General features: G+C 61.7%; 171 protein-coding genes, 1 other RNA gene and 1 pseudogene (2 of these 173 running past the window's edge). 97 read left to right on the forward strand and 76 right to left on the reverse strand.

The annotated features are described in order from the left end of the window. Positions 1-62, forward strand: partial view of a hypothetical protein gene (locus IFT80_RS02615; protein ID WP_122478457.1) — the end only. Its footprint begins 157 nt before the window's first position; 62 of the gene's 219 nt are visible here — the last part of the coding sequence; its start codon lies beyond the left edge, outside the window; it ends in the stop codon at positions 60-62. 70 nt (positions 63-132) lie between these two features. Here the strand turns inward: IFT80_RS02615 and IFT80_RS02620 are convergent, their stop codons facing one another. Next, positions 133-465 (reverse strand): DUF6388 family protein, encoded by a 333-nt coding sequence (locus IFT80_RS02620; RefSeq protein WP_192057235.1) that lies wholly within the window; start codon positions 463-465, stop codon positions 133-135. Positions 466-631: 166 nt separating this feature from the next. On the opposite strand from IFT80_RS02620, the gene IFT80_RS02625 reads away from it, so the two are divergent. The 3 genes from IFT80_RS02625 to IFT80_RS02635 all read left to right on the forward strand — a co-directional run bounded on the left by IFT80_RS02625 (position 632) and on the right by IFT80_RS02635 (position 1,538). Next, entirely contained in the window at positions 632-814 is a 183-nt protein-coding gene (locus tag IFT80_RS02625; RefSeq protein ID WP_192136687.1) for a hypothetical protein, read from the forward strand. A gap of 66 nt (positions 815-880) precedes the next feature. Next, a complete protein-coding gene (locus tag IFT80_RS02630) occupies positions 881-1,228 on the forward strand; it encodes a hypothetical protein (protein WP_192057234.1) in 348 nt (115 codons plus the stop codon). Between the two features lie 91 nt (positions 1,229-1,319). Then, positions 1,320-1,538 (forward strand): hypothetical protein, encoded by a 219-nt coding sequence (locus IFT80_RS02635; RefSeq protein WP_122478450.1) that lies wholly within the window; start codon positions 1,320-1,322, stop codon positions 1,536-1,538. Positions 1,539-1,540: 2 nt separating this feature from the next. Here IFT80_RS02635 and IFT80_RS02640 read toward each other — a convergent pair whose 3' ends face one another. Next, complete coding sequence (locus IFT80_RS02640) at positions 1,541-4,336, reverse strand: autotransporter outer membrane beta-barrel domain-containing protein (RefSeq protein WP_192136688.1); 2,796 nt, start codon at positions 4,334-4,336, stop codon at positions 1,541-1,543. A gap of 214 nt (positions 4,337-4,550) precedes the next feature. Next, the gene (gene ku, locus IFT80_RS02645; RefSeq protein WP_122478446.1) at positions 4,551-5,429 is read right to left on the reverse strand and encodes a non-homologous end joining protein Ku; all 879 of its coding nucleotides are present in this window, start codon (positions 5,427-5,429) and stop codon (positions 4,551-4,553) included. A 253-nt stretch (positions 5,430-5,682) separates the two neighbouring features. On the opposite strand from ku, the gene IFT80_RS02650 reads away from it, so the two are divergent. After that, the gene (locus tag IFT80_RS02650; RefSeq protein ID WP_122714198.1) at positions 5,683-5,940 is read left to right on the forward strand and encodes a DUF1652 domain-containing protein; all 258 of its coding nucleotides are present in this window, start codon (positions 5,683-5,685) and stop codon (positions 5,938-5,940) included. Positions 5,941-6,061: 121 nt separating this feature from the next. On the opposite strand, the gene IFT80_RS02655 is transcribed toward IFT80_RS02650, so the two are convergent. Both IFT80_RS02655 and IFT80_RS02660 read right to left on the reverse strand, forming a co-directional pair. Beyond that, positions 6,062-6,337, reverse strand: coding sequence for a peptidylprolyl isomerase (locus tag IFT80_RS02655; RefSeq protein ID WP_043189034.1), 276 nt, complete (start codon positions 6,335-6,337; stop codon positions 6,062-6,064). A 42-nt stretch (positions 6,338-6,379) separates the two neighbouring features. Then, positions 6,380-8,521: an ATP-binding protein gene (locus IFT80_RS02660; protein ID WP_192054444.1), complete on the reverse strand. Its 2,142-nt coding sequence runs from the start codon at positions 8,519-8,521 to the stop codon at positions 6,380-6,382. 87 nt (positions 8,522-8,608) lie between these two features. Here IFT80_RS02660 and IFT80_RS02665 point away from each other — a divergent pair, with 87 nt between their 5' ends. Further along, a complete protein-coding gene (locus IFT80_RS02665) occupies positions 8,609-9,772 on the forward strand; it encodes a PilT/PilU family type 4a pilus ATPase (protein WP_122478440.1) in 1,164 nt (387 codons plus the stop codon). Positions 9,773-9,886: 114 nt separating this feature from the next. Here the strand turns inward: IFT80_RS02665 and IFT80_RS02670 are convergent, their stop codons facing one another. The 11 genes from IFT80_RS02670 to xdhA all read right to left on the reverse strand — a co-directional run bounded on the left by IFT80_RS02670 (position 9,887) and on the right by xdhA (position 23,672). Then, positions 9,887-10,681 carry an endonuclease/exonuclease/phosphatase family protein gene (locus IFT80_RS02670; RefSeq protein WP_122714227.1) on the reverse strand — a complete coding sequence of 265 codons (795 nt, stop codon included), beginning with the start codon at positions 10,679-10,681 and terminating at the stop codon, positions 9,887-9,889. A gap of 70 nt (positions 10,682-10,751) precedes the next feature. After that, complete coding sequence (locus IFT80_RS02675; protein WP_192136865.1) at positions 10,752-11,522, reverse strand: 3-hydroxybutyrate dehydrogenase; 771 nt, start codon at positions 11,520-11,522, stop codon at positions 10,752-10,754. Between the two features lie 39 nt (positions 11,523-11,561). Continuing rightward, the gene (locus tag IFT80_RS02680) at positions 11,562-13,139 is read right to left on the reverse strand and encodes an ABC transporter ATP-binding protein (RefSeq protein WP_192136866.1); all 1,578 of its coding nucleotides are present in this window, start codon (positions 13,137-13,139) and stop codon (positions 11,562-11,564) included. Between the two features lie 131 nt (positions 13,140-13,270). Continuing rightward, a complete protein-coding gene (locus tag IFT80_RS02685) occupies positions 13,271-14,293 on the reverse strand; it encodes an ABC transporter permease (RefSeq protein ID WP_192136867.1) in 1,023 nt (340 codons plus the stop codon). Beyond that, entirely contained in the window at positions 14,290-15,351 is a 1,062-nt protein-coding gene (locus IFT80_RS02690) for a microcin C ABC transporter permease YejB (protein WP_192102134.1), read from the reverse strand. The genes IFT80_RS02685 and IFT80_RS02690 overlap by 4 nt, the downstream gene beginning before the upstream one ends. After that, positions 15,351-17,198, reverse strand: a complete 1,848-nt coding sequence (locus IFT80_RS02695) for an extracellular solute-binding protein (protein WP_192102133.1) — start codon at positions 17,196-17,198, stop codon at positions 15,351-15,353. The genes IFT80_RS02690 and IFT80_RS02695 overlap by 1 nt, the downstream gene beginning before the upstream one ends. Positions 17,199-17,316: 118 nt before the next feature. Continuing rightward, positions 17,317-17,598 (reverse strand): peptidylprolyl isomerase, encoded by a 282-nt coding sequence (locus IFT80_RS02700; RefSeq protein WP_122714191.1) that lies wholly within the window; start codon positions 17,596-17,598, stop codon positions 17,317-17,319. 88 nt (positions 17,599-17,686) lie between these two features. Beyond that, positions 17,687-18,994: a guanine deaminase gene (gene guaD, locus IFT80_RS02705; protein ID WP_192136689.1), complete on the reverse strand. Its 1,308-nt coding sequence runs from the start codon at positions 18,992-18,994 to the stop codon at positions 17,687-17,689. Further along, positions 18,991-19,857, reverse strand: coding sequence for a xanthine dehydrogenase accessory protein XdhC (gene xdhC, locus IFT80_RS02710; protein WP_192136690.1), 867 nt, complete (start codon positions 19,855-19,857; stop codon positions 18,991-18,993). The genes guaD and xdhC overlap by 4 nt, the downstream gene beginning before the upstream one ends. Then, entirely contained in the window at positions 19,850-22,225 is a 2,376-nt protein-coding gene (gene xdhB, locus IFT80_RS02715; protein ID WP_192136691.1) for a xanthine dehydrogenase molybdopterin binding subunit, read from the reverse strand. The genes xdhC and xdhB overlap by 8 nt, the downstream gene beginning before the upstream one ends. Continuing rightward, the gene (xdhA, locus tag IFT80_RS02720) at positions 22,218-23,672 is read right to left on the reverse strand and encodes a xanthine dehydrogenase small subunit (RefSeq protein ID WP_192136692.1); all 1,455 of its coding nucleotides are present in this window, start codon (positions 23,670-23,672) and stop codon (positions 22,218-22,220) included. Before xdhA ends, xdhB begins: the two co-directional genes overlap by 8 nt. 246 nt (positions 23,673-23,918) lie before the next feature. On the opposite strand from xdhA, the gene IFT80_RS02725 reads away from it, so the two are divergent. The 5 genes from IFT80_RS02725 (at position 23,919) to IFT80_RS02745 (ending at position 33,095) form a co-directional block, all read left to right on the forward strand. Further along, entirely contained in the window at positions 23,919-24,578 is a 660-nt protein-coding gene (locus IFT80_RS02725) for a GntR family transcriptional regulator (RefSeq protein WP_192057224.1), read from the forward strand. Between the two features lie 2 nt (positions 24,579-24,580). Further along, positions 24,581-28,069: a chromosome segregation protein SMC gene (gene smc, locus IFT80_RS02730; RefSeq protein WP_192136693.1), complete on the forward strand. Its 3,489-nt coding sequence runs from the start codon at positions 24,581-24,583 to the stop codon at positions 28,067-28,069. A gap of 192 nt (positions 28,070-28,261) precedes the next feature. Beyond that, positions 28,262-29,185, forward strand: a complete 924-nt coding sequence (gene zipA / locus IFT80_RS02735) for a cell division protein ZipA (RefSeq protein WP_192136694.1) — start codon at positions 28,262-28,264, stop codon at positions 29,183-29,185. Between the two features lie 127 nt (positions 29,186-29,312). Further along, positions 29,313-31,655, forward strand: coding sequence for an NAD-dependent DNA ligase LigA (gene ligA / locus IFT80_RS02740; RefSeq protein ID WP_192136695.1), 2,343 nt, complete (start codon positions 29,313-29,315; stop codon positions 31,653-31,655). 273 nt (positions 31,656-31,928) lie between these two features. Beyond that, entirely contained in the window at positions 31,929-33,095 is a 1,167-nt protein-coding gene (locus tag IFT80_RS02745) for a zinc-binding metallopeptidase family protein (RefSeq protein WP_122478416.1), read from the forward strand. A 170-nt stretch (positions 33,096-33,265) separates the two neighbouring features. On the opposite strand, the gene IFT80_RS02750 is transcribed toward IFT80_RS02745, so the two are convergent. Further along, a complete protein-coding gene (locus IFT80_RS02750; RefSeq protein ID WP_192136696.1) occupies positions 33,266-33,748 on the reverse strand; it encodes a GNAT family N-acetyltransferase in 483 nt (160 codons plus the stop codon). Positions 33,749-33,973: 225 nt separating this feature from the next. Here IFT80_RS02750 and ffs point away from each other — a divergent pair. From ffs to IFT80_RS02780, 6 genes are all read left to right on the forward strand, one after another. Next, positions 33,974-34,070, forward strand: an RNA gene (gene ffs, locus IFT80_RS02755) — signal recognition particle sRNA small type. 203 nt (positions 34,071-34,273) lie between these two features. Beyond that, positions 34,274-36,616, forward strand: a complete 2,343-nt coding sequence (gene dnaX / locus IFT80_RS02760; protein ID WP_192136697.1) for a DNA polymerase III subunit gamma/tau — start codon at positions 34,274-34,276, stop codon at positions 36,614-36,616. Between the two features lie 75 nt (positions 36,617-36,691). Next, entirely contained in the window at positions 36,692-37,018 is a 327-nt protein-coding gene (locus IFT80_RS02765; RefSeq protein WP_122478410.1) for a YbaB/EbfC family nucleoid-associated protein, read from the forward strand. Between the two features lie 527 nt (positions 37,019-37,545). Then, positions 37,546-38,580, forward strand: coding sequence for an NADP-dependent oxidoreductase (locus IFT80_RS02770; protein ID WP_122800126.1), 1,035 nt, complete (start codon positions 37,546-37,548; stop codon positions 38,578-38,580). 65 nt (positions 38,581-38,645) lie between these two features. After that, positions 38,646-39,248, forward strand: a complete 603-nt coding sequence (gene recR / locus IFT80_RS02775; protein WP_192047245.1) for a recombination mediator RecR — start codon at positions 38,646-38,648, stop codon at positions 39,246-39,248. Between the two features lie 274 nt (positions 39,249-39,522). Beyond that, the gene (locus IFT80_RS02780) at positions 39,523-40,401 is read left to right on the forward strand and encodes a PhzF family phenazine biosynthesis protein (protein ID WP_192136698.1); all 879 of its coding nucleotides are present in this window, start codon (positions 39,523-39,525) and stop codon (positions 40,399-40,401) included. A gap of 18 nt (positions 40,402-40,419) precedes the next feature. On the opposite strand, the gene IFT80_RS02785 is transcribed toward IFT80_RS02780, so the two are convergent. Beyond that, positions 40,420-40,749 (reverse strand): YceK/YidQ family lipoprotein, encoded by a 330-nt coding sequence (locus IFT80_RS02785; RefSeq protein WP_192056177.1) that lies wholly within the window; start codon positions 40,747-40,749, stop codon positions 40,420-40,422. Positions 40,750-41,121: 372 nt separating this feature from the next. Between IFT80_RS02785 and rfbB the strand changes: the two genes are divergently transcribed. The 16 genes from rfbB (at position 41,122) to IFT80_RS02865 (ending at position 63,607) form a co-directional block, all read left to right on the forward strand. Next, positions 41,122-42,192 carry a dTDP-glucose 4,6-dehydratase gene (gene rfbB / locus IFT80_RS02790; protein WP_122714224.1) on the forward strand — a complete coding sequence of 357 codons (1,071 nt, stop codon included), beginning with the start codon at positions 41,122-41,124 and terminating at the stop codon, positions 42,190-42,192. After that, on the forward strand, positions 42,189-43,088 hold the full coding sequence (gene rfbD / locus IFT80_RS02795) for a dTDP-4-dehydrorhamnose reductase (protein WP_122478400.1): 900 nt from the start codon (positions 42,189-42,191) through the stop codon (positions 43,086-43,088). Before rfbB ends, rfbD begins: the two co-directional genes overlap by 4 nt. 256 nt (positions 43,089-43,344) lie before the next feature. Then, positions 43,345-44,790 carry a mannose-1-phosphate guanylyltransferase/mannose-6-phosphate isomerase gene (locus IFT80_RS02800; RefSeq protein ID WP_122478398.1) on the forward strand — a complete coding sequence of 482 codons (1,446 nt, stop codon included), beginning with the start codon at positions 43,345-43,347 and terminating at the stop codon, positions 44,788-44,790. Between the two features lie 141 nt (positions 44,791-44,931). Beyond that, positions 44,932-46,293, forward strand: coding sequence for a phosphomannomutase (locus IFT80_RS02805; protein ID WP_192136699.1), 1,362 nt, complete (start codon positions 44,932-44,934; stop codon positions 46,291-46,293). 2 nt (positions 46,294-46,295) lie between these two features. After that, on the forward strand, positions 46,296-47,090 hold the full coding sequence (locus IFT80_RS02810; protein WP_192057215.1) for an ABC transporter permease: 795 nt from the start codon (positions 46,296-46,298) through the stop codon (positions 47,088-47,090). Next, positions 47,087-48,301: an ABC transporter ATP-binding protein gene (locus tag IFT80_RS02815; protein WP_192057214.1), complete on the forward strand. Its 1,215-nt coding sequence runs from the start codon at positions 47,087-47,089 to the stop codon at positions 48,299-48,301. The genes IFT80_RS02810 and IFT80_RS02815 overlap by 4 nt, the downstream gene beginning before the upstream one ends. Next, the gene (locus IFT80_RS02820) at positions 48,301-50,022 is read left to right on the forward strand and encodes a class I SAM-dependent methyltransferase (RefSeq protein ID WP_192136700.1); all 1,722 of its coding nucleotides are present in this window, start codon (positions 48,301-48,303) and stop codon (positions 50,020-50,022) included. The genes IFT80_RS02815 and IFT80_RS02820 overlap by 1 nt, the downstream gene beginning before the upstream one ends. Positions 50,023-50,090: 68 nt before the next feature. Next, entirely contained in the window at positions 50,091-53,249 is a 3,159-nt protein-coding gene (locus IFT80_RS02825; protein WP_192136701.1) for a glycosyltransferase, read from the forward strand. A gap of 219 nt (positions 53,250-53,468) precedes the next feature. Beyond that, positions 53,469-54,551, forward strand: coding sequence for a CDP-glucose 4,6-dehydratase (gene rfbG, locus IFT80_RS02830; protein ID WP_185793502.1), 1,083 nt, complete (start codon positions 53,469-53,471; stop codon positions 54,549-54,551). Next, positions 54,548-55,360, forward strand: a complete 813-nt coding sequence (locus IFT80_RS02835) for an NAD-dependent epimerase/dehydratase family protein (RefSeq protein WP_192136702.1) — start codon at positions 54,548-54,550, stop codon at positions 55,358-55,360. The genes rfbG and IFT80_RS02835 overlap by 4 nt, the downstream gene beginning before the upstream one ends. A 20-nt stretch (positions 55,361-55,380) precedes the next feature. Further along, a complete protein-coding gene (locus IFT80_RS02840; protein WP_197975698.1) occupies positions 55,381-56,349 on the forward strand; it encodes a glycosyltransferase family 2 protein in 969 nt (322 codons plus the stop codon). 10 nt (positions 56,350-56,359) lie between these two features. Further along, entirely contained in the window at positions 56,360-57,127 is a 768-nt protein-coding gene (gene rfbF, locus IFT80_RS02845; RefSeq protein ID WP_122714167.1) for a glucose-1-phosphate cytidylyltransferase, read from the forward strand. A gap of 8 nt (positions 57,128-57,135) precedes the next feature. After that, complete coding sequence (locus IFT80_RS02850) at positions 57,136-58,143, forward strand: lysylphosphatidylglycerol synthase transmembrane domain-containing protein (RefSeq protein WP_185793499.1); 1,008 nt, start codon at positions 57,136-57,138, stop codon at positions 58,141-58,143. A 30-nt stretch (positions 58,144-58,173) separates the two neighbouring features. Continuing rightward, a complete protein-coding gene (locus tag IFT80_RS02855; protein WP_185793498.1) occupies positions 58,174-59,475 on the forward strand; it encodes an NAD(P)/FAD-dependent oxidoreductase in 1,302 nt (433 codons plus the stop codon). A gap of 113 nt (positions 59,476-59,588) precedes the next feature. Beyond that, entirely contained in the window at positions 59,589-61,514 is a 1,926-nt protein-coding gene (locus IFT80_RS02860; RefSeq protein ID WP_192136703.1) for a hypothetical protein, read from the forward strand. Positions 61,515-61,645: 131 nt separating this feature from the next. Next, the gene (locus tag IFT80_RS02865) at positions 61,646-63,607 is read left to right on the forward strand and encodes a hypothetical protein (RefSeq protein ID WP_192136704.1); all 1,962 of its coding nucleotides are present in this window, start codon (positions 61,646-61,648) and stop codon (positions 63,605-63,607) included. A gap of 162 nt (positions 63,608-63,769) precedes the next feature. Here IFT80_RS02865 and IFT80_RS02870 read toward each other — a convergent pair whose 3' ends face one another. The 9 genes and pseudogenes from IFT80_RS02870 to IFT80_RS02910 all read right to left on the reverse strand — a co-directional run bounded on the left by IFT80_RS02870 (position 63,770) and on the right by IFT80_RS02910 (position 82,370). After that, positions 63,770-66,124 carry a DUF4214 domain-containing protein gene (locus tag IFT80_RS02870; RefSeq protein WP_192057207.1) on the reverse strand — a complete coding sequence of 785 codons (2,355 nt, stop codon included), beginning with the start codon at positions 66,122-66,124 and terminating at the stop codon, positions 63,770-63,772. 1,049 nt (positions 66,125-67,173) lie between these two features. Further along, positions 67,174-68,055 carry a class I SAM-dependent methyltransferase gene (locus IFT80_RS02875; RefSeq protein WP_192136705.1) on the reverse strand — a complete coding sequence of 294 codons (882 nt, stop codon included), beginning with the start codon at positions 68,053-68,055 and terminating at the stop codon, positions 67,174-67,176. 172 nt (positions 68,056-68,227) lie between these two features. Beyond that, positions 68,228-69,562 carry an alginate O-acetyltransferase AlgX-related protein gene (locus tag IFT80_RS02880; RefSeq protein ID WP_192136706.1) on the reverse strand — a complete coding sequence of 445 codons (1,335 nt, stop codon included), beginning with the start codon at positions 69,560-69,562 and terminating at the stop codon, positions 68,228-68,230. Between the two features lie 3 nt (positions 69,563-69,565). After that, the gene (locus IFT80_RS02885) at positions 69,566-73,345 is read right to left on the reverse strand and encodes a glycoside hydrolase family 99-like domain-containing protein (protein WP_192136707.1); all 3,780 of its coding nucleotides are present in this window, start codon (positions 73,343-73,345) and stop codon (positions 69,566-69,568) included. A gap of 118 nt (positions 73,346-73,463) precedes the next feature. Then, the gene (locus IFT80_RS02890; RefSeq protein WP_192136708.1) at positions 73,464-75,017 is read right to left on the reverse strand and encodes a hypothetical protein; all 1,554 of its coding nucleotides are present in this window, start codon (positions 75,015-75,017) and stop codon (positions 73,464-73,466) included. A gap of 136 nt (positions 75,018-75,153) precedes the next feature. Next, entirely contained in the window at positions 75,154-77,562 is a 2,409-nt protein-coding gene (locus tag IFT80_RS02895) for a glycosyltransferase family 2 protein (RefSeq protein ID WP_192136709.1), read from the reverse strand. Between the two features lie 796 nt (positions 77,563-78,358). After that, positions 78,359-79,939 (reverse strand): annotated as a pseudogene (locus IFT80_RS02900) (glycosyltransferase); the annotation flags it as partial. 149 nt (positions 79,940-80,088) lie between these two features. Then, positions 80,089-81,534 (reverse strand): DUF4214 domain-containing protein, encoded by a 1,446-nt coding sequence (locus tag IFT80_RS02905; RefSeq protein WP_192136710.1) that lies wholly within the window; start codon positions 81,532-81,534, stop codon positions 80,089-80,091. Between the two features lie 17 nt (positions 81,535-81,551). Then, a complete protein-coding gene (locus IFT80_RS02910) occupies positions 81,552-82,370 on the reverse strand; it encodes a hypothetical protein (protein ID WP_185794161.1) in 819 nt (272 codons plus the stop codon). 722 nt (positions 82,371-83,092) lie between these two features. Between IFT80_RS02910 and IFT80_RS02915 the strand changes: the two genes are divergently transcribed. The 13 genes from IFT80_RS02915 to IFT80_RS02975 all read left to right on the forward strand — a co-directional run bounded on the left by IFT80_RS02915 (position 83,093) and on the right by IFT80_RS02975 (position 99,301). Continuing rightward, entirely contained in the window at positions 83,093-84,934 is a 1,842-nt protein-coding gene (locus tag IFT80_RS02915) for a type I secretion system permease/ATPase (protein WP_122714157.1), read from the forward strand. Between the two features lie 13 nt (positions 84,935-84,947). Then, the gene (locus IFT80_RS02920) at positions 84,948-86,273 is read left to right on the forward strand and encodes an HlyD family type I secretion periplasmic adaptor subunit (protein ID WP_122714156.1); all 1,326 of its coding nucleotides are present in this window, start codon (positions 84,948-84,950) and stop codon (positions 86,271-86,273) included. Then, complete coding sequence (locus tag IFT80_RS02925; protein ID WP_122478358.1) at positions 86,270-87,688, forward strand: TolC family outer membrane protein; 1,419 nt, start codon at positions 86,270-86,272, stop codon at positions 87,686-87,688. Before IFT80_RS02920 ends, IFT80_RS02925 begins: the two co-directional genes overlap by 4 nt. Positions 87,689-87,984: 296 nt before the next feature. Further along, positions 87,985-89,016, forward strand: a complete 1,032-nt coding sequence (gene gmd, locus IFT80_RS02930) for a GDP-mannose 4,6-dehydratase (RefSeq protein WP_122714154.1) — start codon at positions 87,985-87,987, stop codon at positions 89,014-89,016. Then, a complete protein-coding gene (locus IFT80_RS02935) occupies positions 89,016-89,912 on the forward strand; it encodes a GDP-mannose 4,6-dehydratase (RefSeq protein ID WP_122714153.1) in 897 nt (298 codons plus the stop codon). Before gmd ends, IFT80_RS02935 begins: the two co-directional genes overlap by 1 nt. After that, entirely contained in the window at positions 89,913-91,058 is a 1,146-nt protein-coding gene (locus IFT80_RS02940) for a glycosyltransferase family 4 protein (protein ID WP_192136711.1), read from the forward strand. It abuts the gene before it with no gap. After that, the gene (locus IFT80_RS02945; protein ID WP_192136712.1) at positions 91,055-92,170 is read left to right on the forward strand and encodes a glycosyltransferase family 4 protein; all 1,116 of its coding nucleotides are present in this window, start codon (positions 91,055-91,057) and stop codon (positions 92,168-92,170) included. The genes IFT80_RS02940 and IFT80_RS02945 overlap by 4 nt, the downstream gene beginning before the upstream one ends. 24 nt (positions 92,171-92,194) lie before the next feature. Then, the gene (locus tag IFT80_RS02950; RefSeq protein ID WP_192136713.1) at positions 92,195-93,166 is read left to right on the forward strand and encodes a UDP-glucose 4-epimerase family protein; all 972 of its coding nucleotides are present in this window, start codon (positions 92,195-92,197) and stop codon (positions 93,164-93,166) included. Beyond that, positions 93,163-94,173, forward strand: a complete 1,011-nt coding sequence (locus tag IFT80_RS02955) for an MraY family glycosyltransferase (protein WP_192136714.1) — start codon at positions 93,163-93,165, stop codon at positions 94,171-94,173. Before IFT80_RS02950 ends, IFT80_RS02955 begins: the two co-directional genes overlap by 4 nt. A gap of 100 nt (positions 94,174-94,273) precedes the next feature. Then, positions 94,274-96,274 (forward strand): polysaccharide biosynthesis protein, encoded by a 2,001-nt coding sequence (locus IFT80_RS02960; protein WP_192102099.1) that lies wholly within the window; start codon positions 94,274-94,276, stop codon positions 96,272-96,274. A 418-nt stretch (positions 96,275-96,692) separates the two neighbouring features. Then, positions 96,693-97,589: a glycosyltransferase family 2 protein gene (locus IFT80_RS02965; protein WP_192136715.1), complete on the forward strand. Its 897-nt coding sequence runs from the start codon at positions 96,693-96,695 to the stop codon at positions 97,587-97,589. Positions 97,590-97,605: 16 nt separating this feature from the next. Then, the gene (locus tag IFT80_RS02970; protein WP_192056210.1) at positions 97,606-98,241 is read left to right on the forward strand and encodes a CatB-related O-acetyltransferase; all 636 of its coding nucleotides are present in this window, start codon (positions 97,606-97,608) and stop codon (positions 98,239-98,241) included. 169 nt (positions 98,242-98,410) lie between these two features. Further along, positions 98,411-99,301, forward strand: a complete 891-nt coding sequence (locus IFT80_RS02975) for a glycosyltransferase (RefSeq protein WP_192136716.1) — start codon at positions 98,411-98,413, stop codon at positions 99,299-99,301. 223 nt (positions 99,302-99,524) lie between these two features. Here the strand turns inward: IFT80_RS02975 and IFT80_RS02980 are convergent, their stop codons facing one another. Further along, on the reverse strand, positions 99,525-100,730 hold the full coding sequence (locus IFT80_RS02980) for an O-antigen ligase family protein (RefSeq protein WP_192047217.1): 1,206 nt from the start codon (positions 100,728-100,730) through the stop codon (positions 99,525-99,527). Between the two features lie 298 nt (positions 100,731-101,028). Here IFT80_RS02980 and IFT80_RS02985 point away from each other — a divergent pair, with 298 nt between their 5' ends. Continuing rightward, positions 101,029-101,352, forward strand: coding sequence for a ComEA family DNA-binding protein (locus IFT80_RS02985; RefSeq protein WP_122478336.1), 324 nt, complete (start codon positions 101,029-101,031; stop codon positions 101,350-101,352). A 15-nt stretch (positions 101,353-101,367) separates the two neighbouring features. Here the strand turns inward: IFT80_RS02985 and IFT80_RS02990 are convergent, their stop codons facing one another. Next, on the reverse strand, positions 101,368-102,648 hold the full coding sequence (locus tag IFT80_RS02990; protein ID WP_192136717.1) for a glycosyltransferase: 1,281 nt from the start codon (positions 102,646-102,648) through the stop codon (positions 101,368-101,370). 449 nt (positions 102,649-103,097) lie between these two features. Between IFT80_RS02990 and IFT80_RS02995 the strand changes: the two genes are divergently transcribed. From IFT80_RS02995 to IFT80_RS03025, 7 genes are all read left to right on the forward strand, one after another. Next, the gene (locus IFT80_RS02995) at positions 103,098-103,559 is read left to right on the forward strand and encodes a histidine kinase (RefSeq protein ID WP_122478332.1); all 462 of its coding nucleotides are present in this window, start codon (positions 103,098-103,100) and stop codon (positions 103,557-103,559) included. Between the two features lie 188 nt (positions 103,560-103,747). Next, a complete protein-coding gene (locus IFT80_RS03000; RefSeq protein WP_192136718.1) occupies positions 103,748-105,043 on the forward strand; it encodes an MFS transporter in 1,296 nt (431 codons plus the stop codon). Between the two features lie 283 nt (positions 105,044-105,326). Further along, positions 105,327-106,325, forward strand: coding sequence for a 2-dehydro-3-deoxygalactonokinase (locus IFT80_RS03005; RefSeq protein ID WP_192136719.1), 999 nt, complete (start codon positions 105,327-105,329; stop codon positions 106,323-106,325). A gap of 1 nt (position 106,326) precedes the next feature. Continuing rightward, entirely contained in the window at positions 106,327-106,950 is a 624-nt protein-coding gene (locus IFT80_RS03010; RefSeq protein WP_192136720.1) for a 2-dehydro-3-deoxy-6-phosphogalactonate aldolase, read from the forward strand. A 174-nt stretch (positions 106,951-107,124) separates the two neighbouring features. Next, complete coding sequence (dgoD, locus tag IFT80_RS03015; protein WP_192136721.1) at positions 107,125-108,273, forward strand: galactonate dehydratase; 1,149 nt, start codon at positions 107,125-107,127, stop codon at positions 108,271-108,273. Between the two features lie 145 nt (positions 108,274-108,418). Then, entirely contained in the window at positions 108,419-109,729 is a 1,311-nt protein-coding gene (locus tag IFT80_RS03020; RefSeq protein ID WP_122478321.1) for an MFS transporter, read from the forward strand. A gap of 58 nt (positions 109,730-109,787) precedes the next feature. Next, positions 109,788-110,579 (forward strand): IclR family transcriptional regulator, encoded by a 792-nt coding sequence (locus IFT80_RS03025; protein ID WP_192057186.1) that lies wholly within the window; start codon positions 109,788-109,790, stop codon positions 110,577-110,579. Between the two features lie 459 nt (positions 110,580-111,038). Here IFT80_RS03025 and IFT80_RS03030 read toward each other — a convergent pair whose 3' ends face one another. The 7 genes from IFT80_RS03030 to IFT80_RS03060 all read right to left on the reverse strand — a co-directional run bounded on the left by IFT80_RS03030 (position 111,039) and on the right by IFT80_RS03060 (position 122,306). After that, complete coding sequence (locus IFT80_RS03030) at positions 111,039-111,530, reverse strand: REP-associated tyrosine transposase (RefSeq protein ID WP_122476859.1); 492 nt, start codon at positions 111,528-111,530, stop codon at positions 111,039-111,041. A gap of 555 nt (positions 111,531-112,085) precedes the next feature. Continuing rightward, positions 112,086-112,913, reverse strand: coding sequence for an iron uptake system protein EfeO (gene efeO, locus IFT80_RS03035; protein WP_122476861.1), 828 nt, complete (start codon positions 112,911-112,913; stop codon positions 112,086-112,088). Between the two features lie 27 nt (positions 112,914-112,940). Next, positions 112,941-114,254 (reverse strand): iron uptake transporter deferrochelatase/peroxidase subunit, encoded by a 1,314-nt coding sequence (gene efeB / locus IFT80_RS03040; RefSeq protein ID WP_192136722.1) that lies wholly within the window; start codon positions 114,252-114,254, stop codon positions 112,941-112,943. 297 nt (positions 114,255-114,551) lie between these two features. Next, on the reverse strand, positions 114,552-115,745 hold the full coding sequence (efeO, locus tag IFT80_RS03045) for an iron uptake system protein EfeO (RefSeq protein ID WP_192136723.1): 1,194 nt from the start codon (positions 115,743-115,745) through the stop codon (positions 114,552-114,554). A gap of 7 nt (positions 115,746-115,752) precedes the next feature. Further along, positions 115,753-116,595, reverse strand: coding sequence for an iron uptake transporter permease EfeU (gene efeU, locus IFT80_RS03050; protein WP_122476866.1), 843 nt, complete (start codon positions 116,593-116,595; stop codon positions 115,753-115,755). A 105-nt stretch (positions 116,596-116,700) separates the two neighbouring features. Further along, positions 116,701-121,794 (reverse strand): dermonecrotic toxin domain-containing protein, encoded by a 5,094-nt coding sequence (locus IFT80_RS03055; RefSeq protein WP_192136724.1) that lies wholly within the window; start codon positions 121,792-121,794, stop codon positions 116,701-116,703. Positions 121,795-121,988: 194 nt separating this feature from the next. Then, complete coding sequence (locus IFT80_RS03060) at positions 121,989-122,306, reverse strand: SCP2 sterol-binding domain-containing protein (protein ID WP_185793470.1); 318 nt, start codon at positions 122,304-122,306, stop codon at positions 121,989-121,991. 249 nt (positions 122,307-122,555) lie between these two features. On the opposite strand from IFT80_RS03060, the gene sohB reads away from it, so the two are divergent. From sohB to IFT80_RS03075, 3 genes are all read left to right on the forward strand, one after another. Beyond that, positions 122,556-123,581 carry a protease SohB gene (gene sohB / locus IFT80_RS03065; protein ID WP_122476871.1) on the forward strand — a complete coding sequence of 342 codons (1,026 nt, stop codon included), beginning with the start codon at positions 122,556-122,558 and terminating at the stop codon, positions 123,579-123,581. A 96-nt stretch (positions 123,582-123,677) separates the two neighbouring features. Continuing rightward, positions 123,678-128,060, forward strand: coding sequence for an NEL-type E3 ubiquitin ligase domain-containing protein (locus IFT80_RS03070; RefSeq protein ID WP_192136725.1), 4,383 nt, complete (start codon positions 123,678-123,680; stop codon positions 128,058-128,060). A gap of 91 nt (positions 128,061-128,151) precedes the next feature. Next, complete coding sequence (locus IFT80_RS03075) at positions 128,152-133,158, forward strand: dermonecrotic toxin domain-containing protein (RefSeq protein WP_192136726.1); 5,007 nt, start codon at positions 128,152-128,154, stop codon at positions 133,156-133,158. A gap of 78 nt (positions 133,159-133,236) precedes the next feature. Here the strand turns inward: IFT80_RS03075 and IFT80_RS03080 are convergent, their stop codons facing one another. From IFT80_RS03080 to IFT80_RS03095, 4 genes are all read right to left on the reverse strand, one after another. After that, on the reverse strand, positions 133,237-133,731 hold the full coding sequence (locus IFT80_RS03080) for a DUF934 domain-containing protein (protein WP_122476876.1): 495 nt from the start codon (positions 133,729-133,731) through the stop codon (positions 133,237-133,239). Continuing rightward, positions 133,715-135,373: a nitrite/sulfite reductase gene (locus tag IFT80_RS03085; protein WP_122476878.1), complete on the reverse strand. Its 1,659-nt coding sequence runs from the start codon at positions 135,371-135,373 to the stop codon at positions 133,715-133,717. The genes IFT80_RS03080 and IFT80_RS03085 overlap by 17 nt, the downstream gene beginning before the upstream one ends. A gap of 319 nt (positions 135,374-135,692) precedes the next feature. Continuing rightward, the gene (locus tag IFT80_RS03090) at positions 135,693-135,854 is read right to left on the reverse strand and encodes a hypothetical protein (RefSeq protein WP_192136727.1); all 162 of its coding nucleotides are present in this window, start codon (positions 135,852-135,854) and stop codon (positions 135,693-135,695) included. Positions 135,855-135,867: 13 nt separating this feature from the next. After that, the gene (locus IFT80_RS03095; protein ID WP_122476881.1) at positions 135,868-136,170 is read right to left on the reverse strand and encodes a DUF1883 domain-containing protein; all 303 of its coding nucleotides are present in this window, start codon (positions 136,168-136,170) and stop codon (positions 135,868-135,870) included. A 149-nt stretch (positions 136,171-136,319) separates the two neighbouring features. Between IFT80_RS03095 and IFT80_RS03100 the strand changes: the two genes are divergently transcribed. After that, positions 136,320-136,670 carry a hypothetical protein gene (locus IFT80_RS03100; protein WP_192136728.1) on the forward strand — a complete coding sequence of 117 codons (351 nt, stop codon included), beginning with the start codon at positions 136,320-136,322 and terminating at the stop codon, positions 136,668-136,670. A 7-nt stretch (positions 136,671-136,677) separates the two neighbouring features. Here the strand turns inward: IFT80_RS03100 and IFT80_RS03105 are convergent, their stop codons facing one another. After that, positions 136,678-136,968 (reverse strand): hypothetical protein, encoded by a 291-nt coding sequence (locus tag IFT80_RS03105; protein ID WP_244652276.1) that lies wholly within the window; start codon positions 136,966-136,968, stop codon positions 136,678-136,680. Positions 136,969-137,228: 260 nt separating this feature from the next. On the opposite strand from IFT80_RS03105, the gene galU reads away from it, so the two are divergent. Continuing rightward, positions 137,229-138,071 (forward strand): UTP--glucose-1-phosphate uridylyltransferase GalU, encoded by an 843-nt coding sequence (galU, locus tag IFT80_RS03110; protein WP_122476885.1) that lies wholly within the window; start codon positions 137,229-137,231, stop codon positions 138,069-138,071. A 104-nt stretch (positions 138,072-138,175) separates the two neighbouring features. Beyond that, positions 138,176-139,534, forward strand: coding sequence for a glutathione-disulfide reductase (gorA, locus tag IFT80_RS03115; protein ID WP_122476886.1), 1,359 nt, complete (start codon positions 138,176-138,178; stop codon positions 139,532-139,534). 16 nt (positions 139,535-139,550) lie between these two features. Here the strand turns inward: gorA and IFT80_RS03120 are convergent, their stop codons facing one another. After that, positions 139,551-140,195 (reverse strand): response regulator, encoded by a 645-nt coding sequence (locus IFT80_RS03120; protein ID WP_163007478.1) that lies wholly within the window; start codon positions 140,193-140,195, stop codon positions 139,551-139,553. A 271-nt stretch (positions 140,196-140,466) separates the two neighbouring features. Here IFT80_RS03120 and ahpC point away from each other — a divergent pair, with 271 nt between their 5' ends. The 4 genes from ahpC to gloA all read left to right on the forward strand — a co-directional run bounded on the left by ahpC (position 140,467) and on the right by gloA (position 144,464). After that, entirely contained in the window at positions 140,467-141,030 is a 564-nt protein-coding gene (ahpC, locus tag IFT80_RS03125; RefSeq protein WP_122476891.1) for an alkyl hydroperoxide reductase subunit C, read from the forward strand. A gap of 239 nt (positions 141,031-141,269) precedes the next feature. Next, complete coding sequence (gene ahpF / locus IFT80_RS03130; protein ID WP_122476892.1) at positions 141,270-142,832, forward strand: alkyl hydroperoxide reductase subunit F; 1,563 nt, start codon at positions 141,270-141,272, stop codon at positions 142,830-142,832. A gap of 481 nt (positions 142,833-143,313) precedes the next feature. After that, positions 143,314-143,679, forward strand: a complete 366-nt coding sequence (locus IFT80_RS03135) for a histone-like nucleoid-structuring protein, MvaT/MvaU family (RefSeq protein WP_122476894.1) — start codon at positions 143,314-143,316, stop codon at positions 143,677-143,679. A gap of 266 nt (positions 143,680-143,945) precedes the next feature. Then, positions 143,946-144,464, forward strand: a complete 519-nt coding sequence (gene gloA, locus IFT80_RS03140; RefSeq protein WP_122476895.1) for a lactoylglutathione lyase — start codon at positions 143,946-143,948, stop codon at positions 144,462-144,464. Between the two features lie 74 nt (positions 144,465-144,538). Here gloA and xylB read toward each other — a convergent pair whose 3' ends face one another. The 10 genes from xylB to IFT80_RS03190 all read right to left on the reverse strand — a co-directional run bounded on the left by xylB (position 144,539) and on the right by IFT80_RS03190 (position 155,867). Then, positions 144,539-146,008, reverse strand: a complete 1,470-nt coding sequence (gene xylB, locus IFT80_RS03145) for a xylulokinase (RefSeq protein ID WP_192136729.1) — start codon at positions 146,006-146,008, stop codon at positions 144,539-144,541. A 6-nt stretch (positions 146,009-146,014) separates the two neighbouring features. Continuing rightward, a complete protein-coding gene (locus IFT80_RS03150) occupies positions 146,015-147,496 on the reverse strand; it encodes a mannitol dehydrogenase family protein (protein ID WP_192136730.1) in 1,482 nt (493 codons plus the stop codon). Positions 147,497-147,509: 13 nt separating this feature from the next. Then, positions 147,510-148,613, reverse strand: a complete 1,104-nt coding sequence (locus IFT80_RS03155; protein WP_122476901.1) for an ABC transporter ATP-binding protein — start codon at positions 148,611-148,613, stop codon at positions 147,510-147,512. 133 nt (positions 148,614-148,746) lie between these two features. After that, on the reverse strand, positions 148,747-149,577 hold the full coding sequence (locus tag IFT80_RS03160) for a carbohydrate ABC transporter permease (RefSeq protein WP_122715221.1): 831 nt from the start codon (positions 149,575-149,577) through the stop codon (positions 148,747-148,749). An 11-nt stretch (positions 149,578-149,588) separates the two neighbouring features. After that, on the reverse strand, positions 149,589-150,515 hold the full coding sequence (locus IFT80_RS03165; RefSeq protein WP_122476905.1) for a carbohydrate ABC transporter permease: 927 nt from the start codon (positions 150,513-150,515) through the stop codon (positions 149,589-149,591). A gap of 60 nt (positions 150,516-150,575) precedes the next feature. Further along, positions 150,576-151,895, reverse strand: a complete 1,320-nt coding sequence (locus IFT80_RS03170; protein WP_192136731.1) for an ABC transporter substrate-binding protein — start codon at positions 151,893-151,895, stop codon at positions 150,576-150,578. Between the two features lie 211 nt (positions 151,896-152,106). Next, the gene (locus tag IFT80_RS03175; RefSeq protein ID WP_192136732.1) at positions 152,107-153,000 is read right to left on the reverse strand and encodes an AraC family transcriptional regulator; all 894 of its coding nucleotides are present in this window, start codon (positions 152,998-153,000) and stop codon (positions 152,107-152,109) included. A 124-nt stretch (positions 153,001-153,124) separates the two neighbouring features. Further along, positions 153,125-154,063: a MurR/RpiR family transcriptional regulator gene (locus IFT80_RS03180; RefSeq protein ID WP_192136733.1), complete on the reverse strand. Its 939-nt coding sequence runs from the start codon at positions 154,061-154,063 to the stop codon at positions 153,125-153,127. Positions 154,064-154,144: 81 nt separating this feature from the next. After that, on the reverse strand, positions 154,145-155,428 hold the full coding sequence (locus IFT80_RS03185; protein WP_192136734.1) for a glycosyltransferase: 1,284 nt from the start codon (positions 155,426-155,428) through the stop codon (positions 154,145-154,147). 76 nt (positions 155,429-155,504) lie between these two features. Beyond that, a complete protein-coding gene (locus tag IFT80_RS03190; RefSeq protein WP_192047183.1) occupies positions 155,505-155,867 on the reverse strand; it encodes a response regulator in 363 nt (120 codons plus the stop codon). A 270-nt stretch (positions 155,868-156,137) separates the two neighbouring features. Between IFT80_RS03190 and IFT80_RS03195 the strand changes: the two genes are divergently transcribed. The 5 genes from IFT80_RS03195 (at position 156,138) to IFT80_RS03215 (ending at position 162,683) form a co-directional block, all read left to right on the forward strand. After that, positions 156,138-159,623: a response regulator gene (locus tag IFT80_RS03195; RefSeq protein WP_192057174.1), complete on the forward strand. Its 3,486-nt coding sequence runs from the start codon at positions 156,138-156,140 to the stop codon at positions 159,621-159,623. Continuing rightward, on the forward strand, positions 159,623-160,477 hold the full coding sequence (locus IFT80_RS03200; RefSeq protein ID WP_240998718.1) for a CheR family methyltransferase: 855 nt from the start codon (positions 159,623-159,625) through the stop codon (positions 160,475-160,477). The genes IFT80_RS03195 and IFT80_RS03200 overlap by 1 nt, the downstream gene beginning before the upstream one ends. Next, entirely contained in the window at positions 160,474-161,049 is a 576-nt protein-coding gene (locus IFT80_RS03205) for a chemotaxis protein CheB (RefSeq protein WP_192056247.1), read from the forward strand. Before IFT80_RS03200 ends, IFT80_RS03205 begins: the two co-directional genes overlap by 4 nt. Then, a complete protein-coding gene (locus IFT80_RS03210; protein WP_122476919.1) occupies positions 161,043-162,224 on the forward strand; it encodes a hybrid sensor histidine kinase/response regulator in 1,182 nt (393 codons plus the stop codon). The genes IFT80_RS03205 and IFT80_RS03210 overlap by 7 nt, the downstream gene beginning before the upstream one ends. A gap of 81 nt (positions 162,225-162,305) precedes the next feature. After that, complete coding sequence (locus tag IFT80_RS03215; RefSeq protein WP_122476920.1) at positions 162,306-162,683, forward strand: response regulator; 378 nt, start codon at positions 162,306-162,308, stop codon at positions 162,681-162,683. Positions 162,684-162,762: 79 nt separating this feature from the next. On the opposite strand, the gene mltA is transcribed toward IFT80_RS03215, so the two are convergent. Both mltA and IFT80_RS03225 read right to left on the reverse strand, forming a co-directional pair. Continuing rightward, a complete protein-coding gene (mltA, locus tag IFT80_RS03220) occupies positions 162,763-163,917 on the reverse strand; it encodes a murein transglycosylase A (protein ID WP_425311966.1) in 1,155 nt (384 codons plus the stop codon). Positions 163,918-164,207: 290 nt separating this feature from the next. Continuing rightward, the gene (locus IFT80_RS03225) at positions 164,208-164,537 is read right to left on the reverse strand and encodes a hypothetical protein (RefSeq protein ID WP_192136735.1); all 330 of its coding nucleotides are present in this window, start codon (positions 164,535-164,537) and stop codon (positions 164,208-164,210) included. 533 nt (positions 164,538-165,070) lie between these two features. Between IFT80_RS03225 and IFT80_RS03230 the strand changes: the two genes are divergently transcribed. The 3 genes from IFT80_RS03230 to IFT80_RS03240 all read left to right on the forward strand — a co-directional run bounded on the left by IFT80_RS03230 (position 165,071) and on the right by IFT80_RS03240 (position 168,072). Beyond that, positions 165,071-166,342 (forward strand): sensor histidine kinase, encoded by a 1,272-nt coding sequence (locus IFT80_RS03230; protein ID WP_185793451.1) that lies wholly within the window; start codon positions 165,071-165,073, stop codon positions 166,340-166,342. 274 nt (positions 166,343-166,616) lie between these two features. Continuing rightward, entirely contained in the window at positions 166,617-167,276 is a 660-nt protein-coding gene (locus IFT80_RS03235; protein WP_192136736.1) for a TIGR04211 family SH3 domain-containing protein, read from the forward strand. A 91-nt stretch (positions 167,277-167,367) separates the two neighbouring features. Then, on the forward strand, positions 167,368-168,072 hold the full coding sequence (locus tag IFT80_RS03240) for a DUF533 domain-containing protein (RefSeq protein ID WP_192136737.1): 705 nt from the start codon (positions 167,368-167,370) through the stop codon (positions 168,070-168,072). 219 nt (positions 168,073-168,291) lie between these two features. Here the strand turns inward: IFT80_RS03240 and xthA are convergent, their stop codons facing one another. After that, entirely contained in the window at positions 168,292-169,110 is an 819-nt protein-coding gene (gene xthA / locus IFT80_RS03245) for an exodeoxyribonuclease III (RefSeq protein ID WP_192136738.1), read from the reverse strand. Positions 169,111-169,271: 161 nt separating this feature from the next. Here xthA and IFT80_RS03250 point away from each other — a divergent pair, with 161 nt between their 5' ends. The 3 genes from IFT80_RS03250 to IFT80_RS03260 all read left to right on the forward strand — a co-directional run bounded on the left by IFT80_RS03250 (position 169,272) and on the right by IFT80_RS03260 (position 175,431). Then, positions 169,272-169,940 (forward strand): GNAT family N-acetyltransferase, encoded by a 669-nt coding sequence (locus IFT80_RS03250; RefSeq protein ID WP_192102079.1) that lies wholly within the window; start codon positions 169,272-169,274, stop codon positions 169,938-169,940. A 65-nt stretch (positions 169,941-170,005) separates the two neighbouring features. After that, a complete protein-coding gene (locus IFT80_RS03255) occupies positions 170,006-171,733 on the forward strand; it encodes an autotransporter assembly complex protein TamA (protein ID WP_192056257.1) in 1,728 nt (575 codons plus the stop codon). Further along, positions 171,730-175,431, forward strand: coding sequence for a translocation/assembly module TamB domain-containing protein (locus IFT80_RS03260; protein WP_244652278.1), 3,702 nt, complete (start codon positions 171,730-171,732; stop codon positions 175,429-175,431). The genes IFT80_RS03255 and IFT80_RS03260 overlap by 4 nt, the downstream gene beginning before the upstream one ends. A 39-nt stretch (positions 175,432-175,470) precedes the next feature. Here IFT80_RS03260 and IFT80_RS03265 read toward each other — a convergent pair whose 3' ends face one another. Then, complete coding sequence (locus IFT80_RS03265; RefSeq protein WP_122476937.1) at positions 175,471-175,845, reverse strand: Mor transcription activator family protein; 375 nt, start codon at positions 175,843-175,845, stop codon at positions 175,471-175,473. Positions 175,846-176,112: 267 nt separating this feature from the next. On the opposite strand from IFT80_RS03265, the gene IFT80_RS03270 reads away from it, so the two are divergent. The 3 genes from IFT80_RS03270 to IFT80_RS03280 all read left to right on the forward strand — a co-directional run bounded on the left by IFT80_RS03270 (position 176,113) and on the right by IFT80_RS03280 (position 177,753). After that, positions 176,113-176,304 carry a hypothetical protein gene (locus IFT80_RS03270; protein WP_185793444.1) on the forward strand — a complete coding sequence of 64 codons (192 nt, stop codon included), beginning with the start codon at positions 176,113-176,115 and terminating at the stop codon, positions 176,302-176,304. 81 nt (positions 176,305-176,385) lie between these two features. Then, a complete protein-coding gene (locus tag IFT80_RS03275; protein ID WP_122476941.1) occupies positions 176,386-176,652 on the forward strand; it encodes a PepSY domain-containing protein in 267 nt (88 codons plus the stop codon). Positions 176,653-176,727: 75 nt separating this feature from the next. Beyond that, positions 176,728-177,753 (forward strand): Ldh family oxidoreductase, encoded by a 1,026-nt coding sequence (locus tag IFT80_RS03280; RefSeq protein ID WP_192136739.1) that lies wholly within the window; start codon positions 176,728-176,730, stop codon positions 177,751-177,753. Positions 177,754-177,835: 82 nt separating this feature from the next. Here the strand turns inward: IFT80_RS03280 and IFT80_RS03285 are convergent, their stop codons facing one another. Beyond that, the gene (locus IFT80_RS03285) at positions 177,836-178,156 is read right to left on the reverse strand and encodes a DUF883 family protein (RefSeq protein WP_122476944.1); all 321 of its coding nucleotides are present in this window, start codon (positions 178,154-178,156) and stop codon (positions 177,836-177,838) included. Between the two features lie 157 nt (positions 178,157-178,313). On the opposite strand from IFT80_RS03285, the gene IFT80_RS03290 reads away from it, so the two are divergent. Next, the gene (locus IFT80_RS03290; RefSeq protein WP_122476946.1) at positions 178,314-178,568 is read left to right on the forward strand and encodes a hypothetical protein; all 255 of its coding nucleotides are present in this window, start codon (positions 178,314-178,316) and stop codon (positions 178,566-178,568) included. A gap of 39 nt (positions 178,569-178,607) precedes the next feature. Here IFT80_RS03290 and IFT80_RS03295 read toward each other — a convergent pair whose 3' ends face one another. Then, positions 178,608-179,078: an LEA type 2 family protein gene (locus IFT80_RS03295; RefSeq protein ID WP_122476948.1), complete on the reverse strand. Its 471-nt coding sequence runs from the start codon at positions 179,076-179,078 to the stop codon at positions 178,608-178,610. A 366-nt stretch (positions 179,079-179,444) separates the two neighbouring features. On the opposite strand from IFT80_RS03295, the gene eat reads away from it, so the two are divergent. From eat to eutC, 3 genes are read left to right on the forward strand one after another with little or no spacing between them, the layout of a single operon-like run. Next, a complete protein-coding gene (gene eat, locus IFT80_RS03300; protein ID WP_192136740.1) occupies positions 179,445-180,803 on the forward strand; it encodes an ethanolamine permease in 1,359 nt (452 codons plus the stop codon). 10 nt (positions 180,804-180,813) lie between these two features. After that, complete coding sequence (locus IFT80_RS03305) at positions 180,814-182,205, forward strand: ethanolamine ammonia-lyase subunit EutB (protein WP_192136741.1); 1,392 nt, start codon at positions 180,814-180,816, stop codon at positions 182,203-182,205. Positions 182,206-182,251: 46 nt separating this feature from the next. Then, positions 182,252-183,058 carry an ethanolamine ammonia-lyase subunit EutC gene (gene eutC, locus IFT80_RS03310; protein WP_192136742.1) on the forward strand — a complete coding sequence of 269 codons (807 nt, stop codon included), beginning with the start codon at positions 182,252-182,254 and terminating at the stop codon, positions 183,056-183,058. A gap of 199 nt (positions 183,059-183,257) precedes the next feature. Here eutC and IFT80_RS03315 read toward each other — a convergent pair whose 3' ends face one another. Then, complete coding sequence (locus IFT80_RS03315) at positions 183,258-183,920, reverse strand: HAD family hydrolase (protein ID WP_122476955.1); 663 nt, start codon at positions 183,918-183,920, stop codon at positions 183,258-183,260. 200 nt (positions 183,921-184,120) lie between these two features. Here IFT80_RS03315 and IFT80_RS03320 point away from each other — a divergent pair, with 200 nt between their 5' ends. From IFT80_RS03320 to IFT80_RS03340, 5 genes are all read left to right on the forward strand, one after another. Further along, entirely contained in the window at positions 184,121-185,464 is a 1,344-nt protein-coding gene (locus IFT80_RS03320; protein WP_342214327.1) for a putative bifunctional diguanylate cyclase/phosphodiesterase, read from the forward strand. Between the two features lie 147 nt (positions 185,465-185,611). Further along, positions 185,612-186,229, forward strand: a complete 618-nt coding sequence (gene imuA, locus IFT80_RS03325) for a translesion DNA synthesis-associated protein ImuA (protein WP_192136743.1) — start codon at positions 185,612-185,614, stop codon at positions 186,227-186,229. A 7-nt stretch (positions 186,230-186,236) separates the two neighbouring features. Continuing rightward, entirely contained in the window at positions 186,237-187,652 is a 1,416-nt protein-coding gene (locus IFT80_RS03330; protein ID WP_192136744.1) for a Y-family DNA polymerase, read from the forward strand. Then, positions 187,649-190,729 (forward strand): error-prone DNA polymerase, encoded by a 3,081-nt coding sequence (locus IFT80_RS03335; RefSeq protein WP_192136745.1) that lies wholly within the window; start codon positions 187,649-187,651, stop codon positions 190,727-190,729. Before IFT80_RS03330 ends, IFT80_RS03335 begins: the two co-directional genes overlap by 4 nt. Before the next feature lie 92 nt (positions 190,730-190,821). Next, positions 190,822-191,841: a branched-chain amino acid aminotransferase gene (locus IFT80_RS03340; protein WP_122476961.1), complete on the forward strand. Its 1,020-nt coding sequence runs from the start codon at positions 190,822-190,824 to the stop codon at positions 191,839-191,841. Between the two features lie 129 nt (positions 191,842-191,970). Here IFT80_RS03340 and IFT80_RS03345 read toward each other — a convergent pair whose 3' ends face one another. Beyond that, entirely contained in the window at positions 191,971-192,129 is a 159-nt protein-coding gene (locus tag IFT80_RS03345) for a hypothetical protein (RefSeq protein ID WP_163007479.1), read from the reverse strand. A gap of 189 nt (positions 192,130-192,318) precedes the next feature. On the opposite strand from IFT80_RS03345, the gene treS reads away from it, so the two are divergent. Then, entirely contained in the window at positions 192,319-194,382 is a 2,064-nt protein-coding gene (treS, locus tag IFT80_RS03350) for a maltose alpha-D-glucosyltransferase (protein WP_192057160.1), read from the forward strand. Positions 194,383-194,988: 606 nt separating this feature from the next. Here treS and IFT80_RS03355 read toward each other — a convergent pair. The 8 genes from IFT80_RS03355 to ppnN all read right to left on the reverse strand — a co-directional run bounded on the left by IFT80_RS03355 (position 194,989) and on the right by ppnN (position 205,639). Next, the gene (locus IFT80_RS03355; protein ID WP_192136746.1) at positions 194,989-196,311 is read right to left on the reverse strand and encodes a substrate-binding domain-containing protein; all 1,323 of its coding nucleotides are present in this window, start codon (positions 196,309-196,311) and stop codon (positions 194,989-194,991) included. 181 nt (positions 196,312-196,492) lie between these two features. Beyond that, entirely contained in the window at positions 196,493-197,290 is a 798-nt protein-coding gene (locus IFT80_RS03360; protein ID WP_197975699.1) for an IclR family transcriptional regulator, read from the reverse strand. A gap of 104 nt (positions 197,291-197,394) precedes the next feature. Further along, positions 197,395-198,936, reverse strand: coding sequence for an AMP-binding protein (locus IFT80_RS03365; protein WP_192136747.1), 1,542 nt, complete (start codon positions 198,934-198,936; stop codon positions 197,395-197,397). 3 nt (positions 198,937-198,939) lie between these two features. Beyond that, on the reverse strand, positions 198,940-200,643 hold the full coding sequence (locus tag IFT80_RS03370; protein WP_122799930.1) for an ABC transporter permease subunit: 1,704 nt from the start codon (positions 200,641-200,643) through the stop codon (positions 198,940-198,942). Then, entirely contained in the window at positions 200,640-201,704 is a 1,065-nt protein-coding gene (locus IFT80_RS03375; RefSeq protein ID WP_192136748.1) for an ABC transporter ATP-binding protein, read from the reverse strand. Before IFT80_RS03375 ends, IFT80_RS03370 begins: the two co-directional genes overlap by 4 nt. Before the next feature lie 12 nt (positions 201,705-201,716). Next, entirely contained in the window at positions 201,717-202,781 is a 1,065-nt protein-coding gene (locus tag IFT80_RS03380; protein ID WP_122476971.1) for an ABC transporter substrate-binding protein, read from the reverse strand. Between the two features lie 254 nt (positions 202,782-203,035). Next, a complete protein-coding gene (locus IFT80_RS03385) occupies positions 203,036-203,794 on the reverse strand; it encodes an enoyl-CoA hydratase/isomerase family protein (protein WP_192057155.1) in 759 nt (252 codons plus the stop codon). Between the two features lie 471 nt (positions 203,795-204,265). Next, the gene (ppnN, locus tag IFT80_RS03390; protein ID WP_192057154.1) at positions 204,266-205,639 is read right to left on the reverse strand and encodes a nucleotide 5'-monophosphate nucleosidase PpnN; all 1,374 of its coding nucleotides are present in this window, start codon (positions 205,637-205,639) and stop codon (positions 204,266-204,268) included. A gap of 406 nt (positions 205,640-206,045) precedes the next feature. Between ppnN and pcsA the strand changes: the two genes are divergently transcribed. Next, a complete protein-coding gene (gene pcsA / locus IFT80_RS03395) occupies positions 206,046-206,765 on the forward strand; it encodes a phosphatidylcholine synthase (RefSeq protein WP_240998720.1) in 720 nt (239 codons plus the stop codon). 22 nt (positions 206,766-206,787) lie between these two features. On the opposite strand, the gene IFT80_RS03400 is transcribed toward pcsA, so the two are convergent. The 4 genes from IFT80_RS03400 to IFT80_RS03415 all read right to left on the reverse strand — a co-directional run bounded on the left by IFT80_RS03400 (position 206,788) and on the right by IFT80_RS03415 (position 217,981). Continuing rightward, entirely contained in the window at positions 206,788-207,918 is a 1,131-nt protein-coding gene (locus tag IFT80_RS03400) for a lactonase family protein (RefSeq protein WP_192136749.1), read from the reverse strand. 116 nt (positions 207,919-208,034) lie between these two features. Beyond that, a complete protein-coding gene (locus IFT80_RS03405) occupies positions 208,035-216,383 on the reverse strand; it encodes a GH36-type glycosyl hydrolase domain-containing protein (protein ID WP_192136750.1) in 8,349 nt (2,782 codons plus the stop codon). A 92-nt stretch (positions 216,384-216,475) separates the two neighbouring features. Beyond that, complete coding sequence (locus IFT80_RS03410) at positions 216,476-216,781, reverse strand: DUF6482 family protein (protein ID WP_122477040.1); 306 nt, start codon at positions 216,779-216,781, stop codon at positions 216,476-216,478. A 126-nt stretch (positions 216,782-216,907) separates the two neighbouring features. Continuing rightward, positions 216,908-217,981 carry an FUSC family protein gene (locus IFT80_RS03415; protein ID WP_192136751.1) on the reverse strand — a complete coding sequence of 358 codons (1,074 nt, stop codon included), beginning with the start codon at positions 217,979-217,981 and terminating at the stop codon, positions 216,908-216,910. Positions 217,982-218,099: 118 nt separating this feature from the next. Between IFT80_RS03415 and IFT80_RS03420 the strand changes: the two genes are divergently transcribed. The 4 genes from IFT80_RS03420 (at position 218,100) to IFT80_RS03435 (ending at position 222,459) form a co-directional block, all read left to right on the forward strand. Beyond that, entirely contained in the window at positions 218,100-219,911 is a 1,812-nt protein-coding gene (locus tag IFT80_RS03420) for an ABC transporter ATP-binding protein (RefSeq protein ID WP_192136752.1), read from the forward strand. A 216-nt stretch (positions 219,912-220,127) separates the two neighbouring features. Next, positions 220,128-221,036, forward strand: a complete 909-nt coding sequence (gene glsB / locus IFT80_RS03425) for a glutaminase B (RefSeq protein WP_122476984.1) — start codon at positions 220,128-220,130, stop codon at positions 221,034-221,036. A gap of 341 nt (positions 221,037-221,377) precedes the next feature. Continuing rightward, positions 221,378-221,983, forward strand: coding sequence for an SCO family protein (locus IFT80_RS03430; protein WP_122476986.1), 606 nt, complete (start codon positions 221,378-221,380; stop codon positions 221,981-221,983). After that, the gene (locus IFT80_RS03435; protein ID WP_192136753.1) at positions 221,983-222,459 is read left to right on the forward strand and encodes a copper chaperone PCu(A)C; all 477 of its coding nucleotides are present in this window, start codon (positions 221,983-221,985) and stop codon (positions 222,457-222,459) included. Before IFT80_RS03430 ends, IFT80_RS03435 begins: the two co-directional genes overlap by 1 nt. Positions 222,460-222,506: 47 nt before the next feature. On the opposite strand, the gene IFT80_RS03440 is transcribed toward IFT80_RS03435, so the two are convergent. The 3 genes from IFT80_RS03440 to IFT80_RS03450 all read right to left on the reverse strand — a co-directional run bounded on the left by IFT80_RS03440 (position 222,507) and on the right by IFT80_RS03450 (position 225,224). Then, positions 222,507-223,037: a Dps family protein gene (locus IFT80_RS03440; protein WP_122476990.1), complete on the reverse strand. Its 531-nt coding sequence runs from the start codon at positions 223,035-223,037 to the stop codon at positions 222,507-222,509. 128 nt (positions 223,038-223,165) lie between these two features. Next, positions 223,166-224,557, reverse strand: a complete 1,392-nt coding sequence (locus IFT80_RS03445; protein WP_122476991.1) for a heavy metal sensor histidine kinase — start codon at positions 224,555-224,557, stop codon at positions 223,166-223,168. Then, positions 224,550-225,224, reverse strand: coding sequence for a heavy metal response regulator transcription factor (locus tag IFT80_RS03450; RefSeq protein ID WP_122476993.1), 675 nt, complete (start codon positions 225,222-225,224; stop codon positions 224,550-224,552). Before IFT80_RS03450 ends, IFT80_RS03445 begins: the two co-directional genes overlap by 8 nt. A 134-nt stretch (positions 225,225-225,358) precedes the next feature. On the opposite strand from IFT80_RS03450, the gene IFT80_RS03455 reads away from it, so the two are divergent. The 3 genes from IFT80_RS03455 to IFT80_RS03465 all read left to right on the forward strand — a co-directional run bounded on the left by IFT80_RS03455 (position 225,359) and on the right by IFT80_RS03465 (position 227,345). Beyond that, positions 225,359-225,826, forward strand: a complete 468-nt coding sequence (locus tag IFT80_RS03455) for a heme-binding protein (RefSeq protein WP_192136754.1) — start codon at positions 225,359-225,361, stop codon at positions 225,824-225,826. Between the two features lie 14 nt (positions 225,827-225,840). After that, complete coding sequence (uraH, locus tag IFT80_RS03460; RefSeq protein WP_185793421.1) at positions 225,841-226,242, forward strand: hydroxyisourate hydrolase; 402 nt, start codon at positions 225,841-225,843, stop codon at positions 226,240-226,242. A 134-nt stretch (positions 226,243-226,376) separates the two neighbouring features. Then, a complete protein-coding gene (locus tag IFT80_RS03465) occupies positions 226,377-227,345 on the forward strand; it encodes an XdhC family protein (protein ID WP_192136755.1) in 969 nt (322 codons plus the stop codon). Here IFT80_RS03465 and IFT80_RS03470 read toward each other — a convergent pair. Further along, on the reverse strand, positions 227,340-229,604 hold the full coding sequence (locus IFT80_RS03470; protein WP_192136756.1) for a heavy metal translocating P-type ATPase: 2,265 nt from the start codon (positions 229,602-229,604) through the stop codon (positions 227,340-227,342). The genes IFT80_RS03465 and IFT80_RS03470 overlap by 6 nt on opposite strands. Before the next feature lie 366 nt (positions 229,605-229,970). On the opposite strand from IFT80_RS03470, the gene IFT80_RS03475 reads away from it, so the two are divergent. Continuing rightward, positions 229,971-230,686: the 5' portion of a glycerate kinase gene (locus IFT80_RS03475; protein WP_192136757.1), read on the forward strand. It continues 418 nt past the right edge of the window; only the first 716 of its 1,134 coding nucleotides appear in the window; the start codon lies at positions 229,971-229,973; the stop codon falls past the right edge of the window.

The following is a 230,686-nucleotide window of genomic DNA, read 5'->3' on the forward strand; positions in this document are numbered from 1 at the left end:
AACCAGGCCGCAACTCGCCTGTCGATGAAGACGAAGAACATTCCCTCGGCAACAGCCTGTAAGCCGCACGTTTGACTACCAGGCACACCTGCACCCTGCCGAGTGCGGGGTGCCCTTGTGAGGCGTGATTCGTCAGCTCTCTTTCAGCCCGTTGAGCTGCATGTATTCGTCCCACGGCATGCCCGCCATTTCGGCCACTTCCTTGTGCACTTCCAGACGCTGGGTTTCGAACTCCTGCGGTGTAGCCGCGGTGAGTTGCAGGGTCAATTCCCAGGCAAACATGCCTTGCGCATCGGCGAATTCCTCGAACGCCTCGTGCAGGCGCTCCGCACGGTATTCCGTGACGCTGAGCCCGGCTGCACGTGCGGCCAGCGGGTTGAGAGTGTCCAGTTCGGTTTGCAGCTCGGGACGCGCTTCGAGAAAGCGGTCCAGGGCGGCCTGGTGACGCGAATCGGGTTCTGCCATGGGGCCTTCGATGGGTAATGAGAGAGCACGGATTGTGCAGCCACGGCTGCCGGCAGGCAATGCCACTGATGCGCGCTTTTGTGACGAAGTGCACGCAACGCTTTGGAACGAGCCCTGCAGCGAGGGCACTAAGGCCTATCTTCATTCATCACCGCGGGACCTTGCGATGGCCTATGTGTTGTTGCTGTTGGCAGGCGCCGTATTGGCGACTTCGGCCGCTTTGTGGCCGCAATTGTACGGCGTGTACGGCGCACCTCGGCGTTCCCGCCTGGGCGCCTGGGTGCTGGGTCATTTCGAGGTGCTTGGCGCTTTCGTTCTGTTCCTCATGGCCATGCATCTTTGTCAGTGATGGGTCGGTGATGCCGGCATCACGTGGCAGTGATACATTCGCGGTTTATTTCGAATGGAAACGACGATGCGCATCATCGCAGCAGCACTGGGCTTGTGTGTACTTACCGGTTGCACGGGCCTGAACATGAAACAGGCGCGCAGCGCAGCGCCGGTGCAAACCATGAACTCGGAAAAAACCGCGCAGAAAATAGCCCAGTGCGTTCAGTTCAGCTGGCAGGACGAAGCCATGTTCGGTGTCATGACCGATGCCTCTTCGGAGGCCAGCGAGGGCGGGTACACGGTGTTCACACCTGCGGCGACCTATTTCGCCGACATCCGCCCGCGCGGCGCCGGCAGTCTGGTCAGCTTCTATGCCCGCGAGCAGGGCGAGGTGGCCACACGTCGCCTGGCTTCGCTGGCCACCTGCCTCTGAGCGCAAGGCCTTGCGCTGCAAAGCAATCTGCACCTCGGCGCTGCGACGGCGTCATATGCGCTGAACCCCATGTGCTTTCAGCGAGGATGATATGGCACCCAGCAGTTCGACGCAGATTCCCGACCCTTTGGATCGTCCCAACGATCCGATCGAACCCGAGCCGTTTGCCGAGGGCAAGCCTGCCGAAGACCCACGTCCCGGCGACGAGAATCTTTCGCCCGTACCGATGGACCGCGATCGGGAGATGGATCCGCGTGAGGTCCGCACCCAGACCGGTGAGGCTGACATGAGCCCTGACGATTCCGCCTGAAGCTACCAACTGATGCGCACCCCCAGGCTGCCTTGCAGGCTTTCCTGGGGTTGTGCGTCCAGGCTGCGGGCGTAGTCGGCATTGAGGTACAGGCTGACATCGCTGCTCAATCGGGCTGCGATGCCCAACCCGAGCTGAGCCTGCGTGCTGCGATGCTGGGTGCGCAAGGTGTCGCTGTCATCGAACGTCACTGCGTCTTCGCCCTGGAAGGTGTGCCACAGGTTGGCCCGTACGTAGGGCTCGACCGGGGTACCGCTGACACGGTACTCGCCCTTCAAGCGCGCGCCCAATCTGGCGCGCCAATAGTCTTCGCTGTCGAAGTCCACTTTCGATACCGGGTCGCGAGCCGTGTCCAGCGTGATCCTCTGGCCGATCAGTTGCGCCTGCGGCTCCAGTGTCCAGTCCCCGGATAAAGCAATCGGATAGCCGCCTTCCACGGAAAGGGTGATGCCGTGTCCATCGAGATCCAGGCTATAGCCGCGTTCGGAGCGGCTGCGTCCGGTGAACCGGGTGCCCATGGCCACCACGTCCACGTAGCCGCCGGCCGGGCCCACCAGGGTCCAATAGGCACCTAGATTGTCGGCGCGCAGGCGGATGTCGCCGGAGGGGGTGTCGTCGAACCCCAGGGCGAAGCCACGCACCTGGCCGTCCACACGTGAATGCCCAGCGAACAGTCCTGCATGCTGGCGATAGCCGCCGTCGCCGAGGGTGGCGAACAAGTCGTGACCGACCTGGTAGCCGCGGGTGTTGCCTTTGAGGCTTGGCGCTGCGGCCCCGGCCCATTTCTGCCGCCCGTGGCTGCCGAATGTGCGTGCCCAGCCCGCCGCCAGGGCGCCGCGCTCACCGAGCAGGCTTTGTTCGCCCTGCCGCTCGTGGAAGCTGCCCAGGCTGTCCAGCGCCAGCAAGGCGGCGGCCGGAGGTACGACGCTGTAGGCCGGCACCTCGATCCGGTAGAGCACGATACGCTGGCCCGGAGTGGCCTGCGGCAAGGTCGGCGTGCCGACCGCAGCAACCGGTGCCTGGGCGGCTGGAGCCGGTTCCGTTGGTGCCGGTTCGGCCACAGGTGTTTCCGGCTGCACGGGCGCAGGCGGCACGAATGGCTCGACCGGGGTCTCCTCGGGCAGTTCGGCGTCCGGCGGTGTTACCGGTGGCGGCTCATCGACCGGGGGTTGCGTCACCGGAGGTTGGACAACGGGCGGCTCGATGATCGGTGGTTCGGCTATCGGGGGTTCGACCACCGGGGGCTGAATGATCGGCGGTTCGACCACAGGCGGTGTCACCGGCGGCGCTGCCACCACGGAAGACCGCAGGAACCAGCTGTTCTCGCTGCCTGCGGTCACGCCGCCCTTGAACAGGTAATACTGATAGGCCCCGACCGACAAGTCTTGCGCCAGGTTGAAAGCGCCGTCAGTGCTGGTCGCGCCCTGCGTGGCCTCGACCACGGCAATGCCGTTGGCGAGGGTCAGCGCGCCCTGGCCGTCGAGGTTGTCCACCGTGATCGCCGTGCTGCCGCTGATGGTGCCGCGCGCCACGATCAGCCGGTCGGCAGGCGCGTCGTCACCACCCAGCACGCTCTGCAAGCGCAAACGCGCGTCATTGCCCACATAGTTGCCAATCACAGTCAGCCGGTCACTCGCGTCGGCGCCACTGCGGGTCAGATCGATCAGGCCGGCGTTGTTCAGGGTCACCGTTTGCCCGGCGACTATCGGCCCGACCCAGCCCTGGGTGGCGCCCAGTGTACTGGTGCGGTCAAGGTTGAGCAGACCGCTGTCCAGCGGCGTCGAGTCATCGGCCAGGCTCAGCCGGTCGGGCAGGTCCAGCACCGAGCCGTTGTTCAGGTTGATGGTTTCCCAGTAGCTGTAGCGCGCGCCGCCGGTGGTGCGGCTGTTGTCCAGGGTCAGGGTATCGACTCCGGCATCACCGTAGACCAGGCTGGGGGAGGCCAGTTGTGTCTCGCCCAGGTTGCTCAGCAGCGCCGTATCGTTGCCTGGGCCCAGGCTGATGGCGCCGTGGATCAGGCCCGCGTCGCGCCAGATGAAACGGTCGTCGCCAAAGCTGAGCAAGACGTTGCCGCCGATATCACCACCGCTCACCGTCACCTGGTCGGTGCCGCCACTGACGCTGATGTTGCCGCCGATGCTGCCTGCGGAAACGGCGATGGTGTCATTGCCGAAGCCGGCAACCAGGTTGCCATTGATGCGCCCGCCGGACAGCTCGAACAGGTTGTTGTCGAGCTTCATGTCGACCCGGCCGATGGTGCCGCCGCTCATCCGCGCGATGTCGCCGTCCTCGAAGGCGCCGACGATGGTGCCGTCGGTCATGAGAAAGGTATCCAGCCCGTCACCTTGCCCCAAAGCCAGGATCTGCCCGCCGCGCATGATGAAGTTGTCGATGCCGCTGCCTTGGTTCACCGTACCGCTGACGGTGCCGCCAACGACTTCGAGCGTATCGGCGCCATCGCCTTGGGTCAGGGACAACAGGCGCCCGGCGCTGATGAACACGGTGTCTGCGCCCGCGCCGGTGTTCAGTGCGCCGCCCACAGTGCCCGAGCGTATCAACACGCTGTCCTGGCCAGGGCCGAACTCGACCGCGCCGGTGATGGTGCCCGTGCCGTCGGCGGGCAGGGTAAGGCTGTTGTTGCCCAGCAGGTCGGAAAGCCCCGGCGACGTTCCGCTGTCGCACACGTAGGCGTCATTGCCGACGCCGGGGCTGAAGGTGCAATCGGACCGGGCGTATTCGCACGGTACGGCCAGTGCGGTCAGTAGACTGGTGCGTATCAACAACTCGTTGGTATTCATTGGCAACTCCCACAGCCACGCGCGCGGATTAAACAAGGCGCGGTGGGCGATCAGGTGGTCAATGCAGACTTGCAATGCAACGAGTGTAGTCGAGTGGTTTTTAAAGTTGGTATTAAAAGCAGCTTTATATCAAGTTATTCAATAACGGTATTGATGAAAATATCTATTCATCAATACCGTTGGCGGCGAGCGGATTGTTACTGTCTATTGATATTCAAGACGCCTTGCGCGGGCTGCGACGTGCAGGCGTTTTTTTTGTCGCGGATTTTTCCTTGGCGGGCTTGGCTTTCGAGGTGGCGGGCGATTTGCCCGCGAGGCTGCGCTTCAGCAGCTCGGTCAGGTCGATGACATCGGCAGTCTTGCGCGACTCCTGGCCGGCCTCGGTTTCCACGTCTTCGATCTCGCCCTTGTTGGCCTTTTTCTCCACCAGCGCCATGATCTTCTGCTCGAACTTGTCGACATACTCTTCAGGCTGCCAGTCGCCACTCATGTCTTCGACCAAGCGTTTGGCCATGTCCAGTTCCTTCTTAGTCAGTTCGGGTTTCTTCACCTCTTTGCCCAGCTCGAGTATGTCCAGGTCGCGAACTTCCGAAGGCCAGCGCAACTTGACCATCACCAGCGCGCCGTCCAATGGCATCAGTGCCGCCAAGTACTGGCGGGTGTGCAATACCACCAACGCAAGTGCAACTTTCTTGGTACTGATCAGCGTTTCGCGCAACAGCGCGTAGACTTTCTCGCCACGTCGGTCAGGTGCCAGGAAGTAGGGTGTGTCGATATTGGGCAGGGGGATCTGGTTGCGGTCGACGAAGGAGAAAATATCGATGGTCTGGGTTGAAACAGGGTGAGCGGCGCGGATCTCGTCTTCACTCAGCACCACGTAGCGGCCTTTTTCGTACTGCACGCCTTTTACGATGTTTTCCTTGTCCATCTCCTTGCCGGTTTTCTTGTTGATACGCTTGTAGCCGACCGGGTCCATGCTGCGTTTGTCCAGCCAGTCGAAGTCGACGCCCTGGGAGGCAGTGGCCGATACCAGCGCTACGGGAATATGAACCAGCCCGAAGCTGATCGCGCCTTTCCAGATTGCTCGTGCCATGGTGAAGGGTGCTCCTGCGCGGTGTGTTTGCAGGTGACCTTGCAGCCGCTCGCTAAGTTTCAATGCGCTGAATGCTGTGCAATTTGCAACGCTGTTGCACCTGGATATTGCACAATGCACGATACGGTTAGGCGCTTTAGTGGGTAAGTGTTTGATTTGTATGGCGAGTGCATGGCGGGGCGTGGGGCATGGAACGTGCACTGTATTCGGGCAAGCCCGATCTCAGGGATAAGACCAAGAATGGAGTGTCATCATGTTGTCCACCCTTGAACTGCGCAATATCATTGAAAGCAGTTTTCTGCCGCAACGCTGCCAATGTACCCAAGCCCATGACCGTTCGCTGACCGTGCGCGTGTTCGACCGTACTTCGCACAAGGTGGATTACATGCTCAGCGGCATTCGCACCGAGCAATTGACCAGCAGCCGCGCGATCTCGAACCTCATCGCAGGCATGCGCACCGACCTCAAATTGCAGCACCAAAGGCCCAAGGCGGTTGGCGAGTACCTCTAACCTTGTAGCAGCGGCCTTTTTCCGCCGTAGGAGCGGTCTGTGGCCGCGAACCAGACACCGCGGTGCATCCGCAGGTACGCGTTGGGCCTTCGCGGCCGCTGACCGCTCCTACAGATGCTCGTCAATCGCGGTAGAACACCTGCACCAGGTGATAACCGAACTTGCTTTTCACCGGCCCGTGCACCGTACGCAGCGGTTTCTTGAAGATGATCTGGTCGATGGCGCCAACCATCTGCCCCGGTCGCACTTCACCCAGGTCACCGCCGCGCTTGCCTGACGGGCAGGTCGAATACTTCTTCGCCAGCACATCGAACGCCTCACCTTTGGCAATCCGCAGGCGCAGCGCCTCCGCCTCCTCGGCGGTTTTGACCAGAATGTGCCTAGCTTGTGCCTTCATTGCCCGATGCTCGCTGGAAAAAGCCGCTGATTATGCCGCAAATCACGCCAGGTTGATCATGTCGCGGATCTTGCTGCCCAGGCGCTCGATGGAAAACGGCTTGGTGATCATGTCCATGCCCTCGGCAAGAAAGCCATAGCGTTCCGCTGCTTTCTCGGCATACCCGGTGATGAACAGCACCTTCAGGCCTGGCCGCTGCTGCCGCGCGATCTCCGCCAACTGCCGGCCGTTGAGCCCGGGCAGGCCTACGTCAGTCACCAGCAGATCGATGTCCAATCCCGCGTCGAGCAAGGCCAGCGCCGCCGTGGCCTCGCCGGCGGAATGCGCGGCGTAGCCCAGTTCGTCGAGCACATCGAGCACCAGCATCCGCACCGCTGGATCGTCCTCGACCACCAGCACGCTTTCACCGTCCCGGGCCATGGGCAACACGGCCGGAGCGCGCTGCTCGGCCAGCGCATCGGACGGTTCGCTGTGCCGCGGCAGGTACAGGCGCACGCAGGTGCCCTCGCCGGGACGGCTCTGCAGCGTTACTTGTCCGCCCGACTGCTGGGCGAAGCCGTAGATCATCGACAGGCCCAGGCCGGTGCCCTGACCGATGGGCTTGGTGGTGAAGAACGGATCGAATGCCTTGGCCAGCACCGGGGCACTCATGCCGCTGCCGTTGTCGCTGACCCGGAACATCACGTAGGCACCCGGCTTGACCGGCTCCAGCGTAGCGCCTTCAGGGGTGGCGTCGAGCTCGCAGTTGGCGGTTTCGATGGTCAGCACACCACTGTCGGGCATAGCGTCGCGGGCATTGATCACCAGATTGAGCAGGGCGTTCTCCAGCTGGCTGGCATCGGTGTTCACCGGCCAGACGTCGGGCGCCAGTTGCAGCTGCAACTGCAGATGTTCGCCGAGCGTGCGGCTGAACAGCTCTTCGAGCGAATGCACCAGCGCGTTGGGGGCCAGCCGCTTGCGGTCCAGCGACTGCCGTCGCGAAAACGCCAGCAAGCGATGGGTAAGACCGGCGGCGCGATGGGCCGAGCTGACCGCGGCCTCGCTGAAGCGCTTGATTTCGCTGCTGCGCCCGGCGTCGATGTAGCGCTGCATCAGGTCGAGGCTGCCGATGATGCCGGTGAGCATGTTGTTGAAGTCGTGGGCGATGCCACCGGTCAACTGGCCCAGCGCTTCCATCTTCTGCGCGTGGCGCAAAGCCTCTTCGGCGCGTTCGCGCTCCTGCATTTCGTTCTGCAGGCGCAGGTTGACCTCGGCCAGGGCCTGGGTCCGTTCGCTGACGCGGGTTTCCAGATGCTCGTTGAGCTCGCGCAGCGCCTGCTCCACCTGACGCCGATTCTGCACGTCTTCGGTCATGCCGAACCATTGCCGGATCACGCCGTCGGCATCCAGCTGAGGCAGCGCCCTAGCGTGCATCCAGTGGTAGCTGCCATCGGCCATGCGCAAACGGTACTCGGCATCGTAGGGGCGGCCAGTGCTCACCGCCAGATGCCAGGCGTCGAGGGTCGGCAGGTGGTCATCCGGATGCACCAGCTGCGCCCAGTCGTCGTCCGGTCGCAGGCTGCGCATGCCGGTCAGCTGGCGCCAGCGCTCGGTCTGGCTTTCGCCGTCGGTGCGGCCGTTGGCGTCGGCGGTCCAGTGCACCGCCGGGGACAGCTCGATGGCCATGCGGAAATGCGCCTCGCTGTCGCGCAACTCCTGCTCGGTGCGTTTGCCCACCGCGCTCACTTCACGGCGCTCGTTGGCCTCGATGGCCGTGACCAGAATGCCGGCGACGCGCTCGTTTTCGTCGCGAATCGGGCTGTAGGTGAGGTCCAGCCAGACCCGCGCCGAATGCCCTTCGCGCGGCAGATTGAAGCCCTTCTCGGTGAAGGCACGCACTTCGCCGCGCATCACCGCGGCGTAGATGGGATCGGAAAACGGCTTGAGCTCGGGCCAGATGCGGTCCACCGGCTGGCCCAGGGCGCGGGGGTGGTTGCTGCCCACCAGCAAGGCAAAGGCGTCGTTGTACAGCTGGCACAGTTGCGTGCCCCACAGCAGCAGCATCGGCATGGGCGAGTGGGTGACGATGTCCACGGCCGTGCGCAGGCTCTGTGGCCAGGCATCGGGGCCGGGCAGGGGGCTGTCGGTCCAGTCCATGCTGGCGATCAATGTCGCGACCTTGCCGCCCACAGGTGAGGCATTCATTGCGTTATCCTTTGATTTACCGCGGCTGCTTATCCAGCCAAGCTATAGCGTACTTTCTATCGACCGCCTTTACAGGACCCCAAGCCTATGGAAATCCAGGCATTGCTCAAGCTCCTGGCCAGTCAGGACGGCTCCGACCTCTACCTGTCCACTGGCGCGCCACCCTGCGCCAAGTTCAACGGCGTGCTCAAGCCGCTCAGCGCCGAAGCCTTGAAACCAGGCGACATTGCCGCGATCGCGGCCAGCATCATGGACGCCGAGCAGCGTATCGACTTCGAGCGTGAGCTGGAAATGAATCTGGCGTTGTCGATCCACGGGGTAGGGCGCTTTCGCGTCAATATCTTCAAGCAGCGCAACGAAGTGTCCATTGTCGCACGCAACATCAAGCTCGACATTCCCAGCTTCGAAGACCTCAAGCTGCCGCGCAAGCTGCTCGACGTGATCATGGAAAAGCGCGGCCTGGTGCTGTTCGTCGGCGCGACCGGTTCCGGCAAGTCGACGTCGCTGGCCGCATTGATCGACTACCGCAACCGCAACAGCAGCGGGCACATCATCACCATCGAGGACCCGGTGGAGTTCATCCACCGGCACAAGAAGTCGATCATCAATCAGCGTGAAGTGGGGGTCGACACGCGCAGCTTCCAGGCCGCCCTGAAGAACACCCTGCGCCAGGCGCCGGACGTGATCCTGATCGGCGAGATCCGCGACCGCGAAACCATGGAACACGCACTGGCATTCGCCGACACCGGCCACCTGGCGATTTCCACCTTGCACGCCAACAACGCCAACCAGGCGCTGGACCGTATCATCAATTTCTTCCCCGAAGACCGCCGCCCGCAGTTGCTCAACGATCTGGGCAACAACCTGCAGGCGTTCGTCTCGCAGCGGCTGGTACGCACCACCGACGGCAAGCGCCGCGCCGCGGTCGAGGTGATGCTGGGCACGCCGACGATTCGCGACTTCATTCACCGCAACGAGTTTTCCGAGCTCAAGGGCATCATGGAGAAATCCGTGAACCTGGGTATGCAGACGTTCGACCATGCTTTGTACGAGCTGGCCATCGAGGGGGCGATCAGCGAGGAAGAAGCGTTGAAGAATGCCGATTCGGTGAACAACCTGCGACTGCGCTTGAAGCTGCATGGCGAGGAGGGCGTGCAGCACACCTCGGCGCCCGCCCCGCCCACGCCTGCATCCGACCGCAAAAGCGCAGATTGGGGCCTGGTGAGCGACGACCCCGAAAGCCAGCAGTGACCCGCCAATGATCCTTGTAGCAGCGGCGCGAGCCGCGTCCGGCCTCATCGCTGTTTTACAGATACACCGCAGCGCACCCGGACGCGGCTCGCGCCGCTGCTACAAGGGTCTGCGCTACAGATGAATCTCAACCGCCAACGGCAAATGGTCCGACAGGTGCGTCCACGGCTTGTTGCCCAGAATGATCGGCCCGTGGCTGGTCGCGTTCCTGACATAGATCCGGTCCAGGCGCAGCAGCGGAAAGCGCGCCGGGTAGGTCTTGGCCAACTGCCCGTTGTGCCGTTCGAACGCCTCGTGCAGATCCTTGCGCTTGGCCAGCGTAGCGTTGCCGCGCAACTGCCAGTCGTTGAAATCGCCGGCAATGATCACCGGCGCATCCTCGGGCAACGAATCGAGCAGCTGGCTCAACAGCGCCAATTGCTGTTGGCGGTGGCTTTCCAGCAGCGACAAGTGCACACAGATCGCATGCACCTCGTCGTGCCCCGGTACCTGCAACACGCAATGCAGCAAGCCGCGGCGCTCGGGCCCGGTGATCGAGATGTCGAGGTTGCTGTAGCGCAGAATCGGGTACTTGGACAGCACCGCGTTGCCATGGTGGCCGTCCGGGTACACCGCATTGCGCCCGTAGGCGAAATCGCTCCACATGCTGTCGGCGAGAAACTCGTACTGTGACATCTGCGGCCAGTTGGAGAACTTCGACGCATGGCCGTCGTGGCCGCCCAGCACTTCCTGCAGGAACACCAGGTCGGCGCTGGTGCTGCGCACCGCCTCACGCAATTCGGGCAGGATGAAACGGCGGTTGAATGCGGTAAAACCCTTGTGTGTATTCACCGTCAGCACCCGCAGGCGATGCACTTCACGGGTCTGGTCCGGCGCTTGCGGGCCGAGCGGTTCGCTGGGGGGAGCGATGGTCACAGAAGCTCCTTGCACATGGTAATGTCCTTACTCCGACTTTGCCGGCACGGGGCGGTTCCCCGCGTCATTGCGCCAGCCAGCCACCGTCGATGTTCCACGCCGCACCGCGCACCTGGCTGCCGGCCTCGCTGCACAGAAACATCACCAGTTCGCCCAGATGCTCGGGCGTGACGAATTCCAGCGAGGGCTGTTTTTCCGCGAGCAATTCGCGCTGGGCGTCAACCGGGTCACCACCCGTGGCCGCACGATCATCGATCTGCTTCTGCACCAGCGGAGTCAGCACGAAGCCGGGGCAGATGGCGTTGCAGGTGATCTGCGTAGTCGCGGTTTCCAGGCCGACCACCTTGGTCAGGCCGATCACGCCATGCTTGGCGGCGACATAGGCGGCCTTGCCGACCGAGCCGACCTGACCGTGCACCGAAGCGATATTGACGATCCGCCCCCAGCCTTTCTCACGCATGCCCGGCAGCGCCAGGCGAGTGCCGTGGAACACCGAGGACAGGTTGATCGCGATGATCGCATCCCAGCGCTCAACGGGAAATGCCTCGACCGCCGCCACGTGCTGGATGCCGGCGTTGTTGACCAGGATATCGACACCGCCGAACGTCGCTTGCACGTACTCGAACAGCTCGGCCAGCTGCGTCGGGTCGCTCACGTCGGCACCGTGGTGGGCGACCTGGGTGCCATGCCGGCGTACTTCCGCGAGGGCCGCCGCCGGATCGCCGAAACCGTTGAGCACCACGTTGGCGCCGTGGCGGGCCAGCACCGAGGCAATGCCCAGGCCGATGCCGCTGGTGGAGCCGGTAACCAAAGCCGTCTTGCCGTCGAGTGCCATATGCATTGCCTCTGGGGTTGTCCTGCAATCTATACCACGCTACACCAGCGCCGCCTGCAGTAATTCCTGGGTGTAGGGATGCCGAGGGTCGGTGAACAGTCGGTCGGTAGGGCCGTGCTCCACCACCTGGCCGTCCTTGACCACGATCACATCATGGGCCAGCGCCCGCACCACCGCCAGGTCATGGCTGATGAACAGGTAGGTCAGGCCGTGGCGCTCCTGCAACTGACGCAGCAGTTGCACCACCTGCTTCTGCACCGTGCGGTCGAGGGCCGAGGTCGGCTCGTCCAGCAGAATCAGCGCCGGGCGCAGCACCAGTGCCCGCGCGATGGCGATACGCTGACGCTGGCCACCGGAAAATTCATGGGGGTAGCGGTGCCGCGCCGCGGGGTCCAGGCCGACTTCGCGCAGCACCTGGACGACCTGCTCGTCGCACGCCCGGGCGTTGGCGCCGCTGTGCACTTCCAGACCTTCGCTGATGATCTGCGCCACCGACATGCGCGGGCTGAGGCTGCCGAAGGGGTCCTGGAAGACCACCTGCATCTGCTTGCGCCACGGCCGCATCTGCTTATGATCCAGACCATCGAGTGCCTGGCCCTGGAAGCGAATGCCGCCCTGGGAGTCGAGCAGGCGCAGGATCGCCTGGCCGAGGGTCGACTTGCCCGAACCGGACTCGCCGACGATGCCCAGGGTCTTGCCCTGCTGCACGCTCAGGCTGATGCCGTCCACTGCCTTGACGAACTCGCGCGGCTTGCGAAACAGACCGCCGTCCAGGGGGTACCAGACCTTCAGTCCGTCGACCTGCAACAGTTCCGGCCGATTCTCCTGGCACAGCACCGCGCCGGCCGGTTCAGCGTCCAGCAACAGTTGGCTATAGGGGTGCTGCGGTGCACTGAACAGCTGCTCGCAAGCGGCCTGCTCGACGATTTCGCCGGCACGCATCACGCAGACATGCTGGGCAATGCTGCGCACCAGGTTGAGGTCGTGGCTGATCAGCAGCAGCGACATGCCCAGGCGCTTCTGCAATGACTGCAGCAACAGCAGGATGCGCCGTTGCACCGTCACGTCGAGGGCGGTGGTGGGTTCGTCGGCGATCAACAGCTGTGGCTCGCAGGCCAATGCCATGGCGATCATCACGCGCTGGCGCTGGCCACCGGACAACTGGTGCGGGTAGGCCTTGAGGCGTTTGCGCGGGTTCTGGATGCCGACCATCTCGAGCAATTCCAGGATGCGTGCCTCGGCCTGCTTGCCACCCATGCCCTTGTGCACCAGCAGGGTTTCACCGATCTGCTTGTGCACGGTGTGCAAGGGATTGAGCGAGGTCATGGGCTCCTGGAAAATCATGGCGATGCGGTCACCGCGCATGCGACGTAGGGTCGCTGCATCGGCGCCCACCAGTTCCTGCCCCTGGTAGCGCACGCTGCCGCTGCTGGTGCAAGCGGTGCCGGGCAACAGTTGCAGGATGGAATGGGCAGTCACCGACTTGCCCGAACCCGATTCCCCGACCAGGGCCACGCACTGGCCGACGGGAATGTCGAAGCTCACGTCCTTGACTACCGAATGGCCATTGAACGCCACGCTCAGGTCGCGGATTTCGATGAGGTTTTCAGCGGTCATGGGCAGGGCCTTCTGCGGGTACTGGGATACCGCGTTCGCGGCCACTGGCCGCTCCTACAGGGATTGGTGAAGTGCCTGCATCCACTGTAGGAGCGGTCAGCGGCCGCGAATGAACCCCCACAAATCCCCAGTCAAGCACGCGGATCGAACGCATCGCGCAGCCCCTCTCCAATGAACACCAGCAGCGACAGTATCAGCGCCAGCGTGAAAAACGCGGTAAACCCCAACCAGGGTGCCTGCAGGTTCTGCTTGCCCTGGGCAATCAATTCCCCCAGCGAAGCGCTGCCGGCCGGCATGCCGAAACCGAGGAAATCCAACGCCGTCAGCGTGGAAATCGCCCCGGTCAGAATGAACGGCAGAAAGCTCAGGGTCGCGTTCATGGCGTTGGGCAGAATGTGCCGCAGAATGATCTTGCGGTCCGACAACCCCAGCGCTCGCGCTGCCTTGACGTATTCCAGATTGCGCCCGCGCAGGAACTCGGCGCGCACCACGTCCACCAGCGCCAACCAGGAAAACAGCGCCATGATCCCCAGCAACCACCAGAAATTGGGTTCGACGAAGCCCGACAGGATGATCAGCAGGTAAAGCACCGGCAGCCCAGACCAGACCTCCAGCAGACGCTGGCCGAACAGGTCCACCCAACCGCCGTAGTAGCCCTGCAGAGCACCGGCGCCGATGCCGATCAGCGAGCTGATCAAGGTCAGCGCCAGGGCGAACAGGATCGACACTCGCGCACCGAAGATGACCCGCGCCAGCACATCGCGCGACTGGTCGTCGGTGCCCAGCCAGTTGGTGGTCGACGGCGGGCTGGGCGCCGGTTGGCTCAGGTCGTAGTTGGGCGTGTCGGCGCTGAACGGAATCGGCGGAAACAGCATCCAGCCGCCGCGCGCCTCGATCAACTGCCGCACATAGTCGCTGCGGTAGTCGGCCTGGAACGGCAGCTGGCCGCCGAATTCCTGCTCGGTGTGGCGCTTGAACACCGGGAAATACAGCTCGCCGTCGTACTTGAGCACCAGCGGTTTGTCATTGGCGACCAGTTCGCCGCCCAGCGTCAGGGCGAACAGGGCCAGGAACAGCCACAGCGACCACCAGCCGCGACGGTTCTGCTTGAAGCGGTCCAGGCGACGACGGGCCAGGGGCGACAGGCGCATCAGGCATTCCTCGCACTGAAGTCGATGCGGGGATCGACCAGGGTGTAGCACAGGTCGCCGATCAGTTTGATCAGCAGCCCCAGCAGGGTAAAGATGAACAGCGAGCCGAACACCACCGGATAATCCCGCGCCACGGCGGCCTCATAGCTCAGGCGACCGAGCCCGTCGAGGGAGAAGATCACCTCGATCAGCAACGAACCGGCGAAGAACACGCTGATGAACGCCTGTGGCAGGCCGGCCACCACCAGCAGCATGGCGTTGCGGAACACGTGGCCGTACAGCACCCGTTGCTCGCTCAGGCCCTTGGCCCGCGCCGTCACCACGTATTGCCGGGTGACCTCGTTGAGGAAGGAATTCTTGGTAAGAATGGTCAAGGTAGCGAAACCACCGATCACCAGCGAGGTGACCGGCAGCACCAGGTGCCAGAAGTAGTCGGCGACCTTGCCCAGCACGCTGAGCTCGGCGAAATTGTCCGAGACCAGCCCGCGCACCGGAAACCAGTTCAACGAGGTGCCGCCGGCGAACACCACGATCAGCAGCATGGCGAACAGGAACGCCGGCATGGCATAGCCGATGATGATCAGGCTGCTGCTCCAGATGTCGAAGCGGCTGCCATGCTGCACCGCCTTGCGGATGCCCAGCGGGATCGACACCAGGTAGGTGATCAAGGTGGCCCAGAAGCCCAGCGAGAGGGTCACCGGCATCTTGTCCAGGATCAGGTCGGTGACCTTGGCGCCGCGAAAGAAGCTGCTGCCGAAATCCAGCACCGCGTAGCTCTTGATCATCAGCCACAGGCGCTCGTGGGCCGGTTTGTCGAAACCGTACTGGCGCTCGATGTCCTTGATCAGTTTCGGGTCCAGGCCACGGCTGGCCCGCGAGCCGCCCTGCAGCGTGTCGCCGCCGCCACCGGTGACGCTGGCGCCGCCTACGCCCTGCAGGCGCGCGATGGCTTGCTCGACCGGGCCGCCCGGCGCGGCCTGGACGATGGCGAAATTGACCAGCAGGATCGCCAGCAAGGTCGGCACGATCAGCAGCAGGCGACGTAGCGTGTAACCCAGCATCAGTGAGTCTTCCCTGTCAGGCGGTCACGCATCTGTTCGGTGGTCAGCGCCGTCGCGCTGACCTCCCACCAGGTTTCGATGGCCGGGTCATTGGGCGCTGGCGAGGCGGGCATGCCGAAGCGGTTCCACCACACCGTGGAGGTGCCCGGCGGGTAATAGTTGGGCACCCAGTAGTAGTTCCACTGCAGCACTCGGTCGAGGGCGTGCGCGTAGTCGCGCATCTGCGGTTGCGTGCTGGCCGCGCCGAGGCCATTGATCAACTGGTCCACGGCCGGGTCCTTGAGCACCATCAGGTTGTTCGAGCCGGGGTCGGTGGCCACGCTCGAGCCAAAGAAGTTGTACAGCTCGATGCCCGGCGTCGGGGTCACCGGGTAGCCGCTGATGATCATGTCGTAGTCGCGCGCCATCAAGCGGTTGACGTACTGCGAGGAATCGATGCGACGAATCTCCATGGTGATGCCGATCTGCGCCAGGTTGCGTTTCCACGGCAGCAGCAAGCGCTCCAGACCGTTCTGGGTATTGAGAAAGGTGAAGCTCAGCGGCTGGCCTTCGGCGTTCACCAGACGGTCGCCGTCCGCATGCCAGCCGGCCAGTTGCAGCAAACGCAGCGCCTGCAGCTGCTTGTCGCGGATCACCCCGGAGCCGTCGCTGACGGGCGCATGAAAGACTTTGCTGAACACTTCATCCGGCACGTGGCCACGCAGTTTTTCCAGAATCTGCAATTCGCCGTCGCTGGGCAATTCACGGGCGGCCAGCGGGCTGTTGGAGAAGAAGCTCTGCTGCCGGATGTACATGCCGCGCATCATCTGCCGGTTACTCCATTCGAAGTCCCAGAGCATGGCCAGCGCCTGGCGCACGCGGCGGTCCTGGAACACCGGTCGCTGCAGATTGAAAATGAAGCCCTGGGCCGATTGCAGGCCCTGCTTGGCCAGGTGCGCGCGTTGCAGGCGGCCATCGTCGAGCGCCGGGCCGTTGTAGCCGATGGTGTAGGCGGTAGCGGAGAACTCGCGGTTGTAGTCGTAACCGCCGCCGCGCAGCACCTGGCGGGCCACGTCGGTGTCGCCGAAGTACTCGATGCTGAAGCGGTCGAAGTTGTACATGCCGCGTGCTTCGGGCAGGTCCTTGCCCCACCAGTCGGGGTTGCGCTGGAAGGTGATGCTGCGGCCGTTGTCGATCTTGTCGATACGGTACGGGCCGCTGCCCAGCGGTGCCTCGAAGCCGCCGCCGTTGGCGAAGTCGCGGGTTTTCCACCAGTGTTCGGGCAGCACCGGCAGCGTCGCCAGGTCCAGCGGCAGGGTGCGGCTTTCGGCGCTCTTGAAGTTGAAGCGCACCTGCCGTGGGCCCTCGACCTGCACGTCCGCCACATTGGCGAACTGCGTGCGGTAGCCCAGGCTGCCTTCGCGCATCAGCAGTTCGAAGGTGTAGCGCACGTCCTGCGCGGTGATCGGCTGGCCGTCGGCGAACACCGCCTTGGGGTTGAGGTAGAAGCGCAGCCACAGGCCGTCTTCACTGCGCTCCATGCGCTCGGCCACCAGCCCGTACACGGTGTACGGCTCGTCCAGCGAGCGCACCGCCAGAGGGGCGTAGAGCAGGCCGTCCACCTGGCTGACGCCGATGCCTTTGTCGATGTACGGCAGAATGTGGTCGTACTGGCCGATCTCCACCGCCGAGCGGCGCAGGCTGCCGCCCTTGGGCGCATCGGGATTCACATAGTCGAAATGCTGGAAGTCGGCAGGGTAGCGGGGCGCTTCGCCGTAGACGGTCAACGCGTGCTGCGGCGCAGCCTGGGCATTGCTCGCGGTAGTGAACAGGGCACAAAGAACGAATGAGAGGAAAGCTGCGCGCATTGTCTGCCTGAGTCGAAGAGCGAAGGGTGCAGCCTAACATCATGGCCCGGTGGCATTGCAAATGCAGAACGGCCCGCGATAGACGGGCCGTTCGGGTGTAACGCAGACCGTGGACCGATCAGTCCTGACGGCTGGTCACTTCCAGCAGGTGGTAACCGAACTGGGTCTTCACCGGGCCCTGCACGACGTTGATCGGCGCGCTGAATACGACGGTGTCGAATTCCTTGACCATCTGGCCTGGGCCGAACGAACCCAGGTCGCCACCTTGGCGGCTGGACGGGCAGGTGGAGTTGGCCTTGGCGATCTCCGCGAAATCGGCGCCGCCTTCGATCTGGGATTTGAGGTCGATGCACTTGGCTTCGTCGGCGACCAGGATGTGGCGGGCAGTGGCTTTAGCCATGATGATTCTCCTTTCTGAAAAAGTGGGCAGGGTACCCGATTGAGGGGGCATTTTCCTGCAAAAGTTCCATACGAATGTGTACGGACGCTCAGTCGCGGCAATGCACCTGGCGCCCTGCGGCGTAGGTCTGCAGCACCGCGCGGTCGTCGCCCAGGGTCATCAGCACGAACAGCACTTCCTCGAAGGTCTTGGCCTGGCCGATGCGATAGCTCAGCAGCGGCGTGGCATGGTAGTCGAGCACCACGAAGTCGGCGTCGGTGCCTGGTTGCAGCGTACCGATACGGTCTTCCAGGCGCAGTGCGCGAGCGCCGCCCAGGGTCGCCAGGTACAGCGACTTGAACGGGTTGAGCTTTTCGCCCTGCAACTGCATGACCTTGTACGCCTCGTTCAGGGTCTGCAACAGCGAGAAGCTGGTGCCACCACCGACATCGGTGCCCAGGCCGACATTGACCTTGAAGCGCTCGGCCTGGGGCAGGTTGAACAGGCCGCTGCCCAGGAACAGGTTCGAGGTGGGGCAGAAGGCGATGGCCGAGCCGGTTTCGGCCAGCCGCTGGCATTCCTCGTCGCACAGGTGCACGCCGTGGGCCAGCACCGAGCGCTCGCCGAGCAATTGGTAGTGGTCGTACACGTCCAGGTAGTTGCGCCGCTCGGGGAACAGCGCCTTGACCCACTCGATTTCCTTGAGGTTCTCGCTGATGTGGGTCTGCAGGTAGACGTCCGGGTATTCGCGCAGCAATTGCCCGGCCAGGGTCAACTGCGCCTCGCTGCTGGTCGGCGCGAAGCGTGGCGTCACCGCGTAGTGCAGGCGGCCCTTGCCATGCCAGCGCTCGATCAGCGCCTTGCTCTGGGCATAGCTGCTCTGGGCGGTGTCGGTCAGGTAGTCCGGGGCGTTGCGGTCCATCATCACCTTGCCGGCGATCAGCCGCAGGTCGAGGGCCTCGGCGGCTTCGAACAGGGCGTCGACCGATTCGGGGTGAACGCTGCCGAACACCAGCGCGGTGGTGGTGCCGTTGCGCAGCAGTTCCTTGAGGAAGATATCCGCCACCTGGTCGGCATGGGCCTTGTCGCTGAGCTGGCCTTCGCACGGGAAGGTGTACTCGTTCAGCCAGTCCAGCAGTTGCTCGCCATAGGAACCGACCATGCCGGTCTGTGGAAAATGAACGTGGGTGTCGATGAAACCGGGGGTGATCAAAGCATCCGGGTAATGACTGACCTCGACGGTGGCCGGCAGGGTCGGCAGCACCTCGTCGGCCGCGCCCAGCGCCAGGATGCGACCGTCCTCCACCACCAGCACGCCATCGGCGAAGTATTGGTAGGAAGCCTGGACACCGACCAGGGCAGGGTCGTCGAGGCTGTGCAGGATCGCGGCGCGATAGGCTTTGCGGGTAAGGCTCATGGTGCATCTCTCAAGGTAACGGGGCTGCGGCGCGAGCGCGGCAGCAGTTGGGCGACCTCCGGCGAGCTGGCTGTCCCCGGCTCGGCGCGGGCGCCAAAGTGCGCATTGTAGGTGGCGATGATCTCGGCGGCGATGGAAACGGCGATTTCCATCGGCAGCTTGCCTTTCACTGCCGCCAGGCCCATGGGGCAGCGCATGCGCTGCACTACACTGGGCGCGATGCCGCGGTCGCGCAGGCGATGCTCGAAGCGGGCGCGCTTGGTGGCCGAGCCGATCAGGCCGAACCAGGTGAAATCGTTGCGTTTGAGAATGGCCCGGGTCAACTCCAGATCGAGCGAGTGGTCGTGGGTCATGACGATGCAGTAGCTGCCCGCCGGCAGGCTCGCCACTTCATCCACCGGCTCGTCGGTGATCACCTGGCAGACCCCGTCGGGCAGGCTTGGCGGAAACTCGTCGGCCCGCGAGTCGACCCAGCGCACCCGGCACGGCAGGCTCGCCAGCAGGGGCACCAGCGCGCGGCCGACGTGGCCGGCGCCGAACACCACCACCTGGGCCTGCGCCTGCAGCATGGGCTCGAACAGCAGCACCGTCGCACCGCCGCAGCATTGGCCCAGGCTGGCGCCCAGGCTGAAGCGTTCCAGACGCGTGGTGCGGGTGCCTTCGGCGAGCATCTGTCGAGCGGTGTGCAGGCACTTGTACTCCAGATGACCGCCGCCGATGGTGTCGTACAGGGCGGTGGCACTGACCACCATCTTGGCCCCGGCGTTGCGCGGCGTGGAGCCCTTTTCTTCGATGATGGTCACCAGCACGCAGGCTTCGCCGCGGGCCTGATGCTCGGCCAGCGCGCCGATCCAGTCAGTCATGGGCAGTGCTCCCCTCGGTCGCCTTGCGCATCTGCTCGCAGCCCCAGAGCACCCGTTCCGGGGTGGCGGGGGCGTCGATGTTCGGTTGCAGGCGGTAATCACCCAGGCTCGCCACGGCGTCCTTGATTGCGCACCAGGCGGCGATGCCCAGCATGAACGGCGGCTCGCCCACGGCCTTGGAATGGAACACCGTGTCTTCCGGGTTCTTGCGGTTCTCCACCAGGTGCACGCGCAGATCCTGTGGCATGTCGGCCACCGCCGGAATCTTGTACGAGGCCGGCCCGCTGGTCAGCAGCTTGCCTTGGTCGCTCCACACCAGTTCCTCGCACGTCAGCCAGCCCACCCCCTGCAGGAAGCCGCCTTCCACCTGGCCGAGGTCGATGGCCGGGTTCAACGAGGCGCCGACGTCATGCAGGATATCGGTACGCAACAGCTTGTACTCGCCGGTCAGCGTGTCGATCAGCACTTCGCAGCACGCCGCGCCGTACGCGAAATAGTAGAACGGTCGGCCGCGCGCCAGGCTGCGGTCGTAGTGGATCTTCGGCGTCTTGTAATAACCGGTGCTGGACAGCGGCACCTGGCCCATCCACGCCTGCTGCACCAGGCTCTGGAACGTCAGCAACTGGTCGCGTACGCGCACGTGGCCGTTGCTGAACGCCACGTCTTCTTCACTGACCCGATAGTGCCGGGCGGCGAACTCCACCAGCCGCTGCTTGAGGATCAGCGCCGCGTTCTGCGCCGCCTTGCCGTTCAGGTCGGCCCCGCTGGAAGCCGCGGTGGGGGAGGTGTTGGGCACCTTGTCGGTATTGGTCGCGGTGATCTGGATGCGGCCGATGTCGACCTGGAACACCTCGGCCACCACCTGCGCGACCTTGACGTTCAAGCCCTGGCCCATTTCGGTGCCGCCGTGGTTCAGGTGAATGCTGCCGTCGGTGTAGATATGGATCAGCGCCCCGGCCTGGTTGAGGAAGCTGGCGGTGAACGAGATACCGAACTTCACCGGGGTCAGTGCCAGGCCTTTCTTCAATATCGGGCTGTCGGCGTTGAACGCGCGGATCGCCTCGCGGCGCGGGCCATAGTCGCAGCTGGCTTCGAGCTCGGCGGTGATCTCTTCGAGCAGGTTGTGCTCCACCGTCTGATAGTAGTGGGTGACGTTGCGCTCGGTCTTGCCGTAGTAGTTGGCCTTGCGCACCGCCAGCGGGTCGAGGGCCAGGTGGCGGGCGATGCGGTCCATCACTTCCTCGATGGCGACCATGCCCTGGGGCCCGCCGAAGCCGCGGTAGGCGGTGTTCGACGCGGTGTGGGTCTTGCAGCGGTGGCCATTGATGGTGGCGTCGCCCAGGTAATAGGCGTTGTCGGCATGGAACATCGCCCGGTCGACGATGGATGCCGACAGGTCGGGTGAGTAGCCACAGTTGCCGGCCAAATCCAGATTGATCCCGTGCAGGCGCCCGCTGTCGTCGAAACCGACGTCGTACTCGATGTAGAAGGGGTGGCGCTTGCCGGTCATGAGCATGTCCTCGACCCGCGGCAGGCGCATCTTGGTCGGCTGCCCGGTCAGATGCGCTACCACCGCGCACAGACAGGCCGGGCTGGCCGCCTGGGTTTCCTTGCCGCCGAAGCCGCCTCCCATGCGGCGCATGTCCACCACCACCTGGCTCATCGACACGCCCAGCACTTCGGCCACCAGCTTCTGCACCTCGGTGGGGTTCTGCGTCGAGCAGTAGACGATCATCCCGCCGTCCTCGGTGGGCATCACCGAGCTGATCTGCGTTTCCAGGTAGAAATGCTCCTGGCCACCGATGTGCAGGCTGCCCTGCAGGCGATGGGTGGCGCTGGCCAGGGCGGTCGCCGAATCGCCGCGCTGGTGGGTGTGGCTGTCGAGCACGAAATGCTTCTGCCGCAGCGCCTCGACCACGTCCAGCACCGGCGGCAGATCTTCGTACTCGATCACGGCGGCCATCGCCCCGCGGCGGGCGCTGTCGAGGTCGCGCGCCGCCACGGCCAGCACCGGCTGGCCAACGAACTCGACCTTGTCGATCGCCAGCAGCGGGTCGCCCGGCAGCAGCGGGCCGATGTCCTTGAGGCCGGGAATGTCCTCGTGGGTGATCGCCAGGCGCACGCCGGGAATGGTGTAGCAGGCCGACGTGTCGATGCGCACGATGCGCGCGTGGGCACGGTCGGAAAGCCGGGCGTACACGTGCAGCTGGTTGGGGAATTCCAGGCGGTCGTCGATGTACACCGCCTCACCGGTGACGTGCTTGTCGGCGCTGTCGTGCTTGACGCCCCGGCCAACGCCGGTGGTCAGGCCCTGGGCGAACAGTTCAGCCATGCGTGCCTGGCTGTCGGGCGCTGGATGCTCAGACATGGGCGCTCACCCGCGTTTGAATGTGTGGCGACTGCAGCTCGATGAAACACTTGCGCAGCAGGTTCTGTGCGGTCAGCAGGCGGTACTGCTTGCTCGCGCGAAAATCCGACAGCGGTGTGAAATCCTCGGCCAGGGCGGCACAGGCGGCCTCGACGCTGGCCTTGTTCCAGGGCTTGCCGAGCAGTGCCGATTCGCAGGCCGCAGCGCGTTTGGGAATTGCCGCCATGCCGCCAAAGGCGGCGCGCACCTCGTGCACCACACCGTCTTCGATCAACAGGTCGAACGCGGCGCAAACCGCGGAAATGTCATCGTCCAGGCGTTTCGACACCTTGTAGGCGCGGAAAGCCCGGCGCGGGTCGGCGCGCGGCACGATGACCTTCTCGATGAACTCGCCGTCTTCGCGAGCGGTGATGCGGTAGTCGATGAAATAGTCCTGCAGGGGCAGGGTGCGGCTGCGCGAGCCTTTGCGCAGTACCACCTGCGCGCCCAGGGCCAGCAGCAGCGGCGGGGTATCACCGATCGGCGACGCATTGCCGATGTTCCCGCCCAGGGTGGCCTGGTTGCGGATCTGCAACGAGGCGAAGCGGTGCAGCAGGTGGCCAAAATCCGCGTACTCGTGCGCCAGTGCCTGATAGCAGTCGGTCAGCGGCGTGGCTGCGCCGATCTCCAGGCGGTCGTCGAACGTCTCGATGCGCTTCATCTCGGCTACGTGGCCCACGTAGATCATCACCGGCAGCACCCGGTGCGCCTGGGTGACCTCCAGCGCCAGGTCGGTGCCGCCGGCCAGCAGCCGTGCCTCGGGCTGCTCGCTGTACAGTTCGGCCAGATCGGCTACGGTCAAGGGCATCAGGCAACGGTTGTTGCCACCGTGCAGCTCGTCGGTGTGCGCCGGTGCAATGGTTTTCAGCCTGGCGATGGTCTGCGCCTGCTGGCTGTCGAACTGATCGGGCAGCGCGGGTCCGCCGCAGGCCTGGGCCGCGGCGTCGAGAATCGGCCGGTAGCCGGTGCAGCGACACAGGTTGCCGGCCAGTGCTTCGCAGGCCTGATCGCGGCTGGCCTGGGGTTGGTTCTTCTGCAGGGCAAACAGCGACATGACGAAGCCAGGGGTGCAGAACCCGCACTGCGAGCCATGGCAATCGACCATGGCCTGCTGCACGCTGTGCAGACGGCCCTGATGCTTGAGGTCTTCGACACTGAGCAGCTGCTTGCCGTGCAGGCTGGCGACGAAGGTCAGGCACGCGTTGCTGCTGCGATAGCGGATATGCGTCTGCGCACCGTCTTCCACCAGTTCGCCGATCACTACCGTGCACGCACCGCAATCGCCGCTGGCGCACCCCTCTTTGGTGCCTGGCCGCGCCAGATCGGTGCGCAGGTAGTCGAGCACGGTCAGGTTCGGGTCCAGGGCATGCTCGGTATGCAGCTGTTGATTCAAGAGAAACTGGATCACGGATGGCCTCACGACACCTGATTCTTGGGTCTGCCTTGAGCAGAATCTATGCGGCGGCCGGGAAGGGGTCAACGATTAGCTGACCTGCGGGTCAGGAAGTTTCTCGAACCCGTTGCCTGCACCCCGGCAGTCCTGCTTTTGCCAAGCCACATCCGTGCCAACTGCCGCCTTTGCCGTTCAATTGGAGTACACTGCGCCGCATGCTTTGATCACAGCTTGCCGATTACCGATTGTCGAAGGAAACCCATGACGTTCAAGGCGCCGGACAGCCTCGCCGAGCAAATTGCCCATCATCTGGCCGAGCGCATCATCAGCGGTGAGCTCAAGCCGGCCGAGCGCATTCAGGAACTCAAGGTCACCCAGGCGCTGAACGTCAGCCGCGGCTCGGTGCGCGAAGCCCTGTTGATTCTCGAGCGCCGCCACCTGGTCGAGATCCTGCCGCGGCGCGGCGCCCAGGTCAGCGAACTCACCGAGCACAAGGTGCGCAGCCTCTGTGCCCTGATGGGCGAGATGTACATCATGCTCGGCGACGCCGTGGCCCAGCGCTGGCAGACCGAGGCCGACCTCGCACCGTTCCTGGTCATCCAGCAACGCCTGCAGACCAGCTACGAGCGCCAGGACATCACCGCCTTCGTCGAGGACAGCTTCAACGTCATGCGCGCCGCCTATCCGTTCGCCAACAACCCGTACCTGCAAGAAACCATCGAGAACCTCCAGCCGGCCATGAACCGCACCTACTACCTGGCCCTGGAGCAGCGCAAGGCCTCGATGAGCGAATACCTGGCGTTGTTCGGGCGGCTGCTGCAGGCGGTCTCCGCGCGCGATCCGCAGCTCATCCGCAAGGTTCTCGGCGAATACTGCCAGCGCAGCTGTGAACTGGTGCTCAGCGCCCTGGCGGCGCGCTGAGCATGCGCCTCAAGTGCATTCGCCTGGCCGGGTTCAAGTCGTTCGTCGACCCGACCACGGTCAACTTCCCCAGCAACATGGCTGCCGTGGTCGGGCCCAACGGTTGTGGCAAGTCCAACATCATCGACGCCGTGCGCTGGGTCATGGGCGAGAGCTCGGCGAAGAACCTGCGCGGCGAGTCGATGACCGACGTCATCTTCAACGGCTCCACCAGCCGCAAGCCGGTCAGCCAGGCCAGCATCGAGCTGGTGTTCGACAACAGCGACAGCACGCTGGTGGGCGAGTACGCGGCCTACGCGGAAATCTCGATCCGGCGCAAGGTCACCCGCGAAAGCCAGAACACCTATTACCTGAACGGCACCAAGTGTCGGCGCCGCGACATCACCGACATCTTTCTCGGCACCGGCCTGGGCCCGCGCAGCTACTCGATCATCGAACAGGGGATGATCTCCAAGCTGATCGAGGCCAAGCCCGAAGACCTGCGCAACTTCATCGAGGAAGCCGCCGGCATTTCCAAGTACAAGGAGCGCCGCCGCGAGACCGAAAGTCGCATTCGCCGTACCCATGAGAACCTGGCGCGCCTGACCGACCTGCGCGAAGAGCTGGAACGCCAGCTCGAACGCCTGCATCGCCAGGCCCAGGCGGCCGAGAAATACCAGCAGTACAAAGCCGAGGAACGCCAGCTCAAGGCGCAGCTGTCGGCCTTGCGCTGGCAAACCCTGAACGAGCAGGTGGGCCAGCGCGAAGCGGTCATTGCCGATCAGGAGGTGGCCTTCGAAGCGCTGGTGGCGGAACAGCGCAACGCCGATGCGGGCATCGAGCGCCTGCGCGATGGCCATCACGAGCTGTCCGAACGCTTCAATACCGTGCAGGCGCGCTTCTATTCCGTGGGCGGTGACATCGCCCGTGTCGAGCAGAACATCCAGCACGGCCAGCAGCGCCTGCGCCAACTGCAGGACGATTTCAAGGAAGCCGAACGCGCTCGCCTGGAAACCGAATCGCACCTGGGCCACGACCAGACCCTGCTGGCGACCCTGGGCGAAGAGCTGGACATGCTCGAGCCCGAGCAGGCAATCAGCAGTGCCGCCGCCGAAGAAGCGGCGGCGGCGCTGGAAGAAGCGGAAACCCGCATGCACGGTTGGCAGGAGCAGTGGGACCGGTTCAATACGCGCTCCGCCGAGCCGCGACGTCAGGCCGAAGTCCAGCAGGCGCGCATCGCCCAGCTGGAACTGTCGATGCAGCGCCTGGCCGAGCGGCAGCGGCGGCACAGCGAAGAGCGCGAACTGCTGGCGGCCGACCCGGAAGACGCCGCCATCCTGGAATTGGCTGAACAGCTGGCCAGCAGCGAAATGCTCATCGAAGAGTGGACCGCCGAGGAACGGCAACAGGCCGAACAGCTGGACGCTACCCGTCAGCAACTGCAACAGGCGACCCAGGCCCAGCAACAGGCCCAGGGCGAGCTGCAGCGGCTCAACGGCCGCCTGGCTTCCCTCGAGGCTTTGCAGCAGGCCGCGCTGGATCCGGGCACGGGCACCGCGCAGTGGCTGGATCAACAGGGGCTGGCCGGCCATCCGCGCCTGGCCGAAGGGCTGCGCGTCGACCCCGGCTGGGAGCTGGCGGTGGAAACCGTGTTGGGCGCCGATCTCCAGGCAGTGCTGGTCGATGATCTGCAAGGCCTCGACCTGGCCGGCTTCGATCAGGGCGAACTGCGCCTGATCAGCGCGGCTGCGGGCGCCATAGCCTTGCCAGGCAGCCTGCTGCACAAGGTCCACAGCCAGGTCGACCTGAGCCCCTGGCTCGCGGGGGTGCGAACGGTCGCCGACCTCGACACCGCGCTGGCCCAGCGCAGCCAATTGGCCGCGGGCGAAAGCCTGGTCAGTCCGGACGGCTATTGGCTGGGTCGGCACTTTCTGCGTGTCAGCCGTGGCAACGACGCCAGTCGCGGGGTTCTGGCCCGCGGGCAGGAGCTGCAGGCCCTGCAGCTGGACGTCGAGTCCCGCGAAGCAGCTTTGGCGCAACTGCAGGAACAGCTTGCGGCCTGCCGTGAACGGCAGGATGCCCAGGAACAGCTGCGCGAACAGCTGCGCCGCCGCATCCAGGATGAAAACCGCCAGCAGGGCGAGCTCAAGGCCACGCTCTCGGCGAGCCGGGCCAGGGCCGAGCAGCTGGCGCTGCGTCGTCGGCGCCTCGACGAAGAACTCGGCGAACTGGCCGAACAGCGCGCCCTGGAACACGAGCAGCTCGGTGAGTCGCGCCTGCAGTTGCAGGACGCGCTCGACGCCATGGCCACCGACACCGAACAGCGCGAACAGCTCATGGCGCAGCGCGACAGCCTGCGCGAAGGCCTGGAGCGCATTCGCCAGGACGCCCGCCAGCACAAGGATCGCGCGCATCAGTTGGCGGTTCGCCTGGGCTCGCTGCGCGCCCAGCACGACTCCACTGGCCAGGCGCTGGAACGCCTGCAATTGCAGGCCGAGCGTTTGGGCGAGAAACGCGAACAATTGAGTTTGAACCTGGAGGAGGGCGAGGCCCCGCTCGAAGAACTGCGCCTGGACCTCGAAGGCCTGCTCGAACAGCGCATGGCCGTCGACGAAGAAATGCGCCACGCGCGGCTGGCACTGGACGATGCCGATCGCGAGCTGCGCGAGGTCGAAAAACGTCGCACCCAGGCCGAGCAGCAGAGCCAGCTGTTGCGCGGCCAGCTGGAACAGCACCGCCTGGAGTGGCAGGGGCTCAGCGTGCGGCGCAAGACTCTGCAGGAGCAGCTGCAGGCCGACGGCTACGACCTGCACGGCGTGCTCGCCACCCTCGACGTGTTGGCCAGCGAGCAGGAGGCCGAGGAAGAACTGCACCGTATCGACGGGCGCATCCAGCGCCTGGGCGCGATCAACCTCGCGGCCATCGACGAATACCAGCAGCAATCCGAGCGCAAGCGCTATCTGGATGCGCAAAACGCCGATCTGGCCGAAGCGCTGGACACCCTGGAAAACGTCATTCGCAAGATCGACAAGGAAACCCGCAGCCGCTTCAAGGACACCTTTGACCAGATCAATGCCGGTTTGCAGGCACTTTTTCCAAAAGTTTTCGGTGGTGGCAGTGCTTATCTGGAACTGACGGGCGAAGATTTACTCGATACAGGGGTGACGATCATGGCGCGTCCGCCCGGCAAGAAGAACAGCACCATTCATTTGCTCTCCGGTGGAGAGAAAGCCTTGACCGCACTGGCCCTGGTTTTCGCTATCTTCAAACTGAATCCGGCGCCGTTCTGCATGCTCGACGAAGTCGATGCACCGTTGGACGACGCCAACGTCGGTCGTTACGCCCGGTTGGTGAAAGAGATGTCGCAGACGGTGCAGTTCATCTATATCACCCACAACAAGATCGCCATGGAGATGGCCGATCAGTTGATGGGGGTGACCATGCACGAACCCGGTTGCTCGCGACTGGTGGCCGTGGACGTGGAAGAGGCATTGGCCATGGTCGAGGCCTGAAAAACCCTTATCATGGCGTTAAAATCGAGCCAAATGCGACAGACGGTGTAAAGTTGTTTCTGGTCGTGCTAGTTTTACCAAAGTCTTGTTTACGCGTGGGAAAACGCCTGTCAGAACATACAGTTGGCGCCACGTCTTAAAGAGGGTTCACACCCTTTATTTTTCAGCATTTTTATAGAGGCACGGGATTACATGGAAATCGGTCTGCGCGAGTGGCTGATCCTCATCGGCATCATTGTCATTGCCGGTATTCTTTTCGACGGCTGGCGCCGGATGCGTGGCGGCAAGGGCAAGCTCAAGTTTCGCCTGGATCGCAACATCAACAACCTTCCCGAGGAAGACACGGGCGCCGAAGTGCTCGGTCCGCCTCGCGTACTCGATGCTCATAAAGAGCCGCAACTGGATGAGCATGACCTGCCGTCCATGAGCGCCCAGCGCGACGGCGGCAACCAGCGCGCCAAGCGCGAGCCGTCGGCCGACCACGCTGATCTCAACCTGGCCGTGGAGCCGGACGAGATCAAGGAGCCCCGCGAAGCCCGGCCGACCAAGCCTGCACGCGAGCCCAAGCCGACCAAACCGCAGCCTGCGATGAAAGCGGCGCGTGACGCCCACGACGATTTCGCCAGCGAGGGCAAGGGTTTTTCCAGCAGCGGTGCCCCGGCCGTGGAGAAAGACCTGCCACCGGTCGAAGAGGTGCTGGTGATCAGCGTCATCTCGCGCAGCGAGAGCGGTTTCCGCGGCCCTGCGTTGCTGCAGAACATCCTCGAAAGCGGCCTGCGCTTCGGCGAAATGGACATTTTCCATCGTCACGAAAGCATGGCCGGCAATGGCGAAGTGCTGTTCTCCATGGCCAATGCGGTCAAGCCGGGCATCTTCGATCTGGACGATATCGACCATTTCAGCACCCGTGCCGTGAGCTTCTTCCTCGGTCTGCCCGGCCCGCGTCATCCCAAGCAGGCCTTCGACGTGATGGTGGCCGCGGCGCGCAAGCTGGCCCATGAACTGGACGGCGAGTTGAAGGACGACCAGCGCAGCGTGCTGACCGCGCAGACCATCGAGCACTACCGCCAGCGCATCGTCGAATTCGAACGCCGCGCCATGACTCACAAGCGCTAAGTCCGATACTGCCGCAGCCCGTGCCCTTGTAGGAGCGGGCAGTGCCCGCGAACGGAGCGCCGCCGAACCCCCAGATCCAACCCAAGAGCAGCCCAGGCTGCTCTTTTGCTTCAAGCGAGAACCGATCATGACCGACGCCACCCGTATCCTCGAACTGCGTGCCGAACTCGACCAGCACAATTACCGTTACCACGTGCTCGACGAACCCAGCATCCCCGACGCCGAATACGACCGTCTGTTCCATGAACTGAAAGCGCTCGAAGCCGCCCATCCCGAGCTGGTCACGCCCGACTCGCCCACGCAGCGCGTCGGCAACGCTGCATTGACCGCGTTCTCCCAGGTGCGCCACGAAATCCCCATGCTCAGCCTGGGCAACGCCTTCGAAGAAGTCGACCTGCGTGAATTCGACCGCCGCGTCACCGAAGGCCTCGACCTGCCCACCGGTGATCTGTTCGGCAGCGGCGCGGCCATCCACTACAGCTGCGAACCCAAGCTCGACGGCCTGGCTGTCTCCCTGCTGTATCAGGACGGCGCCCTGGTTCGCGGCGCCACCCGCGGCGATGGCACCACCGGCGAAGACATCAGTGTCAACGTGCGCACCATCCGCAACATCCCGCTCAAGCTGCACGGCAGTGGCTGGCCACCGGTGCTGGAAGTGCGCGGCGAGGTTTACATGTCCAAGGCCGGCTTCGAGCGGCTCAACGCCAGCCAGATGGAAGTCGGCGGCAAGACCTTCGCCAACCCGCGCAACGCTGCGGCCGGCAGCCTGCGTCAGCTCGACTCGAAGATCACCGCTAGCCGTCCCCTGGAATTCTGCTGCTACGGCATCGGCCAAGTTACCGAAGACATCGCCACCACCCACACCGGCAACCTCGAACAGCTCAAGAAATGGGGCATGCCGATCAGTCGCGAACTCAAGGTCGCGGAAAACATCGAGCAGTGCCTGGAGTACTACCACGACATCGGCGCCCGCCGAACCCAGCTGCCCTATGAAATCGACGGTGTGGTGTTCAAGGTCAACAGCGTGGCCTCTCAGCGCGAGCTGGGCTTTCGCGCGCGCGAGCCGCGCTGGGCCATTGCCCATAAATTCCCCGCCATGGAAGAGCTCACCGAACTGCTCGACGTGGAGTTTCAGGTGGGCCGCACCGGCGCCGTTACACCCGTGGCGCGGCTCAAGCCGGTCAAGGTGGCAGGCGTCACGGTGGCCAACGCTACCTTGCACAACATGGACGAAGTGGCGCGCCTGGGCCTGATGATCGGCGATACCGTGATCATCCGTCGCGCCGGTGACGTCATTCCCCAGGTCATGCAGGTGGTGGTCGAGCGTCGGCCGGACAACGCCCGTGCGGTTCAGGTGCCGGAAACCTGCCCGGTGTGCGGCTCCCATGTCGAGCGCACCCAGCTGGTCAAGCGCAGCAAGGGCAAGCAGACGGTCAGCGAAGGCGCGGTCTATCGCTGTGTCGGGCGATTGGCCTGTGGTGCGCAACTCAAGCAGGCGATCATTCATTTCGTCTCGCGGCGGGCGATGGACATCGACGGGCTCGGTGAGAAGAGCGTCGAGCAGTTGGTCGACGAAGGCCTGGTCAGTTCCCCCGCCGACCTTTACACACTGCAGTTCGACGACGTGGTCAAGCTGGACGGTTTCGCCGCGGTATCCAGCAACAACCTGCTCGAGGCCATTGCCGACAGCAAACAGCCGAGCCTGGCACGCTTCATCTATGCCTTGGGCATCCCCGACGTGGGCGAGGAGACGGCCAAGGTGCTGGCGCGCTCGCTGGGCTCGTTGCAGCGCGTCAGCGAAGCGCTGCCGCAGGTACTGACCTACCTGCCGGACATCGGCCTGGAAGTGGCCTTCGAGATCCACAGCTTCTTCGAAGATCCGCACAACCGCAGCGTCATCCAGCAATTGCTCGAGCGCGGCCTGCAGTTGCAGGAGGAGGGCGACGTACACCCCGAATACGCTGCCAGCACCACCCTGGCCGGTATGATCGCCAAGCTGGAGATCAATTCGGTAGGCCCGACCGGCGCCGAAAAGCTGGTGGCCAAGCTGGGCAGCCTGGACCAGATCATCGCCGCCGACGGCATCGACCTGCGCCAGGCGCTCAACGCCCGGCAGGCGGAGGCGGTGCGCGAGTACTTCAAGGAGCCGCGCAACGCCGAGACGGCCAAGGCCGTGGAAGCGCAGTTGCAAGCCTTCGGCATGCACTGGGCGAGCGAGAAAAAAGTCGTCGAAGGCCTGCCCCTGGCGGGACAGACCTGGGTACTGACTGGCTCCCTGGAGCAGATGAGCCGCGACGAAGCCAAGCAGAAGCTCGAAGCCCTTGGGGCCAAGGTCTCCGGCTCGGTTTCTGCCAAAACCCACACCGTCGTGGCAGGCCCCGGTGCCGGCTCAAAACTGGCCAAGGCGAGCGAACTGGGCATAAAAGTCCTCGACGAAGAACAGTTCCTGAAGTTTCTCGCCAACATGTAACATCATGACATGACGCACCCCAAGTTTCCCCCAAACTGCGGTGCACCTCAGCAATCAGAGCCCAGGGCCACCCCCCCCCTGTAGCAGCGGCGCAAGCCGCGTCCGGTTCTACCGCGTTCATTCAGACTGACTGCGGCCACCGTCGACGCGGCTCGCGCCGCTGCTACACGACGTTCTTCAACCTCCCATCCGCATTTCCGCCCAACCTCTGCCGCAAATGAAACCTTTCCCACGCCGGCAAGCTCTAGTCATGGCAGGCCACCGGAGATCGCCATGTATCGTTTTTTCGAACAACTCAGCACCCGAATCACCGCCCCATTCGCCAAACCGGAAAACCGTCACAGCAAGGTATGGGAATGCACCTGCGGGCAGTCGATCTTCTTCCGCAACAGCCAGTGCCTGGCATGCAATGCCTTGCTCGGTTTCTGGCCGGCCAAGAACGTGCTGTCCACGCTCGACGCCGGCCCCGAAGCAGGCAGCTGGCGCCTGCATGCCGCGCCCGACGCAGGCCTGTTCCGCCGCTGCGCCAACCTCGATACCCCCGCAGCCTGCAACTGGCTGGTGCCGGCAGAGAAGGGGCCCGCAGCCCTGTGCACCGCATGCAACCTGAACCGGACCATCCCCGATCTGAGCATTCCGGAAAACCCCGAACACTGGCGCAAGGTTGAAACAGCCAAGCGCCGCCTGATCGCGCAGCTGATCAACCTCGGCCTGCCGGTCATCGCCAAGACCGAAGACGAAGCCACCGGCTTGGCGTTCGACTTCATCGGCACCGACCTCAATGGCAACGCGCCCACCACCGGCCACGCCAATGGCCTGGTTACCCTGGATATCAAGGAAGCCGACGACGCCCACCGGGAAAAGGTCCGCGTGCAGATGCGCGAACCGTACCGCACGCTGCTCGGACACTTCCGGCACGAAGTAGGGCACTACTACTGGGACCGGCTGATCGCCGACACTCACTGGGTGGCCGACTACCGCCGCCTGTTCGGCGATGAAAGCCAAAGCTACGCCGACGCGCTGCAGCGCCATTACGACCAGGGTGCCCCGGCCGATTGGCAACAGAACTTCGTCAGTGCCTACGCCACCATGCACCCATGGGAAGACTGGGCGGAAACCTGGGCTCACTACCTGCACATGATGGACGCGGTGGACACCGCGTTGGGCTTCGGCATGAGCGCCAAGGAAATGGACCTCGACTACACGCCGTTCCCCTTGGCCACCCTTTACGACCCGGATCACACCAGCGGCCCTGCATTCCTCGCGTTCGTCAACGCCTGGATCGAACTGGCCGGCATGCTCAACGAACTTTCCCGCGCCATGGGCCAGCCCGACTTCTACCCCTTCGTGCTGCCACCGGCCGTGATCGCCAAGCTGCACTTCATCCACGTCGTCGTCCAGGAAGCCGGCGGCCGCGCCGACGACGTCCTGCAGGTGTGACACACCGGCCGATGCCCGCCCCCCCCCCTGTGGGAGCGGGCTCTGCCCGCGAAGAGGCCTGCACATTCACCGCCTTATTCGAAATGTGCACCGCCCATTCATAAGCCTTCGCGGGCAGAGCCCGCTCCCACGAAGGCGGGGTAGCGCTGCTGCAAAGAGAGCTGCTGCCTCTAGAGCGCAAGCACGAACCTGCGCTCATAACCAATCCGTCCACGGTACGCTTCACCGCGATCCACCCATCCCAGCGCCTTGTACAACCCAATGCCCGCCACATTGTCAGCATCCACCGACAACTCCAGCTGTTGCACCCCAGGCCACGCACCGCGCGCTGCATCAGGCAGGCCTTGCAGACAAGCCCGCCCCAGCCCACGTCCCTGCATGCGCCGATCCACCTGCAATGCATGCAAGGTCGCCGCCTGCGGATGCGCCCATTCCGGCACGAATCGTCCATGCTTGAGCAGCAGAAATCCTTTCGGCACCTCATCCACCAGCAGCGCGAAACCTTGGATCTCACCATCGGTGCAGCCCAGCAGGGTATACAGCGCCATGTCCACATCCCCGGAATACTGCCTCTGCTCCGGGCGAATCTCGATATCCATCAATTGCTGCAGCTGTGTAGGCGACAAGTCGGGGTAGGGCGTCAGAACATTCATCGCAAGCACCAGGCAGGGGACATGTCGCGACGTTACCAATTCACATCACGGCTGTCGCTTGTCTTGCGCGCAAGCAATCCGCACCTACGCTGTACCGTACGAAGCAGCCCACGCCAAGTCCCTGACAGCCCTACAAATTTTATCTCGCGCAACGGGTTGTAACTTCTGTCAGGACCGGTACAATGGCCCCCGCTCGCTACCAAGCGAGTGTCGTTATGGTGACCCTGCCGGTCCCCCCGCAACGATTACCCGTGAACCTGGTCAGATCCGGAAGGAAGCAGCCACAGCGGGAACATTGTGTGCCGGGGTGTGGCTGGTAGGGTTGCCACCTCTTCCAGAATTCGTCTTCGCACGGATTCATCGCATCACCCATCCCAAACCGATACCCAGGCGAAAACTCGCCATCGCTGATCCTTGCCGATGTTTTTTCAGGCGAACTCAGCAATAGAGCAGGGCGCGGATGCAATTTCGGTCCTGCTCCATTAGCATTGGCGGTCTTCCGCTTTCATGTCGCGACGGTTTTCGATGAGTTATCAGGTTCTTGCACGTAAATGGCGTCCGCGCTCGTTCCGCGAAATGGTCGGCCAGACCCATGTGCTCAAGGCATTGATCAATGCGCTGGACAACCAGCGGCTGCATCACGCCTACCTGTTTACCGGCACTCGGGGCGTGGGCAAGACCACCATCGCGCGGATCATCGCCAAGTGCCTCAACTGCGAGACGGGCATCACGTCAACGCCGTGCGGTGAATGCTCGGCCTGCCGCGAGATCGACGAGGGTCGCTTCGTCGATCTGATCGAGATCGATGCCGCCAGCCGCACCAAGGTCGAAGACACCCGCGAGCTGCTCGACAACGTGCAGTACGCACCCAGCCGTGGGCGCTTCAAGGTTTACCTGATCGACGAAGTGCACATGCTGTCCACGCACTCGTTCAACGCGCTGCTGAAGACGCTGGAAGAGCCGCCGCCCTACGTCAAATTCATTCTGGCCACCACCGATCCGCAGAAGTTGCCGGCGACCATTCTGTCGCGCTGTCTGCAATTCTCGTTGAAGAACATGACGCCGGAGCGGGTGGTCGAGCACTTGAGCCATGTGCTGGGTGTCGAGAACGTACCCTTCGAGGACGACGCGCTGTGGTTGCTTGGCCGCGCCGCCGATGGCTCCATGCGCGACGCCATGAGCCTGACCGACCAGGCCATTGCCTTTGGCGAAGGCAAGGTGCTGGCAGCCGATGTTCGGGCGATGCTGGGTACGCTGGACCACGGCCAGGTTTACGGCGTGTTGGAGGCATTGCTCGAAGGTGACGCCCGCGGTGTGCTCGAGGCCGTGCGCCATCTGGCGGAGCAGGGGCCGGACTGGAATGGCGTGCTGGCTGAAATTCTCAACGTGCTGCACCGCGTGGCCATCGCCCAGGCGCTGCCCGAGGCGGTAGACAATGGCCAGGGTGATCGCGAACGGGTGCTGGCGCTGGCGCAGGCGCTGCCGGCCGAAGATGTGCAGTTCTATTATCAGATGGGCCTGATCGGCCGTCGCGACCTGCCACTGGCCCCGGAGCTGCGTGGCGGTTTCGAAATGGTGCTGCTGCGCATGCTCGCGTTCCGCCCCGCAGGCAGCAGCGATGGGCCCAGTCAACCGCTAAAGACAGTGGGGATCAGCGCGGCCACAGTTGATTCCACCCACTCCGTGGCAGCTCCAACCCCCGTAGGAGCGGTCAGCGGCCGCGAAGGCCCCACTGCAGATACCCAGACAGACCGCGACGCGCCGTTCGCGGCCACGGACCGCTCCTACGAGATGCCCGCGCCCTCGAATCCCCACGTAGGAGCGGTCACCGGCCGCGAAGGCCCCACTGCAGATACCCAGACAGACCGCGTCGCGCCTTTCGCGGCCACGGACCGCTCCTACGAGATGCCCGCACCCTCGAATCCCCCCGTAGGAGCGGTCAGCGGCCGCGAAGGCCCTGTTGCGGATACCCAGGCAGACCGCGTCGCGCCGTTCGCGGCCACGGACCGCTCCTACGAGATGCCCGCGCCCTCGAATCCCCCCGTAGGAGCGGTCAGCGACCGCGAAGAATCCCCCGCGCATTCCCAGGCAGCCCCTGATCCCGTTATCGATCTGCCCTGGAACGACCCGGTCGCGCCCGCAACTGCGCCCACCCAGGAACCGATCCTGGATGTCGTCGCCGAGCAGCCCGCATTGACTCCAATGCCGGCGCCCACGCCTGCCAGTGCCGTGCCGGACGCCCCGGAAACCCAGCCAGTCCCGCCTGCCGACGATGCCGAGCCCGCCGATTACACACCAGCCGGCATGGACCGCGACGACGAGCCGCCGCTGGACGAAGATTACTACGCTCCGGAAACCGACGGCGCCGCCTACAGCTACCTCGACGAGCTGGCCAGTGAAACCGTCCACGACACGCCTGTCGAAACCGAGCCCGAAGTGCTGCCCGCCGCGCAGCCAGCGAGCGGGCTGGCTTTGCAATGGCTCGAGCTGTTTCCGAAACTGCCGATCTCGGGGATGACTGGCAGCATCGCCGCCAACTGTACCTTGATCGCCGTGGAGGGCGACGACTGGCTGCTGCACCTGGACCCGGCGCACAGCGCACTGTTCAACAGCACCCAGCAGCGGCGCCTGAACGATGCGCTGAACCAGTATCATCAGCGCACGCTCAACCTGACCATCGAGCTGATCCGCCCGGAACAGGAAACCCCGGCGCAGGCCGCCGCGCGCTGGCGTGCGAATCGCCAGGCCGATGCCGAACAGTCGATTCAACAAGACCCGTACGTTCAACAAATGCTGCAACAGTTCGGTGCCATCATTCGCGACGATACGATTGAACCAGTCGAGGCGGTGGCCGGCCCAACGCGTTAAGTGCTCCTACCCAAGCCCGCGCAGGACGCCTTCGGCACTGCGCGGTCATACCCATTGACCTTTGAGGTGAACCCCATGATGAAAGGTGGCATGGCCGGCCTGATGAAGCAGGCCCAGCAGATGCAGGAAAAAATGGCCGAGATGCAGGAAGAGTTGGCCAAGGCGGAAGTGACCGGCCAATCGGGCGCAGGCCTGGTGAGCGTGGTAATGACCGGTCGTCACGACGTCAAGCGCGTGAGCCTGGACGACAGCCTGATGCAGGAAGACAAGGACGTGCTCGAGGATCTGATTGCCGCCGCCGTCAACGACGCCGTGCGCAAGATCGAAGCCAACAGCAAGGACAAGATGTCCGGCATGACCTCCGGCATGCAACTGCCGCCCGGCTTCAAGATGCCGTTCTGACCCAAAAATGCCAGGCCCGCAGCCTGGCATTTTTGTATCTGAGTGACCCAAGTGGAGGCGCCTCCCCGTAGGAGCGGTCATCGGCCGCGAAAGCTACACCGCGGTCTACCAGACACATCGTGTGCCCCCTTCGCGGCCACAGACCGCTCCTACAGGATACGCGCGCAATCCAATCCCCCCGTAGGAGCGGTCATCGGCCGCGAAAGCTACACTGCGGTCTACCAGACACATGGTGTGCCCCCTTCGCGGCCACAGACCGCTCCTACAGGATACGCGCGCAATCCAATCCCCCCGTAGGAGCGGTCATCGGCCGCGAAAGCTATACTGCGGTCTACCAGACACATCGTGTGCCCCCTTCGCGGCCAAAGACCGCTCCTACAGGATACGCGCGTAATCCAATCCCCCCGTAGGAGCGGTCATCGGCCGCGAAAGCCACGCCGCCGGCTGTTTGCCAAGCACCCAGTTGAACATCCCGCCACCCCATGCTGTCCTTTTCCTATAGCCACTTGCTGAAGGAATACCCCGCAATGTCCCAAGACCTGACCCTCAACCAGCGCTTCGTTCTCGCTTCCCGTCCGACCGGGGCGCCGACGCCGGAGAATTTCCGTCTGGAGCGCGAAGCCTTGCCGGATCTCGAAGACGGCCAAGTCCTGCTGCGCACTCTGTACCTGTCCCTGGACCCCTACATGCGCGGCCGCATGAGCGACGCACCGTCCTACGCCGCACCGGTGGAAATCGACGAAGTCATGACCGGTGGCACCGTCAGCCGCGTGGAAACTTCCAAGCACCCCAAGTTCCGCGAAGGTGACCTGGTCGTCGGCATGACCGGCTGGCAGACCCACTGCATCTCCGACGGCAGCAATCTCACGCCGCTGCCCGCCGGCATCCCCAGCCCGTCAATGGCACTGGGCGTTCTGGGCATGCCCGGCATGACCGCCTACATGGGCCTGACCCACATCGGCCAGCCCAAGGAAGGCGAAACCCTGGTGGTCGCAGCTGCCTCCGGCGCAGTCGGATCGGTAGTGGGGCAGGTGGGCAAGATCAAAGGCCTCAAAGTCGTCGGCATTGCCGGCGGGCCGGAAAAATGCCGCTACGTCGTTGAAGAGCTGGGCTTCGATGCCTGTGTCGACCACAAAAGCGAAACCTTCGCCGACGACCTGGCCAAAGCCTGCGACCAGGGCATCGACATCTACTTCGAAAACGTTGGCGGCAAAGTCTTCGACGCCGTCATGCCGTTGCTCAATGCTCGCGCGCGCATTCCGGTGTGCGGCCTGATCGCCGGCTACAACGCCACCGACCTGCCAGAAGGTCCGGACCGCTTCGCGCTGTTGCCGCGCACCTTGCTCACCAAGCGCATCCGCATGCAGGGCTTCATCGTGTTCGACGACTTTGGCGATCGCCATGCAGAATTCTTCTCTGCCATGGTGCCGTGGGTTCGTGACGGCAAGATCAAGTTCCGCGAGGACGTGGTCGACGGTCTGGAGCGAGCGCCGGAGGCGTTCATTGGCCTGCTGCAAGGGCATAACTTCGGCAAGCTGGTGGTCAAGGTTTCCGACGCCTGAGCATTTGACGTGACCCGGAGGCGCGGGTATAAACCGCGTCTCGTCGTTACGTCAGGCCGCCTTCCATGAGCTTCAGCCCACTGATCCGTCAACTGATCGACAGCCTGCGCACCTTGCCCGGCGTTGGCCAGAAATCCGCCCAGCGCATGGCCCTGCAGCTGCTCGAACGCGACCGCAGCGGCGGCAGTCGCCTGGCCCAGGCGTTGAGCCAGGCCATGGAAGGCGTAGGCCATTGCCGCCAGTGCCGCACCCTCACCGAAGAAGAACTTTGCCCGCAATGCGGTGATCCACGTCGCGACGATACGCTGCTGTGCGTGGTAGAAGGGCCGATGGACGTCTATGCTGTTGAACAGACCGGCTATCGTGGGCGCTATTTTGTGCTCAAAGGGCACTTGTCGCCCCTCGATGGCCTGGGTCCAGAGGCGATCGGAATTCCGCAATTGATGACCCGTATAGACGAGCAGGGCTCCTTCGTCGAAGTCATACTGGCCACCAACCCGACCGTCGAAGGCGAAGCCACTGCCCATTACATCGCCCAGCTGTTGGCGAAGAAAGGCCTGGTAGCTTCACGCATTGCCCACGGTGTGCCCTTGGGTGGCGAGTTGGAACTGGTCGACGGCGGTACCTTGGCCCATTCCTTCGCCGGCCGCAGACCCATCACCCTCTAACCAACCCACCCCCTGTAGCCGCGGCGCAAGCCGCGTCGGCGGCACACGCGGTAGGTCGGAAGAATCACGGTGCTGCCGGACGCGGCTCGCGCCGCTGCTACAGAAAACATGCGAACCTGCGCCACACACCCCTGTAGCAGCGGCGCAAGCCGCGTCGGCGGTACACGCGGTAGGTCGGAAGAATCACGGTGCTGCCGGACGCGGCTCGCGCCGCTGCTACAGAAAACATGCGAACCTGTGCTACGTCTCCACACCTCCATTTCCAGGGCCGACCATGCACCGTCTAGCGTTCAAGCAAGTCGATGTCTTCACCACCCAGCGCTTCAAGGGCAATCCGCTGGCGGTCATCCTGCAGGCCGAAAGCCTGACGCGCGAACAGATGCAAGAAATCGCCCACTGGAACAACCTCTCCGAAACCACCTTCGTGCTGCCCGCCACTCGCCCTGAAGCGGACTACCGCGTACGCATCTTTACCCCGAACTCCGAGCTACCCTTCGCCGGCCACGCCACCCTCGGCAGCGCCCACGCCCTGATGGAAGCCGGCCTGATCGAGCCGCGCAACGGCCGTCTGGTGCAGGAGTGTGCATTGGGTCTGATCGACCTTGATGTGGTCCGCCAGCTCGATGGCTCGCAGCTGATCACCTTCGAATTGCCGCCCGCAACGATCCAGCCAGTTAACGACAGCGATCATCGCGAGCTGCAGGCCGTGCTGGGGGTAAGCGTGGTGCGCGACCGCAGGCCGTGCTTCGTGACCGTTGGCCCATGCTGGCTGGTGGTGCAACTGCGGGACGCACAAACCGTGCTGGCGGTCATCCCTGACCTGGCGCGCATGGCCATCAACGACCACCGCACCAGCACCACCGGCGTGGTGATTTTCGGCCCGCACCCCGAGGGCAGCAACGAGCACATTGAAGTCCGCACCTTCGCGCCCACCTGCGGCATCACAGAAGATGCAGCCTGCGGCAGCGGCGGCGGGGCGGTCGCCGCGTTCATCCGTGCCACCGGGCAGACCGCCTCGCTGGGCTCCCAGCTGCGAGTCGCCCAGGGCGCTGCGTTGGGTCGCGCTGGCAAGATGCAGCTGTCGATCACCGACCAGTCGATCAAGGTCACCGGTGCCTCTGTCACCTGCCTCGACGGCTTCCTCAATCCCTAGGCTTCCCCAGGGCAGCGGTCAGCGACCCACCACCTCGATGCCGCCATCGTTGTGTTGCCGATACAGCGTATAGGGCAGCATCAGCGTGTCGAGGATTGCCGAGACGCCGATGTCCAGCGCGACGAAACTCATCTGCGGTCCGCTGCGCGAGTGGCCGGGCTTGGGCGCCTGGCCATGCAGCAGGCAGAAGTCATAGACCACGCCGCTGTACACCCGAGGCACAGCACCGCAGAACGACTCGGCTTCCTTCAAGTTGTCGCTGGTCACCACATCATCGCGAAACACCGTATTGATCGTGCCGCAACCCGTCAGCAGTCCCGCGACAACCACGCCTATCAACGCTTTCATTCCGGCCACTCCTTGTGTGAGATCGGCACTATAACCGTTTCCATCAGCTGGTTTCGCCAGGGCCGTGTTGCGCCTTTCGTCAGATGAAGGGAACTGTCATTTACGAAAAGGCGAAATACGTTGTCCATTGCCTCGCAAATCGAACAGGCCCGGTATCCATACGCCAGATATGAAAGATCAGTTACCTCTCGTAACAACTTTTTTGGCAGTGTGTTCAACCGGTGTTACAAACCTCGCTGTCGGCCCGTATGTGCCGTGGGGACAGGCCTTGGGTGGTTTGGTATCATCGGGCCTTTGAAAATCATGCATGCGTCAGACGCGCCCTGAATCGATCCAGCGCGTCTCATTTTTAACTTGATGGTGTTGTTTAACGTGAAAATCCTCGTAACCGGTGGTGCAGGCTTCATTGGCTCGGCAGTCATTCGCCATATCCTGGCAAATACCGACGACGCCGTGGTCAATGTCGACAAATTGACCTACGCCGGTAATCTGGATTCGCTCATGGGCAGCGAGCGCACGCCGCGCTACGCCTTCGAGCACGTCGACATCTGCGACCGCGCGCAAATGGATCGAGTGTTCGCCGAGCACCGGCCGGATCTGGTCATGCACCTGGCTGCCGAATCCCATGTCGATCGCTCGATCACCGGGCCTGCCGCGTTCGTCGAAACCAACGTGATCGGTACCTACACCTTGCTCGAAGCCGCGCGCCAATACTGGTCGCAACTCGACGCCGAGCCTCAGGCCGCCTTCCGCTTCCACCACATCTCCACCGATGAAGTGTATGGCGACCTCGAAGGCCCGGAAGACCTCTTCACCGAAACCACGCCTTACCAGCCCAGCTCGCCGTATTCCGCGAGCAAGGCCAGCTCCGATCACCTGGTCCGCGCCTGGCAGCGCACCTACGGGCTGCCGACGTTGATCACCAACTGCTCGAACAACTACGGGCCGTGCCATTTCCCGGAAAAACTCATTCCGTTGATCATCCTCAATGCCCTGGAAGGCAAGGCTTTGCCCATTTATGGCAAAGGTAATCAAATTCGCGACTGGCTGTATGTCGAAGACCATGCACGTGCGCTGTATCAAGTGGTGACCGAAGGTGAGGTAGGGGAGACCTACAATATCGGCGGCCACAACGAGAAACAGAACATCGAAGTCGTGCACACGGTCTGCGCCTTGCTCGACGAGCTCTGCCCGCAGTCACCCCATCGTCCTCATGCGCATTTGATCACCCACGTACAAGATCGCCCCGGCCATGACGTTCGCTACGCCATCGACGCCAGCAAGATCCAGCGCGAGCTGGGCTGGACGCCGGTAGAAACGTTCGAGTCCGGTATTCGCAAGACCGTGCAGTGGTATCTGGATAATCCCGAATGGGTCAACCGCGTGAAGAGCGGCGCCTACCAGCAATGGATCGATACGAATTATCAAGGGCGTGAACTGTGAAAATATTGCTCCTGGGCAAGAACGGTCAGGTGGGTTGGGAGCTGCAGCGTGCCTTGGCGCCGCTGGGCAAGGTAGTCGCACTGGGCAGGAACATCGATGAAGCCGGTCTCTGCGGAGACCTGGCATCGCTTCAAGGGCTGGCCGAAACGGTGCGGCGCATCGCGCCGAACGTTATCGTCAACGCTGCCGCCTATACCGCCGTGGACAAGGCCGAGAGCGAAAAGGACACCGCCGACCTGATCAATCACCGGGCCAGCGCCGTGCTCGCCCGTGAAGCGCTCGATCTGGACGCCTGGCTGGTGCATTACTCCACCGACTACGTGTTCGACGGCACGGGCGAAAAGCCCTGGCAGGAGAGCGACACCACTGTCCCCGTCAACTACTACGGCGCGAGCAAGCTGGCCGGCGAAGAAGCCATTCGCAAGTCCGGCTGCAAGCATCTGATTTTCCGCACCAGCTGGGTCTACGCAGCCCGTGGCAACAATTTTGCCAAGACCATGCTGCGCCTGGCCAAGGACCGCAAGAGCCTGAGCGTCATCAGCGATCAGATCGGCGCACCCACCGGCGCCGAGCTGCTGGCCGACGTCGTCGCTCATGCCATTCCCATGGCCGTGGCGAACCCTGACCTGGCCGGCACCTACCACCTCGCCGCCACGGGCGAAACGTCCTGGCACGCCTTTGCCAAGCTGGTCATCGAAAACGCCCGCCGCCAAGGCACCAAGCTGGCCGTGGAAACGGTCGAGGCCATTCCCACCAGTGCCTACCCGACACCCGCCTTGCGCCCGCTGAATTCGCGCCTTGACACCACCAAGCTGACCGAGCGTTTCGGCCTGACGCTGCCGCATTGGGAAGTGGGTGTGAAGCGAATGCTGGCCGAGATCAGCACCAAGCAATGATCGCTGAACTACTGGGCCAGGCCGGGTGTCCAAGCGCGAACGATTTGCGCTTGGCCCCGGGTTTCCTGATATTCTAGCCGCCACTTCCTTGACTCATCAGCAGCGAGCGGCTTCAGGGTTTGACGTATATGTTGTCTGCGGCGCAGGGAGCCGCCAGATCTTCGATGCGCAGCGGTGGTTTCCACCCCATGTACAGCTGGTCTACAGATCGATTTTCACAGTGCCGCTACACCGGCAAACAAAGGATCCAATACGCATGAACCTGATCCCCGTTATTCTTTCCGGCGGCGTTGGCAGCCGGTTGTGGCCCGTTTCGCGCGAGGCCCATCCCAAGCCATTCATGGCACTGCCTGACGGCCAGAACCTGATCCAGAAGACCTTCCTGCGCGCCTCCAAGCTCGAAGGCGTATCCGAAGTGCTGACCGTCACCAACCGCGAACTGCTGTTCAAGACCGAAGACGAATACCGCACCGTCAACAAGACCGGCCACGCCCAGGGCTTCATCCTCGAGCCGTTCGGCCGCAACACCGCCGCCGCCGTCGCCATGGCCGCGCTGCAGCTCAATGACTCCCACGGTCCCGACGCCCACATGCTGGTGCTGGCGGCCGACCACCTGATCCAGAACGAAGCCGCGTTCTCCGCCGCCGTCGCCAAAGCCGTCAAGCTGTCGGCCGAAGGCTGGCTGGTCACGTTCGGAATTCAGCCGCAGTACCCTGAAACCGGCTTTGGCTACATCGAGGCCGGCGTCGGCACCGGCCTGGAAGGTACCTTGAAAGTCGCCCGCTTCGTCGAGAAGCCAGACCTGGAAACCGCCAAGGGCTACGTTGCCGCCGGCAACTATTTCTGGAACTCGGGCATGTTCTGCTTCCAGGTCCGCAGCGTCCTCGAAGAGCTGAAGAAACACGCGCCGGACGTTCTTGCCGCCGCCGTTGCCGTCAAGGAAGCCTCGCGCCTGACCGAAGCACCGAACTACCGCTGCCTGGCACTGGACGCCGACGCGTTCGCCCAGGTCCCGGATATTTCGGTCGACTACGCCCTGATGGAGCGCTCGGACAAAGTCGCCACGGTGCCGTGCGACATCGGCTGGAGCGACATCGGTTCGTGGAACGCCGTCAGTGAACTGACCGGCGCCGACGAAAACGGCAACCGTTTCGAAGGCGAAGTGCTCTCGCACAATGCCCGCAACAACTTCGTCCACAGCGAAGACCGCCTGACCGCACTGGTCGGCGTCGAAGACCTGCTGGTCATCGACACCCCGGATGCCTTGATGATCAGCCACAAGGATCACGGCCAGGACGTCAAGCACATCGTCGGCCAGCTCAAGGCCAGCGGCCACCACCTGCACAAGCTGCACCGCACCGTGCACCGTCCGTGGGGCACCTACACCACCCTGGAAGAGGGTGAGCGCTTCAAGATCAAGCGCATCGTGGTCAAGCCCCAGGCGTCGCTGTCGCTGCAGATGCACCATCACCGCAGCGAACACTGGATCGTCGTCAGCGGCATGGCCGTGGTCGTCAACGACGACCGCGAGCTGATGCTCAACACCAACGAGTCGACCTTCATTCGTGCCGGCCACCAGCATCGCCTGAAGAACCCGGGCGTGATCGACCTGGTGCTGATCGAAGTGCAAAGCGGCGACTACCTCGGCGAGGACGACATCGTCCGTTTCGAAGACGTCTACGGCCGCGTTGACAAGGCCTGACCGATAAACCCCGCTTCGGCCTCTGCGCGTGCCTCCAATGCATGCGCAGGGGCCGAACTGCGCTGGTCGTTCGTCAGCGAACGTCCAATCTAACGACGTCCGCGCTCATCGCGCGTCGGCCACATAGAGCGAGCGATTGCCATGTATCCCCCTCTCCAGACCCGTTGCTTCAAGGCCTACGACATTCGTGGCCAAGTCCCTGCCGACCTCAATGACGACATCGCCTACCGTATCGGTCGCGCGCTGGTGTCCGAACTGCACGGCAAAGCCTATGTCGTCGGGCGCGACATGCGCCTGGAAAGCCCAGGCCTGGCCGCCGCCCTCATCAAGGGCCTGACCGAGGCCGGCGCCGACGTGCTCGACCTGGGCCTGTGCGGCACCGAAGAAGTCTACTTCGCCACCAGCCACCTCAAGGCCGATGGCGGCATCATGATCACCGCCAGCCATAACCCCAAGGGTTACAACGGCATGAAGCTGGTGCGCGAGCATTCCAAGCCGATCAGCGGCGACACCGGCCTCGACGCCATTCGTGCCCGCGTTGAAGCCGGCAACTTCGACGACAAGGCCGCCACCGCTGGCCACGTGCGCGAAGTGTTCGACAAGAGCGCCTACATCGAGCACCTGCTCACCTACATCGACGTCAAGTCGCTCAAGCCCCTCAAGGTGCTGGCCGACCCCGGCAACGGCGCCGTCGGCCCGACCATCGAACTGCTCAAGGCCAAGCTGCCACTGGAACTGATCGTCATCAACGGCGAACCAGACGGCAACTTCCCCAACGGCGTGCCCAACCCGCTGCTGCCGGAAAACCGCGAGCTGACCCGCAAGGCCTTGCTGGAAAACGGCGCCGACATGGGTATCGCCTGGGACGGCGACTTCGATCGCTGCTTCTTCTTCGACGACAAGGGCCGCTTCATCGAGGGCTACTACCTGGTCGGCCTGCTGGCTGAAATGCTGCTGAAGAAGCACCCCGGCAGCAAGATCATCCACGACCCGCGCCTGACCTGGAACACCATCGAACAGGTCGAAGCCGCCGGTGGCGTCGCCATCCAGAGCAAGACCGGCCACGCCTTCATCAAGGAGCGCATGCGTGCCGAAGACGCCGTCTACGGCGGCGAGATGAGCGCCCACCACTATTTCCGCGACTTCGCCTACTGCGACAGCGGCAATATCCCGTGGCTGCTGGTCGCCGAGCTGATGAGCGTCACCGGCAAGACCCTGGCCCAATTGGTGGACGAACGCATCCAGGCGTTCCCGTGCAGCGGCGAGATCAACTACGAAGTCGCCGACGTCAAAGGCTCGATCGAGAAGATCCTCGCGTTCTACACCGCACAGAACCCCAACGTCGACCGCACCGACGGCATCAGCGTCGAGTTCGCCGACTGGCGCTTCAGCCTGCGAGGTTCGAACACCGAGCCACTGCTGCGCCTGAACGTGGAAAGCCGCGGCAGCGAAGAATTGGTGGCTCAGCGTGTTGCTGAGATTGAGCGTTTGATCAAAGGATAATTATGTTTGGCATGTTGAGAGGCATCTGGGACTACAGAGGCTTCATTGTAACTTCCATCAAGAACGAGTTCGTTGCGCGCTTTGCGCGCAGCAAACTGGGTGGCCTCTGGATGATCATTCATCCGCTGGCCCAGGTCGCCATCTACGCGCTCATCCTGTCCAACGTGCTCGGCGCCCGCTTGCCGGGCATCGACAACAAGTACGCCTACGCGCTGTACCTGATTGCCGGCATCCTGGCCTGGAACCTGTTCGCGGAAATCGTCGGGCGCTGCCTGACGGTGTTCATCGAGCAGGGCAACCTGATGAAGAAGATGCGCTTTCCGCGCATTGCGTTGCCGATCATCGTTGTTGGCTCTGCCATCCTCAATAATCTGCTGCTGTTCGCTGCTGTGTTGATCATCTTCGCCGCGCTGGGTCATGCGCCGAACATGCAGATGTTCTGGTTGATCCCTCTGACGCTGACAGTCGTTGCCTTGGCCGTCGGCATTGGCCTGATATTGGGCGTACTGAACGTATTCGTCCGCGACATCGGTCAGGTCATGCCGATCATTCTGCAGGTGTGGTTCTGGTTCACCCCGATCGTCTATTCGATAAACATCGTGCCGGAGTACCTGCGTGGCACGCTGGACGCCAACCCGATGTATCCCATCGTTGCCGCCTACCACAATGTACTGGTCTACAAAGTGCCGCCTGACATCCAACAAATTGGCATCACCGTCTTGATCGCTTCAGGCTTGATGTTGGTGGGCTTGTTCCTGTTCCGTCGCGCATCGGCAGAAATGGTGGATTCGCTATGACACTTCTAGCCGTCACCAATCTGGGCAAGGCGTATCGCACCTATCGCTCGGAATGGCAGCGCATGGCGCGCTGGTTCTACCTTCCTGTGAAACCCACCGAAGAGCATTGGGTCCTCAAGCACATCAGCTTCGAACTGGGCGCTGGCGAAGCCATTGGCCTAGTGGGCCAGAACGGCGCAGGCAAGTCCACATTGCTGAAAATGATCACTGGCACTCTGCAGCCCAGTGAGGGAACGGTCCAGGTGAATGGCCGCATTGCTGCCATTCTGGAGCTGGGGATGGGCTTCAACCCTGAATTGACAGGGCGGCAGAACGTCTATCACGCCGCAGGCCTGATGGGGTTCAATGCCAGCCAGATCAATGGCGCGATCGATGACATCGAGGCTTTCGCCGAAATCGGCGAGTACTTCGATCACGCGGTACGGACATATTCCAGCGGCATGCAGATGCGTGTGGCGTTTTCGGTAGCGACTGCATTCCGCCCGGAAATTCTGATCATCGACGAGGCCCTTTCCGTTGGTGACAGTTACTTCCAGCACAAAAGCTTCGGGCGCATCAAGGAGTACCAGAAAGCGGGTACTACCTTGCTGATCGTATCCCACGACAGGGGCTCGATTCAGGCGCTGTGCAGTCGTGCGATCCTGCTGGATGGCGGCACCATCATCAAGGATGGCCCGCCTGAAGAAGTCATGGACTACTACAACGCGATCATCGCCCAGAAAGAAAACTCGGTGGTCGAAGTGAACACGCTGGCCGATGGCGGTCGCCAGACCAAATCTGGCAGTGGCAAGGCGTCCATCGACAGCGTGACGCTCTACAACACCGAAGGTGCGCCGGTCGAGTACATAGCGGTGGGCGAGGACGTGTGCCTGACCATCAAGGTCAAGATCAACGTTGAACTGCCAGAGTTGGTTGTTGGCTATGTGATCAAGGATCGCTTGGGCCAGGATGTCTTCGGCACCAACACTCACCATCTCAAGTGCGTGCGAACCGACCTGCAGGAAGGCGAAGTCTTGACATATGAATTTCGCTTCCCGGCCATGTTGGGTGTGGGTTCGTATTCCGTGGCCGTCGCACTGCACGCCACCGATAGTCATATCGCCGACAATTACGAATGGCGCGATCTAGCGCTGCTGTTCAACGTAGTCAACATGTCCAAAGGCAGCTTCGTCGGCTTGGCCTGGATACCTCCGACTGTGGAGTGCAAGTGATGGACGACAGTTTCTATCGCGCTTTCGAAGATCGCTATCGCGGATCTCGGGATTTGATCACCGAGCGACTGCGAGTCTATTTGCCATTTCTCGACCCGCTCAAAGACCTTTATCAAGATTATCCGATACTGGATCTAGGCTGCGGTCGAGGCGAATGGCTAGAGTTGCTTCAGCGTGAAGGTTACGCGCCCATGGGTGTAGACCTGGATGAGGGGATGCTGCAGGCCTGCCAGGCGTTGGGTTTGCCTGCGCGTAACGCAGATGCCCTTGCCGCGCTCAAAGAACTGCCGGACAACAGCCTGGTGGCCGTGACGGGCTTTCACATTGCCGAACACATTCCTTTTCCCGTTCTTCAGGAAGTGGTCGCCGAAGCTCAGCGCGTATTACGCCCGGCCGGGCTGCTGATCCTTGAAACGCCGAATGCCGAAAGTCTCGTCGTGGGGACCAATACGTTCTATCTTGACCCGACCCACGAACGGCCACTGCCGGGTTTGCTATTGTCGTTTCTGGCCGAGCATTCGGGGTTTGCCCGCGCCAAAATCGTCCGCCTTCAAGAGCGCTCCGAACTGCGCGCCGAGGACCAGAAGATCGGGGTGTGGGACGTGATTTCGGGCACTAGCCCGGACTACGCTGTAGTTGCGCAAAAGCCAGCTGCTGCCGAACAACTCGAGACCTTTGCTTCTGCGTTCGACATTGCCTATGGCGTCGCGCTGCACGAGTTGGCAATGCGTTACGACCACGGGATCGAGCAGCGCTTGAGCGCGATGGAAACCAAGCTGGCGGAAAATCCCGGCCAGGACCCCGGCGAGCAGTATGTTAGCTATCCAGGTCTGCAGGACGCGATTGAGCGTATCCATGCCCACCATGCGGAGCAATTGAAGCTGCTGCACGAGAATTTTCAGCATTCGGCCGAAGTTCACGAAGACCGCTTCAGTCAGGAAGCCCAGGCCCAGGAAGCACGCTTCGCGGGTGCGGTGCTGGCCCAGGAAGAACGTTTCACCGAAGCCTTACTGGCGCAGGAACAACGCTTCCAGGATCTGGTCATTGCTCAGGAGCAACGCTTCACTGATGCGCTAGGGGCACAGGAACAGCGCATCATCGAAGCGTCCTTCGCGCAGGAGCAAAGATTCAGCCAGGGAGTGGAGGCGCACCAGCATCGGTTCAGCGAAAGCGTGATCGAGCTGCAACAGCGTTGCTTCCACTTGCAGAACAGCCTGGCGCAAGCCCACGAGCACCACAGTAACGCGGTGCAGGAACTGGAGCAGGTTCGCAGCGAACTCAACGCTTCGCTGGGGCATGCCCATCATTGGTATCTGCGCGCCGTGGCCTACGAGCAGCAACTACAGGAGATGCAGAGCAGTACCTTCTGGCGCGTTACCAGTCCGGCCCGTTGGTCGGTCCATACGGTCCGCACCGCCCCCGGTGCAGCGGTGGGGATCGTGCGCGGCTCTGGTCGCAAGGTCTTGGGCGCGGCTGTCCAGTTCGTGCTGGGCCGCCCGATGCTGCATCAGCGGCTCAACACCGCCCTCAAACGTTCTCCGCGCCTGTACATGGCACTCAAGAGCGTCGTGCACAACCATGGAATGATGCCCGATGCCGCGCTGGCGTCCAGTCTTCCTTCGGACAGTTCAGTGCCTGCGCACCTGGAGGGCCTGTCGGTCGAAGCACGTCAGATTTATCACGACCTGAAAAAAGCTATTGATCAAAAGGACCGGGGCTAATGCGGATTGTTATAGACATGCAGGGCGCTCAGGTTCATTGCGCTACCTCCGAGTCGCCTTGCTACGTCATGGACCTTGTAGAAAGCCTGGTCGAAAATTGCGGAGAGCACGAAATATTCGTGGCCCTGAGCAGCCTGCTCGACGGGACCATCGAAGCCATTCGTGCGAAGTTTCACGGTGTATTACCCAGCGAGAACATTCGTGTCTGGTCGGCGCCTGGGCCTATTGACCTGCAGCATGGCGAAAACGGCGGGCGCGCCAAGGTAGCCGAGTTGGTGCGGGAAACCTTCCTGGCCAATCTCGAGCCGGACCTGTTGCTGCTGTCCCACCCATGCGCCACTACCAGCATTGAAGCTGCGTCGCTAATAAGTGCGTTGCCCAGCGGTATGTCGATCGGCGTGATCGTCGAAAGCGCGAGCGAGTTCGAAGATGGCGTGCCGCGCCCGCAGTGGGTGCATCAGTTCGAACGGGAAGATCAGACTCACAGCATCTTGCTGCTGCGCCCGCTGGAAGCTGGAACCGTCAGCCAGGCGTTGGACATACCTATCGGGCGGATCATTTCGCTGACCACCGATTCGGCTACCGACTTCAACGAAGAGGACCTGCGTAGCGACGCGTTGACAGTGCTCGCGCTGTTGGAGCGAAGTGGCGTTCCCCCATTGGAGAAGCCGGCGTTGCGTCATCGCCTGGCTTATGTTTCGCCTTTGCCACCACAGAAAAGTGGCATTGCCGGGTACAGCGCCGAGCTGCTTCCCGAGCTCAGCGCTTACTATGATATCGACGTGGTGACGGGCCATCTGGAAGTAACCGACGCGTGGGTGCTCGACAACTGCACACTGCGCACCGTTGATTGGTTCCGGGAAAATGCCACAAGTTATCAGCGGGTTATCTATCACCTAGGCAACAACCCGATGCATGCCTTCATGTTCGAGTTGCTCGAGGACATTCCAGGCATCGTGGTGTTGCACGATTTCTATTTGGGCAACGTGCATTGGTATCGCCAGGCTCATGGGCTCAAACCCGGCGCATGGGTACAGGAGCTGTATCAAGGCCATGGTTACAAGGCGGTAGCGGACTTCTTCGAGGACGGCGTGCATGACACGCTTCCCCGCTATCCGGGCAGCCTGGGTGTGCTCAGCAAGGCGCTTGGCGTGATCGTGCATTCCGAATACTCACTGTCGCTGGCGCGGCACTGGTATGGCAACTCGGAACACTGCTCCATGATTCCTCTGCTGCGTGTTCCTGCGGCTGCACCCGACCGGGCCAGAGCACGTAAGGCACTGGGCTTAAGGCCCGACGACTTCGTGGTGTGCACCTTCGGTTTCATGGGCAAAACCAAACTCAACCATCGCTTGCTCACGGCGTGGGAAGATTCTGCGGTTTTGAGCCAGGACCGCAAGTGCAAGCTGTTCTTCGTAGGTCAGAACGAAGCGTCCGATTACGGCCAGGCCATCGAGAAACAGCTCAAGGCGCGCAGGCAAGCTTCAGGCGTGAATATCGTCGGCTGGACCGACAACTCGACCTACGAGCTGTATCTGGCTGCGGCGGACGTGGGCGTGCAGCTACGTGAGCTGTCACGCGGCGAAACATCGGCGGCCGTGCTTGATTGCTTCAACTACGGCTTAGGTACGATAGTCAACGCGAACGGCGCAATGGCAGATCTGCCCGATGACGTATTGATCAAACTGCCTGACCAGTTCAGCGACAGCCAGTTGACCGATGCCCTTGAGCAACTGCGCGGTCACCCCCAGTTCTGCCGTAAGTTGGGCGACCGGGCTGCCGCCTTTGTGCATGCCGATCACGCCCCAGCACAGTGCGCCAAGCTGTACATGGAGCGAATCGAAGCTCACTACGAAGAACACAGCCGCTACAAGACCTTCGTCGCGTCGGTGGCCAACGTCGTCGCCAGCGACGAAGCCAACGTCGATATCCTTGAAACCTCCAAGTGCATCGCGCTCAACCAGCCACCGACCATCGGCCTGCGTCGTATCTATGTCGATGTATCTGCCATGGCGCGCGTTGATTTGCGCACCGGCATTCAGCGCGTGGTACGCGCGTTACTGCTGGCACTGATCGAGTCGCCGCCGCCAGGCTACCTGTTCGAGCCTGTGCTGCTGAGTAACGTGGGTGGTGCATGGCACTGGCGCTACGCGCGCAGCTTCATGATGACGCTCATGGGCTGCGCCAACGAATGGCTGCGCGATGACCCGGTCGACATGCAGCCTGGAGAGCAGTTCCTAGGCCTGGATTTCTGCGGCTCGTATACCGTGGAAGGCGGCAAGGCCAAGGTCTTTGCTCGTATGCGCGAGCGGGGTGTAAGAACGTCGTTCGTTGTCTACGACCTGATCCCCATCCTGTTCGAGGAGCACTTCCCGCCAGGTACCAAGGATGCCCATGCCCAGTGGCTGTATGAAATCACCCAAGCCGATTCTGCCCTGTGCATTTCTGCGGCCGTTGCTCACGACCTTCAGTATTGGCTGGCTGTACACGGCGCCCCGCGTCCGGATCACAAACGCCTGGAAACCAGTTGGTTCCACCTGGGCGCCGACCTGAACTCGTCGGTGCCCAGCAGCGGTATGCCGGACGGGGCAGCCGAGATTCTCGCACGCCTGCGCAGTGCACCGAGCTTCCTTTCGGTAGGCACCATCGAGCCGCGCAAGGGTTACGCCCAAACGCTGGCGGCATTCGACCTGTTGTGGGGCGAGGGCGAGGAGCTGAACTTGGTCTTCGTCGGAAAGGAAGGTTGGATGGTCGAGAAGCTTGCGGCCAGTCTGCGCAAGCATCCACAGCTGAACAAGCGCCTGTTCTGGCTGGAAGGCATCAGCGACGAATACCTCGAGAAGCTGTACGAGTCTTCGTCGTGCCTGCTTGCCGCTTCGGAAGGAGAGGGGTTCGGTCTGCCATTGATCGAGGCCGCCCAGCACGAGTTGCCGATCCTCGCGCGCGCGCTGCCAGTGTTCCGTGAGGTAGCAGGTGAACATGCCGCCTTCTTCGAAGGGGATACGCCGCGGGCCTTGGCCGATGCCGTGCACCAGTGGGTCCGCAACGATGCCGAGGGCAACACCATTCCTTCCGACGAGATGCCGTGGCTGACCTGGAAGCAAAGTGCGGAGCAATTGAAGAAAGCGCTGTTCGGTATCGAACAGACAGCGCCGTCGACGATCGCCCATGCCGATGCCGCGCTCGATACCGCGCAGGAAACGGAGCGCACTCGGCAGGAATGCTGAGGTGTCAAAGGGGGCGCTGATGTCGCCCCTTGCAGTCCTTCAAAGCATTGCCCTGGTGGCGTTCATAGCCAATGACCGGGGCAATGGCAGGGCGCCGGGGCGGCTATCGGCCGGCCCCTGTGATACCCAAATGGCTGTTTCCAAGGTATTATTGGCGGCTATATGCGTTCTCCCGTTCGTGGGTCAGGACCGAACTAAACCATTGACGGTGCACGTGTGATGACATCCAGCCTGAAGATCGAAAACCAACTTGTTGGCAAGAAAATTCTTGTAACGGGACACACCGGTTTTACCGGAAGTTGGGCATGCCTTTGGTTGACATCTATCGGTGCGAAAGTTGCCGGTTATTCTCTGGCTCCTGATACATCCCCTTCGCTCTATGAGCAAATGGGTCTGGATCAGGACGTCGACAGTACGCTGGGCGACATCTGTGATTTCGAATCATTGCACAAGGCCGTCGAAGCCTTTCAGCCTGAATTGATTCTCCACCTGGCCGCCCAGCCCTTGGTGCGCAAATCCTATCGCGAGCCGGTTCAGACGTTCCTCGTCAATGCCCAGGGCACCGCTCATGTGCTGGAAGCGGCACGCCTGGTCAAAAGCGTGCGTGGTGTGCTGTGCATCACCACTGACAAGGTCTACAAGAACAACGAGTGGGCCTGGCCCTACCGCGAAAACGACCCGCTGGGTGGCAAGGATCCGTACAGCGCCTCTAAAGCTGCAGCTGAAATGATCATTCAGAGCTATGCGGCTTCCTATCCTTTCTCCGAAGGGCAGGGGCCGGCGATTGCCACCGCCCGCGGCGGTAACATCATCGGAGGTGGCGACTGGTCGGAAGATCGCCTGGTGCCTGACTTCGTCCGCGCCGCTATCGAAGGTCAGCCGATGACCCTGCGCTACCCGGACGCGACTCGCCCATGGCAGCACGTCCTGGCGCTGGTACATGGTTATCTGGTGATCCTCGGTGAACTGGCATCAGATAACCCGCAGCGCGTCGCCAAGGCCTGGAACCTCGGTCCTCAGGAACTCAAGCAGTACTCGGTCAGAAGCGTTCTGGAACTCATGAGCGAGCACTGGCAGCGCCCCGACCTCAAGTACATGGACAACCCACTGCCCGAGGCGGGCTCGCTGGCGCTGGACAGCTCCATCGCGCGAAACCAGCTGAACTGGATTCCCGTGTGGGATACCGAGGAAGTCGTTCGGCAGACAGCCATCTGGTATCGCGATTTCTACGCCAATCCAGAAAAAGCCCGCGAGATCACGTTGGCCCAGGTCAACGAATGGCGCGCGGGCATCCAGGAGTGATCTATATCCTGGGCGGACGGGGCAGGTTGGGTCAGGCTTTGTCTGCGCTCTACGAGCCGACCGAGTTCGTCTGCCTCGCCAGGGCGGATTATGAGGCTTGGCCAACAGCAGGTGCCGACGCTGTCAGGTCGTACTTTTCCCAAGTCAAATCTGCACCTTCGGTTATCTACGTCTGTTCGGGTCTGCTGGACCCGCGCCTGAGCGACGAAGCGTTGCTGGCAGTCAACTATCACCTGCCGCGCACGGTGATCGAAGGCATTGAAGCTCTCGGAACGAAAGTCGTCACGTTCGGTACGGCCATGGAACATGGCCTGACCGACAATCGCTATGTCAAGAGCAAGGTCAGGCTCGGCGAATTCGTGGAGCAGGCCAACGCGGCGGGTGCGAGGGCGACGCATGTACGCATCCACACGCAATACGGTGAGGGCGAGCCGAGCTCGTTCATGTTCCTGGGGCAGATATTGACTGCGCTGCGCAGTGATACCGCCTTTGCGATGACTTTGGGCAAGCAGCTGCGTGAATATCACCATGTGGAAGATGACGCGCGGGCCATCAAGGCTTTGGTGTCGAGCGACGTTATCGGTCCGGTAGACCTGGCCCATGGCCAGCCGGTAACCCTGCGCAGCCTCGCGCAGGCCGTCTTCGAATCCCAGGGCAAGACTCATCTTCTGCAGGTAGGCGCCGTACCGGAACCTGCGCAGGATAATTTCGACAGGGTCTTCAGCGTCCCTGAGTCACTCAAGACCCATTCGTTCAGAGACACGCTGCCAGCGGTCGTTGAATACATGAAGTCAAGGATGAATGGTTAATGCAAGGTTCCGATACGCACATGCTTGAATCAAACAAAAAGCCTTTGGTTTCGATATCGATTCCGGTCCTCAACGAGTCGGGCAATCTCGCAAACCTCTACAAGCGCCTGGTTGCACTGGGCACGAAGATGGAAAGTCGTTGCGACTTGGAATTCGTTTTCTCTGACAACCACTCCGATGACGCAACCTGGGACATGCTCACCGAGCTGGCCGCAACCGACCCGCGGGTTCGTGCCATCCGGTTTTCCAAGAACTACGGTTTCCAGCGTTCGATTCTCGCTAACTACATGCATACCAGCGGTGATGCCGTCATGCAGATCGATGCCGATCTTCAAGACCCGCCCGAATTGCTGGAAGCGTTCTTCGAACGCTGGCAGGAAGGTTTCGACGTCGTCTATGGCGTGCGCCGCAAGCGCCCGGAAAGCTGGTTGCTGAACAACTTTCGCCGCGTGGGCTACTGGGCAATCGACAAGGTCAGCGAGCATCCCATCCCTCGCGATGTCGGCGATTTTCGCCTGATCGACCGCAAGGTAGTCAACGTACTGCTCAAGACCAAGACCGCCAACCCGTACCTGCGGGGCATGATCGCAGGTATAGGTTTCAACCAGACTGGCATCGCCTATGACCGCGACGCGCGGGTGGCTGGTGAGAGCAAGTTCAACGTCAACCGTCTGGTTCGCTTGGGTCTGACGGCGGTGTTCAACCATTCGACCGTGCCGCTGCGAGCCGCTTCCTTCGTCGGCAGCCTGATCCTCGCAGCGAGCCTGATCGGCGCACTCTATTACGTGATACTCAGGTTATTCCACCCTGAGCTGCCGCCTGGTCTTGCCAGCATTCACATCCTGGTGTTGTTCGGTATTGGCTTGAATTCATTCCTGCTGGGTATCATCGGCGAATACATTCTGCGTATCTATCTGGTCCTGCGCGCTGACCCTGTCGCGGTGATCCAGCAAAGTCTCAATTTCGATCCCTCCGATCTCAAATTATAAGGAGCGTAATATGAAAGCTGTCATTCTGGCCGGTGGCCTGGGTACTCGCATCGCAGAAGAGTCGGACACCAAGCCAAAACCGATGGTCGAGATCGGCGGCAAGCCGCTGCTGTGGCACATCATGCGTTCGTACGCCAATCACGGCATCAAGGACTTCGTCATCTGCCTGGGCTACAAGGGCTATGTCATCAAGGAGTTCTTCTTCAACTACTACCGCCACATGTCGGACATGACCATCGACCTGTCAACCGGCGATACGCAGATCCTCAACAGCCAGGCCGAAGACTGGAAAATCACGCTTGTCGACACCGGCCCTGAAACCATGACCGGTGGCCGTCTCAAGCGCGTTGCTCCCTATTTGAACAACGAAACGTTCTGCCTGACCTACGGTGACGGCCTGTCCGACATCAACATCAGTGCCGAAGTAGAGTTTCACCGTCAGCACGGCAAGTTGGCCACCGTTGCTGCGGTCCAGCCCCCTGGTCGTTTCGGCGTACTGAACATCGACGCCCACAATGCCGTGTCGAGCTTCGAAGAAAAACCAAGCGACGAGATTGGCTGGATCAACGGCGGCTTCTTCGTCCTTGAGCCCGAAGTCATCAAGTACATCGATGGCGACAGCATTTCCTGGGAGCGCGAGCCGCTGACAAACCTGGCCAAGGACGGACAACTGTCTGCCTTCCACCACACAGGTTTCTGGCAGCCTTGCGACACGCTGCGTGACAAGCGCGAGCTCGAAGCCCTGTGGGCCGCCAACAAAGCCCCGTGGCGAATCTGAGCAAACACATGACTCAAGCGACAGCGGTAAAAGAAAGGCGTTGGATCAAGCACCTAATAGGGGGCGGCATCACGCTCATCTGTCTGGCGGCGATTTTCCGTCTGGTGAAGTTCTCCGAAGTAGTTGACGCCCTCAAGCAGTTCGAATGGCATTACCTGATTCTGGGTGTGCTGTCCCTGGCGTTCGGCTACTGCGTGCGGATCTTCCGCTGGTCAGTGATGCTTTCGGCTACGGGCAGCAAGGTCAGCTTCAAGAATTGCGCCGCACCGTTCCTGGGTGCGATTGCGCTCAACAATGTGCTGCCGCTGCGTCTGGGTGACGTGGTTCGTGCGCTGGTATTTCCGAGCGCCATGGGCGTGACGAAAACTGCAGCGGCGACCAGCCTGGTGGTCGAACGCCTGATCGATTTGGTCACACTGCTGGCCTGTCTCGCCTTGGGCGTGCTTGCCATTCAGACGCTGCAAGTCCCGCCTGCATTGCGCGAAAGCGCAGTGGTGCTGGCATTGCTGGGTGGTATCGCCCTGGCCGTAGGCTTCTTCTTCTCCGGCAGTTTCGCGCGCTTGTTCAACAAGCTGGGCGGCGGCACTGAAGCGAGCAGGGGCTCGGCCAAACTGCAGCAGATCTTCCGCACCATCGCTGGCCTGTTCGAAAGCTTCGACGTGATGTCGCGCCCGCGCGTGCTGGGCTCGATGCTGCTGTTGTCGGTACTGGTCTGGATGGGCGAGGCGGGCCTGTTCTATTTCGCCCTGCAAGGTCTTGGCCTCGAGGCGACGCCGTTGATGGCTCTGCTGGTCATGGCGATCACCACGCTGTCCACGCTTGCGCCGTCTTCACCCGGTTATGTAGGTCCGTTCCACCTCGCGGCATTCACCGCAGTTTCCCTGATCGGCGGTACCTCCGCGCAAGCGGGCAGTTACGCCGTGATCGTACACCTGGCGCTTTGGCTGCCGACCACCATCGTCGGTGCTCTGGCCATCTGGTCCCGGCCGGCTCTGTTCAAGGCCGCCCGCAAGTGATCAAGACCCTATCCATTCTGGTAATCATCAATGAATAACTACGACGTAGTGATTGTAGGGGGCGGTTTCACCGGCCTCACCGCAGCGTATGTGCTGGCCAAGCAAGGCAAGAGCGTACAAGTCATCGAAGCGGACTCCACCCCTGGCGGCCTGGCCGGTATTTTCGAATTCGACGATGGCGTGCGCGTAGAGAAGTTCTACCACCACTGGTTCAACAACGACGTGTTCGTACCTGAGCTGGTCAAGGAACTGGGTCTGGAAGGCGACGTGATTCTGCTGCCGACCCGTACCGGCATGTACTTCAACGGCCGCATGTGGAAACTCTCCACGCCGCTGGACCTGCTGCGCTTCAAGGCACTGTCCTTCGTCGACCGTATTCGCCTGGGCCTGCTGGTGTTCCAAGTGCGCAAGATCAAGGACTGGAAGTCCATCGAGCACCTGAGCATTCGTGAATGGCTGGAAGGCATGTGCGGCAAGTCGGTGTACAAGGTGGTCTGGGAGCCGTTGATCGACTCCAAGTTCTCCGTCTACGCCGAAGCGGTCAACGCCGTGTGGATGTGGAAGAAGCTGGTACTGCGCGGCAGCACCCGTAACGACAAGGGCGGCGAAGAACTGGCCTACTTCAAGGGCGGTTTCGGCCGTCTGGCCGAAGCGCTGGTCTCGGCCATTCGCGAGCACGGCGGCGAAGTGACCCTGAATACCAAGGTCCAGGGCCTGGTCACCGAAGGCAAGCAGATCACCGCCGTGACCACTGACAAGGGCGAGATCGCCGGCAAGAAGTTCCTGTTCACGCCGTCGTTCCCATTGATCGCCGACCTGTTCGAAGGCAAGGCCGACGACCAGTGGCTGGCCAAGCTGCGCCGCGTCAAGTACCTGGGCAACATGTGCCTGGTGCTGCGTTTGAAGCACAGCCTGTCCGATACCTACTGGCTGAACGTCAACGACCCGGGCTTCCCGTTCGTGGGCGTGATCGAGCACACCAACTTCGACACCCCTGAAAACTACAAGGGCACGCACATCGCCTACCTGTCGCGCTACCTGGCAACCCAGGATCCGGTGTGGGGCTATAACGACGAACAGTACCTGGACTTCGCCTTGGGCCACCTCAAGCGTATGTTCCCCAAGTTCGAGAAGGACTGGGTAGTCGACTACAAGGTATGGCGCTCCGAATACGCACAGCCGGTGACCGAGCGTAACTACTCGCAGTACGTGCCAGACGCGTCGACGCCGTACGACAATGCCTTGATCTCGACCATGGCGCAGATCTATCCGGAAGACCGTGGTACCAACTACGCCATTCGCGAAGGCCGAGCCATCGCCAAGCGGCTGTAAATACGGTTGCACAGGTAGGGTAAATCTCCGGGTGTCTGACCAGTGCAGACGCCCGGAGCCGTTTTTGAAGGGTCCCATAAAGGATGATGGGTACGCTCATCTTGGAGAAGCAAATGCACGCAGGAAATGTGCCGTCAAAGCTGATGGTCTGTTTGATGTTCGTGGCTTTGGCGCTATTGGTAGCGCTCAACATCGACGCGCTGTGGGGGCATGCCGTTGACCTGGCCCACCACTACGTACTGGTGTTCAGGATAGGCGAGCAATTCAACCTCGGTAATCCCACCGATCCCTCCATGGGCGAGATGAATTTCTACCCTCGGCTGAGCCACATCGTGGCTGCGGTCGCAGGCTTCATAGTGGGTTCGCCGTTGCTCGGCTTGCACCTGACCGCGCTGCTTTCACTTTTCCTGATCTGGTTTTGCTACGTCTACCTGCTGGGCACGCTGCCGCGTGCGTTGGCGGTTGCGAGCATCGTCTGTCTTGCCGTGCTCTCATTTCTCAACAAGCGGGTCTTCCACCTGGAAGTGCACGGCGCAGAGCTGGTCGACAACTACTTCTTCTCTCAGTTGATGGCGCAAAGCGTGACCATGCTGGTAATCGCGATCGGTCTGCTGTCCGAGCGCAAGGCCGGCCGCTGGTGCGCCTACTTCGTGCTGGTCATGGGCATCTTCATCAACACCGGCATACACCTGTTGCCCACCCTTGAGCTGCTGGGTGTGCTTGGTTTTGTGTTACTTGTGGATGGCATCAAGGTTCGCCGTTCGGACCCGCGACTGAGGGTCTGGCTGCTGCCCGCACTCATCGTCCCGGCCTGTGCGTTGGCTGGCGTACTGATCAATCCGGCATTCGCTGCCATGCGCCAGATCGCGGATAACAACGGCGGCCTGGGCTTTGATCGAATCAGCTACCCGGTGGGTTTGATCACCGTTTGCCTGGCTGTAATGGCGATGTCCATTACGGCCGCGTGGGCCTACTTGCGACCACATGGCCAGTACGCCTGGCCCGTGCTCAAGTACCTGTCGGCGCTAGGCATGGCCATGGCCACGCTCTGCCTGTTGCAGATGGTTCTGGCGCAGTTTGGCTATGGCTCCGATTACGCAGTCAAGAAGTACGGAAACGGGCTGCTGACGCAATTGTTGGTGCTTGCCAGTGTCGGCTTGGGCGCTCTGGTCCTGCGTCGGCCCCGAATCCGAGCGTTGCAGTTGCCGGGTTGGCTGTTTGCACCCAGCGCGGCCGTACTGTTCTTCTGTATCGCAACCAACGCCACGCCGCGCAAGAGTGATTTCGACGTGTCCGAGCTCGTACAGCTCGAAAAAAGCATGACCGGCTTGCTGGCCAGCCAGTACATACCGGCAGTGTCGCCCAAGCAGGATGTGGTGATAGGTCTGAGCAAGGAGCCGACCTTCGACTACATGTTTACCTTGGCGATCGCTCGTACCTCACGCAAGTACGCCACACCTGAAATCTTCTACACCCACGCCATTACCGATTTCAGCAAGTACGACAATGTCATCACCGCGCCCGGTACTCCCCGTTATGACAGCCCCCAGTGCCGGCGCAACAGCAACCGTCTACTGGTAGTCAACTCGGCCGCGTGCCTGGCGACGTTGGCGCAAGAGGTTGAAAAGCAGCAGACCTCCTTCGATTTCACCTCCGACAGCACATTGCCTGTGGGCAGCATCGACGGTTTCAGCGTTCCAGAGGCACACGGGCGCTGGATGCAGACCCCACGCGGACGCTTTACTTGGCTTCGACCCAGCGTTGCTCCCAATACACTGAAGGTAAAAATCACGCCTTTCCTGAGCGCCGCTCATCCGCGACAAAGACTGTTGATCAAGGTCAATGGCCAGCGCGTGTATGAAGGAGAGTTTCTCTATGAAGGCCTGGTAGAACCCATTCAGGTTGCAATCCCGGCACCCACCGAGCGTGGCTACGTGGTCGAGTTCGACGCGCCCGACGCCATCTCACCCAAGGCACTGGGATTGAGTGAAGACACTCGAGAATTGAGCTTCTCGGTTAAGGAATTGACGTTTGAGTAACAGCAGTCCTTCGCCAACTCCTGCCGACATCCATCGTGGGCGAGATAGAACGGGGTATCGCCTTAAACATTTCCAACCCGCCGCTGCCGGCCTGACAGCCCCAGCGGTAAGCATGCACGGAAGTCGACTTTATGCGTGACACGAAAACCGTACTTCACCAGCCGCAACAACGTCATATGGGCGTCTACGTAGGCATTTGCCTGGCCCTGCTGTTCCTCTATTTGCTGTTGAGCCGCCTGGCGCCCGTGCGCGTGGGTGATGGCTCGGAGTACTACGCCATGTACCTGGCCTGGCGCGATACGCTGCGGCCTTGGATGAACCCCGCATCGTTCGCCTCCTACCAGCAGCTCTATTCGGAACACGGCATCGCCGATCTGGTCACGCTGGAGTGGCTGCAGACCGCGTTTCCTGCACTCCAACTTAGTGACATGGCTGATTTCAACCACTTCTGGTTCTACAGCTTCCTGGCCTTTGTCGTCAGCAAGGCAGTAAGCCTCGTAGGGCTGGTTCTTGTGCCCCACCAAGCGTTCCTGGCGCTGCACTGGCTCTTGCTATGCATTACCGGTATGACCGCTTACCGGTTGTATGGAAAGCGCGGCATCGGCGTCTTCACGGTGCTTACGCTTTTCTCTCCCATGCTTTGGTTCACAGACAAGGTTCACACAGAAGTGCTGACCTACTGTCTGACCTTGATGGGCATCATGTTCGTCTTTTCCAGGCTGTACCTGGCGGGTGCGTTGGCCATCGGTATTGCCGCCACGCAAAACCCGAGTTTCGCGCTGGTAGCGTTCATTCCGTTCGCCTATCGCTTCGTGCTGTTGCGCACGCAACGTTTCACCCTATTCGAAGTGTGTCTGGTAGTCGGCACCGCCTTTGCCGTAATGGCGCACCCGGTCTACTACTTCCTGAGATTCGGTGTGATCACACCGCAACTGCTCGCCGGTGGCGCTTCCTTAGGCAGTAATCTGTCGACGTTCTATATCTGGATCCTCGATCCGGACCTGGGCCTGTTGCCGAACTGGCCGGTAGGTGTGTTCCTCATCCTGACCGCTGTGGCGCTGTTGAAATGGGCGAAACCCAGAGCCGGGGAGGGTGGCGACAGGGCCTTCTATGTTTTCCTGGGCGCCTTCTTCCTCATCAACTTCTATGCTCATTCATCGACCATAAACCTCAACTCCGCAGGCACCCCGGGTGTCGCCCGCTACTCGCTGTGGTACCTGCCGGCATTCTTCCCGGTTGTCTATTTCGTCGCACGCTGCCTACCCTTCGGGCGCGTCATGACAGCGCTGTGGACCTTGGTGCTACTGGCTCTAGGGATCTATGGCATACAGCAAAACAATCCCGTCAAGCCCGAGCAATATTCGTCTCCTTCGTGGTTGTCCAACGTCATTCAGACCAACGTCCCAGGCATTTACTACCCGCCAGCCGAAGTGTTCACCGAACGCTACTCCGGGTATGGCGAAGCCATCAAGGTGTTGAAGCCGCGTGCGGTACTTGGGCCTGACTGCCACAAGCTGTTCGTCTTCGCAGGCCAACGCGAGCGCATGGTCACAGCACCGTCGTTATGCACCCTAGACCTCAAAAAGCTGGAGAATCTGGTAGAGACCGACTTCGCGGGAGTTACCGAAGACCAGTATGTCCAACTCAGCAAAGACCAACTCGCTTCTGCCGCATTCATAATTGCCCCCGGTAGCTATCAGGTAGGCACCAATGGCACCGGCTCACCCATGATAGGTGATGGCTGGTTTGCTACAGAGCCGTGGGGACGGTGGTCGAGCGCGAACGCTACGCTGGTATTGCCGTGCAACCCGGCGCAACCCTATGCAGGGAAAGAGAGCCTCAGCCTGAGCCTGCACGTCGAAAGCTTTGCAGATCAACCTGTACAGATCAGCCAAGACGGCAATGTTCTGTTCGACGGGGCTTTGCCTGCGGATGGCTTGATCCCGGTCAAGGTGAAGGTGGATAGCTGCAAAACCCCGATCCTGACACTGGATGTGCATGTAGAGAATGCGAAGTCAGCGCTTGAGCGAGGGCTGTCGGATGATCCCCGGCGGCTGGGCGTAGGGTTGCGAGGAGTTGAGCTGTTGCCTTAAGGAAAGATGCATAGCCTAGCGTTGACGCTAGGCTATGCATGATAAATGCCCGAAGAACGCGATCAGGGCTGCAAATGCGTTTTCCGATCAGCCAGATCGGATGAAATCTTGCGAGGATTTGCCACGGCAAAGGTGATTCACCCAATCTCTAACGCGAGTTCATCAAACCCAATCAGCGTGCCCAATCAATTGAATGAACCCGGCATCCCCTTGGGTCAGTGCGACGGACTCTTCCACGTTGGCGATATCAAATGCCACCTGTCCGCGACTTGTACCTGTGTCCAGCGAGTGGACCCAATAGGCCAAACCGTCAGCATCGCTGCCTCTGTTTAGCACCTTGTGATAAACATGGTCGACAAAGGCTGCGTTGCTGTCATCGGGCAGGCCCTGGGAAAATTCGGCAGATTGCACAAATGCATTCGCAACCTGGGTACCGGTCTCGCTCGCGGCGCCTTGAGACAGCCAGTACTTCAGGCCTTCGGTATCGGGAATACGATCCAGAATGGTGTACAGACGACCAATGCTTGCCTGCGCTGCGTCGAGAATGAACAGCTCGCGATCTGCGAAATCGAGCACGTTGAAGCTATCAAGATTGAACTGCGCAGTAGATCCCGAGGACCGGCTGACTGATAGCGTGTCGGTATCGAGTGCGCTGATCGTGTAGGCGGATGCAACATCGTTGAAAATGAAGGTGTCGATACCAGAGTTGCCGACCAGATGGGAAACCCCATTGCTATCAAGCCTGACTTCCTGCTCACTGATCTGGTCATCGCCAACCGTGCCGGTGGCCAAGCCTTTGCCCACCACCATATCCAGATTGTTCCAGGCGTTATGAGCCACGATCTTTATAAATCCCGTCTCGCCTTGCGACAGGTCGCGGCTCTCGCGCGAATTCAGGAAGCTATCAATGACCGCTGTTCGACTCAAACCAGCCTGCTGCAGCGTGTTCCAGTAAGCCACACCTGCGTCATCGCCTGTGCGATGCAGAAGGGTCTGGTAGAGGTCAAGCACAAAGTCTCGATTATCTAGCCCGCTGTAGCGCTGCACCACTTCAGCGGAATTCAGAAAGGCATCGCGAATCTCTGCCTGCGAACTGCCCATCGCCTGTTGCGTCAGCCAGTGATTCAAGCCCTGGTAATCAGGCGTGCGTCCGAAGAGTGTATAGAGCCTGGCAACGTCAGCCTGACTCTCGGTGAGCGCGATGTGATGAAGCTCCGAGCCGAAGCTTAGCGAGACAATGGCGTCACTGTCGGCGTTGAACGTCCCGTATCGGCTACGGAAAGCCATCAGCACTTCGTCGAGAGTGGCGGTTTGGTCCATGAAAGCCAGCTTTTCGATGCTTGAAAGCATGTCCACGTCGGAAGTTTGCGCATCGTGAACGCTGAGGGTGCCTTGGCTTAAAAGCTCGGCTTTGTAAGTTGCAAAGTATCTGGCACCTGCTTCGGCATACATCGCTGTGTCCGTGCCGCTACCACCATTAAGCATGTCCGAGCCAGTCCCACCCATTAGCCGATCGTTGCCATCGCCGCCTTGCAGTTGGTCATTGCCCGCGCCCGCATCAAGAAAATTACCTATTGCATTGCCGATCAGCGTATCTGCGCCTGCACCGGTGACGGCATTCTCGATGACCGTCCCGCGTGCGATTGCAATATTCGATAGACCGCCGTATACGCTGGAAAAAGCTTCGCTTCTCAAATCGACTGTCTGGGCGCCGACATAGGTGCTCACGTTGATCGTGTCGTTGCCGCCCGAATCATAGATCGTGGCTACCCGGCCGAGCATGAAGTCGGTTCCGGTTGTGGCGTCAGCCGTGTCGAAACGGTAAATATCATCACCCGTACGGGTGACGGCGGTGCCGTACAGCGACTGGATGGCCACGATGTCTGCCAGCATGGGGGTCACGACGTAGCCAAAAGAAGCATTGGAATACGTATTCTCGTCCTGACTGAAGTAGGACATCACCGAATACTTCCAGCTGTCCTCCTGGTAAAACGCATTGTTGGGAAAAGCCGCGCTGCCGTTGTAATTGCCCGCATGGCCCAACCCCAACGCGTGGCCGATTTCATGAATGTAGGTTTGCACATAATACGAACCGTACTTCACCCAATCCGAAGCGACGTTGACGCTGCTGTTCGAAATAATGCTGCCTGCATAGTTGGAGCTGGAGTAGGCACCGCTTTTGTTTTCGCTAAAATTGATCGCGCCGGCGGCGGCTGTTTCCACGAATTTGATGCCACTGACGTTTGTCCAGGTTTGCAGCGCATACTTAGCAACAACCTGCGCGGTTGAGCTCAACCTGGCCAGGTTGACGGTGAGTGAGCCACCAGCATGCACGTCAAAATGGTGCTGGGAGCCGCCAGTGGCGTCGTGCCAAAAGCCATCGGTGAGGTAGCTTGCTTGCTGGTCCAGCGTCAGATGCTGAAGCTGGGCTTGGGAGGTGGGTGTCTGTGTGCTCACACCCTGGCTGGTCGCTCCGTTAACCCAGAGTTGGGTGAGCGCATCGCACATCGAACACATGTAAAAAACTCCAGGGCAGGCATGTCTGGCCGTGTCAAGAACGTAAGAATCGGGGATGAATCGGTAATGAGTTCAAGCCGCTGAGCCTGGCTTGAAGACGGGCGTTGTGTTTCGCGTACGTCTGACCGGCCTTGGTCTTAATGACGGTGCTGCTATTTGCGAAGGTAGGTCACGGCACGTCCGACGACACACGATGCCCATTCCTGATGACCTTATCGGCATGCTTTCTCGTGACTGAAGGGGGGTGTTCCTCGAGTCGACGAAATACACGTGGACGACACTGGAGGGGGCTTTTCGGGTGATCTGGCGCTGCCGTAAGGGCGTGCGAAAGCAAATCTTTGATGCCTGAGCAGGTGATAAAGAACGAGCCGAAGTCCGAATCAACCGGTTTGGAACGAGGGAAGTCGGTCATAAAAAGGGTACGTCCCTTGGTAACCCTAGCTGTACGAGAACTTGAAGTACGCTCTGCGCGAAAAGAGTTGTCTCAAACACCGTACGGAACAGCTCAACGCGATGTGATTGCAGTAATCACGTCGTTCAGCAATTGCCAAATCCGCGCTTAGGGTTACGTCACGCCCACACTGTTGCTGGCTCGTTCGTCCAGCGCTGACGCCATATTTATCCTATCGTGCAACCTGCCAAAGCTCTGTGCTGCTATGGCCAGCTTTAACGCCACCTTACAAGTAGAGCGCTTCGCCCAACAAACCGTTCAGAGACACCAAGACGATAAGGTGCACTTCAACGGACCGGTTCGCGCCGAGAAAATAATCTCCATTCAGGCGAAAACACAACTCTGTGAAAAGCGGTTCCTAGATCTGGACGTGCAAGACACGACCGTTAGATCGGCCCTAGATTGTGGACTGTCGAAGAATGCAGAGGCACTAGGGGGTTGCTGAGAGTCCAAGTGTTACGTTTAAGGAAAAAGAAAGGGCCCAGCGGCTGCTGCTGGGCTTCGCGGGTAAATACGTTCAATCTCAAAGGAGATCTTCATGGTCAAAGAGTAATCAAACAAGTGTGAGAATTACTTAGCTAGGGCGCCGCTGGATGCATTATATCGTCGGATTATTCGCCTCCTGTAGTGCTTCAATTTCGACTTCAATGAGCCTAAGTTGCGAGGCCGTATGCTGTCGGGAAGCCTCAAGAAGCTTCATCTTGGTCGAATAATCGGCAGTAGATAGATCAGGGGGACTAGACAATGTTCCGCCAGATGCTTTGATAGAAACTACCTGCTCATGTAATCCCGCAACATTCCGATGACCCAATGAGTTTTGAGAGGCATGCTTGCGTTTAATGATGCAAATTGAATTAACAAATTCGATGGAGTGAATTTCTGATAGTAGAGCTTCGCTGAGCGCCGGAGTCAGGTCATAAGCCGCGAGGTACTCAGTTCTGGTTTGACGGACCTGCCAGTGCTCGAAATTTATTATGTCAGCAAGTTTCTTAAAAAAAGCCATCGCGGAAAGCGGGTAATTAAGTCCGCCCTCCCAATCTGCCCAATAGCTGCAGTGAAGATCTTCAGCTATAAAGATTCCACCCTCTTTGATATGAGCGAACATATCGGAAAATGTTTGGATGATATCCAGACTTGTATGGGATCCATCGTCGATTATAACATCAAAAGATTGAGAGATCTCCAGGATTTTATTTTGCGTATCTTGTTTTTTTATATCACCAATAACAATATTTATTTTGGTGGAGTCGTAGGTTATCGAGGCGCATTTTTCGTTAATGTCACAGCCTGAAATGGAGGTAGCATTTGGAAAGTATTGATCCCAGATCTCAAGTGAGCCACCATTTTGAATTCCGATCTCTAGAATTGAGATTGGCTTGTGCCTGATAGGGCTTAATAATCTATCGTAGTGGTGTAGATAACTTTGCCACTTATCTGAAACTCGCCCTGTGTGTTGAGCGTAAATCTCGTCTAATAACATATATTTTCTGCTCTCTAGGACTAAATCGTTAAGAGGCGTACGCACGGTCCGGGGTAGGTCTATCAGACACCAGTGCTCGGTATGCGCTGATGGCTACTGGCCGGGCTTCCGACATCAAACGTTGTCGGAAGCAGGCTCAGAAACGCGAATCGGCCTATTTGTTAGCGGTTTGTCATATTGTACTTAGTGCTCTATAGAAATTGTTCTTGTGAGATACCCCGAATTGGTAACTAGCTACTTTAACCTTTAGTCGCTGGTTTTCAAGATCTGTAAGGCGTTGGAGTTTGTTGGCTATCACGCTTTTGATTGAATAAGTACCAAACACTTGGGGGCATTCCAAGATGAACCGTGAGTTTGACTGAAGCAAGACATAGTCAGGACACTCGTGATTCAGTATTGATGTATCCACTGATGCACTGCTGTGAACTTGTACCACGCGGCCAAACAATAGTGTAAATGGCTTAACTAAGCTGTCCGAAGATGAACTGCCAAAGATGACTAGGGTGCTATGTATTAACGCGGATGAATTTTCGAATATGACAATTTTACCATTGTTGCTGATATGATTGCTGAAAGTCACTGTTGAGGTTGAATTAGCAGTGTTGAAAGCGATTTTAGGGTGCAACGGTGGGGGAACGAGCTTTTCTGCCAAATCTCCCCTGCTATGATCAATGGTATAAGTGATTTTCGTGTGGCGCTCAAAGGCTTCTATGTCCAGGTTTAAGCTCGAAACAACCTGCGTAAACGCCACATAAGCACCATAATCGGTCCAGTGGGTATCGCCTTTCCAATAGGTAAGAGCTTTGTGTTTAGTCAGCTCCGCAATCGGATAGATAAACCTAGGATTCGCTTTGAAAATTTCGAAAAACTGATTGGGTGTGCTTTGTGGGCTGGATGTATGCGGATAGTACTCAGGTAGTATATATTCCTTCCCTGGTGCAAGCAGAAATCGCCATTTAGAACAACGTTGATCAGCATCCACTGAAAAATGCTCAATATAATTTAACCAGTCAAGCTTGAGTTGATCAGCTAAAACTATTTCCCCAGTGTACTGCTCTACGCTATTGTTTGTATCGTTATCTAAGAACAGCCATCCCTCCCGCCCTACTTGCACCTTGGAATCTTCCTCAAAAAAGAATGTGCCCAACCAAGATGGACTATCTTCATGTCCCACAGCAATATCAAAAGAAGATACATCTGAAAAGGGGATGTCAGTGACAATGCTAAATCCACATCTCACTACATCGTGGAGACCTTCATACCCTTCTGAGAGAGCTTGCACAACATCAGTTCGCTCAATGTCAATAGGGCTACTAAATCGCCGACCGGCGATATCTATTAAGATATGCGTAGCTTCGTGAACGCTTAAAACCCATCCACTGATGGTGAAGAGAGATCTATCCACCGGGGTTTCGAAGCTAGGTGCCGGCTCTTCGATGTTCCAAGCATGCAATAGCTCAGAGACGCTTTCGGCCGTGCTCGGGACAAAATTTCGGAGGGTAGCCATAAATTAATGATCTCCAAAGGTGCGTTGTCGAACCTGTTCTTTCAGCTCATCAAGGCGGCTCTTGCATTTCTCAAAGAGATCGTTCGTTATAACAGAGTCTCGAGATTCAGCGTTCGTAATAGCAAGCGTGTGTGCTCTATCGGTACAGTGAAGATAATCACCGATGTAGAAATTTTCGCTCAAGGAAGCCCAGTCAGTCGTCGTCTGATCAAAGATTTGCAATGTGAGGTAATAGTCTTCCATGAATTTCTGGTCTGGAAAGTATTTCAGTACGCTGGAATCAAACTTTGACTTGTCCAGCATAAAGCTATGGAGTGGGGCGTGGTTTGTCTCTAGGAATTCTTCATACGTAAAACCGTATTCGTATGTTTTATTCCTTTTGATGAAGCGTTCTGACTCAGATTCATATGTCGTATCATACACTCTTCCAAACGTAGCTCTGCTGTTGGTTGTTTGAAGCCTATTTATCAGGTAGCTATAGGAGTCGCTGAGCATCAAGTCATCATGGTCCAGGAAGGCCACATAATGCGAGGTGGCCGCATTTAATCCATCATGCAAAAGCCTGGCGCGAATATCTTGCGAGTTGTTATGCGAGTTGAATCTCATAATAGATGTTTGGCTGTACGGAGAATAGTTAAAGCTATTGCACAGCGAGGTTAATGCTTTGAGTTGCTGCTGAGATAGATCTTGGGCGCATATCAAAGGCTTGACTATGCACGAATGAATGGCTGCCAGGCTTAACAGCGCATTTCTGAGCTCACTCAAATTGTCATTTTTGTGAAATCTGATTATGGTTGTCACCTCAGCTCTCTGGGCTGGGTGTGACGTCGTAACTTTCGTTGGAAATACCCGGGCTTTGTGGCATATTTTAAATGTTTTGTCTCTGTGGCCCACGGGGATAAGGATGACAGAATTGTTGTAAGCGCTTTCGGAATGTACGGAGCAATGACCAACATCTTTCTGTAGCTCTTGTGACACGCCGTACTCATTCGATATGATAACGGACCCTGTGTTGATTGAGTGAGCCCTTTGCATCTCGTTTATGAAGCTTTCAGTTATCAGTGCCAGTTTCCTAAACTGTAACTTGAAGGATGGTTTGTGGTGTGAAAGCTGAACGATCGGGCATTTCAATTTATTCAGTTCTTCGGCAGCGAACTTGTTACTTAGCACAATTTTCAGTTTGCTTTTGCGAATAGAAGCAGCTAGTTGTTTGAAGAATTTTAGTTTGGTCAGGGAATCAGAGTCCAGTTCCTGGATAAGATAATCAGGGATCTCAATTTCGATGCATGTTACGGTTTTTGGATTGGAGCTATGCCCGTTATCTCCTGAATATGAGATATTAGACAATGCTCGGCCTACACTATTCAGATACGCGTATCCAAAGTTTTCATCTGGTTCTAAATGCGCACCCTCGGCCCATTCGTTCCAGGCATTGATGACGACTATCTGGCGGTCAGTTGGAAGATTTTCTTTGGTGTAGGAAATAGCACTTTCAAGCCAGTTCTGAAATTTTTCAGGTGTGCTGTCATGTACAATATGGGCTTCCGAACCATAACGTGCGGTATTATCCCAAGCAGGAACAAGGCTTCTGAAATATTGAAAATCTTTTGCACTGTTCTGATCCATGTAGTAGCTAGCTACGTCATCGTACTTGAGAACACTGCCATTTACTGGCCAATATTTATGCAGTGTATCTCTAATCTCTGGCGCGTTACCGGCTGTCCAGTCGTGCAATACCCTCTCCAAGGCACCGTCCATGCCGTAGTCTCTTGGATCAGTAGCCCCTCTGGTCATAATAGCCGTGATGTACAGGGGAGGTATGCCATGTTCTGCACATACTTTGTTCCAGGTAGTAATGTACTGCTCGGGATTTGGAATGGATGATGGGCGGTAAACGTAAAGGACTGGCCGACCATCAATCGTGATGTAGCGACTGTCTTTCAAAAATGGCACTAAATAACGAATAAATGCTTCAGCATCTTCTTGCGAATAGTTTTGCGATAGCAGGACTTCGGAGTCGTTTCCATCCCAGCGCTTTGTCCAATTCTCATTGGCCCAGCAAAAGCAGTAAGGCATGTTCACATCTTTGTTGGAAAGCAACATACGTGCGGGCTCTTCCAGAATCAATTTTCCCGAGAACCAATAATGATAGAAGATCTGGCCATGCACACCAGCCAGTCTCATAAGCTCAGCCTGTTTTTTTAGGACGGCAGGGGAGTCCAGTAGATAATAACCGATGTCGTCATGTGGGACATGCTGCTGGTAGTGCTCACTGAATAAAGGCGTTGAGGTCTTGACCTTTGTCCACTCGGTAAACCCTTTGCCATGCCACTCGTCGTTTTCAGGGATAGGGTGGAACTGCGGCAGGTAGAAGGACAAGACCTTTATAGTATTTTCATTTATTAACTTGGTATAATTCCTTTGCGGTTCGAAATACAGCTTCCCAATATCGCTTTGACCGTTGAGAAGTTTCAGTATTTTTCCGGGAGCGTTGCGCCCGCTTATCAATATAATACGTTCTAAGGCGTGTGCCAGAGTACCATCGGTCGGTATAGGTTCTTCTGGAAAACTTTCCCAGCCGAGAGGCATAGAGAGGAAAGGCGAAATCCCCTCTTTACTCGCCCAGAACATTGAACCCTCAGGGAATTCTATTTTTGGAAAGTCCGAGATATTGATATCGAGATGTTCGTGTAGCACTTCTCGAGCGATGTCATAATTTCCGGCCCAGCCTGATGGGTCTTTGATATAATAAGTTTGGCCTTCGGGGTATACAAGCTTGGTCTCGCTATTTATTAAGCTCAGTATCTTGTGTACTTTGTCTTTCGAGCCTAGCAGTGAGTTGAGTATCTGGTCGCCCCAGCTCTCAAGCTCTTGGGTATGTGTGCTTTTCTTTGTATGAATATGACATACGGCGTCATAGGCCTGAAGTTCGGCGCCGAATTCTATGATAAATGGCGCAAGATCCCTGCCTTTGTTTGGTACCGTTTTTATGTTAAGTTCCTGTATGTTGCTGACGTGTTTAGCTATTTCTTCTGATATTTCACTAGTTGTGGTACATGGAGTAGATACAAAAAGGTCGAAAGCAAGAGGTATGTTCTTAAGATGCTGAATCATCTTCTGGAGCATGTCGGGGTAAAATAAGTGCAAGTGTACAGCAACTGTCATACCGTCGATGGATTGCGGTGATCCACTATGTACTGAGCTTTCCAAGTAGTACGGGATACTCGAAACATTCTGCGACAAAAAGGCTTGTTCAGGCCACCCACCTTTGCTGAAAAGCCTATCAATGCTATTGATTTGGGTTCTAAGTGCACTGACTTCTTTGCGTATGCTATCGCGGAAAGTCTGGAAGGAATGCACTCGTTTTTCATGTTTTCCGAACATATCGAAGTGTTGTTGCGCAGACCCGAATACACCGTCTCTTACAGCTTCTTCGATATCAGGGTATACATTGAGATAAATAGCTTCATCAAATGCATCTGGGTCATGATATTTGTTGGCTACTATCCGAGTAAGCATTTCGGAGCGTCGAGCGGATTCGTTCAAGGTCGCTAGTATAGGGGCTCTCAATGCCGCCATATCTTTCATGAGCTTTTCCTGAATAGTATCTGCCTTCTTGGTTTTCTTTTGTATTCGCTGTTTGGCTAGACGTATATTGTATTCAACTATCTTTCCGAGCTCAGGATTTTCTTTTCTCGCACGCTCATAGCTTTTTATCGCACCTCTATAATCTTCAGAGCGAAACTGTTCGTTAGCGATTGAAAGGCTGGTCTTGTTTTTCATGATGTGATCACTGTAAATTCAGTCTGGAATTTAAAAGGGCTGATATTCGCTATTGTCTGGTATACACGCATTTAATAGGCTCAGCCTCTTCCTCTCATCGTACGTTGAATGAACGGTTTTAACTCTTCGTTGTTGATGATTGATCCAGCTCTTTGTTTTTTTGTCCGCCTTTCAAGGTCGGCCTCGTTGTTTTTCTGACTTTTTCTGTTGGCTGTAGCGGTCCGGTCGATGTGTTTCGGATAAGTATTTGTTTCAAAGACTCGCTGACAATCTTCCATCGCGTGCAATCTTCGCCTTGCAAAGTACCTGCAGAGATCACCTCATCAAGCTGGATTGGTAAGCTGACAACCAGAGCGGTTAGTAAAAGCTTGTCCTCGTCGTGCAATAAGCTCCATACATTTGTATCCATCGCATATGGCATCGCGAATCGTAGCTCTAATCGCTTCCCACGAGCGTCATCGCTCTCTGCGAACCAGCTATGGAAGGCATGTGCACTGCTCTCAAAGAACTCCAGTCGGGGGTTCTGGCCGAAATCTTCGTTGATGCCGTTGGCGCTCGCGAGCTTATATTCTAGCTCTGGCCACGCTTTGTTACCAAGCCGAACATTCTTTAGAACGATGGAAACTGATTGATAATTATCCAGATTAGTATTGTTTGATATAGATGCATGGTCGTATCTAAGCAGTGCTGGCCAGCCGTTGAGCACACGATCCAAAACCGAAAACCCATCGATGAATACATCTTTATTGAAACTGGTAAGCTTTGAAGGTTCGGTATTCTTCACGGATCTTAAAACTTTGCGCACGAGTTCGCAGAACATCAGCCAGTCTGAGGAACCCAGCTCACTTATGATAGCGTTCGCGTGTTGCATCACCGGTCCTTGAGTGGCAACAAGCGGTAGCTCGTTGCTGAGTTTGAAAGCGCGTGGCCATTTGACCAGTGGCGAACAACTGCCCGATCGATAAATAGTCATGGCGCCAATCCCGCCATGCACCTTAGTATCAAAACGTAGCGTTGGAATATAAAGATTATTAATATAAGTTTGCGTCACAATCCAGCTTAGTGTTTCGTTATCAACGACGCTGATTGAAATCGACTCGCACTCCCAGTAGTTAGGGTTATTTTTTATAAAAAACTCGATGCGACGCTGCTGCTTTTGGTTAATATCTGTTTTCTCAAGCAGCCTTTCGATAATCTCTTGGGATTGATGAAGCTGAGCCAATAGCTCCCTATTTTCTGCATTTGTATTTATCGTTTGGATTTCTATCAGAGAAACTGTCTTGAGGGCGGCCTTCTCTTCAACTACAAGCTGCTTATTTGCCTTCTTTAAATTATCGCAGTCTTCATTTAGTTTCTTAATGCGATGCAGTGCGGCCTCATGTTCTTCAAATATGTCGTGGAGATGCGTGGTTCCCGTTTTTCCCTGTATAAGGCCTGTTGATTCAGTTGAGATTTCCTCTTTCAATCTTTCGATAAGCGCGTATTTGCTTCTTAATTGCTTGTTGAGATTCGCTACCGCTTTCTCTGAATCAAAAATAGTACTTTCAATTTCTTTTTGCAGTTTTTCTAGGCTTGAAGCAATGGACGTCCGAGCTGAGAGACCCGCCGCCATGACTGGCTCTTTGTCCAACGCATGCGTGTTTTTTTCATTTCGGTTTTTTTTTGCGGTCATTGTCGGTGTGTCCAATATCGTTTCTACTTAAATTCAGACTGAAATCGAACGCTGATAGCAGTGTAATTGGTCACGACGCATCATCGATCAACTCTCGAATTTCCGGGGCTCTCTAGCGCTTCGCCATGGCTGGCCCTCAATCTTTGTCTTTCAGCGAAGCCAAAGCATGTAGCGAGCGTAGCGCCTTTCTTAAAGCTTTTGCTTTATTAAGCCCCCTGACGATCGACAACGGTCTTGGAGGTAGTGCCAGACCTCCGTAAGGTCCTGTTTGATAATCGTGACTCAACCCCGGATGGTAGTAGTCATCTACCTGTCCATCGTCAGTCCAACTGGACCTAAAAAATCGCTGTTCGCGCTGTCCTCGGGCAATGCGATCTGCAGTCGAGTCTTTTCCCCTGCTGGCAGACTCTGCATGAATGAGTTCAGCGAAAGGCGTCCATAATATTTTCAATCCTCGTTCGCAAATTCTCATGCATAGATCTACGTCGTTGAACGCGATAGGCAGTGAGTTCTCATCCATCCCGCCTAGTTCTAGATACACATCTCTAGGCGTAAGCATGCACGCACCGGTAACGGAACTCTGGCGCCGAACGATTTGATTCATCCCAAGATAACCAGCATCTTGACGGGCACTATTGTTTCCTGCATGCGCCGCGAGCCCATTTATACCTACAGTGACGCCACCATGCTGTACCATTCCGTTTGCCCAGAGTAACTTGGCGCCTACCGCTCCAACGCCTGGCCGCAGTGCCTGGCTTACCAGTTCTTTTAGCCAATCATTTTCTATAATTTCGATATCGTTATTCAATAGGCATAAAAATCTACCTGTTGCAACTTCAGCGGCTCTATTGTTAACTGCTGGATAGTTGAACGGGTGCGGATGCGGCAGTATGTTAACGCCTCGGCTTTCAAGCTCCGATAAGTAAGCAAGGGTCCTACTATCGGTTGAGTCATTATCAATTATGATAACCTCTAAGTTATCATAATCAGTATTTCCAAGCACGCCTTCGACACATGTTCTCAATAGGTCAACTTGATCTCGTGTAGGGATCATTATCGTCACCCGTGGCAAGACCTCCGGCAACGGCCAGCGCACTCTTAGTAGACTCGGATACCCAACCACATGATCAACAGTCGCCCCACTGGATAGAGATTGAACAAGCCAGTCTATAGATTTTCGCCGGCTGCTTGGCTTTGGATCTTCTGCAGGGCTTGAAGCCAGGCTATTAGCCCTATGGTAGATCACGCGTGGTAGGTGCAGAACGCGTCCAGAGTTGATTGCAGTCGACAGTGCAACACCGGCAAGGAACATATCCCAGTCTAACCTGCCTTCATTCCTGCAGTTCACTGTGAGATCAATTGCAGCGGTGATGACTGACATGCTAAAGATCGCGCCTGGTGAAAATATGTCCTCGCCTATAAAAAGGTCTATGTCCCAAGCAGGCTTGAGCCACGGTGCAGTGCGTTGGCCATTGATACCGTCGCAGTCGCAATCTCCATATGCCCAATCAACGCCTTCGATCATTAGTGCCTGCAATTGATCGACCGCAGAAGGTGCCAGGCTATCACCCGCTTTAACTGGTATGACACTACTGCAGCCCTGCAGTTGAAGACTTTTAAATCCGCTAGATACATCAGAGCTTGAACAGTACTCTATCGCTTTTGCTGGATGCCTTTGAGCTAGAATGATCCTAGAGATCTCTTCAAGATCCTTCGCTCCTTCAGTGAGCACAAGAATCCCGCAACTGACAGGTTGGTTATAGATCATCGGGGGATCAGACTGAAAAGCCTCGTACCATTGATGATAATTCCTAAGTCCGGCACTCTTTGGCAATATCAGCTCATGTTGCTTAGCCACGTTAGCCAGCAGTTGGATATCTTTATCGCTCAGCTCAGCTGCTGTTTTAGTGGATAGTACAGCTTCTATGCCTTCTGGCCAAATACACAATGTAATTGGGCTGCCCGATAACGGCTCCCCGCAATCGTTTTCTATAATCAGAGTATGGGTCCTGCCATCGGCGAGTTCCCAAGGAAGATCAAGTTCAAACGCATGATTGTTTGTGTTGAGATAGGATAAGGAATGGTGCGCCAGATTTGCTACTGTGCTAGTAAGCTTTCGACCGCGCTCGATCACGTTTATTGTGACATTCCTATCTGGCCTGCCGGTATCCCAAGCCCAGCCGTAGATTTTTAAACCGCCTGTATGCCAGACCTGCGAAGCGGCATTTGATTGTCCCGCCGGCCGAGGTGCTGGCAATGCCACGCTCCCGCTAAGCCGATGTCCGAGATTCGCGATTCGTGCGGAGATCTGTCTAGCATTCGTTAGATAGCGTTCCTGTATTTTCATGGCAAAGCCGTGAAACCCGTCACCTATGACAGGATTCTGAATGAACGCTTCAGCTCTCACAAATCCTATGCTCTGGCCGTCTGCGAACACCTCTACTACAATTCTTGTCTCGGTCTGATCGTCATCTATAGCCCAGCCTTGTAGCACGTCCCCATACAAGCCAGTGATTGCTCCTCGTAAGCTTGGATTGGTTCTCATAGGATGCTCAGCGTCAAGTTAATCATTCAGTAATCTCGGGCTTGCGCATGATTATATTATGCGTTTGCTGGGGCGCCAGCCGCTCAGTGGTGCGCTTGACTGCGTTATCCAAAGGTGTAGACGTCTCAATTTGGTCCGCTCTGGTGATTTTAATCGGTGGGCTACAACCGCTAAGCACGTTGCTGTCCATGCGGGTGAGCCCTGGGAGCTCGGTTATACCCATCACGCAGTTTAACGCGCACATGGCTATGTAGTTACTGGCATCTATATCGATGAGAATAATTTGATGTTTATTGGTCGTGCTCATGTTTCGGATAAATTCGAGCTGAAAGTTTACCGCCTCTTCTGAAGTGTCATTGCTTTCTATAAAAAATCTCTGATGTGATAGGTCTTTATCGGTAAATGAGATCGCGCCATCATTACAATGTGTTTGGGTCGCATCGGTCCAACTGTTACTTTGTACGAGCGTTTCCAGTCGTGAGTGCAATTTATACGTCAAGGTTTTTGGAAGGTGTGGCGTCAGGTGTGGTGCGGAATAGACAAAGGATGCTTGGCGCATATCAAGAAGCTGATCGAGATCAGCTGCTAGCTTTTCCATTTGGGTGCTCAAGTCATAATCAACAATAATATCTAAAGAGCTAAACCTTATATTCACTGTTGCAACTGCACCACTTGTGAGCTGTTGATGGGTGAGGCTTACTGCATGGCTCTCACCTGTATCGTCCATGTCCTGTATCGATGTTTTAAGAACATTATCTTTTCCATCCGCGATCTTGTACTTACTTGTGAATGCTTTGAGTCGAGCTTTTTGCAATGCGTTACGGGCCGGCTGGAGGGGGTCGCGTTGGCAAAAATCCAGATAAGCTTTCTCGGCTTTAGGATATCGCCGTCTGAGCACAGCATTGTTGTACGCAACTCGTATCTTCTTTTCTTCCCGAAAAGACACTCCGCCTTTATGAGCAATGAATACATCAGTAGCACCCAGATGACGCCAACCCATAGCTTTTGCTTTCAAACACCAGTCTGTTTCCTCTCCATACCCGCGAGTTAGTTCAACCTCATCTAGATAGCCGACACTTTCCAATGCTGTTCGCTTTATATAAAGGCAGAATCCGCAACCGGTTTCCAGCTCCACCGGAGCACTCGCGATACCGCCTGCCAGTGTGTCCAGTTCCGCCTGTTCTGCAGCAGTTGGCATTGGCGAGCTCACTCTGCTCACTGGAAAGCTCATCAGTTCGCCGTTATTGGTGAAGGGCGTTACCGAAGCGATATCGTCGGCGCCATAGGCGGTATCGCGCAGGCGATCCAGCCAGTTTCCGTGCACACGTGTATCGGCGTTCAGCCAGACGACGTCATGGCGGGGGCTTAGCGCCATGGCGCGGTTCATGGTGCGTATGAAGCCCAAGTTCACAGGCTGCTGTATCAGCGTAATCTTGCCCCTACTCGCCAGTACCTTCAGCGCCTTGCGCAAAGCGACAATAGGTGTGGCGTCGTCCAGCACCACGAGGCGATGAGGCGTACGGTTAAGTTTGCGTGCGGCGATGGCACTGTTGATGCACTCGAGGGTTTCCTCCAGGCCATCGTAGATCGGGATCAACACGTCGACCGGGTGGTGCTTGCCTCCATCCGCGACCGGCTCGGGTGGGACGAAGGTTGGCATGGCCGACACCGGGCTGCCCAAGAGCGGCAAGCCCGTCGCAAACCTCACGGTGACTGCCAGTGTGGGATTTGGCACTTTGATGCGAATTCCACCGTGGGTGGTGGGCAGGCCTGCTGCAGCGAGGAGGGGGCTGGCCACGTTGGCTGTTACCAACATCGTCTGGCCGTTGGCTTCAAGTTCAAGTGTGGCGGGTGCATGCACGTTGCGCAGATCGACGGCCCATCCCTGAATTTCCTTCTCCTCGGGCAAATAGCGCACCACGCCAACGGTACCTGGGACATCGGTCTGTGCAGCGAGGATCTTGAGGACAAAATTCAGCTCGTTAGCGACCGTGATGTCTGGCAGGTGAGCAAGGATCAAACGGCGAAGCTCGGCAGGGCTGGCCGACTGGCTGCGAGCCTGCCACAGCATCATGCGCAGAGAGGGGTCGTGGGGGATTTTCTGCCATACGGCAGCGAGATAGCGAGCAGCCATATCGGGTTGTCCCTGCGCCAGCATGCTGCGCCCCAGCAGGGCATGAACATCGGCACGTTCGGGTAGGGCATGTGCGGCATTGCTGAAAAAAATAAAAGCCAGCTTTGGGTCGTTCGGCAAGGCGTCGATACCCTTCCAGATCAAAGCCTCCGGACGGTATTCGGGCGTCTGCAGGGCAAGCTCGAGCATCGCCGCGGCGCTTTCATGCTCTTGCGCTTCACGGTGACGATGAAATATGTCCATGAGCGTTTCTCGCCCACGGTCGAGGTTTATGGACATGGCTGGCGAATTCACTGCAAATAATAAAAAGAAGGGCGACCCTAAAGTCGCCCCTTTTTCGAATACCACCCGCCTTGCGGCGGGCAGCATTCAGCTTGCTACGACTGGGCGGATTAGACCTGGCCGTGGATCACAATGACATTGTCGATTGTGTTGGTAGCTTCTTCCGAACCGACGATGGCGATAGCGACGTCCGCCAGGGTGTGACCCTGAGCGATGTAGTCGATCCAGCCAGCCTTGCTTGCAGCGTCTTCGGTCGCGGAGCGGCCCAAGGCGTTGGTGTACAGGCTGTCGATGAAATCGCTGTTGATTTTCTGACCGGCTTCAGCCGAATTCAGAATGGTGGCAGCGACTTCGGTACGGCTAGCACCATTGACCAGCTGGCTGACCCAGTTATTCAGGCCATCGGCTTCGGCGCCGCGGCCCAGTGCAGACTGGTACAGGCCTTGGACGTACGAGCCATTGCTCTGGTCGTTGCTGATAGCTTCCTGCGAAGTGGCGATTGCACTGACCACGTCGGTACGAGTACCACCGGCAGCCAGAGTGTTCAGCCAGCTCTGTACGCCTGCTTCGTCGATGTTCGTTGTGTCACGCTGCAGAATCTGGGTGTACAGAGACTCAACGAACGCTTCGTTCGAAACAACGGTGTACTCGGAAGAGTTCAGGAACTCCTGGGCGATAGCGGTAGTGGAAACACCGGCTTCAGCCTGAGCAGCCCACAGTTGTGCGCCATCCTTGTCTGCATCACGACCCAGCAGGCCTTGGAACAGACGCAGTGCAGCTGCTTCGGCTTCGCTGTCGACCAATGCAACCGATTCGTTGTTGTCGAAGGACAGGAACTCAGCGTGAGTGATCGACGCAGTTTGCGTGCCGGTCAGGTTCACATTGAAGTTGTTACCGACGGTGAAGTCGTAGTCCTGACGCGAGCCGCCCAGGTGCACGACATCGTAGCCTTCGCCAGCGTCGACCACGTCAGCGGTACCGGCCAGGAAGATTTCGTCGTTACCGGCACCCGAAAGGATGACGTTGTTGCCAGCGCCGCCGTAGATGGTGTCATTGCCAGCGGCAGTGATGATGGTGTCGTTACCTTCACGACCGTCGACGTAGACATTTCGGTCGCCGGTGAAGATCAGGGTATCGTCGCCAGCATCGGTGGTAACGATAAGATCAGGGGTGGAATCGGTTGTGGCAGAGGCAGATACATCGCCTTCAGCCAGAGCAGCAAAGGTGGCGACCGGTGCTGGCGTGTTGAACGACACGACCAGGTTGGCATCGCTATCGAATACGAATGCTTGAGCTGTAGAAAGCTCGGCAGGAATTGCAACGGCAACGTTTTGACCCGCTGCACCAGCGATGGTCGCGCTAACCAGTGCAGGAGTGGTGCCTTCCGGCGAAACTGGGGCAGACACGCCGTCCCACGAAGCAACACTTACGCTTTCAGCAGTGTCCAGTGCCAGCAGGGTGCTGATGGCAGCGGCGGTAGTGGAGGACAACAGGGTAGGGTTGTTGGCCAGCGAACCTTTCAGTTCGGACGCAGAGTAAGGCTGATCGTATTGCATGTGTAATTCCTGTTACTTCAGGCCATCTGGCCTGTGCTGCTAGTTTTCTGCTTCAGTGCAGAGTTTTCCCACGGAGACTTATAGCGGGGGGCGTTCGTCTTCGTGACGGGATCTATAGACAGATGCAGCGCCACCAGAGGCTCGGTGCCAGTGGGGCCATACATCATCTGATTGGGCACGACGAGTTGCGGCGAGGAGCCGGAAAACACGATGTGACCCGAAAGTTCGTAAAGGCAGCGATTTGACCCAACCAGGCTGAAACCTGCGGAGATAAGAGGAGATGCTTTGCCGCGGGTGCCGCTGAAAGTGCCGGCCGCTACGTTAGGACTGGGACCCGAGCCGGCAACTGTCGATGTGTAGACGAGATCAACGCCCTCTGGCTTGTTCTCCCAGATGACGCAGAAGCCCTCCAGCCGCTTTGTGCCGTCATGTTCGCCGACCCAGCCCTTGGTCGACTCCACATCGCCTGCGCCTTGCAGGTGTGCGATCAGCTTCAATGTTGCCGGGGCTGCTTCAAAGGCCAGCGGGAAGCTCGGCTCAGGCGTTGCCACAACGGCAAAATTGCGCATGATGGCGGGTGATGTATCGATACGATCGATGCGGAGGTCGACCGGGTCGATTTCAGATTCAAACATGTGATATTCGGTGATCAGTACAGTCGCAACGCCACCTTTGACACGGGCAACAATGGTGTCTCCCAAGTGCGTCAGCATATTTTTGCTAACGCCTTCGGCAGGGAAGAAATCGATTGATCCCTTACCAAGGGGAGCTTGTTGTAGCGAAATACAGACAGGCTTGTCCGAGGGCGGCTGAGAGGCATATCGGAATATATACATTCCGGGCTCAAGCAGAGTTACCCGCGAGCTTATTTTCAAACCGTCAAGTGCGTGCGAGGGCAGTGACATGAATTTCCATTTCCTGTTGGCTTAACCACCGTGCCATCTAAAAAACGGCAAACCTGTAATAAGCGATCAACCAGCGCTGGCGTCCCTTGAAGCTAGGATGATTGAGCCAGACGGGGTGTGATGTCAATCACTGAATGTAAAAATTCTTACACGCGGCCGGAATACATCCTACGAGCGGTTAGCACAGAATGTTACGACGCATTACGGCGTTCACTATTGAGTCATCATTCTGCAAGGTCAGCCTGAATCAAAAAAAAATAATCCTAGTAAAATCAAGATATTGCAGTAAGTAATAATACTTCAAAAAAATAGTGACAGATTCTGGTCGTTCTACTGGTGGCTTTAAGCCAGCTTTACTGTCGCTCGAATCTGATGATGGGGAGGGAATGCACCACCCTTGGCTTACAGGTCTTCGCATGCAACTAAGCTCTTGCTGAATTTGGCAAGACGTCTCGATCCGATGTCACAAACTGGCATGCTTACTGAGTAAAAAATCAGACAAAGGCTATGTTCTCATTCGCTCGGCTTCCATATTATGGCGAATGATTACACCAGTCGGGGTCATCACTTGGTCATATTAATGATTGCGCCCCGCGCTCCGGCGCCGGTGGTACAATGCCCGCCGTTTTCGCCTTTTTTGAAGTACGGATACTATGAGTCGTTTACCGGAAAATAATTTGCAAGCCGCCCTTAAGGCCTGCAAAAGCAGCTTTGTCTCCGTAGGTGTGTTCAGCTTCTTCGTCAACGCGCTGATGCTGGTTCCGACGTTCTACATGATCCAGATTTCTGGGCGGGTCGTGCCATCCAGCAGCAGTTCGACACTGATTATGCTGACGCTGATTCTCACAGTGTTGATGATCACCATGGGCGCTCTGGAGTGGGTGAGATCGCGCATGATGGTCCGCATAAGTAATCGCCTTGATGTACTGCTCAGTCGTGATGTCTACCGTGCCAGCTTCAAGCGCGCGCTTAACAGCGGCGGGATGGATGCGACTGCTCAGTCATTGAACGATCTGACATCTCTGCGGCAATTTTTGACTGGGCCTGGACTCTTCGCTTTTTTTGATGCGCCTTGGTTTCCGATCTACACCGCAGTGATGTTCATGTTTCACCCATGGTTCGGCTGGATGACCGTTGGGTGCGGAGTCGTTCTTGTCGTGCTGGCATTCATGAATCATCGCTTCACGACCCAGGCCTTGGCTGATGCCAACCTGCAAAGTGTCAAGTCCAACGTAGCCACGACCAAGAACCTGCGTAACGCCGAAGTCATCGAGTCCATGGGCATGCTCGAGACACTGATGAATCGCTGGGCCGTACGCCAACGCCGGATATTACTATTGCAATCCAATGCAAGTGACAAGGGCGGGGCGGTTACGTCCATCTCCAAGACGTTCCGCATGTGGTCGCAGTCCATCATGCTCGCGATGGGCGCTTACCTGGTGATCATTCACGAGATCAATCCTGGGCTGTTGATGGCTGGCTCGATTCTGCTTGGTCGCGCGCTGGCGCCCATTGATCAGATGATCGGAAGCTGGAAGGGCTTCGTGGGTGCGAAGGTTCAGTATGGGCGTCTGAATGAGGTGTTGGACAAGCTCAACGCCGAGCCGGAGCGGATGCCGTTGCCTGCCCCACAAGGCCACATACAAGTCGAGAATCTGGTTGTGGCCCCGCCTGGCGCCAAAGCGCCTGTCATTCGTAATATCAGCTTCGTCGCACCGGCTGGGGCCATCGTGGGCATCGTCGGCCCGAGCGCGGCAGGCAAGTCCACGTTGGTACGAGCCTTGATGGGCATCTGGCCACCTCAGCACGGCGTGGTTCGCCTCGATGGCGCCGATATCAGTACCTGGGACAAGCACGAGCTGGGGCCCTATGTAGGCTACCTGCCGCAGGATATCGAGCTCTTCGAAGGCACCATCAGCGACAACATTGCCCGTTTCGAAAAGGTCGATGCGGAGAAGGTCGTGCTCGCTGCGCAGACTGCCGGTGTGCACGAGATGGTTCTAATGCTGCCAGACGGTTACGACACCATCATCGGCAGCGATGGCGTGAATTTGTCGGGTGGTCAGCGTCAACGGGTGGGCCTGGCGCGTGCCCTTTATGGCAGCCCCAAGCTGATCGTGCTCGACGAGCCGAATTCGAATCTCGACGAAGTAGGCGAGCGAGCGCTGGGCGTGGCCTTGCAGAAGGTCAAGGAAAACGGCTCGACGGTCTTCATCGTTTCACATCGCCCCAACATCCTGTCTCGCCTTGACCACATTCTGGTGATGTCGGCAGGTACCATTTCGATGTACGGCCCGCGTGACAAGGTGATTGCCGAGTTGGCGGCGCAACAGAACAAGGGTCAGCCTCGCGTAGCCCAGCCAGCGCCAGGCACGCCAAGTACGCCTGCATCGCCTGGCGCCCCAGTTGCACCGAACCCACCAACTGCGCCAGTCGCGCCTCCTGCAGCAAAGCCGCCCGCCGGCCCGGCCAACACCCAATCGACCGGCGTGTGAAAGGATTTCATCGATGACCAGTAAAGCCATTAGCACGTTCGACCACAATTTCGATGACATGCCTATCTCCGATCGCGGCATTCGCCGGGTCGGTTTCACCATCATCTTCGTCACCTTCGGGATATTCGGTACGTGGGCGGCTGTTGCGCCTCTGAGCAATGCGGTACATGGCAGCGGTATCGTCACCGTGCAGAGCTATCGCAAGACCGTCCAGCATCTGGAAGGCGGCATCATCAAGGAACTCAACGCGCGCGACGGCGACATGGTCAAGCAGGGCGACCCGCTGATCGTCCTCGACGAAGCTCAGTTGAGTGCAGAATACGAATCCACGCGTAATCAACTGATCGTTGCCCGCTACAAAGAGGCACGGTTGCGTGCCGAGCGCGATGGATTGCAATCAGTTCCGCCGGTGCAGATGACTGGCACCGACTCGGACCGTGCCATGGAGGCATTGGCCGGAGAGCAGCAAGTGTTCAAAGCACGGCATGATTCGCGCCTGAGCGAAATCTCCGTGCAGCGCGAGCGTATCAGTCAGCTCAAGCAGCAGATATCAGGCCTACAGGGCATGATCAGGACCAAGCAGAACCTCGAGAAGTCCTACAGTGGCGAGATCGTCCAGCTTAAGGACTTGCTGTCTCAGGGTTTCGTCGATAATCAGCGTTTGTTGGAGCAGGAGCGCAAGCTCGACATGCTCAAAACAGAAGTGGCCGACCATCAGTCCACCATACTCAAGACTCAACTGCAGATCAGCGAGACCGAGCTATCCATCGTTCAGCTAAACAAGAAATTCAGCTCCGATGTAGCCAATGATCTGTCCGATGTACAGGCCCAGGTGTTCGATCTGCAGGAAAAGGAAGCAGCGCTCAACGACCGTCTTTCGCGGGTGGTCATTCGTGCGCCTGAAAGCGGCATGGTGCTGGATATGAAGGTGCATACCGTAGGTGGCGTAGTCAGTGCTGGAACCCCTTTGCTGGACATCGTGCCGGCGGCGGCCGAATTGATTGTCGAGGCGCGCGTGGCTCCGGCTGATATTGACCGTTTAGAGATGGGTAAGCGCGCGGACATTCGCTTCAGCGCGTTCAACAACGCCACCACACCGGAGATCGACGGCGAAGTTACGCGAATTTCCGCAGACGCGCTGAAGGATGAACGCTCCGGAGATTCCTATTACCTGGTTCGAGTGAAGGTGACTGAGCGAGGCCTGAAGACCCTGGGCGATCGCAGGCTGCAGCCCGGCATGCCCGCTGATGTGCTGATCAACGCTGGTGACCGCACAATGCTTGAATACCTGCTCAAGCCGGCCCGTAACATGTTCGCCAAGTCGATGATCGAGGAATGACTGTGTCGCGTTTGTTACCTGGTGTGATGTTGAGCATGTTGGCGTTGCAAGCCGTTGGCGCCGAACCGCTGGTTCCCAACGATGTTCCGCCCAAGCCACCGGTGTCGGCTTCGACCTACGCACTGGATCTGGCAGGCCTGTACCGTGAGGCGCGTCTTGAAGACCCGCGCGTGCTGGCAGCCTATGCCCGGGCGCGGTCCGCGTCCGAGCAGCAGCGCGAAGCTCTGGGCGGCTTGCTGCCGCAGTTGTCGGCGCAGAGCAATTTCAACCGGATTTTGCGCAAGGACGACGCGGCGCGTGAGATCTACGACAACAAGAGCTATTCCCTGAGCTTGACGCAGTACCTGTACAACAAGACCGCGTGGGAAGGCTGGCAGAAGGCCAAGAGCGTCACGGCGCAGAAGGGCGCCCAGGCCGAAGATTCCCACGCCGAGGCCACGGTGGATCTGGCCAAGCGATACTTCATCGCGTTGGCCGCCGATGACGAGCTGGAGCTGGTGCAGGCCGAGCGGCGGGCTACGCAGAAGAACCTTGATCGGATCAACATGCTCTACGAGCGGCAGATGGCCAAGATCACCGATCAGCTCGACCTGAAGGCGCGGGTGGACGCCCTGGCTGCGCAGGAAGTGGATGCGCGCAACCAGGTGCAGGTCAGTCGTGAAGCCTTGTCCGAGATCGTCGGCCGGCGCATCGACGAACGTCTGAGCCGCGTACGCAACGATGTGGCCTTGCAGGCGCCGACTGCGCCGCTGGCCAATTTCGTCTCCCAGGCCATGGATGCCAACCCTTTGCTCAAGGCCTACCAGAGTGGCGCCGAAGCGGCCGATGCGGCGGTGCGCGAAGGTAAGGGCGGGCACTATCCGCAACTGAGTGTAAGCCTGAGCGCTCAGCAAAGTGACGTGGGCTACGACAATACCTTGACGCCTCGCAGCGACAGCTACGTGGCGACGCTGGGGGTGAGGGTGCCGATCTACAGCGGCGGTTCCACGTCGGCACGGGTTCGGGGTTTGTACGATGACCAACTGGCTGCCGAGCAGGAACTCGAAGGCGTGCGTCGGCAGGTGGTGAAAGAAACGACCACGTCCTACCTGACTGCCCAAGCCAGTGTGGAAAAGATCCGCGCTAACAAGAACGCATTGTCTTCGGCGCAACAGTCGAGCGTGGCCGCGCAGAAGGCGTTTGCCTATGGCGTGGTGAATGCGGTGGATGTATTGACCAGTGTGCAGAACGAGTTCAAGGCGCGTAGGGATTTGCTGAGATCGCAGTACGACTTCATTACCAACCTGTTCATGTTGAATCGTTGGAGTGGCAAGTTGAACCAAGAGAGTGTCGACAGTGTCAACGTCTGGCTCAGCCCCGAGCCGGAACAAGGTTTGCCTGGCGGTGATGTTGCCAAGGTGAAAACCAAACCCTGATTGATGTTGTATCGTCGATGTAACAACTCTGTAGGAGCGGTCTGTGGCCGCGAACGGAACACCGCGATACATCAGTCAGTCCGTGGTGTTCTTTTCGCGGCCACGGACCGCTCCTACGGGATGCGAGCAGCGTGCGGTCTTCGGCTCGCGCCGGTGTTGGAGGCTGGGCTGAGCTGGCGGGTATATGTATACTCCGCGCTTTGTTAAGTCGAGCGCCGGTGCTTTGCGCGGCCGCAAGCGTTGTTCGGTTTCTCTTTCGCTGCCTTGTCGGCACTAAATGGAGTTGGTTAATTCGCATGAAAGCTATTGTCACTGGTATCACTGGTCAAGATGGCGCCTACCTGGCGGAACTGCTGCTGGAAAAGGGCTACACCGTATACGGCACTTACCGCCGTACCAGCTCCGTCAACTTCTGGCGTATCGAAGAGCTGGGTATCCAGAACAACCCTAACCTGCACCTGGTCGAGTACGACCTGACCGACCTTTCTGCCAGCATCCGGTTGCTGCAGACCACCGAAGCCACTGAGGTCTACAACCTCGCTGCGCAGAGCTTCGTTGGTGTTTCGTTCGAGCAGCCGCTGACCACCGCCGAAATCACCGGCCTGGGCGCTGTCAACCTGCTGGAAGCCATCCGCATCGTCAACCCGAAGGCGCGCTTCTACCAGGCTTCGACCTCCGAGATGTTCGGCAAGGTGCAGGCCATTCCTCAGATCGAGGAAACCCCGTTCTACCCGCGTAGCCCCTACGGTGTGGCCAAGCTGTATGCCCACTGGATGACCATCAACTACCGCGAGTCGTACGGCATCTTCGCCACCAGCGGCATCCTGTTCAACCACGAGTCGCCCCTGCGCGGCCGTGAGTTCGTGACCCGCAAGATCACCGACACCGTCGCCAAGATCAAGCTGGGCCTGCAGGAAACCCTGGAGCTGGGCAACATCGACGCCAAGCGCGATTGGGGTTTTGCCAAGGAGTACGTCGAAGGTATGTGGCGCATGCTGCAGGCCGACGAGCCGGACACTTTCGTGTTGGCCACCAACCGTACCGAAACCGTGCGTGACTTCGTCACCATGGCCTTCAAGGCCGTGGACATCGAGATCAAGTGGCAGGGCGAAGCTGAATCCGAGCAGGGCCTGTGCGCCAAGACTGGCAAGGTGCTGGTTTCGGTCAATCCGAAGTTCTACCGCCCAACCGAAGTTGACCTGCTGATCGGCAACCCGGCCAAGGCCAAGGCCGTATTGGGCTGGGAACCGAAGACCTCGCTGGAAGAGCTGTGCCGGATGATGGTCGAGGCTGACCTGCGCCGCAACGAGAAAGGGTTTTCGTTCTGATGGCTAATGTCGGCAAACGCGCATTGATCACTGGTATCCAGGGTTTCACCGGCCGCTACATGGCCGCCGAGTTGCAGGCCCATGGGTATGAAGTCATCGGCTTGGGCAGTCAGCCGTCGGAGGAGCCAGGTTACTACCAGGCCGATCTGAACGATGCACCCAGGCTCAGCGCGTTGCTGGCAGAGCTGCAGCCCGATTACGTGGTTCACCTCGCCGCACTGGCGTTCGTGGGCCATGGCGTGGCTGATGCGTTCTATCAGGTCAACCTGATTGGTACGCGCAACCTGCTCGAAGCGGTCGCCGCTTCGGGCAAGGCGCCTGAATGTGTATTGCTGGCCAGTAGCGCCAATGTGTATGGCAATGCATCCGAAGGCATGCTGGACGAAGGCACGGCCCCCGCGCCGGCCAACGATTACGCCGTCAGCAAGCTGGCCATGGAATACATGGCCAGCTTGTGGCAAAACCGCTTGCCCATCGTTGTAACCCGGCCGTTCAACTACACCGGGGTGGGGCAGGCGGACAATTTTCTGTTGCCCAAGATCGTCTCGCACTTCCGCCGCAAGGCCGCAGTGATCGAGCTGGGCAACCTCGACGTGTGGCGCGATTTCAGCGACGTACGTGCGCTGGTCGCCGCTTACCGTGGGCTGCTGGAAAACAAGCCCTTGGGGCAGACCGTCAATGTCAGCTCGGGTGTCACCCATTCGCTGCGTGAAGTGATCGAGTTGTGCGAAAGCATCACCGGCCATTCCATCCGTGTGGAGGTGAACCCCGCATTCGTGCGCGCCAACGAAGTGAAGACGCTGTGCGGTGACAATACCCGTTTGCGTTCGCTGGTGGGCGACTGGCAGACCCCGCCGTTACGCGACACCCTGCAATGGATGTTGGCTGCCCAGTAAATGAAGGTCGTCCTTTCCGTCGAGCCTGTGCGCTTTCCGCTGACGGGCATTGGGCGTTATACCTATGAGCTGGCGCGACGCCTGCAGAGCAGTCCGGAAATAACCGACCTGCAGTTCTTTGCCGGGCGCAGCTTCCTGCCGGCGCTGCCGAGTGCTGCGGACGCGTCCGGCAGCGGCTACAGCCTCAAGCGAGCAGTGCAGAAAAACTTTCTGGCCATCGAGGCCTATCGTCTGCTGATGCCATTGCTCAAGGCGCGTGCCCTGAAAGGGCATGGCGATTATCTGTATCACAGCCCCAATTATTACCTGCCGCCGTTCAAGGGGCCGCGCATTGCGACCTTTCACGACTTGTCGCCGTTTACCTGGTCCCAATGCCACGCGCCGCAGCTGGCGCGCTACCTGCAGAAAGAGCTGCGGCTGACCTTGAAGCGCGCGGACCGCCTGATCACCGACTCCGAATTCACCCGGCGCGAACTGGCTGAGTATTTCGATTGGCCGCTCGAGCGGATCGATACCGTGCCGCTGGCCAGTTCGCCGGAGTTTCATCCGCGCAGCGCGGCGCAAACCGCTGAAGTGCTCGGGCGCTACGGGTTGAGCCACGAAGGCTACAGCCTGTTCGCCGGCACCATCGAGCCGCGCAAGAACATCGAGACACTGCTCACGGCCTACGAAACGCTGCCGCTGGCCACGCGCCAACGGTGGCCGTTAATCCTGGCCGGCTACCGAGGCTGGCAGAACGAGGCGATCTTTGCGCGCATCGAGTCGGCGCAGCGCCAGGGCTGGGCGCGCTATCTGGGCTTCGTGCCGGCCGAGGACTTGCCGGTGCTGTTCGCGGGCGCGCGGTTGTTTGCCTTTCCGTCGTTGTACGAGGGGTTTGGCCTGCCGGTGCTGGAGTCGATGAGTTCGGGCGTGCCGGTGGTCTGTGCCAATAACTCGTCCCTGTTAGAAGTGGCGGGTGAGGCGGCGTTGATGTGCGAGGCGATGGATATCGACACCTTGGCGCAGCACATGGCCAAGGCGCTGGAAGACGACGCATGGCGCGCCGAGTCCCGGCAACGGGGCCTGGCTCACGCTGACGGATTCTCCTGGGACCGCTGCGCCGCACAGACGCTGACATCCTATCGCCGCACGTTGGAAAGCCGATGATCAAGGTGCTGCACTTTTTCAAGACGTACTTCCCCGATTCCATGGGCGGGATTGAGCAGGTCATCTTTCAGCTGGCAGAGGGATGTGCCGCGGGCGGTGTGCAGTCCGAGGTGTTGTACCTCAGCGAGCGCGGCGCGGCGCGTGGCGAACGGGTAGGGCACCATGTGGCCCACCGCGCCAAGCTCGATTTGCACGTGGCCTCTACCGGCTTTTCCTGGTCGGCGCTGGGCGATTTCAAGGAGCTGGCCAGCCAGGCGGATCTGATTCACTACCACTTTCCGTGGCCGTTCATGGACTTGGTGCATTTTGCTAGCCGCACCGGCAAGCCGTCGGTGGTCAGTTATCACTCCGACATCATCAAGCAGAAGACCCTGCTCAAGTTGTATCAGCCGTTGATGAATCGCTTCCTCGGGTCCATGGACCGCATCGTCGTCTCTTCACCCGACTACGCGGCCAGCAGCCCGGTGCTGCAGCGCTTCACGGAAAAGTTGTCAGTCATTCCGTTCGGCCTCGATCCCGCCACATACCCCACGCCTTCTGCCGAGCGCCTGGCGCATTGGCAAGCGCGCTTTCCCGGCAAGTTCTTTCTTTTCGTCGGTGCGCTGCGCTACTACAAGGGTCTGAACTACCTGCTTGATGCTGCCAAGGCGACCGGCTTGCCGGTGGTGATTCTTGGGGGTGGCCATCTGGAAGCTGAGCTCAAGGCCTATGCCCGGCAGCTTGAAGTGAGCAACGTGCATTTTCTCGGCGGCTTGCCGGATGAAGACAAGGCGGCGCTGCTGACCCTGTGCCACGCCTTCGTGTTTCCGTCGCACCTGCGTTCCGAGTCGTTCGGCATTTCGCTGCTTGAAGGCGCCATGTATGGCAAGCCGATGATTTCGTGCGACATCGGCAGCGGCATGAGCTACATCAACCGGGCCGGTGAAACCGGACTCGTTATCCCGCCGCGTGATCCCCAGGCGCTGGCGGCGGCCATGCAGACACTGTGGAACGATGAAGCCCTGGCCAGTGCCATGGGCGCCGCCGCGGCGCGTCGCTTCCAGCAGGTGTTTACCGCGCAGGGAATGGCGGACAGTTATGTGCAGTTGTATCACGACGTATTGCAGCGTTAATCCATTCGACCAAGGTGCTCGCCCATGATCTCGAAAGCTGTTTTGGTAACTGGCGCGTCGGGTTTTGTCGGTGCCGCTGTCGCGGCTCGGCTGGTGCGGCTGGGCTGCCCGATCACCCGCGCCGCCGTGCGCCGCGCCTACACAAAACTGCCCATTGGGGTGGAAGGCTGCGTGGTGCCCACGCTGGCCGCCGACACCGATTGGACCAGCGCGCTCGCCGGCATTGACAGTGTGGTGCACGCCGCTGCGCGTGTGCACGTGATGCGCGAGTCCCATGCCGATCCCTTGGCCGAATTTCGCCGGGTGAATGTCGAAGGCACGCTGAACCTTGCCCGCCAAGCGGCGCAGGCCGGGGTGCGGCGCTTTGTTTTCATCAGTTCGATCAAGGTCAATGGCGAAGCCACCGAGCCGGGGCAGCCGTTTCGTGCCGACGACGAGCCGTCTCCGCGCGATGCCTACGGCATTTCCAAGCTGGAAGCGGAAGTGGGCCTGCGAGCATTGGCAGCAGGCACTGGCATGGAGGTGGTGATCATTCGCCCGGTGCTGGTGTACGGGCCAGGCGTGCGCGCGAATTTCCAGACGCTGCTGCGTCTGGTGAGCAGTGGTGTGCCGCTGCCTTTCGGCAAGACCAATAACCGTCGCAGCCTGGTGGCGCTGGACAATCTGGCGGATCTGGTGTGCACCTGCCTGGAACATCCGTCTGCGGCCAATCAGACCTTTCTGGTCAGTGATGGCGAGCCGGTGTCCACTGCGAACCTGGTGCGCGCCATGGCTGCGGCAATGGGCAAGCAACCACGGTTGATCGATGTGCCGTTGCCGTGGATGAGCCGCGTGGCGAATGCCTTGGGGCAGGGTGCAGTGACGCAACGGCTGTTTGATTCCCTGGAAGTCGACATCGACAAGAACCGCCAATTGCTGGGCTGGCAGCCGCCCACCTCCATGGCCGACGCGCTGGCCGCCACGTCGCGGCCCTACGTGGCAGCGCGCCGTCGATGAGCTTGCTGGTATGGCTGCTGGTCGTGCTGGTGCTTGCCCACGGGCTGACGTTCGCTCTGCGTCGCTATGCGCTGGCGCGCAGCCTGATGGACGTGCCCAACGCGCGCAGTTCCCACACGGTGCCGACCCCGCGCGGCGGTGGCGTGGCGATCGTACTGGTGTTCCTGGCTGCCATCAGCGGGCTGGCGCTTTGGGGAATGCTCGAAAGCCGTGTCTGGCTAGCTCTGTTCGGCAGTGGGGCGCTGGTTGCCGTGGTGGGTTTTCTCGATGATCACAATCACATAGCTGCACGTTGGCGCCTGCTCGGGCATTTCGCAGCGGGCGGCTGGGCCCTGCTGTGCCTGGGTGGCATGCCAGGTGTGATCGGTGCGGTCGACGGGCTTGCCGCGTTGTGGTGGGTATTCGGCCTGTTGTACCTGGTGTGGATGCTCAACCTCTACAACTTCATGGACGGCATCGACGGTATCGCCAGTGTCGAGGCCATCTGCGTGTGTGCCGGGGCCTGTTTGATCTATGCGCTTGGCGGGCATGCACAGCTGATGTGGCTGCCGGCCGTGCTGGCGGCGGCGGTGTCGGGCTTTCTGCTGTGGAACTGGCCGCCGGCGAAGATCTTCATGGGCGATGCGGGCAGCGGTTTTCTTGGGCTGGTGCTGGCGGTGCTGTCGGTTCAGGCAGCGTGGATCGAGCCGGCTTACTTCTGGGGGTGGGTGATCCTTCTGGGTGTGTTCATCGTCGATGCCACGTTCACCTTGCTGCGGCGTTTGCTGCGGGGCGACAAGGTGTATCAGGCTCATCGAAGCCACGCCTATCAGTACGCCTCGCGGGTCTACGGGCGTCATCTGCCGGTGACCCTGGCGACGGCGTCTATCACGCTGGGCTGGCTGTTGCCCTGGGCCATTGCCGTGACGGTTTTCGGTCTGAGCCCCGTTCTAGGCACCTTTATTGCGTACATCCCTTTGTTGTGGCTGGCTTTTCGTTATCATGCGGGGGAATTGGAACGCGCATGAAATTGCGTTCGCGCACTGGTGCAATCGGCTGATCGCACTTAAGGTTACGTAGTTGCTACAACCGACCGTCACGGTCTGGGGCCATTCGGGTCGAATACTGATGGATAGAATACGTACACGCTTGCTGGGGTTGCCACGTCGCCAGAAGCGCATGTTGCAAGTGGTCGCGGACATCGTGCTGGTCTGGGTCGCGCTGTGGATGGCCTTTCTGGTGCGCCTGGGCATCGAGGACATGTACAACCCGATCCGCGAGCACGAATGGTTGTTCGTGGCCGCGCCGTTCGTGGCCATACCGCTGTTCATTCGTTTCGGCATGTATCGCGCGGTGATGCGCTACTTCGGCAACGATGCACTGGTGGCCATCGTCAAGGCGGTCAGCCTGTCGGCGCTGATTCTGGCGGTGGTGGTGTATTGGTACAGCAACCACCAGACGGTGGTGCCGCGCTCGATCATCTTCAATTATTGGTGGATCAGCCTGGTCATCATCGGCGGCCTGCGCCTGGCCATGCGCCAATACTTCATGGGCGACTGGTTCAACGCCGTGCACAACGTGCCGTTCGCCGGGCGTGACGACCGTTTGACCAAGGTGGCTGTCTACGGCGCCGGTGTTGCAGGCAACCAGTTGGTTGCCGCACTGCGCATGGGCCGGGTGATGCGTCCGGTGGCGTTCATCGACGACGACCCAAGCATATCCGACCGGGTGATTGCCGGCATTCAGGTGTTCAAGCCCAAGCATATCCAGCGCATGATCGATCTGACCGGCGCCGAGGAGCTGCTGCTGGCGTTGCCGTCGACGTCGCGCTCGCGGCGTCGCGAGATTCTCAGTTTCCTCGAAGGCTTTCCGCTGCACGTGCGCAGTGTGCCCAACTTCACCGCGCTGGCCAGTGGTGAGGTGAAGGTCGACGACATTCAGGAAGTCGACATAGCCGACTTGCTCGGGCGTGATTCGGTGCCTGCGCAGGATGACCTGCTGGAACACTGCATTGCTGGCAAGTCGGTGCTGGTGACCGGAGCAGGGGGATCGATCGGCTCCGAGCTGTGCCGGCAGATTCTTGGCCTTGAGCCGGCGCTGCTGATTCTGCTGGATCATGGTGAATTCAATCTGTACACCATCAGCGGCGAGCTGGAGCAGCGTGCTGCCCGTGAAGGGTTGCACGTGCAGATGCTGCCGACCCTGGGCACGGTGCGCGACCAGGCCAAGCTGCTCGAGGTGATGACCACCTGGAAGGTGGATACGGTGTACCACGCGGCGGCCTACAAGCATGTGCCGATGGTGGAACACAACATTGCCGAGGGTGTACGCAACAACGTGCTGGGTACGCTGAACTGCGCCCAGGCGGCGTTGCAGGCGGGGGTGGCCAACTTCGTGTTGATCTCCACCGACAAGGCGGTGCGCCCCACCAATGTGATGGGCAGCACCAAACGCCTGGCGGAGATGACTCTGCAGGCGCTGAGCCGTGAAGTGGCGCCGGTGTTGTTCGGCGACCCGGCCAACGTGGCGCGGGTGAACAAGACACGCTTCACCATGGTGCGCTTCGGCAATGTGCTGGGCTCGTCGGGGTCGGTGATTCCGTTGTTTCACAAGCAGATCAAGTCGGGCGGGCCGGTGACGGTGACCCATCCGAACATCACCCGCTATTTCATGACCATTCCCGAGGCCGCGCAGTTGGTCATCCAGGCCGGGTCGATGGGGCGTGGTGGTGAGGTGTTCGTGCTGGACATGGGCGAGCCGGTGAAGATCATCGACCTGGCGCAGAAGATGATTCATCTGTCGGGCTTGAGTATCCGTTCCGAACAGAACCCGCAGGGCGACATCGGCATCGAGTTCACCGGGCTGCGGCCGGGTGAGAAGCTGTATGAGGAATTGCTGATCGGCAACAACGTGGTGGCTACCCGTCATCCGATGATCATGAGCGCCCACGAGGATCATTTGCCATGGGAAGCCCTCAAGGGCGAGCTGACCGGTTTGCTGCGGGCACTGGATGACACGGATTTCGACCGGGTCCGCGAGATATTGCAGAAAGCCGTGAGCGGCTACGCGCCCGAAGGCGAGATCGTCGATTGGCTGCACATCCAACAGCACCGCGGCACCCCCGACTGATCCTGCGTATTGCAAACCCGCTCCCCCGTAGGAACGGCCAGTGGCCGCGAAGGCCGCCCCGCATTTTGCCTGACCCACCGCGCGGACCTTTTCGCGGCCAATGACCGCTCCTACGGAGGGTTCCCGATCCTGCCGACGCCCCCGCCCGCAGTCTCCCTGATCCACTGCGGTGCCCTTTTCGCGGCCAATGACCGCTCCTACGGAGGGTTGCCCGATCGGCCGACACCCCGTAGGAGCGGCCAGTGGCCGCGAAGACCGCCCCGCATTTCGCCTGACCCACCGCGCGGACCTTTTCGCGGCCGATGACCGCTCCTACGGTGGGGGGGCATGGATTGGTCGACAATCGGGTACGGATCGCCCATCATGCAGCGCTGCCGATATCAGGCCGTACATACCCGAATTAGTCGTTGCCCATAAAATGACCGACATACTTTCCGAACCTGCCGATCGAGCCGACGTAGCGGATTTGCCCCTCGTTTCGATCGTGGCGCCGTGCTACAACGCTGAAAATTTCCTCGAAGAGGCGTTGGCCAGCATCTTCGCCCAGGACTATCCGAATTTCGAAGTGATCATCGTCGACGACGGTTCCAGTGACCGCAGCATCGAGATGCTCACCGCGCTGCAGGCGACCTACGACTTCCAGTTGCTGCGGCAAGCCAACCAGGGTGTCAGCGCCGCGCTCAATTTCGGCCTGCAGCACGCCCGCGGCAAATACGTATCCACGCCGGATCTGGACGACATCATGCTCGCCCACTCTCTGCGCGTACGTGTCGATTACCTGGAGCAGAACCCTGAAGTCGGCGCGGTAGGTGCATTGATCACCTACATGGACACCCAGGGCAACGCCCTCAAGGACCAGACGCACACGCGCATCCGCCGCATGGATTTCGCCGACATCCTCGCCAATGCCCGGGTCTGCGGCGCGCCGGTGTCGTTGTACCGCATGGACGTGCTGCGCAAGGCCAAGTTCTACGACCCGGCGATCAAGGTCCAGGATTTCCAGATCACCCTGCGCATTGCCGAGCAGGGCGTCGAGATCCACATGCTGCCGGTGATCGTGACCCGCTACCGGCGCCATCCGCACAACCTGTCGCGCCGCTACAAGACCCTGTTCGAAGCCGACATGCGCGCCATCGAGCCCTATCGCGGGCACCCCGGCTATGAGCGCGGCCGCGCCAAACTGGTCAACAAGGCGTTGAAATACGCGGTGGTGGAAGACAAGAAGGATGCGCTGCGACTGCTGCGCTCCATCCCGCTCAAGCTATGGGATCGCACCACGTTTCGCCGTCTCAAGCGTCTGGTGCTGCATTGGTAAGTAAGGAAGTGCGTCGATGAAGTGGTGGGACCGGTTGAAGAAAAGGAAGGTTCGCAAGCACCTCGGGCAGTTCGAGAAGCTGTTTCGCGGGCCCGAGCGAATCCGCATGCGCTACCCCCAGTATGCAATCGGGGTGGGCACCTACGGCATTCCCGACGTGCAGGAGTTCGGCGACGACACCACCTTGAAGGTCGGCAACTACACCTCGATCGCCGAGGGGGTGAAGATCCTGCTCGGGGGTGGCCATCGCACCGATTGGGTGTCGTGCTTTCCGTTTCCGTTGATCATCGACGAGGTCAAGGACGTGCCGGGCGCAGCGCCCACCAAAGGCGACGTAGTGATCGGCAGCGACTGCTGGCTGTGCGCCAATGTGTTGATTCTGTCCGGTGTGACGGTTGGCCATGGTGCAGTGGTTGCAGCCGGCGCGGTGGTGACCAAGGACATACCGCCCTATGCCGTAGTGGGCGGCAACCCGTGTCGGTTCATCAAGTGGCGTTTCGAAGAACGCGTGCGGGACGCCTTGCTGGCGTCGGCGTGGTGGGATTGGCCCGTTGCCGAAGTCAAAGCCGTGGCCCATCTGCTGTGCAGCGACGACCTCGAGGCGTTTCTGACCTATGCCCGCAATCGCCAGCCAACAGCCGTGGCTGGATGAAGTGGTTGGAAGTGTCATCCGCTTGCCAGCGTTGCAAGCAAGGCCTCACATCCATTGAGGTCATGCATTGTTACAATGCGAATGGCCCTGGCGATTGGCTCGGCCGCTCGTCGTACCTAGAGTGCCTACCTTCGCGTAGGCACGGCATCACTTTTTCAGAGCAGCGAATATGAACACGTCCACCTCAGACAATCGAAAGCAGCCCCTGGTGTCGGTGATCATCGCCTCGTACAACCATGCGCCGTACATCGAGGCCTCGATCGGCAGCGTGCTGGCGCAGACCTACGCCAACATCGAGTTGCTGGTGGTGGACGATGGTTCGACCGATGGCAGCGTCGAGCTGCTGCGCAAGCTCAGTGCCGAGCATGGTTTCGATCTGCGCGTGCAGGGGAACAAGGGGCTGTCGCGGACGCTGAACGAGTCGGTGGCACGTTGCCAGGGCAGCCTGGTGGTGCCGTTCGGGTCGGATGACGTGATGTTCGCCCATCGTATCGCCACCCAGGTGGCGTACATGGAAGGCAAGCCCGAGGTGGGTATCTGCTCGGCCAATACCGAGATCATCGATGCGGCCGGCAAGGTGATGTGCGAGCGTGAACAGCGCAAGCGCAACGAGCCGTTCCGCCGGCTGGATTTCGACGACATGTTCATGGACCGCAAGCCGGGGCCGACCGCCGCTACGCTGATGTTCCGTCGCGAGGCGCTGGAGAAGGTGGGTGGGTTCGATCCGGAGATTCGCCTTGAGGATGTCTATATCGAGTTGGCAGTGACCCGCGCGGGTTATTTCATCGATGTACTGGGTGAGCCTCTGGCGCAGTACCGCAAGCATGCGACCAACACCTACAAGAATGGCCGCTTCATGGTCGAGAACGTGCTCAAGACCTACGCCGTGTACCGCGAGCACCCGGCGTACGAGCAGGTGCGCTGGCGTTTTCTCAATTCGATGTTCCTGAAGTATGCGCGCAAGGACAAGGGCCTGAGCAGAGAGCTGCTGGGCATGATTCCGCTCAGGGCCTGGAACAGGAAGACCCTGCGCGGCATGCTCCGTATGGTGTTCAGCTGAAATCCGCGTAGACGTTTTCGCGGCCGATGACCGCTCCTACGGGACGTCGGATCCTCCGTAGGAGCGGCCCGTGGCCGCGAAAGGCGCACCGCAGTGCATCAGGCAATACGCGTAACCCTTTTCGCGGCCGATGACCGCTCCTACGGGGCGTCGGATTCTCCGTAGGAGCGGCCCGTGGCCGCGAAGGGCGCGCTGGGTTGCATCAGGCAATCAGCAATGTCATTCAAACGGCCTTGGCAGGCCGGCTGAGGCGGTTGCCCCAGTGGCATAGCCATTGCGCATACACCAGCGCCATCGGAATCCAGATCAGGAACCAGTGCTCCTTGGGGCGGGACATGAAGGCGCTGCCTTCGGTCAGCCCCGACGCAAACCCGAACACCAGCCAGGTTGCGGCCAACACCACCTGCGGTTCGCGGCGATTCATCCAGCAGAAGCGCATGGCCAGACCATACAGCACCATCCACAGACTCAGCCCTGCAACGCCGCCGATGTACAGCACGCCCAGTTCGATATTGTGCGGGTCGGCCAAGGTGTACGGCAGGCCAGGGATGACGATGGTCATCTCCGAATCGTAGCCGCGCCCCAACCACGGGTTCTCGCCGATCTGACGCAGTGACTCCATCCAGATTTCCGGCCGGTACGACGCCCCGCGCGAGGTCAGCACATCGGGCATTACCACGTACAGCGCTGCGATCCCCAGCAGTGCAATGGCAATCGCCAGCCCGCCGCGTTTCTTGTTTCCCGCCGCCATCAGCCACAGCAATGCCGCCGCCATGCCGATGATCGGCGTCCGCGAACCCGTGGCGATCAAGGTTACGCCCAGTACCGCCAGGCACCCCAGCGCCAACGGGTTCCACGGATTGCGTCCGATGTACCAGGTGGCCAGCCAGACACTGGCAAAGGCGCCGAACACATGGGCGCTGAGCAGAGGGTTGTAGAGCGCGCCATACCCATCCAGACGGCTGCCCAGGGACGCGCCTTGCACGCCATAGAAATAGATCAACGACAAACCCGCCGCTGCCGTGGCGATCACTGCCGCTGCACGGGTGAGTTGCGCCAGTCGCGCGGGCACCTTCAGCGCGATCAGGCCAGCCGAGAGCAGCACCATGGCGATGTAGAGCGGCCGCTTGAACAGCGAGCCGAAGTCTTCGCCGTCTGCGGCCCAACTGACACTGAGCAGGATATAGGCACTGAAGGCCACGAAGGCAAGGAACATCGGGTTGCGCACCAGCGCCTTGAACGGACCCGGCTGCAATGCCAGGGCGAGCAGGGTGGGCACCGCCAGGAAGATGTAGAACAGCTTGTGATACAGAGAGCGATCCCATGCCCAGAACATGCCGGTCATGATGACCAACCAGCCGATGGGGAGCACATAGGCGTTCAGCACGTGCACCGTACGCTCGCGCACGGAAGTACTCTGGGATTGCATGAGAGGTTGTCTGTCCATAGGCCTTTGCAGTGAAGTGTTTGGGGGCGGGTGGATTGTACGTGGATGTGACTTTGCATCAACACAGAAGGTCCGAACGCCGAAAAATCCTACGGGCTGGTGCAGCGCACATAGCTACTTACACATGCCTTCGATCCGTCAGGTGCCCGCGCAGGCCGGGGCAGGGCCAGTGCGACACGTCGTGCAACAGGGTGGCACTGGAACATCTGCGATGCGGGACTAGGGTTGGCAGGCGGCTCGGGAATGCCGCACTTCTCATTCAAGTCATGGAGCATAAGCAATGCGCAAGATCCTCCTTCCTGCACTGGCGCTGGCATTCTTCGCCAGCACCGCGGTGCCCATTCTAAGCTCGCCAGTTATGGCCGCGCCTGCCGCCTCGGTATCGGTTGCCCATCCGGGGCTGCCGGGCAGGGTCAACCTCAATACAGCCGACGCTGAAACCCTCAAGAAGGAACTCTCCGGGGTCGGCCTGACCAAGGCGACCGCCATCGTCAAGCACCGACAGACCTACGGGCCATTCGACTCGGTGGAAGAACTGCTGGAGGTTACGGGTATCGGCAAGGCCTTGCTGGATCGCAACCGCGACAAGCTGGTCGTCAATTGACGATCGGTCGCAGGCTCAGCTGGAGCTGACCAGACGCAGTTTGAACCGGTCGGGAATCACCGCCTCGACGATATCGGCAGCCCGCTGGGTGCCGCCCATCAGGTGGATGGCATCGGCCAGGTTCTCCAGGTCGGGCCATTGGTTCTCCAGCAGATGACGCATGTGTTCCGCCAACTCCCGGCTGCTGCAATGCCGGCTGGCGTGCACGCCGGAACCGCTGTAGGCCACCCGCGCCGCAACGCCTGGCTGGTCGGCGGCGATGGGCAAGGCCAGGATCGGCGTTTCTGCCACGACGGCTTCGAGCACGATGTCGAGGTCGCCGTGGGTCACCAGCACGTCGGCATACTGCAACAGCATGGGCTGGTCGGCAAAATCCGTGACCCAGGTTGCGCCGTGCCGCAGCAGTTGATCGCTTTGCCGATGACTCAGCCCACCGCAATGCATGACCAGCAGTTGGGCATCGAGCAACTTGCAGGCCTGGGCAATGCGTTTGAACAGGCTCATGCGGTTGCCATGGAGCCGGCCCAAGGTTGCGAAGACGAAAGGCCGAGCATTGTCCAACGTGTAGGGCAGGTGGTTGGTCTCATCGGACACCCGGCGCAGGGGGCCGACCTCATGGAACCATGGCGGCAGATTGGGCCGCGGAAAATCGAACTCCAGCACCGTTTGGCTGATTTGCGCGAGCGGCGACAGGCATTGATGCAGGCCCTCGCGGACGCTCAGCCCAAGTGCGGCGGACTGACGGGCAATGGCTTTGCGCAATGGCTTCATGACCCAGTCATGCCGGCGCTCGGCGCGCGCATACCGCTCGATGGCTTCTTCGCCGCGCTCGTACGGGTAGGGCAATACGGCCAACGGTATGGTTATGTCCTCGCGGTTGACCGGCAATGCGCAGGCCACGGACACGAACGGCAGGCCAAGCGACTCTGCCACCAGCCCGCCCGCTGCTTCCATCTGGTCGCACAGCACGGCATCGATGCGTTCTTCGCGCAGAGCGTTGGGCAACTCTTCACAGAGCATCTGCGTGACTTGCGCCATATCGGCATAGGTACGCCGCTGGCCAAGCAAGGTGTCGAAATTGGCTGCCAGTGCAAGGCTTTTTGCCAGGCTTCCGGCAGGAAAGCGTTCCTGGCCGACGCTGCGGAATTTGACCCTGCTGCAATGCAATAGATGACGTGCGTCGGGTTGGTGGAAGAATGTGACGCTGTGTCCGCGGTCGATCAGCTCCATTGCCAGGTTTTCAAGCGGTTGAAAGTGGCTCGGCAGGGGTGGAGCGATGATGGCAAAGCGGATCATTGTCGACTCCCGCGCGTTCAGGTGAACACAATGCGTCAGGTCCTCTCTCAACGGCAAGCGGGGCCTGCCGTACGCTGATGCAGCTAGCGTGAATCAGGGGAGGGTTCGAAGCTATGAGCGCAGGTACTTGCCGCTCGTTCCGTGTTGTCACCGGAAATGTATCTGGAAACGGCGCTAACCGTCGGAAATATGCTGGGTAAACTTTAAGTAATAAAGAATTAAAGCATTACAAAACATCAGCTTGCAGACAATCTCAAATGTAGTTTGTGATTTATCGTCAAACGCTCGACGTTTTCCGTTTCGAACTGTCGTTTGGGAGAGTAAGCTTGCCGGCGGGCCACCCCCTGGGGGTGATGATCATTGGAAGCCGCGGGTTGAATTGCACCCGCTGTAGTGGCTTGGCGAGGCGGGTAAGGGATCGTCCTGCGCCGACGCCTGGGAAGTGGATGATGGCTGACAAGAGATTGCGGATTCTGATTGCCGACGAGTTGGACCAGCAGGCGGTGCAGATCGAACGAACGCTCAACAACCTGGGCTACTTCAGGGTGGTGCCGGTGGGTTCGCTCGACGAACTGCTGACCATGGTGCAAAGCGCTTACGAGCCTTTCGATCTGTTGATTGCCAACACTGACATGGCTGTGCGGTCGGGTGTCGATCTGCCGCGGTTCTGCAAGAACAGTGAGCACGTTCGCCATGCGTTGCTGTATGAGAGCCAGAAGCGGATCGAAACCGAACTGGCCGACCCTGGCGGTGAGCGGTTGAGCACCAGCGTCACGCAGCTGCCGGACCGCGACGCGCTGCAGACCTTCATGGCCATTGTCGAATCGCCCAAGGCGCCGCCGGAGCATCGCGTTCGCGTGATCGGCGATGGCATCCGCGCACGCAAGTCGCTCAGCTCACCGCCGCTGTAGGAGCCCTCGGGGTCCGCCAACCGGGCATTGCGGTGTATCTGCCAGTCTGCGGCGTTCCTTTCGCGGCCGATGACCGCTCCTACGGGATAGGCACCTCATAGCGCCTGCCACGCCTGACGGTTTTTGCTATCCTGCGCGCCTTTGACAGGCGCGAGGATACGCGCCGTCGGCCACCAGCGGACTTGCCCATGCCTGCCGATAGCTCTGCCCAGCCATTGCTGCTCAACCGCAGCGACCACAAGACCCTCGGTCTGGCGGCCCTCGGTGGCGCGCTGGAAATCTACGATTTCATCATCTTCGTATTTTTTGCCCTGACTCTCAGCCAGCTGTTCTTCCCGCCGCAGATGCCCGAGTGGCTGCGCCTGTTGCAGAGCTTCGGCATCTTCGTGACCGGCTATCTGGCCCGCCCGTTGGGCGGCATCCTGATGGCGCATTTCGCCGATCGTCTGGGGCGCAAGCGTGTGTTCAGCCTGAGCATCCTGATGATGGCGGTGCCCTGCCTGCTGATCGGCATGATGCCCACCTATGCGCAGATCGGTTACTTCGCGCCGCTGCTGCTGCTGGCCCTGCGCATTCTGCAGGGTGCTGCCGTGGGGGGCGAGGTGCCCAGCGCCTGGGTGTTCGTGGCCGAGCACGTGCCGCTGAGAAGACGCGGCTATGCCTTGGGGTTTCTCCAGGCGGGGCTGACCTTTGGCTATCTGCTCGGCGCATTGACTGCCACTGTGCTGGCGCGGGTGTACACCCCGCAGGAAATCCTCGATTGGGCGTGGCGTTTGCCCTTCCTGCTGGGCGGCGTATTTGGCGTGGTCGGTGTGGGGCTGCGCCGACTGCTCAGCGAAACACCGGTGTTTCTGGCCATGCGCGCGCGCAGTGAGCAGGTCAGCGAATTCTCCCTGCGTACCGTGCTGCGTGAACACCGCGCCTCGCTGATCCCTGCGGTATTGCTGACGTGTGTGCTGACTTCGGCGGTGGTGGTGCTGGTGGTGATCACGCCGACGGTGATGCAGCAGCGCTTTGGCCTGGATGCACGGCACACCTTTGCGCTGAGTAGCCTGGGTATCGTCTTCCTCAACGTTGGCTGCGTGTTGGCTGGCCTGCTGGTCGATCGCATCGGCGCCTGGCGTGCGCTGGTCCTTTATAGCGTGCTGCTGCCGCTGGGCATCACCGCGCTCTATGCCAGCCTGGTTGCCGGGGTCGGCAGTCTTGCCGTGGCCTATGCGCTGGCTGGTCTGGGGTGTGGAGTGGTGGGTGTGGTGCCGTCGCTGATGGTCGGCCTGTTTCCCGCCAAGGTGCGTGTATCGGGCATTTCGTTTACCTACAACATCGCGTATGCGCTGTGGGCGAGTACCACGCCGCTGCTGCTGATCGCCTTGATGCCGTGGAGCCCGTGGGTCTGTGTGGGCTACTGCGTGGTGATGGGTGCGGTCGGTGTCGGCACCGCCTGGCTCTTCGGCAGACGCCGACCTCTTCAGGCCTACGCCTGACCTCAAACGAACCGGCCACCAGGCCGGTTTTTTTATGCCTCCATCCCAAGAATGCTGCGGTGCTGGTGTGGGAGCGGTCCGTGGCCGCGAAAGATTCACCGCGATTCAGCTGACACACCGCGGCGCTCTTTTCGCGGCCGATGACCGCTCCTACGGGGGATTTTTGCCTATAAAATCCCTATATGTGGGATTGATAATTATATATTGAGATTATCGTTCAAATGGATTTATAGTCGGCCATCACACACCGCCACTCACTACCAAAAACAAACAAGGTGAAGCGATGCAGCCGCAACTCGTTGCACTCGATTGGGGAACCAGTTCCCTGCGAGCCTATCTGCTCGGCCCTGATGGCCACGTACTCGACCAGCGTTCGCTGGATCGGGGCATCATGCAGTTGTCCAACACCCCCCGTAGCATTTGCGGCGAACAGACCAGCGATGGTTTCGAGCTGACCTTCGATGAGGCCTGCGGCGACTGGCTCGATGCTTTTCCTGACGTTGCCGTGATCGCCTGCGGCATGGTCGGCAGCGCCCAGGGTTGGCACGAGGTGCCGTATTGCCAGAGCCCGGCGCAGGCCGCCGATGTCGCCGCCGGCATGGCTCGCGTGCGTACCCTCAGGGGTATCTGCGTGCATCTGGTGCCCGGCGTGCTGCAACGTTCGGCACTGCCCAACGTCATGCGCGGCGAGGAAACCCAGATCTTCGGCCTGCTGCAGTCGTTGCCTTCGGGCGAGCGCGACCAGACGTTGCTGATCGGCCTGCCTGGCAGCCATTCGAAGTGGGCGAGGGTGGTCGAGCAGCGCATCGAGCATTTCGACACCTTCATGACCGGCGAGCTGTTCGCCGCAGCCAGTGCCCACACCATTCTCGGTCGCACGCAGAAGCGCAGTGCGTCGTTCGACGGCGCGGCGTTCGAGCGCGGTGTAGCCGTGGCGATGTCGCGCGAGGGCAGCATCGGCGTGCTGTCGACCATGTTCAGCGCGCGCAGCCTTGGCCTGACCGGCCAATTGGCGAGCAGTGAACAAGCGGACTATCTGTCTGGCCTGATGATTGGCCACGAGCTGCGCGCCCTGGCCGAAATGCTGCGTCAGCGCAGCGGGCAGGAATCGCTGCCGGCTGTGGTCCTGATCGGCAGCAGTGCGTTGTGCCAGCGCTATCGGCAGGCATTGGCCTTGTGTGGCTTCAACAGCGTCAGCCTGGCCGAACAGGCCACCGAACGCGGTCTCTGGAGCCTGGCGCTGGCCGCCGGGCTCGTCGCTCAACAGTTCCAAGAGGTTTGACATGCTCAAGCAAGCAATGGCCCAGAACGGGCTGATCGCCATTTTGCGCGGCCTGCGCCCCGAAGAGTCGGTGGCCATCGGCGAGGTGCTGTACAGCGCCGGGTTTCGCATCATTGAGGTGCCGCTCAACTCTCCGCAGCCTTTCGACAGCATTCGGCTGTTGCGCAACAGTTTGCCCGCCGATTGCCTGATCGGTGCCGGAACGGTGCTGTCGGCCGAGCAGGTACTTCAGGTCAAGGCGGCGGGAGGGCAACTGATCGTCATGCCGCACAGCGATCCTGCAGTGCTCAAGGCGGCCAAGGAGGCCGAGATGTTCCTGGCGCCGGGCGTGCTGACACCGACCGAAGCGTTCGCCGCGCTGGGCGCCGGTGCCGACGTGTTGAAACTGTTCCCGGCCGAGTCGCTGACGCCGGCCGTGGTCAAGGCGCTGTTGGCAGTGCTGCCCAAAGGCACGGCGCTGATACCGGTGGGAGGCATCAGCCCGGACAACATGCAGCAGTTTCTCGACGCCGGCGTTGCCGGGTTTGGCCTGGGTTCGGGCCTGTTCAAGCCAGGCATGACGGTGCAACAGGTGGCGGATAACGCGAAGGCGTACGTCCAGGCCTGGCAATCATTGAAAGGCTGACACGTTGTGCACCCCTGTAGGAGCGGTCATCGGCCGCGAAGAGGGCGCCGCGCAGTGACTGATCCACCGCGTCGCCCGGTTCGCGGCCACGGACCGCTCCTACAGAGATCCATACGGGCGGTAACGGCAAAATTTCCAGACGCTCGAGCGTCCATCGAACAAGAGAGACAACAGATGAAAATCACCAAACTCACGACCTTCATCGTTCCACCGCGCTGGTGCTTCCTCAAGGTCGAGACCGACGAGGGTGTAGTCGGCTGGGGCGAGCCCGTGGTCGAAGGCCGCGCGCACACCGTGGCTGCCGCCGTTGACGAATTGTCCGACTACCTGATCGGCAAGGACCCACGCAATATCGAAGACATCTGGACCGTGCTGTACCGCGGCGGTTTCTACCGTGGCGGCGCCATCCACATGAGCGCCCTGGCCGGTATCGATCAGGCGCTGTGGGATATCAAGGGCAAGGCCCTGGGCGTTTCGGTCAGCGACCTGCTTGGCGGGCAGGTACGCGATCGGATCCGGGTGTACTCGTGGATTGGCGGCGACCGCCCGGCCGACACGGCGCGCGCGGCGAGCGAGGCGGTGGCTCGTGGTTTCACTGCGGTGAAGATGAACGGCACCGAGGAACTGCAGTTTCTCGACACGTTCGACAAGGTCGATCGCGCCCTGGCCAGCGTTGCGGCCGTGCGTGATGCGGTAGGGCCGAACGTGGGCATTGGCGTCGACTTCCATGGCCGGGTGCACAAGCCCATGGCCAAGGTGCTGATGAAGGAGCTGGATCAGTTCAAGCTGATGTTCATCGAAGAGCCGGTGTTGAGCGAGAACTACGAAGCGCTCAAGGAGCTGGCGCCGTTGACCAGTACGCCGATCGCACTCGGTGAGCGTTTGTACTCGCGTTGGGACTTCAAGCGGATTCTCAGTGAAGGCTATGTGGACATCATCCAGCCCGATGCTTCGCATGCCGGGGGCATCACCGAGACCCGCAAGATCGCCAACATGGCCGAGGCCTATGACGTAGCGCTGGCCTTGCATTGCCCGTTGGGGCCGATCGCGCTGGCGGCGTGCCTGCAGCTGGATGCGGTCTGCTACAACGCCTTCATCCAGGAGCAGAGCCTGGGCATTCACTACAACGAGAGCAATGATCTGCTCGACTATGTCACCCATCCTGAAGTGTTCGATTACGACAATGGGTTCGTGAAGATTCCGAACGGGCCGGGCCTGGGAATCGAGATCAACGAGGACTACGTGCGGGAGCGCGCAGAGATCGGTCATCGCTGGCGCAACCCGATCTGGCGCCATGCCGACGGCAGCTTCGCCGAGTGGTGATTCACTGCTGATACCGCGGCGCGGCCTTCGCGGGTAGAAAGCTCGCCGCTCGCCCCGCTCCCACACGGGCGGCGAGCTTTCTACTCGCGAAGGCGTCCGGCCTGTCGCCGCATCACCCCTCTACAAATACAATAAGAGGCACCCCATGCATACCCAATCCACTACCGCCGCGCCGGCGCTGGCGACGCCCAGCCGCAAGCGCTTTTTCATCATGGTGCTGTTGTTCATCACCGTGGTGATCAACTACCTGGACCGCAGCAACCTGTCCATCGCCGCACCGGCGCTGACCAGCGACCTGGGCATCGATCCGGTGCACGTCGGCCTGATTTTCTCGGCATTCGGCTGGACCTACGCCGCCATGCAGATCCCCGGCGGCTGGCTGGTCGACCGCGTTCCGCCACGCATCCTCTACAGCGTGGCCCTGGCGTTGTGGTCCATTGCCACCGTCATGCTCGGCTTTGCCGGCAGTTTCATCGCCCTGTTCGTGCTGCGCATGGCCGTGGGCGCGCTGGAAGCGCCGGCGTACCCGATCAACAGCCGCGTGGTGACGACCTGGTTTCCCGAGCGCGAACGTGCCACCGCCATCGGCTTCTACACCTCGGGCCAATTCGTCGGCCTGGCCTTCCTCACCCCGGTACTGGCCTGGCTGCAACACGAATTCGGCTGGCACATGGTGTTCGTCAGCACCGGTCTGGTGGGCATTGTCTGGGCAGTGATCTGGTACGCGGTGTATCGCGAGCCGCGCGATTTCAAAGGCGCCAACGCGGCCGAAATCCAGCTCATCAGCGACGGCGGCGGCTTGGTCGACATGCAGAAATCGGCGCGCCAGGCCAAGGCCGGTTTCAGCTGGACCGACCTGGGCATCGTGTTGAGCAAGCGCAAACTCTGGGGTATCTACCTGGGCCAGTATTGCCTCAACTCGACCTTGTGGTTCTTCCTGACCTGGTTCCCGACTTACCTGGTGAAATACCGCGGCATGGATTTCATCAAATCGGGCATGCTCGCCTCGCTGCCGTTCCTGGCCGCTTTTGTCGGCGTGCTGTGCTCGGGGTTCTTTTCCGACTGGCTGATCCGTCGCGGCGCCAGCATCGGCCTGGCGCGCAAGCTGCCGATCATCGGCGGCCTGTTGATCTCGACGTGCATCATTGGCGCCAACTACGTCGATTCGACCCCGCTGGTCATCGCTTGCCTGGCGCTGGCCTTTTTCGGCAACGGCCTGGCGTCGATCACCTGGTCGCTGGTTTCGACCCTGGCCCCTGCGCGGTTACTGGGGCTGACGGGCGGGGTGTTCAACTTCATCGGCAACCTGTCGGCGATCACCACACCGATCGCCATCGGCTTCCTGGCGACCGGCGACTCGTTCGCGCCCGCGATCACTTACATTGCGGTCACGGCGCTGGTCGGGGCGTTGTCCTACATTCTGCTGGTGGGCAAGGTCGAGCGGATCGAGCTTTGACCCGATTGCGAGCAGGCGAACATAATGCGCCTGCTTTTACCTGACGCGAAGGTTGACCATGCAGGACGACATGCCCCCCGCCGCACCGACCGGCACCCAGACCCTGCTCCGCGGGCTGGCAGTGATCCAGGCCGTGGCCGGCGGCGCCCGTGATCTGAAAGAGATCGCACGGCGCATCGGCACCACGCGCAGCACCACCCACCGGCTGGTCAGTTGCCTGGTGGACGAGCGCTACTTGCGGGTGCTGCCCCAGGCGGGCTATCTGCTCGGGCCGCGGCTGATCGAGCTGGGCTTCCAGGCGCGGGACGAAGTGCCACTGGTGATGTTGGCCAGCCCTTGGCTGGATGAACTGTCGGCGCGAACCGGCGATACCATTCACCTGGCGATTCGCGACGGCGACGAGGTGCTGTACCTGCACAAGACCCCAGGGCGCAATGGCCCGGAGATGCGTTCGCGGGTAGGTCATCGCATGCCGCTGGCGCGCACCGGCATCGGCAAGGCGCTGATGCTCGACGCCGAGGCGGCCGAATGGCAGAGGCTGTTCGAACGGGGTGAGGCCGTTGCGGCGGAATCCGCCCTGTGGCCCGACCACCCGCAACTCACCTGGCCCCAGTTCCAGGCCCGTATGCAAACCTATGTAACGGGTCGCTATGCGTTCGACCTGGAAGACAACGAACCGTCGATCCGCTGCGTGGCTGCACCCATCCGCGATGCCAGCGGACAAATCGTGGCCGCGATCAGTGTCGCCAGCACGCTGCCTTACATGCCTGTGGAGAAGATGGAATCCCTGGTTCCTGTGGTCCAGAAAGCCGCTCACGCCATCTCCGCAGAACTCGGCGCTAGGGTGTAACCCCAGACGCTGCAGCGCTCTTTTCGCGGCCACGGACCGCTCCTACGCAGGGTTTGAGTCCGCCGTAGGAGCGGTCATCGGCCGCGAAGGGGGCGCCGCGGTGTGTCTGGGAGACCGCAGCGCCTTTTCGCGGCCACGGACCGCTCTTACGCAGGGTTTGAGGGCGCCGTAGGAGCGGTCAGCGGCCGCGAAGGGGGCGCCGCGGTGTGTCTGGGAGACCGCAGCGCCTTTTCGCGGCCACGGACCGCTCCTACGCAGGGTTCGAGTCCGCCGTAGGAGCGGTCATCGGCCGCGAAGGGGCGCCGCGGTGTGTCTGGGAGACCGTAGCGCTGCGTTCGCGGCCACGGACCGCTCCTACGCAGGGTTCGAGGGCGCCGTAGGAGCGGTCATCGGCCGCGAAGGGGGCGCCGCGGTGTGTCTGGAAGACCGCAGCGCTGCGTTCGCGGCCACGGACCGCTCCTACGGGCGTGGGGTTGAGCTGGATGGCTGGTAACCCTGCAGCCAAATAGCATCCCACAAAGGGTAATCGCCGACCCTTTTGACCAATCCTGCGCGCAGCGGGTTGGCGACAATGTATCTGGCACTGGCGAGTAAATCCTCCTCCTGACGCAGCGCTCGGTCGTGGAAGCCTGCCTGCCACAATTGGCCTGTTCTTGCGCACCGTTCATTGATTGCCTTGCTCGAGCGCGATTTGACCTGACGCATCAGGCTTTCCAGCGATGCGTCCTCAAGTTGCATCAGCCAGTGGAGGTGATCGGGCATGACAACCCAGGCCAGCGATTGTGCCTGGTTCCAGCGCTGGGCATTCATCATCTCCCTGACTACGCACCGTCCCAGTTCGAAATCCCGGAACAGGGGCGTTCTATGTTTCACAACGGCAGTCAAAAGATAGATGCCGCCACGCTGAGAAAAGCGGCCCGTGCGTAACCTGCAATTTTTGTAGAGTGGCATGAGAGCCTCCATCCATGGCGGAGGTTTGAATGTAGCGGGCAGTGACCAGGTGGGTGGGGCGGATTGATGTCTGTGTGTGTCCGCTACGGAGATCGAAATGACCGGTGATGAGTGTCAGGTTTGCACAGTGCCAGAAGCTTGAAGGAGCGGCGTGTAGCCGCGGATGAGATGCTGCGGGGGATCAGGGGTATTGCGTCGGTTTTTTCGCGGCCACGGACCGCTCCTACGCAGGGTTTGAGGGCGCCGTAGGAGCGGTCATCGGCCGCGAAAGGGGCGCCGCGGTGTGTCTGGGAGACTGCAGCGCCTTTTCGCGGCCACGGACCGCTCCTACGCAGGATTCGAGGGCGCCGTAGGAGCGGTCATCGGCCGCGAAGGGGGCGCCGCGGTGTTTCTGATGTACGGGGGTGCGGGCTTCGCGGGCAGAGCCCGCTCCCACAAAAACAGCCCCTGCAAAAAAAACCCTACAAAAACAACCCCTGCAAAAAAAACGCCCCTGACAAAAACGGCGCCCACGAAAAAGGGCCCTTGGAAGGGCCCTTATCACCAGCAGACGGCTCAGTTCAGGCCGAGTTTTCCGCGCAGGGTGGAGAGGTCTTCGGCGAGGGTGTTGACCGGGCCGATCAGTGCCTTGCGGTCGTTTTCCTTGACCTTGTCGTAGGTTTGGAAGCCGCCATCGGCAGTGCGGTACTTGGCCAGGATCTTGTCGACGGTGGCGAAGTTCTTGTCTACCTTGGCTGCGAAAGCCTTGTCCTGGCCTTCGATCTGCGGACGGAACAGATCGACGATCTTCTTCGCGCCGTCGATGTTGCCCTGGAAATCATACAGGTCGGTATGGCTGTAACGGTCTTCCTCACCGGACACCTTGGTCGCGGCCACCTCTTCGAGCAGTGCGGCGGCACCGCCGACCACTTTCTCCGGCGGGAAGGTCAGCTCGGCGATACGGTTCTGCAAGTCCTTCACATCCTTGAGCAGACCGTCGGCCAATGCATCCAGGCCCTTGGTGGTATTTTCCGAGTACAGGCTGTATTCCAGGCGGTGAAAACCGGTGAAATCTTCCGCCTTCACACCGGCTTCATGGTCATCGACACGCGAATCGATCGACGCATCCAGGTCGCTGAACAGCTCGGCGATCGGCTCGATGGCCTCGTAGTGTACGCGGGTCGGCGCATACAGCTTCTTGGCGGTGGCCAGGTCGCCTTTCTTGATCGCGTCGGTGAACCTGGCGGTTTCCACGGCCAGTTGATCGACCTTCTCGGTCACGTAGATCTTGTAGTCCGAAACCGGCCCTACCAGGTCCAACGGCGACTGGGTCGCGGCAAAGGCCGACAGCGGAGCGTTGAATAGGCCAAGGGTCAGCAGCAGAGCGAGTGGCGTCTTTGTCATGAGTGGTTCCCCGGTTGTATCAAGTGGTCATGCAGTGGTGGTGAGGTTCTTGCTCGCAGCGAGCAGGCTGCGGCCGATGAAATCCTGGGCGCTGGTCACCCCTGGCAGGGTGAAGAAATAACCGCCGCCCACGGGCTTGAGGTATTCCTCCAGCGGTTCGCCGTTGAGGCGGGTCTGCACGGTGATAAAACCTTTTTCCAGATCCGCCTGGTAGCAGATGAACAGCAAGCCCATGTCCAGCTGGCCGTTCTTGTTCACCCCGTTCGAATAATTGAAGGGTCGACGCAGGATGAGGTTCTGCTGCGACTCGGGGGTGCGCGGATTGGCCAGGCGAATGTGCGCGTCCAGCTTGGTCAGCTTGCCTTCGGGATCTTTGCTGTAGTCGGGCACGTCACTTTCGAGCCGGCCGTCCATGGGCGCACCGGTGGTTTTCACCCGGCCGAAGATATTCTCCTGCTCTTGCAGCGGCGTGCGGTCCCAGCGTTCGACGAAGTTGCGGATGATGCGCACCGCCTGATAACTGCCATGCTCGGCCCAGGTTGGCTCGTCGCTGCCGGGCTGTACCCATACCAGCGCATCCATCAGCCGGGTGTCGTTGGAGTCCGGGTTGGCCGAGCCGTCACGAAAGCCGAGGAAGTTGCGCGCGCTCTGTTCAGGTTCGCCAGGTTTGGCGGGCGCCTGCGGCGGCACCGTGCCTTCCTGTTTCCAGCGCACGAAAAGCAGGTCGGGCAGGTTCTTGACGATGTCGCGCAGGGCGTGGATGTTGCTGTCCGGGGTATTGGCACAGAACTGCAGGGTCAGGTCACCGTGGCATTGATCCGCTTCCAACGCATCGTTGGGGAAACCGACCATCCGCGACAGGCGTTTGGGCTTGGCATCGGCGAGGCCGAAACGCTCGTCGAACAATGACTCGCCCACCGACACGGTGATGGTCAGGTTGTCTGGCACCACCACCGGGCCAAGGATGCCCGAATCCACCGGCGGCAGCTTGGGGTCGACCTGCGCCACGGGGCCGCCAGTCATCAGGAAGCGGATGCGCTCGTCCAGGGTGCGGAACAGGCGCTCCAGGTCTTCGCGATCACTGGCCAGTACATCGAATGCCACCAGCATGCCTGCGGCTGGCCGCGGTGTGACGACCCCGGTCTGGTGCACGCCCTGGTAGTCATGGCGGTCCTGAGTCTTTTCGCTTTTTGGCGCTTCGGTGACCTTGGCGGCGGGTGCGGCCATCGCCGGGCAGCTCAGGCCGGCACCGGCCAGTGCCGCACCGGCGGCGCCCAGGCCCAGCAGCACGCGACGGCGCTGGGCGTCGATGGTCGGATTCGGATTGTCGGCGTTGCTCATGATCGTTTATCTCGTCGCTGTTTCATTCACTTCAACGTCTGTCGCACCGCAGGTACCGCCGACGCGGCTCGCGCCGCTGCTACAGAGATCGCGCTGCCAATGCGGCTTGTCGTAATCCCTTGTAGCAGCGGTGCAAGCCGCGTCCGGGTTCAGCGCGGTCAGCCAGTTACACCGCCGGTGCCGCCGACGCGGCTCGCGCCGCTGCTACAGAGATCGCACTGCCACTGCGGCTTGTCGTATCCCCGCGTCCGGGCTCAGTGCGGTCAGCCAGTTACACCGCAGGTGCCGCCGACGGGCCTACAGGGTGGAGAGGCCCAGCGCAGGGTCGATGCCGTCGAGGGCATCGGCCAGGGCCTTGGCCTGGGCAGCGATCTGCTGGCGTTGCTCGGTGCTGACCGTCTCGTAGCTTTGATAGCCGTCGCCGCTGCGCAGGCTCGCCAACTGCATGGCCAACTCATCCGCCGCCTCGTCGATCCGCGGCAGCAGCTCGGCCGCAGACTTCGTCAACAGTGGACGCAGCAGGTCGACCACCTTGCGCGCACCCTCCAGATTGGCCGCGAAGCCATTCAGGTCGGTATGGCTGTAGCGCTCCTCTTCACCCTGGCTACGAATGTCCGCCAGCCCGTGCAGGTTGCGCGCAACGATGCTCACCAGTTGTTCGGGAGGCAATGGCTGCGCCAGCAGCTGGCGCCTCAATTCAGTGACATCGCTGGCCAGTTTCTGCGCCACCGGCACCAGACCCTCCACGCTGTTCTGCTGGAACAGGCCGTACTCCAAGCGGTGGAAGCCACCGAAAGCCGTATCCTGTTCGCGCTTCTCGTAGTAGTCGGCGCGGGCATTGATGGCATTGTCCAGTTCGGCCAGGCGTTGCGCGGCGGGCGCGATACGTTGATAGGCGGCTCGTGCCGGGGCGTACAAGCTGCGTGCCTGCGCCAGATCACCGGCGACAATGGCCTGGTTCAAGGCGTCTACGGCGCGAATCAGGGCGCTGCCCTGGGTTGCCAGGTACACCCGGTATTCCGACAGAGGGCCGACGAAAGCCACCATCGACGGCCGCGCCTTGGCTGCAGCATCGGACTCGGCCGTGGGCGTGACCTTCAAGGTGCCGCGCGGATTGCTGAGCAGGCCGCAGGTGATCTGATAATCCCCCGGCTGCAGGTTGGCGTTGATCACCTGGCTCAGGCCGGGTGCGATGTTCTCGCGTTCTTCGACCACCAGCACGCCATCGAGGATTTCCCATTCCACCGCCCGCTCGGAGCGGTTGACGATGCGAAAGCTGTTGCGCCCCGCGGCCACGGTGAGCGCGGCCGGCTCGCAGTTGTGCGGATGGATGTTCACCACGATCTCGTTCTGGGCGCTGGCCTGACGTTTGCTCGAAGCGACTTGCGACGCGTAGTAGAACAGGCCGCCGGCGGCGATCATCACGACCACCGACGCGGCGAGCGCCACACGCATCAGGCGCGGCGCGGCGCCATTGACTGGGTTGGACATGGAAGCCTTACTGATGAGTGGCGGGGGAGGAGTTGACCTGCGCCGGCGCGGCATGGGGCATGAAGAACGCCACCAGGGCAACCACCAGATAGATCAGGTAAGCACCCAGGGTGCTGATCGTCGGTGCGTCCTGATAGCCGAACATGCCGGCCAGTACCGATCCGATCGGACCGTCCATGGGCAGGGTGGCGCTGATGTCGAAGACCACGCTCTGCAAGCTGTTCCAGACCCCTGCTTCATGCAGGGCCATGACCGAGTTGGCGAGAATGCCCGCCGCGACCACCAGAATGAACAAGCCAGTCCAGCGAAAGAACAGCGACAGGTTCAGGCGCATGCTGCCCGAATAGATGGCAAAGCCGATGGCCACTGCCAGCAGCAGGCCGAGCAGGGCGCCGATGGGCGCACCGGGACCTTCGCTCTGCTGGAACACGGCGAGCAGGAAAAATACGGTTTCCAGGCCTTCACGGGCGACTGCGAAGAACACCATGGCGATCAGCGCCGCGACCTGGTGGCGAGAGCCAGTCAGGGCTTGGTCCAGGGCTGCCTGCAGCGAGTGCTTCACCGAGCGGGCGACCTTGCGCATCCAGAACACCATGGAGGTGAGGATGACCACGGCCACCAGGCCGATGAGCGCTTCGAACAATTCCTGTTGCTTCTGCGGGAATTCCGCGCTCATCAACTCAAGGCCGCCGCCCACCAGCAGGGCCAGGGCCGCTGCGAGAAAGACGCCGATCCAGACCGCTGGCATCCATTGACCACGACCAGTCTGTTTCAGGTAGCTGGCGATGATGCCAACGATGAGCGCGGCTTCAATCCCTTCGCGCAGCATGATCAAGAATGGAACCAGCACTTCGCACCGTTCAACGAGTAATTAGGATGCTAACTTGTAACATAATGATACTCATTATTAAACAGCGTGCTTGATGTTTGCGCCGAATGGAAGCTGAACAAATCTTCAGGAAGAAGGCGGCGTGAAGACCTCCTGCCCCAGGCGGAAAATCAGCAGCGTGACTGAATCGGCATTGGCCAGAATCAGCTTCGAACGCACCTCGGGGTCGGTCCGGAAGGCCACGCGGGCATCGGCAAGGTGGGTCTTGCCTGTCAATTGCAGGACCGTTTTGCGCTGACGCCCATCGCTGGGACGAAAATCGCGTCGACCACTGGAACCCGGGCGAGTGAACAGTTTTGCAACCGGCGTACTCAAGGACAACCCTTCCTGGCGAATCTTGAGCAGGCTGCGCGCATACACCTGCGCCTGCCCATACATGCCGCCCAGGTCATCATAATGCTGGTGCAGCGGCAGAAAGGTGTCGAGGTAGGCCAGGTCCACGGTCTTGAGCACCTGATGGCTGAGCTCATGCAGCAGCGATGCGGCCTGATGGTGCGCATACAACTGCGCCTGGGTGCGTTCATGACTGGAATACATCATGGTCTCGATCGGCAGATCGAAGAATTTTTCCGTCAGGAATATGCGTTGCTGCGGATCGCCCTCCCAGACAAAGGCGTGGTTGCCCTCGTGGCCCTCCTCATTGAGCCCGTCCCAATAGCGGGGCGAGGAGTGTGGGTCCAGTGCATCGCTGGTCAGTGCGTCGAGCAACTGCACACAGCTGCTGCGCAGACGTTGCAGCATGGCCGGCGTGACGTCCACTTCGAACACGTCGGTCAGAATCTCCAGGGTCTGTGCCGGCAGCGGTACGTGGGGGGATTTCTGGTTGAGATTTTGCAGCGCATTGCGCAGGCAATCGACCGCATGGGCATGGGCGCGCACGATCATCTGGTGATGACGAGGGTAGCGCTGGCGGATCTGATCGGTACCTTCGGCCAAGGTGATGAATACGTCGGGAATGTTGATGTCGGTGATCCAGGTGTCGTAGTTGTCCATCAACGAATACCCGGCCCCCATCCGCGCGATCTCGAGATCGGCGTGCCACTTCTGCTGGCCATCCAGGGTGATGGTTGGCCCTTCACGTCCTTTGCTGACGATGTACCAACCTTGCTCGGCGCGCTTGACCTCCATCACCCGGCCATCGACCACGGCATAGCGGTGCGCGAGGTCGGCGGTTTCATACATGTTGAGCAGGGCGTCGTAGTTGAGTCTGTTCAATGCCACATCGTTGGCTTCCAATGCGGCCAGTGCCGCACTCAGGCCGCCGAAGCGCCGGCCTGCCACCAGCGCCCTGGGTGCGTGTTCGGCATTTTCGGCGGCCTGGATCTCGCGCTTGAAATGCTCGGCGCCACGGCGCGCGCCGACCACCGAAGCCAGGGCGGCAATGAAGTCGGCCAGGGCCTCGCCCCAGCGCCTGCGTCCCATCGCCTTGACCGAATCGTTGAGCAGCTGTTGCGACTGATAAAGCGCCACCAGGGACCCGACGACGCTGGGTAGAATCATCGCACCTTGCTCGATGCCCAGTTTCACGATGTGACAGAAAGCATTCCAGCTCGCTTCTCCCGAGGACATGGTCTGCTGGCGTGCCAGCAGTTGGATGAGCTGGAGATTGTCTTCGAACAGATAGTACAGAGCGTTGCCCTGTTCTGGTTGATCGAGCAGGACGATGGCTGGCGGTTTGCCCAGTCTCTGACCGTCGTTGACTTCGGTGGTCCAGGGGATATGGGGCTCGGTGAATCCCGAGTGCTCATAGCGTGAATGAACGTCTTCAGGCAGTCGGCTCAGGATCTGTGCCTGAAGCGCGGTGTTGGTCTTGATCTGCTCCAGCAGCTGTGCGCGCGATGCGTACTCGCGAATGGTCTCCGACTCGCCATAGCAGGTGTAGAGCACGACCGGCCCACGGTCGGGTTGCACCGGCGCAATCAGGTACATGCCACAGGCAATATCGGCTTTCATGCCCACGTCCGGGATCAAGCCCAGCGGCCCGAGGGTGATCCGCTGACCATTCAAGGGCTCGCGAGCGACACCGTCTGGCATCTCTACCACCTGAGCGATCATGTCGGTGGCCGCCGCACTGATCTTGCCCTGCATCTCTCGTTCGAGCGCGTTGCGCACCATCTGCGCCGGCAATGCCTTGACGAACAGCAAACGGCGCAAGGGGTAGTCTCCAGACTGCCTGGACAGCTTGGCGGCCAGCAGCTTGCGGTACTCGCCACCCACATCCGCATCCTTGACCACCTCGCGCACCTGGTGCGTGGTCGGTACATCCATGATCAACGAGGGCGGGTCGAGGCTGATGTGCATCTCGCTCGACACCGACCCGGAGAATTGGCTGATCGCCCATTCGGTCAGGGTTTTCGTCCGGCTGACGAGCGTACCGGTACCGAGCATGCCGCCAATGCTGACCCCGCCGCCGCTGGTGTCGGTCAGCTTGATCACGACCCGATCAGGATCACTGGGGCCTCCTGGCCAGACCTTGGCCATGGAGGCGCGCAGACGGTCTCGCGAGAAATCGTCGATGAAGGGGATTTGCGCCAGATAATTGCTTTTCCTGTTGGCGGTTGCCAGGCAGCGTCCGAGAATGTCGGCGTAGCGGGCGAGTTGGCTGGCGCTAGCGCGCTGGATCCAGGGGGGTAGCAGCTCGGCAAGCTGCACGTTCGCCGCATCGACGGCCAGACGGTCCAGGCCAACGGTGAGCATGTTGTCGGCGCGGCTGTAGTCTGCATTGCGCTGGAACAGCGTGGCGGAAAACCCGCATTGGACGGCCAGCGCCATGTTGACGCCCAGACCGGTCAGCTGACGATGGCTTTCCAGCGCATCGAGCTCGGTAATGAAATCGCCGGTCAGCGCACGGGTTTCCACGTGAATGCCGGAGACGGGAGCGGCCTGGAAGTGTTCCAGGACTGTCGCGATCAAGGCCGGATCCAGGCCGTTGAGCCAGCGGGTACGGGCGTGCGGATGACGGGCCGAAGCCGCCACGGTTTTCTTCAGTTGCTGCAGCGAGTCGAAGGCGAACAGCCCGTGGTCGCCGGACCACATCAATACCGGGCTTGCAGGCTTTGAATGGCAGTGCAGCACGAACATGTCGGCCAGCGGGATGGTGTTCGTTTCTGAAGGCACCCGCAAATAGATGGCATGCACGTCGGTGTCGGCAGCATTGCGCAAACGGGCCGTGGGATAGTCGAGTGCAGTGGCGAGCAGTTGCAGCAGTGTCTCGTCGATGCTGCCCTCACGCCGGGCGACGGCCAGGCTGGTGCGCAGGCCGAGTTCACGCAATGCCCGCCGTTGACCTGGCAGGTCATAGGCACCCAGGCAGGGTGGTTGCGGTGCGGACATCTGCCGGCGCACCAGGCCGCGGTAGGTTTTCGTCAGTGCCGGACTGCAGGCCAGCACGAGTTGTTCTATATGTTCGACGTCTGGCCAGTTGAGCTCGATGCCTGCCAGGTTCAACACTCGATCCGCCGAGGTCAGTGGCGCGATGATGGCGCCGCTGGTCCGCTCCAGAAAGTAGTCGACCAGCCCGATAGCCGCCAACTCCGGTGCTCCATCAATGTGGAGACGCAACTCGTCGGCCGGTAGCGGGGACTGCATCGCCAGCAGGCCGGGTGCGAACAACAGGCGCACACCGTCTTTGACCGGGGAGACGCAGTGCATGGTCGATCGCTGCCAGCTGCGCAGGGTCTCGATCTGCAGCAGCCAGTTGCTCTTGGCCTGATTCGTGGAAGGCTCGACTGCCTGCAGGGCCAGGGCGGTGATCGGTCGCTCGCCACTGAGCCAGTGCAGCCGAGGGTGTGCCAGCTTGCGCAGATCCAACGCTTCGGCGACCGCCAACAGCGGAGAAGGGCGCAGGGCTGACGCGTTGCCGAACACCTCCTGCGCCCGGCGCCGTTGCAAGTCGATCAAGCCGTCGGCCAGGGTCTGGAACGCTTGCCCGGTCAGCGCCAGGCGCTGGGGTACAGGCCGAATCATCGCGTTGAACAATGCTCGATCGCTTTTGATCAGCCGCAGGCTGTCGCTCGCCCCGGCGACCAGCCCTTGCAGGTAGTCACCCAGCGCCTGCAGGTCGGCACAATGCGACAGACCCTGGTCCGTGCTGAAGATGTAGTAGCCGAGGCTGGCCTGGTCGGCGTCGCTGATGATCAGCGTGCCTGGCCAGGCCACGGGCTCGTCGTTCAGCGCCTGGTCGGCGTTGAACCGAAGGGTTTCCAGGCGCAAACCGGCAGGCGCTGGCGATGTCGCCACCGATTTCAGCAGCTCCAGTTGCGCGTTGCTCGCATGCAGATGGCTTTGCGCCTCGAGCACTGCACTCAGGTAGGCAGTCTGCAGGCTCCGACCCAGGCCATCGCGCAGGCTGCCGCGCTCGTTGTCGGGGTTGGCGCGCCAGAAGTCGGCCAGCGCAGCGCTGTAGTTTTTCGCCAATCGTGAGTTGGTGGCCATCAGCGTACTGCGGTAGCAAAGCGCATCGGCGTCACTCAACGTCTGTCCATAGACGCCGAGGAAACGATGTTCGCAGTCGGGTTGCGGTGAGTCGGCGAGCAGGTCCAGAGCGGTATCGAGCAAGCGCTGCACGTTGACCACTGCCTGGGTCTGGCGGTCGACACGATGCACTTTGTGGCTGCGCGGGATGATCGGGTCGCTGGCAGGCATCGCAGTGCGCAGCGCTGCGGTGAGGTCGCGGTCGAGGATATCGCCGAGCAGCGGCAACTGATGCCAGGTACGGTCGATGGCTTTCAGGCGCCGCGCTTGCGCCAGAATGATCGCTTTCATCCAGCGCTTGAACGGTGATTGGGTCACTGACACCCATTTCGGCTCGCGCGTGCTGGTCGGCCGAGCCCCGGCTTCGGCCTGCAACCGCGCCAACAGGGCATCGCGCAGGGCGGCACTGCTGGTGAACGGCAGGATGCCTGTGAGTGGCGAGTAATAGTAGGCCGCCGCAAGGTCCGGATCGGTGCGCGTGATGCGCAGTCCGCAGAACACGCCGGGATCGGCATTGCCCAGCAGGCAGACCTGCATGTCCGGCGCAATGGTGGGGCTATCTGGCAGGCCCCGCAGCCAGTCGTATTCGATGACACTCAGTTGTTCGCTTTCAAATGCCTGGGTGAGGTGGCGGGACATGCACTGGGCAAGTTGACGCGAGTGAAACCAGGGGAGGGTATTGGCCATGATGCGCTCCATCGAAGGAACAGGCGGCAGGTGCCGGCCTGAGAGCGGTCAAGGCTAGGGCGATGCAGGCGTACCATGGCTGTACATATGTGGCGAGGGGAGACATACGGATGAGGCTTGAGACGCACCTGCCCCGAGGCGTGGTCGGGGCAGGTGGGATGCGGCGGTGAAGCGCAGCTCTGGACCGGGAACAATCAGACCGGGAACAGTTCGCTCAGCTTCATGGCCAGCATCATGTCGCCTTCGGCGCGCAGCTTGCCGCCCATGAACGCCTGCATGCCATCGGTTTCGCCGCTGACGATACCCTTGAGGGTTTCGCTGTCCATGACCAGGGTCACGTTGGCGTCCGGGTTTTCGCCTTCCTGCAGCTCGCAGGTACCGTCTTTCACCAGCAGGGCGTACTGCTTGTCTTCGTCGGTGATGTTGAATCCGAATACCAGGTCCAGGCCTTTGGCGGCCTCTGGATTGAACTTGGCTTTCATGGCGTGTACGGCGTCGGCTACGGAGGTCATGGTGCGGTCCTTTTGTTGGAGGTGTGCAATGATCGCGAGGGCCTGGGCGGCCTGGCTCGATAGGGCAGTGAAAGTCCTGCGAGGTTAGGGGGGGTATCGGCGCCTGTCAACGGATAATCATACGTGCGTTTGAATGGCTCGTTTGATGCCGAGCGTTTCCCGGCTGGCCCAAGGCTTTGCCCCCCGGTATGCTGGGCTCATTCCATCGTCCCCCTGGCTTGGCGGGCGTCATGCATGTAAGGAGTCACCGTGGAGTTTTTCGCCGATTACGCCGGGTTTCTGATCCGCACCGTCACCCTGGTCGTTGCCATCCTGGTGGTGTTGGCCGCCATCGCGTCGCTGCGCGCCAAGGGCCGGCGCAAACCGGCCGGCCAGTTGCAGGTCAGCAAGCTCAATGACTTCTACAAGGGCCTGCGCGAGCGGCTCGAAGCCGGTCTGTTCGACAAGGACAAGCTCAAGGCCTTGCGCAAGGAACAGGCGAAGAACGAGAAGAAAGCCAAGAAGAAAAAGCCCGACAGCAAGCACCGGGTCTTTGTCCTGGACTTCGATGGCGACATCAAGGCTTCCGCCACCGAAAACCTGCGTCATGAAATCACCGCACTGCTGACCCTGGCCACCCCCAACGACGAGGTCGTGCTGCGCCTGGAAAGCGGCGGCGGCATGGTCCACAGCTACGGCCTGGCGTCCTCGCAACTGGCGCGCATCCGCCAGGCGGGTGTGCCGCTGACCGTGTGCATCGACAAGGTTGCCGCCAGTGGCGGCTACATGATGGCGTGCATCGGCGAGAAGATCATCAGCGCGCCGTTCGCCATCCTCGGGTCCATCGGCGTGGTCGCGCAGTTGCCCAACGTCAACAAGCTGTTGAAGAAGCACGACATCGATTTCGAGGTGCTCACCGCCGGCGAGTACAAGCGCACCTTGACCGTGTTCGGCGAGAACACCGAGAAGGGCCGGGAGAAATTCCAGGAAGACCTCGACGTCACCCACAAGCTGTTCAAGAGTTTCGTCGCCCACTATCGCCCGCAGTTGTCGATCGACGATGTGGCGACCGGAGAGGTCTGGCTCGGCGTGGCGGCGCTCGACAAGCAGCTGGTCGACGAGCTCAAGACCAGCGACGAATACCTGGCCGAACGCGCCAGGCAAGCCGAGGTGTTCCATCTTCATTACGCCAAGGCCAAGAGCCTGCAGGAGCGCGTAGGGCTGGCAGCCAGCGGCTCGGTCGAGCACCTGGCCGGCAAGGCTTGGGAGAAGCTCAGCCAGCAGCGTTTCTGGTAACGTCCAGCGTTATGTAACACCGGGCGCTTCGGGCGCCTTGCTCCACTGGGCCATCTGCGGCATGTCGCCGTGGATTACCCGGATTGGAGCCTGCTCTTGGTTACCCCAGCACCCGCGCTGCATGTCAGCGACACCCCCGCCCATTACCCTGTCATCGCCAAGCATGTCCCGGACTGGTTGCGAAAGGCCGAGCCAGCGGCAATTCGCGCCTACGAAAAAACCTTGCGCCAGAACCGCGCGAGCCAGGCGACTGCGCAGTATCTGGCGAAAGATTTCGTCGGTCCGGCCGAGTTCGTCGGCTCCCGTCTGCAATCGGCCTTCGACGCTGCCTTCGGTGCAGCGGGCGCTGTCGATGTCACTCGCGCCGAATGGGTCGAATTCGACCGTGGCTCGGCGATTCTCGGCCGACCGCTCAGTGTGCGGCGGCGTACGTTGCTGGAAGCGGCCATGGCCAATTTCAGTGAAGACGAAGCCAGCCCCGGCCACTTCACCGGCGGCACGCTGCTGCTGCAACCCGATGCCCTGCAATTGCGGCTCGAAGAGCACGGCCTGCGCTGGAGCTACGGTTGGCACTATCAGGCCAAGGACACGATCGCTGTACAACCTCACCAGTTCGCCCGGCTGTGCCGCGACCTGGATCTGGGCCGTGCCTACCAGCAACGCTTCGATGAGGTGTTCAAGCCCACGGCGCTCAGAAGCCAATGGGTCACGGGTGCATTTCGCGCCAATATACGCAGCGAACTGGCCGTGCAGGCGCAGCAGGCGTTGCTGCGCGGCCAGCTCGATGCGCAAGCCTGCAGCGTGGTGCAGCAGCTGCTGGCAGATACGCCGGGTGAGGTGAAGTGGCAGGGTCAGCCAGTGATATTGTGCGATCTGCGTGGTTTGGTCACTTGGGTGCACAGCGGCACGACGTTGCACGGTGTGGTGTCCATCCAGACCAGCACGCAATCCAGTGCACCGTGCATCGTCTATATGCCTGGTGCTGGCGACGGTGCCTTCAAGCAGTACCCCAGCTTCGACGCGTTCAGTGCCGACCTGCGTGCGAAGTTGCGTGACGGTGCCTTCCAGGGCTGGTTTGCGGGGTTCGTGGCCGAGCCCGACCGCCGCGAGTTCTTTCTCAGGCTGAACAACACGTTGCGTCCGCAACGTGTCGAGTGGGGCATTGCACAGGGTCCACTGGATGATCCGGACGCCGATATCGGTCTGCGCCGCACCACGAGCGCCCAGGCTTTGGTGCCGCTGCTGCACGAGGCCATGCTGGCCAAACGCGCGGCGGATGCGCGCTACTTCGTTGTACCGACTGCCGAGATCGACGCCGCCGAGCGGCAGGCGCGCTGGATGCACTACCTGCAGCAGGGCGTGACGCTGCTCAATGTTGCCGCCTTGTCGGTGCCGGCCCTCGGTGCGTTGATGGCCGCCGTCGGCACCGTTCAACTGCTTGGCGAGCTGTTCGTCGGCATGGATGACTGGACCCACGGGCAGACCGAAGAAGCGGCAGCTCACTTTTTCGCCGTCGCGGTCAATCTCGCTGTGGTGGGCGCCACGGTCGCAGGCGGCGTGGCCCTGGCGCGGTCGCCGTTCGTGGCCGGCATGCTGCCGGTCGTCGACCGCGCCGGGCGCACCCGCCTGTGGCCGACCACCCTGGAAGCGTTCGCAGCCCGCGAGCAGCTTCCGCAGACGCTGGTGCCCGATGCGCAGTGGCAATACGTGCACGGGGGCAGCCACTACATCAAGCACGATGGACTGTTCTACCGACAAAGCTTCGAGGCCAGTAGCGCAAGGTGGTACATCGAACATCCTGCGGCCGACGTCGAGTATCGCCTGGCCTTGACCCACAACGGTGAAGGCGCCTGGCGCGTGGCCCACGAAGATCCAGGGCAATGGACTGCCGTGCAGGCACTGCGTCGATTCGGCCCTGCGCTGGACGGGCTGGATGATGCCGCGCTGCAACGGGTGCGCCAGGTCAGCGGAATCAGCGGGCGTCAGTTGCGCGATCTGCATCGTCGCGGCGGCAAGCTCCCGGCGCTGGTCAAGGCGTGCGCCGATGACCTGCGCGCCGAACGGTCCGTGCTGGCGCTTCCCGCGAGTGAGCGTACGGCTGCTCTGGCGCGTTTGCGCGAAGCAGCACCAGCGATACCTGTCGGGCATCCGGCGGCCGCCTTGCTTCGCGATTTTCCCCGCCTGCCGCAGGTGGTTGCCGAAGAGATCGCGGCCGGCGCCAACGACCGCGAACGGGCACAGCTGATTGCCGCTGCCCGCGTTCCGCTGCGCTTGGCCACCCAGGCACGCTGGAGCCTGTGGGAGGCGCAGCTCAATCGAGCCATCCTCGGCCTCACTGGCGCCGGCGATGCACGCACCGCCAGGCTGCGCCAGGGCCTGACGGCGGCCATGAGCGAGCAACAACAGCGCACTGTTTCGCCGCAGAAACTCTTGGCCCTGGCAGCCGGGGATCGCCCGCGGGCCGCCCGGCTCATTGGCCAGCGCCGGCCCAAGGCCTTCACGGCGCCCGAGCGCATCGCGGGGCACCGCTGGGGTTATCGTCTCAGCGGTCGTGGTGGCAGCCAGGACGAACTGGCGCAACCTGTGCGTCCCCTCAGCGCCGCTCGCCAGCAGGCACGCTTCGACGAAGGGCGGCGGCTGGATGCCTCCCTGGCCCACTGGGCCCAGGAAAGCACCACCACGCCAGGTGCCGATGGGCAACCCGTTGCGGTCGCCAGCGCAGATCGCGAGCTGGCGCGGCAGCGCATCATGGCTTCCTGGCGCGGCGAGGCACCCCTGGCCGAGGACGGTGCCGGTGAAATGTCGCAAGTGCTCGATCTCTCGGAGTTGCGCATTGGTGCGCTGCCGGTGCTGGAGGGCGACTTTTCCCGGGTTCGCTACCTGTCGCTGGAACAGTGCGGCCTGACCGAGCTGACGCCCGGGTTTCTGGAAATGTTCACCCAACTGGAACACCTGGAGTTGCAAAGCAATTACCTGACGCGGATCCCGCCCGGTGTCACGGCGCTGAACGAACTGCAGATGATCGCGCTCGACGACAACCGCCTGCAGGCGTCGCCAACGATGTTCGATGAGGTGGCCACACTGCCTGGCCTGCACGCACTGGTGCTGCGCGACAACCCCATGCAGATTCCCCCGACCGCCGTGCAGCGCCTGGCCAGCCTGTCCTCGTTGCGCTACCTGGCCCTGGACAACACCGATGGCCAGGCGATGGCCGAGCACCTGCCCATTCTTGCCAGGCTGCCCAACCTGGAAAGCCTGTGGGTGGGCCGCAACGGCATGACCCTGACGCCCCGGGCCATGCAGGCGCTGGGCAGCCTGCAAACGCTGGACTACCTGGACCTGTCGGGCAATCCGGTGGGCCCGCACCTGGACCTGAGCCTGCTTCAGGCCATAGGCGGGCTGCGCCTGCGCGACTGTCAGCTGCAGCAGTGGCCTGTCGGCTTGACCGGCCTGATGGACCGGCAACCGCTGCGCCTGCGCTGGGTCGAGCTGGACGACAACCCCATCGTCGAGGTGCCCGAGCTGCACACGCTGGCGTTCTTCCGAGGCGAGCCACAAGTGCCACGCCCTCTGGGTCTTTCTTTCGCCCACTTGAGCGCCGTTGCGGTCAGCCGCCTGCAGGCCGTGGGCGTGGTCTTCGACTACCTGCAGATACTGGCGCAATCGGCCGACGGCGAGGCTGCGGCGCGCCTGGCCAGGCTGCGTGCGATGCCGGGCAGCCGGCGCTTCATGCAGCTGCTGGGCAGGCTCAGCGATACCGCAGATTACCGTCTGGTTCCCGCCAACCTGGCCGAGCGGGCCTGGAAAGTGATCGACGCGGCAGCTGCGTCGAGCTCGCTGCGCGAGCAATTGTTCGCCATCGCCCAGCGCCCGGACACCTGCGGTGATCAGGTGATGGCACTGTTTGCCGACCTGGAACAACAACAGATGTACGTCCGCGCAGCCGACCCCGCGCTCGATGGGCCGCAACGCAGTGCTCAGCTGCTTGGGTTGTCGCGCAGCCTGTACCGCCTGGATCGCGTCGACAGCCTGGCCCGCGCCGATGTGCGGGCGCGCGCGGCGGCCCGCGATATCGACGCGGACGAAATGGAAGAGGTCGAGGTACTGCTGGCCTATCGGATTGGCCTGGCCACGCGGCTGGGTCTGTTGAACCAGCCCCATGGCATGCTGTTCGGGGCCATCGAACCGGTGACGTTGGCCCAGCTCGATGCGGTGGCCGGCCAGGTGCTGCAAGAGGAGAGCGATGCAGCCCTGTTGGAGTGGCACATGAGCCAGGACTACTGGCTCGATTACCTGCGACGCGAGCACCGGGCTCGCCTGGACGCCGCCCAGGCACCGTGGCAGGTGCGCCTGGCGCAGCTGCAGGCGCGTGACTATGACGACGGTTTTGACCAGGAGCTGGTCAGCTTGCAGGTGGAGCGCCAGGCCGCGGAAATGACAGTCCTGCGTGCGCTGACGCAGGAGGCCATGGCGCAATAGGCAAGCCCCGGCGGCTGTGGTGCATGGCTACCGCAGCCGCCCTTGTCGGCTCTGTTTTGCTGGGCGTTCTTCGAAACCAGGAAAGCCAAGCATGTCCAGCACCGAGATTCCCCTTCCAGGTCGCCATGATGCGTTCATTCGTGAGCGCACCCCCGCATGGGCCGCCGCCATCGGCACGACGCAGATGAACCAGTTGCAGCAAGCGCTGGTGTCCGAGCAATTCAGCTCGAACGGCCCACTGCCTTGGTTCACCCGCGCTTCGAGCGAGCATCGTGACGCTTTGATATCCGCCCAGGCCGAGCGCCAGCGTTGCCGCTCGAAGCTGAGCCTGGCCCTGGCCGGGTTTCGCAGCGTGGTCGCATTCGCCGAACCGATCCTCGCCGAGGCCATGCGCATGCGCTTCGGCGCAACCTTGAATGTCCATGCCACGGACTTCATCCGTATCCAGACGCGCGAACACCTGCTGGGTCTGGATAACGACCATGTGCCTCAAGCCGAACCACTGATCATGGCAGCGCTGGGCAACTTCGTGGCAGACCCGGATTTTCATCCGCGCACCACGCTGGCACCCTCGGGCAGCGTGAAAAAGAGCGGTCCGTTCCCGCTCGGTCCGTTCACCAGCCGCTTTGAATACCGCATCGACAACCCACTGCCGATCGACCCCGGACAGTTCGCCACCCTGGTCCGCCAGTTGGACCTGGGGCGTCTGTACCAGGCGCACTTGAGCGAGGTGTTCGAAGCCACCGCCACCCGTGCCCAGGTCGCTGCCGCAGTCAATGCGACCCGCAGGGCCCAGCTGCGGGTGCTGGCCCATGTCGCGCGGATGAAGGGGGACATCGACGAGCAGGGCTTCAAGGTGGTCGAAAGTGTGGTCGCCGGCCGCGTCGAGCGCTGGGGTACCGGCACGGTACAGTTCTCTCGGCTGAGCCTGCTCGGGTCGGCGCTGCACGATGTGCTGGTGATCGGGCCGGCGCGCGGTGTGGGCCAGGCCACGGTGCCCATGCCTTGTCTGGTATGGATGCCGGGCGATGCGCGGGCACCCCTGAAGCAATACGCATCGACGGCCGAGTTCATCCAGGCGCTGGCTGTGGAGCTACTCAAGCCCGACTCCGTTCGCCGGTTGCTTGCGCGGGTGGCGCAGACCGAACGCGCCGAGTTCCAGGCGCGCCTGCAACGTCGGCTCTGGCGCACCGAGGACGGTGACAACGGGCGCAAGATCGCCGTGGTCAATGCGCGGCCCAAGCTGGATATCGTCGAGGTGTCGGTGCGCGGCGAGCTGTTTGCCCATCTGCACGAGCGCCATGTGGCCTGGCTCAAGGCCGAAGCCAGGTGCCTGGCGGTGCCTACCGATCGGATCGACGCCGATCAGCGTCAGGCGCGCTGGAGCGGTTGGCTGGAGGAGGGGGTGTCGCTGTTGAACCTGGCGGCACTGTGCATCCCGGCGCTGGGCGAGGTGATGGTGCCGGTGATCGCGCAGCAGCTGGTCGGTGAGGTCTACCACGGTATCGAGGCCTGGGAGGATGGCCGCACCGACGAAGCGTTCGGACACTTCAAGGGCATCGTCGGCAACCTGGCACTGGCCGTCGTCGCCCACGGCGTGGCCGCCGATTTCGGCACGACCTATCGCGCGGACGGCGTGGTCGACGAGATGCAGCAGGTGCGGCTGGCCGACGGTCGCCAACGCCTGCTGCACCCGGATCTGCAGGGCTACCGGGCAGTCGATTTGCCTGTCGCTATCGCGGCCGACGACCAAGGCGTCTACCGCCACCTGGGCAAGACCTTCATCCGGCTCGACGATCACTTTTTCGAGGTGCAACTCACTGCCGATCAGGCTCGGGGCCATGTGATTCATCCCACAGGCTCGACGGCCTATCGCCCCAGCGTCCAGCACAATGGCGCAGGCGCCTGGCAGCACTCTCTGGAGCAGCCGTTGCAATGGCGCGGCGCCGGGTTGATGCGCCGCTTCGGTCCCATGACCGAGCGCACCGGCGACGACGACCTGCTGACCCTGGCCGAGATCCATGGCGTACCCCTGGACCGGTTGCGTCGCCTGCACGTCGACCAGGAGCCACTGCCGGCGGCCCTGCACGAGGGTGTCATTCGCTACCAGGCCCATCAGGACCTGGCCGCGCGCATGGGGCCCAGCGGCCAGGGTATGCTCGATGAGCAGGGCAAGCAGCTGTTGGCCTCGCTGATCGAGCGCCAGCAGCCTGCTGCCAGCCGCGAGGCTGGAATACTGCGTCGCGATTTTCCGGGCCTGCCGGTGCGAATCGCCAATGAGATCGGCGCGTCGGTCAGCGCTGCCGAGCGCACGCGTATCCGCGAAGCTGGGCGGCTGCCGCTGCGTGTGGCCGAGCAGGCGCGCGCGCGGTTGGCGCAGTGGCGTTCGAGCCAGGCCTGTAGCGCGCTGATCTTCGACACCGGTGGCTCTGCGGACCGCGACAAGGTGGTGATCGGCCTGTTGCCCAGCCTGCCGGGATGGACGGGCCGGGTGCGCCTGGAGTTGCGCGACGGCGGCCAGGCCGGCGACGTCACCGCGGCAGCGGGCGTCGGGGTCGATACCGAGCTCAAGTACATCGTGGCCAGTGAGGGCCGCTACCGCGCCTATGACCAGCGCGACCAGGAACTGGGCGGGTGGATGGATCTGTACAGCGCCATCTGCCGCGCCTTGCCCGACGCCGAACGCAGCGCCCTGGACCTCAATCCCAGCGCTGGGGAGTCACTGCGCCAGCGCTTGAGTGGCCTGGTTCGCGCCGACCGCAGCCGCGTGTCGCGACTGCTCGGGCAACGTCAGGTACAGCCTTGGTTCAAATCACCGGAACGCCACTCGCAGGGCATCGGCTACGCGCTCAGCGGGCGTGGCCAACCAGGCTGGAGGCAGAACCGCCGGTTGCGGCACCTGTATCCGGGTTTGTCGCAAGCCAGTCTGCAGGTGCTGCGTGAATCGATGGTACGGCCCGATGAGTCGTTCGAGATGGCCTTGCAGCGCCTGGAGCAGGAATTTCAGGTATTGCGCCGGGAACTCAAGGATTGGCGCCGGCGCGCGCCGGTGGACGTGAACAGGGACAACGCTGCTCGCGATATCATCAGCGCCTGGCGCAGGGAAACCACGATTCTGGACCTTGGCGGGCAGCGCCTGGGTGATCTGCCATTGCTGGTGGCCGACCTCAGCCATGTGCGGCACTTGCGCATGAGCGCCATGGGGTTGCAAGGCGATCCCTCGTTCTTCCTGTCGGTGTTTCCCAATCTGTTCAGCCTGAACCTGTCGAACAACCGGCTGACAGCCATTCCGGGGCAGGTGCGCTCGATGGCCAGGCTGATGACCCTGGACTTCGACGAAAACCTGCTGGCTCCCGCGCCACAGATGTTCGATGCATTGATCAGCCACCCCACCCAGACCGCGCTGCGCTACCTCAGCTTGCGACGCAGCTTCGCGATCCGCCTGGCCGAGGGCAGCATCGTCGATAACCCTCTGCCGGCTGAAGCACTGCAGGCGCTCGGGCAAATTCCGCATCTGCGCGAGCTGGATCTGTCGAGCAATGCGCTGACCCTCGACGATGCCGCCTGTACCGCCTTGGGGCAATTGCGGGAACTGGAAACCTTGCGCCTGCAGCGCAACCATATTCGCTTGAGCGAGGCACGACGCACGGCGCTGGCAGGCTTGTCTGGCCTGCAGACCCTGGATCTGAACGGCAACCCGCTGCTGCTGCCGCCCACGCTCGACAGACTGCTGTCGTTGCGCTATCTGGGGTTGAGCGGGACTGGCATCGGCACCTGGCCGCCGGGGCTGACGCAGGTCTTCAATCGCGTGCCTCAGGTGATCAGAATTGCCAACCTCAGCGGCAACGAGATCGTCCGCGTGCCCGTGCTGGAAAACAGCGCCATGGCGCAGATCAACCTGAACCTGGTCAACCACGGCCGTCCGGTGCTCAATCTGGACAACAACCCCTTGTCGGAACCCAGCTATCAGCGCCTGAGTCGGGCCGGTGTGTTCCCGCGTCGACGCTGGATGGGCGGTGCTGGCGCAGCAGGCCGCCCGGTGGTCGACCAACGCTGGCTGGAAGGCTGCGAAGCGGGCCTTGCGCAGCGCATCGCGGCGGATCGCAGCAGTGAGGGGGCGGCGGCTTTCTATCGAGTAATGGATCAAGTCTCGCGCACGGCGGGCTACGCCAGACACTCCCTGGCCTACAAGCAGCGCATGTGGGCGATCATGGAGGCACTGGTGCCGCCGGTGCAGGGGGGCGCTGGTGATGGGCTGGGTGTGGTGGACCTGCGTCAGCAGCTGTTCGATCAGGCGACCTTGACCGAGAACACCTGCGGCGATGGCATCAGCGTGGTGATAGACGACTTCGAAACCCGGGTCCTGGCCTGGCAGGCGGCGTCCAGCGCCATCGATGGTGGGGCGGCGATGTTCAAGCCCTTGCTGGCCTTGAGTCGCCAGTTGTACAAGGCAGCGTTGGTGGACGAGTACGCCGTGGGCATCACCCAGGCGCGCCTGCAACGGCGCGAGGCGTTGCTGGCTGGCGATCCTGCGCCGGCGCTATTGCCGTTCGACGAGATCACCGAGGCGGAACTGCAGGCCGCCGTGCCGGACGAGGTGGAGATTCGCTTGCGCTTGCGCGGGTTGGCGCAGTCACGCCTGGGGCTGCGCGCGCAACCCGAGATGCTCTACACAGAGCAGATCGCTTCGGCCACTGTCGAGCATGTGGTACGCGCCGTGCTGGAGCGCGCTACCGACAGCGGATTGACCGACTGGCTGGTGGATCAGCCTTTCTGGCAGCTGTACCTGCGCAAGGTGTACCCGGAGCGTATGTCAGCGCTTTCGGACTTCTGGGCCGAGGTGATCAACCATTTCGAAGAAGCCCTGGATGCCAACGCTGCATTCACCACAGAGGTATCCGGGCTGCCGCCGTTGCTTGAGCAGCTGAAAACCTTGGCGCCCGGCGTGGTATGGCAGGGCGAGCAGGGGGAGGCGGCGAAAGTGGTGCTGACCGAACAAGCCACGCTGGATCTCTATGGGGCGATTGATCAGGCTCGTCGAAAGGCGCTGGACGCGCTCCATCGAGCGCTGACCCGGGCAGCGTTGGTCGGTTCTTAGGAGGGATCGAGCGGCGGCGTGCAAGTTTGTGACCGCCGCGCCAGCAGTGGCGCGGCGGCTACGGCCTGCAACCAGGGTTCAGCGGCGACGGAACAGCGGCAGCGGTTCGTCGGTGGCCGCCTGGTAGCTCACGGAGAAATCCTTGAGGCTTTCCAGGGCTTCGTACGGGTCTTTGTCGGCGCGCAAGGCGAAGGCATCGAACCCGCAGCGGTGCAGGTAGAACAATTGGTCGCGGAGCACGTCGCCAATGGCGCGCAGTTCGCCCTTGAAGCCATAGCGATCGCGCAGCAGGCGCGCATTGGAGTAGTTGCGGCCGTCGGTGAAGGCCGGGAAGTTCAGGGCGATGACCTGGAACTCGTTGGCCTGTTCACCGATTTCCTCGGCTTCTTCGTCGCTGTCCAGCCATACGCCCAGCCCACCGTCCCGAGCCTTGAGCGCCGGACCGTGCTCGCGCCACAGCGAGAGGGGCACGATCAGGTCGTCACAGTTGCTGATGCCGTCGAACGAGGTGTCCTTGGGCAGCAGGTGCCAGGTTTCGTCGACGACTTCGTTGTTCTTAATGATTCGCTGCATAGACGCGCTCCTTGAAGGGGTCGATGCCGATCCGCTGGTAGGTATCGATGAAACGCTCGTCTTCGGTGCGTTTTTCCACGTACACGTCGATCAGCTTGGAGATGACATCCGGCATGGCGTCCTGGGCGAACGACGGGCCGAGGATCTTGCCCAGGCTGGCGTCGCGGCTGGCGCTGCCACCCAGGGACACCTGGTAGAACTCCTCACCTTTCTTGTCCACGCCAAGGATGCCGATGTGGCCGACGTGGTGGTGACCGCAGGCGTTCATGCAACCGGAAATGTTGAGGTCCAGTTCGCCGATGTCGAACAGGTAGTCCAGGTCGTCGAAACGGCGCTGGATGGATTCGGCGATCGGAATCGACTTGGCGTTGGCCAGGGAGCAGAAATCACCGCCCGGGCAGCAGATGATGTCAGTCAGCAGGCCGATGTTGGGGGTGGCGAAACCGCCTTCGCGCAACTCGTTCCAGAGGCTGAACAGCTGCGCCTGTTCGACGTCGGCCAGAATGATGTTCTGCTCATGTGAGGTGCGCAGTTGCCCGAAGCTGTACTTGTCGGCCAGATCGGCGACGGCGTCGAGCTGCTTGTCGGTCAGGTCGCCGGGGGCCACCCCGGTGGGCTTGAGCGACAGGGTCACGGCCACATAGCCCGGCTTCTTGTGGGCCAGGGTATTGCGCGAGCGCCAGCGGGCGAAACCCGGATGCTCGGCATCCAGTTGCGCCAGGTCGGCGGCGAAGTCGGGCAGGGCCTTGTACTCCGGGTCGACGAAGTGCTTTGCCACGCGGTGCAGTTCGGCCTCGGTCAGTGTGGTACTGCCGCCGCGCAGATGCTGCATCTCGGCATCGACTTTCTGGGCGAACACTTCCGGCGTCAGGGCCTTGACCAGAATCTTGATCCGGGCCTTGTACTTGTTGTCGCGACGGCCATAGCGGTTGTATACGCGCAGGATGGCATCGAGGTAGCTGAGCAGGTCCTGCCAGGGCAGGAACTCGTTGATGAACGCGCCCACTACCGGCGTCCGGCCCAGGCCGCCACCGACCAGTACGCGGAAGCCCAGCTCGCCAGCGTCGTTGTGCACCGGCTCCAGGCCAATGTCATGCACTTCGATGGCGGCGCGGTCGGTGCTTGCACCGTTCACGGCAATCTTGAACTTGCGCGGCAGGTAGGCGAATTCCGGGTGGAACGTGGTCCACTGGCGAACGATCTCGCACCACGGGCGCGGGTCGATCACTTCATCGGCGGCCACGCCGGCGAACTGGTCGGTGGTGACGTTGCGCAGGCAGTTGCCGCTGGTCTGGATCGCATGCATCTGCACGGTGGCCAGTTCGGCCAGGATGTCGGGAATATCTTCCACGGCCGGCCAGTTGAACTGCACGTTCTGTCGCGTGCTGATGTGCGCGTAGCCCTTGTCGAAGTCGCGAGCGATCTTGGCCATCATGCGCGTCTGCCGCGATGTCAGCTGGCCATAGGGCACGGCGACGCGCAGCATCGGGGCAAAACGCTGGATGTAGAGGCCGTTCTGCAGGCGTAGCGGGCGAAACTCTTCTTCGCTCAGTTCGCCAGCCAGGTAGCGGCGGGTCTGATCTCGGAACTGCTTGACGCGGTCCTCGATGATCCGTTGATCGTACTCGTCATAAACGTACATGGTGATCCTGTTCTCAGGCTGTCTTGTCGCATCATCAGAAAAGCACGCGCACGGTCGCGGGCTCTCGACAGAGCCGACGGAAGATAACAGTTTGTAAATAGACGTAAAAGTGATGTTTGAGTATATGCACAGAACCAGAATGCATATGCCCCGAAGTACCTGTCACCCCTGTAGGAGCGGTCATCGCCCGCGAAGGCCGTACCGCGGAGTGCCTGCGGAACCAGGGTGACCTTTTCGCGGGCAGAGCCCGCTCCCACAGAATTCGCGATCACCTTGTGGGAGCGGGCTCTGCCCGCGAAGGGCGCGCTGCGGATTGGACTCAGAGGGCCTTGCTGACGTGAATGTCGCTGATGCTCGCCGCAGCGTCGCCGTGCAAGGTGACCAGGGCAGCCTGGGCCTCTTCCAGCGAGCCGGTGGGCAGGTGGGCGAAGTCCCAGCGGCGTTGGCCGTCGAGGTTGTAGCGGATCACATACTTGATCATGGGCGCCCCTGTATCAGGTGAATTTCGAAGCCGTGCGGCGCACGATCTTGATCTTGTGGGTGAAGCTGCTCTTGCGCGCCACGCTGGACAGCTTGGTGCCCGCAGTGTCGATGGTGATGTTCCAGAAGCCTGTGCTCGGCGCGCTGATCTTGGCCGGGAAGGTATCGAACGCGCCGCCGTGGTAGGTGTGTCGACCACCGTTCTTGAAGCTGCGGAAATTGGCATCGCTCATCAGGCGGATGTTGCAGAGCTGGGAGCACTCGATGACGACCAGGTCATCTTCATTGAGGTGCTCGCGCTGGTGAACGAATTTCATGGGCTCTCCACTGTTGCAGGTGCGCGAGTTACAGGTGCGCGCAAAAGCGCAACGATATCATGCGCGTCGCGAGACGGATAAATTCTACCGATGCATGGAGCAAATTCATGACCTTGCGGTCACAGGGTATTTAATGACGGAGATGCATCATGAAGTGGGCCTGGTTGACGGCAATGGTATTGCTCGGTGGTTGTGCCACCGTGACGGACATCGAGAAAAGCCCCGAGACCATGAGCGTGATTTCCGGCAAGACCCCCAAGGAGTATTCCACCTGCGTGGTCGCCCAGCTGAGCGACAGTCGCGGGCCCTCCGTGATCGAGCAGAAGCATGACGGCTATCGGATCATCGTTCCGCAGAAACTCTCCAAGGATCCAGCCGCCGTGCTGATCGTCGACGATCGCTCCGGCGGCAGCAGCATCAAGGTCCACGAACGTCTGTCCAACGTGCCGCTGCGCCCCGCCGACGTGCGTCAGGCGGCCGAGAAATGCATTTCCGGCTGAGCCGTCTCTACTTGCACACCACCACCAGGCTGCGGGTCTGGTAGTTGCCCAGGTCGGCATCTGCCAGCCCGACCTCGCCGGTACGCCGCGGTACACCTTGCGTGGCGACCGTCTGATAGCCGGCAGGGCACTCCAGGCGGGCCTGTTCGTCGCACTTGTCCCAGGACATGGCTTGACCCGAGCAATCGATGTTCAAGCCTTGTTGGCCGTTCTTGAGAATGGTGGGCGAAGTGCTTGCGCAGGCCGAAACGGCAAGCACGGCAAGGGTGGCCAGGGTGGTGCGCAGGAGGGTGCTCATGGGGCGGGATTCTTCAGGTAGACAAGGGGGCCGCTATGCGGTGGCGCAATGCTATACACTGCCAGGCGGCAAGGGTAGTTGTGCAAGGAAATTTTCCGTTGCTCGACCGGTGTAGCAATATTTACCTTGCAGTGGAACTATCTGCATCAGGATTTCTCTATCAACCAATCGGTTGGCCAGCGGCAGGCATTGTTAGGTAGTCGACGCCTGAACCCGACTGTGCCGTAACTCGTCAGCATTGCTCTTCTGTAAGGACTCACATGATCAAGAAATGCTTGTTTCCAGCGGCCGGCTACGGTACTCGCTTCCTGCCAGCGACCAAAGCAATGCCCAAGGAAATGCTGCCGATCGTCAACAAGCCGCTGATCCAGTACGGCGTCGAAGAGGCTCTGGAAGCTGGCCTGAGCCAGATTTCCATCGTCACCGGGCGCGGCAAGCGCGCGATCGAAGACCACTTCGACATCAGCTACGAGCTGGAAACCCAGATCAAGGGCACCGAAAAGGAAAAGTACCTGGTCGGTATTCGCAAGCTGATCGACCAGTGCACCTTCTCCTACACCCGCCAGGTGCAGATGAAAGGCCTGGGCCACGCCATTCTCAGCGGTCGCCCGCTGATCGGCGACGAGGCGTTCGCGGTAGTGCTGGCGGACGACATGTGCGTGAATCTGGACGGCGACGGTGTGCTGCAGCAGATGGTCAAGCTGTACAACCAGTTCCGCTGCTCGATCGTGGCCATTCAGGAAGTCGACCCGCAGGAAACCCACAAGTACGGTGTGATCGCCGGCGACATGATCCGTGAAGATATCTTTCGCGTGACCAGCATGGTCGAAAAGCCAAAGCCTGAAGATGCGCCGTCAAACCTGGCTATCATCGGCCGCTACATCCTGACCCCGGACATCTTCGACCTCATCGAACAGACCGAGCCAGGCAAGAGTGGCGAGATCCAGATCACCGATGCCCTGATGAAGCAGGCCCAGAACGGTTGCGTGCTGGCCTACAAGTTCAAGGGCGAGCGTTTCGACTGCGGCGGCGCCGAAGGCTACATCGACGCCACCAACTTCTGCTTCGAAAACTTCTACAAGACCGGCAAAGCGTTCATCTGACGCCCAATCGGTTAGCATGATCGACGCCGCTGCCCTCTGGACAGCGGCGTTCTTGTTTATGGCTACGGCTCGCGTGCGGGCCGTGCAGGTGCCAGGAGAGCAACATGAGCTATGACTTCGATTTATTCGTGATTGGCGCCGGTTCCGGCGGCGTGCGCGCGGCGCGCTTCGCCGCAGGGTTCGGCGCGAAAGTGGCAGTGGCTGAAAGCCGCTACCTGGGCGGCACCTGCGTCAATGTCGGCTGCGTGCCGAAGAAGTTGCTGGTGTATGGCGCCCACTTCGCCGACGACTTCGACCACGCCAGCGGTTTTGGCTGGAGCCTGGAGAAGCCTTCGTTCGATTGGCCAACCTTGATTGCCAACAAGAACAAGGAGATCGAACGGCTCAACGGCATCTATCGCAACCTGCTGGTCAACAGCGGCGTGAAACTGCTGGAAGGCCATGCACGCCTGGTGGACGCGCACACGGTCGAAGTGGATGGCCAGCGCTTCAGCGCCGAGCACATCCTGATAGCCACCGGTGGCTGGCCGCAGATTCCCGATGTGCCGGGTCGTGAGCATGCCATCACCTCGAACGAGGCGTTTTTCCTCGAGCAACTGCCCAAGCGCGTCATCGTGGTTGGTGGCGGTTACATCGCCGTCGAATTCGCCGGGATCTTCAATGGCCTTGGCAGCGAAACCACCTTGCTCTACCGCGGCGAGATGTTTCTGCGTGGCTTCGACGGAGCGGTGCGCAAGCACTTGAGCGAAGAGCTGACCAAGCGCGGCATGAACCTGCAATTCAATTCCGATATTGCCCGCATCGACAAGCTCGACGACGGCAGCCTCAAGGTCACGCTCAAGGACGGTCGCGAGCTGGCGGCGGACTGCGTGTTCTATGCGACCGGGCGCCGGCCGATGCTGGATAACCTGGGGTTGGAAAATACCGGCGTGCAGTTGGACGACAAGGGGTTCATCCAGGTCGACGAGCAGTTCCAGACCACAGAACCCTCGATCCTGGCGCTGGGCGATGTTATTGGCCGGGTGCAGTTGACCCCGGTAGCGTTGGCCGAGGGCATGGCCGTGGCGCGTCGCCTGTTCAAGCCCGAGCAGTATCGCCCGGTGGACTACAAGCACATCCCCACTGCAGTGTTCAGCCTGCCGAACATCGGCACCGTGGGCTTGACCGAGGAAGAGGCGCGCGAGCAGGGGCATTCGGTACAGATCTTCGAGAGCCGTTTCCGACCCATGCAACTGAGCCTGACCCATAGCCAGGAGCGCACCCTGATGAAGCTGGTGGTCGATGCCGACACCGACAAGGTGCTGGGTTGCCACATGGTTGGCCCTGATGCCGGCGAGATTGTCCAGGGCCTGGCAATTGCGCTCAAGGCGGGCGCGACCAAGCAGGTCTTCGACGAAACCATCGGCGTGCATCCCACCGCTGCCGAAGAATTCGTCACCATGCGCACTCCAGTGGACGCCTGAGCCTGCGGCCTGCCGGTCAGTCCGGCAGGCCGACCACGGCAGCGTATTCCTGCAGTGCGGCGTCATGGCTGATACCCAGTTTTTCCATGGCGCAGCGCTTTTGCCGGCTGATGGTTTTTTCGCTGCGCTGCAGACGTGCAGCGACGTCGCGTCCGCTCATGCCTCCCACCAGTAACCTCAGCACTTCCAACTCGCGGGCCGACAGGCGTTCATGGGCGCCCCGGTGTTCCACTTCATATTCGGCCAGGCGTCGGGTGAAGCGTGCACTGAGGTAGTGGTTGCCGCGCATGAGGCTGTGGGCCGCCGTGCTCAGATGGCTCAGGCACTCCTGCTTGTCATAGAGCCCTCGGGCGCCGCTGTCGAGGATAGCCCGCAGCACCATGGGATTATCCAGCGTGGTCAGCACCAGCACCGGCAGGCGCGGGTAGCGCAGACGCACCTGGCGCAGCAGTGCCAGGCCGTCGCCACCCTCGAGCTGAGGCATGCGGTAGTCGGTGATCAGCAGATCGCAGGCATGCTGCTGCAGCGATTCGAGCACTCGGTTGGCGTTTTCGGCCTCGCCGACCACGCTGAAACGCGCGCGCGGGGCGCGCTCCAGCGCAATGCGCAGCCCAAGTCGAACGGCCGAGTGGTCGTCGGCCACAATGGTTTTGATAGTCACCTGGTTGATCTCATCTGCGGAAGCGGGCCTCATGCTATCCGCCGGGTCCCAGGCATGGCTGTAGGGAGTGCGTGGGTGCGACTGTGCGAAAAGTCGACAAAAAGCAGTGTCATTGCCCTGTGTTCATATTTCTTCTTTATTATGGGTAGCTTCGATAGGCAAAACCAATCGACAGCATCCAGTTTGCCAATGAGCTATCGGTCAAGCATGTGTCTAGGATGCTGCCTATCGAATTCAAACACGATTTCAACCCCCTGAAGGAGAGTCACCGATGCCGATCATCAACAGCCAAGTCAAGCCATTCAACGCTACCGCTTACCACAATGGCGCTTTCGTGCCGGTCAGCGACGCCGATCTGAAAGGCAAGTGGTCTGTCGTATTCTTCTACCCAGCCGACTTCACCTTCGTTTGCCCAACCGAACTGGGCGACTTGGCCGACAACTACGAAGCTTTCAAGCAACTGGGCGTGGAAATCTATGGTGTGTCGACCGACACCCACTTCACCCACAAGGCCTGGCACGACACTTCGGACACCATCGGCAAGATCCAGTACCCGCTGATCGGTGACCCGACTCACACCATTTCGAAGAACTTCGACGTGCTGATCGAGGCCGACGGCATCGCTGACCGTGGCACTTTCGTGATCAACCCGGAAGGCCAGATCAAGATCGTCGAGCTGAACGACGGCGGTGTAGGCCGTGATGCATCCGAACTGCTGCGCAAGGTCAAAGCGGCCCAGTACGTCGCCGCTCACCCAGGCGAAGTCTGCCCAGCCAAGTGGAAAGAAGGCGAGGCCACCCTGGCTCCGTCGTTGGACCTGGTTGGCAAGATCTAAGCAGCTTCCCAGGCTGTCTCCTGCGGGTCACTCCCCGCAGGATTGCATCACCCCTGTAGGAGCGGTCATCGGCTGCGAAAATCCGCCGCGTTTTGCTTGTCCGAACGCAGCGCCTGATTCGCACCCAGCGACCGCTCCTACGGTTGTTAACTTCTCCAAAAGCATCATCGCTCACTCGGGGTCGATTACCCCGGCGGGCAACTGTCGTCTTCGAAACATTCAAAACGGAAATCGCCCTCATGTTGGACGCCAATCTTAAAGCCCAGTTGAAAGCCTATCTGGAACGGGTCACCCAACCGATCGAGATCGTCGCGTCCCTTGATGACGGCGCGAAATCCGAGGAATTGCTCGGTCTGCTGCGCGACATCGACGCGCTGTCGGACAAGATCACGCTGCTCGACAATGGCAACGATGCACGCAAGCCATCGTTCTCCATCAACCGTCCCGGCGCGGACATCGGCCTGCGTTTCGCCGGTATCCCCATGGGTCACGAATTCACCTCGCTGGTACTGGCGTTGCTGCAGGTTGGCGGCCACCCTTCCAAGGCCAGTGCCGAGGTCATCGAACAGATCGCTGCGTTGAAAGGCGAGTTTCTGTTCGAAAGCTATTTTTCCCTGTCATGCCAGAACTGCCCGGACGTGGTCCAGGCGCTGAACCTGATGGCGGTGCTCAACCCCAACATTCGTCACGTGGCCATCGACGGCGCGTTGTTCCAGGCTGAAGTGGAAGAGCGGCAGGTCATGGCCGTGCCGAGCGTCTACCTCAACGGCAAGAACTTCGGTCAGGGCCGCATGGGCCTCGAAGAGATTCTGGCGAAGATCGACACCAGCGCCACTGATCGCCAGGCGGAAAAACTCAACGCCAAGCAGGCGTTTGACATGCTGGTGATCGGCGGCGGGCCTGCCGGTGCGGCAGCTGCCATCTACGCTGCTCGCAAAGGCATCCGTACCGGTGTTGCCGCCGAACGTTTCGGCGGCCAGGTGCTGGACACCATGGCCATCGAGAACTTCATTTCCGTGCAGGAAACCGAAGGCCCGAAATTGGCCGTGGCGCTTGAAGAGCACGTCAAGCAATACGAAGTGGACATCATGAACCTGCAGCGTGCCGAGAAACTGATCCCTGGCAAGGACGGTGCGCCCCATGAAGTGATCTTTGCCAGCGGTGCGTCACTCAAAGCCAAGACGCTGATTCTGGCGACCGGTGCGCGCTGGCGTGAAATGAACGTGCCGGGTGAGCAGGAGTACCGCAACCGCGGCGTGGCCTACTGCCCGCACTGCGACGGTCCGCTGTTCAAGGGCAAGCGCGTGGCGGTGATCGGTGGTGGCAACTCCGGTGTGGAAGCCGCCATCGACCTGGCCGGTATCGTTGCCCATGTCACGCTGATCGAGTTCGACACCCAGCTGCGTGCCGACGCCGTGCTGCAGCGCAAGCTGCACAGCCTGCCCAACGTCAAGGTGATCACCAGTGCCCTGACCACCGAAGTGACCGGTGACGGCCAGCGTGTCAACGGCCTGCGCTACAAGGATCGGCAGAGCAGCGAGCATCACGAAATCGCTCTGGAAGGTATCTTCGTGCAGATCGGCCTGCTGCCCAACACCGACTGGCTCAAAGGCACCATCGAGCTGTCGAACCGCGGCGAGATCATGGTCGATGCACGCGGCGAGACCGATCTGCCGGGTATCTTCGCTGCCGGTGACGTGACCACCGTGCCGTTCAAGCAGATCGTGATCGCGGTCGGCGAGGGCGCCAAGGCTTCGCTGGCAGCCTTCGATCACCTGATCCGCACTTCTGCGCCTGCCTGATCGGCCAACTGACGCGGCTTGCGCCGCTGCTACAGGAGGGGCGCTGGGCTGACGCGGCTTGCGCCGCTGCTACAGGGTAGCGCTGGGCTGACGCGGCTTGCGCCGCTGCTACAGGAGGGGCGCTGGGCTGACGCGGCTTGCGCCGCTGCTACAGGGTAGCGCTGGGCTGACGCGGCTTGCGCCGCTGCTACAGGAGGGGCGCTTGACCGACGCGGCTTGCGCCGCTGCTACGGGGTAACACCTGTAGCAGCGGCGCAAGCCGCGTCGCTTTTGACAATATCAAACCCTCTGCTTCAACTTCTGCTGCGCGCCCAATCTTCCAGACAAACTTCAAGTAACTAAAGAAGTTGCCGTCCCCACTGTTGCGTCATTTACGTTTCTGCGAAGTTGCACTATCGTGTGCAAGCAAGCGTGGCATCTGCAAGAGAGCCCGGCTCGAAAAAGGGCAGGGCGCCATCAGGTTCTGTCCGGAGTAGAGACATTGTCAAGACTCGCTGAATACCGTGCCGCCGAAAAGGCATTGCAAGAACAACTCGCCCAGCTCGAAACAATGAAGAACGACGCGGGGTTGAAGAAAGAAATCGAGTTCGAGAAAAAGCTCCTGGGTTTGATGAAAACCTATGAAAAGGGCCTGCGCGACATCGTCGCCATTCTCGATCCGCAAACTGCCTCCGCCAGGGCGCCAGCCCCTGCGCCCAAGCAGCAACGGCGGGCGCGGGTGGTCAAGGTGTACGAGAACCCGCACACCGGCGAGCGCATCGAAACCAAGGGTGGCAATCACCACGGCCTCAAAGCCTGGAAACAGGAGCATGGCGTCAGCACCGTAGACGGCTGGTTGCTTCGCTGAGTGAATTCGATGAAAAACGCTGAGTGAGTGCTCAGGTTTTCACATCCTTTTCACAGCCACTGTTCCATTATGAAATCCGCTGATGGAACAGCGCCCCAAATGCCCGCTTCGGCGGGCTTCTTATTGCCTGAAATTCAAGATTATCTTCCGCGTTACACTCTCCGCGTCTCATTGTCGCGCATTCAAAGCGTCGTCGCGTTTGGCATCGTCCATTGCGTTCCGTATCATGACTCGCAGCTACTGCCCATTCATTCAAGGGAGCTTTCATGAGCCTCGATCATTTGAACAGTGTGCCCGGTGTAACCGCGCAACCTGAAGCCGCCACATCCCAGTTCGTCTTCAACCACACCATGTTGCGGGTCAAGAACATCGAGCGGTCGCTGGACTTCTATACCCGGGTATTGGGTTTCAGCCTGGTGGAGAAGCGGGATTTTGCCGAGGCCCAGTTCAGCCTGTATTTCCTGGCACTGGTGGACAAGTCGACGATTCCTGCGGATGACAAGGCGCGCACCACCTGGATGAAGTCGATGCCCGGCGTTCTGGAGTTGACCCATAACCATGGCACCGAGAACGATGCGGACTTCGCTTACCACGATGGCAACAGCGACCCACGTGGCTTCGGTCACATCTGTGTGTCGGTGCCGGATATCCACGCGGCCTGCGAGCGTTTCGAAACGCTGGGTGTGGACTTCCAGAAGCGTTTGACCGATGGCCGCATGAAGAGCATCGCCTTCATCAAGGACCCTGACGGTTACTGGGTCGAAATCATCCAGCCGGACCTCTAACCTTCCGCCCCGCACACCGCGGTGCTTTCTTCGCGGCCGCTGACCGCTCCTACAGAGGGGGCGTGGCACCGGGGCTACGCAGGGATATGCTGGCGGTAACGCTGGTAGGCGCCGTGATAGGCCGAGACATTGGCGGGGATGGGTTGGGTGCGACTGGTTTCATCCAGGCGCACGCAGCGTTCGCATAACAGGGCCAAGCCTTGTGGATCCTGCCCGGCGCACCACGCCGCCTGGATTGCCGCGCCCAATGCCGCGGCTTCCGGCTGCTCGGTGCAGACCACCGGGGCGTCCATGATGTCCGCTACTATCTGCCGCCACACCGGGCTCTTCGAGCCGCCCCCGATCAGCCGTATCACGCGGGTTTGCAGGCCGCCTGCGCGCAGCAGGTCCAGGCCATAGCGCAGGCCGAAGGTGGTGCCTTCCACCGCCGCGCGGCACAGGTTTGCCGCGCTCAGGTTGTCACTGGTTAGCCCCAGCACCGAGCCGGTGGCGTGAGGCAGCGCGGGTACCCGTTCGCCATTGAGGAACGGCAGCATCACGATACCTGCGGCGCCAATCGGTGCCTGCGCCACGGCCTTGTTGAAACCGCTGATGTCCAACTGCAGCAACTCGCGCACGGCCGTAGTCACATTGGTCAGGTTCATGGTGCAGATCAGCGGCAACCACCCTCCCGACGACGAACAGAACGTCGCCACCGCCGGTTCGTCCAGCACGGTAGGCTGGTCGCTGCAGGCGTACACCGTGCCGGAAGACCCCAGGCTCATGGTGATGACTCCAGGGTGGGTGTTATCGGTGCCGATGGCGCCCATCATGTTGTCGCCGCCGCCGCTGGCGACCACAGCCAACGGATTGATACCCAGGCGTGCGGCAATTCCCGGACGAATCGTGCCCACTGGCTGATGCGACTCGATCAGCGGCGGCACTGCCGCTTCCAGCCGCCCGCTGGGGTCGATCTGGCGCAGCAGGGCAAAGTCCCACTGGCGCTCGCGCACGTTGAAGTAACCGGTGCCCGAAGCGTCACCGTATTCGGCGCGCGCCAGCCCGGTCAGCCAGAAGTTCAGGTAGTCGTGGGGCAACAGCACGTGGGCGATGCGCTCGAATATCTGCGGATGATGCTCGCGGGTCCAGAGCAGCTTCGACACGGTATACCCCGGCGCAATGACCAGCCCCAGGCGGTCGAGCGAGCCCTGTTCACCACCCAGTTCGGCCAGCAGGCGCTCGTTCTGCGGCGTGCTCTCGGTGTCGCACCAGAGCTTGGCCGGGCGCAGCGGTTGCCCGTCTGCGTCCAGCAACACCAGCCCATGCTGCTGGCCGGACACACCGACGCCCAGAATCTGCTGGCCATCGATACCGGCTTGGGCCAGCGCCTGCGCGGTGGCCTGTTCGAACGCAGTCAGCCAGTCACTGGTGTGCTGCTCGCGCCGTCCGTTTTCGCCGCTGATCATATGATGAGCGGCCGAGCCCTGGCCCAGTACCTGGCCGCTGTCAGCGTCGAGGATCAGCGCCTTGGTGCCTTGGGTGCCGCAGTCGATCCCGAGAAACATGGCCGCTTACTCCTCGCCGTCCAGCAGCTGCTTCAAGGTGGCATGCACACCCTGGGTACGCAGGCTGTGGAGATTGCGTTCGAAGGCCGCGACGAACTCCGCCGAGCGTGGGATCTGCCTGCCAAAGATTTCCTCGACCCCCAGCAGCCGTTGGGTAAGCAATGCCTGGTCGGCCACCAATGCCTGGCAGAACTCGGCGCGTGGATCTGGAATGGTGTAGTGCGTGCCGTTCTCGTCGACGCCGCCCAGATAAAGCGCCCAGGCCGCTACCACCAGCGCCGCACGCTCGGTGCCCTGCCGATCGGCGATCAGGCGGTTGATGGTCGGCACGGTGAACTTGGGAAACTTCGAGGAGCCGTCCGAACACACGCGTTCCAACTGGTCGGCGATGGCCTGGTTGGAGAAGCGCTCGATCAGCGTGTCCTTGTAGCCTTCCAGGTCGATGCCAGGCACGGAAGCCAGTTGTGGCGTGACGTCGAGGTCCATGTAGGCGCGGATGTAGCGCACGAACAGCGGATCGTTCATGGTCTCGTGAACGAAGCGGTAACCTTTCAGGAAGCCCAGGTAGGTCAGGGCCAGGTGGCTGCCGTTGAGCAGTTTGATCTTCATCTCTTCATAGGGCGTGACATCGTCGGTGAACTGCACGCCGACCTTTTCCCAGGCGGGCCGGCCCGCGCCGAACTTGTCCTCTACCACCCATTGCACGAACGGCTCGCAGACAACCGGCCAGCTGTCCTCTACGCCATGCCGTTCGCGCAGTTGGGCGCGATGGGCCTCGCTGGTCATCGGCGTGATGCGGTCGACCATGGCATTGGGGAACTGCACATGGCTGGCGATCCAGTCGTGCAGCGTCGGGTCCTGCAGCGCCGCGAACGCCAGCAACGCCTTGCGCGCGACTGCGCCGTTATGGGGCAGGTTGTCACAGGACATCACGGTGAAGGCGTCGATGCCGGCGTCGCGCCGTCGTTGCAAGGCCGCGCAGAGAAAGCCGAAGACGGTGGTGGGCGTCAGCGGGTGAGCCAGGTCGTGCTGGATCTGCGGCAAGTGAGCCATGAACTCGCCGTTGCTGTCGTCGATGCAATAGCCCCCTTCGGTGATGGTCAGTGAAACGATGCGCACCGCGGGCTCGGCCAGCTTGACGATCAGGGCCTCGGCGCTCTCTTCGGCCAGGAGCATGTCGGTGATCGCGCCGATCACTCGCACTTCGGTGTCCGGCGTGTCGCCCAGTTCCACCAGGGTGTAGTAGAAATCCTGCTCGGCCAGGGCGTCGCGGACCTTGCGGTCTTCGCTGCGCAAGCCGGCGCCGCAGATAGCCCACTGCCGGGCTTCGCCCTGGTTCATCAGGGCATCGGTGTAGAACGCCTGGTGCGCGCGGTGGAACCCACCGACGCCGATGTGGACGATGCCATGCGCGAGTGTCGTCGGGTCGTAGGCGGGCAACTGGATGTGCTCGGCGAGCTGATGCAGATTCTGTCGATTGAGTTTCATGTTCGGTCCTGTATCAGGCAGCGGCCTGCAGCGGTTTGGCCACGGCAATGCCCTGGGCATCGAAAAGGTGGCAGTACTCGGCGTCCAGCAGCAGGTTCAGGCGTTCGCCGTACTGACTGCGCAGATCGCCGCGGATTCGCAGGGTCAGCGGTTCCTGCGAGTCGGTGACGACGTGGCAGAAGGTATCGCTGCCCAGCCGCTCGCTGACATCGGCGGTCACCGCCAGCTGGCATTGTCCCGGCTGCGCCAGGTCGAGGTGCTCGGGGCGAATGCCCAAGGTCACCGCATCGCCGACTTTCAGCGTCTGGCTGACGCGGGGCAGGTAGATCCGGGTGCCGGCGTCGAGGGCAACTTCACAGCCCTGGCCATCGACCCGGCTGAGCGTGCCTTTGAGGAAACCCATCTTCGGCGTCCCGAGAAAACCGGCGACGAACAGGTTGGCCGGATGATGGTACAGCTCCAAAGGCGCCCCTACCTGTTCGACGCGGCCGCCGTTGAGCACCACCACCTTGTCGGCCAGGGTCATGGCTTCGACCTGGTCATGGGTGACGTAGATCATGGTGGCCTGCAGTTCCTTGTGCAGGCGCGACAGTTCCAGGCGGGTCTGCACGCGCAGGGCTGCGTCGAGGTTGGACAGTGGCTCGTCGAACAGGAAGATCTTGGGGTGACGGACGATGGCGCGCCCGATCGCCACGCGTTGGCGCTGGCCGCCCGACAACTGCTTGGGCTTGCGGTCGAGCAGGGCGCCCAGTTCGAGAATGCGTGCAGCTTCCGCTACCTTGCTCTCGACTTCCGCTTTGGGCTTGCCGGCCAGGTCCAGTGCGAACGACAGGTTCTTGCGCACCGTCATGTGCGGATACAGGGCGTAGGTCTGGAACACCATGGCCAGGTCGCGCTTGGCCGGGGTCACTTCGGTGATGTCGCGACCGTCCAGCTCGATGGTGCCACTGCTGACTTCCTCGAGCCCGGCGATCAAACGCAGCAGCGTCGACTTGCCGCAGCCTGACGGGCCGACGAACACCACGAATTCGCGGTCGTGCACTTCCAGGTCGATGCCCTTGATGATCTGCAGGCCTTCGAAGCCCTTTTTCAGGTTTTTTATTTTCAGAGTGGCCATGGGATGGTTCCTGATATGAGTACGTTGTTGGCGATGCTGGCCTCTTCGCGGCCACTGGCCGCTCCTACAAGGGTCGTGCAGAACCCGTAGGAGCGGTCAGCGGCCGCGAAGGCGTCCGTGAAATCGCCACCGGTCACTTGACTGCCCCGAAGGACAGGCCGCGCACCAGCTGCTTCTGGCTGATCCAGCCGAAGATCAGAATCGGCGCGCAGGCCAGGGTCGAAACGGCTGACAGCTTGGCCCAGAACAAGCCTTCCGGGCTTGAGTACGAGGCGATCAGGGCGGTCAACGGCGCGGCGCCGGAGCTGGTCAGGTTCAACGACCAGAAGGCTTCGTTCCAGCACAGGATCAACGACAGCAGCACGGTCGAGGCCAGGCCACCCTTGCTGATCGGCAACAGCACCCGAAGCATTTCCTGGCCCAGCGTGGCACCGTCCAGGCGTGCCGCTTCGAGGATTTCCCGGGGGATGTCCTTGAAGTAGGTGTACACCATCCAGACCACGATCGGCAGGTTGATCAGGGTGTAGATGACGATCAGGGCAATGCGTGAATCCAGCAGGCCGGCACCCTTGGCCAGCAGGTAGATGGGCATCAGCACACCCACCGGTGGCAGCATCTTGGTGGAGAGCATCCACAGCAAGGTCTGCTTGGTGCGCTTGGTTTCATAGAACGCCATCGAGTAGGCGGCCGGCACTGCAATCAACATGCACAGGGCGGTGGCACTGAAGGAAATCAGCACCGAGTTCCAGGCGAAGTGCAGGTAGTCGCTGCGCTCCTGAATGTGCAGGTAGTTTTCCAGGGTTGGCGTGAAGATGAACTGCGGCGGTGTGGCGAAGGCGTCGATCTCGGTCTTGAAGCTGGTCAGCACCATCCAGAAGATCGGGAAGAACACCAGGATCGCCACGGCCCAGGCCAGGCAGCCCAGGACCAGGCTTTGCAGGCGACGCGATTGTTGAAGTGTCATGGTGCAGGCCCTCAATTCTTGTCGGTGAGGTTTTTGCCGATCATCCGCACCAGGATGATGGCGGCGATGTTGGCGATGACCACGGCGATCAAGCCACCAGCGGAGGCCATGCCCACGTCGAACTGCACCAGCGCCTGGTTGTAGATCAGGTAGGCAAGGTTGGTGGAGGCGAAACCCGGACCACCGTTGGTAGTGGTGAAGATTTCCGCGAACACCGAGAGCAGGAAGATCGTTTCGATCATCACCACCACGGCGATGGGCCGCGCCAGATGCGGCAGCGTCAGGTGCCAGAAGATCGCCAGGGCGCCGGCGCCGTCAAGCCGCGCGGCCTCTTTCTGTTCCTGGTCCAGCGACTGCATGGCGGTCATCAGCAGCAGGATGGCGAACGGCAGCCATTGCCAACTGACGATGACGATGATCGAGAACAGCGGGTAATGGGCGAGCCAGTCGACCGGTTCGGCACCGAAGAATTTCCACACCGCAGCGAGGATCCCCGACACCGGATGGAAAATCAGGTTCTTGAAGATCAGCGCGCCAACCGTGGGCATGATGAAGAACGGCGAGATGAGCATCACTCGCACGATACCTCGGCCCAGGAACTCGCTGGCTTCCAGCAGGGCTGCGATCAGTACGCCGAAGACCACGCTGATCAACAGCACGCTGCCCACCAGCAGCAAGGTATTGGTGGCGCCCGGCATGAAGCCGGCGTCGGTGAGGAAGAAGCTGAAATTCTCCAGCCCGACGAATTCGTTCTCGCCGGGGTACAGCAGGTTGTAGCGGATCAGCGAGAAGTAGACGGTCATGCCCAGTGGCACGATCATCCATAGCAGCAGCAAGGCCACCGACGGCGTGACCAGAAACCAGCCGGGGTTGGACAAGCGGCGCTTGCCCGTCACCTCAGCGGCGTCGGGCTGGGGCTTGGCAGTCGTAGTATTCATGAGTGCGCACCTGGTGAGCAGGGCTGCCCGCCACGGTCGGCGGGCAGCAGGGCGGACGTGTTACTGCTTGGGGTAGCCGGCGCGCTTCATGGCGCGTTCGGTCGCCGTCTGCGCAACCACCAACGCCTGGTCCGCGGTGGTCTGCCCGGTCAGCGCGGCAGCGAATGCCTTGCCGACTTCAGTACCGATGGCCTGGAACTCGGGAATGGTCACCAGTTGGATGCCAACGTAGGGCTTGGCATCGGTCTGCTTGGGATCGGCGACCTTCAGCGATTCGAGCGTGATGTGGGCGAACGGCGCCGCCTTCAGGTACTCGTCGGTGTAGGTCGACTTGCGCGTGCCAGGTGGGACATTGGCCACGCCGTCGGTCTTGGCGACCAGCGCTGCATATTCCTTGGACGTTGCCCAGGCCGAAAACTGCTGCGCGGCCTGCTGGTTCTTCGAGCTGGCTGGGATGGCCAGGGCCCAGGAGTACAGCCAGGCCGAGCCCTTGTCGGTGGTTTCATGAGGGGCGAAGGTGAAGCCGACACTGTCGGCGACCTTGCTTTGGGTCTTGTCCATGGTGAACGAGCCGGCGACGCTGGCGTCGACCCAGATGGCGCACTTGCCACTGTTGAACAGCGCCAGGTTCTCGTTGAAGCCATTGCTCGAAGCGCCTGGAGGGCCGGACTTCTTCATGTTGTCGACATAGAAGTTCAGCGCTTTCTTCCAGGCTTCGCTGTCGAACTGTGGCTTCCACTGGCTATCGAACCAGCTGCCGCCGAAGCTGTTGGCCACGGTAGTGATCAACGCCATGTTCTCGCCCCAGCCGGCCTTGCCGCGCAGGCACAGGCCGTATTGGTCTTTGCTCTTGTCGGTGAGTTTTCCGGCGAATTCGGCGATCTGGGTCCAGGTGGGTTTTTCCGGCATCTCGAGACCGGCCGCCTTGAACAGGTCGGTGCGGTAGTAGGTCATCGAGCTTTCAGCGTAGAACGGCAGGGCGTACAGCTGGCCTTTCACCGACAGGCCGTCGCGCACCGAAGGGAAGACATCGTCTATGTCGTAGCTGGCGGGCAGGTCCTTCATCGGTGACAGCCAACCCTTTGCGCCCCACAGCGAGGCTTCGTACATGCCGATGGTCAACACGTCGAACTGGCCGCCCTGGGTAGCGATATCGGTGGTCAGGCGCTGGCGCAGCACGTTTTCTTCCAGCACCACCCAATTGAGCATGATGTCGGGATGCTCGGACTCGAAAGTCTTGGCCAGGCGCTGCATGCGAATCATGTCGCTGTTGTTGACGGTGGCGATGGTCAGGGTGGTGTCGGCATGGCTGTAGCCACTGACGGCCAGTGCGCCACACAGACCGCTGGCAACGAGCAGGCGTTTGTAGTCTATGGTCATCTCGCATTCCTCTTCGGCACGCGGGGGGGCGGCCTTGGTTATTATTCTTGTGTCTTCGTAGAGGTGAAGCACTGCCTGTGATTACAGACCCCCGCAGGCATTCTGACAAATCCCTGAGTACACCCACGCTGATACTTATTTGCACTGAGCCGGCTGGCGCAGCGACGCGCCAGAGGCGTGCGCAGCGTCGTTGTGAGGTTTCGTACAGGTTTCAGGAGCTCGACCGCTGCACGGCCAGGCGACGATAGTGCGACGGCGTCATGCCCTTGAGCTGCTGGAAGCGGCGGTTGAAGTTGGAAATATTGTTGAAGCCGGACTCGAAGCACACGTCCGTCACCGGCCGATCGCCGTCAGCCAGCAGCTCGCAGGACTTGCTGATGCGCAGGCGATTGACGAACTCGACGAAACAGCGGCCGGTGGCCTGTTTGAACACCCGGGAAAAATAGGTCGGTTTCATGCCCAGGTAGGCGGCGACTTCTTCCAGAGACAGCTCGCGCGCATAGTGGGCAAAAATGTAGTCGACCGCGCGGTTGGTGCGCTCCACCGCGTGCTCGTCGGCGTCCTGCGCCGCTGCAGTGCCCGAGAGCAACTGGTAGTCCTCGCAGGCCGCCAGCGATTCCATGAGTATCAGGAAGTGTCCGAGGCGGCTGATACCCTGGCTGTCGGCGATGCGCTGCATCGAGGCACCGGCCTGGGCGATGGTCCGGGCACAGCGGAACTCGATGCCGTAACGGGCTCGTTCGAGCAGCGGCGCAAGACTTTTGAGTTCGCTGAATACCTGGTGGCCATGGTCGAACAGCTCGTCGGTGAAATTGACCAGCATGTCGCGCTTGCTCACCGACTCGTCGTTCTGCAGCTGGCTGATCCAGTTGTGCGGCAGATTGGGCCCGGTGAGAAACAGGCTGCCCGGATTGAAGTTGCCGATGTAGTCGCCGACGAACACTTTGCCGGAGGTGGCGACCAGCAGGTGCAGTTCGTATTCCTTGTGGAAATGCCAGCGCACCAGCGGGCATGGGAAACCGTGCTGGCGATAGATGATCGAGCGACCGTCGTGGTCGTCCATCAACTCGTAGGAAGGGTCGGTTATTCGCGTTGCTCGAGTCATGCCGTGGCTGCTTTTGGAGTTGTGCCGATCGGAAATGCGCACCCAAGCATAGCGGTGGACGGGCCTGTGCGTCCAAGGCTGAAACGTCCGGAGTCGAGAAGCCCGGCGTTGAAGCGGCCCTCGCTCAGCGGGCGTCGTCGTTCTTGCGCGGCGTGTTCGAGCGCGGCAGGCCCGGCAAGGAGGGGGGGAGGCTGCCGCGGTCCGGCTCCCAGTCGGGAAGCGATGGCTGGCCCTCGTTCGCCGCCGGTTTGAGCAGCTGTACTTGAGCCAGCAGCGCTTCCATGGCGGCCATCAACCCGACCTTTGAATTGGGCAGCACGGGGTGGTGAGGTGGGATGAACAGGCTCAGGGTCGACACCTGCACCAGCGGCGATGCCGGGCAGTCGGTCACACTCAGCACACAGGCTTCGCGGGACTTGGCGTATTCGGCCAGGCGAATGGTGTCGCGGGTGTAGGCGGGCAGGGCGATGGCCAGCAGGGTGTCGTTGCGGGTGATGCCGGACAGTCGATAGGCCGACCCTTCAAGACCGCCGTCCAGGGTCACGCAGTGCGCGCCGGCGCAGAACGGGCTGAGCCCCGCGGCTGCCATGGCGGCGATGTGAAAGCTGTTGCCGAAACCGACCACGAACACATTCTGCGAGCGGGCCAGGCGCAGGGCCATCTCCTCGAAGGTCTGGTTGTCGTTCATGCGTGTGACGTTGTCCAGATGGTGCTTGCTGAGGCTGATCTGCTGTTCCAGATCGAACCCCGTCTCCGGTGCCTGCTTGAGCCGGCCTTCGATGACGTCGGCCGCAGACACCACGGCCAGCAGGTTTTCCATCAGGGCAAAGCGCAGGCCGGTGAAACCGTTGAGACCGATCGCATTGGCCAGGCGGTTGACGGCCGCGGTGGAGGTGCCGGTGGCGCCGGCCAGTTCTTCTATGTTGAGCGTTGCGCTGCGGTAGGGGTTGGCTTGCAGGAAGGTGGAGACTTTCTTCAGCGCGGGCCGCAGCTCTTCGTGCTTGCCACGCAATGCGCGCATCAGCTCGGAATCGTACACTTTGGTACTGTCGATAGGCGCCATCGTCGTTCGTCCTGAATGGGCAATAGGAACTACCTTGGACACCAGAGATTAGTTCGCGGGCCACAAAGTGCCAGCGGCCGCTTAGACCGATTGGTTCTTGGATTGGATCCATTGCGAGAAGTATTTCGTGCTCTTGTGCAGATGATGCCGGAGCATGCTGCCGGTGAAGTTTGCCCGGCGATGCTGCGCTAGGCTCTGGCTCAACTGTTGCAGACGCAGGATCAGGGCCTGAGCGTGTGGCTCGGTCGCATACTGGGCGCCCAGATGCTCATGGCACTGTTCATGGGCGGCTTGCCATTGATCCGCGTTTTCGTACAGCTCGACCGCCGCCTGCGCCAGCTCGTCTGCGCTGCGGCCTATCCGGCCCGGCCAGCGCTCGCCGGTACGCATGCCTTCGGCGCCCGTCGGGGTGGTGACGCTGGGCGTACCGCAGAGCATGGCATCGAGCAACTTGCCCTTGATGCCCGCGCCGAAACGCAGTGGCGCCAGCGCCACCCGTGCCTGACCCACCACCTGTAGCGCATCCACTGCCCAACCCTTGACCAGGAAACCTTGTGCAGGGTTGTGCAGGGCCGTGGCCTTGGGCGGTGTGTAGGCGCCATGCACGTGCAATTGCGCGCGCGGCAACTGCTTGCGAATGCGTGGCCAGATCTGCTGCTTGAGCCACAGCACGGCGTCCCAGTTGGGGGCGTGGCGAAAATTGCCGATGCAGACGAAGTGGGCTCTCTGCTCGAAGGTCAGTGCTGCGGTGGCTGGCGGCTCGACCATCAGCGGACAATCATGCAGCAGGCTGGCTGGCACGCCGAAGCGTTCGGTCAGCAGTTGCGTCTCGAACGGCGAGATCATCAAGCTCAAGTCGCAACGAAAGATGGCTGCCACTTCACGCTGGGTGATATCGGCGTCGCTCATGTGCGCGTAGAGCGTGTCCGGTGCTTCGGCGAACAATGCCGAGAAGTCGTTTTCGTCGTCACTTGCGTGCAGGCGCTGCTTGAGCAAACCCTGACGCGCGTCGCGCAGGCTCTGCAGGTCGCAGGTTTCCAGCACACGCACGGCCTGCGGGCAGTGCTGCTCGACCCGCCAACCGAATTGCTCTTCCATCATGAAGCGATCGAACAGGACCATGTCTGGCTGCAACTCCGCCACGAAGCGGTCGAAACTGTCGTCATTGAGCTCGATGGCTCGTTCGGCGATGCCCAGCGCTGCGAGGTCGGCTTTGTGCTCGCCGACCCTGGCGGGGCTGGCGAAGGTCACGTGCCAGCCTTGGGTCGTGAAGCACTGCAGCAACTGCATCATATGCCCGCCGGCCGCGGAAGAGGTGGGCTCGGGCCAGACATAGCCAATGACCAGGACGCGCTGAAAAGACATGGGGCAGACTCGGGGGCAAAAACCGGGCGCGCATTAGGCCATGATTACGCGCCGGGGTGTAGCGGTAGGCGCGGCTTCAGGCCGCCAGCATGCTCTTGACCTTGTCGCGCAACTGGTCGATGGAGAACGGCTTGCCGATCATGGCCATGCCCGCCGGAACGTCCAGCGCTTCGGCGTAGCCGCTGGCGAACAGCACCGGCAGTTCGGGACGCAAGGCGCGCGCCTCGACGGCCAGCTCCTTGCCGTCCATGCCGGGCAGGCCCATGTCGGTCATCATCAGGTCGATGGTCTCGGCCGAATCGTTGAGGAAGGTCAGCGCCTGAGGACCGTCCTCGGCTTCCAGTACCTTGAACTCGAATTCCTCCAGCACGTCCACGATCAGCATGCGGACGATCGCATCGTCTTCGACGACAAGAATGGTTTTGGCGGTATCGGACATCGTTCGGATCCTGGTCGGCAAAGGGCGCAGACGGCGCCGAGCCGTCATGTCGCAGATAACGTTACGCCCCGAGGGCAACGAGCACCCGGGAAGCAGGGCGCCAATCATAAAGCATGGGTCGGGGTCAGGCCATGCTTGTGGAGGCATTAAACGAGACCATTCCCACGTTTAGATGTGAAAATTCTTACGAAGCATGAGGAAAAAACCTAACAAATTGACTGAATTGCGGCAAAATCCCCGACCTCGAATACAGGATCCGGGCCCAAGGACATGAACAAACCCTCTTCGATCGACGAGCAGAGCTTCCGTCGCCTGCTCAGTCGCAACGTTGGCTTGCCGCTGGGCGTGGGCGTGCTCAGCGTGGCCGTGTTCATTGCGATCATCGTTTACCTGCTGTCGGTGATCGACTGGGTCGAGCACACCGACCGGGTCATCAACAACGCCAACGAAGCGACCAAGCTGTCGATCGACATGGAAACCGGGATGCGGGGGTACCTGCTCTCGGGTGCCGAGGGCTACCTGGACCCCTATGAGCTGGCCAAGCCGCGCCTGGCCGCCGAGTTGCCAGCCTTGCAGGCGTTGGTGGCCGACAACCCGCGCCAAGTCGATCGCCTGACCCGCATCATGGCGCTGCAGAAGGACTGGCTCTCCTACGGCGAGGAGCTGATTTCGCTCAAGCGCGCCACCGGCGACTATTCCAGCGTGGTCCAGACCGGCCGCGGCAAGCGCCTGACCGACGCGATCCGCAAGGAATACGAAGGCTTCATTGCCATGGAGCAGCAACTGCGGGTGGAGCGCAGCGAAAACGTGTCACGCACCATCTGGGCATCGGTCAGCCTTTATGTACTGTTCGTTCTGGTGGTCAGCGCCTTGCTGGCGTATTTCGGCCGACGCGACATGACCGAACTGTCGACCTCCTACGGCGGCAACCTGGCTGCCCTGCAAAAGGGTGCCAAGCGCCTGCAGGACCAGGCCTGGCTGCGCACCGGCCAGACTCAGCTGGCCGAACAGTTGCTGGGCCAGCAGACCCTGCAGATGCTGGGCCGCAACATGCTGCAGTTCTTCGCCCAGTACCTGGGGTCGGTGGTCGCGGCGGTGTACATCCGCGAAGAGCACGGCAACCTGCGCCGTATCGCCTCGTACGGGTTCTCCCGCGAGCGTGAGGTGACGGACCAGTTGCTGATCAATGGCGAGGGTATTGCCGGCCAGGCCGTGCAGCGCAACCGGGTCATCCGCCTGGACGACGTGCCGGCCGATTACCTGCGCTTGAGCTCAGGCCTGGGCGAGGGCGCAGCCCGCAGCGTGCTGGTCATCCCGACCAGCGACAACGACCAGATCAACGCCGTGGTCGAGCTGGGCTTCCTGCGCCCCTTGACCGACCGCGACCTGGAAATCGTCGAACTGCTGGCCGACAACATCGGCACCGCCATCGAAGCGGCCCGCTATCGTCAGCGCCTGCAGGAAGTGCTCGCCGAAACCCAGCAGCTCAACGAAGAGCTGCAGGTGCAGCAGGAAGAGCTGAAAACCGCCAACGAAGAGCTCGAAGAACAGTCGCGAGTGCTCAAGGAGTCCCAGGCGTACCTGGAAACCCAGCAGGCGGAACTTGAGCAGACCAACGAGCAGTTGGCCGAACGCACCGATGCACTGGGCCAGCAGCGCGATGCGCTGGATCGCAAGAACCTGGAGCTCAACCAGGCCCAGGTACAGCTCGAGGAACGTGCCGACGAGCTGCAGCGTTCGAGCCGCTACAAGTCCGAATTCCTCGCCAACATGTCCCACGAGTTGCGCACGCCACTCAACAGCTCGTTGATCCTGGCCAAGCTGCTGGCGGAAAATCCCCAGGAAAACCTCACTGCCGATCAGGTCAAATTCGCCGAGTCGATCTACTCCGCGGGCAACGATCTGCTCAACCTGATCAACGACATCCTCGACATCTCCAAGGTCGAGGCAGGCAAGCTCGACCTGCGACCGGAGAACAGCAGCGTGCCGCGTCTGGTCGACGGCCTGCGCATGACCTTCGAGCCGCTGGCCGGGCAGAAGCACCTGGAACTGTCGGTGCAGATTCTTCCCGACGCACCGGCGATGTTGTACACCGATCGCCAGCGAGTTGAGCAGATTCTCAAGAACCTGTTGGCCAACGCGCTGAAGTTCACCGAGCAGGGCAGTGTCGAGCTGTTGGTGTCTGGCCATGCCAACCAAGGCATCGCCTTCCAGATTCGCGACACCGGCATCGGTATCGCCGTCGACCAGCAGCAGGCCATCTTCGAGGCCTTCCGCCAGGCGGACGGCACCACCAACCGCCGCTACGGCGGCACCGGCCTGGGCCTGTCGATTTCCCGCGACCTAGCCAACATGCTCGGCGGCTACATCACCGTCAGCAGCGAACTGGGCAAGGGCAGCACCTTTACTTTGGTATTGCCGCAACGCTACGAAGAAATCATCGAGGCGCCGCGGCATGCGCCGCAGCCCATGGTGATCGCTGCGCAGCCGGTGTCCAACACCCCGGCCGTGCTCGAAGCGCCGCTGACCGTGGCGCGCTTTGCCGACGACCGCGATAAAGGCCCGTTCACCAAGCGCTGCATACTGGTGGTCGAGGATGAGCCGAACTTCGCGCGTATCCTTTACGACCTGGCGCATGAGCTGGACTACCACTGTCTGGTGGCCCACGCCGCCGATGAGGGCTTCGACCTGGCGGCGACCTTCGTGCCCGATGCGATCCTGCTCGACATGCGCCTGCCCGATCATTCCGGCCTGACCGTGCTGCAGCGCCTCAAGGAACTGGCCACCACGCGGCACATTCCCGTGCACGTGATTTCGGTCGAGGACCGGGTCGAGGCGGCCATGCACATGGGCGCGATCGGCTATGCGGTCAAGCCGACCACCCGCGACGAACTCAAGGAAGTCTTCGGCCGCCTGGAAGCCAAGCTGACGCAAAAGCTCAAGCGCATTCTGCTGGTGGAAGACGATGACCTGCAGCGCGAGAGCATTTCCCTGCTGATCGGCGACGACGACATCGAGATCACTGCCGTGGGCTTTGCCCAGGAGGCGCTCGACCTGCTGCGCGACAACGTCTACGACTGCATGATCATCGACCTCAAGCTGCCCGACATGCTCGGCGGCGACCTGCTCAAGCGCATGTCCAACGAGGAGATCCGTGCGTTCCCGCCGGTCATCGTCTACACCGGGCGCAACCTCACCCGCGACGAAGAAGCCGAGCTGCTCAAGTACTCCCGTTCGATCATCATCAAGGGCGCGCGCTCGCCCGAGCGGCTGCTCGACGAAGTGACGCTGTTCCTGCACAAAGTCGAATCGCAGTTGTCCCATGAGCGGCAAAAGATGTTGAAAACCGCCCGCAGTCGCGACAAGGTCTTCGAGGGCCGCAAGATCCTCGTGGTGGACGACGACGTGCGCAATATCTTTGCCCTGACCAGTGCCCTTGAACACAAGGGCGCCATCGTTGAAGTAGGCCGTAACGGCCGAGAGGCAATCGACAAGTTGAATCAGGTCGAGGACATCGATCTGGTGTTGATGGATGTGATGATGCCCGAGATGGATGGCTACGAGGCCACCCGCGAGATCCGCAAGGACCCGCGCTGGCGCAAGCTGCCGATCATCGCGGTCACTGCCAAGGCCATGAAAGACGATCAGGAACGCTGCCTGCAGGCCGGTTCCAACGACTATCTGGCCAAGCCCATCGACCTGGATCGTCTGTTCTCGCTGATCCGCGTGTGGTTGCCGCAACTGGAGCGCATGTAGTGAGTGATTCCCTGGCCGGCAAGCCCTCCCAGCCGGCTGCCGAACGCAATATCGATATCGAGATCCGTTTGCTGATCGAGGCGATCTACCTCACCTACAGCTACGATTTCCGCGATTACTCGGGCGCGTCGGTGAAGCGTCGCATCCTGCACGCGCTGCGCCAGATGGAGTGCAGCAGCGTCTCGTCGTTGCAGGCTCGGGTGCTGCACGAGCCTACGGCGTTCATGGAGCTGCTGCAGTACCTGACGATTCCGGTAAGCGAGATGTTCCGTGACCCCGAGCACTTCCTGGCGCTGCGCCGTGAGGTGGTGCCGCTGCTCAAGACCTATCCATCGCTCAAGGTCTGGATCGCCGGGTGCAGCACCGGCGAAGAGGTCTACTCCATGGCCATTCTGCTGCGCGAGGAAGGTCTGCTCGACCGCACCATCATCTATGCCACCGATATCAACCCGACCTCCCTGGAAAAGGCCAAGCAAGGCATCTACTCCATGGAAAGCGTGCGCGCCTATACCCAGAGCTACCAGCGCGCCGGTGGCACCCGCTCGTTCGCCGACTACTACACCGCGGCCTATGGCAACGCCATCTTCGACAGCAGCCTGCGCGAGAACGTGACCTTCGCCGACCACAGCCTGGCCACCGACAGCGTGTTCTCCGAGACCCAGCTGGTGTCCTGCCGCAATGTGCTCATCTATTTCAACAAAGGCCTGCAGGACCGCGCCTTCGGGCTGTTCCACGAATCCCTGAGCCATCGCGGCTTTCTCATGCTCGGCAGCAAGGAAACCCTGGATTTCTCGGCCTACAGTTCGCGCTTCGAAACCCTGACGCGCCCTGAACGGATCTATCGCAAGTCATGAGTCGTTTCCAAGCGGTGGTGGTGGGCGCATCGGCCGGTGGCGTCGAGGCACTGCTGGGGGTGTACGGGCAGTTGCCGATGGATTTCAAGCTGCCGGTGCTGACCGTGCTGCACCTGCCGGACGAGCGTCACAGCCAGTTGGCGGAAGTGTTCGAAAGGCGTTTGAACCGGCCGGTGCGCCAGGCGCGTGACAAGGAGCCTATCGAACCCGGTATGTTCTACTTTGCCGGCCCCAGTTATCACCTGTCGGTCGAGCGCGATTTCAGCCTGTCGTTGAGCCAGGAGGAGCGGGTGCACTATTCGCGTCCAGCCATAGACTTTCTCTTCGATTCGGCCGCCGATGCCTATGGCAGCGGGTTGATCGGGGTATTGTTGACGGGGGCCAACGAAGACGGCGCGCGAGGTCTGGCCAGCATCAAACACAAAGGTGGCTTGACCATCGTCCAGGACCCCGCCGAGGCGCGGGTCGCGGTCATGCCGCAGGCGGCCATCCGCCTGCAGGCGCCTGATCACATTCTTTCACTCCACGGCATTGGCTGTCTGCTTGCCGAGCTGGAACGAAGCACATGCTAAGCAACGTCCAAGCAAAACTGTTGATCGTCGATGACTTGCCGGAGAACCTGCTGGCCCTGGAGGCGTTGATCGCCAGCCCCGGCCGTGAGGTGCACAAGGCACTCTCGGCCGACGAAGCTTTGTCGCTGCTGTTGCAGCACGAATTCGCCATGGCCATTCTCGATGTGCAGATGCCGGGCATGAACGGCTTCGAGCTGGCCGAGCTCATGCGCAGCACCGAGAAGACCAAGAACATTCCGATCGTGTTCGTCAGCGCCGCCGGGCGCGAGCTCAACTATGCCTTCAAGGGCTACGAAAGCGGCGCCGTGGATTTCCTCCACAAGCCGCTGGACATGCAGGCGGTGAAGAGCAAGGTCAGCGTGTTCGTCGACCTGTACCGCCAGCGCAAGACCCTCAAGGAACAGCTCGATGCGCTGGAGCGCTCGCGTCAGGAACAGGAGGTGCTGCTCAAGCGCCTGCAAGTGACCCAGAGCGAACTGGAGCATGCCGTGCGCATGCGCGACGACTTCATGTCGATCGTTTCCCACGAAGTGCGCACTCCGCTCAATGGGCTGATCCTGGAAACGCAACTGCGCAAACTGCACCTGGCGCGCGATAACGCCGATGCCTTCACCCTCGACAAGATGCGCGCCATGGTCGAACGCGACGAGCGCCAGATCAAGAGCCTGATCCGCTTGATCGAGGACATGCTCGATGTGTCGCGCATCCGCACCGGCAAGCTGTCCATCCGTCCTGCCCAGTTCGATCTGGCGCAACTGGTGCGCAATCTGGTCGACAGTTTTGCGCCTCAGGTGGCTGCCGCCGACTGCACCATCAGCCTGCGTGCGGATGAGCCGGTGCTGGGCATCTGGGACGAGTTCCGCATCGAGCAAGTGGTCAGCAACCTGATCTCCAATGCCTTGCGCTACGGTGGCAAGGGGCCGGTGGAGGTCACGGTGTACGGGCACAACGGCTGGGCGCGCGTGGAAGTGCGGGACCATGGCATCGGTATCAGCAAGGAAAACCAGCTGCGCATCTTTCAGCAATTCGAGCGGGTGTCGGGCAGCAACGTGGTAGCGGGACTGGGCCTGGGCCTGTTCATTTCCGAGCAGATCGTGGCGGCCCACGGCGGGCGCATCGAAGTCGACAGCGCCCTGGGCGACGGCGCGACGTTCCGGGTCAGCCTGCCGCTTTAGGAATAAGCGCACTCACACGCAACCTCTGTCGCAGGTCATGGTCGTAATGGCAGCAAAACATATAAGTACATAGGCTTCCCCATGAGTGAAGATGCACAAGATGTCGTTCTCATCGTAGAGGACGAACCGTTGATATTGATGGTCCTGGCAGACTACTTGTCCGGCCTGGGCTATCGCGTCCTGAAAGCCGAGAATGGCGAGCAGGCACTGGAAATTCTGTCGACCAAGCCGCACCTGGACCTGATGGTCACCGACTATCGTCTGCCCGGTGGCATTTCCGGGGTGAAGATCGCCGAGCCCGCCGTGTTGCTGCGGCCGGACCTGAAGGTGATATTCATCAGTGGCTATCCGGCGGAAATCCTCGAAACCAACAGCCCGATCGCGCGCAAGGCACCGATCCTGGCCAAGCCGTTCGACCTGGATACGCTGCACGAGCAGATCCAGGAACTGCTGGCCTGAACGAGCAGGGCACCTGGCCTGACGGTCAGGTGCCCTGTTTGTTTGCAGGCATTTTGTTTGCAGGCATTCGCCGTCTGCTTCAGGGGGTTGGCAATGCGGCCCCTTTGGGCCAGAGCAACCACACCTGACCTTCCTGCTTCATGTTGCCGGCCAGCTCGCCGGCTTCTGCTCCCGTCCCCCAGAACAGATCGGCACGCACTTCGCCGGCAATGGCGCCACCGGTGTCTTGCGCGGCCACTGGGCGAACGACCGGCGTGCCGTCGGGGCGCGTGGTCGAGAGCCATAACAGGCTACCCAACGGGATCACCTTGCGATCGATCGCCACGCTGTAGCCTGCGGTAAGGGGCACGTTGAGCGAGCCACGCGGCCCTTCGTTGCTGTCCGGCCGAAGGCTGAAGAACACGTAGCTCGGATTGCTGGCGAGCAGTTCCGGTACGCGCTGGGGGTTGGCCACGGCCCAGTCTCGGATGCGGCCCATGCTCACTTCTTCTTTCTTCAGCAGGCCCTGGTCCACCAGCCAGCGGCCGACCGGGCGGTAGGGGTGGCCGTTCTGGTCAGCGTAGCCGACGCGCAGTTGCCGACCGTTGTCCAGCTGCAGGCGCCCCGAACCTTGAATCTGCAGGAACTGCAGGTCCATGGGGTCGCGCATCCACGCCACCACGGGCGCGTTGTCGATGCCCTGACGCTGGATGGTGGCCGCGTCATCATAGGGACGCAGCACCTGGCCGTCGAGCCGCCCGCGCAGGCGCTTGCCTTTGAGTTCGGGGTAAAGGCTGTCCAACTGCACGCTGATCATGTCTGCCGGTACGCCGTAGACAGGTACCGGATGCCCTGCGTCGGCCTTGAGGCTGCCGGGATAGACAGGCTCATAGTAGCCAGTGATCAGGCCGTGTTCGCCTTTTTCCGCAGAGCGCAGGCCGTAGACCTGCAGTTGTGCCTGGAGGAAGGTGCGGATCGCGGTGGGAGCAGTGTCCACCGCTTGCGCCGATGCGCAGGTGGCGCCCCAGATCGCATCCTTGGCCAGCCGCTGGCAAGCCGAGCGCCAGGCAGTGAAGCCGGCCTGCAGGTCGCTGTCGCTGACCTTGGGCAAATCATCCCAGGTGGCCGGTGCGTAGGTGGCGACGGGTTGTGTGGGTGGCACGGGCTTGTTGTCGTTGTCGCAGGCGGACAACAGCGCCAGCGCCGGCACGACGCCGATGAGCAGGCGTCGCCAGGGGAAACGGAAATGGGTCACGCAACGCATCCTGATAGCGATAAGAGGCGGCTACTTTGGATAAACCCACCCCCAACGTCAAATCCATGCGGCGAACAGGTGTGCAGCGGTGGCCGCCGACGCGGCTTGCGCCGCTGCTACAGAACGACACCATCCCCTGTAGCAGCGGTGCAAGCCGCGTCCGGCTTGACGCGGTTGTACAGGCATACTGTGTTGCCGCCGACGCGGCTTGCGCTGCTGCTACAGAATGACACCATCCCCTGTAGCAGCGGCGCGAGCCGCGTCCGGCTTGATGCGCTTGTCCACCTGTATCAGCAATAGCTGGCAATCCGACGTACCTGGCCCTGTCCCTGGCCCAGGGTCCACTCGCGATTGAGGGTCTGGAACACATCGTTGACGAACTGCCGATCGGCCGCTGCTTTCTTGCCGACGTAGCCCTTGCCGCGGCGGTAGATCGGCATGCGCGCGCGCAGTTCGGGGTGGCTGCGCTCGAAATCCTCGCCGTCGGCGTCATTGGAGAGGGCGTCGATATGTACATCGCCCCGCTGGCAGACCCAAAGAATGTGGTCGTCGAGGCTGTCACGGCCGGCTGCCAGAATGCGGGCGAGCTGGTCAACGGTGGGCTGCTGGTTCAGGTTCATGTGTATGCTCCTTGAGCTCTGTGTGATCTGTCAGGTTGTGGTCCCCAACACGGGTCGGCAGGTACGCTTCACGTGTTGTCCGTCTAGGTCAGTACTGGCTCGAGCTCGATGTGTAGTGCTTGAAACCATCACTACATGAAAGCCATGGCGTTCAGGTTGCACCTACCCGCGGGGTACGCGGATCACATCGGAGTGACTCGATGGCTCATCGAGCAGGACTGGTTTCGCCTCTGCTCTGTTCCCGATCAGGGAGACGGCCTCATCATGCAAGTCGCAACGAGTCGCGTCAATGAATATGTAGTGCTTTCTTATCAGCACTACATATTTTATTTATGACCTGCAAGTCACGCATTCCGGCCTGCTCCGGCGTCCGTGGATCCCGGTACACGGTGTTTGAAATACGCAGCTCAGCGCCTTGCCCTCGCTCAGGCCCATGAAAGCCCCGGCAAGGCTTGATTGTTCGAGCGTCTCCCATAATCATGCTCGGCCCGAGCGCAGAAGGTGCGTCCTGTGCAAGTACCCAGTGGAGCCGTATGGAGTTCAAGCAGAGTCTGAGTCGACGGATCGTCATCGTGTTTGCGTTGATGAGCGCTTTCGTCGCCGGCGTATTCGCTGTGGGCATCGTGGCCACCGTGCATCTGGTGGAGCGCAAGCTGACGACCATGAGTTTGAGCGGCAACATGCATCGCCTGCTGTTGGTCGACAATGCGGACGATTGGCGCCACCGACCCGAGAAAGACGAGCTGTTCTACATCGAGGGTGGCAACGGCGACCTGAGCATGCCCAACGAGCTCAAGACCCTGCCGATCGGTTTCCAGAAGCTCACGCTCGGGCCGCGCACCTACTACGCCATGGTCGCCCGCGTCGACAATCGTCAGTACGTATTGCTGCGTGACCAGGAGGGTATGGAACAGCGTGCCAATGTGCTGTTCATCGTGGTAGGCGCTGGCTTTCTGCTGAGCATCGCCCTGGCGATCATGCTGGGCGGACTCCTGGCCCGCCGGGTGATGGCGCCGGTCGTGCGGCTGGCCCGGCAGGTGCGCCATCGCGACAAGATGCTCGGCCTGGCTCCGCCGCTGTCGCCCGATTACACCGACGATGAAGTCGGCGAACTGGCGCGCTCCTTCGATGAAACGCTGAGCAAGCTGCGGGCGGCGCTCAATCGCGAGCAGATGTTCACCAGCGACGTGAGCCACGAATTGCGCACGCCGTTGATGATTCTCGCCAGTTCCTGCGACCTGCTGCTGGCCACCGAGCTGGATGAGCGCTCGCACCGTCAAGTGGCGCGGATTGCACGGGCCACCGACGGCATGAGCCAACTGGTCGAAACGTTCCTGTTGCTGGCACGCGACCGCGATGCGGCCAGCCATGGCAATCCTTCTGCCACCTTGCGCCGGACCGCCGACGAACTGGTCGAGATCTGGGGGCGCCAAATAGAGGCCAAGGGCCTTGAATTCATCTATGTGGCGGACAACCATTCGAGCGAGGTCTACAACCATGCATTCCTGCATTCGGTAATGGGCAACCTGCTGCGCAACGCATGGCACTACACCGACACCGGGTTCGTGCGCCTCACCCTGACCGAAACCGGGTTCCACGTGGAGGACAGCGGTATCGGCATTCCGGAGGAAAAGCGCAACGCCATGTTTCAGCCATTCGTGCGCGGGGACGAGCAGCGCGGCGAGGGTCTGGGCCTGGGCTTGTCCCTGGTGCAGCGCATCTGTGTCAACCAGGGCTGGCACGTGAGCCTGAGCAGTCGCGAGCCCCATGGGTGTTTTTTTGCCGTGCAACTGGGCGACGCCTAGCGCCGGAACACGCTCGAGCCGTGCGCCCAGTCACAGTCTTTTTGTGAACCTTGCCACCTTTTTGTGGTCTTTCAGCTGGCGGCTTGAACCGACGGCATGCCGGGCAATAGGCCCAGGAAGGGCTTTTCATCGCCTCTCTTCGCAAGTAGTAGCCACCCGTAGCGGTAGTAGCGACAGGCACGACCGGTGCAGGCCCAGCCCGCGGGACATTGTTGTCCCGCTTTCGAATGGTCCGTTCATCGGGGCCTTTTTTCTTATTCATGTGAAGATCGCCATGCCCTCATCTCAACGTCTTTCTACCGTATTCAGCCGCACCCGCCTGGTTGCCACCGGCCTGTTCACCGGGCTGTTGTTCACTATCGGCCCTGCGCATGGCGAAGAAGCACCCGACACCAGCCGCTGGGTCAGCGACAACCTCAGTACCTTCGTGCGCAGCGGCCCGACCGATGGCTATCGCATCGTCGGCAGCTTGAAGTCCGGTCAGAAAGTCGAGTTGCTTTCCACTCAGGGTGACTACAGCCAGGTGCGCGGCGAGGGCGGTTCCAGTGTCTGGATCCCCAGCAGCGACCTGCAACCCACCCCCGGCCCTGCCGAACACGTTCCGCTGCTGACCCAGCAGGTGGCCGATCTGAGCGGCAAGCTGCAGTCCATCGATGACAGCTGGAAGAACCGAGTCCAGGGCATGCAGGAAACCCTGGATGCGCGCAAGAAGCTGATCGACGAGCTGGAAGCGCGCAGCAAGGCGCTGAACGCCGAGCTCAGCGATGCCCAGTCCGAATTGCGCAGCACCCAGGCGAAGTTGGGTGATGAAAACAAGCACGTCATGATGAGCTACATGGTCTATGGCGGCAGCATTGCCGGTGCTGGTTTGCTGGCTGGGCTGATCCTGCCGATGATGACGCGTGGGCGCAAGCGTAACGATCGCTGGTTCTGAGGGCGGCGCCTACAGGTTGCGCTGAACCCGCCCGGCCGCTCGATGATCTATGGTGTTGCACTCCTTATCGCCACACAGAGAGAGCCTTGCCATGAACACCAGTGATCTACTTGAACAACTGCTGCGCGGTCGCAGCGGACAATCCTCGGCCGGCCAGCCTGGCGCTGCCAAAGGGCAGGGCGGACTGGGCGGTTTGCTGGGCGGACTGCTCGGTGGCGGCCGTGGCGCATCGGGCGGCGCCGGGCTGGGTGGGCTCGGCGGTTTGCTGGGTGGCCTGGGTGGCATGCTGGGCGGAAGCAGGGGCAGTCGTTCCGGTTCGAGCAAGTACACTGCCATGGCGTCGTTGGCAATGATGGCTTACAAGGCCTATCAGACCTGGCAGCAACAGCAGGCAGCCGCACCCCAGCAAGCGTTGCGCACAATCGATCAGCTGTCCGAGTCCGAAGTTGAAGGCCACAGCCATGCGATTCTGCGGGCGTTGATTGCCGCGGCCAAGGCCGATGGCCGGGTGGATGCACAAGAGGAAGCCGCGATTCGCGCCGAATTGACCGAGCATGCCGAGGATGCGCAGTTGCAGCAGTGGCTGGACGCAGAATTGGCGCGGCCGCTGGACGCGCAAGAGCTGGCCAGTGCCGCCGATGGCCCGGCGATGGCAGCAGAGATGTACCTCGCCAGCGTGATGCTCATGGGGCAGCAGGATGCCGGCGAGCGGGCCTGGCTCGACCAACTGGCAGCCGCCCTGAACCTGGCCCCGGAACTTCGCGCCCAGCTCGATCAGCAGGCCAAGACGCAATAACCCCCACCTCAAAAGCCGTACGGCGATGCTGCAGGCCAATCCCATGCACCGCCGACGCGGCTCGCGCCGCTGCTACAAAAACAACACCCCCAGCGCCCCGCAACCCCTGTAGCAGCGGCGCAAGCCGCGTCCGCCGGCCCCGCAACCCAGCAGACGCACGCACCCCTGTAGCAGCGGCGCAAGCCGCGTCCGGGCGCAGCGCCAATCCCCGTACGGTCGTTACAAGGGCCCCAATTCCAACCAGATCGGGGCATGGTCTGAAGGTTTTTCCATGGCGCGCAGGTCGTAGTCGATACCGGCGGCCCGAACCTGCGGCAGCAGCCCGCGGGATGCCAAAATCACATCGATGCGCAGGCCGCGCTTGGGCTGGTCTTCGAAGCCGCGGCTGCGATAATCGAACCAGCTGAACCGGTCGGCCACCTCCGGGTGCAGGTGACGGAAGCTGTCGACCAGCCCCCAGTCCAGCAACCGTTGCATCCATTCGCGTTCTTCGGGCAAGAAGCTGCACTTGCCCGTCTTCAGCCAACGCTTGGCGTTGTCCGCCCCGATACCAATGTCGCAATCCTGGGGCGAAATGTTCACATCGCCCATCACGATCAATGGCTGATCGTTGCTGAATCCGCTTTCCAGCAAGCTCTGCAGGTCGCTGTAGAAGCGTCGTTTGGCGGGAAACTTGGTCGGGTGATCGCGGCTTTCACCTTGCGGGAAGTAGCCGTTCATCACCGTGACGACCTGGCCTTGGGCATCGGCGAATGTGCCACGGATGAAGCGGCGTTGAGCGTCGTCTTCGTCACCGGCGAAGCCTTTGTCGATACTCAGCGGGGCGGCGCGAGAAAGCAGCGCAACCCCGTAGTGCCCTTTCTGCCCATGAAAGTGCACGTGATAGCCCAGCGCCTCGACCTCGGCCTGCGGAAACTGCTCGTCCGACACCTTGGTTTCCTGCAGGCCGATCACATCGGGCTGGTGCTTGTCGATCAAGGCCGCCAGCTGATGCGGGCGGGCGCGCAAGCCGTTGATGTTGAACGAGACGATTTTCATGGTCGCGGATCCTGGCAAATGCGCGATGCTAACGGAGTGTGGCGCGAGCGACCAGCGCGGCGGCGTGCAATCCAGCGTGATTTGCCTGCCCCAGGCACGGAACCCCTGCCGCCGCGCATCGTCCATTGACTACTCGTTGCACTCGCCAAGGACAGACCTCCATGCTCCAGACCTCGACCACCGCTGCAGAAGTACGTCAGCTCGATGGTGGTTACGCTCGGGAAACCCGCGCGCTGCTCTACCAGACCTACCTGCTTGACCCGACCTTTGCCTACCTGTTCGAAGCCGATCGTCCTGGGTTCGAGCGCCGCGTGCGTTCCACGGTGCGGCAACTGGTCAATCAGCACTTCCTCCAGGACCTGCCGGCGCTGGGCCTGTTCTTCGATGACCGTCTGGCCGGCGTTGCGCTGGTAGCGCCACCCCAGCGTCGCCTGGGCATCACCGAGAGCTGGGCCTGGCAATGGCGGATGATGCTGGGCACCGGCGTGGAAGGTACCCGCCGTTATCTTGAATACCATCACGCCGTGCAGCATTGCCTGCCTTCGGATGCGGTGCATGTGCTGCCGCTGATGGGGCTGCATCCCGATTACCAGGGCCCTGAACTGGCCGAGCAACTGCTGACGGCGGTACACAACTGGTGCGCCCAGGACCCGACGTCCGAAGGCGTGGTGTTGGACACCGGCAATCCGCGCTATCTGGCGTTCTTCGAACGGCAAGGCTATACCCAGATCGGCGAAGTGCCATTGGGTCCGGTGGTCGAGCACGTGTTCTTCCATCCCAGCCCTGAAACGGTCCGCAGTTCTGAAACAGTCGGTTACGCACAAGGCTGAACTCCAGTCATCCACGACGCCTGGCAGGGTCCAAATCGACGTACAGGTCGTGATAGCATTCGCCTATGAACTATTCAGGACGATTGGCCGGCAGCCTGGCGCTGCTGGTTGCATGTATGGCGGCTCAGGCCCAAAGCGTACTCGATGTGCGCATCAACCCTGCCAATGCGGCGCTCAAGAGCAATGTCGAAGGCTATATCGGCAGCCTGGGCGATCGTGACGGCGAGGCACTGTTGCGCTTCAGTCGCGGGGCCGAGGAGCAGGCGCAGAAAGCGGCGCAGGCGTTGGGCTATTATCAGGCGCGAGTGAGCAGCGAAGTACAGCCGGGAGAAAATCCTCGCTTGCTGCTGCACATTGAGCCGGGAGAGCCTATACATCTTCGTAATGTCACCGTACGTGTCGAAGGTCCGGCGGCGCAAATGAAGGCCTTCCGCGTGCCGCACAGTCGCGAGCTGGCTCCTGGCGCGGTGCTCAACCACGGTCAGTACGAGAATGCCAAGCAGCTTATCCAGAACCAGGCCTCGCGCTATGGATTCTTCAGTGGCACCTTCAGCAAGCAGCGCCTGGCCGTCGACCCACGGGCAGGCCTGGCCGACATCGAACTGGTGTACAACAGCGGTCCGCGGTTCAAGCTGGGCAAGGTCAGTTTCCAGGGCGACACGCCTTTCGACGATGAACTGCTGCAGCGCATGGTGCCCTTCAAGGAAGACACCGCCTACGATTCCGAACTGATTGCCGAGCTGAACCAGGCGCTGCAATCGAGTGGCTATTTCGAAGGCGTGCGGGTCGACGCGGCGCCAACGGCAGCCACCGAGCGGGTCATTCCCGTGGACGTGCAACTGACCACGCGCAAGCCCCGGACCATGGGGTTGGGCCTGGGTTATTCGACCGATGTGGGGCCGCGCGGCAAAGCCAACTGGACCCGCCACTGGGTCAATCCCCAGGGCCACAGCTATGGTGCGGAAATGGAGCTTTCCGCGCCTCGGCAGAACGTCGGGCTCTGGTATGACATCCCCCTGGATCCACCCCTCACCGACAAACTGCGCTGGGCTGGTGGCTACCAATACGAAGAGCTGGCCGACACCGACAGCCTGAGCAAACTGCTGACATTCGGCCCGGAATGGCACAGCAAGCTACCCAGCGGCTGGCAGCGAGTCATCTCGCTGAAGTGGCAACGCGAAGAATACCGGTTGGGCGACGACACCGGCCTGAGTACCCTGTTGATGCCAGGCATCAGCTACACCTACCTCAAGAGCGACAACAAGGTCGACCCGCACAATGGCTACCGTGTGCAGTTCGATGCGCAAGTGGCCAAGGAAGGGCTGATGTCGGACACCAACCTGTTGCATGGCAACGTAATGCTCAAGGGCTTGACCACCGTGGCGCAGAATCACCGCTTGCTTGGCCGGGTGCAGTTGGGCGGCAACGCCACCAACGGATACAAATCCGTTCCGCCTTCGCTGCGCTTCTTTGCCGGTGGCGATCAGAGCGTGCGTGGCTACGATTACCAGACCCTGTCTCCGGAAAACTCCGATGGCGACCGCATCGGCGGACGCTACATGGTGGCCGGCAGCGTGGAATACCAGTACTCGATCGCCGAGAAATGGCGCCTGGCGACCTTTATCGACAAGGGCAATTCGTTCAACGACCTCAAGTTCGCCGACCTCAAGACGGGCATCGGCGTGGGCGTACGCTGGGTCTCCCCGGTAGGCCCGATTCGTCTCGATCTGGCCCACGCCATGGATGACGACGGTGGCGTGCGCCTGCACTTTTCCATGGGGCCGGAACTATGAAGCCCGCACTGAAACGAGGTCTGCTGATCTCCCTAGGGGCGGTCGCAGCCCTGCTGCTGACCGTGATCGTGGCCGTGTCGCTGGTATTGGGCACGCAAGCCGGCAGCCACTGGGCGCTGGCTCGCGTGCCCGGACTGACCCTGGAAAACTTCAGTGGCAGGCTGGGCGGGCATTGGCAGGCCGACAGGCTGGTATGGCAGCAGCAGGCGACCCGAGTCGAGGTGCAGGCGCTTGAGCTGGCCTGGTCACCCGCTTGCCTGTGGCGCATGACCCTGTGCATCGACACCTTGCACACCGGCGCCATTCTTGCGCAGTTGCCTGCCAGCGAAGAGCCTGCCGGCAGCGGTCCGATCGTATTGCCCGATCTGCAATTGCCCGTCGCGATAGAGCTTGGCGATGTGCGTATCGATAGCCTGGAGCTGGATGGGGTGCAACAGCTGAGCGGTCTGGAGCTGGCAGCGCACTGGACCGCCGACGGCCTCAAGATCGACCGAGCCCACCTGCAGCGCGATGAACTGGTGCTGGATGTGCACGGCACTCTGCGCCCTGGCGGCCAATGGCCGCTCGATCTCGACGCCCAGGTGCAACTGCCGGCAGTGGACGACAAGCCCTGGCAGGTCACCCTCAACGCCACGGGCGATCTGCTGGACACACTGACCCTGGACGGGGAGAGTAGCGGCTACCTGCCCGCGCTGATCACCGGCACGGTGCAGCCGCTGGCCGAGCATTTGCCTGCGCAGTTGCGCATTCAGAGCGAGGCGTTCAAACCCAGCGCCGGGCTGCCCGACACTCTGGCTTTCAATCAGCTGGAACTCCTCGCCAAGGGTGACCTGCAGGCTGGCTATGCCATCGATGGCCGGGCCAGTCTGCCGGCCGAGCAGTCGCCGATGACCCTGTTGCTTGGCGCGCGGGTGGATGCCAAGGGTGCCGTGGTGCAGGCGTTGGACATCTCGTCCAGCGCGCAACAGCACCTGCGGCTGTCTGGCTCTCTGGATTGGCAACAGGCCCTGGCGGCGAAGGCCAGGATCGACTGGCTGGACTTCCCCTGGCACCGCCTGTACCCGGTCATTGCCGAGCCAGCCGTGAAGGTGCGGCGTTTCAAAGGCGAGATCGATTACAGCGACGGCAAGTACCTGGGCAACCTGAAAGGTGCCTTCGATGGCCCGGCTGGTGCATTCACCTTGGTAACACCGTTCAGCGGCGACCTGCAGCAGGTCTTCCTGCCCCAGCTGGAACTGGTGGCCGGGCAGGGCAAGGCGGCAGGGCACTTGAACGTGAAGTTTGCCGACGGCATCGCCTGGGACACGGCACTCGCCTTGAGCGCCATCGATCCGGCGTACTGGGTCGCGCAGATGCCCGGCAGCCTTGCCGGTCCTTTGCGCAGTACGGGTGAATTCAAGAACGAACGACTCAGCCTCGATGCCGACCTGGACCTCAAGGGCCGCTTGCGCGGGCAACCGGCCGTGCTCCAGGCCAAGGCCCAAGGCGCGGGCGAACGCTGGACGCTGGGCAACCTCGACGTTCGCCTGGGTGATAACCGCATCAAGAGTCAAGGCAGCCTGCAGCAGCGAGTCGAGGGTCGGCTGGACATCGACCTGGCCCGCCTGGGGCAGTTGTGGCCCGGGCTGCAGGGTCGGTTGAAAGGTCAGATGGATGCCGCAGGTACCCTGCAGGCACCCCAAGGCAAGCTCAAGCTGGTGGGCCAACAGTTGGCAATGGACAGCAACCGTCTGCAGAACCTGACCCTGGACGCCGGCCTCGATGGGGCCCAGCGCGGCACGCTGGATTTGACCGCTGCAGGCATTCGCGCAGGTGCAACCGACCTGGGCACCTTGAGCGCCAAGGCCTCGGGCGATATCAAGCGACAGCAAGCGCAACTGGCTCTCAAGGGGCCTCAGCTGGCCTTGGCGACCAGTCTGGACGGTACGCTGGACAAAGGCTTCACCGCACAAAGCAGCTGGCGCGGGCGACTGGCCAGCGGTTCGGTGCAGGCCGGTGGCCAGGACTGGCGTCTGCAGGCGCCAGCGCGCCTGGAATACCTGGCTGGCGGGCAGGTCAACTTCGGTGCCCATTGTTGGCGCTCAGGACAGGCCAGCCTGTGTGGCGAAGACCAGCGCCTGGCGCCCGAGCCGCGCCTGCGCTACCACCTCAAGCAGTTCCCGCTGGACAGCCTGGCCCAGTGGTTGCCGAAGGATTTCGCCTGGCAGGGCCTGCTCAATGCCGACGTGGCGGTGGATGTGCCCGCCAGCGGTCCGGCCGGTGAGATCACGGTCGATGCCGGCAACGGCACCTTGCGGGTGCGCAACGACCAGCAGTGGGTCGACTTCCCCTATCAAACCCTGCGTCTGACCAGCCGTCTGAACCCCAAGCGAATCGATACCGAGCTCAATTTTCGCGGGGATCGCCTGGGGCAATTGCAGGTGATTGCGCAGATCGATCCGATCCCGGAGAGCAAGCCTGTCACCGGCAGTTTCCGCCTGGCCGGGCTCGACCTTTCCATCGCTCGGCCCTTCGTGCCCATGGTCGAAACCCTCAAGGGGCAGCTCGATGGCAGCGGACAGATCACAGGTTCTCTGATGGCACCGCAGGTCAACGGCAACGTCCGTCTCAGCGGTGGCGAAATAGCCGGCCCGGAACTGCCGACCACCCTTGAAGACCTGCAGTTGCAGGCGCAGATCGCCGGTGAAAGCGTGCGTTTGCAGGGCAGCTGGAAAAGCGGCAAGACCGGCCAAGGGTCGCTGGGCGGCACCGTCGCCTGGGCCGATGCCCTCGATGTAGACGTGCAGCTCAAGGGCTCGCGGCTGCCGATCAATGTCGAACCCTATGCAACCCTGGAAGCGGCGCCCGACCTGCGCATCCAGATGAATGGCGAGCGTCTCGCCGTGGTCGGCAAGGTGTTCATTCCCAAGGGTGCCATCGTGGTTCGGCAATTGCCGCCGTCCACCGTGAAGCTGTCCGATGACGTGGTCATCGTCGGCAACCAGACCGAGCAGGGCAAGACGCCGTTGCCCATGGCGATTGATATCGATGTGGAAGTGGGCCAGGAAAAACTCACGTTCAACGGCTTCGGCCTGAGCGCCAACCTGGCAGGCCATGTTCATATCGGCGACAACTTGGACACGCGCGGTGAACTGGCCCTCAATGACGGGCGCTACAACGCCTATGGCCAACGTCTGACCATACGCCGCGCGCGCTTGCTGTTTGCCGGGCCAATCAGTCAGCCGTACCTGGACATCGAGGCGATCCGCACCACCGGTGATGTGATCGCCGGGATCCGCTTGACCGGCAATGCCGAGCAACCCACCAGCGAAGTGTTCTCGGAACCGACCATGAGCCAGGAACAGGCGCTCTCCTACCTGGTGTTGGGCCGGCCATTGGGCAACGGCGGCGAGGACAACAACATGCTCGCCCAGGCGGCGCTCGGTCTGGGTTTGATGGGCAGTTCGGGGGTCACCAGCAAACTGGCCACCGACCTGGGCATCGAAGATTTCCAGCTCGACACCCAGGGCAGCGGCGATGCCACCAGTGTGGTCGCCAGCGGCAACATTTCCGAGAAGCTCAGCCTGCGCTATGGCGTGGGGGTGTTCGAGCCGGCCAATACCATCGCCTTGCGCTACCTGTTGAGCAAGCGTCTGTATCTGGAAGTGGCCAGCGGCGTCGCCAGTTCGCTGGACCTGTTCTACAAACGTGATTTCTGAGGCTCGATCCCAAGTCCGCTAGTCGGGCTTGAGTAGGACTCAGAGCGCCAGGGTGCGGCGGATATTGCCGATCTGCCGCTGGCTCAGGCCGTACTTGTGGGCGAGGACGCTGCGTGAGGTGCCGTTGCGCGTCTCGTGGTGAATCTGCTGGTTGCGCCATTGGCGCAGGAAATGGTCGGCCTTGGGAATCTCCAGGGCCATGCCGGCGAAGCGCTGGATCAACGCCACTACCGTTGCGGCTTCCAGATGTTCCGCCAGGGCGGTGCGTTGCGGGTGTTTGGGGATGTAGCGCGGGCGTCCGCCGTAGAGCTGGGTCAGGCGGTAGGCCTGTTCGACACCGATGCATTCGATCAATACCTGCAGCGAATGGGGAAGTTGCTCGACGTCGATCTGCTGGAGCTGTTGGGTGTTCATGGTGACTTCCTTGTGGCAGCACTTGGCCAATCCGGCCGGAGGTCATTCTTGTCCAGGCGCCCCTGAGGCTCTAGGAGTCAAGAGGTCTCTGGCTGTGGGCAGGTTCCGGCAACTGCGTGGGAAATCCATACCGTCATTGGCATGACATTGGCCGTGGCGATGTGCTCGAACACTGTGCCTCGGTGGTCCCTGGCGATGTAACATGGCATGCAAACAGATACATCCCGGCAACAGAATCCGGGCCAACACGACTGTCAGGACCTCTACATGACTCAAGCTCAACGTATCAAATATTCCTTGCTGATTGCCCTGGTGGTATTGCTGATCATGCTCGGGCTGTCCTATCTGCAGACCCAGGGCGTCATCACCGAAAAACTCTTTCAGTACATTGCCATGGGTATCGCCGTACTGGTGGTGGTGATCAACGGTGTGCTGCGTCGCAAGGTCAAGCGACCGTAAGCGGGCGGCCTTTGAACTAATTTTTCGAGGTGACGCTCCAAGACAGTGCAGCACAAACCAATCACTGTTATGGAGTGCCCCATGTTCAAGAAGACTTTGACTGCCGTCGTTGCAACTTCCGCCCTGATGACCGCTGGCCTGGCGCTGGCCGACAAGCCCGGCGCTGGTTGGATCACCATCGAGAAAGCCATCGAGACCGCCAAGTCCAAGGGTTACACGGAAGTGTGGAAAATCGAAGCTGACGACAACGGCTACTGGGAAGGTGAGGGCAAGAAAGCCGACGGCGTAGCCTACGAGTTCCGTATCGACGGCCAGTCGGGCAACGTGCTGCGCGATCAGAAGGACTGATGCCCGCGGGCTTGTCCTGAGGCGGGTGGGTGTGGCGTACTAGGACCTCGTTCCGTTGACGCCAGGAAATGCCCGATGCCTGCTAGCGACCCCGCCGTTCAATCGCTGTCCTTCGATGATCTGACGCACTTGCTGCGTCAGATCTTCTTGCGTCATGGCACCTCTGCCGAGGTGGCCGACATTCTTGCCCACAACTGTGCAACTGCCCAACGAGACGGGGCCCACAGCCACGGCACATTCCGCATTCCCGGTTACCTTTCTACCCTGGCCAGCGGCTGGGTGGACGGCAAGGCGCGTCCGCAGGTCGAAGACGTTGCCAGTGGTTATGTGGCAGTGGATGCCGCCGGTGGCTTTGCCCAGCCGGCACTGGCCGCGGCGCGCGGGCTGTTGGTGAGCAAGGCGCGCGAGGCAGGTATCGCCGTGCTGGCGATTCGCAATTCCCATCACTTTGCTGCGCTCTGGCCAGATGTCGAACCGTTCGCTGCCGAAGGCCTGGTGGCCCTGAGCGTGGTCAACAGCATGACCTGCGTCGTTCCCCATGGAGGCACCAAGCCGCTGTTCGGCACTAATCCGATCGCCTTCGCAGCGCCGTGCGCAGGCAAGGATCCGCTGGTCTTTGACATGGCAACCAGCGCACTGGCCCACGGTGATGTGCAGATCGCGGCACGGGCCGGGCATCCCGTGCCTGTCGGTGCCGGTGTCGACAAGCACGGGCAGCCGACGACCGACCCGGCGGCAATTCTCGATGGCGGGGCGCTGCTGCCGTTTGGTGGCCACAAAGGCTCGGCGTTGTCGATGATGGTGGAGCTGCTTTCAGCGGCCCTCACCGGTGGAAATTTTTCCTTCGAGTTCGATTGGACACGTCATCCCGGTGCGCAGACACCCTGGACCGGGCAGTTGATCATCGTCATCGACCCCGACAAGCGTGCTGGCCAGAACTTTGCCGAACGCAGCCGCGAGCTGGTCGAGCGCATGCATGAAGCCGGGCAATCGCGCCTCTCGGGCGACAGGCGCTATCGCCAGCGCGCACTGGCAACGACTCAAGGCATTTCGATGCCTGTCGAAGAGTTGGAAAGATTGCGGGCTTTGGCTGGCGAATGATGCAGGAAGGGCCGCTGCGATCGACGGCCCGGAACAACGATGCGAGAACACGGGTGAAATCTGTGGGTGCAGTGCGGACTGATCAGTCGCGACGGCCCAGCAGCAGACCCAGCAACAGGCCGCAGGTTGCCGAAGCAGCAACGGTCTGCCAAGGATGGCCACCGATGTAGGTTTGCGTGGCTTCGACCACTGGCTTGGCGCGCTCGCGCAGCCCGGCCAGGGAGTACGAAACGTGCTCCAGCTTGGAATTGACTTGCGCGCGCAGGCTATTGGCGTCGTCACCCACCAGGGAGGCGCCGTCCCTGAGCATTTTTTCCGATTCTTCGATCAACGCCAGCAGCTCGCTGAAAACTTGATCCTTGATTTGATCCTCGGCCGATTCAGCACTTGATCTACGGGCCATTTCACTCACTCCTGGTGTTTATTTAAGGCAGTGCAAGATTGAGTCCCGGCGCCCTGGAAAGTTGCATGCAGCGCTCAGGCGCAGCGTTTGCTCCTACAGGTTTTCATGTCCAGACGTGTAAGATGTCGCCTGTTTTTTCTGCTGGCAGGTACTCGCAATGAGCTTCAATCTCGCTAATCGTTCGCTGGCCGAGCGCGCCATGATCGAGGATGAAAAGGCCCGTCTCTACGAGCTGTGGCAAGCCAACCTGGGCAAGGCCAAGGCCGACGCTGCCCGACTCATCGGGGAAAAGGCCAAACGCAAGGGTCGTTGGGCCGAGTGGGTACGCGCCGAGCTGGACGGCATGTCTCCCCCTGAGTACGCCAACATGGTGCGTGCCGAAGTGAACAAGCTGATGGCTGCGGCACGCTGAGCCAGGGGCTGCCGGATTCGGCGGCACAAGCGTCGGGTTTCAATAGCCCGCTGCAGCCGGCAGGCTCAAGGTACCGCTGTCGCTGAAGCGCACCGTTCCGAACAGTCCGCCGGCAAGCTTGCCATGCAATCGGTAGGGCATGCCGTTCAGGCTCTGGGCGGGATTGAGGCCCACGGCCTGGCGCAACGCCGTAAACGCAGACACGCTCACAGGCACGGCCAGCACTTCCTCCGAATAACGTTCGATACGACCGTGCTGGCTGCTGACGCCACTGGCCAACGGCTGGCCGTTGACGTCCAGGTTCACCGCTATGCCGTCGTAGTCGATGGCGGTTTCGTTGGGGTTCTGCAGCCGCAGCTTGATGGCGAAGCGCAGCTCCAACTCTTGCGCAGGCAAGGGCTCGATGCCCACCACACTGATGGAAACCGGATCCCTGGAGGGCAACAGCGAACATCCCGCTATGCCGGCCAGAAGTGCCAGGGTCAAGCAACTGCGCAATAAGCGAAACATGAGTGGGTAACTCCCGGACCGAGCACGTCGCTCCCTCAGTGCGACCATGAGTGTGGCTCTGGGTTCGCCATTCTGCGGGATGAGCAAACCAGGATATGCCTGGCAGAGGCTTGGACTGGCTTGATGTGTGCAGATGTTTCAAGGAAATGGCGTTCCTGTGGGCCCAGCCCTGCGCCGCCCGGCAAGTGCGGGCATCGGTGCGTTGGATCGGGGCAGTCAATCGCGGCAAGCCCCAGACTGGCGCAGCGGTTCGATCATCGAGAGTAGGGCTGCTTTCACTTTCGAGGCGTCAAGTAGCCACTTGGCGCCTATGGTTACCCTTCAGGAACGCTCCTATGCGCACATCCGTCTTCGAGGGCACACCCCATGACCGTTTCGAAACTCAAACCTACGCTGGGCACGCTGCACCTTTGGGGTATCGCCGTTGGTCTGGTGATCTCCGGTGAATACTTTGGCTGGAGCTATGGCTGGGGCAGTGCTGGCACCCTGGGTTTCCTCTGCACCACGCTGATGGTCGCTGTGATGTACACCTGCTTCATCTTCAGCTTCACCGAACTGACCACGGCCATTCCCAATGCGGGTGGTCCATTTGCCTACAGCCTGCGCGCATTCGGCCCTGCAGGCGGCATGATTGCCGGGCTGGCGACCCTGATCGAATTCGTCTTCGCCCCGCCGGCCATCGCCATGGCCATCGGCGCCTACCTCAACGTGCAGTTTCCCGGACTCGATCCCAAATGGGCCGCGGTCGGTGCCTATGCCGTGTTCATGAGCCTCAACATTGTCGGCGTGAGCATTGCGGCCACCTTCGAACTGGTGGTGACCATCCTGGCGGTGTTCGAACTGCTGGTGTTCATGGGCGTGGTGGCGCCGGCGTTCAGTTTCAGCAACTTCGCCCTGGGCGGTTGGGCCGGGTCCGACACGTTCAGCCTGGGTGCATTGAGCGGCATGTTCGCGGCGATTCCTTTCGCCATCTGGTTCTTTCTGGCCATCGAGGGTGCGGCCATGGCGGCCGAGGAAGCCAAGGACCCCAAACGCACCATTCCCCGGGCCTACATCGCCGGGATCCTGACCCTGGTCACCTTGGCCATCAGCGTGATGATCTTCGCCGGTGGCGTCGGCGACTGGCGCGCCCTGGCGAACATCAACGACCCGCTGCCGCAAGCCATGAAAGGCGTGGTGGGCGAGAACTCCAACTGGATGCACATGCTGGTATGGATCGGCCTGTTCGGGCTGGTCGCCAGCTTTCACGGAATTATCCTGGGCTATTCACGGCAGTTCTTCGCGCTGGCACGGGCGGGTTTCCTGCCCAAGGGCCTGGCCAGGCTGTCGCGCTTCCACACCCCGCACCGCGCCATCCTCGCCGGTGGGGTGGTGGGCATCGCGGCGATCTTCAGCGATGGCCTGGTGAACCTGCAGGGGCTCAGCCTGACCGCAGCGATGATCACCATGGCCGTATTCGGCGCCATCGTCATGTACATCATGAGCATGCTCAGCCTGTTCAAGCTGCGCCACAGCGAACCTCAGCTCGAGCGTTCCTTCCGCGCGCCCGGCTATCCGCTGGTGCCGGCCATTGCGCTGGTGCTGGCGCTGGTGTGTCTGGTGGCGATGGTGTGGTTCAATGCGATGATCTGCGGGATCTTCATCGGTCTGATGTGCCTCGGCTCGCTGTTCTGCGTATTCGTGCGCAGCCGCGGCGACAGCCACCCCGCAATGGCCAGCGAGTGAGGAGGGCAGCATGAGTTTCGTGCACAGCATCGCCGGGCAGACCTGGCGCTTCGACAATCTCCGGCAGTTGATGGCCAAGGCCAGTCCGGCACGCTCGGGGGACTACCTGGCCGAAATCGCTGCCGGCAGCGACGCCGAGCGGGCGGCGGCGCAGATGGCCCTGGCGGACGTGCCGCTCACGCGTTTTCTGCACGAGGCGCTGATCCCCTATGAAGAGGATGAAGTCACCCGCCTGATCGTCGATACCCACGATGCCCCGGCCTTTGCTGCGGTCAGCCATCTGACCGTGGGCGGCTTTCGTGACTGGCTGCTCGGCGACGAGGCCAACGAAGCCAGCCTGCGGGCCCTGGCGCCCGGCATCACGCCGGAGATGGCCGCTGCCGTGTCGAAGATCATGCGTGTGCAGGACCTGGTCCTGGTGGCGCAGAAGATTCGCGTGGTCACGCGCTTTCGCAACACGGTAGGGCTGCGTGGGCGGATGTCGACCCGGCTGCAGCCGAACCATCCCACGGACGATCCGGCCGGTATCGCTGCCAGTGTTCTGGATGGCCTGCTGTATGGCAACGGCGATGCCATGATCGGCATCAATCCGGCCAGCGATAGCCTCAGCGCCATCAGCGAGCTGTTGAAGATGCTCGACGGCGTGATCCAGCATTACGGCATACCGACCCAATCCTGCGTGCTGACCCATGTGACCTCTTCGATAGCCGCCATCGAGCGCGGCGTGCCGCTGGATCTGGTGTTCCAGTCCATCGCCGGCACCGAAGCGGCCAACAGCAGCTTCGGTGTCAGCCTGGCGGTGTTGCAGGAAGGCCATGAAGCAGGCCTGAGCCTGAAGCGCGGCACCCAGGGCAACAACCTGATGTACTTCGAAACCGGGCAGGGCAGTGCGTTGTCCGCCAACGCCCACCATGGGGTCGATCAGCAGACCTGCGAGGCGCGGGCCTATGCGGTAGCACGGCGGTTCGACCCATTCCTGGTCAATACCGTGGTCGGCTTCATCGGCCCTGAATACCTGTACAACGGCAAGCAGATCATCCGCGCAGGGCTCGAGGACCATTTCTGCGGCAAGCTGATGGGTGTGCCCATGGGTTGCGACATCTGCTACACCAATCATGCCGAGGCTGACCAGGATGACATGGACATGCTGCTGACCCTGCTGGGCGTGGCCGGTATCAATTTCATCATGGGCATTCCGGGGTCGGACGACGTCATGCTCAATTACCAGACCACCTCTTTTCACGATGCCTTGTATGCGCGCAAGACCCTGGGCCTGCGGCCGGCACCGGAGTTCGAAGATTGGCTGGCGCGCATGGACATTCTGCAACAGCAGGACGGCCAGCTGCGCCTGGGTACGGGTGTTCCGCCGTTGTTCGGCACGGCCCTGGCCCGTCTGGGTTGACGGGCCAAGGTTTGGCTAACGCTATCCATCTGCTCGAAGGTGAGCCATGAACGACAACACTCCCACCCGAGGCGACCCCTGGAGCGCGCTGCGCGCACTGACACCGGCGCGCATAGCCCTGGGCCGGGCCGGCACCAGCTTGCCCAGCAGCGCACAGCTGGACTTCCAGTACGCCCATGCGCAAGCCCGCGATGCCGTGCACCTGCCGTTCGACAAGGCAGCGCTCGCCGAGGCTTGTCCCGGTAGTTTGAGCCTGCACAGCGCGGCGACTGACCGGCATGTCTATCTGCAGCGTCCTGACCTGGGTCGGCGCCTGGACGAGGCTTCGCTCCAGCAGCTGCTCACTCACGCCGGCGAGAGTTCGGCAGGGTTCGACCTGGCGGTGGTGATCGCCGACGGTCTTTCCGCGCTGGCTGTGCATCGGCATGCGCTGCCCATGCTGCAACGCATCGAGCAGATTGCGGGTGATGAGGGTTGGAGCGTTGCGCCGGTCTGCCTGGTCGAGCAAGGGCGGGTGGCGGTAGCCGACGAGGTAGCGCAGGCACTGGGCGCGCGCATGGTGGTACTGCTGATCGGTGAGCGGCCGGGCCTGAGTTCGCCCGACAGCCTCGGGCTGTATTTCACCTATGCACCGCGAGTGGGGTTGAACGATGCCGCGCGCAACTGCATTTCCAATGTTCGCCAGCAGGGCCTGAGCTACGCCACCGCTGCGCACAAGTTGCAGTACCTGATGCGCGAGGCCTGGCAACGCAAGCTGTCGGGCGTCCACCTCAAGGATGAAGCGTTGGTACCCGAAATCGAAAACGACGCCCCGCAGCGACCGGGGAATTTCTTGCTCGACAACCCCCTGTAGCAGCGGCGCGAGCCGCGTCGGCGGTATCCGCGGTGCATCTGGCCCAACGCGGTAAGCCCAGACGCGGCTTACGCCGCTGCTACAGGGGATGGAGAGCCGCGTCGGCGGTATCCGCGGTGCATCTGGCCCAACGCGGTAAGTCCGGACGCGGCTTGCGCCGCTGCTACAGGGATGGAGAGCCGCGTCGGCGATTTCGCGGTTACAGGGAATTGCGCATCTTTTCGATATGAATCCAGAGGTTTTCATCCTCGAAGGATTCGATCACCAGGTTAGCCCCGGCGGACCGCAGGGTCTGCGCCGATTGGCTGGTCGACAGCGCCACGGTGAACAGCCCAGCCGCAACCGCAGCAGTTACCCCAGGTACCGAATCTTCGAAGGCAATGCCTGCCTCGGCGCGTGCGCCCAAGCGTTGCAGGCCGGTAAGGTAGGGCAGCGGATCGGGTTTGGCGCGTGCCAGCTCTTCGGCAACCACCACTGTCGGCAGGCGCTCGGCCAGGCCCAGGGCATCGAGCATGTGTTCGGCATTGGCACGCGGTGCGTTGGTCACTACCACCATGCCCAGTTGCGCCTGCTCGGCATAGTCGAGCAAACGCAACAGCCCGGCAATCGGCGCAAGTTGCGGTGCAAGTTCGCGAAAGCGCGCTTCCTTGCGATCGGCGAACGCTTCGTGCTCCGCCACCGATCGCTCTGGAAACAGGTACTGGCACATGTCGGCATTGGCCCGGCCGCTGGCATGCAACTGGAACTCTTCATGGGTGAATTCGCGACCTTCCTCGGCCAGCAATTGCTGCACGGCGAGAAGGTGCAAGGCGTCGGTTTCAGTCAGTGTGCCATCGAGGTCGAACAGCAGGGCTTCGAGCATGAATCGTCCATTCCATCCCAGGGTTTGCCGCAGTGTAGCAGTGTCGGATGGCAGTTCCGATGCTCGCGGACCGGCTATTAGGCAGATGACGCTTGGCAAGTATTTAGGGTGATGTTATTTTGCCATCAATTGAATTGCCCTCTCTCAAATTGCCCGGTCTCTCGCAGGAAGCTCGAGCCTGACATCTGCAGGAAAGTGTCGTGTCCGATCCCGTTCATGCTTCTGCCCAGGCTCTAGTGTCCTGTGACCGGCTGACCCTGTTGCCCGACCGGCGACAATTTCTCACCGACCTTGGCCATCTGTTGCTGCAGCATCCGGGAGCGTCCCGCCACCTGGTGCTGATCGATGCCGTGGATACCGCCTGGGCCCATGACATGACGCTGGCCCTGGGCATGGTCCCATTCGAGAACCTGTTGTGCTGCATAGCCCGTCGGCTGCTGCGCCTGCGCGCGGGGCAGGGCCCGGTCTACCACATCGGCCGCAAGCGTTTCGCCTTCGTGCTGGACGCCGAGCATGCCGATGTCGGCGGCTATCTCGACATGCTGGTACACGCCTTGCGCTGTCCCACGCAGATAGAAGGCATGCCGGTTCGACCCACCGTGCGCGCTGGCGTCACGCCATTTCTGATCAGCTTCGAAGCGATCCGCGATGCACTGCGCAAAGCCATGTACGCGGCCGAACTGGCGTTGCTCGGCGGTCAGGCGTGGGCGTGGTACGACCCCGTGCGCGACAACGCCTATCGCAGGTCCTTCCGACTGGCGTCCGATGTGACCCAGGCGCTGCGCGACGGGCAACTGCGATTGGTGTTCCAGCCCCGCTTCGCCTTGCCCGAGGGTGATCAGGTCAGTGCCGAAGCATTGCTGCGCTGGGAGCATCCACGGCTGGGTCCGGTTTCGCCCGCCGAGTTCATTCCGGTGCTTGAAAAGAGTGCGTTGATCCATAGTGTGACGCGCTGGGTCATCGACGCAGCCTTGGCCAAGCTGGCCCAATGGCCTGCAACGGTGCTGACCAAACTGTCGCTGAATCTTTCCGCGCTGGATTTCGACGGCCACGACATCACTCAGGTCATCAGCGCGGCCTGTCGCACCTACGGCATCCACCCCGAGCGCCTCGAGGTCGAGATTACCGAAGGCGAGTGGCTGCGTTCCAACCCACTGGTGCTGACACAGCTGGCCTCCATCCGCGAATTGGGCGTGGATGTAGCGATCGATGATTTCGGCACCGGCTACAGCAATTTCTCCTACCTGCACGAAATACCCGCCAACGTGGTGAAACTCGACAAGTCGATGATCACCGGCATGGAGCACAGCCCGCGGCATCAATTGATCGTCCAGACGGTGCTGGAACTGGCGCGCAAGCTGGGCTACCGCACCGTGGCCGAAGGCGTCGAGACCTTCAAGTGCATGCAGATGATCCGCGCCCTGGGCTGTGATGAAGCCCAGGGCTACTTTTTCGCCCGGCCCATGCCGGAACAGGAATTTCTCGGTTGGAGCGGCGCATCGCGCTTCCCATTGCGCAAATTACTGGTGGCAACGCCGGCCTGATCGGTACCGTTGGCACCCTTGGTGGCGAGAACTGAAAATAGACTTTACTGTTCATGCATACAGTAGTAAAAATGCAGCCATGAACAGATCACTCCCACTCACCTATTTTCATTCCCCCAGCAACCTGGCCTCGAGGGCAGGGCAGTGATGGGCGCCGTGGTCAGCCTGGACGGCCTGATCGACCAACGCCGCATCTGGCGCGGACGTCAGGAAACCGCTCCCAGCGGCTTGCAGCCCACCGGTCATGCTGCCCTCGATGCCGTGCTCCCCAACGGTGGGTGGCCTCCGGCGGCACTCAGTGAAATCCTGCTAGCCGCCAACGGCAGTGGCGAATTGCAGTTGCTCTGGCCGACCCTGGCGCGCTTGAGCCAGGCGGGCGAACGAATCGTATTGATAGCACCGCCGTTCATTCCCTATCCCCATGCCTGGATGGCGGCGGGTGTCCGTTTGCAGCATCTTTGCGTGCTCAAGGCCCAAGGCAAGGATGCCTTGTGGGCTGCCGAGCAATGCCTGCGTTCCGGCAGCTGCGCAGCGGTACTCTGCTGGCCGCAGAACCCTGATGACAAGGCCTTGCGACGCCTGCAGGTGGCGGCAGAAACCGGCGAGACCCTGGGCTTTGCCTTGCGCGAACAGCGGGCGGCGCTCAACCCGTCACCGGCAGCGCTGCGGCTGTCGCTGCATGCGCCTGCAGGGCAGGTGCAGGTACTCAAATGTCGCGGCGGGATACCGCCCGCGATGCCCGTCACCTTCGTCAGTTACGTTTGAGATTGCCATGCTGTGGGCCTGCATTCTGCTGCCGCAACTGGCGCTCGACGCCGTGCTGCGCCAACGCGAAGACCCACAGCAACCGCTTGCCCTGGTCACCGGCCCGCTGCAGCGACGCGTGCTGCAAGCAGTCAATCCGGCGGCACGTGAACTGGGCCTGAAACCGGGGCAGTCACTCACCGCCGCCTACATGCTCAGCCGTGATTTCGCCACCGCACCCTACGACCCGGCCCAGATCGAACACTGGCAGCGTTTCCTGGCTGCGTGGGCCTATCGGTTCAGTTCCCAGGTCAGCGTGCATTACCCCCGGGTCCTGTTGCTCGAAGTGCAGTCGACCCTAGGACTGTTCGGGCCATGGCCGCAGTTCGAGGCGCGGTTGCGCAGCGAACTCGATGCCCTGGGCTTCCGCCATCGCATCACCCTGGCCCCCAACCCGGCTGCGGCACGCATGCTGGCCAACGCCTATGACGGTCTCAGCGTCGAGGATCAATCGACGCTGGCCGATGTTCTCCAGCGCCTGCCGGTGGAGCGGGTCGGGCTCGCCGCCGCCGATGCCGTCGCCCTCAAGCGCATGGGTATGCGCCATCTGGGCCAGGTGTTGGCGCTGCCCAGGGCGCAACTTGCCAGGCGCTTTTCGGCCCAGGTGCTCAGTCATCTGGACACCCTGCTCGGGTACCGGCCCCTGGCCCTGGAATTCTTCATTCCTGCAGATGTATTCGATCAACACATCGAACTCAACTTCGATGTGGAATCCCATCAGGCGCTGCTGTTTCCCCTGCGGCGCCTGATCAACGACCTGGCGGTGTATCTGGCCGGGCGGGATGTTGGGGTGCAGCGTTTCACCCTGCATCTCAAGCATGCCGAGGGCGAGGACACCCTGGTCGAAGTCGGCTTGCTCGCTGCCGAGCGCGACGCCGCGCTGTTGTTCGAACTGGCCCGCGGGCGCTTCGAGCATCTGCAGGTGCCCCGGCCTGTGCAGGTGGTACGGTTGAGCGCGCTCGATCTGCCGCGCTTCGTACCTGCCTGCAAGGAGCTGTTCGACCAGCGACCGCAACAGACCCAGCCCTGGGAGCAGTTGCGCGAACGCCTGCGAGCACGCCTCGGCGACGATGCTTTGCAGGATCTGCGCGCCCACGCGGACCATCGCCCCGAGCGGGCCTGGCGCAACGATGGTGCTTGGGTGCCGGCCTCTCCAGACCTGGGCGCAGCCCGTCCAGGCTGGTTGCTCGAACAGGCCGAGCCTTTGCCCGCGCAGGGCCTGCGTGTGCTGGCGGGACCTGAGCGCATTGAATCCGGTTGGTGGGACGGTGGCGATGTGCGCCGCGACTACTATCTGGTCGAAACTTCGGCAGGGCGACGGGGCTGGGCCTACCGCGCAGTGGGCGATGACCCTCAGTTGCTGTTGCAGGGTTGGTTCGCATGAGCCAGGGCTACGCCGAGCTGCATTGCCTTTCCAACTTCAGCTTCCAGCGCGGCGCGTCCAGCGCCCAGGAACTGTTCGCCAAGGCTGCGGCGCTGGGCTATCGAGCGTTGGCGATCACCGATGAATGCACCATGGCCGGTATCGTGCGCGCCTGGCAGGCTGCCCAGGCCCATTCGATGACGTTGATCGTCGGCAGTGAAATGCGCATCGAACAAGGCCCCAAGCTGGTGCTGCTGGCGCAGAATCTCCAGGGCTACCAGGCCCTGTGCCGCTTGATCACCCTGGCTCGAAGGCGCGCGAGCAAGGGCCAGTACCGGTTGCTGCGTGATGACCTCGACGAGGTCGAACGCGACGGCTTGCTGGCATTGTGGATAGCCGATGAACCCCACGATCTGGCCCACGGCCATTGGCTCAAGGGGCGTTTTGCCGAGCGCCTGTGGGTGGCCGTGCAGTTGCACCGCGGCGCCAATGACCAGCGGCGCCTGCAGAATCTGCTGGGCCTGGCCAAGACCCTGGGCCTGCCGGCCGTGGCCTGCGGCGACGTGCACATGCATGCCCGCGGCAGGCGTGCCCTGCAGGACACCATCACTGCCATACGCCATCACGTGCCGGTGGCCGAAGCGGGGCATGTGCTGTTCGCCAACGGCGAACGCCATCTGCGCGGGCTGTCTCAACTGGCCGACATCTACCCCGTCGCGCTGCTGCAGGAAACCTTGAATATAGCCCGGCGTTGCCGCTTCGACCTGGGCCAGCTGCGCTATCAATATCCGTGCGAGCTGGTGCCGCGTGGCTACGACGCCGGTGCCTGGCTGCGCCACCTGAGTGCCCAGGGCGCGCGCTGGCGCTGGCCGTCGGGAGTGGACCCCGAGGTGCAGGCATTGCTCGACAAGGAACTGCAACTGATCATCGAGCTGGGCTATGAAAGCTATTTCCTGACCGTCCACGACATCGTCCGTTTTGCCCGCGAACGGCACATTCTCTGCCAGGGACGCGGCTCGGCCGCCAACTCGGTGGTGTGTTTCGCCCTGGGCATCACCGAGCTCGACCCGCGTGAAACGCACATGCTGTTCGAGCGCTTCATCTCCAAGGAACGCAACGAACCACCGGACATCGACGTGGATTTCGAACACGAGCGGCGCGAGGAAGTGCTGCAATACGTGTTCCGTCGCTACGGTCGCGAGCGTGCCGCCCTGACCGCAGTCGCCAGCAGCTATCGAGGGGCGGGCGCGGTGCGTGATGTGGCACGGGCATTGGGCCTGCCAGCAGATCAGATCACCGCCCTGGCCGATTGCTTCGGGCGCTGGAGCGACCACCTGCCACCGCTCGAGCGATTGGTGGAGGCCGGCTTCGAAACCCAGAGCCCGGTGCTCAAGCGGGTGATGGCGCTGACCGAGCAGCTGATCGGTTTCCCTCGTCACCTGTCCCAGCATCCGGGGGGCTTCGTCATTTCCGAACACCCGTTGCACACCCTGGTTCCGGTCGAGAACGCCGCCATGGCCGAGCGCACGGTGATCCAGTGGGACAAGGATGACCTGGACGCCGTGGGCCTGTTGAAAGTCGACATTCTGGCGCTGGGCATGCTCAGCGCGATCCGCCGCTGTTTCGATCTGGTACGCGGCTACCGTGGCCGTGAACTGACCCTTTCGACCTTGCCCAAGGAGTGCCCGCAGACTTACGCCATGATCAGCCGCGCCGACACCATAGGCGTTTTCCAGATCGAATCGCGGGCGCAGATGGCAATGCTTCCGCGCCTCAAGCCGAGGACGTTCTACGATCTGGTGATCGAAGTCGCCATCGTCCGGCCGGGGCCGATCGTCGGTGACATGGTTCATCCGTATCTGCGTCGGCGCAACGGCGAGGAAGCCGTGAGCTATCCCTCCGAGGCCCTGAAGAAAGTCTTCGAACGCACGCTGGGTGTGCCGCTGTTTCAGGAACAGGTGATGGAGCTGGCGATCGTCGCCGCTGGCTACACGCCAGGGGAGGCCGACCAGTTGCGCCGTTCGATGGCCGCCTGGAAGCGCCACGGCGGTTTGGAACCGCATCAGCTCCGCCTCACCGAAGGCATGCTCAAGAACGGCTATACCCGTGAGTTCGCCGAACGCATCTTCGAGCAGATCAAGGGCTTCGGCAGCTACGGTTTCCCCGAGTCCCATGCGGCCAGTTTCGCCTTGTTGACCTACGCCAGTTGCTGGCTCAAATGCCATGAGCCGGCAGCCTTTGCCTGCGCCCTGATCAACAGTTGGCCCATGGGCTTCTACAGTCCCGATCAGATCCTCCAGGATGCACGTCGCCATCATCTGCAGATCTTCGCCGTGGACGTGTGCCACAGCGACTGGGACTGCAGCCTGCAGCCCGGCGAAGGTGGGCAACCGGCCATACGCTTGGGGTTGCGGATGGTCAAGGGCCTGCGCGAAGAGGCCGGTCGCGCCGTGCAGCAGGCTCGCCTTGGCGGCCCGTTCCGCGACGTGACCGACCTGGCCCGGCGCTGTGCGCTGGACAACCGCAGCCTGGAACAGCTGGCCGATGCCAATGCCCTGCTCGGCCTGGTGGGGCACCGCCATCAGGCCCGCTGGGATGTCGCCAGCGTCGAGCAACAGTTGCCGCTGTTCGCCGAAGTGCCCGGCCTGCGCGAAGAGCCCGTGGCCTTGCCGGTCCCCAGTGTCGGCGAAGACCTCTACGCCGACTATGCCAGCCTGGGCACAACCCTCGGTCCGCATCCGTTGGCCATGCTGCGCGAGCGTCTGCAAGCATTGCGCTGCCGCAGTTCTCATGACCTGCAAAGCCTGGCCCACGGCCGTCCGGTGACCGTGGCCGGGCTGGTGACGGGCCGGCAACGGCCGTCGACCGCCAGCGGGGTGACCTTCGTTACCCTGGAAGACGAATTCGGCATGATCAACGTGGTGGTCTGGCGCGATCTGGCCGAGCGCCAGCGGCGGGTGCTGGTGGGTTCGCAGATGATGCAGGTCAAGGGCCGGTTCGAGCACAAGGACGGCGTGCGCCACGTCATTGCCGGGCATATGGCCGATGTCAGCGCCATGCTCCATGGGCTGGATGTACGCAGCCGCGATTTCCACTAGCCAGGCTGCGCGGGCCAGGCAAATGCAGTATTGTTGTGTCCATTCGTAAAAGCCTGTGCTGTTCAGGCGATCGCCAAAGGGTAGAGGGTGTCATGGGTCACGAAAGCATCAACTGGGACAAATTGGGTTTCGACTACATCAAGACCGATCTGCGCTACCTGTCGCATTGGCGCGACGGTGAATGGGACCAGGGCAACCTGACCGAAGACAATGTGCTGCACATCAGTGAAGGCTCGACCGCGCTTCATTATGGGCAGCAGTGCTTCGAGGGCCTCAAGGCCTACCGTTGCAAGGATGGTTCGATCAATCTGTTTCGCCCCGACCAGAACGCCCTGCGCATGCAGCGCAGCTGTGGTCGCCTGTTGATGCCACAAGTGCCCACCGACGTGTTCATCGACGCCTGCCGCCAGGTGGTCGCCGCCAACGAGCGCTTCATTCCGCCCTATGGTTCAGGCGGCGCCCTTTACCTGCGTCCGTTCGTGATCGGCGTAGGTGACAACATCGGCGTGCGTACAGCGCCCGAGTTCATTTTCTCGATTTTCTGCATCCCGGTCGGCCCCTACTTCAAAGGCGGCATGAAGCCGCACAATTTCGTCATTTCCGGCTACGACCGCGCCGCGCCCAACGGTACCGGTGCCGCCAAGGTGGGTGGCAACTACGCTGCCAGCCTGATGCCGGGTTCCAATGCGAAGAAGGCCAACTTTGCCGATTGCATCTACCTGGACCCCCAGACCCACACCAAGATCGAAGAAGTGGGTTCGGCGAACTTTTTCGCGATCACCCGCAACGACGAATTCGTGACCCCGAAATCGCCATCGGTGCTGCCTGGCATCACTCGTCTGTCTTTGATCGAACTGGCGCAATCGCGCCTGGGCTTGAAAGTGATCGAAGGTGATGTGCTGATCGATCAGCTCGACCAGTTCAAGGAGGCCGGCGCCTGCGGCACCGCGGCAGTGATTACCCCGATCGGGGGAATCGAATACCAGGACAAGCTGCACGTGTTCTTCAGCCAGGAAGAAGTGGGCCCATTCACCCAACGCCTCTACAAGGAGTTGACCGGTATCCAGTCCGGAGACGTGGAAGCTCCACAGGGTTGGATCGTCAAGGTCTGATCTTCAGGGTAGGCCGGCACTTGGCGGCCTGCTTGCCCTGCATCCCGTAGCCGCTCGTTCGAGCGGCATCTTCATCAGTGTCGAGCATCGCGCGTCGACTCTGCATGCCTCAGGTCAAACCTTGCGATTTCAGCTCGCCAGCTGCGTCTGAAAAGAAATGCGTTGGAACTGCGTGCGCGCATTTTCCATGGCCTGTACTTCTCGTCGCTTGTCTGCCCGTATCAGCCCCACGAAAACGAAGGTCCCGAGTACGGACAGTGCGCACCAGCCCAGCAGAAAGGTAATCATGGGTCTCTCCTGTTGATCGCCCGCGCAGGGATGATCCCCTGCCAATTGCTTTATCGGCCTGATGGCACAATGCTTTATACCGTTCATCGGACCAGGTCAGCGTGGCGCCTTCAGGGAAATCCTCGACGGATGCAACGATAACCCTCCGTCGTACTCATACTGTAGGACACTTTTCGAGGGCAAGTAACGATGACGACGCCGGACAAGGATTACATCCAATGGCTGGTCGACCAGTCCATGCTGCATACCGCCAAACAGCGCGCCAAGCTGTATGCCGGACAAGCGCGGCTGTGGCAACGACCCTACGCCCAGGCCAGGCCTCGGGACGCATCAGCCATTGCTTCGGTCTGGTTCACGGCCTACCCGGCTTCCATCGTTACACGCGAAGAGGGCTCGGTACTGCAGGCCCTTGGCGATGAGACCCTGTGGCATGCGTTGTCCGAGATCGGCATTCAAGGTATTCACAACGGCCCGCTGAAACTGTCCGGCGGTCTGCGTGGACGTGATCGCACCCCCAGCGTCGACGGCAACTTCGACCGCATGAGCTTCGACATCGACCCCGAGCTGGGTACCGAAGCCGACATGATCCAGCTCAGCCGCATGGCTGCAGCGCACAATGCTGTCGTCATCGACGACGCGATCCCTTCGCACACCGGCAAGGGCGCGGATTTCCGCCTGGCCGAAATGGCCCACGCGGATTATCCAGGCCTCTACCACATGGTCGAGATCAAGGAAGAAGACTGGGGGCTGTTGCCTGAAGTGCCGGCCGGGCGCGACGCGATCAACCTGACCCCGGAAGTCTGCGACATTCTCAAGGACAAGCACTACATCGTTGGTCAATTGCAACGTGTGATCTTCTTCGAGCCCGGCGTCAAGGAAACCGACTGGAGTGCGACCCCAGTGGTGATTGGCGTGGACGGCAAGGCGCGACGCTGGGTCTACCTGCACTACTTCAAGGAAGGCCAGCCATCGCTGAACTGGCTGGACCCGACCTTCGCCGCCCAGCAGATGATCATCGGTGATGCCCTGCATTCCATCGATGTCATGGGTGCGCGCATCCTGCGTCTGGACGCCAACGGTTTCCTCGGCGTCGAGCGTCGAGCCGAAGGCCCGGCCTGGTCGGAAAGCCACCCATTGTCGGTGAACGGCAACCAGCTGTTGGGTGGCGCCATTCGCAAGGCCGGTGGTTTCAGCTTCCAGGAACTGAACCTCACCATTGACGACATTGCCTCGATGTCCCATGGCGGCGCGGACCTGTCCTATGACTTCATCACTCGGCCGGCCTATCAACACGCGTTGCTGCTGGGCAATACCGAGTTCCTGCGCCTCATGCTGCGTCAGGTTCACGCATTCGGTATCGACCCGGCCTCGTTGATCCACGCCTTGCAGAACCACGACGAGCTGACCCTCGAACTGGTGCACTTCTGGACGCTGCACGCCCACGACACCTATCTGTACCAGGGGCAGACTTTTCCCGGCAACATTCTGCGCGAGCATATCCGCGAGGAAATGTACGAGCGCCTGGCCGGCGAGCATGCACCCTACAACCTGAAATTCGTCACCAATGGGGTGTCCTGCACCACCGCCAGTATCATCACGGCGGCACTGGGCATCCGCGATCTGGAGGCGATCACCGATCAGGACATCAAGCAGATCCAGCACATTCATCTGCTCCTGGTGATGTACAACGCCATGCAACCTGGCGTTTTCGCGCTGTCGGGCTGGGATCTGGTCGGCGCGCTGACTTTGCCAGCCGAGCAGGTCGCGCACTTGATGGAAGACGGTGACACGCGCTGGATCCACCGCGGCGCCTACGACCTGGTAGGGCTCGATCCCGAGGCTGAATTTTCCGCGGGCAACATGCCGCGTCCGAAGACGCTTTACGGCAACCTGGTAGACCAGTTGCAACGCCCGGACAGCTTCGCTTCGCAGTTGAAGAAGATTCTGGCGGTACGACGTGCGTATGACATCGCCGCCAGCAAGCAAATCCTGATTCCGGATGTTCAGCACCCGGGCCTGTTGCTGATGGTGCACGAGTTGCCCGCCGGCAAGGGTACCCAGATCACCGCCTTGAACTTCAGCAATGAACCGATCGTGGAGACGTTGCATCTGCCGGGTATCGCTGCGGGACCTGTGGTGGACATCATCAACGAGCGGGTTGAGGGTGATTTGACCGAAGCCGGTGAATTCACCATTACCCTGGATCCGTACGAGGGTCTGGCTCTGCGTGTGGTGAGTGCCTCGCCCATCTGACCGGTTGCAGGCCCTGGTGTGTGATACGCGCCAGGGACTGCAAAGCCAGATCGCAGAAAGCACTGAGGGGAGCCTGGGCTCCCCTCAAGGGTTTGTTGCATGCTCTTTTTTATTATTGAGGGGCGACCTGTTGTTGTATTTGTCAGCCGTGGCCCTTGCCGCTTGTTGTGCGACCCCCAGGCGGGGTCAAGAGCAAACGTATTTTTTTGAGCGCTGATCTGCTTTTATCGTCGATCCAACCAGTGGGTAGCTACTGAGCGTAGTTTTGTTGTTCTCTACCTGGCTGCGGGGCTAGCCCCTGAAAAGCATTTCCTCTCCAAAAAAATCTGTTAGCTACGCCTCTGTCGCGTTTGTTCTTGTTATGTCAGAGTCGTTTCATCTTGTTCTTATTGGTTTATCGCGTTGTTGTTATTGTTGTACGTATGACATAGCAGGGCGCGTGCCAACTTTCACAAATCGTTTTAAATCAATAACTTGAATTTACTGACAATGCTGCGTGCGGCAGAGTGACGCAGATCTGTTCCCTTGTTACCCGTATTCGTTCCCGTGTCGGCATCACCGGTAACACTTTGTGTCTGCCGCCGGCATCAATCACGGTGCCCTGAGCTATGGGTTAACCCAGACTTCCACTCGACGGTTCTTGATCCGCCCTTCATCGACCGCGTTGGTCGCCACCGGCAGCTGCGCTCCAAAGCCCTGGATATCGCGGAAGAGCACGTCCGCCCTGGCCAGTTCACGGCGAACCGCCATGGCACGTAGCCGGGACAGCAGTACCGCGCGGGCGGAATCGTCCTTGGCATCACCGAACCCCACCAGTGTGGTCTTGTTCTGCAGCAGGTGATGGCTGCGCAGGTAATCCTGCACCCTCACCACATCGGCCATTGCCTTGTTATCCAGCGTGGCGCTGCCTTCGGCAAAACGGAAACTCACCGACAGACGCCGGCCCTCACGGGCCAACTGCCGGTATCGCATGGGCATGTCGGGCGAGGCGGGGACACTCATGGCTTGCACCGTTTGCGCCACGAAGCCTTGCTGGGCAACGATTGCCTGTCCCGGTTCGCTCTGCGCGAAAGCAATCAATGCGTCGGCCCATGGCGAGGGGCGCATTGGTGGGCTGTACAGGTACAGCCGGCGGCTCAGGGGGTAGTCCTGGGTTGCAATCAGGCTGACCGTAGGCGCCATGAACTGGCTGTCGCCATCTGCGATGGCCAGCGCGCGGGCACCACGTATCGAGGCCAGGCCGATGAAGCCAATGGCGTATCGATCGGCGCTGACCCGATCCGACAGCTGCTCGCTGGACTCCAGCCTGACCGCATGGGCCGTCAGGCGCCCGGCATGTGGGGTCAGTACCTGGTCGCGAAACGTCTCCCATGTGCCCGAGCGGTCATCGCGGGCCAGCACATGGATCGGGCCACGGCCACCTAGTACGTTCCAGTCGTTGATTTCGCCGCTGAATACCTGGGCAAGCTGGCGAGTGGTCAGCTGCCGCAGGGGGTTGTCGGGATGGACGATCACGGCCACGCCGTCGATGCCGATCACGTGTTCGGCGCCGAAGCTGCTCAGGTCGCCCAGGGGTGCCAGTCGGCTGCGCTCTTGGTCACTGATGGGCCTGGAGGAGGCGGCCAGATCCGCTTGCCCGGCCAACAGGCTGTCGAAGCCTGTGCTGGAGCCGTGGGCGCCGACTTCGAAACGCAACGCAGTACCGTTCGGCTCATGGGCGGTGATAAGCAGCTCGCCCGTGGAAGGATCGAGTGTCTGGACAGGGGCCAGGCCTCGGCTTTCGAGCAGGCCGCGTATGAGTGCCGGAACCAGCTCCGTACCCATGGTGTTGGAGCCCTGGATGCGCAAGGTGGCCGAATCGGCGAGCGCGCCCGTACTCAGGCTCATGCCCAGGCTCAGGATGCACAGAATGAGAAGCAGACGGCGCATGGCGGCTCACCAGGTCGGGAAGCCTCGCAGATTAAGACAGTGATGTTGCAGGGGGATGACGGGGGTGGTGGGTAGACCGCATCGAACCTTTCGCGGCCGACGACCGCTCCTACAGCGATTGGCGATGCCCCTGTAGGTGGTCATCGGCCGCGAAGGGCTTAACGCCGTCTTCGCTTGAAACTCAAACCTTGCGCTTGATCGAGATCGACGACGCCGCGCTGATCACCAGGTCGGCATAGCGTTTGCTGTCGCGTTCCGGTACCCAGCGCGAGCGGGATACCGCAAGGTTCACCGCCCCGATGCCCCGGCCATTGCCATCGACGATAGCCGCCGCCGTCGACACGTCGCCATAGAAAAACTGGTCTTCGGTATGCGCATAGCGGCGCTGGCGAATCTGCTCGATGCTGGCCCAGATCTGCTCTCGGTCGGTGATGGTCGCCGGCGTGTGCTGGACGAACTGGCTGCGGTCGAAGATAGCGTTCACTTCGTCGTCGCTGTAGGTCGCCAGCAGCGCCTGGCCCGGCGCGGTGCACCAGGCCGGCAGGCGAGTGCCGATGATGACGCTGGCGTTGAACACGTGTCGGCTGACGATCCGCTGCACATAGACGATGTCGGTGCCGTCGAGCACCGTCAGGTTGGTTGCCTCTTCGGTGTCCGCGCTCAACTGCTGCAGGTAGGGCGCGGCACGGGTCACCAGTTCGCTGGACGTCAGGTAGTGGTAGGTGAAGTCCAGCAGCCGCGGCGACAGCTCGTACTTCTTGCTGCTGTCCTTGTTCAGGTAGCCCAGGGTTGCCAGCGTATGAGTGAAGCGCTGCGCGGCGCTGAGGTCCATGCCGGTCAGCCCGGCGATGTCGGACAGCGATAACTGACGCTGGCTGCCGTCGAAGGCCATGAGCACTTTCATGGCCTTGTCGACGGACTGCACGTACAGCGAGGAGGCCGTTGGGTCGGCAGGAGGTTTCTTCGGGGTACTGGCCATGAACGCAACACATTGGTGAAAAAACCGATTATCCGGCAGTTACCCGGCACTTTCTATCGCTATTCACTAAACCGTTACCGCACAGGCCGCTCGCGGCCCATCGTTCAACTGCGACTGTCCCAGGCTTGGGTGACATCCTTGGGCAACAGGTGCTTCTTGATACGCTCACTGGGCGTCAGCTCGAACTGCTCCACTTGTTGGTAGTAGCGTGGTAACTGGTAGGAGGCGCAGCGCAGCGCGGCCCACTCGAGCATGGCCTGCCACTGCGCAGCAGTGCCGGCCTCCAGTTGTACGAACAGCAGAATCTCCTGCTCGCCCACCGCCGATTTGACGCCCAGCGCCGCGCAGGCTTTCACCGCAGGGTGGGCGCTGAACACCCGCTCCACTTCCCAGGCCGAAACGTTCTCGCCACGCACACGCATGCTGTCGGTGCGACGTCCGACGAAGAACAAGTCGCCCTCGGCATCCATGCGTGCCATGTCACCGGTGAACAGCCGGCCATCGCGCAGGGCGCTGGCGGTGGCTTCTGGGTTGTCCAGATAGCCGGGCAGGAAAACGCCTTCGACTTCACTGGACAGCACGATTTCCCCCAGTTGCCCCACTTCGACCGGCGTACCGTCACTATCCAGCAGTTCTAGGCTCAGCCAGGGCAAAGCGCGGCCGATCGAGCCCGGCTTGCCGGTACGGTTCAAGGTGGCGAAGCTGGAGCACTCGGTCATGCCATAGCACTCGCGCAGCGGACAACCGAAACGTTGCTCGATCGCTGCCCAATTGGTCAGGCTCACACCCGCACCCCAAAGGGTCCGCAGGCTATGCAGCACAGGCCACTGCTCGGCGGGCTGCTGCATGAGGATATCGATGATGCCTCCCAGGTAATGCAACTGGGTCGCCTGCACTTGCATGCACTGCGCCCAGAACTTGCTGGCGGAAAAGCGCTGCACCACGTTCAGGCTGACTTCGGCCAGAAACGGCATCAGCAGCATCTGCGCGCCACCGATATGGCACAGCGGCTCCCACAACAGCAGGCGGTCACCTGCCTTGACGTCGGCCACCTGCAGAACCGCCTCGCTGGCAATGCGCAGCATGCGGTGGGTGAACACCACACCCTTGGGCGCGCCGGTGGTGCCGGAGGTGTAGATCACGCAGAGCGTGGCATCGGCCGCGCTGTCCTCGAGCCGCAGCTTCGCTGCCGGGTAGGCCAGGGCCTGCTCGTGCAGCACGTCGATGCCGACACAGTCGAGCTGGGCGGCAGCGCTGTCCGCCAGGCGTTCGGCAAACTCGGCGTCGCCGACCACCAGGTCGGGACGCGCGTGCTCGAACGGGTAGTCCAGGCCAGGGCCGCGCAACTTGGTGTTGATCGGGATCCACACCAGGCCGCTGAGGATCAGCGCGTAGATCAACACGATCTGGTCGTCGCTGTTGCCCAGCATGACGGCTACCCGTTGTCCGGCGCGCAGGCCGCGTTCGGCCAGTACCTGCTGCAAGGCGGCGACCCGTTGGCGCAACTCCAGGGTAGCGAGCGATCGGCCCTCGAAGGTGACGCGCACGGCATGGTCGTCGATCAGCAGGCCGGCATGGATCAGCGGCGCGGTGGTGAGCTGATCGTGGCTGATGCGATGCGGGAAGAAGCGAGTGTATGGATGCATCGTTCAGAGCCCTTGACGTTTGGAAGTGGAACGCCGCGATACCCATTGGGCAATGACGGCAAACAACACGATGAACACCAGCAACGTGGTGGAAACCGCAGCCAGGGTTGGGGTGAGCGCCAGCTGGATGCTGTCCCACATCTGCTTGGGCAGCGTGGTATTGATGCCACCGCTGACGAAAATGGCGATGGTCAGGTCGTCGAACGAGGTGATGAAGGCCAGCAGAAACGCGGAGACCAGGCTCGCCGACATGAGCGGCAGGGTCACGGTGCGCAGTCGCGTGAACGCACCGGCGCCGAGAATCCGCGCGGCATCGTCGAGGCGCCAGTCATACTGCTTGAACGCCGCCGACAGGGTGACCACCACGTAGGGCAGGGCCAGTACCGTGTGGCCCAGCACCAGGCCGATGTCCTTGCCCGCCAGGCCAAGCCTGGAAAACAGGTACAACAGGCCCAGTGCAATCACGATGCGCGGCACGATCAGCGGGGCGATGAACAACGCGAACAGGCCTTTGCGCCACCCGGCGCTTACCCGCGTCAAGGCCAGGGTCGCACCGAAGCCCAACACCAGCGCCAGCAGCGCGGTGGCCACACCGACGCCCAGCGAGCGGAACAGGGCCGCCTGCCATACGGCGGACGTGAAGAACTCCTCGAACCATTTCAAGCTGAACAGCTTGGGCGGGAAGGCAATGAACGGGCTGCTGGTGAATGCCAGCGGAACGACCACCAGCACGGGCAGAATCAGCAGCATGACCAGCAGCACGCTGTAACCGGTCAACAGGGCGCCATCGCCACTGCGCCGCGGCGCTTTGCCCCGGCCCGAAAAGCGGTGCCCCAGCCAGATCAGGATCTGCAGACCCATTCCGGACTGACGTTCCTTGGGCGCCTCGCCGCCGAGCGACGACAGCCCGGCGATGCGGTCGTAGATCACGAACACCACCAACGAGCAGGCCAACAGCACCACCGACAGGGCACCGGCGAAGTTCATGTCGAACAGGTCGAGCACCGAGGAAATCACCAACTGCGCCACCATCATTTCCCGTGGCGAACCCAGCAGCGCAGGCACGATGAAGAAGCCAAGGCTGGTGATGAACACCAGCAGACCCGCAGCGGCGATGCCGGGCGCCGAGAGCGGCAGGAAGATGCTGAAGAAGCTCATCGAACCGCTGGCGCCCAGTGTCTGTGCGGCCGGCGCGAGGCGCTGGTCGATGCTGCGCATGATCGGCAGCAGGGTAATCACCGCCAGCGGCAGCATCGAGTGGACCATGCCGATCAGCACCCCCGAAAGTGCGGGGACCAGGCCGGACGGGTTGTCCAGCACGTCGGCGGCGAGCGTGGTCAGCAAGCCCTTGCGTGACAGCAGCAGCATCCACGCATAGGTCTTGACCAGGTAGCTGGTCCAGAACGGCAGCATGATCCACAGCAGCCAACGCTCGCGACCCATGGGCGAGAGCCGGGTGAGCAGGTAGGCCACGGGGTACGCGAGCAGCACCGACAGCACGGCCGTCAGCGCCGAGATCCAGAAGGTAATGCCCAGAACGCGGGCGTACACCGGGGTCGAGGCGATCCGTTCGAAATTGCCCAGGCTCAGCTCGCCGCTGGCGTTCTGGAAACTGCCCATGAGCATTTCCGCCACCGGCAGCAGAAAGAACAGTGCCAGGAAAAGCAGGGCGGGGATGGCCGGAATCAGGCCTTTGCGCCAGTTCATGAGGTGGCCTGCGCGGGCAGCAGGGTGGCCCGTGTGGGATTCCAGGCGATGCCAACCGGGTCACCGACGCGCGGGCTGAGCTCGCGTGAACAGCGCACACTGAAGCGGTTGCCCGAAGGCAGGCGGACCAGGGCGCGGGTGTCGCTGCCCAGGAATACGCATTCATCGACGATGCCCTGCAGCAAGCCGGCAGTGGGTTCGGTCAAGCGCGCGGCTTCGGGCCGGATGAGCAGGAACGCTTCCGTGCCGGCGCTCGGCGCCTGGTGCCCGGCGCAGCCAGCCAGGTCCAGCCGTTGGCCTTCGACCTGCAGGTGGCCGGTGCCGTCGCGTTGGCCCTGGAGCAGATTGGAGTGGCCGATGAACTCGGCGGCGAAGCGTGTTGCCGGGCGATCGTAGAGTTCTTCTGGCGTGGCCAGCTGTTCGATGCGCGCGCGGTTCATCAGGCAGATGCGATCCGAGAGGGTCAGCGCCTCTTCCTGGTCGTGGGTGACATAGATGAACGTAGCCCCCAGTTCCTTGTGCATGCGGCGGATTTCCAGCTGCATGTGCTCGCGCAGGTTCTTGTCCAGGGCGCCCAGCGGCTCGTCGAGCAGGATGATCGAGGGACGGTAGGCGAAGCAGCGGGCCAGGGCGATCCGTTGTTGCTGGCCACCGGACAGTTCGTTCGGGTAGCGATGGGCGAAATCCTCCATGCGCACCATGCCCAAGGCGTCGTCGACCGCCTGGTTGACTTCGCCCTTGGGGTATTTGCGCATGCGCAGCCCGTACGCCACGTTGTCACGCACGCTCATGTGCGGGAACAACGCATAGCTCTGGAACACCAGGCCGATGCCGCGCTTTCCGGGGGCGATGTGGGTCGCGTCCTGGCCATCGATCAGCAACTGCCCGCTGTCCGGTGGGACCAGCCCGGAAATCATCTGCAGCAAGGTGGTCTTGCCCGAGCCCGAAGGCCCGAGCAGGGTCAGGAACTCGCCTTCGCGCACCTGGATATCGGTGGGTTGCAGGGCGACGAACTGACCATAGGTCTTGCCCAGGCCACGGGTTTCAAGTTTCACGCTCATGCATCGACTCCCTTACGACAAGATCCAGGCGTTGAACCGCTCGGTCACGGCAGTGCGGTTCTCTGCCCACCAGGCAGGGCTCGGCAGACGCATGTTTTTCAGGTTCTGCGGGGCGGTCGGCAGCAGCGCCGCGCGCTCTGCCGGGATGAACTCGAAGGATTTGCGGTTGGTCGGGCCGTAGGCCAGGGTGTCGGTGAAGTCGGCCTGGCGCTTGGCATCGGCGCAGAAGCGCACGAACTGTTTGGCCATGTCCGCGTGCGGCGTCCCCTTGGGGATGGCCCAGCCTTCGATCGAATAAAGCCCCTGGTTCCAGACGATCTGCACCGGCGCGCCGTTGTCGATGGCGGCCTGGGCGCGGCCGTTCCAGGCCGAGATCATGTCGACTTCGCCGCTCTGGATGGCTTGCATGGCTTGCGCGCCCGAGGTCCACCACAGGTCGATGTGCGGTTTGATCTTGTCCAGGCTCTTGAAGGCGCGGTCGACGTCCATCGGGTACAGCTCGTCGAGGCTGACGCCGTCCGCCAGCAGGGCCTGTTCCAGTGTGTCCAGCGGGCTGCGGCGCAGGCAGCGGCGGCCGGGAAATTTCTCGACGTTCCAGAAATCTGCCCAGCTCTGCGGGCCGTTGCCGTCCTTGAAGGTGTCGGTGCGGTAGGCCAGCACAGTGGAGTACACGTCGACACCGAGGAAGTTGGCGGTGATGGCTTCGGGAAGCAGGTCAGGGTATTCGCTCGCCGACAACCCGATCGGTTCGAGAAAGCCCTGGGCTTCGAGGTAGGGGATGTCGGCGGAAATGGTCAGGGTGGTGACGTCCCACACGTAGTTGCGGGTTTTTACCATGGCCGAGAACTGCGCCACCGGCTGGGACTCACGCGCCACGCTGATGACTTTGATGCCGGTGGCTTTTTCGAAGGGGTCGTAGAAAGCCTTGCGGTAGGCCACGGTGTAGGGACCGCCGGGGTCGGAGACGATGATCTGTTTATCGGCGGCGCGGACCACGCTGGGCAGGCCGCAGACCAGTGCGACCGTGGCGCCGGCCTTGAGCAACCGACGGCGTCCGGGGTTGGAAGGTGTGTGCATGACAGTCTCCTACAGAAAACGAATGGATCGTTGGGTAGTCAGGACGTCGGCAGTCAAAGCATTGCAAGAGCCGGGGTAGGTACATGGCCGCCGCCGTGCGTGGTGCGATGAAATCATTTCCCGCGGGAGCGGGCTCTGTGGGAGCGGGTCTCTGCCCGCGAAAAGGGCTCCGCGGTATATCAGTGATTCCGCGTTGCTGCCTTCGCGGGCCGAGCCGCGCTCCCACAATCAACTCACTTTCACAAGGCAGGGCTTTATTTGGCGCGGGCCTTGAAGAAGGCTTCCATCATTCGCTGCGGCTCGCCGGAGTCGTATGCCTCCTTCTGCAGGCGACGGCCGGCAGCAATGCAGTCCTTGAAGCCAGGCTCGCTCATTTCGCGGAAGCGCTGCTTGTCCAGGCGCATGGCGATCGGGGGCTTGGCGGCCAGTTCTTCGGCGATTTCCAGGGCCTTGCTCATCACTTGATCGGCTGGCACCAAATGGTGGATCAAGCCGATCTGCTTGCATTCATCGGCGTCCATCAAACGGCCGGTCAGCGTCAGCTCGATGGTGCGCGACATGCCCAGCATGCTGTTCATGATCCACGGACCGGTAGTGCTGGGAATGCCGGAGTTGATTTCTGGCTGGCCCATGCGCACGCCTGGGTGGCCAACGCGGATGTCGCCCAGCAGTGCGACCTGAAACGCGGAACCTGCAGCCGTGCCATTGAGGGCGATGATCAGTGGTTTGGACAGGCCGCGCAGGGTGGCGTAGTAGCGCTCCCACTCGCCGACCCATTCAACGGCGCGGTCCCCGTCGAAATCGTGGGCTTCGGAAAGATCCTGGCCTGCCGAAAAAGCGCGGTCGCCAGCGCCGGTCATGATCACGGCCTTGATTTCCGGGTCGGCGTTGTAGCCGTTCAAGGCTTCGATGATTTCGTTACGCATCGGCGTGGTCCAGGCATTCAGCACTGCCGGACGATTGAGGGTGATGACAGCGACAGGCCCTTTGATTTCTAGCACGATGTCTGACATGTTTATCTCAATGCGATAGTTGATGTGGAATAACGATAGAATTATCTCGCAGGATGCGCAACAGGTTTGTTTGGAAATCTTGGGCTTGAGTAAACGGCTGAAAGATTCGCGGCGGGGTGTCAGGTATTGCGCGGGGGTGGTTTCGCGGCCGATGACCGCTCCTACAGGGTTCAAATCGTAGGAGCGGTCCGTGGCCGCGAAGGGCGCGGCGGGGAGTCAGGTATTACGCGGGGGTGGTTTCGCGGCCGATGACCGCTCCTACAGGGTTCAAATCGTAGGAGCGGTCCGTGGCCGCGAAGGGCGCGGCGGGGTGTCAGGTATTACGCGGGGGTGGTTTCGCGGCCGATGACCGCTCCTACAGGGTTCAAATCGTAGGAGCGGTCCGTGGCCGCGAAGGGCGCGGCGGGGGTATCAGGTAATACGCGGTGGGAGTTTCACGGCCGATCACCGCTCCCACCGTACGGGGGCGGGTCAGGTCACGACGCGGTAGCACGGCACATAGGCTGCGCCACCTGGCAGTTTCATGCGGTTCTGCTCGACGAACGCCTGCAGCAGTTTGTCCAGCGGTTCCATGATCGCGGCATCACCGCGAATCTGGTACGGGCCATGCTCTTCGATCAGACGAATGCCCTTGTCCTTCACGTTGCCCGCCACGATCCCGGAAAACGCCCGGCGCAGGTTCGCCGCCAGTTGATGCGGGGGCAGGGCGTGGCTGAGTTCAAGATCGGCCATATTGGCGTGGGTCGGGTCGAACGGACGCTGGAAGCTTTCCTCGATCTTCAACAGCCAGTTGAAGTGGAAGGCGTCGTTGCGCTCGCGGCGGAACAGCTTCACCTGCTTCAACGACTCGGTCATCTCCCGCGCCACGTCGGCCGGGTTGTCGATGATGATCTGGTAATGCTGCCGAGCCGCTTCGCCCAGGGTCGCCACGACAAACTGGTCCAGCTGCTGCAGATACGCCTGCGCACTCTTGGGGCCGGTCAGGATCACCGGAAACGGCAAGCCCTGGTTGTCCGGATGCATCAGAATGCCCAGCAGGTACAGAAACTCTTCGGCCGTCCCTGCGCCGCCGGGGAAGATGATGATCCCATGACCGACCCGCACGAACGCTTCCAGACGCTTCTCGATATCCGGAAGAATGACCAGCTCGTTGACGATCGGGTTCGGCGCTTCCGCGGCGATGATGCCCGGCTCGGTCAGGCCCAGGTAACGCCCGCCGCTCATGCGCTGCTTGGCATGGGCAATGGTGGCGCCTTTCATCGGCCCCTTCATCACGCCAGGGCCGCAACCGGTACAGATGTCCAGCCGGCGCAGGCCCAGTTCGTGGCCAACTTTCTTGGTGTACTTGTATTCGTCCGAGTTGATCGAATGGCCACCCCAGCACACCACCATCTTCGGCTCGAGGCCGGCACGCAGGGTGCGGGCGTTGCGCAATAGATGAAAGACGTAGTCGGTAATGCCCTGGGAATCGCTCAGGTCGATGCGCTGGCTGTCCAGCTCGCTTTCGGTATAGACGATGTCGCGCAGTGCGCTGAAGAGCATCTCGCGGGTACTGGCGATCATCTCGCCATCGACGAAGGCGTCCGCCGGGGCGTTCAGCAGCTCAAGGCGCACGCCACGGTCCTGCTGATGGATACGCACTTCGAAATCCCGATAGGCGTCGAGGATGGTCTTGGCGTTGTCGACATGGGCGCCGGTATTGAGAATGGCCAGGGCGCACTGGCGAAACAGGGTATAGGTGCTGCCTGAACCGGCGGCACTGAGTTGCTGCACTTCGCGCTGGGAGAGGGTTTCCAGGCTGCCCTTGGGGCTCACCGACGCATTAATCACATTTCTTGGGGCCATTCTATATTCCCTTAACGCAACGTAGCGCGGCCACATGGGCCGCGCCATCCGGATAATGAGCGACTTCACCGGCGCCAGGCTGTCTGGCCCGGGCGCTGAATCTGCTGGTCCTGCGGGTGAAAAACCGGTTCCGCCCCAATCTTGGGGCAGTTGGACACCGGCTTCATCTTACTCCGCGGTGCCGCGCGGCGGTCAACGTCCGTCGCCACAAAAACTTCAATGCAGTGAATCGCTTGGCAGCGCACCGGGTTACCTGTGACACTTACGTTGACCGAGTCGTGAACCTTACACCCACACGCCCGGTCGATAGCTGCGGCCCATTCATTTACTTGTGCCGCTTTCGGGTCAATGCTGTGGATACCTGCCAGCGGTTGTCATGGCCCGTCTACTTCCTGGAGAACACCCCGTGATACTGATCAGACCCTCGGCCACGCTCAAAGCATGGGGCGCCCACGGCTTCACCGCCACCGGCGTGGTGCTGGCCTTTCTTGCCACACTGGCGCTGTTCGACGGCCAGCCGAAAATCTGCCTGCTGTGGCTGGGCCTGGCGCTGGTGGTCGACGGCGTCGACGGTGCACTGGCACGCAAGCTCAATACCCAGTCGTTGCTGCCGCACTTCGATGGCTCGACACTCGATCTGGTCATCGATTACCTGACGTACGTGTTCATTCCGGCACTGTTCATCTATCGCTACATTCCACTGCCCGAATTCACCTTGCTGATCACCGTCAGCATCATTCTGGTGTCGTCGTTGTTCTGCTTCTGCAACGTCAACATGAAGAGCAAGGACAACTACTTCGTCGGCTTTCCCGCGGCCTGGAACGTAGTGGCGCTGTGCATGTACATCATCTCGCCGTCGCCGTGGATCGCGCTGCTCACCGTTGTCGGGCTGGCGCTGCTGACCGTCACCAAGATGAAGTTCCTGCACCCGTTCCGGGTTCGCCGTTTCATGGCGGTCAACATCGCAGTGACGTCGATCTGGTTGCTGTGCACCTTCGTGCTGATCCTCAACCACCCCGCCAGCAACCCGGTGGCCATGGGTCTGTGGAGCTTGATGTCGGCGTACTTCCTGGGTGTGTGCTTCTGGCGCACGGCGGTCGAATGGATCGGCCGCACGCGCACCTAGCAGCCGATCAAGCAGCAGCCGGTCAAGCGCCCGGCAGGTTCAACATCTCGATCCACAAGGCGCCTTTGCCCGAAGGCGCTTCTGCCGTACGGGTCAGCGCACCCGCTGCGCCCACGGCATAGCTGCCCACCTTGTCTGCCTTTTCCCCGGTCACCAGCAACCAGCGTCCGCTGGGCGAGAAAGCGATGTTGCGCGGCTGCTTCTCCTGCAGCGGGTAGTTGCCCTGGAAGCTCAGCGTGCCGCTGGCGGGATCGGCCTTGAACGCCGAGACCGAACTGGTGGTGCGTTCAGTGATGTAGATCAGCTGACCGTCAGGCGATACGCGAATGTCCGCAGCCCAGATACGTGGTGTCGGATCATCCTTGAGATCGTTGTTGCCGGCATTGCGAATCTCGCCGTGCGCCAGGCTCAGCGACTTGGGCACGGCTTCGACATGGGCGACCTTGGTCAGGGCCCCGGTCTGCGCGTCGATGGAAAAGCTGTCGACCGTACCGCTCAGCTCGCCCACCACGTATAGAAACTTGCCGCCTGGCGCGAACGCGATATGCCGCGGGCCGCTGCCGGCGGTGACCGAGGCATGGCCGTTACCGATGGGTTCCAGGGCGCCGCTGCTGTCGTCCAGCGTGAATTGCAACACCTGGTCCACGCCCAGATTGCCTGCGTAGACGAAACGGTTGCTGGGGTCGCTGCGCACGGAGTGGGCGTAGGGGCCGGTCGGGTAGACCTTGATGTCTTCGCCGGGACGGTGCTCGGCATCTATGGGTTGTACGGTCAGCACATTGCCGCCATAGGAAGCACCCATCAGGTAGCGGCCGGTACGGTCGGTGCTCAGGTAGGCCAGGCTGGCTGCCAGCGGGGCTTCGGCGGCGGCGTCCAGTTGGCCGCTGGCCGGGTCGATGCGATAGGCCATGACGCGGAACGGCTTGACCCGAAGGGCGGCGTACAAGGTCGAACCGTCGGGGCTCAGGGCCATGGGATTAACCTGGTCGCCCGCGTGAGTCTGGTGCACCAGCGTCAGCGATCCGGTGTTTTCGTCCAGGCGGTACTGGGAAATCATGCCGTCCTCGGGGCTCGAGATATAGGCGAAGGTACTGGCCTGGGCCAGGCCGCCGGCGCAGCCGATGGCGGCGGCAAGAAGCAGATGTTTACGCATGGAAGAACCTCGGCTTTGTTGTTGTAGTCAGTCATCCTATGAGTGCGTGGTGACGAAGTAAAGCGCCCCGGCTGGGTACGCTGGGCCGATGGCCAGCGTGCCCAGCCAGGCGCCGCCTACAGGGTGTAGTGGACCAGGTGCGGTGCCAATGGGATGCGCGCGACACCTTCATCCAGCACCAGTGGCTTGCCGTCCAACAGGCAGCCACGACCACCGTCGTCGCTGCGCTCCACACTGATGTGCACGTGCCCGCCGGGCACGCGAATTTGCACGCTGAACCCTGCCCACCGGGCCGCGATACGAGGGTCGAGCAGCAGCCATTGTCCCTCGCGGCGCACACCGAGAATGCCCTCGATGCCGGCGCGGTACATCCAGCTGGCCGAGCCGGTGTACCAGGTCCAACCGCCACGCCCGACATGGGGCGCAACCGAATAGACATCCGCGGCGATCACGTATGGCTCGACCTTGTAGCGTTGCACGCTGGCGGCGTCCAACGCATGGTTGATGGGGTTGAGCAGGTCGATCAACGCCAGTGCCTCATCACCGCGGTGCTGCCTGGCGAAGGCCAGGATTGCCCACATGGCCGCATGGCTGTATTGCCCGCCGTTTTCGCGCAGGCCGGGTGGGTACGCCATCAAGTAGCCGGGATCGTGCGGCGAGTGCTCGAACGGCGGAGTGAACAGCAGCGCGATGCCGTCTGCCGGTCGCACCAGATGCTCATTGACTGCGCTCATGGCCTGCTGGGCTCGTTCGGGCTGCGCGGCGCCGGACAGCACGGCCCAGCTCTGGGCGATCGAGTCGATGCGACATTCCGGATTGCCGTCGGCGCCCAGCCACGTGCCATCGTCGAACGTTGCGCGGCGATACCACTGGCCATCCCAGGCGTGGGTTTCCAGCGCGGTCTGCAACTGCAGGTAGGCTTGCTGCCAGCGCTGTGCCCGCGGGCAGTCGCGCCGGGCGGCCAAGGGGATGAACCGCTCCAGGCTGGCCAGCAGCATCCAGCCCAGCCAGACACTCTGGCCGCGACCCTGTTCACCCACCCGGTTCATGCCATCGTTCCAGTCGCCGCTGCCGATCAGCGGCAGACCCATGTCGCCCATCTGCTCCAGGCTGCAGTCCAGCGCCAGGGCGCAATGCTCGTACAAAGAAGCGGATGACGCAGCGGTTTGCGGCAGGAAGAAGCGATCGGTTTCGCCGCTGGCCAGGGGCTCACCTTCAAGGAAAGCGACAGGGGCGTCGAGCACCCCTTCGTCGCCACTGCTGCGAACGTACTCGGCGGTGCAATAAGCCAACCAGGCCCGGTCGTCGCTGATGCGGGTGCGCACCCCCTGCCCGGAATGAGGCAGCCACCAGTGCTGCAGGTCGCCTTCGACGAACTGCCGACCTGCAGCGCGCAGCAGATGTTCGCGGGTCAGGTGCGGTGCTGCCAGGCTCAAGGCCAAGCCATCCTGCAACTGATCGCGCAAGCCGTAGGCGCCACTGGCCTGGTAGAACGCCGAGCGTGCCCACAGGCGGCAGACGATGGTCTGGTACAGCAACCAGCCGTTGAGCATGATGTCCAGTGCCCGATCCGGGGTGCGCACCTGCACGGCTTCGAGCTTGTCGGCCCAGCTGTCGCGCACGCGTTGCAGCACACCGTCCAGATGTTCGTGGCGGTACTTGAGCACCAGACGCTGGGCTTGTTCCAGCGACGGCGCCTGGCCGACCAGCCATACCAGTTCGATCTGCTGCCCAGCTGCCAACAGCACTTCATGCTGCTGGGCGGCACAGGGATCGAGCCCGGCGGCGCTGGCGCCGGCCAACGGCGCCGAGGAGGCGAGCGCAGCCGGGGCGGCGTAGCTGCCGTGACGGCCAAGAAACTCGGTGCGGTCGGCCGTCCAATGGCCGATACCACCGGCCAGGTCGGAAAATGCCACGCGTCCGGCAAAGGCGATGGCGCACGGGTTGCGTGCCAGCAGGGCCCCGGTACGAGCATCCACTTCGCTGATAAGCCCCGCGGCGGTGGCCGCGCGCGAGGTACCCAGCACCCATTCCAGGTAGCTGAACACACTGAGCCGGCGGGGTTTGTCGCTGAGGTTGCGCACGCTCAGACGGCTGATCTTGACGGCGTCCTCCAGTGGCACGTATTGCAGCAGGCCCATGTGCAACTGGTTGGCGCTGTGCTCGAAGCGGCTGTAGCCGAACCCGTGCCGCGCGCTGTAGCGCCCTTCGTCACGCACGGGCCATGCACAAGGCCCGGTGATGATGCCATTGGCGTTGTCGCGTACGTACAGGGCCTCGCCGCTGGCGTCGCCCACCGGGTCGTTGCCCCAAGGAGTGAGCTGGTTCTCCCGGCTGTTCAGCGCCCACGTGTACCCGGCGCCCTGGGTCGAGACCTGGAAGCCGAAGTTCTGATTGGCGATGACGTTCAGCCAGGGTGCCGGGGTACACGCGCCCTGGTCGAGTAGGGTGACGTACTCGCGGCCTTCGTCGGCGAAACCGCCTAGGCCGTTGAAACACTCCAGCACTTCCTCGACCGCCTCGGGGGCGCCGGCTGTAGCGGCAACGCTCGTCGCCCGTTGCGGCCACTGCGCTTTGCGATCAGGTACGCCCTGGCTCGGACGCAGGCCGATCTGCGCATTGATGCATCCGCTGTGGGCGCGCAGCACCAGGCGCGCGGTGGCCAGCAACAGGCTGCGCGCATCGCCCGGCAACAGGTCGGCCCGCAGCGTGTACACCGTACCGCGGCTCAATACCGCGCTGGGTCCGGGTCGCGATTGACTGCTGCGCACTGCGGTTTCCACGGCAATCTGCAGGTCCTGCTGATAGCTGGCGTCACGCTCGTTGAGGATCACCAGATCCACGCTCAGGCGCTTCATTCGCCAGTATTCGTGGGCCAGCAGCAGTTCACGCACTTGCGGCAGATCTTCGATGTCGTCGATCTGCAGCAGTACGACGGGCAGGTCACCCGAGATGCCCATTGGCCACAGGCCGGCCTGGCTGCCTGCACCGCGCAGGATGCTCAGCGCTGGTGCGCGCCATTGAGCGTCAGCGTACAACAGGGACGCGCTCAAGCGCTGGAAGTCGGCTGCCGCCTCGGCGTCGATATCCAGATGGCGCAGTTGCACCTGTGCCTGGGTCCAGGCCAGGGTCTTGGCGCGCTCGTAGGCACTGTGCTCATGGTGCTTGTCGATCAGGCCCAGCAGCGCTTCGCGGCTGTCGGCCACCACGGTCCAGAAGGCGATGTCCACGCTCTGGCCTGGAGCGATGCTGAGGCAGTGACGCAGGGCGAACAGCGGGTCGAGCACCGTGCCGACGCTGTTGGACAGTGTTGCGCCGGACTTCAGGGCGGTGGCCTGGAGCAAGGTGTGCTCGCGGCCGAGAAAGGCGGCGCGGTCGCTTTCGTACTGCACCGGGCCGTCCAGCGGCGTGTCGAGCACTGCGAAGTGAGCGGCCCAGACCTGCGGCTCCTCGCTGCTGCGCGGCCGCCGGGTAGCCACCAACGCGGCATATTCAGGCAGGTACTCGGTAACCACGAACAACTTGGCAAAGGCCGGGTGAGCGCTGTCGGCCGAAGCGGCGCCCAGTACCAGTTCGCTGTAGGTGGTCAGCTCCACGGAGCGGGTCTGCTCGCTGCGATTGGTCAAGGTGAGTGAGCGCACTTCGCTGTCGTCCTCGCCGGACACCAGCACGGTCAATGTACTGGTCAAACCGTCGCGGTGGCTGATGAACTGGGCATGGTCCTCGGCGAACGTGACCTCGCCCAGGCAACCGTGCGCACGGGTGTCGGCAGCGGACCACAGGGTGCCCCGATCCAGATCACGCACGAACACGAACGAGCCCCACGGGTCCAGTACCGGATCTTCGCGCCAGCGCGTCACGGCCAGATCGCGCCAGCGACTGTAGCCAGTCCCGAGACCGGTCAACATCACGCAATAGCGCCCGTTGGAGAGCAGATGGGTGATCGGCGCTGCCACCGGCAGGCCATCGAGGGCGCGCTGGGTGCGACCTTCCAGCGTCTCTGCGGCGACGTTATGGCCGTGTTCGGCAGCGGCTTGCAGGGCTGCGACATTGGCGGGCATGCGCTCCTGCAACAACAGCTCGCTGGCCTGGATCATCGGTTCGCGGTGAAAGCGCTCGCGCATGGCACCGTCGAGCAGCACGTTGGCGATGGCCACCACTGTCATGCCCTGGTGGTGAGCCATGTAGTTGCACACGATTGCCTGCGAAGTGTCCTCGGGCAAGCGTGTCGGGGTGTAGTCGACCGCTTCGTAGAAACCGTACTGGCCGAGCGCGCCCAATGCCCGCAGGGTGGCGAAATTGGCCCAGGCGCCGGGAGCGTCGACCATCGCTGCCAATGCCGTGGCATAGGGTGCGATGACCTGGTCGTCGGCCAGCCCGCGCTTGAGCCCGAGGCCGGGCACGCCGAAGTTGGAGTATTGATAGGTGAATTCCAGATCGCGCGCATTGTAGGCCGATTCGGAAATCCCCCACGGGATGCCCAGCGACTTGCCGTAGGCCTGTTGACGCTCCACCACCAGCCGTTGTGTCTGGGTCAGCAGGCTGCCGGCGGGGGCGCGCATCACCAGGGACGGCATCAGGTACTCGAACATCGACCCGGACCAGGAGATCAGGGCCGAGCCATTGCCCAACGGTGTGGCACTGCGGCCCAGGCGGAACCAGTGCCGCGTGGCGACATCGCCCTTGGCGATGGCGAACAGGCTGGCCAGGCGTGCCTCGGAAGCCAGCATGTCATAGCAGTTGCTGTCCAGTTGCTGCTCGGCGACGCGGTAGCCGATCGACAGCAACTGCCGCTTGCGGTTGAGCAGAAAGCCGAACTCCATGTCCATAGCCATGCGCCGCGCGTTATCGGCCAACGCTCGCAGGCGCGCCGAGGTGTCGCCGTGCAGTTGGCGGTCATCCAGGTGAGCCGCGAACGCCTGTTTCAAGGCTGGCAGCCAGACGCCATTACCAGGGTCGGCCGGGATTTCCCCCAACAGCCTGGCGACTGCCTGTCGACCGAGGTCGAACGGGGTCTGCAGGTGCGCCTGTATCTGGGTCAGCGGTTGGCTGCGACCTTGTTCTTCAATGACCAGCAGCAGGGTGTCGTGCAGCCCGGAGGAGGGGTCCAGCGGACCTTGCTCGGCCCACTGTTCACAGGCATTGGCCAACGCGATCAAATGCCCGGCCAGATTGCCGCTGTCGACCGCCGACACGTACACCGGCGGCAGTGGGCGCAGGTCCTGGGTGTCGTACCAGTTGTAGAAATGCCCGCGAAAGCGTTCCAGCGTCTGCATCACCGCCAGGCTCGCCTCCAGGCGCAGCAAGGTCTGGCGGGTGCCCGCCCAGCCGAAGTCCCGCGCACTGGCGGCCGCCAGCAGGTACAGGCCCATATTGGTCGGTGAGGTGCGGTGGGCAACCACCGGGTGGGGCTGCTCCTGGAAATTGTCGGGCGGCAGGTGGTTGTCACCGGCCGTCACGAAGGTTTCGAAGTAGCGCCAGGTGCGTCGGGCAATCAGCCGCAGGTCCTGTGCCTGCGTGGCGTTCACGGGCGCGCAGGGAGTGATCGAACTGCTGCGGCTGACCCATTGTGCGATGAATGGGGCCGTCAGCCACAGCAGGGCAAACGGCACGATCAGCGCGGCATTGCCAGGCGCCTTGGCCAGTGCGACGGCGCAACCGGCCAAGGCCAGCAGCAGTCCCGGGGCCATGCGTCGAGCGTGTGCGCCAAGGCCAGGGCGCGGCGCTGCACCGGCCTGGGCGGCAGTGGTCCATTCCAGCAGCAGGCGCTTGCTGTGAAAGACCCGGTACACACTGCGGAAGATGGCATCGAGCATCGACCAAGCCTGGTCGGGCAACCACGCCAGGTCGAGCACGAACTGCCAACTGGCCAGGCGCAAGTCATGGGTCAGGCGCTGGCCATGGCTGCGCCAGAGTACCGCCGGGCGCTTGCGCGGCGCGGCCAGGAGCAGTGCCCACATGGCAGGCAGGGCGCTGCAGGCAAGCACGGCGAAGGTTGCGATCCAGGCCGCCGGCCCAGGCAGGCACCAGGCGACCAGCAGGGCGCCCAAAGTGGCCGGCGCCACCAGCGAACGACGCAGGTTGTCGATGATTTTCCAGCGACCAAGTGCCGGCAGTTGCGCCTTCAACAGCCATGGCAGCAACTGCCAGTCGCCTCTTGTCCAGCGGTGCTGCCGGCGCATCGCGACGTCGACCCGCGCCGGAAAGGCTTCGACCACTTCGATCTCGCTGACCAGCCCGGCCCGCGCGTGAATCCCTTCGAACAAGTCATGGCTGAGCATGCTGTCGTCAGGTACACGGCCGTCCAGGGCGGCCTCGAAGGCATCCACATCGTAGATGCCCTTGCCCGTGTAGGACCCTTCGCCGAACAGGTCTTGATAGACGTCCGATACCGCTGCGGCATAGGGGTCCACCCCGCCTGGGCTGGAGAACACCCGCTGGTACAGGGAGCCTTCGGCGTCGAGCGGCAGGCTCGGCGTGACCCGTGGCTGGAGGATGCCGTAGCCGGTGACTACGTTGCGTCCGTCGCGACTCAGCCGCGGTCGGTTGAGCGGGTGCGCCAACTTGCCCACCAGCCTCTGCGCGGCGTCGCGGGGCAGACGTGTATCGGCGTCCAGGGTGATCACCAGACGCACGTCTGCCGGCACGGTCTGCTCACCGAAACTGGTGTGCGCATCGCCGCGCAGCAGTCGGTTGAGCTCGTGCAGTTTGCCGCGCTTGCGCTCCCAGCCCATCCAGCATCCCTGTGCCGGGTTGTAGCGGCGCTCGCGGTGCAGCAGCATGAATCGCGCGCCGGCCTCGCCCGGACCGTGCCGCCGGTTGAGTGTGGCCACGGCCGCATGGCCGGCCTCGAGCAGGGTCTGATCGTCGTCCCTGTGCTGTTCAGCGGCGTCACCGCCATCGACCAGCAAGGCAAAATACAGCTCGCCACAGTTGCCCGACAGGTAGTGCACTTCCAGTTGCTCGATGTCTTCCAGCAGATCTGCCTCGCTGCCCAGCAGCGTGGGCACAGCGACCAGGCTGCGCCATGGGCTGGGCACGCCTTCGAGCATGTCCAGCCCCGGCAGGGCGATGGCGCCGAAGGATCGTGTCACCGCGCGGTTGAGCAGGGCACTCGCCAGCTGTGAGGCGGGCAGCGCGCCCAGCACCACCAAGGCCGTCAGCCACAGGGCCGGCGCGGCGGGCAGCAGTGCCACCAGGATGGCCAGCAGCCCGGCGGTCAGTGCCAGCAGCAGGCCGACATAGCCGCCAACGCCCAACTGCCGTTGCCAGCGCAGCCAGCGCAAGCCGACTGATGGATGGAAATCTATCGCCGCTTCCAACAGCGGTCGGCCTTCGGCGATCAGTACGTGGCCAGGATCGGCTTCGCGTTCCTGCTCGGGCCTGGCGCTGGTCAACTGCAGGGCCTGCTCGGCAATCTGCAGTTCGGAAAAGGTGGAGCCGCGTGCCAACTGTTCGATGGCACTGCGGTAGAGATTGCGTGTGGTGAAATCCATGGCGGCGAAACGGCTGCCCGCACGCAGCCTGGCGTCCACCAGGCTGACGTCTTCGAACCATTGCGCCCAGTCCAGTGACGAAATCTGCCGCAGGCTGGTGATCACGTTGCGCACACTGAGGTTGGAGGCACCTTGGCGCTGCTGGGCGTGACTGACGGCCTGGCCGACGCTGCTGTTCTGTTCGTGCAGGCGTTGTGCAAGCCAGGCCAGGGCCGGGGTGGTGATCGGGTCCTTGTCGCGCAGGCGCTTGGCCAATTGCGCGGCGAACAGTTCCGACAACGGCTCGGCGCTGCGGCTGCGGATGTCGTCGTCCAGCGCACTTTGCGCACAGCCGGCAGCGAACAGGCGATCGGCCAGGGCTTCGGCATCCAGGCGAGCGAGGTCAGCGGCGGTGATCTGATCGGTCAGCCGTCGCAGGTTCTCGATCAGCACGATCCGCAGGGTGATCGCCACCGCCCACAACTCGCCGATGGTCAGCGGCTGGACCTTTTGATAGGCGTCGATGAAGCGCTGCAGCGTCGCTGGATCAAAGAAACTGTCGGTATGCGCGACGAACGCCCACGCCAGGCCGAACACCCTTGGGTAGCCGGCGAAGGGCCCGCTCGCCAGCTTGGGCAATTGCCGGTAATAGCCTGCGGGCAGGTCCTCGCGGACACCGCGGACGTGCTCTTCGACCAGAGGGTAGTTGTCCAGCAGCCACTGGGCAGCGGGAACCACGGCGATTCCATCGGCCACCGCCGCCGCGCTGGCCCGGTAGGCCACCAGCAGCACCTGAGCGTTGTCCTTGAGGCGACGTTGCAACGACAACACCCGTGGCGGCCGGGCGCTCACGGTCTGCGCAGCAGCCAGGCTCTGGGCATGCTGTTCGAGGCGTTCGATACCGAACAGTTCTTCACGTACGGGGGCGGTGGCAAGCCAGGGATCGCTGCGCAGGGCAGCCCGGAAGGGGGTATTCAGAAACGCGTTCATGGCGGTTGTCCGTTACCCGAAGGGGCCATGCAGCATGGCACATCCAAGGATGTGCCAGTGGACAGTTCGCCGTCGTTGCGGAGAAAAGCGGGTTACAGGCTGGAACGCAGGGGGATTTCTTCGCGCATGACCTGGTGGCCTTCTTCGGGGTTGCCGATCATTTCATCGTGGGCATTGCCCTGCACCAGAAACAGCTTGATATCGGCGACACCGGACAGCACCTTGCGCGCTTCCTCCACCGAGGCCACGTGCAGGGTCGCACCCTTGGCATCGGCCACCGGCTGCGACACGCCTTCCAGGATGGCGTGAAGCACGTATGAGCCACCTTCCATGGACACCAGGTTCACTTCGCTGACTTCGCCATTGTTGACGTGACTACTCAATTTATCGATGTTCATGCACGACCTCGAAACGGCGTGATGGACCGGAATGGCCATCGCTTTTGCCTCATGCATGGTTTGAGGCGGCCCACACCGGCGGAGTTCAATCCAGTGGCGGTGTGCCGCCCATGGCGGCAACCCAGGTCAGATCTTCCAGCGCCCGGCGGTCTTGGCCAGCAGTTGCTGCAGTCCATCGAGGTTGTTGACCAACTGCAGGGTCAACAGGCGATAGCCGATCAGCTCACCGGGCACCACATTGGGCGCGTCGGCATCGACGCCGGCATAGTTGCGCTCGAGCCGCTCGGTGGCACCGTCGCGCAGCGCGCGGGCCATGCCCACCAGTTGCCGACGAATGTGTCGGTGTTCCCCGCTCAGGCACTGCTGCAATTGCGCCATGGCATTGCGGTCGGTGCCGCTGGGGCGCAGGTTGGCGAGGATTTCCAGGGTGCTCAGGCACAAGCGGAAGTGGCCCTGGATCGCGTCCAGCTCGGTCATGGAAATCTTCACTTCCTTGGACACCGACGGCAGCAGCGAGCGCAACTGGACCATGTTCGCGTTGAGCTTGGACATCAGCTTCAAGTGCTCGTCGGCCGACACCGGCTGGCCGCTGACGATGCGGCTGTGGATGGTCGCGCAGCCGCGCAGTCCGGTGGCCAGGTTGTAGCGCCACGAATACACCGCATACAGCGGCAGGGCGAATGAAAACGCCAGCGCCAGGGCGATACCGATGAGAATGTCCACGGTGCGCCACAGGCCATCGGTGATCGGGTTATCGCCATGGCCGGCGACGATGAACAAGGTGATGGCCGAGAGCAGCGCGGTATAGCCGCCCTTGCCGATGGCGTGGTAGGCGAAGAAGCCGCACGCCACCGACATCAGCAGGTAGGTCACGATGGGCATTTCGAAGTAGTTCTGCTGGGCCACCACCGCCAGCCCGAGCGCGGCACCGATGAGCGTCCCGTAGGCACGTTCGACCGATTTCTTGCCGATGTTGCCGTGATGCTGCAGGCCGCCAATGACGATCAGCAGGGTGACCGAGGCCCATTCGCCGTGGGGCAGGCTGAAACCGCTGGTCAGCAGGATGGACACCAGCAAGGCGGCGACGATGCGCGCCGCGTGGATCAGGCGGGCATGCCGGTAACGGCGGTAGGGATCGAGCAATGGCCGCAGGACGCGACGCAACCAGACGGGTAGGGCGATAGATTTGAATGCATTCATCCGTTAAATGACCATGGGTGCCTGGAATAAGTCCGCCACGCAGTTGTCGACTTTGGGCTGGAACCTAAATTGTGTCATGGCCGCGGCCATTTATCTCGTTCAAGGAATGCTTTCGTCGATGCCTGCCTTCTCCCGCCTCAAGACTTTTCTGGGCCAGGCCCGGCGCGCCCTGCAGTTGGTGTGGGCGACCTCGCCCGGCCTGTTGCTGGGGTTGGTGCTGGCCACGCTGGCTGCGGGCATCCTGCCGGCACTGGCCGCCTGGCTGGGCCAGCGCATCGTCGATGCGGTGGTGGCGGCCATGCAGATGCACCAGCAAACCGGTGCGGCGCCCCTGTGGCCAGTGCTGCGCTACGTGCTGATGGAAGCCGGCGTGCTGGCATTGCTGGCCGCGGCGCAGCGCGGCCTGTCCGTGCAGCAGGCGCTGCTGCGGGTGCAACTGGGGCAGAAGGTCAATACGCTGATTCTGGAGAAAGCCCAGACCCTGTCGCTGATGCAATTCGAGGATTCGGAGTTCTACGACAAACTGGTACGGGTGCGCCGCGAAGCGTCCACGCGACCGCTGGCGTTGGTGAGCAAGTCGCTGGGGCTGGTGCAGAATCTGATCTCGCTGGTCAGCTTCGGCGTCTTGCTGGTGCATTTTTCCCCCTGGGCATTGGCGATTCTGGTGGTCGGCGCGTTGCCGGTGTTCTTTGCCGAAGCGCATTTTTCCGGGGATGCCTTCCGCCTGTTCAGTCGTCGCGCACCGGAGACGCGTCGGCAGAACTACATCGAAACGTTGCTTTCCCACGAAGGCTATATCAAGGAGGTGAAACTGTTCGGTTTTGCGCCGTTGTTGCTGCAGCGCTACCGCGACACCTTCACCAAACTGTATAGCGAAGACCGCCGGCTGACCTTGCGCCGTGACGGCTGGGGCTTCGTGCTGGGGCTACTGGGTACGGCGGCGTTCTACCTGGCCTACGCTTGGATCGTCATCGATACGGTGAACGGCCATATCACCCTGGGCCAGATGACCATGTACCTGGTGTTGTTCAAGCAGGGCCAGAGTGCGGTGAGCAGCAGCCTCACGGCGATCGGCGGCTTGTATGAGGACGGCCTCTACCTGGCTGACCTGTATGACTACCTGGCCTACCCGGTGCAGCCTGCGCAAGGCGATATCACCCAGGGCGTAAAGCCCGGCGATGGCCTGCGCTGCGAAGGGCTGGGTTTCAGCTATCCCAGCGCGAGCCGCGCGACGTTGCAAGGCATCGACCTGCACCTGGTACCTGGCAAGAGCCTGGCGCTGGTGGGCGAAAACGGGTCGGGCAAGACCACCTTGATTAAGCTGCTGACGCGTCTGTACCGTCCGGACCAGGGGCGCATCCTGCTCGACGGCAGCGACCTGCAGGAATGGCAGGAAGACGCGCTGCGTCAGCGTATCGGCGTGATTTTCCAGGATTTCATCCGCTATCAGTTCAGTGTCGGGGAAAACCTGGGGGTCGGTGATACGCGCGCGTTCGACGACACGCAGCGCTGGCGCGAGGCAGCGGTGCAGGGCACGGCCGAGCCGTTCATCGAAGGTCTGGAGCACGGCTATGCCACGCAGTTGGGACGCTGGTTCGCGGGCGGCCAGGAGCTGTCCGGCGGGCAATGGCAGAAGTTGGCCCTGTCCCGCGCCTACATGCGCCGCGATGCCGACATCCTGATACTCGATGAGCCCACCGCAGCGCTGGATGCCAGCGCGGAAGCGGCAGTGTTCGAGCATTTTCGCGAGTACGCCCAGGGCCGCATGACGCTGCTGATTTCCCATCGCTTTTCAAGCGTGCGCAACGCCGATCATATCGTGGTGCTGGAACAGGGCAGGGTGCTGGAGCGCGGCGATCATGAACAATTGATGGCCCAGCGCGGACGCTACGCGCAACTGTTCGACCTGCAGGCGCGGGGTTATCGCTGACAGGCCTACCGCATAACGCCCATCGCGGCCGATGACCGCTCCTACAGGGGAAGCGCAATCCCTTGTAGGAGCGGTCTGTGGCCGCGAAAGGTGCGCTGCGGTTTTACCGGTTCACCGCGTGCCATTCTTCGCGGGCAGAGCCCGCTCCCACAGGGGGCTGTGATTCGTAGGCGAGAGCGGCCGTCTATGGCTTGATCCCATGATGCGAGTAGCCCGATGCAAGCGCTTTTGGTTGAGATACTGGATGCCGTCCGCCCCCTGATAGGGCAAGGCAAGGTTGCCGATTACATCCCGGCACTGGCCGATGTGCCTGCCGCGCAGCTGGGCATTGCCGTCTACGGCAACGACGGCGAGGTGTTCAGCGCAGGCGATGCGCACACGCCGTTTTCCATTCAGAGCATCTCCAAGGTGTTCAGTCTGGTCCAGGCGATTGGCCACTCGGGCGAAGACATCTGGCAGCGCCTGGGCCACGAGCCCTCCGGACAACCCTTCAATTCCCTGGTGCAGCTGGAGTTCGAGCGCGGTCGGCCGCGTAACCCGTTCATCAATGCCGGTGCGCTGGTGATCTGCGATATCAACCAGTCGCGTTTCGCCGCACCGGCGCTGTCCATGCGTGACCTGGCCAGACGACTGTCGGGCAACCCCCAGGTGATCGTCGACGGTCGGGTGGCGGAGTCGGAGTACCAGCACCGCGCGCGCAACGCTGCCATGGCCTACCTGATGAAGTCGTTCGACAATTTTCACAACGATGTCGAGGCCGTGCTGCGCAGCTATTTCAGCCACTGCGCACTGCGCATGGACTGCGTCGACCTGGCTCGCGCGTTCTGCTTCCTGGCCAATGATGGCTACTGCAAGCACAGTGGCGAGCAGGTGTTGAGTCGGCGCCAAACCCAGCAGGTCAACTCGATCATGGCCACCAGCGGTTTGTATGACGAGGCCGGCAACTTTGCCTACCGCGTCGGCTTGCCTGGCAAGAGCGGCGTGGGTGGCGGCATCGTCGCAGTGGTACCGGGGCAGTTCACCGTCTGCGTCTGGTCGCCGGAGCTCAATCCTGCCGGAAATTCCCTGGCCGGCATGGCGGCCCTCGAGCTGCTCAGCGAACGGATCGGCTGGTCGGTATTCTAGAAGTGCGGCGAGTCACGTTACCTCCGTAGGAGCGGTCACCGGCCGCGAAGGGCGCGATGCCGTGCGCCTGACCGACCGTAGCGCCCCATTCGCGGCCATGGACCGCTCCTACGTAGAATCCCGGCACCTCCGTAGGAGCGGTCATCGGCCGCGAAGTGCGCGACGCGGTATGCCTGAATGACCGCGCTGCCCTTTTCGCGGCCACGGACCGCTCCTACGTGGAATCTCGGTACATCCATAGGAGCGATCATCGGCCGCGATTAAACAAAATGTGACAGGTTGCGGTGCCCAAGTGTGGCGTTGGCCTTTAAACTGCGGCCCTCTCCAGAGGGCACAATGGCATGAACGATTTTCCGACCCGCCGTCGAGTACTCGCCGGCATGGGCATCCTCGGTCTCGGCGCGCTGGCCGGATGTGGCGACAGCAACAAGCTGTCGTTCAAGCACGGCAAAGACCTGAGCAACGAGATCCTCGGCCGCACGTTCCGGCTGAAGGATCCGCAAGGCAACGAGAAGACCCTGTCCAGCTTCCGCGGCATGATGCCCATGGTCTTCTTCGGCTTCACCCAGTGCCCGGCCGTCTGCCCGACCACGCTTGCGCGGGCGGTCCAGGCCAAGAAGCTGATGGGCCGTGACGGCGACCGCCTGCAGGTGATCTTCATAACCCTGGACCCCGAGCGCGACACCCCCGAAGTGCTCGACGCCTACGTCAAGCTTTTCGACCCCACCTTCGTGGCCTTGCGCGGCACTCTGGAACAAACCGCCGATGTCGCCAAGGAGTTCAAGGTGTTCTACGAAAAGGTCCCGATCGGCGACACCTACACCATCTCCCATACCTCGACCAGTTACGTCTTCGACTCCCGCGGCGTGCTGCGCCTGGGGTTGTCCCATTCCCTCACCGCACAAGAGTGCGCCGAGGATCTGCTCACCGTAATGGAAGTCTGCTGATGAAACCCGTTGCCAAGAAGAACACCGTCCGCCAATTCGCCACGCTCCTGGCAGCCCTGAGCCTGACCGGCTACGCCATGGCCCAGACCACGATCGAAGATGCCTGGGCGCGCGCCACTGTGCCAGGGCAACCCGCTACAGGTGCGTTCATGACCCTCACAGCGGACTCCGACAGCACCCTGATCAGCGTCCAGTCACCCGTCGCCAAAGACACGCAAATCCACCAGTCGACCATGAACGGCGACGTCATGAGCATGCTCCCGGTCGACGAAGTCAGCCTGCCTGCGGGCGAGCCCGTGGTATTCGATGCCAATGGCTATCACGTGATGCTGATGGGTTTGATAACGCAGGTGAAGGAGGGCGACGCAGTGCCATTGACCTTGAAGATCAAGAACGCACAGGGGGAGGAGGAAACTGTGGAAGTCGAAGCCGTGGCCAGGGCACTGAATGCCCCCGACCACGCTCATGCTCACTGATGCAATGACGCGGGGCTGATGCCAGCGTCAAACACCCACCACAGGCATTATTTGCCGACGGTCTGACCCAGGAACCAGGCGCGTTCTTCGGCCTGGTCGATCCACTCTTCCAGCAGGCTGGTAGTGGACAGGTCGTTGGCTTCGTCGGTGACGCCGTGGGTGGTACGCATGTAGGCAGCCAGCGACTGGTTGTCGTCATGCAGTTCGGTCAGCATGTCTTCTGGCGACAGGTCAGCCACTTCGCTGCTGGCCAGGCGCTTGAGTTGCACCATCTGCTCCAGCGAACGTACGGTCGGCTCGCCGATCTTGCGGGCGCGCTCGGCAATCACATCGGTGATGGCGTAGATCTGGGTCGCTTGCTCTTCCAGCAGCAAATGATAGTCGCGGAAGTGCGAACCTTTCATGTGCCAGTGGTAGTTCTTGGTCTTGATGTACAGCGCGAACACGTCAGACAGCAATACTGCCAGTTCCTGACCGACCTGGGCCTGGTTCTGCAAGCTGGCGCCTTCGCCTTTCTCGGCCTTGGCCTTCACGGACGACACGGTCTTGAGTTCCTGTTTCACATTGGCAACGGCCATTTGAAATCTCCTGGTACGGGTTTGCGGGATTGGGTCTGTAACCACTATGGAAATCGACCGCAGGCAAACCGGTATTGCTCAGAGATATTTTCTATCCAGCCGATGAAGTGTCGCTATGACCCTGCGTTTCACGACTCCAAAGCGCCTTTATCGGGAAAACTCAAAGTGAAGCTGGTCACGCCTTCAGCGCTGTGGACACTGACGCTGCCGCCCACCAGAACCATGATCGACTGCACGATTGCCAGGCCCAGGCCACCCGAGTCTCCCGGTTCCGTGCGCGACGGGTCGACGCGGAAAAAACGATCGAACAATCGCGCCAGATGCTCGGGTGCAATGGTGTCGCCTTCGTTACGCACCGTCAGACCAACGAACCCAGCCTCGTCGTGGCGGCTGAGCAGCACCGTGGTGCCGGGGCGGGCATGGCGGACCGCGTTGGCGAGCAGGTTGCCCAGAGCCCGCTGCAGCAATTGCAGGTCGGTCTGCAGGGTGCCGTGCAGCGCGTGCTGCAGAGCGGCACCACGCTCGTCGGCGAGCAGCTGGAAATAATCACAGAGCTCTTCGCCCAGGTGGGTGAGGTCAATGGCCTGCAAGTGCACCGGCCGCTGCCCGTGGTCGGCACGTGCCAGAAACAGCAGGTTTTCCACCATGCGGTTCAGCCGCTCGTACTCTTCGATGTTAGAGCCGAGCAGTTCCCGGTATTCGTCCACGCTACGAGGCTGGTTGAGTGCCTGGCCGGTGCTGCCCAACAGGTTATGCAGCGGCGTGCGGATTTCATGGGCGAGGTCTGCGGAGAACTGCGACAGCCGTTCGAAGCCCTGTTCGAGCCGCACCAGCATGCCGTTGAGCGCCTGGATCGGTGCCTGCAGCTCCACCGGCGCGGCGGTATCGGCCAGTCGCCGGTGCAGATTGCGCAGATCGATCAACGCCAGCGCGTCGGCCATTTCGCGCAACGGCGTCAGGGCACGACGCACCAGCAACAGGCCGATGACCCAGGCCAGCAGCGCCCCGGCAGCCACTGCCAGGTACAGGCGCAGTCGGTAGCTGGCCAGGATCGCCTCGCGCTCGTGCAGGCGTTTGCCGACCATCACCGTCAAGGCTTCGCCGGCCGGGCCGACAGCGTCGCCGGCCAGCAACGAGGCGCCGTGGTCCAGGCGAATGTCGGCCCGGCTCGGCCGCCGAGCCAGGCCGATGCGTGGTGGATCGCCCAAGGTTTCGCCGTGGGGGTTGATCTCGAACACCACACTGCCATCGGCGCGACGCACGCGCAGCACGCTTTCCTGATTGCCGAGCATGTTCTGATACAGCTGCGGACGCTGCTGCAGTGCGCCCAGGCTGTCGCTGTCGTGCAGCAGGGTACGCACCTGCTCGAGCCGTCCGAGCAGCGCGATGTCGTCGCGGTAGGCGATCTCGGCCGCCAGCGAACGGTAGAGAAACACCGCGACCACGCTCATCACCAGTGAGCAGACCACCGCCACGGCCAGCGCCAGGCGCCAGGCCAGGGAGTGGCGGCGTTCACTCATCCAGGTGCTCCAGCCGGTAGCCCACGCCGCGCACGGTGTGAATCAGCTTGGGCATGAACGGGTCGTCGACTTTGGCCCGCAAGCGTCGGACCGCCACTTCCACCATGTTGGTGTCGCTGTCGAAATTCAGGTTCCACACCTGAGAGGCGATCAGCGTGCGCGACAGCGCCTCGCCGGGCCGGCCGATCAGCATGTGCAGCAGGGCGAATTCCTTGTTGGTCAGGTTGATGCGCTGTCCACCGCGGCTGACCCGGCGGCGCAGTACGTCCACCTCCAGGTCTGCCACCTGATAATGCTCGACCTCGCGCACCGCGCCCCGGCGCAGCAGCGTTCGCACGCGTGCCAGCAGTTCGGCGAAGGCGAACGGCTTCACCAGATAGTCGTCGGCGCCCAGCTCCAGCCCACGCACACGGTCTTCGATGGCGTCCTTGGCGGTCAGGAACAACACCGGTGTCGCGCCTTGCTGACGAATCAGCTTGAGCAACTGCCAGCCGTTCAGGCCGGGCAGCATGACGTCCAGGATCACCAGGTCATAGGGCTGCTGCTCAATGAGGTAGCGCCCATCCAGCCCATTGAGCGCCACGTCCACGGCAAAGCCGGACTCACCCAGGCCCTTGGCGAGAAAATTCGCCGTTTTCGCTTCGTCTTCAACCAGCAACACACGCATCGTTCAGCTCCTGTACCCGCGCATAGGCTAGGCCCCCGGCGGCCGATTGCCTATTACAAAGTTGTAATCGCTGCGACGGGGTTCTGTCGTGACCGGATTGCTAAGGTGCCAGCCACTGATCACGGAGATGCTCGATGAAAGCCCTTTGCATGACATTCACCCTGGCTTGTCTGCTCACCACCCAGGCCCACGCTGCCCTGGCCCAGCACCCTGACCTGGACCTGGCAACCGCGCAGCGGCTGGCCAGTGGCAGCGGGTGCGTGGCCGCCGTGGCGGTGCTGGACCGTGGCGGCAACGTCATCGTCCAGCAACGCGGCGACGGCGTTGGCCCGCACAACACCGAGGCCGCGCGGTTGAAAGCGTACACCGCGCTGTCGACCAAGACGCCGACGCGGCTGTTCGCCGAGCGTGCCCGCAACAACCCCGAGGCCGGCAATCTGACCTCGCTGGGGCAATTGCTGCTGCTGGGCGGCGGCGTGCCGGTCTACGAAGGCAAGCAGTTGGTCGGTGCGATCGGCATCGCCGGTGCCGGCGGCGCCGAGCAGGACGAAGCCTGCGCAGTCAAGGCCACCGAATCCGTCGGTCTGGCCATTCATTCTTGAAGGAGTAATACACCATGTTGAAGAAAATTATCCTGGCCGCCAGCCTGGCCTCCCTGTCCAGCCTCGCGATGGCCGCCAACCCCCTGAGCGTGCACGTACTAAACCTGGAAACGGGTGTGCCTTCGGCCGGTATCGAAGTGACCCTGGAGCAGCATTCGGGTAACCAGTGGCAACCGTTGGGGCAGGGTGTGACCAACGAGCAAGGCCGGATCGCCGGCCTCTACCCGGAACAGCGCACTTTTGCGCCGGGTGAATACCGGGTGGTGTTCAAGACCGGCGACTACTACCGCAAGGTCGGGCATGAAACCTTCTTCCCGGAAATCCCGGTGATTTTCGAGGTGAAGAACACCGAGCAGCACTATCACATTCCCTTGCTGCTCAGCCCCTACGGCTTCAGCACCTATCGCGGGTCCTAGTCGCAAGCCCCTGCCGTCATCCTTTCACGGTCTGCGGAAAACTATTGCCCTGTACGTGCGGTCTGTTGCACCAGAGCGGGCGTCGCAGGGCAGGGCGCCGGCACATTGCGCAGGATGATGGCGGGTATCAATAGATGAAGCAGCTTGATCTGCAGGTCATACAGCAGGCCCGGACCTGGCTCGGCCAGGGCCGGGGCGTATGGCTGTGCACGGTATTGTCGACCTACGGTTCGGCCCCACGCGGGCCGGGGGCGATGCTGGTCGCACTGGACAATGGCGAACATTGCGGATCGCTGTCCGGTGGTTGTGTGGAAGACGACTTTCTGGAGCGTGTCGCTGCCGGTTATTTCACACCAATCAATCAGGTCGTGCGCTACGGCGACGGCGGCCTGGCGCCGACCATGGCGCTGCCTTGCGGCGGCGTTCTCGACGTGTTGGTCGAATACCTCGCGCCGGATGCAGCCACGCTGGAGCATCTGGCGCACATCGAACAGGCTTTCGCCGGCGGCCAACTGTTGGCGCGGCAGGTGGTGCCTGGCAGCGATCGGCGCAGCATTCGTGCAGGGCACATGGGCGATGCACGGGTGCGGGTCAGCGACGAAGAAATCTGCATTCGCATCGGCGCGGTACAGCGCCTGATCCTCGCCGGCCTGTCGCCGGTCGCCGAATTCTGCGCGGGGTTCGCCCTGACCCTTGGCTATGAAGTGATCCTCTGCGAGCCGCGTCCCGAAGTGCTGGCTCGTTTCGACCTGCCCGGCGTGCACGTGCACGAAGTCTTGCCTGCGGTGTTCATCGCCGAGGGCGGCTGTCATTCGGCGACCGCCGTGGTGGCGTTGACCCACGACCCTCGACTCGATGACCTGACCCTGCTCGAGGCGGTGCGCACACCGGCTTTCTATATCGGTGCAATGGGCTCGATGCGCACCAGCGAAAAGCGCTTCGAGCGTCTCGAGCGCATCGGTGGGCTGGACGCGACCACCCAGCAGCGTATCCACGCACCGATCGGCCTGAACCTGGGCAGCAAGACGCCCGCCGAGATAGCCTTGGCCGTCATGGCGGATATCCTGCGCGTGGCCAACGGAATCGACCGGCAGCGTCTATGATCGCCTGGCAGGTGCCTGAAAGCCCTTGAGCCGCAGGGCGTTGGCCAGTACGAACAGCGATGAAAGTGCCATGGCTCCCGCCGCGACCTGCGGCGACAGGGTCAGCCCGCTGACCGGGTACAGCAGCCCCGCGGCTACTGGAATCAGGGCCGCGTTGTAGGCGAAGGCCCAGAACAGGTTCTGGCGGATGTTGTTCAGGGTTGCCGTAGACAAGGCGATGGCCGTGGCCACCGCGCCGAGGTTGTCCGACATCAGCACCACATCCGCGGCTTCGATGGCGATGTCCGTGCCACTGCCCACTGCAATGCCGACGTCGGCCTGGGCCAGCGCCGGTGCATCGTTGATGCCGTCACCCACGTAGACCGTGAGGCCATACTCGCGCTGCAACGCCTGGACGGCGGCCACCTTGCCTTCTGGCAGAACCTGCGCCACCACATGATCGATACCCAACTGGGTGGCGATGGCCTGGGCGGTTCGGCGATCATCCCCGGATATCATCGCCACTTTCAGGCCGAGCCGGTGCAAGGTCTGGATAGCCGCCGGGGTAGTCGACTTGAGCGGATCTGCCACGGCGATCATCGCCGCCAGTTGGCCGTCGACCGCCGCATACAAGGGGCTCTTGCCCTGTTCGGCCAGCGTCTGTGCAGCGCTGGCGAACGGGCTCGTGTCCACGCCGAGTTGCGTCATGTAGCGTTCTGCACCGATGGCCACGTCCTGCGCGCCGACCCGTGCGCGCACGCCATGGCCGGTGTGCGCCTGAAAATCCCGGGCCTCGGGCCAGTCGAGCCGAGCGTCCTGCGCCGCTGTCACAATGGCCCGTGCCAACGGGTGTTCGGACAACGCTTCCACGGCTGCGAGCAAAGGCAATAGCTGCTCGCGGGTGAAGTTGGGCAGCAGCTGCAGGTCGGTCAGGCGCGGTTGGCCTTCGGTGAGCGTGCCGGTCTTGTCCAGTGCCACGACTCGCGCGCGGCTCAGTTGCTGCAATGCTTCGCCCTTGCGCAACAGAATGCCCAACTCGGCGCCACGGCCGGTGCCGACCATGATCGAGGTGGGCGTCGCCAAGCCCATCGCACACGGACAGGCGATGATCAGCACGGCCACCGCGTGCACCAGGGCCATGCCCAGGGCTGGCGTCGGGCCAAGCCAGTACCAACCGATGAACGTGGCCAGTGCCAGTGCCATGACCACCGGCACGAACCACAATGTCACCCGGTCCACCAGCGCCTGGATCGGCAACTTGCTGCCTTGGGCCCGTTCGACCATGGCGACGATCCGCGCCAGCATGCTGGCGCTGCCCAAGGCGGTGGCTCGAAGCTGCAACGTGCCGTTCTGGTTGAGGGTGCCGCCGACCACTTGGTCGCCGGGCTGCTTGCGCACCGGCATGGGCTCGCCGGTGAGCATCGACTCGTCGACGAAGCTGTCGCCGGCGAGCACCGTGCCGTCCACGGCAATCCGCTCGCCGGGGCGAACCTGCACCACGTCGCCCTGTATCAGCTGCTCCAGCGGGATTTCGATCAAGCCCGCCTGGCGTTGCACATAGGCAGTCTGTGGCTGGAGCCTGAGCAGGCGCTTGATGGCTTGGGACGTGCGGCCCCTGGCGCGTGCTTCGAGCGTGCGGCCCAGCAGGATCAGGCAGATGATCACGCACACCGCTTCGTAATACACGGTGGCCGTAGCGCTGGGTAGCAGCTGCGGGGCGAACGTGGACACCAGGGAAAAACCGTAGGCGGCGAGGGTGCCCACCGCCACCAGCGAATTCATGTCTGGCGCGCCGCGCAGCATCGCCACGGTGCCTTTGAGGTAGAAGCGCCTGGCACAGGTGATCAGCACCAACGTGGTCAGGGCGAATTGCAGCAGCCAGTTATCCTGCTGGCTCAGGTGCAGTTGGATCCAGGCGTGGAAGCCCGGTATCAGGTGCGCACCCATTTCCACTATCACCACGGGCAGCGAGAGCGTCACCGACCAACCCAGGTCGCGCCGCAGGCGCGCGGCGTCTTGCTGGCTTTCCTGATTGGCCTGGGCCATGGCGTCTGGAGTGTGCTCAAGCGGCCTGGCGCTGTAGCCGGCCTTGTCGACGGCGGCGATCAGGGCCTGGGCGTCCACGCCGCGGCCTTCCACGCGAGCGCGCTCGGTGGCCAGGTTGACCGCCGCTGCCGTCACACCTGGCACCTTGAGCAGGGTGCGCTCGACCCGACCCACGCACGACGCGCAGGTCATGCCGTGGATACCCAGCTCGACGACACCTTCGTTTGCTGCCATGACGTTTTCCTCCTTCCGTCCCATGCCTGGACTGTGACCCTTGCCACCATGGGAAGGTCAAGCCCGCACTCCCATGTGGGAGCGGGCTCTGCCCGCGAAGGCCACACCGCGTTCCACCAGGCACACCGCGCCAGGCCCTTCGCGGCCGATGACCGCTCCTACGACCCATGTAGGAGCAGTCTGTGGCAGCGAAGAGGGCATTTGCCGATCCTGTAGGAGCGGTCCGTGGCCGCGAAAAGGGCACCGCGGTGCATCAGGCACTCCGCGCAGAGCATCTCCCGGCCGATGACCGCTCCTGCCAATGACGGCAGTCGCGCGGAGGTGGTGAAAATGGCAGCATGGGCGCACAAGAACTGGAGAACTGCCATGAAGATCGTCATCGCCCCTGACTCATTCAAAGACAGCCTGAGCGCCGCCGACGTTGCTTCAGCCATCGCCCGGGGCCTGCGCCAGGCCCTGCCCGACGCGCAGCTCGTCGAGCGGCCGATGGCCGATGGCGGCGAAGGCACCATGCAAGCCATCATGGCGGCTTGCCAGGGCGAGCTGCGCAGCCTCACTGTCGAAGGCCCCCTGGGCGAGCCTACCCAGGCCCATTGGGGCTGGCTGCCCGACGAGCGCACCGCCGTCATCGAAATGGCCGAAGCCAGCGGGCTGCAACTGCTCCAGCGCCAGCAACGCGATGCCTGCAACAGCAGCACCTATGGCACTGGCCAATTGATCGCAGCAGCCGTGGAGGCCGGTGCACGACGCATCATCCTCGCCATCGGCGGCAGTGCCACCAATGATGCCGGCACTGGCATGCTCTGCGCGCTCGGTCTGCGCCTGACCGATTCTCAGGGCAGTGAATTGCCCCGTGGCGGCCTGGCGCTGGCACAAGTAGCCAAGGTCGACGCCAGCGGCCTCGACCCACGTCTGGCCGATGTGCAGTTCGAAGTCGCCGCAGACGTCGACAACCCGCTGTGCGGTCCCCACGGCGCCTCGCACATTTTCGGCCCGCAGAAGGGCGCTACACACGAACAGGTGCTGGCGCTGGACAAGGCTTTGGACCACTTCGCCGATCACTGCGTAGCGGTGCTGGGCCA

It is taken from the genome of Pseudomonas sp. CFBP 8771 (genome assembly GCF_014841695.1).
Taxonomy (GTDB): Bacteria; Pseudomonadota; Gammaproteobacteria; order Pseudomonadales; family Pseudomonadaceae; genus Aquipseudomonas; species Aquipseudomonas baltica.

What these genes read in the sequence shown, in the direction of transcription:
- IFT80_RS02620 (WP_192057235.1), bottom strand. Translation starts at nt 465, where the DNA reads ATGGCAGAACCCGATTCGCGTCACCAGGCCGCCCTGGACCGCTTTCTC.
- IFT80_RS02625 (WP_192136687.1), top strand. Translation starts at nt 632, where the DNA reads ATGGCCTATGTGTTGTTGCTGTTGGCAGGCGCCGTATTGGCGACTTCG.
- IFT80_RS02630 (WP_192057234.1), top strand. Translation starts at nt 881, where the DNA reads ATGCGCATCATCGCAGCAGCACTGGGCTTGTGTGTACTTACCGGTTGC.
- IFT80_RS02635 (WP_122478450.1), top strand. Translation starts at nt 1,320, where the DNA reads ATGGCACCCAGCAGTTCGACGCAGATTCCCGACCCTTTGGATCGTCCC.
- IFT80_RS02640 (WP_192136688.1), bottom strand. Translation starts at nt 4,336, where the DNA reads ATGAATACCAACGAGTTGTTGATACGCACCAGTCTACTGACCGCACTG.
- ku (WP_122478446.1), bottom strand. Translation starts at nt 5,429, where the DNA reads ATGGCACGAGCAATCTGGAAAGGCGCGATCAGCTTCGGGCTGGTTCAT.
- IFT80_RS02650 (WP_122714198.1), top strand. Translation starts at nt 5,683, where the DNA reads ATGTTGTCCACCCTTGAACTGCGCAATATCATTGAAAGCAGTTTTCTG.
- IFT80_RS02655 (WP_043189034.1), bottom strand. Translation starts at nt 6,337, where the DNA reads ATGAAGGCACAAGCTAGGCACATTCTGGTCAAAACCGCCGAGGAGGCG.
- IFT80_RS02660 (WP_192054444.1), bottom strand. Translation starts at nt 8,521, where the DNA reads ATGAATGCCTCACCTGTGGGCGGCAAGGTCGCGACATTGATCGCCAGC.
- IFT80_RS02665 (WP_122478440.1), top strand. Translation starts at nt 8,609, where the DNA reads ATGGAAATCCAGGCATTGCTCAAGCTCCTGGCCAGTCAGGACGGCTCC.
- IFT80_RS02675 (WP_192136865.1), bottom strand. Translation starts at nt 11,522, where the DNA reads ATGGCACTCGACGGCAAGACGGCTTTGGTTACCGGCTCCACCAGCGGC.
- IFT80_RS02680 (WP_192136866.1), bottom strand. Translation starts at nt 13,139, where the DNA reads ATGACCGCTGAAAACCTCATCGAAATCCGCGACCTGAGCGTGGCGTTC.
- IFT80_RS02690 (WP_192102134.1), bottom strand. Translation starts at nt 15,351, where the DNA reads ATGCTGGGTTACACGCTACGTCGCCTGCTGCTGATCGTGCCGACCTTG.
- IFT80_RS02695 (WP_192102133.1), bottom strand. Translation starts at nt 17,198, where the DNA reads ATGCGCGCAGCTTTCCTCTCATTCGTTCTTTGTGCCCTGTTCACTACC.
- IFT80_RS02700 (WP_122714191.1), bottom strand. Translation starts at nt 17,598, where the DNA reads ATGGCTAAAGCCACTGCCCGCCACATCCTGGTCGCCGACGAAGCCAAG.
- guaD (WP_192136689.1), bottom strand. Translation starts at nt 18,994, where the DNA reads ATGAGCCTTACCCGCAAAGCCTATCGCGCCGCGATCCTGCACAGCCTC.
- xdhC (WP_192136690.1), bottom strand. Translation starts at nt 19,857, where the DNA reads ATGACTGACTGGATCGGCGCGCTGGCCGAGCATCAGGCCCGCGGCGAA.
- xdhB (WP_192136691.1), bottom strand. Translation starts at nt 22,225, where the DNA reads ATGTCTGAGCATCCAGCGCCCGACAGCCAGGCACGCATGGCTGAACTG.
- IFT80_RS02725 (WP_192057224.1), top strand. Translation starts at nt 23,919, where the DNA reads ATGACGTTCAAGGCGCCGGACAGCCTCGCCGAGCAAATTGCCCATCAT.
- smc (WP_192136693.1), top strand. Translation starts at nt 24,581, where the DNA reads ATGCGCCTCAAGTGCATTCGCCTGGCCGGGTTCAAGTCGTTCGTCGAC.
- zipA (WP_192136694.1), top strand. Translation starts at nt 28,262, where the DNA reads ATGGAAATCGGTCTGCGCGAGTGGCTGATCCTCATCGGCATCATTGTC.
- ligA (WP_192136695.1), top strand. Translation starts at nt 29,313, where the DNA reads ATGACCGACGCCACCCGTATCCTCGAACTGCGTGCCGAACTCGACCAG.
- IFT80_RS02745 (WP_122478416.1), top strand. Translation starts at nt 31,929, where the DNA reads ATGTATCGTTTTTTCGAACAACTCAGCACCCGAATCACCGCCCCATTC.
- IFT80_RS02750 (WP_192136696.1), bottom strand. Translation starts at nt 33,748, where the DNA reads ATGAATGTTCTGACGCCCTACCCCGACTTGTCGCCTACACAGCTGCAG.
- dnaX (WP_192136697.1), top strand. Translation starts at nt 34,274, where the DNA reads ATGAGTTATCAGGTTCTTGCACGTAAATGGCGTCCGCGCTCGTTCCGC.
- IFT80_RS02765 (WP_122478410.1), top strand. Translation starts at nt 36,692, where the DNA reads ATGATGAAAGGTGGCATGGCCGGCCTGATGAAGCAGGCCCAGCAGATG.
- IFT80_RS02770 (WP_122800126.1), top strand. Translation starts at nt 37,546, where the DNA reads ATGTCCCAAGACCTGACCCTCAACCAGCGCTTCGTTCTCGCTTCCCGT.
- recR (WP_192047245.1), top strand. Translation starts at nt 38,646, where the DNA reads ATGAGCTTCAGCCCACTGATCCGTCAACTGATCGACAGCCTGCGCACC.
- IFT80_RS02780 (WP_192136698.1), top strand. Translation starts at nt 39,523, where the DNA reads ATGCACCGTCTAGCGTTCAAGCAAGTCGATGTCTTCACCACCCAGCGC.
- IFT80_RS02785 (WP_192056177.1), bottom strand. Translation starts at nt 40,749, where the DNA reads ATGAAAGCGTTGATAGGCGTGGTTGTCGCGGGACTGCTGACGGGTTGC.
- IFT80_RS02800 (WP_122478398.1), top strand. Translation starts at nt 43,345, where the DNA reads ATGAACCTGATCCCCGTTATTCTTTCCGGCGGCGTTGGCAGCCGGTTG.
- IFT80_RS02805 (WP_192136699.1), top strand. Translation starts at nt 44,932, where the DNA reads ATGTATCCCCCTCTCCAGACCCGTTGCTTCAAGGCCTACGACATTCGT.
- IFT80_RS02810 (WP_192057215.1), top strand. Translation starts at nt 46,296, where the DNA reads ATGTTTGGCATGTTGAGAGGCATCTGGGACTACAGAGGCTTCATTGTA.
- IFT80_RS02815 (WP_192057214.1), top strand. Translation starts at nt 47,087, where the DNA reads ATGACACTTCTAGCCGTCACCAATCTGGGCAAGGCGTATCGCACCTAT.
- IFT80_RS02820 (WP_192136700.1), top strand. Translation starts at nt 48,301, where the DNA reads ATGGACGACAGTTTCTATCGCGCTTTCGAAGATCGCTATCGCGGATCT.
- IFT80_RS02825 (WP_192136701.1), top strand. Translation starts at nt 50,091, where the DNA reads ATGGACCTTGTAGAAAGCCTGGTCGAAAATTGCGGAGAGCACGAAATA.
- rfbG (WP_185793502.1), top strand. Translation starts at nt 53,469, where the DNA reads ATGACATCCAGCCTGAAGATCGAAAACCAACTTGTTGGCAAGAAAATT.
- IFT80_RS02840 (WP_197975698.1), top strand. Translation starts at nt 55,381, where the DNA reads ATGCTTGAATCAAACAAAAAGCCTTTGGTTTCGATATCGATTCCGGTC.
- rfbF (WP_122714167.1), top strand. Translation starts at nt 56,360, where the DNA reads ATGAAAGCTGTCATTCTGGCCGGTGGCCTGGGTACTCGCATCGCAGAA.
- IFT80_RS02850 (WP_185793499.1), top strand. Translation starts at nt 57,136, where the DNA reads ATGACTCAAGCGACAGCGGTAAAAGAAAGGCGTTGGATCAAGCACCTA.
- IFT80_RS02855 (WP_185793498.1), top strand. Translation starts at nt 58,174, where the DNA reads ATGAATAACTACGACGTAGTGATTGTAGGGGGCGGTTTCACCGGCCTC.
- IFT80_RS02860 (WP_192136703.1), top strand. Translation starts at nt 59,589, where the DNA reads ATGCACGCAGGAAATGTGCCGTCAAAGCTGATGGTCTGTTTGATGTTC.
- IFT80_RS02865 (WP_192136704.1), top strand. Translation starts at nt 61,646, where the DNA reads ATGCGTGACACGAAAACCGTACTTCACCAGCCGCAACAACGTCATATG.
- IFT80_RS02870 (WP_192057207.1), bottom strand. Translation starts at nt 66,124, where the DNA reads ATGTGTTCGATGTGCGATGCGCTCACCCAACTCTGGGTTAACGGAGCG.
- IFT80_RS02875 (WP_192136705.1), bottom strand. Translation starts at nt 68,055, where the DNA reads ATGTTATTAGACGAGATTTACGCTCAACACACAGGGCGAGTTTCAGAT.
- IFT80_RS02880 (WP_192136706.1), bottom strand. Translation starts at nt 69,562, where the DNA reads ATGGCTACCCTCCGAAATTTTGTCCCGAGCACGGCCGAAAGCGTCTCT.
- IFT80_RS02885 (WP_192136707.1), bottom strand. Translation starts at nt 73,345, where the DNA reads ATGAAAAACAAGACCAGCCTTTCAATCGCTAACGAACAGTTTCGCTCT.
- IFT80_RS02890 (WP_192136708.1), bottom strand. Translation starts at nt 75,017, where the DNA reads ATGACCGCAAAAAAAAACCGAAATGAAAAAAACACGCATGCGTTGGAC.
- IFT80_RS02895 (WP_192136709.1), bottom strand. Translation starts at nt 77,562, where the DNA reads ATGAGAACCAATCCAAGCTTACGAGGAGCAATCACTGGCTTGTATGGG.
- IFT80_RS02905 (WP_192136710.1), bottom strand. Translation starts at nt 81,534, where the DNA reads ATGCAATACGATCAGCCTTACTCTGCGTCCGAACTGAAAGGTTCGCTG.
- IFT80_RS02910 (WP_185794161.1), bottom strand. Translation starts at nt 82,370, where the DNA reads ATGTATATATTCCGATATGCCTCTCAGCCGCCCTCGGACAAGCCTGTC.
- IFT80_RS02915 (WP_122714157.1), top strand. Translation starts at nt 83,093, where the DNA reads ATGAGTCGTTTACCGGAAAATAATTTGCAAGCCGCCCTTAAGGCCTGC.
- IFT80_RS02920 (WP_122714156.1), top strand. Translation starts at nt 84,948, where the DNA reads ATGACCAGTAAAGCCATTAGCACGTTCGACCACAATTTCGATGACATG.
- IFT80_RS02925 (WP_122478358.1), top strand. Translation starts at nt 86,270, where the DNA reads ATGACTGTGTCGCGTTTGTTACCTGGTGTGATGTTGAGCATGTTGGCG.
- gmd (WP_122714154.1), top strand. Translation starts at nt 87,985, where the DNA reads ATGAAAGCTATTGTCACTGGTATCACTGGTCAAGATGGCGCCTACCTG.
- IFT80_RS02935 (WP_122714153.1), top strand. Translation starts at nt 89,016, where the DNA reads ATGGCTAATGTCGGCAAACGCGCATTGATCACTGGTATCCAGGGTTTC.
- IFT80_RS02940 (WP_192136711.1), top strand. Translation starts at nt 89,913, where the DNA reads ATGAAGGTCGTCCTTTCCGTCGAGCCTGTGCGCTTTCCGCTGACGGGC.
- IFT80_RS02945 (WP_192136712.1), top strand. Translation starts at nt 91,055, where the DNA reads ATGATCAAGGTGCTGCACTTTTTCAAGACGTACTTCCCCGATTCCATG.
- IFT80_RS02950 (WP_192136713.1), top strand. Translation starts at nt 92,195, where the DNA reads ATGATCTCGAAAGCTGTTTTGGTAACTGGCGCGTCGGGTTTTGTCGGT.
- IFT80_RS02955 (WP_192136714.1), top strand. Translation starts at nt 93,163, where the DNA reads ATGAGCTTGCTGGTATGGCTGCTGGTCGTGCTGGTGCTTGCCCACGGG.
- IFT80_RS02960 (WP_192102099.1), top strand. Translation starts at nt 94,274, where the DNA reads ATGGATAGAATACGTACACGCTTGCTGGGGTTGCCACGTCGCCAGAAG.
- IFT80_RS02965 (WP_192136715.1), top strand. Translation starts at nt 96,693, where the DNA reads ATGACCGACATACTTTCCGAACCTGCCGATCGAGCCGACGTAGCGGAT.
- IFT80_RS02970 (WP_192056210.1), top strand. Translation starts at nt 97,606, where the DNA reads ATGAAGTGGTGGGACCGGTTGAAGAAAAGGAAGGTTCGCAAGCACCTC.
- IFT80_RS02975 (WP_192136716.1), top strand. Translation starts at nt 98,411, where the DNA reads ATGAACACGTCCACCTCAGACAATCGAAAGCAGCCCCTGGTGTCGGTG.
- IFT80_RS02980 (WP_192047217.1), bottom strand. Translation starts at nt 100,730, where the DNA reads ATGCAATCCCAGAGTACTTCCGTGCGCGAGCGTACGGTGCACGTGCTG.
- IFT80_RS02985 (WP_122478336.1), top strand. Translation starts at nt 101,029, where the DNA reads ATGCGCAAGATCCTCCTTCCTGCACTGGCGCTGGCATTCTTCGCCAGC.
- IFT80_RS02990 (WP_192136717.1), bottom strand. Translation starts at nt 102,648, where the DNA reads ATGATCCGCTTTGCCATCATCGCTCCACCCCTGCCGAGCCACTTTCAA.
- IFT80_RS02995 (WP_122478332.1), top strand. Translation starts at nt 103,098, where the DNA reads ATGGCTGACAAGAGATTGCGGATTCTGATTGCCGACGAGTTGGACCAG.
- IFT80_RS03000 (WP_192136718.1), top strand. Translation starts at nt 103,748, where the DNA reads ATGCCTGCCGATAGCTCTGCCCAGCCATTGCTGCTCAACCGCAGCGAC.
- IFT80_RS03005 (WP_192136719.1), top strand. Translation starts at nt 105,327, where the DNA reads ATGCAGCCGCAACTCGTTGCACTCGATTGGGGAACCAGTTCCCTGCGA.
- IFT80_RS03010 (WP_192136720.1), top strand. Translation starts at nt 106,327, where the DNA reads ATGCTCAAGCAAGCAATGGCCCAGAACGGGCTGATCGCCATTTTGCGC.
- dgoD (WP_192136721.1), top strand. Translation starts at nt 107,125, where the DNA reads ATGAAAATCACCAAACTCACGACCTTCATCGTTCCACCGCGCTGGTGC.
- IFT80_RS03020 (WP_122478321.1), top strand. Translation starts at nt 108,419, where the DNA reads ATGCATACCCAATCCACTACCGCCGCGCCGGCGCTGGCGACGCCCAGC.
- IFT80_RS03025 (WP_192057186.1), top strand. Translation starts at nt 109,788, where the DNA reads ATGCAGGACGACATGCCCCCCGCCGCACCGACCGGCACCCAGACCCTG.
- IFT80_RS03030 (WP_122476859.1), bottom strand. Translation starts at nt 111,530, where the DNA reads ATGCCACTCTACAAAAATTGCAGGTTACGCACGGGCCGCTTTTCTCAG.
- efeO (WP_122476861.1), bottom strand. Translation starts at nt 112,913, where the DNA reads ATGACAAAGACGCCACTCGCTCTGCTGCTGACCCTTGGCCTATTCAAC.
- efeB (WP_192136722.1), bottom strand. Translation starts at nt 114,254, where the DNA reads ATGAGCAACGCCGACAATCCGAATCCGACCATCGACGCCCAGCGCCGT.
- efeO (WP_192136723.1), bottom strand. Translation starts at nt 115,745, where the DNA reads ATGTCCAACCCAGTCAATGGCGCCGCGCCGCGCCTGATGCGTGTGGCG.
- IFT80_RS03055 (WP_192136724.1), bottom strand. Translation starts at nt 121,794, where the DNA reads ATGGCCAATACCCTCCCCTGGTTTCACTCGCGTCAACTTGCCCAGTGC.
- IFT80_RS03060 (WP_185793470.1), bottom strand. Translation starts at nt 122,306, where the DNA reads ATGACCTCCGTAGCCGACGCCGTACACGCCATGAAAGCCAAGTTCAAT.
- IFT80_RS03075 (WP_192136726.1), top strand. Translation starts at nt 128,152, where the DNA reads ATGTCCAGCACCGAGATTCCCCTTCCAGGTCGCCATGATGCGTTCATT.
- IFT80_RS03080 (WP_122476876.1), bottom strand. Translation starts at nt 133,731, where the DNA reads ATGCAGCGAATCATTAAGAACAACGAAGTCGTCGACGAAACCTGGCAC.
- IFT80_RS03085 (WP_122476878.1), bottom strand. Translation starts at nt 135,373, where the DNA reads ATGTACGTTTATGACGAGTACGATCAACGGATCATCGAGGACCGCGTC.
- IFT80_RS03090 (WP_192136727.1), bottom strand. Translation starts at nt 135,854, where the DNA reads ATGATCAAGTATGTGATCCGCTACAACCTCGACGGCCAACGCCGCTGG.
- IFT80_RS03095 (WP_122476881.1), bottom strand. Translation starts at nt 136,170, where the DNA reads ATGAAATTCGTTCACCAGCGCGAGCACCTCAATGAAGATGACCTGGTC.
- IFT80_RS03100 (WP_192136728.1), top strand. Translation starts at nt 136,320, where the DNA reads ATGAAGTGGGCCTGGTTGACGGCAATGGTATTGCTCGGTGGTTGTGCC.
- IFT80_RS03105 (WP_244652276.1), bottom strand. Translation starts at nt 136,968, where the DNA reads ATGAGCACCCTCCTGCGCACCACCCTGGCCACCCTTGCCGTGCTTGCC.
- galU (WP_122476885.1), top strand. Translation starts at nt 137,229, where the DNA reads ATGATCAAGAAATGCTTGTTTCCAGCGGCCGGCTACGGTACTCGCTTC.
- gorA (WP_122476886.1), top strand. Translation starts at nt 138,176, where the DNA reads ATGAGCTATGACTTCGATTTATTCGTGATTGGCGCCGGTTCCGGCGGC.
- ahpC (WP_122476891.1), top strand. Translation starts at nt 140,467, where the DNA reads ATGCCGATCATCAACAGCCAAGTCAAGCCATTCAACGCTACCGCTTAC.
- ahpF (WP_122476892.1), top strand. Translation starts at nt 141,270, where the DNA reads ATGTTGGACGCCAATCTTAAAGCCCAGTTGAAAGCCTATCTGGAACGG.
- gloA (WP_122476895.1), top strand. Translation starts at nt 143,946, where the DNA reads ATGAGCCTCGATCATTTGAACAGTGTGCCCGGTGTAACCGCGCAACCT.
- xylB (WP_192136729.1), bottom strand. Translation starts at nt 146,008, where the DNA reads ATGTTTCTCGGGATCGACTGCGGCACCCAAGGCACCAAGGCGCTGATC.
- IFT80_RS03150 (WP_192136730.1), bottom strand. Translation starts at nt 147,496, where the DNA reads ATGAAACTCAATCGACAGAATCTGCATCAGCTCGCCGAGCACATCCAG.
- IFT80_RS03155 (WP_122476901.1), bottom strand. Translation starts at nt 148,613, where the DNA reads ATGGCCACTCTGAAAATAAAAAACCTGAAAAAGGGCTTCGAAGGCCTG.
- IFT80_RS03160 (WP_122715221.1), bottom strand. Translation starts at nt 149,577, where the DNA reads ATGACACTTCAACAATCGCGTCGCCTGCAAAGCCTGGTCCTGGGCTGC.
- IFT80_RS03165 (WP_122476905.1), bottom strand. Translation starts at nt 150,515, where the DNA reads ATGAATACTACGACTGCCAAGCCCCAGCCCGACGCCGCTGAGGTGACG.
- IFT80_RS03170 (WP_192136731.1), bottom strand. Translation starts at nt 151,895, where the DNA reads ATGACCATAGACTACAAACGCCTGCTCGTTGCCAGCGGTCTGTGTGGC.
- IFT80_RS03175 (WP_192136732.1), bottom strand. Translation starts at nt 153,000, where the DNA reads ATGACTCGAGCAACGCGAATAACCGACCCTTCCTACGAGTTGATGGAC.
- IFT80_RS03180 (WP_192136733.1), bottom strand. Translation starts at nt 154,063, where the DNA reads ATGGCGCCTATCGACAGTACCAAAGTGTACGATTCCGAGCTGATGCGC.
- IFT80_RS03185 (WP_192136734.1), bottom strand. Translation starts at nt 155,428, where the DNA reads ATGTCTTTTCAGCGCGTCCTGGTCATTGGCTATGTCTGGCCCGAGCCC.
- IFT80_RS03190 (WP_192047183.1), bottom strand. Translation starts at nt 155,867, where the DNA reads ATGTCCGATACCGCCAAAACCATTCTTGTCGTCGAAGACGATGCGATC.
- IFT80_RS03195 (WP_192057174.1), top strand. Translation starts at nt 156,138, where the DNA reads ATGAACAAACCCTCTTCGATCGACGAGCAGAGCTTCCGTCGCCTGCTC.
- IFT80_RS03205 (WP_192056247.1), top strand. Translation starts at nt 160,474, where the DNA reads ATGAGTCGTTTCCAAGCGGTGGTGGTGGGCGCATCGGCCGGTGGCGTC.
- IFT80_RS03210 (WP_122476919.1), top strand. Translation starts at nt 161,043, where the DNA reads ATGCTAAGCAACGTCCAAGCAAAACTGTTGATCGTCGATGACTTGCCG.
- IFT80_RS03215 (WP_122476920.1), top strand. Translation starts at nt 162,306, where the DNA reads ATGAGTGAAGATGCACAAGATGTCGTTCTCATCGTAGAGGACGAACCG.
- IFT80_RS03225 (WP_192136735.1), bottom strand. Translation starts at nt 164,537, where the DNA reads ATGAACCTGAACCAGCAGCCCACCGTTGACCAGCTCGCCCGCATTCTG.
- IFT80_RS03230 (WP_185793451.1), top strand. Translation starts at nt 165,071, where the DNA reads ATGGAGTTCAAGCAGAGTCTGAGTCGACGGATCGTCATCGTGTTTGCG.
- IFT80_RS03235 (WP_192136736.1), top strand. Translation starts at nt 166,617, where the DNA reads ATGCCCTCATCTCAACGTCTTTCTACCGTATTCAGCCGCACCCGCCTG.
- IFT80_RS03240 (WP_192136737.1), top strand. Translation starts at nt 167,368, where the DNA reads ATGAACACCAGTGATCTACTTGAACAACTGCTGCGCGGTCGCAGCGGA.
- xthA (WP_192136738.1), bottom strand. Translation starts at nt 169,110, where the DNA reads ATGAAAATCGTCTCGTTCAACATCAACGGCTTGCGCGCCCGCCCGCAT.
- IFT80_RS03250 (WP_192102079.1), top strand. Translation starts at nt 169,272, where the DNA reads ATGCTCCAGACCTCGACCACCGCTGCAGAAGTACGTCAGCTCGATGGT.
- IFT80_RS03255 (WP_192056257.1), top strand. Translation starts at nt 170,006, where the DNA reads ATGAACTATTCAGGACGATTGGCCGGCAGCCTGGCGCTGCTGGTTGCA.
- IFT80_RS03260 (WP_244652278.1), top strand. Translation starts at nt 171,730, where the DNA reads ATGAAGCCCGCACTGAAACGAGGTCTGCTGATCTCCCTAGGGGCGGTC.
- IFT80_RS03265 (WP_122476937.1), bottom strand. Translation starts at nt 175,845, where the DNA reads ATGAACACCCAACAGCTCCAGCAGATCGACGTCGAGCAACTTCCCCAT.
- IFT80_RS03270 (WP_185793444.1), top strand. Translation starts at nt 176,113, where the DNA reads ATGACTCAAGCTCAACGTATCAAATATTCCTTGCTGATTGCCCTGGTG.
- IFT80_RS03275 (WP_122476941.1), top strand. Translation starts at nt 176,386, where the DNA reads ATGTTCAAGAAGACTTTGACTGCCGTCGTTGCAACTTCCGCCCTGATG.
- IFT80_RS03280 (WP_192136739.1), top strand. Translation starts at nt 176,728, where the DNA reads ATGCCTGCTAGCGACCCCGCCGTTCAATCGCTGTCCTTCGATGATCTG.
- IFT80_RS03285 (WP_122476944.1), bottom strand. Translation starts at nt 178,156, where the DNA reads ATGGCCCGTAGATCAAGTGCTGAATCGGCCGAGGATCAAATCAAGGAT.
- IFT80_RS03290 (WP_122476946.1), top strand. Translation starts at nt 178,314, where the DNA reads ATGAGCTTCAATCTCGCTAATCGTTCGCTGGCCGAGCGCGCCATGATC.
- IFT80_RS03295 (WP_122476948.1), bottom strand. Translation starts at nt 179,078, where the DNA reads ATGTTTCGCTTATTGCGCAGTTGCTTGACCCTGGCACTTCTGGCCGGC.
- eat (WP_192136740.1), top strand. Translation starts at nt 179,445, where the DNA reads ATGACCGTTTCGAAACTCAAACCTACGCTGGGCACGCTGCACCTTTGG.
- IFT80_RS03305 (WP_192136741.1), top strand. Translation starts at nt 180,814, where the DNA reads ATGAGTTTCGTGCACAGCATCGCCGGGCAGACCTGGCGCTTCGACAAT.
- eutC (WP_192136742.1), top strand. Translation starts at nt 182,252, where the DNA reads ATGAACGACAACACTCCCACCCGAGGCGACCCCTGGAGCGCGCTGCGC.
- IFT80_RS03315 (WP_122476955.1), bottom strand. Translation starts at nt 183,920, where the DNA reads ATGCTCGAAGCCCTGCTGTTCGACCTCGATGGCACACTGACTGAAACC.
- imuA (WP_192136743.1), top strand. Translation starts at nt 185,612, where the DNA reads ATGGGCGCCGTGGTCAGCCTGGACGGCCTGATCGACCAACGCCGCATC.
- IFT80_RS03330 (WP_192136744.1), top strand. Translation starts at nt 186,237, where the DNA reads ATGCTGTGGGCCTGCATTCTGCTGCCGCAACTGGCGCTCGACGCCGTG.
- IFT80_RS03335 (WP_192136745.1), top strand. Translation starts at nt 187,649, where the DNA reads ATGAGCCAGGGCTACGCCGAGCTGCATTGCCTTTCCAACTTCAGCTTC.
- IFT80_RS03340 (WP_122476961.1), top strand. Translation starts at nt 190,822, where the DNA reads ATGGGTCACGAAAGCATCAACTGGGACAAATTGGGTTTCGACTACATC.
- IFT80_RS03345 (WP_163007479.1), bottom strand. Translation starts at nt 192,129, where the DNA reads ATGATTACCTTTCTGCTGGGCTGGTGCGCACTGTCCGTACTCGGGACC.
- treS (WP_192057160.1), top strand. Translation starts at nt 192,319, where the DNA reads ATGACGACGCCGGACAAGGATTACATCCAATGGCTGGTCGACCAGTCC.
- IFT80_RS03355 (WP_192136746.1), bottom strand. Translation starts at nt 196,311, where the DNA reads ATGCGCCGTCTGCTTCTCATTCTGTGCATCCTGAGCCTGGGCATGAGC.
- IFT80_RS03360 (WP_197975699.1), bottom strand. Translation starts at nt 197,290, where the DNA reads ATGGCCAGTACCCCGAAGAAACCTCCTGCCGACCCAACGGCCTCCTCG.
- IFT80_RS03365 (WP_192136747.1), bottom strand. Translation starts at nt 198,936, where the DNA reads ATGCATCCATACACTCGCTTCTTCCCGCATCGCATCAGCCACGATCAG.
- IFT80_RS03370 (WP_122799930.1), bottom strand. Translation starts at nt 200,643, where the DNA reads ATGAACTGGCGCAAAGGCCTGATTCCGGCCATCCCCGCCCTGCTTTTC.
- IFT80_RS03375 (WP_192136748.1), bottom strand. Translation starts at nt 201,704, where the DNA reads ATGAGCGTGAAACTTGAAACCCGTGGCCTGGGCAAGACCTATGGTCAG.
- IFT80_RS03380 (WP_122476971.1), bottom strand. Translation starts at nt 202,781, where the DNA reads ATGCACACACCTTCCAACCCCGGACGCCGTCGGTTGCTCAAGGCCGGC.
- IFT80_RS03385 (WP_192057155.1), bottom strand. Translation starts at nt 203,794, where the DNA reads ATGTCAGACATCGTGCTAGAAATCAAAGGGCCTGTCGCTGTCATCACC.
- ppnN (WP_192057154.1), bottom strand. Translation starts at nt 205,639, where the DNA reads ATGGCCCCAAGAAATGTGATTAATGCGTCGGTGAGCCCCAAGGGCAGC.
- IFT80_RS03400 (WP_192136749.1), bottom strand. Translation starts at nt 207,918, where the DNA reads ATGCGTAAACATCTGCTTCTTGCCGCCGCCATCGGCTGCGCCGGCGGC.
- IFT80_RS03405 (WP_192136750.1), bottom strand. Translation starts at nt 216,383, where the DNA reads ATGAACGCGTTTCTGAATACCCCCTTCCGGGCTGCCCTGCGCAGCGAT.
- IFT80_RS03410 (WP_122477040.1), bottom strand. Translation starts at nt 216,781, where the DNA reads ATGAACATCGATAAATTGAGTAGTCACGTCAACAATGGCGAAGTCAGC.
- IFT80_RS03415 (WP_192136751.1), bottom strand. Translation starts at nt 217,981, where the DNA reads ATGAATGCATTCAAATCTATCGCCCTACCCGTCTGGTTGCGTCGCGTC.
- IFT80_RS03420 (WP_192136752.1), top strand. Translation starts at nt 218,100, where the DNA reads ATGCCTGCCTTCTCCCGCCTCAAGACTTTTCTGGGCCAGGCCCGGCGC.
- glsB (WP_122476984.1), top strand. Translation starts at nt 220,128, where the DNA reads ATGCAAGCGCTTTTGGTTGAGATACTGGATGCCGTCCGCCCCCTGATA.
- IFT80_RS03430 (WP_122476986.1), top strand. Translation starts at nt 221,378, where the DNA reads ATGAACGATTTTCCGACCCGCCGTCGAGTACTCGCCGGCATGGGCATC.
- IFT80_RS03435 (WP_192136753.1), top strand. Translation starts at nt 221,983, where the DNA reads ATGAAACCCGTTGCCAAGAAGAACACCGTCCGCCAATTCGCCACGCTC.
- IFT80_RS03440 (WP_122476990.1), bottom strand. Translation starts at nt 223,037, where the DNA reads ATGGCCGTTGCCAATGTGAAACAGGAACTCAAGACCGTGTCGTCCGTG.
- IFT80_RS03445 (WP_122476991.1), bottom strand. Translation starts at nt 224,557, where the DNA reads ATGAGTGAACGCCGCCACTCCCTGGCCTGGCGCCTGGCGCTGGCCGTG.
- IFT80_RS03450 (WP_122476993.1), bottom strand. Translation starts at nt 225,224, where the DNA reads ATGCGTGTGTTGCTGGTTGAAGACGAAGCGAAAACGGCGAATTTTCTC.
- IFT80_RS03455 (WP_192136754.1), top strand. Translation starts at nt 225,359, where the DNA reads ATGAAAGCCCTTTGCATGACATTCACCCTGGCTTGTCTGCTCACCACC.
- uraH (WP_185793421.1), top strand. Translation starts at nt 225,841, where the DNA reads ATGTTGAAGAAAATTATCCTGGCCGCCAGCCTGGCCTCCCTGTCCAGC.
- IFT80_RS03465 (WP_192136755.1), top strand. Translation starts at nt 226,377, where the DNA reads ATGAAGCAGCTTGATCTGCAGGTCATACAGCAGGCCCGGACCTGGCTC.
- IFT80_RS03470 (WP_192136756.1), bottom strand. Translation starts at nt 229,604, where the DNA reads ATGGCAGCAAACGAAGGTGTCGTCGAGCTGGGTATCCACGGCATGACC.